Source organism: Micromonospora sp. GCM10011541 (genome assembly GCF_042650725.1).
GTDB lineage: Bacteria > Actinomycetota > Actinomycetes > Mycobacteriales > Micromonosporaceae > Micromonospora > Micromonospora sicca.
Genome location: NZ_JBHSBP010000026.1, coordinates 53,298 through 255,110, shown reverse-complemented (window position 1 = coordinate 255,110; position 201,813 = coordinate 53,298). Strand labels below are relative to the sequence as shown.

Sequence of the window (201,813 nt, the reverse complement as noted above, 5' to 3'; positions counted from 1 at the left end):
CGCGAGCACCGCCCGCTCCTGGCGGGGTGTCAGGTCCAACGCGAACCGGTACGCCTGCACCACACTCAACCGCTCCCGGCCCGCCACGCGCAGCACGATAGCCACCCGGTACGACATTCACCCGCAAACCGCCACCGTCCCGCCGTCACCACAGCGGCGCCGCCGACCACCGGATCTCCCTCACGATGCGCCATCCACACCGCAAGCCACTCCTCCAAGGCCACCAACACACACCAACCGGGAACACTCGGCAGCCCTCGCTCGCCGTCACGCCAGCGCCTTCCCGTCTCGGCCGTTCCGGCGCCGCCGTCCGGCCAGCGCCCGGTCAGCAGGGTAGGAGCAGGAGACCCGGGAGGCAGGCGAGCGCCGGCCCGCCTATGGACAACCGGCCCGCCTGTCCGAACGGGGCCGGACAAGCTCTCAGCGTGGACAACCCGCGGCGGCAGGCCATGTGTTACGGGCGAGCGGCTTCGTGGGGCCGGCGCCGAGCGGACGGTCGACCGGGCTCGGCGAGCCGGGCCGCGGCCCTCGACGCCGGTGACAGCCGAAGCGGATCGGGCCGGTTAAGCGCATGATCGACTCCGGCTCGCCGACATGGGGGAGTCAGCCGGACTTGGTATACCCCGACTTGGCGTCCTTGAATGAATCATCGCCCGGACGCGAGCCAGCGTGCCAGCGTGCCACCCACGGGCCTGAGCGAGCCAGCGGACCGACGGACGCGGGCCAGGCGAGACAGCTGGGTCAGGACGAGGAGCTGGACGTGCTGGCGGCCGGGGCCTTGGTGGTTCCGCCGCTGGTCGAGCCGGACGAGCCGTTCGACGTGCTGGTCGAGGGATTGCTCGAGGAGCCGGAGTCGCCGCCGGAGGTGGACTCCGACTTCGCCGGCTTGCTCGGGGTGCCCGCCGGGGTGTCCGAGCCCGACGAACGCGAGTCGGTGCGGTAGAAGCCGGAGCCCTTGAAGACGATGCCGACCGAGTTGAAGACCTTGCGCAGCCGCCCCTCACACGCGGGGCACTCGGTCAGCGGCTCGTCAGAGAAGGACTGCACCGCCTCGAGCTGGTGGCCGCACGCGGTGCAGGCGTACTGGTACGTGGGCACGTTCTCCTCCGGATCTGGCACGGCCGGTTGGCACTCGACGTATTCGAGTGCCAATGGTGCGTCATCGGGCCCGGGTTCGTCCAGCGGAAGCGGGCGGTCCCACACCGGGTGCCTCCGCAAGGGTACGCAGCCCGTCGGCGGGCGTGATCACGGCGCGTACCGGCCGGTCGTGCGGCTGGGCGGGGACGCTCGCCACCAGCTCCCCGTCGTGCAGCAGCGCCACCGTGACGGTCGTCACGGGCACCCGGGCCAGCGCCCGGTCGTACGAGCCGCCGCCGCGGCCCAGCCGCAGCCCCCGGTGGTCCACCGCGAGGGCCGGGACGACCACCAATCCGGCGTCGGCCACCGCGGACCGCCCCAGCCGGGGTCCGACGGGCTCACGCAGCCCACGCCCGGCCGCCACCAGCGACTCTGGGTCCGTGTACGCCGCCCAGTCCAGGTCCAAGTCGTCGCGGAGCACCGGCAGCAGCAGCTCGGCCGCCGGCTCCAGCGCCGCCCGCAGCACCGCCGGCAGGTCCGAACCGCCCGGTTCCGAGGCGACCGGGACGTACGCGGTCATCCGGGTCGGACGCAGCCGGCGTACCAGGGAGACCAGCTCGGCCTGCACGCGCGCCGCCGCTTCCGCACGCCGGGCGGCGGTCAGCGACCGGCGGTGGGCGAGAAGTGCGATCCGCATGTCCCGCTTCGCCCCATGCGTCACATCCGCTCCATCAGAAAATTCCGGCACGCAACACTCCTGACGCAACGCTTGCCTCCCCGTCGCTCTGTGTCAGCATCGCAGCATCGGGCGCGGAACTTCCGGGGGGAAGCTTGACGCTACGCGGGCGGTTGACGGCGGCCTTCCTCGCGGTGGTGCTCGGCCCCGTCCTGCTCGGCGCGTTCTTCGTCGGCTCGACCATGTCGGCCCTGGACCGGGGCCGCTCCACCGAGCGGCTCGGGCTGGCCGCCGCCGGGGTGCGTACCTCCGTGGACGCGCTGTGCCAGCAGTTGCGCGCGGCGGCCGACGCGGTCGCGCTGGTCGCCGACCCCGCCGCCCGGCCCGGCGCGGCCACCCAGGTGGTCGGCCGCGGCCTGGCCGCCGCCGTCCGGGTCACCGACACCGCCGGCCGGACCACCTACGTCACGCCGGGCGGGCCGGACGAGCCCTGGCAGGACTGCTCCGGCGACCCGTCGGCCGCCGGGCCGGTCCGCGCGCTCGCCGCCCGGGTCCAGCTCCGCGACCCCGCCGGCGCCGACCTGGGCACGGTCGCCGCCGCCCAACCCGTCGACCCGGCGTTCGTCGCGCGGCTCGCCGCGGTGACCGGCGTCGCGGTCACCCTGCTCGACCACGCGGCCGGGCCCGTCCGGGTCACCCACACCACCGAGAACCGGGGGGTACGCCCGGCGGTGCTCGCCGCCGCCGACCGGGTCGACGGGGACCGGGTCACCGAGACCGCCGACGGCCGGTACGTCCGCCGGGCCGGCCCCGCCCCGGGGCAGCCGCTGCCGCTGGTGCTCTCCGTCCCGGGTGAACGCCCACCCGGCCTCTACGCCGCGCTGGTCGCCGCGGTGGTGCTGGCCGCGCTGCTGGCGGTGCTGGCCGCCGGGCGGCTGGCCCGGGTCACCACCCGGCCGCTGGTGGAGCTGGCCGGCGCGGTGGACCGGGTGGCCCACGGCGACTTGAACACGCGGGTCCCGGTGCGCAGCCGGGACGAGATCGGCCGGCTGGCCCTCGCCTTCAACCGGATGACCCGGGAGACCGGCACCTACGTGACCGCCCTGACCAGCAGCCGGGACCAGCTGCGCGGACACCTCGCGGTGCTCGGCGACACCCTGGCCAGCACCCACGACCTGCAACGCATCCTGCGGGTGATCCTGCACAGCGCGATCGCGGCGACCGGCGCCCGGGCCGGGGCGGTGCTGCTGCTCGACGCCGGTGGTGTGCTGGTCGGGCAGTGCGCCGAGGGGCTGGAGGGACGCTGGCCGGCGGCGGACCCGACGGACGCGGCGACGCTGCGGGTGCCGGTCGGCGCGGGAGTCGTCGGCGCGGTGGTCGCCACCGGGGAGCCGCTGCGCGGCCGATGGGAGCCGGCGACCGCGCCGACCGGCGAGCCGCTCTGCGAGACGTACATCGCGGTGCCCTTCGCCGCGCCCGGGGCGGCGGAGCTGGGCGGGCGCGGCGGCCCCGACCGGCCGGGACACCCGCCGGCCGACGCGGACGGCGACGGCGGCGGCGCGGCCGGCGGGACGCTCGGGGTGCTGGCCCTCTACGACCGGGTGGGCGCCGACGAGTTCGACGACGACGACCTGGAGACGCTGCGCACCTTGGCCGGGCACGCCGCGGTCGCGGTGGACAACGTGCGGGTGCACGAGGAGGCGCAGCGGCTGTCGCTCACCGACCCGCTCACCGGGCTGTGGAACTACCGCTACCTGCGCGAGTCGATCCGCCGGGAGGTGGAGCGGGCCAACCGGTTCGGCCGGATGCTCAGCGTCCTGGCGCTGGACCTGGACCGGTTCAAGGACGTCAACGACACCTGGGGCCACGCCGCCGGGGACGCCGTCCTGGTGGAGTTCGCCCGCCGGGTACGCGGGGAGATCCGCGAGGTGGACCTGGCCTTCCGGCACGGCGGCGAGGAGTTCGTGGTGCTGCTGCCGGAGACCGACGCCCGGGGCGCGGCCATCGTCGCGGAGCGGCTCGGCGCGGTGGTCCGGGGCGGCCCGGTCCCGGTGGACGGGCACTCGGGCGAGCCGGTGCTGGTGCCGGTGACCGTCTCCATCGGCATCGCCGTCTACCCCGACCACGCCGCCACCGGGCAGCAGGTGCTGGACGCGGCGGACGACGCGCTGTACGCGGCCAAGGCCGCCGGCCGGGACGGCTATCGGCTGGCCCAGCCGCCGGACCCGACGCCCACCCAGGAGATCCCGGTGGTGGCCGGGGCGGTCAGCCCGCCAGACGGACTGCCCCGGGCCGGTGCCGTGGACGCCGCGGCCGGGCCCCCGGGCGGCGCGTCTTCCGGTCCTCACCCGCCGCGGCAGAGCCGTGGCCGATAGTCTCGCGACATGTCGGAGCACTCAGCGAATCCCTCAACGACCGCCGCGACCGGTCGTCCGCACGCGGTCAAGGCCGTCATTCCGGCCGCCGGCCTGGCCACCCGGTTCCTGCCGGCCACCAAGGCGGTGCCGAAGGAGCTGCTGCCGGTGGTCGACCGGCCGGTGCTGCAGTACATCGTCGAGGAGGCCACCCAGGCCGGCATCGGCGACGTCCTGCTGATCACCGGCCGGGGCAAGACGTCGATGGTGGACCATTTCGACAGCCGCCCGGACCTGGAGGCCAAGCTCGAGGAGAAGGGCGACGCCAAGACGCTCGCCGCCGTACGCCGCCCCAGCGAGCTGGCCGAGATCTACACCTGCCGCCAACCCGAGCAGCTCGGCCTCGGCCACGCCGTCGGGTACGCCGAGTCGCACGTCGGCGACCAGCCCTTCGCGGTGCTGCTGGGCGACGAGTTCGTCAAGCTCGACCAGCCGCTGCTGCCGGCCATGCTGGAGCTGCAGGCCCGCACCGGCGGCGTCGTGCTGGCGTTCTTCGAGGTCGACCCGGCCGACACCAAGCGGTACGGGATCGCCTCGGTCGAGCCGGCGGAGGCCGAGCTGACCGACATCGGCGAGGTCGTCAAGGTGACCGGCATGGTGGAGAAGCCGAAGCCGGAGGACGCGCCGAGCAACCTGGCCGTCCTCGGCCGGTACGTGCTGCCGGGGAAGATCTTCGACGCGATCCGCCGGACCGAGCCGGGCAGCGGCGGCGAGATCCAGCTGACCGACGCGATGGAGCTGCTGCGTACCGAGGGGGTGCCGGTGCACGCCATCGTCTACCGGGGCACCCGCTACGACACCGGCATGCCGCTCGGCTACCTGCAGACCGTGGTCCAGATCGCCGTCGAGCGGGAGGACCTGGGCCCCGAGTTCCGCAAGTGGCTGGCCGAGTTCGTCAACAAGGGCGACGAGACCGTCACCTCGGCGATCCTGAACGGGGTGCGCAACGCGTCGGGCGGTCCCAATACATGACCGCGACGGCCGACGCCGAGGCGGCCGCGAACGGGTTGACGCCGCTCGCCGACTACCTGGGCAGCGTGCTGCGCAGGTTACGCGCGCTGCCTCCGCTCGACCTCGACCTCACCCAGGCGTACGGCAATGTCCTCGCCGAGGACGTCCTCGCGCCGCACTCGTTCCCCGCCTTCGATCAGGCGGCGGTGGACGGGTACGCCGCGCGCTGGGAGGACATCTCCGGAGGGAGCCGGGGGCCGGGATACGTCCCGGCCCCCTCCGGTACGCCCGGTGGGCGCAGCATCCGGCTGAACGTGGTCGGCGACCTCGGCGCGGCGAGCTGGCGGCCGGTCCGGCTCACCCCGGGCTCGTGCTTCTCCGTCGCCGCCGGGGCGCCGCTGCCCATCGCCGCGGACGTGGTGGTCCCGGTGGAGTGGACCGACCAGGGCATGGCCGCGGTGGAGATCTTCCGCGCCCCCAAACGGGGGTACGGCGTCCGCCGCGCCGGTGAGGAACTGCCCGCCGGCACCCTGCTCGCCCGCGCCGGCACGTACGTCTCGCCGGCGCTGGTCGCCGTCTTCGCCGCCACCGGCATCGGGCACGTGGTGGTCCGGCCGAGCCCCCGGGTGGTCATCGTGGCCACCGGCGACGAGCTGGTCGACGTGGGCCGGGGCAGCCAGCCCGGCCAGGTGGTGGACGCCAACTCGCACGCGCTGACCGCCGCCGCCGCCGAGGCGGGCGCGCTGGCGTACCGGGTGGGGATCTGCGACGACGACCCGGAGGGGCTGCGCGGCCTGCTGGAGGACCAGACGCTGCGGGCCGACCTGATCATCACCACCGGCGGCACCGGCACCGGCCCGGGCGACATGGTCCGCCGGATCCTGTCCCGGCGGGAGGGCGGCCGGGCCGGACCGGTGACCTTCACCGACGTCGCCCTCTATCCCGGAACGGCCCTCGGATTCGGTACGGTCGGCGCCGAGGAGGTGCCGGTGGTGTGTCTTCCCGGGGAGCCCGGCGCGGCGCTGATCGGCTTCGAGGTGTTGGCCCGGCCGGCGATCCAGCTGCTGGCCGGCGCGGAGCCGGTGTTCCGGCCCAGCGTCCGGGCGCACCTGCTGGAGACCCTCTCCTCCCCGGTGGGGCTGCGCGAGTTCCGCCCGGCGCACGTGGCCGAGCGGCGCGGCGGCGGGTACACGGTGCAGCCGCTCAGCGGGGGACCGTTCACCCTCTCCGGCCTCGCCGAGGCGAACGGGCTGCTGGTGCTCGGTGAGCGGGTCACCACCGCCGCCGCCGGCTCGACTGTGGACGTGCTCCTGTTGGACCGGCGTCGGTGAGCGCGAGGAGTGAGCTCGCGAGCCCCGCAGCCGTGCGCGGAAGGCAGGCTCGGTGAGCTGGTTCCAGCGGCCGCCCGGCTGGCCGGCGGTGCTGGTGGACGGTCCGGTGGTGCTGCGGCCGTACCGGCGCTCCGACGCGGCCGCCTGGTCGGAGGTGCGCCGCGCCAACCGGGCCTGGCTGTCCCCTTGGGAGTCGCACCTGCCCGGGAGCTGGGACGAGTCGAACTCGCCCGCCGCGTTCCGCTACGTCCACGCCGACCAGCGCCGCTCGGCGCGTACCGGCGACGGCATGCCGTTCGCCGTCTGCCTGCGCGAGCAGGGGAAGGAGCGGTTGGTCGGCCACCTCAACATCGGCAGCATCGTCCGGCGGGCGTTCTGTTCCGGGTACGTCGGCTACTGGGTGGACTCCCGAGTGGCCGGTCGCGGGGTGATCCCCACCGCGGTGGCGCTCGCCGTGGACCACGCGTTCGGCCCGGGCGGACTGCACCGGGTCGAGGTGAACATCCGGCCGGAGAACCGGCCGTCCCGGCGGGTGGTGGAGAAACTCGGCTTCCGCGAGGAGGCCTACCACGTCCGCTACATGCACATCGACGGCGCCTGGCGGGACCACATCGGATACGCGATGACCAACGAGGAGGTTGCCGCCGAGGGCGGGCTGCTGGCCCGCTGGCACCGCGTACGTGACAGCGCGGGGTGAAGGGTCCCACCCCCGACGCCCGGCGCGGCGCACGGTCAACCCGGTCGGCGGCCCGTAACCTCAAGTAACTGCAAGCTTTGGCAAGCGCTGCCCGCCCGCAAGATCTGCGCCGTGGACGACCATCCGGGGAAGATTCTGCGGCCGAGCGGCGGTTGCTCCGAACTCGGTGACGGGAGGGGTGAGGGTGCCGACCTCGGTGCTCCTCGCCGTCCTCGCCGCCGCCGGCCTGCTCGCCCTCGCGCCGGCGCTGGTCCGCCGGTACGACGCCACCGAGCGGCTGGTGGCGGAGCGGGCGCAGTCGACGGCGCGGGTGCTCCAGCGCCGCCGGCGGCGCCGCACTGTGCCGGGACGGCGCCCGGTCAACCCGTCCCGCTCCCTGATCGTCACGCTCAGTGAAGACCCGAACACCGGGAGTCTGGCCGCCCCGGTCTCGGCGCCGCCCGGCCCGCGTCGCCCGAACCGGCTGCGCGCGGTGCCGCCCGCCCCGAACCGGTCCCGCCGACGGCACCCGCCGAAGCGGCGCCACCACACCCCGGCGATCTACCGTCGCCGCCGGGTGCTCGCCGCGCTGCTGCTGCTCAACTTCGTCGAGCTGATCGGCGTGGTCGTGGTCAGCCCCGGGTTCTGGATCAGCGTCTCGGTCACCGGGATGCTGCTGGTGGCGTACGTCGTACACCTGCGGCAGCGTGCCCTCGCCGAGCGCCGGCGGCGGCGCGCGGAGGCCCGGGAGGCGGCCTGGCTGGCCGCCCGGCAGGCCGAGGTGCGCCGCGAGCAGGCCCGCCGCGCCGCCGCCCGCCGGGAGGCCCAGCGCCGCCTGGCCGCCCAACGCGAGGCGGTCCGGCGTACGGCGATGGGCCTGGACCGCCCCGCCGACCTTCCGGCCGCCGCGGCCGGCGGCTCGGTCTCCTACCGCCGCACCGGCGGCCTCCGCGGCCGCCCCTACCAGTCCGGCCGAGGCTCCCACTCGGCCTGACCCGGCCGCCTCCGGTTGATCGACTCCGTTTGCGGGACGTTCCGGCATCCCGGCCCGCCTCGGACACCGCAACCTCCCGTCTGCCGAGTGGATCAAGGCTGGGTCGTCGGAGGGGCGATTCGCGGTCGAGGTGCTCGACCTGTTAGCCTTGTCGCCGGCCCGCCCGGTGAAAGCCGGGTGGGACCGACGCCGGTTCGCCGGCGGAGGGGCTGTGGCGCAGACCGGTAGCGCACCTCGTTCGCATCGAGGGGGTCAGGGGTTCAAATCCCCTCAGCTCCACCCCAGGTCAAAGGCCGTTTCCGCTAGTCGGAGACGGCCTTTTTCGATCTTGTACAGCAGTGAAGTACCGCAGCTCACAGGAACTGCTCGCCGAGCTGGCCAGCGTGTTCCTGGTGTCGCTGCTGATCTTCTCTACGCGAGCGCAGGGCAGTGGTGCAGATGGCCGGCAGGGGCAGGGTCGCGTCTGACGCCTCGGTCTTGGTTTCGCGGTGCAGGGGCTGCCGGCGGATGCGCTGGAGCTGGTAGGCCACCGACAGCTCGTTGGCGGCCAGGTCGACGTCCTCCCACCGCAGGCCCAGCACCTCGCCCCGGCGCAGCCCGAGGACCAGGATCAGCACGTACGCGGCGTAGAGCGGGTCGCCCTCGGCGCGGGCCGATTCCAGGAACTGGCGAACCTCGTCGACGGACCACGGCTTGTCCTTGCGCGCGCGGGGCTTGGCCACCCGAAGCAGTGCCGCCGGGTTGCGGGTCAGCAGCTCGTCCCGGACGGCGTTGTGCATGGCGGCGCGGAGCGTCGTCCAGGCGTCGCGGGCGGTCCGTTTCGGAGACGGTTCGCTGGCAGCAGCGGCCGGCGGCGCAGCACTTCCGCTTGTCCTCGGGTCGTACGGCGTCCTTGCCCTGTAGGCAGCACTGGCAGTAGACCGCAGCTGGTTGAGCCAGGTCTGCACGTCCCGAACCGTCAGCTTGTCCAGGCGGCGGGAACCCAGCTCGGACGCGATGTAGAGGCGGACGAACATGTCGTAGTTGGCCGCCGTCGTGGGGGCGAGGTTCGGCTCGACGACGTCGCGGAGCCACGAGTCGAGGTAGTCGGCGAGGGGTGGGCAGGCGGGTGACGACCGGGCGGGCCTTGGCCTGCTGGTGCAGTTTGATCCACTTGTCGTGGACGGCCTCGCGGGTCTTGCCGTAGACGTACTTGCGAGTGCGTTTGCCGTCGGGCTTGGTGACCCAGACGTAGGCGGCGAAGCCGTTACGGTACGGGAAGATCGAGCCTTCGCCGTTGGCGCGGGTGTGGGCGGGCATCAGGCGGCCTCCTGGCGTTCGACCTGTTCGCGGCTGTAGTCGTCGACCCATTCGGGGACGATGCGGCGTACTTGCCGTCCTTGATGGAGCGCAGCTCGCCGGTGGCGATCTTCATCTTGACCTTGGAGATGCCGAAGCCGAGCAGGACGGCGACCTCGCCAGTTGAGTACCAGCGCGGGGTGAGGTCATGGCTCATGTGGCGGCCCCGGTGAGCCAGGCTTCGTGGGCGAGTTCTTCCCGGCCGATGCGTCTGCTTTCGCGTCGCTGCCGCGCGGCGGTGTTGGCCAGGAGTGCGTCGCCTTCGGTGAGCCATCCGGAGCCGGCGTAGCTGAGAACGCCGACCATTGCTGTGTCGGTGGCGTCGTCGTCCTCGGTTCGGCGGTAGGTGGCGCGGGTATCGCGGAGCAGGCCGAAGGTGATGGAGTAGCGGCGGGCTTTGGTGAGGAAGTGGCCGCCGAAGCCGAGCATGTGGGCCCAACGGCGCAGCCCGCCGTAGACGTTGGGTTTGGTGTCAAGGCTGTCTTGACGGTTGCTGGCGGTTACGGCGCCGCTGGTCGTGTCGCTGTGGGTGGGCCTGCCGAGGTGCCAGCAGGCGTCGATGAGGCGGGCGAGGTGGTCGCCTTCCGGGTCGGCGTAGTCGTCGACGGTGGCCGGGGTGAGGCGGGTGAAGGAGTGGCCGGTCGCTTCGGTCGCCGTGGTGGCGTACTTGGCCAGGTAGGCGGCCACCTTGCCATCGGTCAGCTCATCGCTGGCGCTGTTGATACGCCGGACGTCGACCTGCTCGCCTCAGGCCACGACCCACCCGCTCGGCTGGTCGGGGTGCGGGGGTGTGGTGACGGTGATCCGGCGGGCGGCGGCATGGACGGCTTCCTCCAGGTCGTCAACGGTGATTCCGGCCGGCGGCGGCACGAGCGCGTCCAAGTCGTCGGGGTCGACGCCGTCGAGGCGCAGCAGGGCATGGAAGTGCACGGCCGCTCGGCGCTGCATCTCGGCGACCTTGCCGTGCGACACCCGTACGGGCGGCACCCAGCGGACCTTGCCGGAGGCGGTGACGACCCGAACGAGCGGGATGCCGCGTCGGCGGCAGAGCGCGGCGAGGTGGCGTTCGATCGCCTGCTTGGTGCGCCGCCACAGGTCGCCGGAGAAGTAGTTCCAGACAACCTGTCGTGGTCGTGGTCGTAGCAGTCCAGGCACAAGGGCTGGCCGCGCCGCGGATCGTCGGCGTCGTGGCGGGCGAAGCACGCCGCGCGCTGCCCGTGCGGGCAGGTGCCGGCGCTGCTGCGGGCGCGGCAGGGGGCGGGGCGGCAGTCGCAGCGCTGCCGGGTGGCGCAGGTGTGGCGGGGGACGTGCCGGTGGTGGACCGGGCCGAAGGACGGGGCGGTGAAGGTGGCGAAGACGACCGGGTGCTGGCCGACCGAGCGGGGACGCCCTTGCCGCCGGTCAGGCCGCAGCGGACCACTTGGTAGGCGTCGCCCTGGTAGGCCCAGGCGCAGTCCGGGCTCTGCGATTCGCGGCGGTTGCCGCACGCCTTGTAGAGCGTCTGGTCGGGCAGCTCGTCGGTGTGCTGCTCTGTCAAGACCCGGCCGGTGTCACGGTCGACGGCGGTGATGGTGCCGGTGAGGCGGATAGGGCGGGCGCAGCCGCCGGCGGGGCGGGTGTGCTCCAGCCAGCCGGAGAACTCCGGCGTGGCGGCGCGGTGCAGGGCTTGGGCGTCCCGGCCGACGGCGAGGCCAGGCCGGTACAGGGCGGGCGGGGTGAACACGACCGGAATTGAGCGTTTTGTGATCGTTGACATGCGATCCAGCGCTATACCACGACCGGGGTTTCTGAAAGCATCTGGGCGCTCAAGTCCCTCGCTGACGATGACGTCGCCATGGGTGGGTACCACATCGGCAGCCACCGGCCGAGTGGAAGCACGGGTGGCGGTGGGATTGCGGGCCGCCCGGCCACAGGAGGAGGGGATGCCTGGCGGTGATCACGCGCGGTTTCGGCGGCCGCAGACGTGACGACACCGATCTCCCGCCTTGTCAGTACCGCACGGACGACTTCAGCCTTGTCCTGCTCGGGAGACGGCACCGACTCTCCCCTTCGCTCTCGGCGCTTTGGCGTCATCCCCTTGAACCCGACGTGGGAGACCCGAAGTGCACACTGGCGAGCAGCTCGACCGCCTGGTGTTTCTGGCCGGCTGACACTTGCCGCGGCCACGCCCACTAACAACGCACCAGCTCCCAGCTTTGAAACACGGCCTACGACGAGGACCGCTCCCAAGCCCGCACCGCCCACGGCCCGCAGGCCATGGCCGCACTACCTGACCTCGCGATCGGTCAGGCTCTACGCCGGGCGCGGCGACCGGGATGTGGTGCCCGAGCACACGCAGTGGTGCCGCGAGCAGGTGGCCGCCCATGGCGGCGCCGTGGACGTGGTCAACCTCGGCGACGTCGACCACATCGGCGCCGCCATCGGCGGCTGCCGATGATCCGCACCTGGTTCCTTCAGCTGAAATCCGATCGATAGCACCACCATGGCGGTACCGCCGTCGTACGCGAGCCGCCCGGAGCCGCCGGCACCACGTGGGATTCCGTCGTCTCCCGGAGAATTCAGGCGCACAGGTCCAAAATCTCGACCAATGAAGCGCAGTGGTATTACCCAACCGACGGCCCGTTCACCTGAGGCTTGAGCGTGGAAACCCAATCTTCGTGATACGGGCAGTTTCACCACGTGGCGGCCACGTGTTCAGGCGGGCTGTCGCACCGCCGTCCCAAGAGCATTGTCGATCAGGTACCGCCAGCGTCCATCCGCGCCGCGGCGCACGACATCACTTGCCGAGCCTTCGAGGTGTACGTGCTCGCCGTCGGGACCTGTGCCATCAATTGACCAGTCTAGCACGATCTGGGCGATATCGCCGGCAACGAACACATGGCGCGCCTTGGCCTTCAGCGGCAGACCGAGACTGATATCGCGCTCGAGTTCGGCAGCGATCTCAGTGGGATCAGTGACGGGTCGCCCGTCTCTCGCGACGAGCACGACCCCCGGCTCGAACTGGGCCATCATTGCGCTGACCTTGCCGGAGTTAAATCGCTCAACCAGCGACGCGACGACGCCTTCGGGTTCAGTGGCGAGTGAATAGGACTCAGACATTTCGGCTCCCTGTTCGTGTTGGTTGAACGGTCCGGCCACAACTGGACGGCCTCGTCCAGTGGGCCTGAACCTTCTCAGCGGTCGGCGCGCGTTCAGACGCGTCGACGCGTGCTCAATGCCCATGCCCGGCTGTGTGCGACCGAGGGAATGCCGGGTCTAGAACGTCGGCATATTCCGGATGAGCATTCACGAATGCTGCGCCGAACGGACACGTGACGGTGGCGGTCTTTCCTTGCATGCGCAGCTCGTCGAGGACGCCGCCGATGAGCCTGGCGGCTACTCCCTTCCCCCGGAACTCGGGGAGCACGGATGTCGCCAACAGTACGACGCGGTTCCCGACCTTACTGTAGACGAGCCCAGCGGCTGTCCGGCCCGTTATCGCGGCCTCGTAGATGCCGAGCGCGCTGTTGTCGGTGATGACGAAGTCTTCCACGTCGGGCGCGGTGGCTCCAGACAGGTCCGAGCCACCCAAATCTTGCCGGGCACTGGTCAACGTGATCATGTCCTCGGCGTTGGCCGCCATTGTTGTCTCCTGAATCTCGCGTCTGGTCAGCGACCTAGGGGTGCCCAGTCAGGTCGGATGAAGTGGCAGGAGTTTCCTGCCTCGGACTATTGCGTAACCGACGTCGGAGACGTTGGCATCATCCGGGTTCGCCACGATTGACCGGATTCTTGGCGCTCACATCACCGGGAAGTCGTCCGTGCGGTACTGGCCGGGCGGGAGGTGGGTGTCGTCGCGTCTGCGGCCGCCGAAGCCGCGTGTGATCACTGCCATGCGCCCGTCCCCAAGTGGCCGGGCGGCCGCGATCCCGCTGCCACCCGTGCTTCCACTCGGCCGGTGGATGTCGATGTGGTACACGCCCATGACGTCATCGTCAGCGAGTGCCCCGGTGATGAGATTCTCCCCGGTGGGCACGTGGTCGCCCGCAATCCGGGATATATCAACTGGACCATCGCGTCCAGAATAGCCTGGCGTGGCACCGGTCGGCAAACCTCGCTGGCCATCGGTGGTTTAGAGCAGCAGCAGCGCGCCTAACGGTCGTGGCGGTGCGTCCTTATCTGGCGGATGCCTCCGAGTATAATGGACGATAGCGTCCATAGAGTGCGGTTAGAGATTGTTCCGAGTTGGTCGTTCGACATGTCGTAGCCGCTGCGAGATGGCGGCGGCCAGTGTCTTGCCCGATGTCAGGAGAATTCGATGGACCCTGTTCCCTCCGCTCGGGACGTTGTCGATGGCCAGCCGGTCGATGCGGTGGACATGATCGCCGCCCTGACCGCGGCACAGCTTGTGTTGCAAGACGGTGCAACGCAATCATTCACGGCGGGTGGTCGAACGACCTACGTCGACAGGGGCACACCGTCAGCTGGCGAGTGGTCTGTTACGGGTGACGGGACCTTCGCTTCATTCTGGCCGCCGACGTACCGGGCGGCGTACACGGTTCGGTGGATCGTCGAGGACGGAGTGCGGGTGGGCGTCAGCTTCACGGATACACGCCGGCACGGTATTCGGCGTTGTTATGACGTGGTTGGCGCACCGCTTCCGAGCGACGGCTAAATGCCGTCCGCCGGCTTCCCGCCGCCAGGCCGCTTCCGCTGGTCGGAGACGGCCTTTGTCGATCTTGCGCAGCAGCGGAGTACCGCACCGCCCCCGGCATGCAGGCCGGGGCCGGCGGGTCGTGCCGGGTCAGCTGGTGAAGTTGTCCCTCGTGTTCCTAGCGTCCTCCTGGACGTGCTCGCCGGGCTGCTTGCCCTCGGCCTCATCCCGACGCATCGCCCGCTCCGCCTGCGACCGCTCGTCCTGGTTCATGTCGCCCATTCGCGCCCTGGCCGGGCCGGCCACTTGCTCGACCTTGTCGTTCGCCCTCTCGAAGCTCATGTCGACTCCCTGTCGTGTCGGCGGACGGGGGCGCCGTCCGCCCTCCCGACCAGCGTCCCCGCCGGCCGGTGGGTGAAAACCCCTGGTCAGCTCCCGAACAGGAAGTCTTCGAGCAGCGACGATCGGCCGCGGTGCGGCTGGTCCAAGTAGCGGCGAAGGTGACGGGCGGCGCTGCAAGGGAGGGCCTTGCTGGTAGCCGTCACCGCCCGCTTCAAGATGTCGTTGCGGGTGTTGCTGCTTGAGCCTGATGTTGTCGCCGGTGCGGCCGTTTGCTGATACAAGTGCAGGGTAATGGGGCGGTCATGACAACCCCTGAGAATCGGCGGCAGGAGGAGCAAGCGCTCGAGACCGGCGAGGTGTATCAGGATGCCGAGGGACGCCGAACCACCGACCCGGGCGCCGCGGCTGCGCACGCACACAGCGAAGCCGACCGCAACGCCGAGCACCTGGAGCGTGGCGAGGTTGGTCCGGGCACCCCGGAGAAGTAGCTGCCAAGTGAGTCAGGACCTCGCCGGTTCGCTCCCCGGCTGGGCCGCCACCCCACCGGGGGTTCCCGGAACATCAAGGCCCGTGCTGGGCCGACTGACAGCAACGCCGACAGCATGGCCCTCACACCAGGTTCGACGCGAGCACGTTGTCGATGAACAGGCCGACCTGCCGACGGAGCCGGTCGACGCGCTCGGCCTGGTCGATGGTCTCGTTCATCCGCCCGATCGCATCTGACTTTCGCAGCCCACGTACGTAGAGCGAGCATTGCAGGTCGGCGCACATGTAGGTGCCGACGCTGTTGCCGTTGCGGCCGGCCGCCCCAGCGAGCGGTGCCGAGAAGAGCGCGACGCCCGAGGAGGCGTGCAGGGTCATGCACAGCGAGCACATCGTGCTCTTCGTGAGCGACTTCGCCGACTTCGCCGCCGCCCTCAGCACGATGCCGACCAGACGATCGCCGGCCTGGGTGACCAGGCAAGCGCGGTCGGGTGCCTTGGGATCGCGCCAGCCGAGGAAATCGAGGCGGTCGAAGTCAACCGTGGCGAGCGGCCCGGGCAGTGCGATCCGAGCCCGCTCGCCCCGAGTGCAGTTGACGAAGGACGCACGCAGTTCTGCCTCGGTGACCTGGTTCATGGGCCCGACGGTAATTGCGGGCACCCGCTCCGGCGAGGGATTAACGGCCAGGACGGGGACCAGGATGGCCGTGACCAGGGTCGGAAACCGCCGCCGGGGGCCGCCGGGCGCCGAGGCCGTGGGCTGGGGCGAGTCGCCCGGCTCGTCGTCCCGTTCCTGGGTGACCCGCGGCCGGACGTCTCGACCTGCGGCTGCTACTGGCGGTGCATGTCGGTGGATCCCAGGCGGCTGGTGCCGCCGTGTCCGTCCCTCTGCGGCGAGCGTGGTCTCTAGTCATCGTCGATGACTGGCTCAGCCCAAGCCGCGTGCACGAACTCCGATGTCCAGGAGAAGCCGTCCGACTCGCCAAGGAAAGCTTGACAGCGGCAGCGATCAGATGCTGCCCGGCGGGCACGATCGCGACGTGCTGCCGGACTCGCCTCGCGTGGCGGATCCGGTACCTCAGACCCTCGATGTCGACGACTCCGCACTCGTCGCCCGGTGCCTCCACCGAGGTCGACTCCACCGCCACCGACCAGCCTTCCTTGTCGGCCTTGTAGAGCCACACCTCGAAGGCACGCTGCTTGCCGTCCTGCTCTGACACCCGGGCGATGATCTCGATCGGATCCGTTCGGTTGTCCATCTTGTCCTCCGCCGCTCGGCCGAGAGTGCACCCTAGCGGTTCGGGGTGGTGCGGGCCGCCTGGTGAGGGGAGGTCACCCACGGGTCGGCGATCCGCCGGCGGGATGGCAGACTCCATTCATGCAGCAGCCACCTGCCATCACCCCGGAGACCGCCGACTGGACCTTCGTCATCACCGAGGGCTGCGCGGAGTGCGGCTTCTCCTCGCAGGACGTCGCATCGACCGGTGAGCGCCTGCGCGCCGCGATCCCGACCTGGCGGGCTGCCCTGGCCCGCAGCGACGCCGCAGTGCGCCCGGAGCCGACGGTCTGGTCCCCGGTGGAGTACGCCTGCCACGTCCGCGACACCTGCCGGATCTTCCGTGAGCGGCTGGAGCTGATGCTGCGGGAGGACGACCCGGTCTTCGCCAACTGGGACCAGGACGCGACCGCCGTCGAGGAGGACTACTTCCACCAGACCCCGGCCGTGGTTGCCGATCAGTTGGCCGCGGAGGCGGAGGCGACGGCGGCGGCGTTCGACGCCGTCCGGGCGGACCAGTGGGAGCGGCCGGGCCGGCGCAGCAACGGCTCGGTGTTCACGGTGCGCACCTTCGCGGTCTACTTCCTGCACGACATCGAGCACCACGTGCACGACGTCACCCGCTGAGGTCCTGGCTCCGCCTGTCGGCTCGTGCCGGCCGGTCAACGCCTTGGCGCACCCGGCCGGCACCCCGCCGTCAGTCGCAGGGCACCGACGGTACCGGTGACGGACAAGCCATCCGCCACGGCCTCAGGACAGCGGCAGCACCGCGGCGGTGCGGACCAGGTCGGCGTCGACGCTGAACCGCCCGGTGACCAGCGCCGGCGGGTCGGCGACCGGGGCGGCGTGGAGCCGGGCCGGCGCGATGCGGGCGATGAACGTCCCGGCGTCCGGGTCGAGGGTCACCCGGGCGTCGTGGAAGTCCAGCCAGGTGCCGACGACCGGGTGCCAGAGCTTGTAGACGGTCTCCTTGGCGCTGAACACCACCGCCGGCCAGGACACGCCGGTGGGCAGCCCGGCGAGGTCCGCCTCCTCCTCGGGCAGGCAGATCATCCGGCGTACCCCGGCATTGAGCTCGCGGTGCCGCTCGGCGTCCAGGCCGACCGACCGGATCTCGCCGGACCGGGCCGCGGCCGCCGCGCAGTAGCCGTGGGTGTGGGTGATGGCGCCGACCACGCCGGCCGGCCAGACCGGGGACCGGTCGGGCGCCGCGGGCACCGGCGCCGCCGGCAGCCCGAGCGCGGCCAGCGCCCGCCGGGCGCAGACCCGGCCCGCGGTGAAGTCGCGCCGGCGGCTCGGCACCGCGCGGTCGGACAGGCAGGTCAGCTCGGCGGGGAGCAGGTCGCCGGCCCAGTCGTCGGGACCGGCCACGGCCACCGCGACCGCCGGCGGCAGCAGGTCACGCACCACCCACCTCCTTCAGGTACGACCGCAGCCGCGCCATCTCGGCGCCGGAGCCGGTCGGTCGGCACCGGCAGGTCACCTCCACCGGGGCCATGACCGGTGAACGTACCGCAGTGATGTAACGCCGGAGAGTTGCGTGGCGCTGTTCGGGCGTCACCGGGGGGGACCGAGATCCACATTCGACGGCGGCGCGAGTCGAGTGCCGGCCGGGTTGTCCGGGCGAACTGAGGGGATATGGGATGACAGGTGGGGACGAATCCGGACCGCAGCCGGGCGAGCATACTCCGGTGACTCCCGACTGGACCTGTGGCACCTGCGGTGACGACTGGCCCTGCCACACCAAGCGGACCCGGCTGCTCGACGAGTACCGGGTCGACCGGGCCTCGCTGAGTGTCTATCTAGGATCGTGCCTCGCCGCCGCCAGCCAGGACCTGCGCGCCGCGCCGGTCTCGTCCCTTCAGGACCGGTTCATCGGGTGGGTGCCGCGGAATCCGCGGACCGCCTGACCTCCTCCACGTGGTGGCCGCCCCGGAGCGGCGGAACGGCCACCACGGGCGGTTCACCGGCGGCGGGGCCGCCGCGTCAGGGCGAAGCCGACCACCCCGGCCACCGCGGCGAGGATGCCGCCGGCCGTGGTCCAGACCCAGCGTGAACCGGGCTCGGGGAGCCAGCCGGTGAGGCTGCTCTCGTCCTCCGCCACGGGCTCGGCGGTCGGCTCGGTGGTCAGCACCGTCCCGGCGCGGTTGTTCGGCACCAGCGGCGCCGCCAGTTCCCCGTCGTCGTCGGACGCGCCGCCCTCGCCGTCCGCCGCGACCAGCAGGTCCACGTCGATCGGCAGGCCCAGATCCGGCTCCGGCAGGTCGACCACGGAGAGCCGGACGTAGTAGGTGCCCGGCAGCGGGTCGGCGGACCACGGTTCGGCCCACGGCCGGACCCGGCGCAGCGTGCAGCCGAGGGTCACGCTGGTCGCCGCCGCGGCCACGGTCGGGGTCTGGGCCCCGGCCGTGCAGGCCTGCCGGCGGCGCAGCCCGTCGAAGACGTCGACCGTCCAGGTGGAGCTGCCGCTGCGGCCCTTCGGAAAGGTGACCGTGGCGCTGACCTCGTGGACCTGCCCGGCCTCGGCCGGGAAGGCCCAGTAGAGGTGGTCACCGGTCGAGGCGCCGACCCGGACCGGCTGGCCGGCGGTGATCGCGGTGGCGGTGAGGAAGGACGTGCCCGCCTTGGTGACCGTCGCCGCGCCGGGCGAGGGGGTGGGCGTGGGGGCGGCCGAGGCGGCGGCCGGTGCGAGGGTCAGTCCGGCGGCGACCAGCGCCGCGGCGGACCTGAGCAGGGTACGCATCCTCAGTTCTCCCTCCAGGTGGCGACCCACCAGCGGGTGAGCAGCCCGGCGACCAGCCCGGTGAGCAGCCCGGCCAGGGTGAGCAGGAGCAGCAGGGCCCAGCCGCGGCCCAGGTCCGGACCGTCCGGGGCGGGGGACGAGGCGACCACGTCGACGGTCAGCTCCATCGGCATGCCGGGCGTGGCCTCGGTGCCGGGGCGGGGTGCGAAGGCGTTGCTGACCACCAGGCAGACCGTCTGCGCGGGTTGCGTACCGGTCGGCTCGGGCGTGGGCGTCGGGGTCTCCTCCGTCGCCGACCAGCGCAGGCCGGCGGAGATGACGTCGGTGCGTCCGCTGCCGGCGTCCACGCCCCGGACGATTTCCCGGCCGTCCGGCGCGGTGGCCCGCAACAGCACCCCGTAGTCCGGGTTGACCGGCCGATCCAGCGCCACGCTGACCGACGCCCGCAGCTCCTGTCCGGCCCGCACCGGCACCCGGTACCAGCGGTGCTCGGAGAACGCCTCCCGGTCGGTGTAGACGCCGGGGGCGAGCAGCGGGGCGGTCTCGCACTCCGCCGCGCCGCCGACCACCGTCGGGGTGGCCGTGTAGGTGTCCCGGGCCCGGTCCACCAGTTGCTTGATCCGGCCGGTCAGCTCGTCCGCGCTCTGCGCCGCCGTGTACGTCCCGCCGGTCGCTCCGGCGATGCAGAGCAGTTGCCGGCGTACCTTGTCGTCGGGGGCCAGGCCGAGGGTGTCGACCACCAGCCGGGTGCCCTGCGCGGCCAGTTCCCGGGCCACCTCGCACGGGTCCGGCGGGGCGCAGGTGTCCTCCCCGTCGGTGATCAGCACGATCCGGCGGGCGGTGGCGCCGACGCCGAGGTCCTGGGCGGCGGAGCGGAGCGCGAGCCCCACCGGGGTGAAGCCGGTCGGCCGCAGCGTGGCCACCGCCGCCTTCGCCTGGGCCCGGTCGACCGGGCCGACCGGCACGATCTGCTGGGTGTCCTGGCAGCCCTGCTTCTTGTCCTTGCCCCGGTAGGTCGCGCCGAGCACCCGGATGCCGAGCTGGGTCTCGTCCGGCAGCGCGTCGACCACCTCGTTGAACGCCTGCTGGGCGACCGAGATCCGGCTGCGCCCGTCGATGTCCCGGGCCCGCATCGAGCCGCTGACGTCGAGCACCAGCTCGACCTTGGGCGGCTCGGCCGGGGGCTCGGTGGTCTCGTCGTCGGCCGTGGCGGGCGCCGGACCGATCAGCGCGGTCGCGGCCAGCAGTCCCAACAGGACGGCCGCCGATCGTCTCTTGTTGATCACCGGGCGAAGTGTAGTGAGATCCACTTTAGATGATCATCCGGGTCGGCCCGCCGCGGCGACCGTCGCCGCCCGACCTGATGGAGGTGCCTCCGTACCCGACGAATTCGGAAGGTTCCTGTCGGATCACCCACGGTCAGCTGCCGGATGTGAACCATTCGGCCACTGGTGCATCCGTCGGAAATCTGACCCAACTCCAGCCGTTGTGAACGTGCTGGAGTGTGGTTAAGCTCTTCATGCGCGCCCCAATCGCCCGCTTCCCCCGTGGCAGGCGATCGGGGCGCGCTTCTCTGTGCCCGGTCCGCTGCGGCGGCTGTGCGGGCCGCGCCGCTCGGGCCTCAGATCCAGCGACCGTCCAGCCACATCCGGGCCGACCAGTCCGCGTACGGCAGCAGCCGGCCGACGAAGATCGGATAGAAGTACGCGAAGCAGAGCGCGACGAGCAGCACGTACGCGCCGGCGATGATCCCGCCGACCAGCCGCCGGTCGGAGACCTGCTCCGCCGCGGGCGCGGGCTCGGCGGTCGATCCGGCCGGCGAGATGATCGCGCCGAGCACGTAGACCACCGCCAGCACCAGGAACGGCAGCGCCGGCGCGGCGTAGAAGGAGAACATCGTCCGCCCGTCCAGGGCGAACCAGAACCAGGGCAGCAGGCCGGCGGCCACGCAGAGCAGGATCGCCCCGGCCCGCCAGTCCCGGCGGGCCGCCCCGAGCCAGACCGTCGCCACCAGCGCCGGCAGGAACGACCACCAGAGCAGCGGGGTGCCCAGCAGCAGGATCTCCGAGGCGCAGCTCGGCGCGCCGCAGGCCCCCTCACCCGACCAGTAGAAGGCGACCGGCCGGCCCAGCAGCAGCCACTGCCACGGCCAGGACTGGTACTTGTGCGGGTCGTCGAGCTGGGTGTGGAAGCCGTACGCGGCCCGGTGGTACTCCCACAGGTTGATCAGCGGGCCGATGACGGGGGCGTCGCTCAGGCCGGGGGTGTTCGGGTAACGGCTGGCCAGGCGGTAGTAGCCCTCGTCACCGAGCAGCCAGCCGGACCAGGTGACCAGGTAGGTGGCGACCATCAGCACGCCGGCCGCCAGCAGCCAGGGCAGCTCGTCGAGGAGCGCGTCCCGCCACGGGCGGCGTACCCCGGCGGAGCGACGGACCCCGACCTCCCAGAAGATCACCAGCAGCGCGAAGGCCGGCAGGAAGTAGATGCCGCTCCACTTGACCGAGCAGGCGCAGCCGAGCAGCACCCCGGCGAGCAGCCGCCACCACGGCCAGTTCCGCCAGCCCGCCGGTGGCCGGCCGGCCCGCCCCGGGCGGGACGGGTCCAGCCCCTCGTCCAGCGCGCGGGCCCAGCGGCGCCGCCGGGCGTCCCGGTCCAGCACCAGGGCGCCGAACGCGGCCAGCACGAAGAGCAGCAGGAAGATGTCGAGCAGGGCGGTGCGGGAGAGCACCAGGTGGAAGCCGTCCAGCGCGAGCAGCAGGCCGGCCGCGCAGCCCAGCGTGGTGGACCGGAACAGCCGCCGGCCGATCCGGACCAGCAGCAGCACCGACAGCGTTCCCGCGACGGCCGCCGCGAAGCGCCAGCCGAACTCGGGGGCGGTGGTCATCAGGTGCCCCGGGACGGAGATCTTCGTCTCGGCGTCCTGGTAGCCGAAGGCCCACTCGCCGAACCCGATCAGCCACTTCCCCAGCGGGGGGTGCACCACGTACGACGGGCCGTTGTCCTTGTAGTTCCACTCGACGCCCCGGTCGATCAGGCCGTACGCGTCGCGGGCGTAGTAGATCTCGTCGAAGATCTTGCCGTTGGGGCCGCTCAGGCCGACGAACCGGAGGATCGCCGCGATCAGCACGACCACCCCGGTGGCCAGCCAGGCGTGCCCGTCGAGCCGGGCGTCGACGGTGGCGAGCCGCCGCCGGACGATCGCCGGGACGCCGCGCCCGCCCGTCGCCGCGGACTCGTCGGCCGGGCCGGCGGCGGGGTGGCCGGTCGTCGTCCGGCCCGGCTCGGACCGGCCCGCGATCACGCTCTGTGCTGTCGACGCACTCGTCACCCGGCGATCGTAGGCTGCGAAGGTGCCCGGTGGTGCCTGTCGTTTCCGAGATTGGTACCGCCGTCGATGAAGGAGTGCCATTCGTGGGTGAAGTGTCCGAGATTGGGCGGCTGATTCTGCTCGGCGCGCCGCTGGGCAACCCGGCCGACGCCTCGGCCCGGTTCCGCGAGGTGCTCGCCACCGCCGACGTGGTCGCCGCCGAGGACACCCGGCGGCTCACCCGGCTCGCCCGGGACCTGGCCGTCACGGTCCCCGGCCGGATCGTCTCCTACTTCGAGGGGAACGAGGAGCGGCGTACCCCGGAACTGGTCGAGGTGCTCACCGCCGGGTACGTGGTCGCCCTGGTCACCGACGGCGGCATGCCCAGCGTCTCCGACCCCGGGTACCGGCTGGTCCGGGGCGCGCTCGACGCCGGCGTCCCGGTCACCGCCGCCCCCGGGCCCAGCGCGGTGACCACCGCCCTGGCACTGTCCGGGCTGCCCAGCGACCGGTTCTGCTTCGAGGGCTTCCTGCCCCGCTCACCGGGCGCCCGCCGGTCCCGGCTGCGGGCCCTGGCCGCCGAGGAACGCACCCTGGTGCTCTTCGAGGCTCCGCACCGGATCACCGCCGCCCTGGCCGACCTGGCCGCCGCCTTCGGCCCCGACCGGCCCGCCGCGCTCTGCCGGGAGCTGACCAAGACGTACGAGGAGGTGGTCCGCCGGCCGCTGGGCGAGCTGGCCGACTGGGCCGCCGAGGGCGAGCCCCGGGGCGAGATCACCCTGGTGGTGGCCGGCGCGCCGCCCGCCGCCGCGGTCCGGCCCGACGACGACACGCTCCGCGCGGCGGTCGCCGAGCGGGAGTCCGCCGGGCTGTCCCGGCGGGACGCCATCACCGAGGTCGCGACCGAGTACGGGTTGCGGCGCCGCGACGTCTACGGCGTCGTGCACGGCTGACCGACACCGGTCACCAGGCGGCCGCGAGGAAGCCCAGGGTGATCAGCAGCGGCCCGGTCAGCGACACCCCGACCGCCCAGTGGCGTCGCCGCGGGTCCCGCAGCCGGGTCGCGCCGGTCCACCGGGCGATCCCGGCGCCGCAGACCAGCACCAGCAGCAGGCCGAGCAGCCAGCGCAGGTGCCGGCCGGACCCGGTGTCCGCGTACGCGGTGCCACCGTCGGCCCGGATCATCCGCGCCGGCAGCGCCGTGCCGGTGCCGGTGCGCTCGGCGGGCACCCCGCTGACCCGGACCCCGTGCGCGACGAACCGGCCCCCATCGGCGAGGAAGATCCCCCGGCAGCGCTGGGTCAGCCCGCCGCCGGTGCAGTCGGCGATCACCACGGTGCCGCCCGTGGAATGGCCGACCGCCAGCCAGAGCGGCCCGGCGCTGACCCAGGCGAAGAAGGTGGCCAGCAGGCTCAGCGCCAGCAGCGCGGCCAGCGCCGGCAGCGGGTCCGGTGGGTGGGTGCGGCGGGGGGTGGCGCGCCGGACGGCCAGCCGATCCCGCACCGACCGGCGCCGGCGCGGCTCCTCGCGCAGCGGCGTGCCGTCCCAGTGCACCTCCTCGATCGGTCGCCAGCCGGCGTCGCCGTCGCCCGGCGTACCGGTGACGGGCTGGCGCCAGTGCCCGCGGCCCGGCTGGCGGACCGGGACCCGGCGCGGGACGGCGTCCACCGGCGCCCCGGTGGTCGGCTCCACGGTGGCGGGCGCCTCGGTCGGCTCGGCCGGCTCGACCGGGACCGCCCGGGGCTGCGGGGCGACGGACCCGGCGCGGGCCGGGCGCCGCTCGTCGCCGGCCGCCGGCCCGGAGGACGGTCCGTCCTGCTCCGGGGCCGCTGGTCTGCTGGTCACGACGTTCATTTGACACTGGTACGGCGAGGCGACCGGGCAGCTCAGGCCGCGTGTCGGCGACAAATCGGACGGGGTGTCGCCGTCCCGGGCCGACCGCCGCCACCCCGAGGCCCCTATTGATTCGCCGCCACCCCGTGACGGTCACTAGGCTTGCTGGTCATGAGTCACGTTCTCGCCGCGGTCGCCTGGCCCTACGCCAACGGCCCGCGCCACATCGGCCACGTATCCGGATTCGGCGTTCCCTCCGACGTCTTCGCCCGGTACATGCGGATGGCCGGTCACGACGTGCTCATGGTCTCCGGCACCGACGAGCACGGCACGCCGATCCAGGTGCAGGCCGACGCCGAGGGCGTCACCCCGCGCGAGCTGGCCGACCGGTACAACCGGGTGATCGTCGAGGACCTACACGGCCTCGGTCTGTCCTACGACCTGTTCACCCGCACCACCACCCGCAACCACTACGCGGTGGTGCAGGACCTGTTCGAGGGGATGTACCGCAACGGCTACATCGTCCCGAAGACCACCATGGGGGCGATCTCCCCGTCCACCGGCCGGACCCTGCCCGACCGGTACATCGAGGGCACCTGCCCGATCTGCGGGTACGACAGCGCCCGCGGCGACCAGTGCGACAACTGCGGCAACCAGCTCGACCCGATCGACCTGATCAACCCCAGGTCGAAGATCAACGGGGAGACCCCGAAGTTCGTCGAGACCGAGCACTTCTTCCTGGACCTGCCCGCCCTCGCCGACGCGCTGCGGCAGTGGCTGGACACCCGGGAGGGCTGGCGCCCCAACGTGCTGCGCTTCTCCCGGAACCTGCTCGACGACCTCCAGCCCCGGGCCATCACCCGCGACCTGGAGTGGGGCGTGCCGATCCCGCTGGACGGCTGGCGGGACCGCACCGACAAACGGATCTACGTCTGGTTCGACGCGGTGATCGGCTACCTGTCCGCCTCCATCGAGTGGGCCCGCCGCTCCGGCGACCCGGAGGCCTGGCGGAAGTGGTGGTCGACCGACGGGGAGGGCAAGGACGCCCTGGCCTACTACTTCATGGGCAAGGACAACATCGTCTTCCACTCGGTGATCTGGCCGGCGCTGCTCAGCGGCTACTCCGGCGAGGGCAGCCGGGACGGCGAGCCGGGCCAGCTCGGCCGGCTCAACCTCCCCACCGAGGTGGTCTCCAGCGAGTTCCTCACCATGGAGGGGCGGAAGTTCTCCTCGTCCCGCAAGGTCGTCATCTACGTCCGGGACTTCCTCGAGCGGTACGACGCCGACGCGCTGCGCTACTTCATCGCCGTCGCCGGCCCGGAGAGCAACGACACCGACTTCACCTGGGCCGAGTTCCTCCGCCGCAACAACGACGAGCTGGTCGCCGGCTGGGGCAACCTGGTCAACCGGTCCGTCTCGATGGCGGCGAAGAACTTCGGCGCCATCCCGCCGATCGACCCGGCCGGGCTCACCGAGGCCGACGAGGCGCTGCTCGCCACCGCCCGGGCCGGCTTCGCCGCCGTCGGCGACCTGATCGCCAAGCACCGGCAGAAGCAGGCCATCGGCGAGGCGATGAAGGTGGTCGCCGAGGCGAACCGGTACCTCTCCGAGCAGGCCCCGTGGAAGCTCAAGGGCGAGGCGGACAAGCCGCGGATGGGCACCATCCTGCACGTCGCCCTCCAGGTGGTCAGCGACGCCAACACGCTGCTCACCCCGTTCCTGCCGCACTCCGCGCAGCAGATCCACGAACTGCTCGGCGGCACCGGCGTGCACGCCCCGATGCCGGTGATCGAGCAGGTCGACGACCTCGACGGGGGGCCGTCGTATCCGGTGCTGACCGGCGACTACACCGTCGGCGCGCGCTGGGAGTCGGTACCGCTGGAGGCGGGCCGGCCCCTCGCCCCGCCGAAGCCCGTCTTCCGCAAGCTCGACCCGTCCATCGTCGACGAGGAGCTGGCCCGGCTCGCCGGCTGAGCCCGAAGCGACCATGGCCGCGGCCCCCGGGAAACCCGGGGGCCGCGGCCATGCCGGTCGCGGGTCAGGCGCGAGCCATCTGCGGCGCGCCGATGAACTCCATGATCGCCTGGTTGACCTCCGTCGGGTGCGTCCACGGCGTGCCGTGCGGCGCCCCCTTCAGGGTGACCAGCCGGACGTCGGACAGCATGTTCTGCAACCGCTGACCGGTCTTCGGATACGGCAGCACGTTGTCCTTGTCGCCCTGGATGATCAGCACCGGGACGTCAATCTTCGGCAGGTCGCCCCGGAAGTCGGTCAGCCAGGCGTCCACCGAGTCGTGGGTGCCCTTCGCCGACGCGTGCGCCCCGATCTGCCAGTGCGCCCGATGCGCCTCCTCGCTCACCCACTTGCCCTTGTTCTCGCTGTAGTTGAAGAACGTGTCGCAGAACTGGGTCAGGAAGGCGAACCGGTCGGCGATGATCGCCCTCTGGAAACCGTCGAACAGGCTCTTCTCGACACCCTCGGGATTGTCCGCGGTCTTCAGCAGGAACGGCGCCAACGGGGCCATCAGCACCGCCCGGTCCACCCGGTTCGAGCCGTACGCCCCCAGGTAGCGGGTCACCTCACCGGTACCCATGGAGTGGCCGACCAGGATCGCGTTGCGCAGGTCCAGCTCGGTCATCAGCACGTCGAGGTCGGCGCTGAAGGTGTCGTAGTCGTAGCCCATCGCCGGCTGGGCCGAGGTGCCGAACCCCCGCCGGTCGTACGTGATCACCCGGTAGCCCGCGGCCAGCAGGGGACCGCTCATCTTCTCCCAGGTCGCCCCGCTGAACGGAAAGCCGTGGATCAGCACCACCGGCTGCCCGGAGCCATGGTCCTCGTAGTACAGGTCGATGGGGGCGGAATTCTCCGTCCCCACGGTGATGAAGGGCATGGTCGTCTCCTGATGCGCGGCGTCGTGGACGTGCCGCGCATTCCCGGGCCGCCCTCCGTTATGCCACCGGGTACGGCAGGTCCACCACCCGGTCGTCGGCCACCTCCGCGCCCGGCCCCCAGGTCTCGTAGACGCCCCGTTCGTGACACTGTGCCCCGGTCGTCGCCACCGAGTCCGCAGCCGGCCGGCACAACCGCAACCGCAGCCAGCCCGCCTCCTCCCGGAGCACCAGGCAGGGCACCCCCCGCCAGCTCGCGTGCCGCAGCCGGCGGGCCGCCGCCTCCACCGGGTAGCGGGCCGCCCGGGTCATCGCCAGCACCCGGAACCCGCCGGGCTGGTCGGACACCGCCTCGTACTCGCCCCCGGCATGGGCGCCGACGAGCTGGGTGGAGCGCGGGGCGTCGCCGGTCGGTACGTACTCCTGGTCGGGGGAGAGGCCGGGCACCGCGGCGAGCAGGTGCCGCCACTGCGGGCCGACCATGCGCAGCCAGCCGCGCTGCTCCGCCTGATAGGTGTAGAGCACCACCTCCACCCCCTCCGCCGGGTAGGCGAGCAGGGTGGCGTTGGCCGGCATCGGCAGGTCCGCGAAGTCCCGGGTGATGAACTCCGGGATGAGCTGGGCGTTGCTCGGCACGAACCCGGTGCCCAGCACCGGCGGCCCGAGCCGGTCCCGGGGCGGCAGCGCGGTCAGCCCCCGGTGCGCCGCGCCGACCGGCACGTCGTAGTCCTCCGGGCCGGCGGCCCGCCAGCGCAGCGCGTACGCCACGTCGGTGCCGTCCCGGCCGCCCTCGCCGTCACCCCGCAGCACGGCCATCCCGGCCGGCGTCCGCAGGTGCGCGACGTCGTGCTCCCGGTAGCAGAAGCCGTGCGGCAGCCAGCCCCGCACGTACCCGCCGAGCTGGCGGGCGGAGAGCACCTTGACCATCCGGGTGCCGGGCCGGATCACCGCCGAGGCGCGGACCGCCGCGAGCACCGGGTCGCCGGCCGCGGCCGGCTGCTGGCTGAGCTGGTGCACCTGCGCCCAGCCCCGCTCCCGGTGCACCGGCATCAGCAGCGGCGAGTCCGCCTCCTCGGTCGGCTCGGTCCCCCCGTGCACCGCCGTCACCTCGGTGACGTGGACGAACTTCCGCCAGGGGTGGGTGGCGCCGGGCCGGGGCGCCCACTCGAAACCGGGCGCCTCGTCCGCGCTGAACAGCTCGTACGCCGCGCCCCGGGCGATCTCCTCCGCCGGATGGACGCGGCCGTCGTACGTCACGTGCAGCCCGGCCCGCTCCGACGCGGTACCGCTGGCCTGGGGGGTGACGGTCACCACCGGGACGCTAAGCGTGACAGGTGTTGTCCGCGTGAACAGTCGGTGGCGGTCCGGAAACGCGGCGGCGGGTCGGTGTGTGATGCTGGCCGCGATGAGCGAGCAGACCGAATCCCGTAAGCAGCGCGCGGCCCGCCGGGCCGGGGAGTTCCCGCCCGCCCCGGAGGCGCTGCCCCGGCCCGTGCTGGACAGCCACACCCACCTGGACATCACCGTCAGCGAGGCCGGCGTGCCCGGGGGACCCGCCGCCGACCCGGCCGCCGCCGCGATCGAGGTGGCCGCCGCCGTCGGCGTGGACCGGCTGGTCCAGGTCGGTGTGGACGTGGACTCGTCCGCCTGGGGCGCCGACGTCGCCGAGAAGTACCCGGCCGTGCTGGCCACCGTGGCGCTGCACCCGAACGAGGCGCCCCGCCTGGCCGACCTGGACGAGGCGCTGCGCCAGATCGAGGCCCTCGCGGCCCGGGACCGGGTTCGCGGCGTCGGCGAGACCGGGATGGACTTCTACCGCACCGGCGACGAGGGGCGGTCGGCGCAGGAGGAGAGCTTCCGCGCGCACATCGCCGTCGCCAAGCGGTACGGCAAGGCGCTGGTCATCCACGACCGGGACGCGCACGCCGAGGTGCTGCGCATCCTCGACGACGAGGGCAGTCCCGACACCGTGGTGCTGCACTGCTTCTCCGGCGACGCCGAGTTCGCCGCCGAGTGCGTCCGCCGGGGCTACCTGCTCAGCTTCGCCGGCACGGTCACCTTCGGCAGCGCCGGGGCGCTGCGGGAGGCCGCCGCGCTCACCCCGCTCGACCAGATCCTGGTGGAGACCGACGCGCCGTACCTGACCCCGATGCCGCACCGGGGACGGCCCAACGCGTCGTACCTGATCCCGCTGACGGTCCGGTCGCTCGCCGCGACCACCGGCGCGGACCTGGACGAGCTCTGCGCGGCGATCTCGGCGACCGGCGACCGCGTCTTCGGCCCGTGGTGAGCGGGCCGGAACCCGCCGCTACGCTGCGGAGCATGACCGGTCTCCTCGGCCCGGCGGAGATCCGGGAACTCGCCGCCCGCCTCGGCGTCGCCCCCACCAAGAAGCTCGGCCAGAACTTCGTGCACGACCCGAACACGGTCCGCCGGATCGTCACCACCGCTGGGCTCGCCCCGGACGACGTGGCGCTGGAGGTCGGCCCCGGCCTCGGCTCGCTCACCCTGGCCCTGCTCCCGGTCGCCGCGCACGTGCACGCCGTGGAGATCGACCCGACGCTGGCCGGCGCGCTGCCGGCGACCGCCGAGCGGTTCGCCGGCCCGGACGCCGCCCGGCTCACCGTGCACCAGGCCGACGCGCTGCGCGTCCGTGCGGCCGACCTGGCCGAACCGGCGCCCACCGCGCTGGTGGCCAACCTGCCGTACAACGTCGCGGTGCCGGTGGTGCTGCACCTCCTCGCCGAGCTGCCCACCCTTCGGCACGGCCTGGTGATGGTGCAGAAGGAGGTCGCCGACCGGCTCGTCGCCGGTCCCGGCTCCAAGGTGTACGGCATCCCGTCGGTCAAGCTCGCCTGGTACGCCCGGTCTCGGGCCGCCGGCAAGGTCCCGCCGAACGTGTTCTGGCCGGTGCCGAACGTCGACTCCGGCCTGGTCGCCTTCACCCGCCGCGAGCCGCCCCGCCCCGACGTACCCCGGGAGCGGGTCTTCGCGGTGGTGGACGCGGCGTTCGCGCAGCGCCGCAAGACCCTGCGGGCCGCCCTCGCGGGCTGGGCCGGCGGGGCCGACCGGGCCGCCGCCGCGCTCATCGCCGCCGGTGTCGACCCCGGTGCCCGCGGGGAGTCACTCACCGTCGAGCAGTTCGCCGCCATCGCCGCGTCGGCCCCGACCGCCGTACCCGCCGCGCAGTAGGCTGGCGCCGTTGTCCGACCCCGCCGAGGAGCTGACCGTGGAGAAGCCGTTCGAGACTCGCCTGCGCGGACGGGACCTCGTCCCGTGACCGAGGCCTGGCGACCGGACGACGAGGACGAGCAGCGGCGGCGCGGGGCCAGCGGGCCGGTCAAGGTCCGGGTGCCGGCCAAGGTCAACCTGCACCTCGGGGTCGGTCCGTTGCGCCGCGACGGCTACCACGAGCTGAACACCGTCTACCACGCGATCTCGATCTACGACGAGCTGACCGCGCGGCGGGGCGACACCCTCGCCCTGACCATGGAGGGGGAGGGGGCCGGCGAGCTGGCCCTGGACGACACCAACCTGGTGATCCGGGCCGCCCATGCCCTCGCCGGGTACGCCGGCGTCGTGCCGCACGCCCGGCTGCACCTGCGCAAGCAGATCCCGCTGGCCGGCGGGCTGGCCGGCGGCAGCGCCGACGCGGCCGCCGCCCTGGTCGCCTGCGACGCCCTCTGGGGCACCGGACTGTCCCGCGACGAGCTGGCCGGCATCGCCGCCGACCTCGGCTCCGACGTGCCCTTCCTGATCCACGGCGGCACCGCGCTCGGCACCGGCCGGGGCGAGGCGGTCAGCCCGGTGCTGGCCCGCGCCACCTCCTGGCACTGGGTGGTGGCGGTCGCCGACGGCGGCCTCTCCACCCCCGCCGCCTATCTGGAGCTGGACCGGCTCCGCGACGCCGGCACCGCGGGCGAGCCGCTGGGCAGCACCGACGGGCTGCTCGGCGCGCTGCGCCAGCGCGACCCGCGGGTGCTCGCCGCCGCCCTCGGCAACGACCTGCAGGACGCTGCGCTGAGCATGCGCCCGGCGCTGGCCGACACCCTGAAGGCGGGGGAGGCGGCCGGGGCGCTCGCCGGCATCGTCTCCGGCTCCGGTCCGACCTGCGTCTTCCTCGCCGCCGACGAGGCCCACGCCGGCCGGATCGCCGCCGAGCTGGAGGCCGCCGAGGTGTGCCGGGAGGCCCGGGTCGCGCACGGCCCGGTGGCCGGAGCACGCATCGTCTGAGCCGAGCCCCCCCCGGCCCCGCGATCAAGGGGCCGGGCGCGCCGCCAGCACCGCACGCTGCCGCCGGGACGGAACAAGTGGGCGCCCGGGCCGGTTGACCCCCCGGAGGGCCCGGCGCCCGGCCGGACGGCCAGGTGCCCGCGTACCCTGAAACGTCGCAGGCGTCCCAGGTGCCACCCCGGCACCGGGACGCCTTGATCATGGGAGGTAGGTGAGGTCGTGGCCAACATCGTCAACCTGGACCGGGTGTCCAAGGGGTACGGCGCCGCCGGGCCGCTGCTCACCGACGTCTCGCTCGGCCTCGACGACGCCGACCGGATCGGCGTGGTCGGCCTCAACGGCGCCGGCAAGTCCACCCTGCTGCGGCTGCTCACCAAGCAGGAGGAACCCGACGACGGCCGGGTCACCCACCGCCGTGACCTGCGCGTGCTCTGGCTGCCGCAGAGCCTCACCCTGGCCCCCGACGCCACCGTCCGGGACGTGGTGCTCGGCACCGCCTGGCTCGACCAGAGCATGGGCGCCGAGCACGAGTGGGCCGGCGACGCCGGCGTCCGGGCCATCCTCGACGGCCTCGGCATGCCCCACCTCGGCCTCGACCAGCCGGTCGGCCCGATGTCCGGCGGCGAGCGCCGCCGGGTCGCCCTCGCCGCGCTGCTGGTCCGCGAGTCCGACCTGCTGATCCTCGACGAGCCCACCAACCACCTCGACGTCGGCGGCGTCGACTGGCTGGCCAGGCACCTGGTCGGCCGCAAGGGCGCGCTCGTCGTGGTCACCCACGACCGGTGGTTCCTGGACGCGGTCTGCACCACCACCTGGGAGGTCGCCGACCAGGCCGTCCGGGCGTACGAGGGTGGCTTCGCCGCCTGGACCCTCGCCCGGGCCGAGCGCGAACGGGTCGCCGCCGCCACCGAGGCCCGCCGGCAGAACCTGCTCCGCAAGGAGATCGCCTGGCTGCGTCGCGGCCCGCCCGCCCGCACCTCCAAGCCGCGGTTCCGCATCGACGCGGCCAACGCGCTGATCGCCGACGTGCCGGAGGCGCGCGACACGATGTCGCTGCAACGGCTCGCCACCGCCCGGCTCGGCAAGCAGGTGTACGACCTGGAAGACGTCACCCTGCACGTCGGCCCGAAGGAGATTCTGCACGACACCACCTGGCAGGTCGGCCCCGGCGACCGGATCGCCGTCCTCGGTCGCAACGGCGCCGGCAAGACGACCCTGCTGCGGCTGCTGGCCGGGGTGACCCGCCCCGACGGCGGCCGGTTCGCCACCGGCTCGACCGTCAAGCCGGCCTTCCTCTCCCAGGAACTGGCCGAGCTCCCCGGACACCTGCGGGTCCTCGAAGCCGTCGAGGAGGTCGCCCGCCGGGTCCAGCTCGGCGACCGGGAGATCTCCGCCGCCCAGCTCGCCGAGATCTTCGGCTTCGACGACCGGCGGCTCTGGACCCCGGTCAGCGACCTCTCCGGCGGCGAACGCCGGCGGCTGCAGATGCTGCGGCTGCTCGCCGGCGAGCCGAACGTGCTGCTCTTCGACGAGCCCACCAACGACCTGGACACCGACACCCTCGCCGCGCTGGAGGACCTGCTCGACTCCTGGCCCGGCACGATCATCGTGGCCAGCCACGACCGGTACCTGATCGAGCGGGTCACCGACTCCGTCTACGGCATGTTCGGCGACGGACGGCTGGTGCACCTGCCCGGCGGGGTCGACGAGTACCTGGCCCGGTCCGCCGCCCGCGGCGGCCCGGCGCCCGCCGACCTCACCCCGGCCGCGGCCGCCCCGGCCCGAGACGGCATGTCCGCCGCCGAGGTCCGGGTGGCGAAGAAGGAGCTGAGCCGGCTGGAACGGCAGGTCGGCAAGCTCGAGCAGAAGGAGGCCGCTCTGCTCGACCAGCTCGCCGCCAACGCCACCGACTACGCCAAGGTCGCCGAGCTGGACGCCCAGCTCAAGGAGCTGCGGGCCGAGCGGGAGCGCACCGAGGAGGCCTGGCTCGCCCTCGCCGAGGAGCTGCCGGCCGGCTGACCCCGGCACCGGTGGGGGGTGTGCGGCGTCACTCCCGGCCGTGCGGGACAATCGTCGCCGACCCCTCACCCGAACGGTCTTGGAGACTCAGACATGGCCCACACCCCCGTCAACCACCCCGCGCGGCCGATCTACCGGGCGATCGGCGGGCTCGTTGGTCTGTACTTCGTGGTCTTCGGCGTGCTCGGCATCATCGCGAGCGCCGGCAACGACGTCCTCGCCCGGAACGACACCACCGTCCTCGGCCAGGGCACCAACACCGGCTTCTCGCTGCTCGCCGTCCTGCTCGGGATCGTGATCCTGGCCGGCACCGTCATCGGCCGCAACCTGGACGTGGCGATCAACCAGTGGCTGGCGTACGTGCTGATGGTCCTCGGCCTGGCCGAGCTGGCCGTCATCCGGACCGACGCGAACATCTTCAACTTCTCCATCGCCACCGTGATCGTGACGCTCGTCCTCTCCCTCGTCCTGCTGATGGTCGGCATGTACGGCAAGGTCGGCAGCAACGAGGAGAAGGAGGCCTGGGAGAAGGCCCGGCTCGTCCTCTAGAACTTCCGCGCTCGAAGGCCCGGCCGGTTGCCGGGCCTTCGGCGTTTTCGGGGACAAGCCCCTCCCGGTCAAGTGACAATGTGGCGAAATCGGTCACATGGCTGGAGGAGCTCATGCCGCACTTTCCGGTGAACCATCCCGCCCGGCCGCTCTACCGGGTCCTCTCCGGGCTCATCGGGCTCTACATCCTGGTCTTCGGCGTGTACGGGGTGGCCCAGACCTGGGGTGACCCGCTCTTCGACCGCAGCTCGAACTACGCCCTCGGACTCCGCACCAACCTGGCGTTCTCGCTGGTCTCCGTGATCTTCGGCATCTTCCTGATCATCGGGGCGTCCCGCCGCGGCAACCTCGGCCACTACATGAACCTCACCGCTGGGGTGGTCTTCCTCGTCACCGCCATCCTGATGATGGCCGTGCTGCAGACCTCGGCGAACTTCCTCAACTTCTCGATGTCCACCGTCATCGTGTCGCTGCTGTTCGGGCTGATCCTGCTGGCCACCGGCCTCTATGACAAGGTCGGCACCGAGGAGCACGCCGAGGCCGAGCGCCGCCGCCGCAACCACTCCATCTCCGAGGCCGGTGCCCGCTGACCCCGCCCCCTGATCAGCCCGGCTTGCGGACCGTGATCAGGCCCGGCTTGGCCTCCAGGTGCGACAACCCGTTCCAGGCCAGGTTGACCAGGTGCGCGGCGACCGTCTCCTTGCGCGGCTTGCGCACCTCCAGCCACCAGCGGCCGGTCAACGCCACCATGCCCACCAGCGCCTGCGAGTAGAGCTCCGCCAGCTTCGGGTCGTACCCCCGGCTGGAGAACTCCGCGCCCAGGATGTGCTCCACCTGGTGCGCCACGTCGTTCATCACGCTGCTGAAGTTGCCCGTCGCCGACATCAGCGGCGACTCCCGGACCAGCACCCGGAAGCCGCTGGTCTCCTCCTCGATGTAGGTCAGCAGCGTCAACGCCGCCTGCTCAAGCAGCTCCCGCGGGTGCCCCGCGGTCAACGCGTTCGTGATCCGGTCCAGCAGCGAGCGGACCTCCCGGTCCACCACCACCGCGTACAGCCCCTCCTTGCCGCCGAAATGCTCGTACACCACCGGCTTGGAGACCTTGGCCCGGGCGGCCACCTCCTCGATCGACGTGGCGTCGAAACCCCGCTCGGCGAAGATCTGCCGGGCAATCGCGATCAACTGCTCGCGGCGCTGCGTCGCGGACATCCGTACCCGGGAGGAGGACTTCGCCGCCGGGACGGCCCGTCGCCGCGCGGCGCTGGCATTGTTGCCGGGAACCTCGGTCATCTCGTCACCTCGCTCCCGCTCGGTGACGCCCTGCCGTGGGATCTGGTGCTCACGTCGTCACCGCGCCGGCCCGGTGGCCCGCGCCCTGGCGGTACCGGACCTGCCGGCGGTGTGGAAGCTCGATCACCCGGCCATCCTGCCAGGTGGGTGCGCCACCCACCGACCGGTTTCACCGCTCGGGCCGCCCCGACCCGGCCGTGGGACGTCCGGACCGGACCGGCTTCGCCGTGCCGCGCTCGAACCCGAGCAGCTTGGCGGTGATCCGTTCCGGCTTCGGCCAGCGCACCGCCCAGGCGGCGCCGGTCTTCTCCAGCAGCCAGATCACCCGCGCCGACATGTCGAGCTGACCGCGCAGCACCCCGTGCCGGGCGCTGGTCGGCTCGGCGTGGTGCAGGTTGTGCCAGCTCTCCCCGAACGACAGCACTGCCAGCGGCCAGAAGTTCGACGCCCGGTCGCCCTGCCGTACCGCGAACGGGCGCTCGCCGTAGACGTGGCAGACCGAGTTGATCGACCAGGTGACGTGGTGCAGCAGCGCGATCCGGACCAGCCCACCCCAGAAGAGGGCGGTGAGCGCGCCCGACCAGGACCAGGTCAGCAGCCCGCCCATCGCCGCCGGACCGAGCAGCGAGACCACCACCAGCAGCGGGAAGAGCCGGTCGACCCGCCGGGTCGCCGGGTCCGCGAGCAGGTCCGGGGCGAACCGCTCCCGGTTGGAGAGCTCCCGGTTGAACAGCCAGCCGACGTGGGCGTGGAACAGGCCCTTGGCCAGCCCGCCGACGCTCTCCCCGAACCGCCACGGCGAGTGCGGGTCACCCTCCAGGTCGGAGAAGGCGTGGTGGCGGCGATGGTCGGCCACCCACTGGATGATCTCGCCCTGCACGGCGAACGAGCCGGCGACCGCCAACGCCACCCGCAGCCACGGTTTGGCCTTGAAGGAGCCGTGGGTGAAGTAGCGGTGGTAGCCGACGGTGATGCCGAGCCCGGACAGCACGTACCAGAAGCCGGCCACGGCGATGTCGGTCCAGCTAAGCCAGCCGCCCCAGGCGACCGGCACGGCGGCGAGCAGGGCGAGGAACGGGACGACCACGAAGGCCCAGAGGGCGACCAGGATGCCCCGGGACTGGTGGCCCTGGGTCAGCGGCTTCGGACCGGTGGCGTTCGGGTCGGTGAGGGCGGTCGACATGGCACCTCCCAGCGGGGACGGGTTACGCCCATGTCACCGTAACCGGGAGCCTGCTAGATCACCCGGGAGAGAGTGGATCGTGAATGGAGCAGGCGAAGGCGCGTGTGTCGCGTACGAGTGGGGTCTGGATGGAAGACGTGGTGGATGGCCTGGTGGCGACCGGGCGCCACGATGCGAGCGTCCAGGGGCTGACGCCGAGGCGCTAAGCTGTGGAAGACCGTTCGGCCGTGGTGTAATTGGCAACACCCGGGTCTTTGGTACCCGTGTTTCAGGTTCGAACCCTGGCGGCCGAGCTTTCCTACTCCGTCCGGATGCTGTCTGACTGGGGTAACGGGCGAGCGTTCCGAGCCGCGTGGTTAGCATGGCCGCGAGACTGTCGCCGTCCCGACGGGAGCCACGTCGTGCCCCAGCCCCACCTCCGCACCGTTGTCGTGCTCGCCGCCGGTGAGGGCAAGCGGATGAAGTCGTCCCTGCCCAAGGTGCTGCACCCGCTGCTCGGTCGTACCCTCCTGGGCCACGTGCTGGCCGCGGCCGCGCCGCTGCGCGCGGACCGCACCGTGGTGGTGGTCGGGCACGGCGCCGACCAGGTCCGCGCCCACCTGGCCGAGATCGCCCCGTTTGCCACCCCGGTGCTCCAGGCGCAGCAGCTCGGCACCGGGCACGCCGTGCGGATCGCGCTGGACGCGGTGCCGGACGCCGCCGGCACCGTCGTGGTGATCAACGGGGACGTGCCGCTGCTGCGGCCGGAGACCGTCGCAGCTCTCGTCGAGGCGCACGAGGGCGCGGGCGCCGCGGCGACCGTGCTCGCCGCCGAGGTGCCCGACCCGACCGGCCTGGGCCGGATCGTGCGGGACGCCGACGGCCGGCTGGCGCAGATCGTCGAGGAGCGCGACGCGACCCCGGAACAGCGGGCGCTGCGGGAGATCAACGCCGGCATCTACGCCTTCGACGTGGCGCGGCTGCGCGACGCGCTGGGCAAGCTCTCCACCGACAACGACCAGGGCGAGGAGTACCTGACCGACGTCTTCGGCCTGCTCCGCGACGCCGGTGAGCCGGTGGCGGTGTACTGCGCCGCGGACCACGTGGAGACGCTGGGCTGCAACGACCGGGTGGAGCTGGCCGCGCTGCGCCGGCTGCTCCGGGACCGGGTCAACGAGGGCTGGATGCGCAGCGGGGTGAGCATCCTCGACCCGCACACCACCTGGATCGACGTGACGGTGACCGTCGAGCGGGACGCGGTGCTCGACCAGAACACCCAGCTCCAGGGTGCGACGGCGGTCGGTGCCGGCGCGGTGGTCGGGCCGGACGTGACGCTGATCGACACCACCGTGGGCGAGGGCGCGACGGTGCTGCGCAGCCACGCGGTGGGCGCCGAGGTCGGCCCGCAGGCCACCGTCGGGCCGTACGCGTACCTGCGGCCGGAGTCGCGGCTGGCCCGCAAGGCCAAGGTGGGCACGTTCGTGGAGACGAAGAAGGCCACGATCGGCGAGGGCTCCAAGGTGCCGCACCTGTCGTACGTCGGCGACGCCACCATCGGCGAGCACAGCAACATCGGCGCGGCGACGGTCTTCGTCAACTACGACGGGGTGAGGAAGCACCACACCACCATCGGCAGCCACGCCCGTACCGGAGCGGACAACATGTTCGTCGCGCCGGTCGAGGTGGGCGACGGGGCGTACACGGCGGCCGGCTCGGTGATCATCGCGGACGTGCCGCCGGGCGCGATGGCGGTGGCCCGGGGCCAGCAGCGCAACGTCGAGGGTTGGGTGCTGCGCAAGCGGGCCGGTACGCCGGCCGCCGAGGCCGCCCAGCGGGCCCGCGAGGGTGCGTCGGGCGGGGCCGCCGCCGCAAGTGAAGGTGAGCCAATCCACGGGAGTGCGGAGACCGTGGGAGGACCGCTGAACGCGGGGGATACTGCAACCGAATAGTCCCCGGCTCCACCGCCGCCGGGAAACACCGACAAACGGGAGCAGACGGGCCCATGGGCAGCATCGTCGCCGAAAACCGCAAGAGCCTGATGCTCTTCTCCGGACGCGGCTTTCCGGAGTTGGCCAAGGAGATCGGTGAGGTGCTCGGCGTGGCGCCGACCCCCTCCGACGCCTACGACTTCGCCAACGGCGAGATCTTCGTCCGGTTCAAGGACTCGGTACGTGGTTCGGACGCCTTCGTGGTGCAGTCCGTGACGCACGGGGTCAACACCTGGGTCATGGAGACCCTGATCATGATCGACGCGCTGAAGCGCGGTTCGGCCAAGCGGATCACCGTGGTGCTGCCGTTCTACCCGTACTCGCGGCAGGACAAGAAGCACCGCGGCCGGGAGCCGATCTCGGCCCGGCTGGTGGCCGACCTGCTCAAGACCGCCGGGGCGAACCGGATCCTCACGGTCGACCTGCACACCGCGCAGATCCAGGGCTTCTTCGACGGCCCGGTGGACCACCTGTTCGCGATGGACGTGCTCGCCGAGTACGTCGAGCGCAAGTACGCGGGCCGGCCGATGACCGTGGTGGCGCCGGATTCGGGCCGGGTGCGGGTGGCGGAGCGTTGGACCGACCGGCTGGGCGGTTGCCCGCTCGCGTTCATCCACAAGACCCGCGACCCGCTGAAGCCCAACCAGGTGGTGGCGAACCGGGTGGTCGGTGAGGTCGAGGGCCGGGTCTGCCTGATCGTCGACGACATGATCGACACGGGTGGCACGATCAGCAGGGCCGCCGACATCCTCAAGGACTCCGGCGCGGCCGAGATCGTCGTCGCGGCCACCCACGCGCTGCTCTCCGACCCGGCGACCGAGCGGCTGAAGAACAGCCCGATCAGCGAGGTCGTGGTGACGAACACCCTGCCGATCACGCCGGAGAAGCAGCTCGACAAGCTCACCGTGCTGTCGATCGCGCCGCTGCTGGCCCGGGCGATCCGGGAGGTCTTCGACGACGGTTCGGTGACCACCCTCTTCGGTGGCCTGAGCTGATCTTCCGCGCCGCGGCGAGCGGCGTGTCGCGGTGCCGTTCCCGTCGGCCCTCCGGTCGACGGGAACGGGGACATGGGGACTGCCGGAAGGCTCGGAATTCCCTCGGGTAGACTGGTGCGGTTGCCACGGCGAGGGTGCCCGGCGGGTCGCTGAAAAGCACCGCACGGAGGCGCCGTCATCGACGCGGTGCTCCGGGCAGTCGTTCATGACGCATGAGCCCCAGCGAGCCCCTCGCCCAGCACCGCCAGACGACAAGCCGCCGCAGCGAAGCATCAGGAGTTTCCCCGTGTCCGAGGTAAAGATCAGCGCCGAGCCCCGTACCGAGTTCGGCAAGGGTGGTGCCCGTCGTACCCGCCGGGCCGGCAAGGTGCCCGCCGTGCTGTACGGCCACGGCGAGAAGCCCAAGCACATCGCGCTGCCGGCGCGTGAGTTCGCCGCCGCCATCCGCAAGGGTGGCGCCAACCAGCTCTTCGCGATCGAGGTGAGCGACGGCACCCAGGTGCTGGCGCTGCCGAAGGCGATCCAGCGTGACCCGATCAAGGACACCTTCGAGCACGTCGACCTGCTGCTGGTCCGCCGCGGCGAGAAGGTCACCGTCGAGGTCCCGGTCCAGCTGACCGGCGAGGCCGCGAGGGACACCCTGATCGTGCACGACCACGACACCCTCTCGGTGACCGCCGACGCCACCAGGGTGCCGGACCACCTGGAGGCCTCGATCGAGGGCGCCGTGCCGGGCGTCCAGGTCACCGCCGCGGACGTCGAGCTGCCGGCCGGCGTCGAACTGGCCACCGACCCGGAGATGCCGGTCGCCACGGTGACCGCCGCGCCGACCGCCGAGCAGCTCGAGGCGACCCTCCCCGAGGTCGAGGAGGCCGCCGAGGAGGCCGAGGCCGAGGTCGGCGAGGAGACCACCGCCGCCGAGGGTGCCGAGACGCCGGCCGCCGAGGGCGCGGCGGCCCCGGCCGGGGCGAAGACCGAGGCCTGATCGGTCCGCAAGCTGTGCGACAGGCGCTCCCGGGTTTCGGGGGCGCCTGTCGGCGTATCGGGACGGCCGCCGGGTGACGGCGGCGCGGGAGGGGCGTGGCGTGACGGACGAGACGGGGCCGTGGCTGGTGGTCGGCCTGGGCAACCCCGGTCGGGAGTACGCGGGTAACCGGCACAACGTCGGCTTCATGGTGGCCGAGCTGCTCGCCGGCCGGGTGGGTGGCAGGTTCGGCCGGCACAAGCGCGCGGTGGCGGAGGTCGCCGAGGGGCGGCTCGGCTTCGGTGGGCCGAAGCTGGTGCTGGTGAAGCCGCTGACGTACATGAACCTCTCCGGTGGCCCGGTCACCGCGCTGGCCCAGTTCCACAAGATCCCGCCGGGCCGGGTGATCGCCGTGCACGACGAGCTGGACATCCCGTACGGGCAGGTGCGGGTGAAGTGCGGCGGCGGCGAGGGCGGGCACAACGGGCTGCGGTCGATGTCGAAGTCGCTGGGCACGAAGGAGTACGTCCGGGTGCGGTTCGGCATCGGCCGGCCGCCGGGGCGGCAGGACCCGGCCGACTACGTGCTGTCGGACTTCTCCGCGGTCGAGCGCAAGGAGTTGGAGTTCCTGGTCGACCGGGCGGCGGACGTGGTGGAGTCGGTGGTCACCCGCGGGGTGGAGCCGACGCAGAACCTCTACCACGGCGGCTGACCTGGGCGGGGCGTACGCGGTCCGGGCGGTCCGGGCCGGTAGTCTGCGCCTTCTGGCGTGGCGGAGGCCGACGACCGCGGGTCGCGGCGGGGCGACGGGAGCGGTACATGGGCAGTCCTCCGATGATCGACGGCGCGTTCGCCCGCTGGTTGGCGGCGCGGGCCGGGCAGGCGCTGGTCAACCTGCGCGCGGAGCTGGGTTTCGCGGACGCGGGGGCGTTGAAGTCGGCGGGGGACAAGGTCTCGCACGACCTGATCCGTACCGAGCTGGCGAAGTGGCGGCCGGCCGACGCGGTGCTCTCCGAGGAGGACGAGGGCTCCCGGCTGGCCTGGGCGGCCGAGGTGAGCACCGATGCGGTGTCCCGGCTGAACGCCGACCGGGTCTGGATCATCGACCCGCTGGACGGCACCCGGGAGTTCGCCGAGGAGGGGCGCTCGGACTGGGCGGTGCACGTGGCGCTCTGGGCGCGGCGGGCGCCGACCCCGCACGGCCTGATCGCGGGCGCGGTGGGCCTGCCGGCGCAGCACCGGGTGCTGGGCACCGACTACCCGCCGGCGTACCCGCCGATGACGTTGGAGGCGGCGACCTCGGCCGGCACGCGGACCATCCGGTTGGCGGCCAGTCGTAGCCGTCCGCCGGTTTTCCTGACCGATCTGGCAGAAGACGTCGGCGCGCATCTGGTGCCGATGGGCTCGGCGGGCGCGAAGATCGCCGCTGTGGTCACCGGTGAGGTCGACGCGTACATCCACGCCGGCGGTCAGTACGAGTGGGATTCGGCTGCTCCGGTCGCTGTGGCGACGGCCACCGGACTGCATGCTTCCCGGATCGACGGTTCTGCGCTGAAATACAACGAGGCCGACCCGCGTCTGCCCGACCTGCTGGTCTGTCGCAAGGATCTCGCCAGCCGGTTGCTTGCAGCGCTGCAGCGGCATTCCGGGTAACCTGTCGTTCTTCCTCACGTGTCCGACCGGAAAGGTCTGGAATCCCCATGAGCGGATCCGAGCGAATCGAGGCCGTGTCATGACCGCCCCCGCCGCGTACCAGGTCTCGCACCTGGACGCGCTCGAGGCCGAGAGCATCTTCGTGATGCGCGAGGTGGTCGCGGAGATGGAGCGCCCGGTGCTGCTCTTCTCCGGTGGCAAGGACTCGATCGTGATGCTCCGGTTGGCCCAGAAGGCCTTCGCCCCGGCCAACATTCCCTTCCCGGTGATGCATGTCGACACCGGGCACAACTTCCCCGAGGTCCTGGAGTACCGCGACCAGCGGGTCGCCGAGCTGGGCCTGCAACTGATCGTGGCCAGCGTGCCCGAGGCCCTGGCCAAGGGGATGGTCCGCGAGGCGGCGGACGGCACCCGCAACCGCATCCAGACCCCGGTGCTGCTGGAGGCGGTGGAGAAGCACCGCTTCGACGCGCTCTTCGGCGGCGCCCGCCGGGACGAGGAGAAGGCCCGGGCGAAGGAGCGGGTGTTCAGCTTCCGCGACGAGTTCGGCCAGTGGGACCCGAAGAACCAGCGGCCCGAGCTGTGGTCGCTCTACAACGGCCGGCACCACCCGGGCGAGTCGATCCGGGTCTTCCCGCTCTCCAACTGGACCGAGCTGGACGTCTGGCACTACATCGCCCGGGAGCGGATCCCGCTGCCGTCGATCTACTACGCGCACGAGCGCGAGGTGATCGACCGGGACGGCATGCTGTACGCGGTCAACGAGTTCTTCCGCCCCCGGGCGGGCGAGGAGCGGTTCAAGGCGCAGGTGCGCTACCGCACGGTGGGTGACGCCTCCTGCACCGCGGCCGTCCGCTCGGACGCCGACACGGTGGAGCGGGTCATCGAGGAGGTGGCCGCCACCCGGATCACCGAGCGCGGCGCGACCCGCGGCGACGACCGGGTCAGCGAGGCCGCCATGGAGGACCGCAAGCGGGAGGGCTACTTCTGATGAGCGTCGACACCGCGGCTCCGGCCGCCGACACCGGGCTGCCCGAGGGGCGGCCGATGGACCTGTTGCGGTTCGCCACCGCGGGCAGCGTCGACGACGGCAAGTCGACCCTGATCGGGCGGCTGCTGTACGACACCAAGTCGCTCTTCACCGACCAGCTCGCCGCGGTGGAGGCGGTCAGCGCGGCCCGGGGCGACGAGTACACCAACCTGGCGCTGCTCACCGACGGCCTGCGGGCCGAGCGGGAGCAGGGCATCACCATCGACGTGGCGTACCGCTACTTCGCCACCCCGCGGCGGAAGTTCATCATCGCCGACACCCCGGGCCACATCCAGTACACCCGGAACATGGTCACCGGCGCCTCGACCGCCGACCTGGCGCTGATCCTGGTGGACGCCCGCAAGGGCCTGGTGGAGCAGTCCCGTCGGCACGCGTTCCTCTGCTCGCTGCTGCGGGTGCCGCACCTGGTCCTCTGCGTCAACAAGATGGACCTGGTCGACTGGTCGCAGGAGGTGTTCGAGCGGATCGCCGACGAGTTCACCGCGTTCGCCGCGAAGCTCGACGCGCCGGACCTGACCGTGGTGCCGATCTCCGCGTTGCGCGGCGACAACATCGTCAGCCGCTCGGAGAACATGCCCTGGTACGACGGGCCGTCGCTGCTGCACCACCTGGAGCGGGTGCACATCGCCAGCGACCGCAACCTGGTCGACGTGCGGTTCCCGGTGCAGTACGTGATCCGGCCGCAGTCCACCACCGTCACCGACTACCGGGGTTACGCCGGTCAGGTGGCCTCCGGCGTGCTGAAGCCGGGTGACGAGGTGATGGTGCTGCCGTCCGGCTTCACCAGCCGGATCGCCTCGGTGGAGACGGCCGACGGCCCGGTGGACGAGGCGTTCCCGCCGATGTCGGTGACCGTCCGGCTGACCGACGAGATCGACATCTCCCGTGGCGACATGATCTGCCGGCCGCACAACGCCCCGACGGTCGCGCAGGACATCGAGGCGATGATCTGCTGGATGGACGAGAGCCGCCCGCTCCAGGTCGGCGGCAGGTACGCGATCAAGCACACCACCCGTTCGGCGCGGGCGATCGTGCGGGGGCTGCACTACCGGCTGGACATCAACTCGCTGCACCGGGACGAGTCGGCGGCGGAGCTGAAGCTGAACGAGATCGGCCGGGTCCGGCTGCGGACGACGGTGCCGCTGCTGGCGGACGAGTACCGCCGCAACCGCACGACGGGCGGCTTCGTCATCATCGACGAGTCCACCAACCGTACGGTCGGCGCCGGCATGATCGTCGAGGCCGGCTGAGGCCCCACCCAGCCCTGTCGATCAAGAGGTTTGCGTCGGATCCCGCGGGATTCCCGACGCAAACCTCTTGATCGTTTACCGGGCTGGTCAGTCGAGGCGGGCGGCGCCCGCGGTGGGGACGACGGTCACCGTGCCGGGGGCGGCGAAGCCCCGCTCGGCGTACGCCTCGACGACGGCCCGCGCCACGGCGTCGGCGGAGGACGCCTCGACCAGGGCGAGGACGCAGCCGCCGAAGCCGCCGCCGGTCATCCGCGCCCCGTACGCCCCGGCGGCCAGGGCCGCCTCGACGGCGGTGTCGATCTCCGGCACGGTGATCTCGAAATCGTCCCGCATCGAGGCGTGCGAGGCGGTCAGCAGCGGTCCGATGTCGCGGATCCGGCCGGCGCGCAGCAGCGCCACGGTGTCGAGCACCCGCTGGTCCTCGGTCACCACATGGCGCACCCGGCGGCGCATCTCCGCGTCGTCGAGCCGGGTCAGCGCGGCGTCCAGGTCGGCGGGGGAGACGTCCCGCAGCGCGCGCACCCCGAGCAGTTCGGCGGCCCGCTCGCAGGACTTCCGGCGGGCGGCGTACTCGCCGTCGGCGTGCCGGTGCGGGGCGCGGCTGTCGATCACCAGCACGGCCAGCCCGGCGGCGTCCAGGTCGAACGGGATGTGTTCGACGGACTCGGTGCGGCAGTCCAGGAAGAGCGCGTGCCCCGCCCGGCAGCGGATCACCGCGGACTGGTCCATGATCCCGGTGGGCGCGCCGACGTAGTCGTTCTCGGCGCGCTGGGCGAGCCGGGGCCGCCGGTCGGCGGCCAGGTCCAGCCCGCCCAGGTCGACCAGGGCGGCGAGCGTCGCCGCCTCGACCGCCGCCGAGGAGGAGAGCCCGGAGCCGACCGGCACGTCGGAGGCGATGGCCAGCCGGGCGCCGGGCACCCGGTGGCCGGCGGCCCGCAGCGCCCAGACCACCCCGGCGACGTACGCGGCCCAGCCGCTGACCCGGCCGGCCTGGTCGGCCTCGGCGGCGCCGAACTCGACCGGGGAGTCGGCGAGCTCCGACCAGACGGTCCAGCGCTCGCCGTCCTGCGCTGCGGCGGCGACCACGGTACGCAGCGGTAGCGCGAACGGCAGCACGTAACCGTCGTTGTAGTCGGTGTGCTCGCCGATCAGGTTCGCCCGGCCGGGAGCCGCCCAGCGGCCCGCCGGCTCGGCGCCGTACCACTGACGGAAGCCGGCGGTGGCGCGCTCCGCGACGGCGCCGACCGCCGTGCCCGGCTCGGTCACCGCTGCTCCAGGACGTGGGTGCGGTAGAAGGCCCAGGCGTCGCCGACCATGTCGTGCAGGGTGGGCTTCGCCGGCACCCAGCCGAGTTCCGTGCGGGCCAGCGCGGACGAGGCGACCAGCTCGGCGGGGTCGCCCTCGCGGCGCGGCGCCACCTCGACCGGCAGCGGGTGCCCGGTCACCTCGCGGACCACCTCCACCACCTGCCGGTTGGTGAAGCCGTTGCCGTTGCCCAGGTTGTAGATCCGGTGCCGGCCGGGCGTCGCGGCGGTCAGCGCCAGCAGGTGGGCGCGGGCCAGGTCCTCGACGTGGATGTAGTCGCGCACGCAGGTGCCGTCGACGGTGGGGTAGTCGTCGCCGAAGAGCTGGAGCTTCTCCCGCCGGCCGGCGGCGACGTCCAGCGCGATCGGGATCAGGTGGGTCTCCGGGTCGTGCCGCTCGCCGATCGCCCGGCCGTCGTGCAGGTACGCCCCGGCGACGTTGAAGTAGCGCAGCGAGACGGCGGCCAGGTCGTGGGCGATCGCCTCGGAGGTGAGCGCCATGTCGACGGCCAGCTTGGTCGCCCCGTACGTGTTGGTGGGGGCCTTGACGGCGGTCTCCGGGATGGGCAGCTCGGTGGGGTTGCCGTAGACGGCGGCGGTGGAGGAGAAGACCAGGCGGGGCACCCGGGCGGCGCGGACCGCGTCGATCAGGGCGAGCGAGCCGACCGTGTTGTTGTGCCAGTACAGCTCGGGCTTGACCATCGACTCGCCGGCGGCGATCAGCGCGGCGAAGTGCAGCACCGCGTCGAAGCCGGCGTCCGGGGTGAGCACCCGGGCGGCCTCGTGGATCGGCAGGTCGACGTGGGTCGCGTCGGGGGCGAGCGCCTCCCGGTGGCCGGTCCGCAGGTCGTCCAGGACCGTCACGTCGTGACCGTCGTCGAGCAGCATCCGGGTCACCACGCTGCCGATGTAGCCGGCGCCGCCGGTGACGAGCAGTTTCACGTCGGGTTCCTCCTGCCTGGCCGCTCCCGCCGCGGCCGTTCGTGATCACCTTACGGCCGGGGGCTGTGCCGCGGCTGCGCGTGACCGTCCCCATTTCACCATGATCCGCCATGATTGAACAGATCCGAACACTGGCGCGAGCCGGTCGGCGCCCGCCGTCTGCCGAAAGGCGTCCTGTCGACCACCCACCCAGCGTCGGCGACGTACGACGCTGGAAGCGGGAATCTCCCACCTTTAGGCGGGAGAGGATGTCAACATCCTTGTCATGCGGGAAGCAGGCGGTCCCGGACTCCGGCGACGACCGCCGGGGCGGCCCCGGCGCGAACCGGGGCCGATCGCCCGGACCGTCGCCCGGCTGGTGGTCCGCGCCGCCGACGGCGTCACCCGGCTGGTCACCGACCTGCTCGGCGCCAGCCCCACCGCCGGCCGGGAGCGGATCAGCGAGGCGGAGCTGCGCGACCTGGTCGCCGCCAACACGCTGCTCGACCCCGACGAACGCCGGATCATCGACGAGGTGCTGGTGGCCGGGGCGAGCCTGGTCCGCGAAGTGATGATGCCCCGCACCGAGGTCGTGTTCCTCTCCGCCCGGCTCACCATCGCCGAGGCGGAGCGGCTGGTCCGGGCCGAGACGCACACCCGGTACCCGGTGGTCGACGGCACCCACGACGACGTGGTCGGCTTCGTCCACCTGCGGGACGTGCTGCTCCGCCCGGACCGGGACCCGTGCACCACCGTCGGCGAGCTGACCCGCGAGGTGAAGCAGCTGCCCGGCAGCAAGCGGGTGCTCGCCGCGCTCACCGAGATGCGCCGCGAGGGCCACCATCTCGCCGTCGTCGTCGACGAGTACGGCGGCACCGCCGGCATCGTCACCTGCGAGGACCTGATCGAGGAGCTGGTCGGGGAGATCCACGACGAGTACGACAACCGGTCCGACCCGGCCCACGCCGGCCTGCCCGCCGTCGTCGACGGGCGGCTCAACCTCGCCGACTTCGCCGAGCGCACCGGCGTCCCGCTGCCCGCCGGGCCGTACGAGACCGTCGGCGGCTTCGTGATGGCCGCCCTGGGCCGGCTCCCGGTCGCCGGGGACGAGGTGCCGGTGACCCCCGGGCCGGACGAGCCGGCCGCACCCGACCCGGACGGCCCGCCCGGCGGCTGGCTGCTGCGGGTGCTCGCCCTCGACGGGCGGCGGGTGTCCCGGCTCGCCGTCTCCGCGGCGCGGCTGCCCGAGCAACGGCGCGAGGTCACCGCCCCCGCGGTGCCGGCGGAGAGCCGACCCGCCGGCCCGTCATGACGTACGCCGGGCGTTGCTGACAGAATTGCCGGCATGTCCGACGTACCCGCCCGCCCGCGCGTCTTCTCCGGCATCCAGCCGACGGCCGACTCGTTCCACCTCGGCAACTACCTGGGCGCGGTACGGCACTGGGTGGCGCTGCAGGAGACGCACGACGCGTTCTACTGCGTGGTGGACCTGCACGCGATCACCGCGGGGCACGACCCGAAGGTGCTCAAGCAGCGGTCCCGGGTCGCGGCGGCCCAGCTCTTCGCGGTCGGGCTCGACCCGGACCGCAGCACCCTGTTCGTCCAGTCGCAGGTGCCCGAGCACCCGCAGCTGGCCTGGGTGCTCGGCTGCATCACCGGCTTCGGCGAGGCCGGCCGGATGACCCAGTTCAAGGACAAGTCGCAGAAGCAGGGCAGCGAGCGGGCCAGCGTGGGCCTGTTCACGTACCCGATCCTGCAGGCCGCGGACATCCTGCTCTACCAGGCCAACGCCGTCCCGGTCGGCGAGGACCAGCGCCAGCACCTGGAGCTGTCCCGGGACCTGGCCCAGCGGTTCAACTCGCTGTTCGGGCCCACCTTCACGGTGCCCGCGCCGCACATCGTCAAGGACACCGCGAAGATCACCGATCTGCAGGACCCGACGGCCAAGATGTCGAAGTCGTCCTCCTCGCCGGCCGGCATCATCGACCTGCTCGAGGACCCGGCCCGCTCGGCCAAGAAGATCCGCTCGGCGGTCACCGACACCGGCCGCGAGATCGTCTTCGACGCCGAGACCAAGCCGGGCATCTCCAACCTGCTCACCATCTACTCCGCGCTCTCCGGCCGGACCATCGACGAGCTGGTGGCCGCGTACGCGGGCAAGGGGTACGGCGACCTCAAGAAGGATCTCGCCGAGGTGGTGCGGGAGTTCGTCACCCCGATCCAGGAGCGCACCCGCGCCTACCTGGACGACCCGGCCCAGCTGGACAAGCTGCTCGCCCACGGCGCCGAAAAGGCCCGCGCGGTCGCCGCGGCGACGCTGCGGACGGCGTACGAGCGGGTCGGGTTCTTCCCGCCGGTCCGCTTCGAGTAGCGGTCCGGGCGCGACGGAACGGGTGGGGAGCAGTCGGTGGCCGGAGGGGTGGCGCGGAGCGTGGATCGTAGGGACGGGGCGCCGGACGCCGGCGACACCATCCAGATCGGGATCGCGGTGGACATCCCCGAGCCGTGGGGCGGGAGGCTGACCCGCCGCCGGGTCGAGGCCGGCGACCCCCAGGCCGTCCCGGCCCACGTGACGCTGCTCGGGCCGACCGAGATCCCGGTGGCGGCGCTGCCGGCGGTCGAGAAGCACCTCGCCGAGGTGGCCACCGCCCACCTGCCGTTCACCCTGCACCTGCGGGGCACCGGCACGTTCCGGCCGGTGACCCAGGTGGTCTTCGTGGCGGTGGCGGCCGGGATCAGCGAGTGCGAGCTGCTCGCCGCGGCGATCCGCGCGGCGCCCGAGCTGCACCGCGAGGCCCGCTTCCCGTACCACCCGCACGTCACGGTGGCGCAGGACGTCGCCCCGGAGGCGCTGGACCGGGCGTACGAGGACCTGGCCGACTTCTCCGCGCTGTTCGAGGTGGAGGCGTTCACCCTCTTCTCGCACAGCGGGCAGACCCGGTGGCAGCCCCGCCGGGACTTCCGGCTCGGCGGCTGAGCTGAACGCGCGGCCCGGCTGCCCGCGTGCCGCCTCCGGATCGGCGAGGATGACGTGGTGAACGTGATCGGCCGGATCGAGGCCAGCCTCGGCCGCCGGGTGGACGCGGTCCGGCGGCGCTCGGCGGCCTTCGACCACCTCTGGCGGGCCGGGACGCTCTACGGCGAGGTGCTGGGCGGCCGGCTCGCGGCGGCGATCGCCTACTACGGCTTCTTCGCGGTCTTCGCGCTGGCGCTGGTCGGGTACTGGATCTTCGGCGCGATCCTGCAGGACAACGACGAGGTCAGCAAGGCGGTGGCGGACTTCCTCGACGAGAACCTGCCCTTCCTGGACCCGCAGCAGATCGCGCAGAGCAGCAACACCGTCGGGGTGATCGGCCTGATCATCCTGGTCATCACCGGAATCGGGTGGGTGGAGGCGATCCGCTCCTCACAGCGGCTGATGTACGGCTTCAACCAGCAGCCCGGCAACCTGGTGGTCCGCCGCGTGGTCGACCTGGGCGTGATGGTGGCGGTCTTCGTGCTGCTCGGCGTCTCGGTGGCCGCCGTCGACGCGCTGGAGTCGCTGCTGCGCTTCCTGCTGCGCAGCACCGGGTCGCTCGGGCTGACCACGGTCAGCGCGGTGCTCAGCGTCCTGATCAACGCGGTGCTGGCCACCGCGCTGCTGGTGGCGGTGCCCCGGCTGCGGATGAGCCGCCGCCGGCTCCGGCCGGTCGTCCTGGCGGTCGCCGTCGGCATCACCCTGCTGAACACCGTGGGGCGCTACTACGTGGTGCGGACCGAGCGGAACCCGGCGTACACCGTGGTGGCGACCGCGGTCGGGCTGCTGCTCTACCTCTACCTGCTCAACCAGTTGGTGCTGTTCGGCGCGGCCCTGGCCGCCACCAGCCGGTACGGCCGGGTGGTGGATCTGGCGGAGGGCGGCTCGGCCGCGGAGGTGGACGTGGAAGTCGACGAGGAGACCGAACCGGGTACGCCGGGCGGGGCGGGCTGACATGCGGATCCGGATCGACCCAACCTCGGCCGTGCCGCCGTACGAGCAGGTGCGCGGGCAGCTCGCCCGGATGATCGGGGACGGCCGGCTGCCGGTCGGCACCCGGCTGCCCGCCGTCCGGCAGCTCGCCACCGACCTCGGCCTGGCGGTGAACACGGCGGCCCGGGCGTACCGGGAGCTGGAGGCCGCCGGGCTGGTGGAGACCCGGGGCCGGCACGGCACCGTGGTGGCGCCGGGACGCGACGACGCGACCGACCGGTTGCACCATGCCGCCGCCGGGTACGCCGCCGAGGCACTGCGACTCGGCGTCCCGCCGGACCGGGCGCTGGCCCTGGTCCGCGCCGCCCTGGAGGCCACCCATCCCGGCTGACCCGCCCCGGCCCCCGCGGGCGTGACGCGGCGCGGCGCATCGTGCGGGGATGTCATGCGGGCGACAGGGGGAGAAGCGGCATTTGGGGTGAATGTGGCCCACGTCCGCGCCGCGAACGACCATGATGAGCCCGTGGGCGCTCTCGTGACACTGGACCTGCCGGACGACTCGCCGATGCTCGGCCTGCCGTGGATCATCACCTTCGGCCCGCTCGGCGAAGCCGACGAGTGGGAGCCGGTGGTCTGCGGCCCGTACGAGCGGCCGCACGCGCTCGCCCTGGCCGAGGCGGTGGTCGCCGAGGAGCAGCTGATGGCGGTGGTCGAGCCGCTGCTGCCGGCGCTGTCGGCGGACGAGATCCGGGGCGAGATCGCCGCCGCGCAGATCGCCGCCGAGGACGAGGCCGCCCAGATCGACCAGGCCGACCTCTACGGCGACTTCGAGGACGTCATCGACGAGGAACTGGAGCTGGCCGCCGAGCAGGAACCGGTGGCGGAGCCGCTCACCGCGCCGAGCGAGGCCGAGCTGCGGGCCGGGTTCGCCCGGATCGCGAAGCTGCTCACCAGCAAGGGCGCCTGAGCCGTCCCAGATGGACACCGGCGCCTCGGGGAGCGGACTCCCCGAGGCGCCGGTGCCACCTCACCCCCCACCACAAGGGGTCGGTAGGCCCAGCCGCCCGTCGGCGCGGGGCACAACAGACGACCAGGTCAATGGCGGGTTACCCGGCTCAGCGCCGTTCGAACCACGCAGCTGCGTCAACCGGCAGGACGTGTCCGTCGCCCCGCTCGGTGAGGTCGGCGCTGGCGACGACCGGCCGGCCGTACCCGGCGATCGTGACCTCGGCGCCGCTGATGTTGACCACGCAGGTCAGCACGGTGTCCCCGGCGGCCCGGTGGAACGCCAGCACGCCGGGCTCGGTCTCCAGCCAGGTGACGCCGCCGGTGGTGCCGGCCAGCGCCGGGTGTTCGTGCCGGATCCGCAGCGCCGCGCGGTAGAGCTCCAGCGTGGAGCCGGGTACGCCGGCCTGGGCGGCCACCGAGAGGGCACGCCAGGTCGCCGGGGCCGGCAGCCAGCTCAGCTCGCTGCCCTCCGGGCCGAAGCCGTACGGGGCCAGCTCGCCGGTCCACGGGATCGGCACCCGGCAGCCGTCCCGGCTCTCCCCGGTCCGCAGGAACGCCGGGTCCTGGCGCAGCTCGTCGGGGAGGTCCAGCACCTCCGGCAGGCCCAGCTCCTCGCCCTGGTAGACGTACGCGCAGCCGGGCAGGGCCAGCATCAGCAGGGCGGCCGCCCGGGCGCGGCGCAGCCCGACCTCGCCGTCGCCGTACCGGGTGACGTGCCGCTGCCGGTCGTGGTTGGAGAGGACCCAGGTGGTCGGGGCGCCGACGATGGTCGACTCGGCCAGTGCGGTGTCGATCACCTTGCGGAACGAGTCGGCCGACCAGGTGGCGTCGAGGAAGTCGAAGCTGAACGCCTGGTGCAGCTCGTCCGGGCCGATGTAGCGGGCCAGCCGCTGCGGGGTCTCCGCCCAGGCCTCGGCCACCGCCATCCGGCCGCCTGGGTAGCTGTCCAGGATCGGCCGCCAGGCCCGGTAGATGTCGTGCACCTCGTCCTGGTCGAAGTAGGGCAGCCGGCCCTTGCCGAGCAGCTCGGACTGGCGCTGGCCGGTGGTCATCGAGTTGAAGCCGACGTCCGGCAGGCCCTCGGCCTTGATCATGCCGTGGGCGACGTCGATCCGGAACCCGTCCACGCCCCGGTCGAGCCAGAAGCGGAGCACGTCCTCGAACTCGGCGCGCACCTCGGGGTGGCGCCAGTTCAGGTCCGGCTGGGTCGGGTCGAACAGGTGCAGGTACCACTGGCCGTCCGCCACCCGGGTCCAGGCCGGGCCGCCGAAGATGCTCTCCCAGTCGTTCGGAGGCAGCTCGCCGGACTCGCCCTTGCCGTCGGCGAAGAGGTAGCGCGCGCGCTCGGCCGAGCCGGGGCCGGCGGCCAGGGCCGCGGCGAACCACGGGTGCGCGCTGGACGTGTGGTTGGGGACCAGGTCCACGATGATCCGCAGGCCCAGGGCGTGCGCGTCGGTGATCATCGCGTCGAAGTCGGTGAGCGAGCCGAAGAGCGGGTCGACGTCGCGGTAGTCGGCGACGTCGTAGCCGGCGTCGATCTGCGGCGAGGTGTAGAAGGGGGTCAGCCAGAGCGCGTCCACCCCGAGGTCGCGCAGGTACGGCAGGCGCTCCCGGATGCCCTGGAGGTCACCGACGCCGTCACCGTTGGCGTCGGCGAAGCTGCGGACGTAGACCTGGTAGACGACCGCGGATCGCCACCAGTCGTCGTCGGAGGTCAGCGGCGTGGGGTTGGTGGCGGCGGTCATCGGTGACGATCCCCGTTCTCTGGCGCGGGACGGCGGCACGCCGCGCGGGCGTGGATGGTGGGCGCGTGTGCCTGAGCAGAATGCCGCGCCGACGTTGCAAGAGTCAAGCATTTCTTGCGCAAGGAATGACGCCCGGTGGGCGAGTTGCGGCACATCTCGGCGTCCCGGCGGCCGGGCGGGCCGACCCGCCGCGCATTGCGGAAGGGCGACGGGCCGGGTCGGTCAGGCCGGGACGGCCAGGGCGGGGGGCGTCGGGCGCTGCGGCGTCGGCGCGGGCGTGGCCCCGGGCTGGCGGACCACCGCGGTGGAGCCGCGGACCACCAGTTCCGGACGGAACAGGTACTCCGAGTGCGGCGCACCGTGCCCGTTGATCTCGTCGACCAGGGCCCGGACCGCGGCCACCGCCATGGCCGCGACCGGCTGGCGCATGGTGGTCAGCGGCGGGTCGGTGAAGGCCATCAGCGGGGAGTCGTCGTAGCCGACCACCGAGACGTCGCCGGGGACGGTCAGCCCGCGCTGCCGGGCGGCCCGGATCGCGCCGAGCGCCATCAGGTCGGAGCCGCACACGATGCCGGTGACGCCGCGCTCGATCAGCCGGCCGGCGGCCGCCTCGCCGCCCTCGACGCCGAAGAGGGAGAGCTCGGCCAGCTCGTCCAGCCCGCCCTCGGGCACGCCGGCCAGCCGGGGCATCGCCGCCCGGAAGCCGGCCACCCGGCGCCGCACCGGCACGAACCGGTCCGGGCCGGTGATCAGGCCGATCCGCCGGTGGCCGAGCGCGACCAGGTGGGCCACCGCCAGCTCGGTGGCCTCCCGGTCGTCACAGGAGACGAAGGGGGCGGCGATCCCGGGCGCGTACCCGTTGATCATGACCACGGGGAGCGGCCGGGCGATCAGCGCGCGGTACCGGTCGTGGTTGGCGGCGGTGTCGGCGTGCAGGCCGGAGACGAAGACGATCCCGGAGACCTGCCGGTCCAGCAGCATCTCCACGTACTCGTCCTCGGTGACCCCGCCGGGCGTCTGGGTGCAGAGCACCGGAGTGAAGCCGCTCTGGGCCAGCGTCGACTCGATGACCTGGGCGAACGCCGGGAAGATCGGGTTCTCCAGCTCGGGCACGACGAGGCCCACCAGCCCGGCGCTGCGCTTGCGCAGCCGGGCGGGGCGCTCGTAGCCGAGCACATCGAGGGCGGTCAGGACGGCCTGCCGGGTCTCGGGGGCCACGCCGGGGCGGTCGTTGAGCACCCGCGACACCGTGGCCTCGCTGACTTCGGCCTGTTGGGCGATGTCGGACAGTCGAGCGCGCATGGCGGCACTTTAGCTCAAGGGCAAGTTCTTGCGTACTCTCCTGCAATCCCTTCCATTCCCTGCAACCTCTTGCTAACGTCCCCGCAACACGGGACAGCAGCGGCGCGGCAGCCTCGCGCCGGTTGGCAAGAACTTTCCGACGTTTCCACTGGCGGGTCGCCCCTCCCCCGGCGGGCCGCCACAACGACAGGAGTACCGATGCGCATCCGTACCGCGGGTGTGGTCGCCGTTCTCGGTCTGGCGCTCGCCGCGTCCGGCTGCGGCGACAACAGCAAGGACGAGCCGGCCGCCAAGGAATCCCCCAAGGCCGCCAGCGGCAAGCTCGTCATCTGGGCCGACGACAAGCGGACCGCCGCCCTCAAGCCGTTCGCCGAGGAGTTCGGCAAGGAGAACGGCGTGACCGTCGAGGTGCAGGCCGTCTCCAAGGACCTGCAGACCAACTTCGTCACCGCCTCGCAGCAGGGCAGCGGCCCGGACGTCGTGGTGGGCGCGCACGACTGGATCGGCAACCTGGTGCAGAACGGCGCCATCGACCCGGTGCAGCTCGCCGCCGAGCAGAAGAGCGGCTTCAACGAGACCGCGATCAAGGCCGTCACCTTCAACGGCCAGCTCTACGGCGTCCCCTACGCCACCGAGAACGTCGCCCTCATCCGCAACACGGAGCTCGCCCCCGAGGCCCCGAAGACGATCGAGGACCTGGTCGCCGCCGGCAAGAAGCTGAAGGCGGAGAAGAAGGCCAGCGAGATCCTCTGCCTCCAGTCCGGCCAGAACGGCGACGCGTACCACGTCTACCCGCTGTACACCTCGGGCGGTGGCTACCTCTTCGGCACCACGGCCAACGGCGACTACGACCCCAAGGACCTGGGCGTGGGCAAGCCGGAGTCGATCGCGGCCTTCCAGAAGATCGCGAAGCTGGGTGAGAAGGGCGAGGGTGCGCTGAAGCGCTCCATCACCGGCGAGAACTCCATCGCCACCTTCACCGGCAAGAAGTGCGCCTTCCTGGTCTCCGGCCCGTGGGCCATCGCCGACGCCAAGAAGGCCGGCATCAAGTACGACATCTCCCCGGTCCCCGGCTTCGCCGGTGGCAAGGAGGCCCAGCCGTTCGTGGGCGTCCAGGCGTTCTACGTCGCCGCCAAGGGCAAGAACAAGGCCCTGGCCCAGGAGTTCGTCACCAACTACGTGACCAAGCCCGAGCTGGCCGTCGCCCTGTACCAGGCCGAGCCGCGTCCGCCGGCGCTGACCGCCGCCTTCGACCAGGTCAAGGGCACCGACCCGGACCTGGCCAAGTTCTCCGAGGCCGGCAGGAACGGCCAGGTGCTCCCGGCGATCCCGGCCATGGCCGCGATCTGGGACCCGTTCGGCAAGGCGGAGGCCGCCGTCATCGGTGGCGCCGACCCGGCCAAGACGATCACCGCCGCCGGCAAGACCATCGCGGGTCAGATCAAGTAATGAGCACGTCGCTGTCCGGCCCGGAACCTGCCACGCAGGCTCCGGGCCGGGAGCCCGTTCGCTCCGGGCTCCCGCGCAAGTCCCGTACCGCGCGGAACCACGCGCCGATCACCGCGACCGGCCTCGTCGTCAAGGTGGTCCTGCTCGGCCTGGTGGCCGGGATCGCGATCTGGGCGGCCTTCCCGCTCATCGAGGCCGAGCTGTGGGTCGGGCTGGCCATCCTGGCGGTCACCACCGCCGGTCTGTGCTACCTCTACCTGACCCGCCGGCACATCCCGGCGAAGTACCTGGTCCCCGGCACGCTCTTCCTGATCGCCTTCCAGGTCTTCCCGGTGCTCTACACCGCGAGCACCGCCTTCACCAACTTCGGCGACGGCCACCGGGGCAGCAAGGACGACGCGATCGTCGCGATCCAGAGCTCCTCGGTGAAGCAGGTCCCCGGCTCCACCGAGTACTCCCTCTCCATCGCCACCAAGGGCGACCCGACCGCCGGCCCGCTGGTCTTCCTGCTCACCGACCCGAGGACCAGGGAGGTCTCCGCCGGTGACGCGGCCGGGGTGCGCAGGCTCGACGCCGGCCAGGTCACCGTCAGCCCGACCGGCAAGGTCACCGCCGCCGACGGCTACACCATCCTCAACTTCGGCCAGGCGAGCGCCCGCAGCCCCGAGATCACCGACCTGGTGGTGCCGACCTCCGGCGGCGCGATCCGGTCCAACGGCCTGTCCCGCGCCTACGAGGGCAAGGCCATCCGGGCGTACGACGCGGGCTGCGACTGCGTCAAGGACAGCGAGACCGGCAAGACCTGGACCGCCGACGAGGCGACCGGCTCCTTCGTCGCCGCCGGCGGCGAGCGGCTGGCCCAGGGCTGGCAGGTCAACGTCGGGCTGCGGAACTTCAACCGGGTGCTGACCGACCCGAACATCTCCGGGCCGTTCTTCGGGACGCTGGTGTGGAACTTCGCCTTCGCGATCGGCTCCACCGGCCTCACCTTCCTCCTCGGCATGGCCATCGCGCTCGCCCTGCACTCGCCCCGGATGAAGGGCACCAACCTCTACCGGGTGCTGCTGATCCTCCCGTACGCCATGCCGTCGTTCGCGATGCTGCTGGTCTGGCGGGACATGTTCAACACCGACTTCGGCCTGGTCAACAACCTGTTCGGGCTCGGGGTCGACTGGTTCGGCGAGACCTGGTCCGCCCGCGCCGCGGTGCTGCTGGTGCAGCTCTGGCTGGGTTACCCGTACATGTTCCTGGTGGCCACCGGCGCGTTGCAGGCGATCCCGCGCGAGCTGACCGAGGCCACCTCGGTCGACGGGGCCTCACCCTGGCAGACGTTCCGGGCGGTCACCCTGCCGCTGCTGCTGGTCGCGCTCTCCCCGCTGCTGATCGCGTCGTTCGCGTACAACTTCAACAACTTCAACGCGATCTACCTGACCACGGAGGGTGGCCCGTTCCCGGCCGACAATCCGACCGTCGGCGCGACGGACCTGTTGATCACGTACACGTACCGCCTGGCCTTCGGCGCCCAGGGCGCCCAGTTCGGCTTCGCGGCGGCGATCTCGATCTTCATCTTCGCGATCGTGGCGACCGTGTCGGCCATCAGCTTCCGGCGTACGCGCAAGCAGGAGGAGGTGTACTCGTGACCTCACTCACCGGTACCCCGGTCGCGACCGGCGGCGCTCCGGCCGGGAACCGGAACGCCAAGGGCAGGCGGAAGAGCCGCTGGTTCCGCCAGGTCGGCTGGCGGCATCTGGTCGCCGTGCTGGCGGTGGCGTTCAGCCTCTTCCCGATCCTGTTCGTGCTCTCCGCGGCGCTCAACCCGCGCGGCACCCTCTCCTCCACCGACCTGGTGCCGACCGGTGGGGTGTCGCTCGAGAACTTCGCCAACCTGTTCGACCGGACCGCGTTCGCCCACTGGTTCGTCAACTCGCTGCTCATCGCCGGGCTGGCCGCGTTCCTGTCGATCTTCCTCTCGGCGATGGCGGCGTACGCCTTCTCTCGGATGCGCTTCTCCGGCCGCCGGGTCGGGCTGCTGTCGCTGCTGCTGATCCAGATGTTCCCGCAGTTCCTGGCGATCGTGGCGATCTTCCTGATCTTCACCACGATGACCGATCTGTGGCCGACGATCGGCTTCAACACTCCCTGGGGGCTGATGCTGCTCTACCTCGGTGGAGCGCTCGGCGTGAACACCTGGCTGATGAAGGGCTTCTACGACACGCTGCCCCGGGAGCTGGACGAGTCGGCCACGATGGACGGCGCCACGCACGCCCAGGTCTTCTTCCGGATCATGCTGCCGTTGGTGGCGCCGATCCTGGCGGTGACCGCGCTGCTGTCGTTCATCGGCACCATCAACGAGTTCCTGATCGCCAACGTGTTCCTCACCAACACCGAGTCGAAGACCCTCGCGGTCGGCATGTTCGGCCTGGTGGCCGGTGAGCGCAACAACAACTTCGGGATGTTCGCGGCGGGCACCCTGCTCACCGCCGTCCCCACGGTGCTGGTGTTCCAGCTTCTCCAGCGCTACATCGTCTCCGGCCTCACGGCGGGAGCAGTCAAGGGATAAATCGGATAGGTGGCCGCTCGCCGTCGTGCGTGAGGAGAGTGGCGCCACTCCGCACGCGTGCCGCCGGGTTACCGGCGGGCGCCCCACGCGAGCTGCGCGGCAAGGGCGTCGGCGTCCGACGTACACCGGAGCAGTCACGGGCTGGCCGCCGCGGCCGGGAGACCGGCCGCGGCGGGCGGCCCCTCTCTCCCCGTCCGACCGACGCGAAAGGTCCCGCCATGTCCCTGCAGCCGCACCACGACGGATCCGCCCGGTACGTCCCGGAGCAGGAGCCCACGCTCGGGCAGACCGTGCCGGTCTTCGTCCGGGTCCCCGAGGGCGCCGACGTACGCCAGGTGCACGTCCGGACCACCGGCGACGGTGAGCCGCGCTTCGCCGAGGCCACCGTGGACCGCACCGCGGGCGGCGACGTGTGGTGGCGGGCCGACGTCGAGGTCCGCAACCCGGTCAGCAACTACCGGTTCATGCTCTCCGGCCGGACGGGCTACCGCTGGCTGAACGCCGCCGGCCTGGTCGACCACGACGTGCCGGACAACGGCGACTTCAAGCTGGTCAGCTACGCCCCGCCGCCGGCCTGGGCCCGGGACGCGGTGATCTACCAGATCTTCCCGGACCGGTTCGCCCGCTCCGGCGCCGCCGACGGCCGGACCGCGCCGGACTGGGCCATCCCCTGCGACTGGGACACGCCCGTCATCGGGCGCGGGCCGGAGACGCCGTACCAGTTCTACGGCGGCGACCTGGACGGCATCACCGAGCGGCTGGACCACCTGGACCGGCTCGGCGTGAACACCGTCTACCTCACCCCGATCTTCCCGGCCCGCTCCAACCACCGGTACGACGCGGCGAGCTTCGACACCGTCGACCCGCTGCTCGGCGGCGACGCCGCGCTGGCCCGGCTCGCCGACGCGGTCCACGTCCGGGGCTGGCGGCTGCTCGGTGACATCACCAGCAACCACACCGGTGAGGCGCACGAGTGGTTCACCCGGGCCGCCTCCGACGTGCACGCACCTGAGCGGGAGCTGTACTACTTCGACGAGGCCACCGGCGACTACGAGTCGTGGAACGGGGTCAAGTCGCTGCCCAAGCTGAACTGGGGCAGCGCCGAGCTGCGTCGCCGCTTCGCCACCGACCCGGATTCGCTGCTGCGTCGCTGGCTGCGCCCGCCGTACGCCCTCGACGGCTGGCGGGTGGACGTGGCCAACATGACCGGCCGCCGGGGCGCGGACGCGTACACCCACGAGGTGGCGCGGCTGATGCGCGAGGTGGTCGCCGGCACCCGGCCCGACGGGCTGCTGCTCGCCGAGCACGGCCACGACCACACCGGTGACCTGGACCGGGACGGCTGGCACGGAACGATGAACTACGTCGGGTTCACCGACCCGGTCTGGTCCTGGTTGCGGCACGGTGACGCCCCGGTGCCGAACTTCCTCGGCACTCCCGGCGGGGTGGCCCGGCGGGACGCGGGTGCGGTGCTGGCCACCATGAACACCTACCGGTCGCTGATCTCCTGGCGGGCGTACGTGCACTCGTGGCAGCTGCTCGGCTCGCACGACTCGGCCCGGATCCGGACCGTGGTCGGCGACGCCGCCCGGCAGGAGGTCGCGGCCGGCCTGCTCGCCGCGATGCCGGGCACCCCGGTGATCTTCGCGGGGGACGAGCTGGGGCTGACCGGCACCAACGGGGAGGGGTCGCGTACCCCGATGCCGTGGCGCCGGCCGGAGAGCTGGGACCAGCGGACCTTCGCCGCGTACCGGTCGCTGCTGGCGCTGCGGCGCGCCGAGCCGGCGCTGCGCCACGGCGGCCTGCGCTGGGTGCACGCGGACGCGGACACCCTGGTCTTCCTGCGGGAGGCGCCCACCGGCTCGGTGCTGGTGCTGGCCCGCCGCGCGCCCGGCGCCCCGGTCCGCCTGACCGGCCTGCCCGCCGGCGAGAACGTCCACGGCAACGCCCCCGCCCTGCGCCCCGACCCCGACGGCGCGATCACCCTCCCCGCCGAGGGCCCCACCTTCCAGGTCTGGCGCCTCACCTGACCGGTCGTTCCGGCGATCTTGCGCTTTGGGCCCACGTTCCGCGGCTTTCATGCCTTTCGTCGGGGCGCAATCTGCAAGATCGCGGGGGCTCAGCGGGCGGGCCGGGCGAGGAGGGTTCGGACGCCGGCCAGGTAGGTGTGGCGGTCGGGGGCGCCGGTCAGGATGCGTTGCATGAAGTAGCCGGGGACCAGGGCGAACAGGGCTGCGCCGACCGCCTCCGGGTCGGCGTCGGCGGGCACCTCGCCGACCTGCTGGGCCCGCCGGACCAGCGCGGCGAAGTGCCGGCGGAAGCCGGCGTAGGTGGCCTTCACGAACTCGGCGAGGGCCGGGTCGCGCTGCGTCTCGCTCCATACCTGGATGGCCAGCGGGAGCACGCCGTCGGGCCCGGTCTGGGTGTCGACGTACGACAGCGCGCGGTCCAGCGCCTCCACCAGCGGCAGCGGCGGTTCGACCGCGACCAACTCGGCGAAGACCTCGTCCGCCCCGCCGATCACGGACTGGGCGATCGACGTGATCAGGTCGTTCTTGCTGGGGAAGTAGCGGTAGACGGCGCCGACGGAGAGCCCGGCCTCGGCGATCACGTCCTGCATCGAGGTGTTGTGGAAGCCGTCGCGCAGGAAGCAGCGCCGGGCCGCGTCGAGGATCTGCTGGCGGCGGGCGGCGAGGTGTTCGTCCGATACGCGTGGCACGAGCAAAGTGTAAAGCGAACGTTCGTTCTTGACGGCGGGGCGATAGAAGGGGCAGTCTGCCATTAAAGAGAACGAGCGTTCGTTTTAGGAGTTGACATGGAAGCCGTCCGTACCCGGTCGCCCTGGTTGCTGGCCGTCCTGCTCGCCGCCCTGGCGGTGGTGGCGCAGGCCCTGCTCGTACCCCTCTTCGCGGCGCCGCAGGCCCACCTGGCGCCGCGCGACCTGCCGGTCGCCGTCGCCGGGCCGGCGGCCGCGACCGCCGAACTGGCCGGCCGGCTCGCCGCCGCCCGCCCCGGCGCGTTCCACGTCACCACGCTGCCGGACGCGGCGGCGGCCGACCGGGCGCTGCGCGATCGCCAGGTGTACGCGGCCTTCGTCGCCGGGCCGGACGGGATCGCCCTGCACACCGCCCCGGCGGCCAGCCCCACGGTCGCCGCGCTGCTCACCGAGGCCTCGGCCCAGCTCTCCGCCGGCCGGCCGGTGCCCGTGGTCCCGGTCGTCCCGGCCGACCCGGACGACCCACGCGGCGCCGGGTTCGCCGCCGGCTTCCTGCCCCTCGCGCTGACCAGCATGCTCGCCGGGGCCCTGCTCACCTTCCTGGTCACCCGCCGGGGCGCCCGGTTGGTCGGGCTGCTCTGCTACGGCGTCCTCGCCGGCCTGGCCGGGGCCGCCGTGCTGCACGGCTGGCTCGGCCTGGTCGACGGCTCCTGGTGGCGGGAGGCGGGGGCGATCGGCCTCTTCGCGCTGGCCGCCGCCGGCATCGTGGCCGGCCTCGGCGCGCTGCTCGGCGCGCCCGGCACCGGGCTCGGCGCGCTGTTGGTCTTCCTGGTCGGCAACCCGCTCTCCGCGGTCGGCGCGGCACCCGAGCTGCTGCCCCAGCCGTGGGGCACGGTGGGGCAGTTCCTGCCGGTCGGGGCCGGCGGGACGCTACTCCGCTCGGCGGCCTTCTTCGACGGGGCGGGCATCGGCCGCTCCCTCGCGGTGCTGGCCGGCTATGCGCTGCTCGGTGTCGCCCTGGTGGCGGTCGGTCGGCACCGGTCGGTCCGGGCGGCCCGCGGGACGGTGCCGGGCCGGCGGCCGGCCGAGGTCACGGTATGAGCTCGGCTCGGCGGGCCGCCTACTACAAACCGTCGTTGATAGGGGAGGATGGCCGCCGTGGAAGCTCTTCGGCTGGTACTTCTCTACGTCCATCTGATCGGGTTCGCGCTGTTGCTCGGCGGCTCGATCGCCCAGTACGCCAGCGGCCGGCTGCGGATCAACGCGGCCATGCTGTGGGGCTCGGTGATCGGTCTGCTGACCGGCCTGGGCCTCGCCGCCCCGTTGCGGGACGGCGACGAGCCGGCACCCGCCAAACTTGTTACCAAGTTGGTGCTCGCGCTGCTGATCTTTGTCATGGTCTTCTTCTCCCGTAAGCGGGAGTCGGTCAACCGTGGCCATTTTCTCGCGATCATCGGCTTGACCCTGGTCAACGCGGCGGTGGCGGTCTTCTGGCGGTAGCGTCGGCAGCAGCGGAAAGGCCACGGAAAACGGACGTTCGCGACACCCGCCGCGGCACGGTAGCGGCACGAATGGTGATCTGCCCCACGCCCGGGTTACGTAGGGATAACAGGCACTCAACGTTCGTGCACGATTGTCGGCCGGTGGGTGGGCGCGGGCGTACGCTCCCGTCCGTAACGTGGGACGCCGGCGGCAAGCGCAGGCCGGCTCAAGGGCTGCCACCGCTGGAAATGCGGTGTGCAATGGGAAGGAGACGTCTTGCGCTCTGTGCGTGGGATGCGGATCGCCTCCGCCTTCGTGGCGGGTGGGCTCGTGCTGGGCGCCGCCGCGTGTGGTGAGGCCCCCAAGGACGACAACAACGCCGGTGGCAACGGCGCCAAGAAGTACAGCGCCTGCATGGTGACCGACATCGGCGGCATCGACGACAAGTCCTTCAACACCTCGGCGTGGAAGGGCCTGCAGGAGGCCAAGAAGGCCAACGACAACATCGACATCAAGTACGTCGCGTCGAAGGCCGAGGCGGACTACGAGGTCAACCTGACCGGGTTCGTCAACCAGAAGTGCGACTTCATCCTGGCCGTCGGCGGCCTGATGTCGGACGCCACCAAGAAGGCCGCGACCGCGAACCCGAACCAGCAGTTCGGCATCGTCGACTCCAACCCGGGCGTGGACAACGTCTACCCGATGCAGTTCGACACCGCGCAGGCCGGGTTCCAGGCCGGCTACCTGGCCGCCGGGATGAGCAAGACCGGCAAGGTCGGCGCCTACGGTGGTCTGCCGATCCCGCCGGTGACCATCTTCATGGACGGCTTCGCCGACGGCGTGGCCCACTACAACAAGGCCAAGGGCAAGAACGTCCAGGTCCTGGGCTGGGACAAGGCGACCCAGAAGGGCTCCTTCACCAACTCGTTCACCAAGCAGGACGAGGGCAAGAAGGTCTCCGACGCGCTGGTCGCCCAGGGCGCGGACATCATCATGCCGGTCGCCGGCGGAGCCGGCCTCGGCACCACCGACGCGGCCCAGAAGTCAGGCGGCAAGTACTCGGTCGTCTGGGTCGACGTCGACGGCTGCGAGAGCACCCCGAACTGCGCGGCGCTGCTGACCACCGTGGTCAAGAACATCCCGGACGCCGTGAAGGAGGCCGTGCTCAAGGCCGCCGGTGGCGAGAAGCTCCAGGCCAAGCCGGGCTTCGTGGGCACCCTGGCCAACAACGGCGTCTCCATCGCGCCGTACCACGACTTCGACAGCAAGGTCCCCGCGGACCTCAAGGCCGAGGTCGACAAGATCAAGGCGGACATCGCCGCCGGCACCATCACGGTCACCTCGAAGGCCCAGCCGACCAAGTGACCCGGCCGCCGGCCGCCGCGGTGAGATCATCGGCAGCGGAGGCCGGCGGGCACCAGGTATGACGATCCGGCCGCCTCGGCGTACGCGGGGACACCCGCGCCGCCGGGGCGGCCGATCCGCACCACCCGGTACCGGGCCGGCTCGGCGCCCGGTGGCAGCGGCTACGCTGCACCATCGCTCGCACTCCAGGAGGTTGCGCTGAGACTCGAACTGCGCGGCATCACCAAGCGGTTCGGTGATCTGGTCGCCAACGACCACATCGACCTGACGGTGGAGCCTGGAGAGATCCACGCCCTGCTCGGCGAGAACGGCGCCGGCAAGTCGACCCTGATGAACGTCCTCTACGGGCTCTACCAGCCCGACGAGGGCGAGATCCTGGTCGACGGGAAGCCGCTTAAGCTGAAGGGCCCGTCGGACGCCATCGCGGCCGGGATCGGCATGGTGCACCAGCACTTCATGCTGGTGCCGGTCTTCACCGTGGCCGAGAACGTCATGCTCGGCGCCGAGCAGGTCAAGGGCGGCATCGCCGGTTTCCTGGATCGCCGGCGCGCCCGGCGCGAGGTCGCCGAGGTCTCCGAGCGGTACAACCTCCGGGTCGACCCGGACGCGGTGATCGAGGACCTGCCGGTCGGCATCCAGCAGCGGGTGGAGATCGTCAAGGCGCTCACCCGCGACGTCGACCTGCTGATCCTGGACGAGCCGACCGCGGTGCTCACCCCGCAGGAGACCGAGGAACTGCTCACGGTCATGCGGTCGCTCAAAGTCGGCGGCAAGTCGATCGTCTTCATCACCCACAAGCTGGGCGAGGTGAAGGCCATCGCCGACCGGATCACCGTCATCCGGCGCGGAAAGACCGTCGGCACCGCCTCGCCGACCGCCAGCCGGGACGAGCTGGCCGCGCTGATGGTCGGCCGCAGCGTCCGGCTGACCGTGGAGAAGCAGCCCGCCAACCCCGGCAGGCCGATCCTGGAGGTCGCCGGCCTGGTCGTCGACGACGACCGGCAGATCCGCGCGGTCGACGGCGTCGACCTGACCGTGCACGCCGGCGAGGTCCTCGGCGTCGCGGGCGTCCAGGGCAACGGCCAGACCGAGCTGATCGAGGCGATCATGGGCCTGCGGCCGGTGCTCGCCGGCACGGTGACCCTCGACGGCGAGGCCGTGCACGGCTGGCCGACCAAGAAGGTGCTCCGCGCCGGGGTCGGCTACGTGCCGGAGGACCGGAGCGTCGACGGACTGGTCAAGGAGTTCTCCGTCGCGGAGAACCTGGTGCTGGACATCTACGACCGGCCGCCGTTCGGCAAGGGCCTGTCGCTGAAGCCGGACGCCATCGCGAAGTCGGCCAAGGAGCGGATCGAGCAGTTCGACGTGCGTACCCCCTCGGCGGACGCCGCGGTGGGCACCCTCTCCGGCGGCAACCAGCAGAAGGTGATCGTGGCCCGGGAGCTGTCCCGGCCGCTGAAGCTCTTCATCGCCGCCCAGCCGACCCGGGGCGTGGACGTCGGCTCGATCGAGTTCATCCACAGCCGGGTGATCCGTGAGCGGGACATCGGCACCGCGGTCATGGTCGTCTCCAGCGAGCTGGACGAGGTGATCGGCCTCGCCGACCGGATCGCGGTGATGTACCGGGGCCGGATCATCGGCATCGTCGGCCCGGACACCCCGCGCGAGGAGATCGGCCTGCTGATGGCCGGCATCACCCCGGAGACGACCGACGCCGCGGCGGCCCCGGCCCCCGAGGGCCCTGGTAACGAGGACGAGGCATGACCAACCCGAACCCGGTGTCGGGCTCCCCGGACAAGGAGCCGGCGACCGAGTCGCAGGCGGCGCAGAACGCGGTCGGCAACACCGACCGCGCGGCGACGACCGCCACCGCCCCGAAGCGGCCCGAGGGGCAGCCCCGCCCCTCGCTGGGCCGGCTGTTCCTGGACAACCTCTGGGCCGCCAACACCGTCACCGTCACCGTGCTCGCGGTGGTCCTGGCGATGCTCGTCGGCGCGGTGCTGATCATCGTCTCCGACCCGGAGGTGCTGGCCACCTACAGCTACATCACCGCCCGGCCGGCCGACGCGATCAGCTCCAGCTGGACGGTGGTCAGCGAGGCGTACGCGAACCTGTTCAAGGGCGCGATCTTCGACCCGCAGGCGTCCGGCTTCACCGCTTCGCTCAGCCCGATCTCGGAGACGCTCACCTACACCGCGCCGCTGGTCTTCACCGGCCTCGCGGTTGCCCTCGCCTTCCGCGGCGGCCTGTTCAACATCGGTGCCCAGGGCCAGGCGACCATCGGCGTCATCCTCGCCGCGGTCGCCGGTTTCGCGCTGCCGCTGCCGCCGGTGCTGCACCTGCTCGTCGCGCTGATCGCCGGCGCGGCCGGCGGCGCGATCTGGGGCTTCGTCCCGGGCATCCTCAAGGCGCGCACCGGCGCCCACGAGGTGATCACCACGATCATGCTCAACTACGTCGCGGTCTACTTCCTCGCCTGGATCATCATCCAGCCCGGGGTGCACAGCCCGACCCGCGCCGACGCGATCAGCAAGCCGGTCGAGTCCTCCGCCCAGCTGCCCCGGCTGCTCGGCAGCGACCTGCGGGTGCATTCCGGCATCCTGCTGGCCGTATTGGCCACCTGGTTCACCGCCTGGCTGCTCAACCGCTCGACGGTCGGTTTCGAGCTGCGCGCGGTCGGCGAGAACCCGGACGCCGCCCGGACCGCCGGCATCAGTGTCACGAAGGCGTACGTGCTGGTCATGGTGATCTCCGGCGCGCTCGCCGGCCTCGGCGGCTCGAACATGGTGCTCGGCTCGACCGCGAACGCACTCACCCCGGAGGTGGTCGCGCAGATCGGCTTCGACGGCATCCTGGTCGCGCTGCTCGGGCGGTTGAAGCCGTGGGGCGTGCTGCTCGCCGCGCTGCTTTTCGGCGCGCTGCAGGCCGGCGGCAACCGGATGCAGTCGTACTCGGGGATCTCGCTGGAGTTGGTCACCGTGCTCCAGGCGCTGATCGTCATCTTCGTCGCCGCGCCGGCCCTGGTAAAGGCGATCTTCCAGCTGCGGGCCGCCCGCGCGGCCCGGTTGCAGACGAGCCTGGCGAAGGGCTGGTAAGGCAATGTCGACCATCGCTGTCCCCGACGTCGCCGTCACCGTCGACGTGGGCTTCTGGACGCGCAACCGCAAGGTCGGCGCCGTTCTGCTGGCGCTGGGCGTGCTCGCCGCCGTGCTCTTCGGCGCGCTCGCCACCGGCCAGCAGGCGCGGTTCACCCTCAGCGAGACCGAGGGCGGTGCCGCCCTGGAGATCACCGGCACTTTCGGCGCCATCCTGTTCGGACTCGTCGCCGCCGCGGCCGGCGGCGCCCTGCTGGCCGGGGTGCCGAAGCGCTGGTTCACCCTCGTGCTCGGCGTCGGGCTGGTCGCCTTCGTGCTGAGCTTCCTGTGCTGGCAGGTCTCCGCCGCCCCCGAGGGGCGCAACTTCATGCCGCTGGTCAATATCGTCCGGGGTACGTTCATCCTGGCCCTGCCGCTGATCTTCGGTGCGTTGTCCGGCGTGCTCTGCGAGCGGACCGGCGTGGTCAACGTGGCGATTGAGGGTCAGCTGCTGATGGGGGCGTTCAGCGGGGCGCTCTTCGGCAGCATCTACCAGAACGTATGGGTCGGCCTGCTGGCCGCGGCGGTCGGCGGCGCGCTCATCTCGCTGCTGCTCGCCGTCTTCGCGATCCGCTACCTGGTCGACCAGGTCATCATGGGCACCGTGCTCAACCTGTTCGCGGTCGGGGTCACCGGCTTCCTCTACGAGCGGCTGATGCAGATCAACGCGGAGAAGTACAACAGCGCCCCCCGGTTCGGCAACTGGGAGATCCCGCTGCTGAAGGACATCCCGCTGATCGGCCCGGCGCTGTTCCGCGGCAACATCTTCCTCTACCTCGGCCTGCTGCTGGTGCTGGTCATCCACCTGGCGCTGTTCCGGACCCGGTGGGGGCTGCGGACCCGGTCGGTCGGTGAGCACCCGACCGCCGCGGACACCCTGGGGGTGCGGGTGCTGCGCCTGCGCTACCGCAACGTGATCATGGCCGGGCTGGTCGCCGGCGTCGGCGGCGCCTCGTACACCCTGGCGTTCTACTCGTTCACCAAGAACATGATCGGCGGTAAGGGCTTCATCGCCCTGGCGGCGCTGATCTTCGGCCGGTGGAGCCCGACCGGCGCGCTGCTCGCGGCGCTCTTCTTCGGCTTCGCCGACCAGCTCGCCACCTACCTCGGCGCGATCGGCAGCAGCATCCCCAGCCAGTTCCTGGCGATGCTGCCGTACCTGGCGACGATCCTGGCGGTGGCCGGGCTGGTCGGCCGGGTGCGGGCGCCGGCCGCGGACGGCAAGCCGTACATCAAGGGCTGAGCCCCTGATCGATCCGTGCCCGGCGGGGGATTCCCGGCCGGGCACAGTCGTTCCGAGTGTCGACTGACACAGGGGTACCCCTTCCCGCGTTCGACCAGGGTGACTTGGGCAGAATGGTGGGATGACCGAGATCGACTGGGAGCGGCTGCGGGCCGCGGCCACCGAGGCGATGCGGCACGCGTACGCGCCGTACTCGAAGTTCCCCGTGGGGGCGGCCGCCCTGGTCGACGACGGCCGGGTGGTGGTCGGCTGCAACGTGGAGAACGCCGCGTACGGCGTCACCCTCTGCGCCGAGTGCGGGGTGGTCTCCTCGCTGCACGCCACCGGCGGTGGCCGGCTGGTCGCGATGTCCTGCGTCGACGCCACCGGTGAGCCGCTGATGCCGTGCGGCCGGTGCCGGCAGCTGCTCTGGGAGCACGGCGGCCCGGAGTGCCTGGTCGAGACGAAGGGCCGGCCGCTGCGGATGGCCGAGCTGCTGCCGCACGCCTTCGACGTGGAGGACCTGGAGGCCGTGGTCGGCGAGACGCCGGTGCCGGTGGTGCCGGAGCGGCTGGCCGCCTGGCGGGGGCGCGGCACGGTCTTCGTCCACCCGGACCTCTCCGCCGGCCAGCAGGTCTGGACGGCGTACTGGGAGCGGTCCGCCGGGGACACCGAGGGCGCCGAGACCGGTGTGCTGGAGGAGGGCCCGACCTGGGAGGACCCGGCGGAGGCGGTCACCTGGGGGCTGGCCCGTACGCCCCGCGTGGTGGTGGTCGATGCGTCGGGCGCGATCTTCTGGGCTGGAGAGGGCGAACCGCCGCTGGAGATACCGATCCGCTGGGGCGGTTGAGGTTGGGGGATTGGGCCCACCGTGCCCGGCTCCGGGCGGTCAGGCTTGATCCCTCCGCCGGACACGGTGGACCCAATCCCTCGGTGGTAGCGGGCCGCGGGTCGGTATCCGCCATGACAACGAGGGAAGATCATCTAGTGAGTGCTTTTGCGGCGGTTGATGTTATTCGGGTGAAGCGGGACGGGGGTGTGCTGAGCGACGGCCAGATCGACTGGGTGGTCGACGCGTACACCAAGGGGCTGGTGGCCGACGAGCAGATGTCCGCGCTGGCCATGGCGATCCTGCTGCGCGGCATGAGCGCGCCGGAGATCGCCCGGTGGACCGCCGCGATGATCGCCAGCGGGGAACGGCTGGACCTGTCGTCGGTGTCCCGGCCGACCGTGGACAAGCACTCCACCGGCGGCGTCGGCGACAAGATCACCCTGCCGCTCACCCCGCTCGTCGCCGCCTGCGGCGGCGCGGTGCCGCAGCTCTCCGGGCGCGGGCTGGGCCACACCGGCGGCACCCTGGACAAGCTGGAGTCGATCCCCGGCTGGCGGGCCGCGCTGACCAACGACGAGTTCATCGCCCAGCTCCGCGACGTCGGCGCGGCGATCTGCGCGGCCGGCCCGGGGCTGGCCCCGGCGGACCGCAAGCTGTACGCGCTGCGCGATGTCACCGGCACCGTCGAGGCGATCCCGCTGATCGCCAGCTCCATCATGAGCAAGAAGATCGCCGAGGGCACCGGCGCGCTGGTGCTCGACGTGAAGGTCGGCTCGGGCGCGTTCATGAAGTCCGTGGACGACGCCCGCGAGCTGGCCCGGACCATGGTCGAGCTGGGCGGCGCGCACGGCGTGCGGACGGTCGCGCTGCTCACCGACATGTCCACCCCGCTCGGCCTGACCATCGGCAACGCGGTCGAGGTGACCGAGTCGGTCGAGGTGCTGGCCGGCGGCGGCCCGGCGGACGTGGTGGAGCTGACCCTGGCGCTGGCCCGGGAGATGCTGGCCGCGGCCGGCCTGCCGGACGCAGATCCGGAGGCGGCGCTGCGCGACGGCCGGGCGATGGACGTCTGGCGGGCGATGATCCGGGCGCAGGGCGGCGACCCGGACGCGCCGATGCCCACCGCCAACGAGGTCGAGGTGGTCCGCGCCGCCGAGGACGGCTTCGTCGCCTCCGTCGACGCGTACGCCATCGGGGTGGCCGCGTGGCGGCTCGGCGCCGGGCGGGCCCGCAAGGAGGACCCGGTGAGCATTCCGGCCGGGGTGGTGCTGCACAAGCGCCCCGGCGACCCGGTACGCGCCGGAGACCCCCTCTACGAGTTGCGTGCCGAGCACGCGGAGCGGATCCCGGCGGCGCTCGCCGAGGCGGCGCGGGCGGTCCGGATCGCGCCGGAGGCGCCGGCGGTGTCGCCGCTGGTCATCGAGCGCATCGGCTGATCAACTCCGGTCGGCGGTGCCGTGGTGCCGGCCCCCTGGAGCCGCTATTCTCCCTGCCCAGGGGGGACAGACCGGCGATGAGCCGATGCGAGCAGACAGGGACCTGAGCCGTGCGCGTACCCGCCCCCGATCCCCGGGCCGTCCGTGAGGCGAGCCTCGACGAGCTGTCCCGGTTGGGTCTGCCACTTCCGCCGACCCAGTTCCCGCTGGTGTGGGAGCCGGGCGACGAGATCGAGCTGCGCCCCACCGTCGAGATCGAGGCCCGGATCGCGGTGCTGCACCTGATCCTGGCCCGGTGCTTCGGGATGCCCCCGCAGGCGGCGATGAGCTGGCTGCTCGCCTCGCACCTGGTGGAGCAGGTGACGCCGCCGGAGTGGCAGTTCGTGATGGGCGGCAAGGGTGACCACCGGTCGTTCGTGCTGCACCACGACGCGCTGTTCTCGCTGTCCTGGGTGCTCGGGCTGACCAAGGAGCTCGACCCGACGGTGCCGGTGGACGAGCGGCTGGTGGAGCGGATGCCGCACGTCGCCGGCGGGGAGACCTTCGCCCAGTGGCGGTCCCGGATCCTGGCCGCGCCGCAGCACCCCGCCGACGCGGCCGCCCTGCTCGACCTGCACTACTGCCTGGACTGGGCGTACCTGGAGACGGAGCGGGCCGGCCGGATGCTGCCGGGGCTGGTCGACGCGAACGCGATCGGGCAGCGACGGTGGGCGTTGGAGTGGGCGGTGGTCCTCCGCGGCCCGTACCACGACGAGCCGCCCGGCTGGGAAGAGGTCGACCTCTCCACCTGACCGGGGTCAGCGCGGCCGGTATACGCCCAGCCGGACGGAGAGCGTCACCGGAACCGGCTCCGGCAGGCCGGCGATCCGCTCGGCGAGCCGGGTCGGGTCGGTGTGCCAGGCGCTCGGGCCCATCCCGACCAGGGTGGCCACCTCTGTGCGGGTGAGCCCGAGCCGGGCCCGGTGCAGCTCGGTCGGCTCCTCGGTGAAGTGCCCGGCCAGGCTGCCGGCGACCCGGTCCGCCTTGGCCGGGTCCACCCTGAGCAGGCCCAGGGCCTCGACGAGCTCGACCAGGTGGTCCTCGGCCGGGGTGACCACCAGCAGCGCGCCCGCCGGGTCGAGCACCCGGTGGAACTCGGCGCCGTTGCGCGGGGCGAAGACGTTCAGCAGCACGGCGGTGGAGGCGTCGGCCAGCGGCAGCCGCTGCCAGGTGTCGGCGAGCGCCGCGGCCGCGCGCGGGTGGGCCCGGGCCGCCCGGCGCAGCGCCGGCTTGGAGACGTCCAGGGCCAGACCGGCGGCGTTCGGCAGCGCCGCCAGCGCCGCCGCGAGGTACCGGCCGGTGCCCGCACCGGCATCCACCACCAGGGGGTACGCCCCGACGTCCGGCCCCGGGAGGTCGGCCGGCAGTTCCTCGTCCGCCCGCTTTGCGCTGCACCCGCCCACGCGGCGCTCGTCGCCAATCGCCGGCGCGTCGGTGGGTGCGGAGCGGGCGGTCGGCGCGCCGTGGGCGGCGCCGATCCGGTCGACCACGTGGGCGGCGGTGGCGGCGAGGGCGGCGGCGACGGTGTCGTAGTGGCCGGCGGCGAGGAAGTCGGCGCGGGCGGCGACCATCTCGGCGCTGTCCCCGGCGTGCGGGGCGCGACCGGCGAGCAGGTTGACGTACCCCTGGCGGGCGATGTCGAAGCTGTGCCGGCGCGGGCAGCGCAGCGCGCGGGCGGTGCCCGCGGTGACCTCCGCCAGCGGGTCGCCGCAGACCGGGCAGCGCAGCCGGTCGAGGATGCGGGGGTCCACGTCAGACCTCCGGACCGGCGGATGTCGGAGCGACCCGGCGGGGCGGATCGCCAGCCGGCCCGATCGGCGCGGTGAGGTGGTCCACCACCCGGTGGGTCAGCGCGCCGAGCGCCTCGACCTCCTCGGGGGTGAGCAGGTCGATCAGGTGCCGGCGGACGGCCGCCACGTGCCCTGGGGCGGCGGCCTCGATGGCCTGCCGCCCGGCCGGGGTGAGGGCGACGATCGAGCCGCGACCGTCGGACGCGCACTCCTCCCGGGTGACCAGCCCGCGCTGCTGCATCCGGGTCAGGTGATGGGAGAGCCGGCTGCGGGACCAGAGCATCCGGTCGGCCAGTTCGCTGAGGCGCAGCCGCTGGTCGGGCGTCTCGGAGAGGTCGGACAGGACGTCGTAGTCCGGCTCGGAGAGCCCGGCGTCCTGGGCCAGCTCGCGGGCCAGTTCCAGGTCGAGCAGGCGGCGCATCCGGCGGTAGCCGCGCCAGGCCCGCTCCTCCCGCTCGTCCAGCCATCGTGGGGCCTCCATGCCGACGATCCTAACCCAGTTGTTGACATGTCACTGAAACCGCCCTACGGTCGGTGACATGTCAACCAGATTGCCCGTACGGCTGGTCCGCCTCCTGCTCGGCCTGGCCCTCTTCGGCGCCAGCGTGGCGCTGATGGTCCGCGCGGACCTCGGGCTGTCGTCCTGGGACGTCCTGCACCAGGGCCTGGCCGACCGGACCGGCCTGCCGCTGGGCTTGGTGGTCAACGGCGTGGCGCTGGTGGTGCTGCTGCTCTGGCTGCCGCTGCGGCAGCGGCCCGGCGTGGGCACCGTGGCCAACGTCGCGCTGGTCGGGGTGGCACTCGACGCGGTGCTGGCGGTGCTCCCGCCGGTGCACGCGCTCCCCGTCCGGGTCGGCCTGCTGCTCCTCGGCGTCCTGCTCAACGGGGTCGCCACCGCCCTCTACCTCGGCGCCCGGCTCGGCCCCGGCCCGCGCGACGGGCTGATGACCGGCCTGGCCGCCCGCGGCCTGCCGATCGGTCGTGTCCGCACCGTGATCGAGCTGGGCGTGCTCGCCGCCGGGTGGCTGCTCGGCGGCACGGTCGGCGTCGGCACCCTGCTCTATGCGCTGAGCATCGGACCGCTCGCCCAGTTCCTCATCCCCCGACTCGCCGTGCCGGCCCCCGGCCGGCCCGCCCCGACAGGAGTGACCCCGCCATGCCCCGCCTCAACGTGATCGTCGCCAGCACCCGCCCCGGCCGGGTGGGCCGGCGGATCGGTGACTGGTTCACCGCCGCCGCCCTCCGGCACGGCGGTTTCGACGACGTACGCCTGGTCGACCTCGCCGAGGTCGGGCTGCCCTTCCACGACGAGCCGCACCACCCGTCCGAGGGGAACTACCTGCACCGGCACACCCGCGAGTGGAGCGAGACGACCGCCGCGGCGGACGCCTTCGTCCTGGTGATGCCGGAGTACAACTACGGCTTCAGCGCCCCGCTCAAGAACGCGATCGACTACCTCTACCACGAGTGGCGGCACAAGCCGGTCGGCTTCGTCAGCTACGGCATGACCTCAGGCGGCCTGCGCGCGGTGCAGATGATCAAGCAGGTGGTCACCACGCTGAACATGGTGCCGGTCAACGAGGCGGTGGCCGTCTTCCTGCGGCAGGCGCTGGACTCCGGCGGCGAGCTGCGGCCCGACCCCGGGCGCGACGACGCGGCCGAGCTGATGCTCGACCAACTCGCCCGACTGACCGTCGCCCTGGCGCCGCTGCGGGTGGCGGCGTGAGTGCCCGGCTGTGGGAGCTGTTCGGCGAGCGGGGGCGCGGAGTGCTGGTCACCCTGCGCCGGGACGGCCGGCCGCAGCTGTCCAACGTCGACTACCTCGCCGAGCCGGGGCTGATCCGCTGCTCCACCACCGGTGACCGGGCGAAGATCCGCAACCTGCGCCGCGACCCCCGGGCCAGCTTCCACGTGACCACCGCCGACGGCGGGGCGTACGCGGTGGCCGAGGGGACGGTGACGCTCACCCCGCCGGCCGCGGCCGCCGACGACGCGACGGTCGAGGAACTGGTGGAGGTCTACCGGCGGATCCGGGGTGAGCACCCCGACTGGCCGGAGTACCGCGCGGCCATGGTGGCCGACGGTCGCCTGGTGGTCCGCCTCGCGGTCGAGCGGGTGTACGGCTGGCGCCCCTGACCTGCCCGGCCCCGGTCCCGTCCCGTCCCGCGGCCGCCGGTGACTAATGTCTGAGCATGGTCGCAATCCGGTACGAGGACATCGTCAAGGTCCCGAAGGCGCTGCTGCACGATCACCTGGACGGCGGTCTGCGGCCGGCGACGATCGTCGAGCTGGCCGCCGAGGTCGGCCACGAGCTGCCCACGACCGACCCGGAGGCGCTGGGCCGCTGGTTCGTGGCGGCGGCCAACTCGGGCTCGTTGGAGCGTTACCTGGAGACGTTCGCGCACACCGTGGCGGTGATGCAGACCGCCCCCGCGCTGCGTCGGGTCGCCCGGGAGTGCGCGCTCGACCTGGCCGCCGACGGGGTGGTCTACGCCGAGGTCCGATTCGCGCCGGAGCAGCACCTGGCACAGAACCTGACCCTGGACGAGGTGGTCGAGGCGGTCGTCGCCGGGTTCGTGGAGGGCAGCGCGCAGGCCGCCGAGGCGGGCACCCCGATCCGGGTCGGCACCCTGCTCACCGCGATGCGGCACGCCGCCCGCTCGCAGGAGATCGCCGAGCTGGCCGTCCGGCACCGGGACGCCGGGGTGGTCGGCTTCGACATCGCCGGCGCGGAGGCCGGTTTCCCACCCACCCGGCACCTGGACGCCTTCGAGTACCTCCAGCGGGAGAACTTCCACTTCACCATCCACGCCGGCGAGGCGTTCGGCCTGCCGTCGATCTGGCAGGCGATCCAGTGGTGCGGCGCCGACCGGCTCGGCCACGGGGTGCGGATCGTCGACGACATCGTCGCGGGTCCGGAGCCGGTGCTCGGCCGGCTGGCCGCGTACGTGCGGGACAAGCGCATCCCGCTGGAACTGTGCCCGTCGTCGAACGTGCAGACGGGCGCCGCCCCCTCGATCGTGGAGCATCCGATCGGGCTGCTCCGGGACCTGCGGTTCCGGGTGACGGTCAACACCGACAACCGGCTGATGAGTGGCACGTCGATGTCGCGGGAGATGGCACTGCTGGTGGAGGCCTTCGGCTACGGCTGGAAGGAGCTCCAGTGGTTCACGATCAACGCGATGAAGAGCGCCTTCATCCCGTTCGACGAGCGGCTGAAGATCATCGACGAGGTGATCAAGCCGGCGTACGGGAAGCTGATCGGCTGATCACGGATGCTGGTGCGGGTGGGCGGCGAGCAGGGCGGCCACCCGGTGCAGCACCTCCCGGGCCCGGGCCGCCTCGGCGCCCAGGCCGGTCTGCCGGCGCAGCACCGCCGGCTCGGCGCGGAGCAGGGCCACCCCGCGGCTCAGCAGCACCCGGGGCGCCTTGCGCTGCTCGGACAGGTCGCGGGCGAGCCGGCGGAGGAAGGTCGCCCCGCGCGGCCGGCGCAGCGCGTACGCCCCGGCCAGGAGGCCACGCCGGCGGCACTCCTCGACGATCTCGGCGGCGAAGATCCCTTCGGCGACGAAAAGTGGCGATTCGGCGACATCGAATGGCCGGGTGGCCACCCGTCGGTCCGCGCCGATCGCATAAACCGGCACTTCGGCCTTGCCGTGCCGGGCCAGTCGGGCGATTGTTTCCACCGCCGTCTCGGCGTCCCAGGATCTGGGGGACTCCCAGTCGACCTGTCCGTTGCGACGCGGCAACGTAGGGTCGTCGCCGTCCTTGTAGAAGTCGTCCAAACAGAGGACAGGAAGCCCGGTTCGCTGCGCTATGTACGACTTTCCGGAGCCGGAAGGGCCGGCGAGCAGGACGACACGGTGGCGATGTTCCATTACTTCGCGTAACTCCGTACAGACGGATTGCTAGCAAATTGCATCAACATCTCATCACACCTCCGGCGAGGGACAACCTGGGCTTTCTCTTTGCGGACCGGCGTGATGGAATCTCGGAGGTCCGACCCGCCGGGTCGGTCGCTCGCCGTTGCCCAGGGCAACGTGCGGACGCTGTGATGCGAGGGCGGTGACGTGAGCAAACGGCCAAAGGCGGCGGGCTCCTTCCTGTCGCGTCTGCGCCGGCCGGCCAGCCGGCTCCGCGACATGCCGATCTGGTCCAAGCTCGGTCTGATCATGATCGTGCCGACCATCGCCACGGTCGTGGTCGGCACCACTGGTCTGGTCGACCACCTGCAGACGCTCAACAATGCCAACCGGGCCGGCGACCTCGCCAACCTGATCGGCTACTCGGATGACCTGATCGACAGCCTGCAGGACGAACGGACCTCCGCGGTGCTGTTCGTCAGCTCGACCGAGGTGCAGACCAAGGCCCAGTACCAGGAGGCCTACAACCGGGCCAACTCCCGGGTCGACCAGGCCAAGGCGCCGTACTTGCAGCAGCGGCTGGAGATCGACGGCCTGCCGGCGAACTTCAACTCGCTGCTCGACAACATCGACGGCGGCCTCACCGGCCTACCCGGCACCCGCAGCCAGGTCTCCAACGGCAAGCTCAAGCTCACCGAAGCGTTGCGCTCGTACTCCGGCCTGATCGCCGAGCTGCTCTCGGTTCGGGACTCGGCCACCCAGCTCGCCGGTGACAACGACCTGAGCGACCGGATGCGGGCCGCCACCGCGGTCGCTCGGCAGAAGGAGTACCTGTCTCAGCGCCGTGTCGTGATTCACCAGGTCCTGGTGCAGAAGAAGAGGGAGTACACCCCGAACCTGCGTGAGCAGTTCATCGCGAGCACGGTCGGCGACTCGCAGGCGCTCGAGAGCTTCAAGGCGGTCGCCAACCCGGCCGACTCCGAGTTCTACGACCAGACGGTCTCCGGCTCGGATCTGCGCGAGTCGATTGCCTACCAGCGGTTCATCAGCAGCAACACCAGCGGCAGCTTGGCCGACGCCCAGTTCGGGCCGGACCAGTGGGACGCGGCCATGGTGGAAAACGCCAAGCTGCTCCGTACGGTCGAGCAGAGGCTCGACAGCAACGTGGTCCGCGAGGCCGACAAGCTCCGCTCCGACGTGCAGCGCCAGGTCTTCCTGGAGACCGGCCTGCTGCTCAGCATGCTGCTGCTGGCGATCCTCTTCGCGTACCTGGTCGCCCGCTCGATGGCCCGGTCGCTGCGCGACCTGCGGCAGGGCGCCCTCTCCGTGGCCCAGTACGGCCTGCCGCAGGCGGTGGCCCGGCTGCGCGACCCGCAGGTCACCGGGCAGCTCTCCCCGGTGCAGCTGGCCAACCAGATCGCCGAGCCGCTGCCCGTCCGGAGCAAGGACGAGTTCGGCCAGGTGACCGAGGCGTTCAACGCCGTCCACCTGGAGGCCGTCCGGACCGCCGCCGAGCAGGCCGCGCTGCGCGCCTCCGTCGCGACGATGTTCGTCAACCTGGCCCGCCGTTCGCAGATCCTGGTCGACCGGCTGATCGGTCACCTGGACCGGCTGGAGCGCGGCGAGGAGGATCCGGACCGGCTGGCCGAGCTGTTCCAGCTCGACCACCTCGCCACCCGGATGCGCCGCAACGACGAGAACCTGCTGGTCCTCGCCGGCGCCGACTCGACCCGCGTGCAGCGCGAGCCGGCCGCCCTGATCGACGTGCTCCGCGCCGCCCAGTCCGAGGTCGAGCACTACACCCGGATCGAGTTCGGCGTGATCGACCGGGACATCGAGGTCGCCGCGCACGCGGTCAACGACCTGGTGCACCTGGTCGCCGAGCTGTTCGACAACGCCACCGCCTTCTCCCCGCCGGACTCGCAGGTCATGGTGGAGGCCCGGCGGGTGGGCGACCGCGCCTCCCTGTACGTCGAGGACCGGGGCATCGGCATCAGCGCCGAGCAACTGCGTGACCTCAACGAGCGGCTCGCCACGCCGCCGCAGGTGGACGTGGCCGTCTCCCGGATGATGGGTCTGGTCGTGGTGGCCCGGCTGGCCTCCCGGCACGGCGTTAAGGTCGACCTGCGGCCCGGCGCCGACCGGGGCACCGTCGCCGACGTCACACTGCCCACCTCCGTCCTGGTGCCGCGCGCCCTCTCCGGGCGGGGGCAGCAGCCCCCGGCGCTCCCGGCGGCGACCGGCCCGGCGCCGGCCTTCGGTGGCCCCCAGCAGGTCGGCCCGGCTCCCGCCTTCGGCGCCCTGGCGGCCCTGGGCAACGGCCCGGCCACGCCGCCGGCCCCGCGCCCCGGCGAGTCGGGCAATCAGGTGACCCTCGGTGGTCGCCCGTTCGACCCCGCCACGACCGGCGGGGGGCGCTCGATGCCCGCCTGGTCGGACCTCACCGGTGCCAGCGGGATCAACGGCAGCGACTCGTTCACGCCGCGGACCTCCAACGGCCAGCCGATCGACCCGCTGCCGCAGCGCCGCAACGGCGGCGACGGCGACCCGTCCGGCACCGGCCAGCAGCCGGCGATCCCGCGGCAGCTGCCCAGCAGCCCGGAGACGCGCCCGTACAACCCGCCGCCGGTCTCCGCCCCACCGCTGCCGCCGACCTCCGGCGTCCCGGTGTCGGCGTCGCCGGTGTCCGGTCACCCGGTCTCCGGCCAGCCCGTCTCGAGCCAGCCGTACTCCGGCCACCCGGTGTCGGCCGCGCCCGCCCCGGGTCAGCCGTACTCCGCGCCGCCCGCCCAGGGCCAGCCGTACTCGGCGCCGCCCGCCCAGGGCCAGCCGTACTCCGCGCCGTCCGCGGGTCAGCTGCCGCCGCAGGCTCCGCCGGCCACCGCGCCGAGCGCCGCCGCACCGCCGGCCTGGCCGCCGGTAGCCGCGCCCGACCGGGACGCGGCCACCCCGCCGGTGCCGGAGCGGCTCGCCGCCGCCCTGGACATGACCACCGAGCTGCCCCGGGTGCCGCGCCCGGAGGCCGCTCCGCCGGCCGCCATGCCGCCGGCCGTCAACCGGCCGCCGGCTGCGAACCGGCCGACGACGCCGCAGCAGTCCGCGAACCGCCAGCGGTATGCGGACGAGACGATGGAGCTGCCGATCTTCCGGGAGCTCGAGTCGGCCTGGTTCCGCACTCGCCGGCCCGGGCCGGAGGAGGCGGGCACCGCGCCGGCCGCCCCGGCGAACGGCGCCGCGACCCAGCAGTTCGCCAAGGTCGACGCCGCCGGTCGGGCCGTGCAGCAGACACCACCCGGGACGACAGGTAACGCACCGATGGCACACACTCCGACAGCCGGTGGAGCGCCGCGCGACAACGGGACGGCCACGAACGGTGGGGCCCGCCCCGCTCCCGCCGAGGCGCTGCCGAACCGGCGGCCGCAGCAGCAGCCGCCGGCCGGTGGCTGGCAGACCGCGGCCGACGACGGCTGGCGGGCCGCCTCGGCGGCCACCGAGGTGCCGGTGGCGGAGACCACCCAGAAGGGGCTGCCGAAGCGGAAGCCGATGGCGCAGCTGGTCCCGGGCGGCGTGGAGAAGCCGTCGGCCTCGGTGCAACGCCGCACGCCGGAAGGCGTACGGGGTCTGCTCTCGGCCTACCATCGGGGCGTGCAGCGGGGGCGTAACAACCCGACCGACAGCAACTCGACCGGCCCGGAGGCGACCCCGGGCGGGCAGCAGTCCTCGCAGTCTGGCTCTGGGCCGGTGGCCGGGAGCGGGCAGAAGGAGCAACAAGGATGACAACTACGCAGGATCTCGGATGGCTACTGGCCAACTTCGCCGACCGGGTGCCCGGTGTCGCGCACGCGGTCGCCGTCTCCGCCGACGGCCTGCTCCTCGCGTCGTCTCGTGACCTTCCGCGGGACCGGGCGGACCAACTCGCCGCGATCTCGTCCGGACTGGTCAGCCTGACCCAGGGCGCCGCCCGCTGCTTCGAGGGCGGGGCGGTGCTGCAGACGGTCGTGGAGATGGACAACGGCTTCCTGTTCCTGATGTCCATCTCGGACGGCTCGTCGTTCGCGGTCCTGGCCGCGCGCAGTTGCGACGTCGGGCAGGTCGGGTACGAGATGGCGCTGCTCGTCGACCGGGTGGGCGACGCGTTGACCCCGGCGCCTCGTACTGCTGTCGGGATGATGGGCTGACCGAGCTGACCAGCTGGTCGGCACGGCAGGAACGACACGAGAACAACGACGGGAACCACCGGGCGAGAGCCGGTGACGGGTGCGAAGGAGGTGAGCGGCGACATGGCCGATCGTGACGAACCGACCGGAGCATTGGTCCGTCCATACGCCGTGACCCGCGGTCGTACCCGTCCCCGGCTCGACATCGCGCTGGAGGCGCTCGTCGAGACGACGGTGCGCGGCCGGGCCGCTGCCAGTGGTAATGGCGGCCAGGGTCGTGAGCACCAGTACATCGCCGCGCTGTGTGACGGACGCGTGCAATCGCTTGCCGAGATCGCGGCGCGGATGCAACTTCCGCTCGGCGTGGCCCGGGTGCTCATCGCCGACATGGCGACGGACGGCCTGGTCGCGGTCCACGAGCCGACCATTTTGGACGACTCTGACGACGCGGTGGGCACTGAACTGCTGGAGAGGGTGCTGAGTGGACTTCGCAGGCTCTGACATGTCGCACCGGCCGCCGGCCCCGAGCGGGCGCGTGACGTCGGCGAAGATCGTTATCGCCGGTGGATTCGGCGTCGGCAAGACGACGCTGGTCGGCTCGGTCTCGGAGATCACGCCGCTGACCACCGAGGCGATCATGACCTCCGCCGGCGTGGGCGTCGACGACACCCGGCAGGTGCCGGGCAAGACGACGACCACGGTGGCGATGGACTTCGGTCGTATCTCGATCGACCGGGATCTGATCCTGTACCTGTTCGGTACGCCGGGTCAGACGCGGTTCTGGTTCATGTGGGACGAGCTGGTCCGCGGCGCCATCGGCGCCGTGGTGCTGGTGGACACCCGCCGGCTGGCCGACTGCTTCGCCGCGATCGACTTCTTCGAGCACCGGCGGCTGCCGTACCTGGTGGCCATCAACTGCTTCGACGGCATGCAGTACCACGACCCGCAGGACGTCCGGGACGCGCTGGCCATCTCCAGCGACGTGCCCGTGGTGGCCTGTGACGCCCGGAACCGGGAGTCGACCAAGCACGTGCTGATCTCGCTGGTCGAGTATGTGCTGTCCATGCGTCGCTCGCGGGCGGTCGCGCCCGCCTGACCGGCGTCAGGACGCGCCCGGTGACAGCCTCGGCGGTCACCGGGCGCTTCTCGCTGTCCGCCGGTGGCGGCCCGCCCTTCCTCGATGGGGAGCGGGCCGCGCCGGCGGTCAGGCGTACGGCGTCCAGGTGCCCTGGGTGACCACGTAGACGCCGAGGGAGTCCCGCTCCATGCCCCCGCGCCGGATCGGCGCGAAGGCGTACCCGCCGCAGTTGCAGCGGGTCCGAGCCGTACGGGGCGAAGCCGCTGAAGCTGCCGTGCCGCTGGAGGTAGCGGAAGGTGAAGTCCCGGCGGGTGAGCGCCGCGGTGGTGGTGTTGGTCAGCGTCGAGCGCGGCGAGGACGCCCCGACGGGTCAGCACGGCGGAATCGGTTGCCGGTGTCGCCATTGGAGTCGCCTTCCCGCCCCGGCGACACCCGCCGCCGGCAGTTCCGCCGCTATGCTCCCAGCCGCCTCGACCCCGGCGTCGAACTAGCCGGGTGTGGGCAGGAACACGCAGGTGGCGGGCGGTGGAACCCCGGTCAGGACCGGTAGCCGGCGGAGCGGTACTCGTACTCCCGGTCGTCGTCACGGTCGCCCGTGTCGCGGCTGAAGTCCCAGCCGCCGGCCGACTCCCGGCCGGGGCGGCCGCCCACCGCGAACCCGCCGATCTCCTGGCCGCGCCGCCAGCCGCGGAAGTAACCGGTGGTGTTCTCGGCGAGGCTCGCCGCGTTCCGGATGATCCGCAGTGGACGCTCGTCGCGCAGCGGCGAGCCGGGAACCAGGTTGGCCTGGGGGACCCGCTTCGGCAGGCCCGCCGTCGTCTCGGCGCCCACCGCCGGGCGGGCCGCCTGCTCGGCGGCCTGCCACCCGGTGTCCGCGGTGGTCGACCAGTCCAGATCGGACTCTTCTTCGGTGTGGCCGACGAACCAGGCGGACTTCGCCTGGGCGAAGATGAGCAGGTCGCCGTCGCCCTCGTCGGAGACCGGCGGGGGCCGGTGCTCCTTCGGCGCGGGCCGCCGCTCGAGCGGTTCGGGAAGATCGGGACGGGGACCGGACCGGCCGGCGCGCTCCGCCTCTGCCCGCTCCGCCTCTGCCCGCTCCACCAGCCGCAGCGGCCGGGCGTCCAGCCCGGGGTCGGTCGGCGGGTTCAGGCTGTCCCGCAGCGCCCGGTCGGCCAGCGGCGGTGGCTCGACCAGCCGCAGCATCGGGGGCTCCTGGGGCAGGTCGTCGGCGAGCCAGGGCGGGGTGACCCGGCTCTTGCCCGGGTCCGTCGGCGCGTCGACCTTCCGCGCGTCCCGGTCGCCGTACGAGTAGGCGGCCGGCGCCTCGGCGGGGCCGTCGGCGAGCTCGTCGCCGTTGTTGACCAGCGGCCAGTTGGCCCGGGACCCCGGGGGAGCGGACTCCTGGCCGGGACGGGGCGTGGGCACCGGGACGCTCAGGTCGGTCGCGCTGAAGCCGCCGGTGGGCGGCGCCGGCTCCGGGGTGGTCTTGGGGCGCGGCGGGATGATGGTCCGTTGCCGTTCGGCGCGGGCGCTGTTGATCGCGGCGGTGGTCAGCGTGGGCCGGAACGGCTCGCCGGCTTCGGCCGGGGGAATGTTGCCGCGCTGCGCCGGGGCGATCGGGGTGATGCCGGGCGGCGGCGGGGGCGGCGCGGAGACCGGACGGTTGGTCGGCGCGTCCACCCGGTGCGGCATCGGCGGCACGGGTGCGGGGCGCGCGGGCGGCGCGGAGATCGGCGTACCGCTGGCGGCGGCCGGGGCGACCGGCGACGGGGCGATCGGTGGCGGCGCGACCGGGGCCGGGGCGACCGGCGGCGGGCCGAGCGGACGGGGCGGCAGCGGCGCGGCGCCGCCGGTGCGCGGCTCGGGACGGCTGCGGCGGCCCACCGGCTCGGGCTCCGCGGGCCGGATGGTCCGCAGGCCGGTCGCGGTGGTGCCGGTCAGACCGGCGAGCTCGCCGACCTGCTCGTTCCGACGGGCGGCGGCCCGCCGGCCGGGAACCGGAGCGGGCGTGGTGACCCGGGCGCTGAGGGCGCCGACCAGGGCCTCGCAGGCGGCGTCGCAGGCCCGGACGGAGGCGACCGCCTGCCGCACGGTCTCCGCGACTGCCGAGGTGAGCACCCGGTTGACCGTGGCCCGGCGGGGCGTCTCGGAGATGGCGACCCGCAGGGCGGTGATCGCGTCGTTGATCTGGCCGGCACGCGCGACGCCCTCGGCGACGAGGTGCGCCGCGACGGCGTCCGCGGCGACCGCAACCTCGCGGCCCCGGGCGACCGTGCCGCCGAGCATGCCCGGCTCGGGCAGCGCGTCGAGGACCGCCAGCGAGACCGGCCCGGCCGGGTCCGGGTAGGCCCGCAGCGCGGCCGGGTAGAGCTCCCGCAGCACCTCGCGCAGCGCCACCGCGGCAGAGTGCCGCCCGTTGGCCAGGGCGGCGTGCGCGGCCAGCACCTGCTTGTAGTTGGCCAGGTCGCGGGGGGCCGGCAGGGTGACCGCGGAGAGCGCGCCGGCCTGCAGCGCCCGGGCCAGCCCGACGGCGCGACGCTCGGCCGGCGGGGACTGCATCTCCTCCAGGGAGTCGTCGTCGGCGAAGCGCTCGGCGAAGTCGTCCACCGAGTCGTCGTCCGCGATCGCCAGTGGACGACCGGCCGCGCTGAGCAGCGAGGTGACCGTGTGGTCGTCGCTGTCGGCGGCGATGGCCGCACCGCTCGGCCCGCCCGACCGCTCCACGAGCAGCGCGACCAGCTGGGCGTAGCCCGCCGGGTCGTCGCTGATCTCGCAGACATGCAGCAGACGGCCTGCGTCGTCGACCACAGCGGACGTCAGCGCCGAACCGGTCGAAGCCGGTCGGTCGGCCGGATCCGCCGAGGCCAGACCGCAGTACACGCGCACGAGCGCCACGGCGTCGTCCTCCTCCCGGGACACAGATCGTTACTTCTGCCAGAGACTGATGCTCCCCGTTACGGGTCAGTCGCGCCAGTCCACGACAGCAGAGATCTTGCCGACAATGGTGCGCCAACCCAAACTTGCGGTTTGTGCCCCGATTTTCTTCAGCCGCCGTCGGCCCAGGAAAGCACCGATTCCGCCGTTGACAGACGCCCGCAGCGCCTCGTCCAGGTCGTCCAGGCTGGAGTCCGCGGAGAGCATGTCCAGCACCGCGGGTAGCCGCAGCGCGTACGCAAGGTCACGGGCGACCTCGCCGGCCTCGATCAGGAGCGTGGGGTCCCACGTGTCGTGCCCGCCGCGGAGGTTCTCCACCACCAGGTCGAGCTCGTAGGTGTCCTCGTCCAGCGGGGCGATGTCGGCCGGTTCCACCCGTTCGGACAGTTCAGTCCAGCTGTCCAGTTGGGACAGGTCGTTGGGCGCGCCGGATCGGACGAAGCTGACCAGCGACTCCGGCGTCTTGAACAGCAGCAGCCGGCCGCGGTGGCTGAGGAAGGCGGGCACCTCCTCGTCGCCCGCGGTGTCCTCGTCCTCGTCCTCGTCGGCCTCGGCCTTCTCCTCGGCCGCCTCGGCGGCGCCGCGCCTGCGACCCGCGGGCCGCTCCTCGTCCTCGTCCTCGTCCTCGGACAGGGCGGCGAGCTCCTCGTCGAGGATCACCACCTCCTGGTCCTCGTCCTCGGCCTCGACGACCTGGCGGCGGGCCAGGAAGGGGTCGTCCTCGTCGCGCTCGGCGACGTCGGTCGGGGTCAGCTCCCGCGCCGGCCGGTACGCGCGCAGGGTGAAGCCGGTGCCGGCCGGCAGGGCGATCTCCACCGGGTCGATCCGCAGCTCGTCCCAGAGGGCGCGGTCGGCCGCCGGGCGGTCGTCCTCCGCCTCGTCTGCTGCCGCCGACGCGGTGCTCTCGTCGAGCTCGGGCTCGTCGGCGTCGGGCCGTTGGGGCGACTGGCGGGCCACGCTGACCTCCGTGTGCTTTCGGGTTTGCCCACCCGGCGCACCTTGCGGCCGCCGAGTGACTCTGGGCACATACCCTAGTGGGCGACCCGACGAGGCCGGGACCGCACCCCGGTGGCATCCCGGCGGCGGACAAGTAGCGTTACTACGCATGAAGGCCCAGGCGCTGCACGGACACCTGGACGCGCTGCTGCTGGCGGTCCTGGAGCAGGGCGAACTCCACGGGTACGCGATCATCGAGGCGCTCCGGGCACGCAGCGACGGCACGCTGGACCTGCCTACGGGCACCATCTATCCGGCGCTGCGGCGGCTGGAACGGGCGGGCTACGTCGCCAGCTCGTGGAGCACGGTCAACGGCCGGGAACGACGGACCTACCAGCTCACCGAGGCCGGCGGGCGCGCGCTGGCCAGCGAGCGGGCCGGCTGGCGCGAGTTCAGCGCGACGGTGGGCCGGTTCCTCGGCGCCGACCAACCGCCGACCGCACCCGCCTGAGAGACGGCTCACCGCCCCGTCCGGTGCGAGTTCCCCCGGCGCCGCCCGCTGCACCGGTGGCGGGCAGGCGCCCACCGCGTCACCGGATGGCCAGCAGCCAGGACCGGGCGGCCCGGGCCAGGGCGAACCAGGCCGCGCTCGCCAGCACCGCCCCGACCATCATCGGCGGCCAGGTCAGGGCCGCCTGCCAGAGCCCGATCGACCAGGCGAGCAGGGCGCCGCCGGCGAGCGCGCCGACGCCCAGCGCGCCGGTCAGGCCGAAGCCGACCACCCGCCCCAGACGGGGCAGCCGGGCCGACCCGTACCGCGCGGCGAGGAAGCCCAGCAGCAGCCCGGCCAGCGCCAGCCCGGCGACCGTCCCCCAGATCCCGTTCAGCGAGGCGGACAACAGCTGGTAGCCCTCGGGTGGCGGTCCGCCCCGCCAGTGGGCGCCCCGCCAGGTCAGATCGCCCCCCACCATCAGCGCCACCGCCACCGCCAGCGCCCGCACCGCCAGCCCGCGCAGCGCCCCGGCCGCCAGCTCCGCCTGGTAGCCCGGGGCGAGCTGGGCAGGGCTGCCGAACTCGGCGACCGCGCGCCGCTCGGCCTCCGCCGCCGGCAGGCCGTCCGCCCGGTACGCCTCGGCGGCGTCCAGGAGCGCGTGCCGCGCCTCGGTGAGCAGGTCGGTCTTCAACCGGGCCGGCCCACGCAGGCGCCCGGCCAGTTCCCGCAGGCGCTCCTCCACGAGCACGCCGTCGTACCCCCGCATGGCCTCACCCTGCCACCCCGCCCCACCCGGCGCGTCCGGGGATTTCCCGGAGGCCGCTCAGGGAGTCAGGGCCAGATAGCCGCGTTCCGCCGCCGCCTGGAGCAGCCACTGCTCCCGGTACCAGCCGGGCCGGGCCACCAGTTCGGCGTGCCGGCCACGCTGCACCACCCGGCCGGCGTCGAGCACCACGATCTCGTCCAGCCCCGCCAAGCCGCTGAGCCGGTGGCTGATCAGCAGCACGGAGTGCCCGGCCGGGGTGGCGGCCAGCGCCGAGGCGAGCACCGCGTCGGCCGCGGCCGGGTCGAGGCCCTCGGTGGGCTCGTCCAGCACCAGCACCGCCGGCGCGGCCAGCAGCGCCCGGGCCAGCGCGAGGCGCTGCCGCTGCCCGCCGGAGAGCTGCCCACCCTCCTCGCCGACCACGGTGTCCCAGCCCGCCGGCTGGGCGCGTACCCAGTCGAGCAGGCCGGCCGCCCGGGTCGCGGCGGTCAGCTCCGCCTCGCTCGCTCCGGGGCGGCCGAGCAGCAGGTTCTCCCGTACGGAGGCGTGGAAGACGTACGCCTCGGCGAGGAGTCCGCCGATCGCCCGGGGCAGCTCCTCGGCCGGATACGCGAACACGTCGATCCCGTCCAGGCTGACCCGGCCGGCGTCGGGGCGTACCGCGCCGGTGAGCACCGCCGCGAGGGTGCTCTTGCCGGCCCCGCTCGGCCCGACCACGCCGACCCGACGGCCGGCCGGCAGGTCGAGGCTGACCCGGTCCAGGGCGGGGGCCGCCCCCGTCCGGTACCTGACGGTCACCTCGTCGAATCGCACGTCGTGGCCGGAGGGAGCGGCTTCGGTCCCCGCGCCGGCCGGCGCGCCCGCCCGGGTCCGGCCGGTCGTGCCGGCCGCGCCGACCGCCGGGCTCGGGGCGGTCCCGGTGCCCGTCCCCGGTGTCGGGGCCGCGCCGGTTGCCGGGGCGGGCCCGGTGAGCAGCGCGGCGACCCGCTCCAGGGCGGCGCGGAGCTGGGTGTACTGCCGTGCCGCGCCGACCAGCGCCAGCGCGACCTCCACGGCGGCGAGGGCGCCGACGGCCAGCACCCCGACCAGCACCCCGCCGACGCCGGCGCGGAGCGCGACGACCACCACGGCGGCGGCGGTGAGCCCACCGACCAGCACCCCGGCCGCGTCGACCGCGAAGCCGGCCGCGGCGAGCCGGCGTTCCAGCCGGGCGAGGTGTCGAGCGCGCCGGTCGGCCGCCGCGAGCGCCGCGCCGGTGGCGCCGAACGCGGCCAGGTCGGCGGCCCCGTGGGTCAGGTCGACCGCGTCCACGGCGAGCGCGCCGCGCAGCGGGGCCACCTCGTCGGCGGCCCGCCGGGTGAGCGCCGTGGCGAGCGCGGGCAGCGCCACTCCGGCGACCAGCAGCCCGGCGGCCAGCACCCCGGCCGCGGGGAGCGAGATCAGCGCCGCCCCGCCGACCGCGAGCACGCTCACCAGCCCGGCGGCCGCTCCCGGCACCAGCACCCGCAGCAGCAGGTCCTGTACGGCCTCCACGTCGGACACCAGCCGGCTCAGCGCGTCACCGGAGCGCTGCGACGGGGTGTGCCGGCGGGCGGCGAGGGTGCCGAACACCCGGGCCCGGACGTCGGTGATCATGCGGAGCACGGCGTCGTGCCCGGCGAGCCGTTCGGTGTAGCGGAACACGCCCCGGCTGATGGCGAGGGCCCGGACCGCGACGATGGCCACGGTCAGCCGGTCCAGCGGGGGCCGGCCGGCGGCGCTCATCAGCAGCCAGGTGGCGGTGGCCATCAGGGCCAGTCCGGCGAACTCGGTGGCGGCGGCGAGCAGCCCGGCCCCGACGAGCCGACCCAGGTACGGCCGGGCCAGCCGCAGCACGGTGCGCTCGGCCCGGACGCCGCCGGCCGACCCGGCGGGAACGGCCTCGTCGGTCACCGGTCCGGCGGGAATGGCCTCGTCGGTCACCGGCCCGGCGGGAATGGCCTCGTCGGTCACCGGCCCGGCGGGTGGCGCCTCGTCGGGGGTCGGCTCGGTGGGCAGGGCGCCGGGCGCCAGCTCCGGCGGGACCGCCTCCGCCGGGGTGGGCGGTCCCGGGTCGCGCGCGGCCGGCGTGGCGCCGTCGGCCGAGACGCCACCGGGCACGGCGCGTCCCGGCTGGTCGGGGCGGTCGGGGACGATCGGTCCGGGGCTCATCAGCTCGCCTTCCCGGCCGGTGCCGGGGTCAGCTCGGTGACCCGGCCGTCCTCGACGCGGATGATCCGGTCGGCGTCCGCCAGCAGCGCGGGCCGGTGCGCGACCAGCAGCGCCGTACGACCGGCGACCAGCCGCCGGGTGGCGGCCAGCACCACGGCCTCGCTGGCGGAGTCGAGCCGGGCGGTCGGTTCGTCGAGGAGCACCACCGGGGCGTCCCGGAGGAACGCCCGGGCCAGCGCCACCCGCTGCCGCTGGCCGCTGGAGAGGCCGTGCCCGCGCTCGCCGAGCTCGGTCGACAGCCCGTCGGGCAGGGCGGCGACCACGTCGTCCAGCGCGGCGTCGGTGACCGCCCGGCCGAGCGCGGCGTCGGTGGTGTCCGGGGCGCCGAGGCGGATGTTGTCGGCCAGCGAGGCGGCGAAGAGGTGTGCCCGCTGCGGCACCCAGGCCACCTGGCGGCGCCAGGCGTCGAGGTCGGTGTGGGCGAGGTCGACCCCGTCGACCGTCACCCGGCCGGCGGTCGGGGTGACGAAGCCGAGCAGCAGGCCGAGCAGGGTGCTCTTGCCGGCGCCGCTCGGGCCGATGACCGCGATCCGGTCACCGGGACGGACGGTCAGCGTGACGTCCCGCAGCGCGGTGGTCCGCTCGTACTCGACGGTCACGCCCTCGAAGCGGATCTCGCCGGCTCCGGCGGGCGTCCGGGCCGGCGCGGCGGCGGCCGGTGCGGCGGCGGCCGGTGCGGCGGCGGCCGGTGCGGCGGCGGCCGGCGCGGCGGCGGCCGGTGCGGCGGAGACGGTCAGCGCCTCGTCCAGCGCGGTGAGCCCCTCCATGCTGGCGTGGAACCGGCTGCCCGCCGCCCGCAGCGGCAGGTACGCCTCCGGGGTGAGCAGCAGCACCAGCAGCGCGGTGGAGAGGGTGATCCCGCCGCCGAGCAGCCGGATGCCCACCGGCACGGCGACCAGCGCCACCGAGAGGGTGGCGACCAGCTCCAGCACGAGCGCGGAGAGGAAGGCGATCCGCAGCGTCCGCACGGTGGCCTGCCGGTGCCCGTCGGCCATCCGACGGACCACGTCGACCTGGGCCCCGGCCCGGCCGAACGCGCGCAGTGTGGGCAGCCCGGCGACCATGTCGAGGAAGTGCCCGCCGAGGCGGGAGAGCCGCCGCCACTGCCGCTCGGTGGCGGCCTGCGCCTGCCAGCCGAGCAGCGCCCCGAAGACCGGGATGAGCGGGATGGTCAATGCGATGATCAGTGCCGAGCTCCAGTCGGCGACCGCGATCCGGGCCAGCACGGCGAGCGGCACGGTGACGCTGAGCACGAGCTGGGGGAGGTAGCCGGTGAAGTAGGCGTCCAGCGCGTCGAGGCCGCGCCCGGCGAGGGTGGCCAGTTGCCCGGCCCGCTGCCCGGCGACCCAGCCCGGGCCGTGCCGGCCGACGGCACGGAGCAGGTCCGCCCGCAGCGCCGCCTTCACCGTCGCCGCCGCCCGCGCCGCCACCGTGCCCTGGGCCCAGTTGACCAGCGCCCGAGCGGCGACCGCCGCCGCGAAGCCGGCCAGCGCCGGCCGGTGCAGCCGCCCGTCGACCGCCGTCGCCAGCAACGTGGCCAGCGCGGTGGCCTGCGCGACCACCAGCAGTGCGGTGAGCCCGCCGAGGACCGCGAGCACGGCGAGGTCGCGCCGGGCCGCGGGGACCCGACGCAGCAGACGCGGGTCGAACGGGCGGCGGTTCACCAGTACACCGGTGCCCTGCCGTCGGTCCGTCCCCGGAACACCCACCAACACATCGCCTGAAAGCCTAGTAGGGCCGGCAGGAGCGGCAGCGTGAGCCAGCCCAGCAGCCGTAAGGTGGGGCCGCTCGCCGCGGCGTCGGCCACGGTCAGCCCGGCCCCCGGCTCGACCGTGGAGACCAGCGCCCAGGGCCAGAGCGCCGCCCCGACGAGCAGCACCGGCAGCGCCAGCGCCGCGCTGGTGGCGGCGAAGGCCAGCCCGGGCCGCCGCCAGCGGAGCGCCGTCCGGGCCGCCAGCAGCGCCGCCACCAGCGCCAACGGCAGCAGTACGGCCGCCGCCGGCTGCACCACCGCGGCGCGTACCCGGTCGGAGAGCAGGCCGAGGACGGTGGCCGCGCCGACCGTGGCGAACGCCACCGGGATCAGCCGGCGGGCCAGCCGGGCGACCGGCGCGACCTCGGTGGCCGGCAGCCGGAGCGTGAGGAACGTCGCACCCTGCGCCGCGACCAGGGTCAGCATGGCCAGCGCGGCGGCGGCCACGAACGGGGTGAAGACGTGCGTCATGCCGGCGACGTGGCCGTCGGCCCGCAGCGGTACGCCCTGCAGCAGCCCGGCGAGCAGCGCGCCCCAGCCCAGCGCGGCGAGCGCGCTGCCGGTGACGACCACCCGGTCCCAGCCGGCGCGGGCCCGCTCGCCGGCCGGTCTGCTGCGCAGCTGCACCCCGGCGGTCACCAGGACCACCCCGGCCAGCGCGCCGAGCACGGCCGGGTAGAGCCTGGAGAGCAGCTCGCCCTCCAGGGTGGGGAAGGCGCCGAAGAGGATGCCGACGGCGGCGACCAGCCAGACCTCGTTGCCGAGGAAGAACGGGCCGACCGCGTTGAGCGCGGCCCGCCGGGTGGCCGGGGCGGTGCGCCGGGCGAGCAGCAGCCCGACGCCGTAGTCGTAGCCGCCGAGGACGAGGTAGGTGGCGAAGAAGAGGCCGAGCAGGGCGTACCAGGCGAGTTCCACGGCGGGCTCCCTCAGGCGAACACGGGTTCGGGGTGGGTGTCGGCGTCGGGCGCGGGTGGGCGACCGAGGGCGGGGTCGGCCGCGCCGCGGGCGGCGTGCCGGGCGAGCAGCACCCAGTTGGTGACGGCCAGGGTGCCGAGCAGCAGGCTGAAGCCGATCAGCGAGGTGAGCATCGTTCCGGCGCCGACCGGGGAGACCGCCTGGCCGGTCGGCAGCAGGCCGTACGCGACCCAGGGTTGGCGGCCCACCTCCCGGGCGATCCAGCCGAGGAGCACCGCGACGAACGGGAGCGGCAGGGCGAGCAGCACCAGCCAGAGCGGGAAGCGCAGCCGGATGATCCAGTCCCGGAAGAGCAGGGGCACCAGCAGCGTGCCGAGGAAGAGCGTGAAGCCGATCAGGATCATGAAGCCGAGCCCGACGCTGGAGAGCGCCGGCGGGGTGTAGTCGCCCGGGCCGAACCGTGCCGTCCACTCGGCGACCAGCGCGTCCCGCTCCGGGCCACCGCCGAACTTCGTCGGCTGCACCCGCCCGACCGGGCCGAACTGGGCGAAGCCGAAGCCGATCAGGAAGACCACGGAGATCGCCGTGGTGAGCACGCCGAGCCGCAGCGACGTGCGGAACAGGGCGAAGTCCGGCGTACGCCGGATCAGGTGCCAGGCGCTGACGGCGGCCATCAGCACGCCGCCGGTGACCAGCCCGGCCGAGACCACGTGGCCGAAGGCGAAGCCGAGGGTGGGGTTGGTGAGCAGCGCCCCGAAGTCGGTCAGGTGGGCGATCCCGTCGCGGACCTCGTACCCGACGGGGTGCTGGAGCCAGGAGTTGGCCACCATGATCCAGAACGCGGAGGCGTACGCGGTCAGCGCCACCCCCCACAGCAGCGCCAGGTGTACGCCCCGGCGCAGCCGGTGCCAGCCGAAGATCCACATGCCGAGGAAGGTGGACTCCAGGAAGAACGCCACCAGGGTCTCGATGGCGAGCGGCGCGCCGAAGACGTTGCCGACGTAGCGGGACAGCCCGCTCCAGTTCAGCCCGAACTGGAACTCCATCACGATGCCGGTGGCGATGCCGAGCACGTAGTTGATCACGTAGAGCTGGCCCCAGAAGCGGGTCAGTCGCTCGTAGATCGGTTTGCCGGTGAGGTAGCCGGCGGTCTGGAGCCCGACCAGCAGGGTGACCAGGCCCAGCGTGACCACCACGAAGAGGAAGTGGATCGAGGTGGTGGTGGCGAACTGCAGGCGCGCGAGGAGCAGGGTGTTCATTCTCGATCTCCCCCGAGTTGGCTCGCTTGTCGTAGGGAGCCTACACGTAGATTATCTACCTATCACTACTACGGTATGTAGTACGAGAATGTACGACAGTCCGTAGTAGTGCCGTGCACGGGGTGCCGTGCGGGCCGGCGGTGGTTCGCCGGGCCGGGGTCAGCTCAGGAAGAGGGAGATCGGCAGGGCGACCAGGGCCGTCGCCACGGCCAGCGCGGCCGCGCCGAGCAGCCGGGGCGGGCGGTCCGCGACCAGCAGCCGCTGCACCCGTACGTCGAGGTCGCGGTCGCCCATGCCGAGCGCGCCGGCCGGGGTGACCCGGTGGCCGGCCGCGGCGAACCGGCGCAGCGCCCCGGCCAGGGGCTCCTCGGCGTGCAGCTCGCGGGCCTTGTCGTCGGCGCGCATCTCGACCAGCAGGGCCACCCGCTCGTGCGCGTCGCGTACCCAGCCGAACCAGGGCAGCGCCCGGCAGAGCGCGGTGAACGGCAGCAGCACCAGGTCGTGCCGCTCCTGCGCGTGCGCCCGCTCGTGGGTCAGCACCGCCTCGAGCTCGGCCCGGTCCAGCAGGCTCAGCGTCCCGGCGCTGACCACCACCCGCGGCTTCACCCCGGGGAGGCAGTACGCGGCGGCGCTCGGGTGGTCGAGCACCAGCGCGCCCGGCACCGTGGGGTCCCGCCGGGCGACCAGGGTGAGCAGGTCCCGGTGCCGACGCTGCGCGCGTACCGCGCCGTGGACGCTGCGGACGGTCGTGGTGAGCAGCACCGCGCCGATGCCGAAGCCCACCCCGACCAGGCCCAGGTGGGCCGCGCCCAGCCCGGCGGGCAGGGTGCCGTGGGAGAGGTCGGTGGCGAGGGCGACCAGCGCGCTGCCGGTCGGCCGGCCGTACGCGGCCAGGCCGACCGCCATCGGCAGGCCCATCGCGGACAGCCCGAGCGCCAGCCCGACCGACTGCCAGCAGAGGATCGCCACCCGGGGGGCACGCCAGGTCCAGGTCGCCGCGGCGAGGACCTGCGCGGTCAGCCAGCAGGCCAGGACGGTCGCGGCGAAGTGCAGGGCGTACGCCACGGCGGCCGCCCTACCGGTCCGTCGCCTCGTCGGCGGCCCTCGCCCGGCCGGCCCGCGGGTCCTCGACCCGGTCGGTCAGCCCGGCCTCGGCGCCCAGCGCCGCGCGGAGCACCTCGGCCTCGGTGCCGGTGACCGAGCGGGCGAAGCGCACCAGCGCGGCGTCCCGGCTGCCGCCGAGGTCCAGCGCGTCGAGCATGAGCTGGGCGATGTGCGCCTCGCGGCTGGCGGCGGCCCGGTAGCGCCAGGCCCGCCCCTCCCGCTCGCGCTGCACCATGCCCTTGCCGGCGAGCCGGTCGAGCACCGTCATCACCGTCGTGTACGCCAGCTCACGCCCGTCCAGCGCATCCGCGACCTCCCGCACGGTCACCCCGTCGGACGTGCCGGGCACCGAATCCCACAACACGTCCATCACCGCACGCTCAAGATCGCCCAACCGAGTCACGCCGCAATCCTACCCCCCGTAGTAGAGCGTGCGGGAAGGGCTGTGGCCCGAGGCACCGCTGGCCGGTGACCCGACGTCGGGCACCGGCCAGCAAGATCGAACAACCGGGCGGACCCGGCACAGCGAGGGTTTCGGGGGGAGCCCGCCCGCGGAGGGATCAAGCCTGACCGCCCGGAGCGGGCGGGCTCCCCCCGAAACCCCGGCCGGGACCGACCATCACACCCCCTTCGGGTGCCAGACCGTCTTCGTCTCCAGCAGCGTGGTCATCCGGGCGATCCCCGGGTCGGCGAACCAGTCGTGGTCGACCGGGGCCGGCCGGAGCACCCGCTTGAGGTTCTGCGCCGCCTTGACCTCCAGGTCGGCCGCGAGTTCGGCGTCGGCCACCCCGGTCAGGTCGATGGCGTTGACGTCCATGTGCCCGGCCAGCGTCGGCACGGTCTCCGACAGGCGGCCGGTGAGGATGTTGACCACGCCGCCGGGCAGGTCGGAGGTGGCCAGCACCTCGGCCAGGGTCACCGCCGCGAGCGGCTGCGCCGGCGAGGCCGCCACCACCACGGTGTTGCCGGTGACGATGGCCGGGGCGATCACGCTGACCAGGCCGAGCAGCGCCGGCGCCTCGGGGGCCACCACGGCCACCACGCCGGTCGGCTCGGGCGCCGACAGGTTGAAGTACGGCCCGGCGACCGGGTTCGCGCCGCCGTACACCTGGGCGAGCTTGTCGGACCAGCCGGCGTACCAGACCCAGCGGTCGATCGCCGCGTCGACCTCGTCGGCCGGCACGCCGAGGGCGACGAACTGCTCGCGGCGGCCCTCCAGCATCTCGGCGACCCGGTAGAGGATCTGACCCCGGTTGTACGCGGTCGCCCCGGCCCAGCCCTTCACGGCGGCGCGGGCGGCGACCACGGCGTCCCGCGCGTCCTTGCGGGAGGAGAGGGCGACGTTGGCGTCCTGCACGATGTACGACCGTCCCGACTCGCTGCGGGGGAACTTCCCGCCGATGAAGAGCTTGTACGTCTTGCGTACCGCGACCCGCTCAGACATTGAGGTAGCCCTCCAGCCCGTGCCGGCCGCCCTCGCGACCGTAGCCCGACTCCTTGTAGCCGCCGAACGGCGAGGTGGGGTCGAACTTGTTGAACGTGTTGGCCCAGACGACGCCGGCGCGGAGCCGGTCGGCCGTCCAGAGGATCCGGGAGCCCTTGTCGGTCCAGATCCCGGCCGACAGCCCGTACGGCGTGTTGTTGGCCTTCTCGACGGCCTCGGCCGGGGTCCGGAAGGTCAGCACGGACAGCACCGGGCCGAAGATCTCCTCGCGGGCGATCCGGTGCGCCTGGGTGACCCCGGTGAAGATGGTCGGCGCGAACCAGAAGCCCCGGTCGGGCAGCTCGCACGGCGGCGACCAGCGCTCGGCGCCCTCGGCGGAGCCGGCGTCGGAGAGCTCCTTGATCCGCGCCAGCTGGGCGGCCGAGTTGATCGCGCCGATGTCGGTGTTCTTGTCCAGCGGGTCGCCGACCCGCAGCTGGGCCATCCGCCGCTTGAGCGACTCCAGCACCCGGTCGGCCACGTTCTCCTGGATCAGCAGTCGGGAGCCCGCGCAGCAGACGTGCCCCTGGTTGAAGAAGATGCCGTTGACGATCCCCTCGACCGCCTGGTCGATCGGGGCGTCGTCGAAGACGATGTTGGCCGCCTTGCCGCCCAGTTCCAGGGTGAGCTTCTTGCGGGTGCCGGCGACGGAGCGGGCGATGGCCCGGCCGACCTCGGTGGAGCCGGTGAAGGCGACCTTGTCCACGCCCGGGTGCTCGACCAGCGCCCGGCCGGTGTCGCCGGCGCCGGTGACGATGTTGACCACGCCGGCCGGCAGGTCGGCCTGCTGGCAGATCTCGGCGAAGAGCAGCGCGGTCAGCGGCGTGGTCTCGGCCGGCTTCAGCACCACCGTGTTGCCGGCGGCCAGCGCCGGGGCGATCTTCCAGGCCAGCATCAGCAGCGGGAAGTTCCACGGGATGACCTGGGCGGCCACGCCGAGCGGCCGCGGGTTCGCGCCGAAGCCGGCGTGCTCCAGCTTGTCAGCCCAGCCGGCGTAGTAGAAGAAGTGCGCGGCGACCAGCGGCACGTCGACGTCGCGGGACTCCTTGATCGGCTTGCCGTTGTCCAACGACTCCAGCACGGCCAGCTCGCGGGAGCGCTCCTGAATGATCCGGGCGATCCGGTACAGGTACTTCGCCCGGTCGCGGCCCGGCATCGGACCCCAGACCTTGTCGTACGCCGTCCGGGCGGCGCGGACCGCGCGGTCCACGTCCTGCCCGCCGGCCTCGGCGACCTCGGCGAGGACCTCCTCGGAGGCCGGGTTGATCGACTTGAAGCTGCCGCCGTCGGTCGGGTCGACGAACTTCCCGTCGATGAACAGCCCGTACGAGGGCTTGATATCCACCACCGAGCGGGACTCGGGGGCGGGCGCGTATTCGAACATCACTCTCAGTCCAGGGTGAAGTAGTCGGGACCGGAGTAGACGCCGGTCGTCAGCTTGGTGCGCTGCATGAGCAGGTCGTTCAGCAGGCTGGACGCGCCGAACCGGAACCAGTCCGGGTCCAGCCAGTCCGGGCCGACGGTCTCGTTGACCATGACCAGGTACTTGATCGCGTCCTTGGTGGTCTTGATGCCGCCGGCCGGCTTCACGCCGACCTGCCGGCCGGTGGCGGCGCGGAAGTCGCGGACCGCCTCCAGCATCACCAGGCTCACCGGCAGCGTCGCCGCGACCGGGACCTTGCCGGTGGAGGTCTTGATGAAGTCGCCGCCGGCCAGCATGGCCAGCCAGGAGGCCCGCCGCACGTTGTCGTACGTGGCCAGCTCGCCGGTCTCCAGGATCACCTTGAGGTGGGCGTCCCCGCAGGCGGACTTGGTGGCCACGATCTCGTCGTAGACCTCCTTGTAGCGCCCGGCCAGGAACGCGCTCCGGTTGATCACCATGTCGATCTCGTCGGCGCCGGCCTCGACGGCCGCCCGGACGTCCGCCAGCTTGATCTCCAGCGGCGCCTGGCCGGACGGGAACGCGGTCGCCACGCTGGCCAGGTGCACGCCGGTGCCGCGCAGCACCTCGGCCACGTACGGGACCATCGAGGGGTAGACGCAGACCGCGCCGACGTGCGGACAGCTCGGGTCCGCCGGGTCGGGGCGCACCGCCTTGGCGGCGAGCGCCCGCACCTTGCCGGGGGTGTCCGCGCCCTCGAGAGTGGTCAGGTCGACCATCCGGATCGCCAGGTCGATGGCCTGGGCCTTGGCGGTGGTCTTGATGGAGCGGGTGCCGAGCTGTGCCGCCCGCTGCTCCGCGCCGACCTGGTCCACGCCGGGCAGGCCGTGCAGGAAGGTCCGCAGAGCGGTCTCGGATCGTCCCAGCTCGGAGAGGTCCGACCGGGCCGACGTCGCTGTCGCCGTCATGTCTCGAATACTACGCATCCGCGCGGTGAGTGATCTTGGTCACGGTCGCCTGGTCGGGGCGCCACACGTGAGCGGCGTCGCTGGTCACCCCCGCACCCGCACTGCCGGCCCCGGCGGACCGGTAGGTTGAGCGATCGTGGACGTACACGTCATTGACCACCCGCTCGCCCAGTCGCGGCTGACCGCCATGCGGGACGCCCGGACCGACTCGTCGTCGTTCCGGGCCGCGCTGCACGAACTCACCACCATGCTGGTGTACGAGGCCGCGCGCTCCTTCCCGGTCGAGAAGTACCAGATCCAGACCCCGGTCACCGGCGCCGAGGGGACCCGGCTGGCCAACCCGCCGCTGCTGGTGCCGGTGCTGCGGGCCGGTCTCGGCATGGCCGACGCCGCACTCGCCCTGCTGCCGGAGTCCTCGATGGGCTTCGTCGGGCTGGCCCGCGACGAGCGGACGTACGAGCCGCGCGCGTACATGGAGTCGCTGCCCCGCGACCTGACCGGCCTGCCGGTGCTGGTGCTCGACCCGATGCTGGCCACCGGCGGTTCGCTGGAGCACGGCTGCCGGCTGCTGGCCGACCGCGGCTGCACCGACATCACCGTGCTCTGCGTACTGGCCGCGCCGGTCGGCATCGCCCGGCTGGAGCAGTCCGGCCTGCCGCTGCGCCTGGTCACCGCCTCGATCGACGAGGGCCTGAACGACCGGATGTTCATCGTCCCGGGCCTCGGCGACGCCGGCGACCGCCAGTTCGGCGGCATGCCCCGCTTCTGACGCCACCGGTCGGCCCGCCGGTGACCCGGCGGGCCGGACGGGTCGACCGGGCGAGTTGCCGCGCGGGGGGGTGCGGACAACCGCTAGCGTCTCGGGCCATGACTGGTGTTGCGCTCGCCGAAGAGCTGCTGCTCCTCGCCTATGACGACGAAACCGGCAAGGCGACCATGCCGCGGATCAGCCTGGACCTCGGGATGGCCGCCGCGGTGCTGATCGAGCTGGCCCTGGCCGGCCGGATCGCGTACGCCGAGGGCTCCCTGGCGGTGACCGACCCGGCGCCCACCGGCGAGCCGGTCGCCGACGAGGTGCTGGCCCGGATCGCCGCCGACACCCCGCACACCCCGTCGTCGTGGGTGCAGCGACTGCGGCACGGCCTGCGCGACCGGATCCTCGGCGACCTGTGCCGCCAGGGTGTCGTGCGCGACGTCGACGAGACCGAGCTGGGCTTCATCCACGTGCACCGCTACCCGGTCGCCGACGCCTCTGTCGAGGCGGACATCCGCCGCCGGCTGGCCGAGGCGCTGACCAGCGGCGAACTCCCCGACGAGCGGACCGCCGCGCTGGCCACCCTGGTCGCCGTGCTGCGGATGGAGCCGGCGCTGGGGTTGACCGGCGACGACGCCCGGGACGCCCGGCGCCGGCTGGAGGAGATCACCGGCGGCGCCGGCTTCTCCGGCAACGTCAGCCTGGACGACTCGGTGGTCCGCCCCTCCGTCGGCCTGGTGGTCGCCGCCCTGGGCCAGGCCGTCGACGCCGCCCTCGGCAAGCGCGCCTGACCCCGCCCGGCCCCGCGCCCCGCCCTTGTTGAGCAAGAGGTCTGCGTCTCCGGAGCCGCTCTCCGGGACGCAAACCTCTTGATCAACCCTGTCGGGCGGGTCAGAGGCCGAGGGCGGCGGCGATTTCGGCGCGGAGCGCCGAGACCGCGGCGACCGCGCGCTGCCGGGCCGCGGGAACGTTGCCGTCCACGACCGGCGCCACCACCTCCAGGTACGCCTTGAGCTTCGGTTCGGTGCCGGAGGGGCGGATCACCACCCGGGCCGCGTCGGTCCGCAGGATCACCACGTCGGCCGCCGGAAGCAGGTCCGTCGACTCGATGACCGGGTGACCGAGCAGGGTCGTCGGGGTGTCGGCCCGGATCCGTTCCATCGTCCGGGCGATCACCCGCAGGTCATCGACCCGCACCGAGAGCTGGTCGGTGTGGTGGACGCCGAACTCGGCGGCCAGCTCGTCGAGCCGGTCGGTGAGCGTACGGCCCTGCGCCTTCAGCCCGGCGGCCAACTCGGCGACGCTCAGCGCGGCGGTGATGCCGTCCTTGTCCCGCACGTGCTCCGGCGCCACGCAGTAGCCGAGCGCCTCCTCGTACCCGAAGACCAGCGGCGCGGACCCGCCACCGGCCCGGACGATCCACTTGAACCCGGTCAACGTCTCGTCGTACGGCAGGCCGCGGGCCGCGCACATCGCCCGCAGCAGCGACGAGGAGACGATGGTGGTGGCGTACAGGCCGGTCACGCCCCGGCGCATCAGGTGGTCGGCGAGCAGCACGCCCACCTCGTCCCCCCGCAGCATCCGCCAGCTGCGCCGGTCCTCGCTCCCGCCGGCGAGGCTCGCGAGCTCACGCCGCTCGCTCGCCGAACCCACTTCGCCGCAGACGACCACCGCGCACCGGTCCGCGTCCGGGTCGTTGGCGATGGCGATGTCGGCGCCCGTCGACTCGGCCAGCGCGACCAGCCGGTCCACCGCGCCCGGCTCCTCCGGGTTGGGGAAGCTCACGGTCGGGAAGGTCGGGTCCGGCTCGGCCTGCTCGGGCACCACCCCGGGCACCGGGAAGCCGGCGCGGGCGAAGGCGGCGGTCAGCACCGACCCGCCCACCCCGTGCAGCGGCGTGTACGCCACCTTCAGGTCCCGGGGGCCGTCCGGGTCGATCACCCCGGCGGCCCGCGCCACGTACGACGCGACAAGGTCGTCGCCGAGCACCTCGCCGGCCGGGCCGAGCGGCACCTGCGCCAGCGGGCCCACCGCCCGGATCGCCGCCTCGATGCCGGCGTCGGCCGGCGGGACGATCTGCGCGCCCGCCCCGAGCTCCCCGCCGAGCTGGGCGCCCAGGTAGACCTTGTAGCCGTTGTCCTGCGGCGGGTTGTGGCTCGCGGTGACCATCACCCCGGCCACCGCGCCGAGCTGCCGCACCGCGTACGCGAGCACCGGCGTGGGCAGCGGTCGGGGCAGCAGCAGCGCCGGACGTCCCGCCCCGGTGGCCACCTGGGCGGTGCGCTCGGCGAAGGCCCGGGAACCGTGCCGGGCGTCGTACCCGATCACCAGCGGACCCGTCCCGCCCTCGGCGGCGAGCCAGCCGACCAGCCCGGCGGCGGCCTGGGTGACCACCGCGAGGTTCATCCCGTTCGGGCCGGCGCGCAGCGGGCCACGCAGGCCTGCGGTGCCGAAGGTCAGCGGCCCGGCGAACCGGTCGGCCAGGTCCGGCCCGCTGGCCGGCAGCCCGTCGAGCACCCCCCGCAGCTCGTCCCGGCTGGTCGGGTCGGGGTCGTCGTCGAGCCACCGTCGGGCCTGCTCGCGAAGTTCGTCAAGGTCAGTGGTTTCCGCCGCCATTGCCTCTTGATAGCACGGCGGCGGATCACCACTGGCCCTCGGCCTCGACTCAGTTGGCCCCGGTGAGCCGGAAGGACCGCGCCATCGCGTCGAAGATCGGCCGGCTCGCGGCGAATTCGGCCTCGTTGGCGGTCAGGTAGAACGAGTAGACCTTGCCGTCCTTCACCACGCCGCGCCACACCCCGTGCCGCTTGGTCGCACCGTCCCCGCAGGTGTACTCGAACTCGGCCGCCGCCCCGCCGGCGAGCGTCGGCTCCGACATCGCGAGCTGCTGGTACGGCTTCGCGCAGGACTTGCTCTTGTCCCGGAGGTTCCGCGAGGCGAACTCCGCCCAGCTGACCGATGTGCCGCTCCACTGCTCGGCGAGGATCCGCACCTTGCGCCCGCTGACCTGTGGATCGACGTAGTCGACGAAGACCCCGCCGGTCTTCCGGTCCCAGCCCTTCGGCACCTGGACGCTGACGCCCTTGGCCGAGTGCTCCTGCATCTCCACGCCCGGCCCGGCCGGCGCCGTCGCGGTCGGCAGCGACGTCACGATCTGCCGGTTCGGCTCGTCGTCGCCGCCGAACAGCACGACCGCGCCGATCAGCAGCAGCACCGCCAGCCCGCCGGCCGCGGCGAGCTGCACCTTGCGCGGCCAGCCCTTGACGGTGCCGACCACCTTGTCGCCGGCGCCCTTCAGCGTGCCCAGCGCGCCACCCGCGGCGGACCCGCCGGACCCGTTGGTCGGCCCGGCCCACGGCTGCCCGGTGCCCGGCACCGACCACTGGCCGCCGCCGTACACCGGCTGGGTGGCCTCGGCGGCGCGGCCGTACACCGGCTGGGTGGCGTCCGGGTGGCCGGTGCCGATCCGCTGGGTGGCCTCCGGCGCCGCCTGGTGGCCGATCCGCTGGGTGGCCTCCGACGCGCCGTACGCGGTGCCCGCCCGTCCCGGCGTGGCCATCGCTCCGGTCGGGGTGTGCAGTGGGCCGGCCAGTGCGTCGGCGCTGGTCTCGTCGAGCCCGGCGCCGCCCGCGGCGGCCGCCGCCCCGGACCGTTCGCCCCGGCGCAGCGCGGCGAGCCGGTCGGTGAGGGACTCGCTGGGACCGATCATCGCCCGGCCGCCGATCTGGCCACTCGGCTTCGGCTCCGGCGCCGCCGGGGGCGGCGGCGCGGACGGCCGCTGCACCGGCACCACCGCGTACGGGTCGGTGACCGAGTTGACCGCGGTCGCGGTGCTGGTCAGCGGGCCGGCGAGCAGCTCGCGCAGCATCGCCCGGGCGGTGTGCACGTCCAGCCGGCGGGCCGGGTCCTTCTCCAGCAGCCCCATCAGCACCCGGGTCAACGGACCGCTGCGCTGCGGGGTGGCCGGCGGGTCCTCGACCACGGCGTGCATCGTCTCGATGGGGTCACCCTTGTCGAACGGCGGACGCCCCTCCACCGCGGTGTAGAGCGTGACGCCCAGCGAGAAGAGGTCGCTCGGCGGCCCGAACTCCTGGCCCATCGCCCGTTCCGGCGAGATGAAGTGCGGCGAGCCGAGCACCATGCCGGGCGTGGTGAGCTGCACGTCGGTGGGCATCCGGGCCACCCCGAAGTCGGTCAGCACGCACCGACCGTCGTTGCAGATCAGCACGTTGGCCGGCTTGACGTCGCGGTGCAGCACGCCGATCGCGTGCGCCACCTCCAGCGCGCCGAGCAGGGCGATGCCGATCTTGGCGACGGCGCGGGGCGCCACCGGGCCGTCCTCGATGACCATGTCGGCGAGGCTGCGGGCGTCCAGCAGCTCCATCACGATCCACGGGCGGCCACCCTCGGTGACCACGTCGTACACCTGGACCACGGCGGGGTGCTGGATCGCGGCGGCGGCGCGGGCCTCGCGCAGGGTCCGCTCGTACATCGCGTCGCGGTCGCTCGGGGCGAGCCCGGGCGGGAGGACGACTTCCTTGACCGCCACGTCGCGGCGCAGCAGCGTGTCTGTGGCGCGCCAGACCGTGCCCATGCCGCCGTTGCCCACCGGGGACCGCAGCGAGTAGCGGCCACCGATGGTGGTGCCGGGTGCCGCGCGTCCGTTGGGAGGACTGACTGGTCCGCCGCTCCACGTCGGGATCTGAGTCACAGAAAAGCCACCGGGGGATATCGAGGGGGGCTGGGACACAACCCCCCTATCTTGCTGGTTCCGACGGCCGATGCGAAACCCGACGCGGCGGACGTTTACCTATTCGACCGTATGTGGTCAGGTACTCACCTCTCGTCGATCCTCTTCGACGTGGTGTGCGGTATCCCTCACCCACCGACGTCCGGTCGCGTCCTACCATCCGGTAATGAGCGAACGGCGGTCAAGCGAGTCCGGTTTCCCCATCAAGGGCGTCTACACGGCGGCCGACCTCCCCGGGGAGCTGGCGGACCGGCTGGGCGCCCCGGGCGAGTTCCCGTACACCCGCGGGGTCTACCCGACCATGTACACCTCCCGCCCGTGGACGATGCGGCAGTACGCCGGCTTCGGCACCGCCACCGAGTCCAACGCGCGTTACCACCAGTTGTTGCGGGCCGGCACCATGGGCCTCTCCGTCGCCTTCGACCTGCCCACCCAGATGGGGTACGACTCCGACGACCCGATCGCGCACGGCGAGGTGGGCAAGGTCGGGGTGGCCATCGACTCCATCGAGGACATGCGGCTGCTCTTCGACGGCATCCCGCTGGACAAGGTCTCCACCTCGATGACCATCAACGCGCCCGGCTCGGTGCTGCTCCTGCTGTACCAGCTCGTGGCCGAGGAGAACGGGGTCGCCGGGGGCGCGCTGAACGGCACCATCCAGAACGACATCCTCAAGGAGTACATCGCCCGGGGGACGTACATCTTCCCGCCGAAGCCCTCGCTGCGGCTGGTCGCCGACACCTTCGCGTACTGCCGCAAGGAGGTGCCGAAGTGGAACACCATCTCCATCTCCGGCTACCACATGGCGGAGGCCGGCGCGACGCCCGCGCAGGAGATCGCGTTCACCCTGGCCAACGGCGTGGAGTACGTCCGCGCCGCGCTGGCGGCCGGGCTGGCCGTGGACGACTTCGCGCCCCGGCTGTCGTTCTTCTTCGTCGCCCGGACCACCCTGATCGAGGAGGTCGCCAAGTTCCGCGCCGCCCGGCGGATCTGGGCCCGGCTGATGCGCGACGAGTTCGGCGCGAAGGACCCGAAGTCGATGATGCTGCGCTTCCACACGCAGACCGCGGGCGTCCAGCTCACCGCCCAGCAGCCGGAGGTCAACCTGGTCCGGGTGGCCATCCAGGGGCTCGGCGCGGTGCTCGGCGGCACCCAGTCGCTGCACACCAACAGCTTCGACGAGGCGATCGCGCTGCCCACCGAGAAGGCGGCCCGGCTGGCGCTGCGGACCCAGCAGGTGCTGGCGTACGAGACGGACCTGACCGCCACCGTGGACCCGTTCGCCGGGTCGTACGTGGTGGAGGCGATGACCGCGGAGATCGAGGCGGCCGCGACCGAGCTGATGGAGCGGGTGGCCGACCACGGCTCGGCGGTGGACGCCATCGAGGCCGGCTTCCAGAAGCGGGAGATCGAGCAGTCGGCGTATCGGATCGCCCAGGAGATCGACTCCGGTGAGCGGGTGGTGGTGGGCCTCAACCGCTTCGCCATCGACGAGGAGGAGCCGTACGAGCCGCTGCGGGTGGACCCGACGATCGAGGCCGCCCAGGCGGAGCGGCTGGCGAAGCTGCGGGCGGAGCGGGACAACGACGCAGTCGAGCGGGCGCTCGCGGAGCTGCGCGCGGCCGCCGAGGGCGCCGCGAACGTGCTCTACCCGATGAAGGAGGCGCTGCGGGCCCGCGCCACGGTGGGCGAGGTCTGCGGCACGCTGCGCGCGGTCTGGGGGACGTACCGGCCGAGCGACCGGTTCTGACCTTCGTCAATGGCGGCCTCCGCCGGCGCCCCGGCACCGGCGCGGGCCGCCGTCCGCGCTTCCGAGCTGCGAAAACGGGCGTCGCCGCCGGTCGTCGGGCGGCGCTACAGTCGGTGTTCTCCCCGTACTTCGGCGGAGCGGAGGCGCGGCGCGGACCTCCCGGGCGACGGCGCCCGGCCCGTTCGGCCGGCCTGCGGCAGTGAGGCCGGCCGCCCGCGAGTGTGCGGATCGGGAATGCGGGTAACCCGGTCGGGTGATCGGGACGGACAGCCTGTGCGGTCGCGGAACGGCCGGTCATGTCACCGTCGGGAGTCGTCCCGCCGCCGAGAGTTGTCGTTTGATGGTCGGAGCGGCAGTTAATTGTCGCGACTAATGCGACAATTCGGAACGGCAGCCTGGGTTTTCGTGACCGACGAAACGGTTACGCGTTGTAGGAGGTGGGGGGCAGATGACGGCGTTCGACCGCGATCTACCTGCTGTCCCGCAGATATTCGACCCCTCTCACCAGGGCATTCGTGACTCTGTGCGGTCCGATCGCTACGGGAAAGATGTTGCCCAGCGTCACCGCCGGAGGTCTAGGCTGTCTGCTGTTCTCCCCGATGATCCATCCATCTCTAGTGATCGAGAATTCGACGTGACGAGTGCGTTGACGCTGCCCACCGCAGGCCAGCTGGCGTCGTCCTGGCCGGAGGCGCCATCCGGGTCCCAGCCCCTGCCCTTCGAGCTCGACCATCTGCTCGCCCTCCGGGTACCCGGCCTCATCGCCACCCGCCGTCACATCCACTCCCACCCGGAGCTGTCCGGCGAGGAGTTCGAGACGGCTGCACTGATCGCCCGGGAACTCTCCCTGGCCGGGCTGCACCCGCGACTGCTGCCCAAGGGCAACGGCGTCATCTGCGACATCGACGGGCGGCCGGGCGGCCCGGTGATCGCGCTCCGCGCCGACATCGACGCGCTGCCGCTGACCGACGCGAAGGACGTGCCGTACCGGTCCACGGTGGACGGCGTCTGCCACGCCTGCGGGCACGACGTGCACACCTCGGTGATGCTCGGCGTCGGCATGCTGCTGGCCCAGCTCGCCGACCTGGGCCAGCTCAACGGCCGGGTCCGGCTGATCTTCCAGCCGGCCGAGGAGATCCTGCCCTGCGGTTCGCTGGAGGTCATCGAGGCCGGTGGCCTCGACGACGTGGTGCAGATCTTCGCCGTGCACTGCGACCCGAACCTGCCGGTGGGCAAGGTCGGCCTGCGGGTCGGCCCGATCACCGCGGCGGCCGACAACGTCACCGTCCGGCTCACCGGGCCGGGTGGGCACACCGCCCGCCCGCACCTCACCGTCGACCTGGTCGACGCGCTCGGCCGGCTGGTCACCGAGGTGCCCACCCTGGTCAGCCGCCGGGTGCCGGCCAACAGCGGGCTGCTGCTGGTGTTCGGCCACGCCTCGGCCGGCACCCGTTACAACGTCATCCCGTCCGAGGCCTGCGCCGCCGGCACCCTGCGGGTGATGGACCGCGACACCTGGGAGCAGGCCCCGAAGATCGTGGCTCAGGTGGTCCAGGACGTCATGGCGCCCACCGGTGCGACCGTCGACCTGGAATACCTCCGTGGCCGCCCGCCGGTCAGCAACGACGCCCGCGCCATCGGCGTGCTGACCGCCGCGACCGCCGCCGCCCTCGGCCCCGAGGGGATCGCGGAGACCCCGCAGAGCATGGGCGGCGAGGACTTCTCCTGGTACCTGGAGCACGTGCCGGGCGCGCTCGCCCGCCTCGGCGTCGGCCGGTCCGGTCCCAACGTGGACCTGCACCGGGCCTCGTTCGATCCGGACGAGCGCGCCATCCCGGTCGGGGTACGCCTCATGGTGCAGACCGCGTTGCGGGCACTGGCAGCGGTGCGGTAGGACCAACCGGCTGACCGGCCGGCGGCCCGAGCGGCGGCGTCGGCCCGGCCGGTGGCGTCCGCCGGCGTCGGCGGCGCAGCACCCGGATCAGCAGCGCCACCGGTACGCCGAACGCCACCAGCCATGGCAGCAGCGCGCCGAGCACGGTGAGCAGCACGGTCACCGAGGCGACGAAGACCTCCCAGCCACCCCGCAGCCCGACCAGGAACCCGATCTCGGTCTGCTCCTCCTCGGTGGAGGCGTCCTTCCCGACGAAGGTCACCGTGATGGTGGACAGCGCGGTCAGGTCGGCCAGCCGGCGCTTCTTCGCCTCCAACGAGGCGAGGTCGGCCTCCCGCCGGCCCAGCTCGTTCTCCAGGTTCACCAGCTCGCCCGTCGAGGTGGCCCGGTCCAGCAGCTTGCGGGCGCTCTCCACCCGGGCCCGCTGGCTGATGATCCGGGCGTCCAGGTCGACCACCTCCTCGGTGACGTCCTGGGTGTGCACCTCGCGCCGCTGCTGCCGGCCCAGCTTCGCCAGCTCGTCCACGACCGCGGTGAACTTCGCCGCCGGCACCCGCAGCTCCAACTCGGCCCGCGCGTCCGCCGACTCGCTGCGCCGCTGGTCGCCGCCGACGAACCCGCCCGCCTCGGTCACCGCGGCGATCGCCTCCCGAGCGGCCCGTTCCACGTCGTCCACCTGCACCTGCATCGTTCCGGTGTAGATGATCGACCGCTGGTCGACCCGCAGGTCGGGCGGGCTCGCGCCGGCCTCGCCGGGTGCCGCCTGGCCGCGGTCGGCCGCCGCGCCGCCGGCCGGCGCCTGGGCGGAGTTGCTGTCACGCTCCCCGCCGCCCGCGCCGCAACCCCCCGCGACCAGCACCGCGACCAGTCCCACCGCCGCCAGCGGTACGCCTCCGCGGCGTCCTGTCCGTACGCTCATCCCCGCTCCGATCCTCGTGGCCCCGTCCCGGGGCGATACGTCGGACGCGACGCGACACCGCGCCGGTTCCGGCAGACTGCGCTCAGGACGTCACGATTCGATAATCGAGGAGTCACGATGCAGGTCACCAAGTACGCCCACTCCTGTGTCCGGGTGGAGCACGACGGGGGAGTGCTCGTCGTCGACCCCGGGGTGTTCACCGAGCCCGAGGCGTTGGACGGGGCGGACGCGGTGCTGATCACCCACCAGCACCCGGACCACGTGAACCCGGAGACGCTCGCCCGGGCGCTGGAGCGTCGCCCGTTCACCGTCAACGGTCCGGCCTCGCTCGCCGGCGTCCTCGGTGACGCGGCCGAGGCACTGACCGCGGTCGCGCCGGGGGAGTCGTTCACCGCCGCCGGGGTGGCGGTCCGCGCGTACGGCGGAAAGCACGCCGTCATCCACCCGGACATCCCGGTGATCGAGAACCTGGGTTACCTGATCAACGATGTGGTCTACCACCCGGGAGACTCCCTGGACGTCCCCGAGGAGGTCCAGGTGGACACCCTCTTCGCGCCCATCCACGCGCCCTGGTCGAAGTTCGCCGAGGTGGTCGACTTCATCCGGGCGGTCGCCCCGCGCCGCGCGTACGCCCTGCACGACGGTCTGCTCAACAGCAACGGGTTCGCCGTGCTCGACCGGCAGTACACCGCGCTGTCGAACACCGAGTACCAGCGGCTCGAGCCGGGCACCCGGTTCGACGCCTGACCCCGTGGCCGCCCCCTCCCGCGAGCTGGTTGAGCAGCTCTACGCCACGCCACCCGACCGGTTCGTCGCTGCCCGGGACGCCGCCGTCGCCGAGGCGCGCCGAGCCGGCGACCAGGCCGCCGCCCGGGAGATCGCCCGGCTGCGCCGGCCCACCGTGGCGGCCTGGCTGGTGAACCTGCTGGCCATCCGCCGGCCCGAGCTGGTCGCCGACCTGGCGCAGCTCGCCGACGCGCTCCGTGCCGCCCAGCGCGACCTGCGCGGCGCCAAGCTCCGCGAGCTGTCCGCGCAGCGCCGGGCCGTGGTCGGCGCCCTGGTCGCCGAGGTACGCCGGCTGGCCGCCGAGACCGGGGAGGCCCCGCCGGCCGGGAAGCTGCCGCTGGGCGAGGTCGAGGCGACCCTCAACGCGGCGCTCTCCGACGCCGAGGTGGCCGAGCAGATCCGCTCCGGTCGCCTGCTCCGGGCCACCAGCTACGCCGGCTTCGGCGAGGTGCCCCGCCCCCAGCTGCGGCTGGTCACCGGGGGCGCTGAGGAACCCGCCGTACCGGACCGGGCGGCCGAGCGGGCCGAGACCCGGCGGACGCGCGACGAACGGGCGGCGGACCGGGCCGCCCGGGCCGAGCGGGCGAAACGCCGCCGGGAGCTGGACCGGGAGCTGGCCCGGGCCCGGGCCGACCAGGAACGCGCCGAGGCGGAGCTGGCCGGCGCGGAGCGGTCCGCCCAGGACGGCGCGGTGGAGCTGGACCGGATCGAGGCCGAGCTCGCCGAGCTGGAGCGCCGGCGGGCCGTCGCCGAGCAGGAGCTGAGCCGGGCCAAGCTGGCCCGCGGCGCCGCCGAGCGGGCGGTCACCGCGGCCCGCCGGCGCGCCGGTGAGGTCGAGGCCGCGGTGGAGGCGCTGGACGCCGAAGAGGGGGATGCCACCGGCGGCGGTCAGCAGGCAGACTGACCGGGATGGATGACCACGGTGGACGGACGGTGTCCGCGCTTCCCGCTGCGGTGTCCGGCGGATGACCCCCGAGCAGGTCGCCGCCGCCAGCAAGCCGCTGGTGCTGGAGCTCGGGGAGGCGTTCAGCCGCTGCCCGGGGACCCTGCGCCGGGCCCGCCTGCTCGGCATCTCCGGCTGGGCGTTCTACATCACCGGCCGGGCCGGCGCGCTCGGCGACGTACGCGCCGAGACGGTCGCCGCCGCCCTCGGCTTCATCGCCCCCGACGCGGTCGCCGACGGCTGGGACGCCGCGGCCCGTACCGTCCGGCCGGTGGAGATCGCCGCGGCGAACCTGGCCGAGTGCTGCCGCTGGGGCGCCCAGCATCTCGGCGAGGCGCCGGGGACGGCCCGGCTGGTCGGGCTGCTGGAACGGATCGTCGACGCGGCGGACGCCAGCGGGATGCCGCTCTTCGCCGCCTGGCGGGCCATGCCGGTGCCGGACCGGTCGTCCGGCGCCCGGACGGCCGTCGGGCTGCTCCTGCTCCGTGAGCACTTCGCCGGAGCGTACCTGCTCGCCGTCCGGGCCGCCGGGATGACCCCACTGGAGGCGGTGCTGGCCGGGCCGGAGGGCGAGGCCGGCGCCGCCGCCTGCGGCTGGCCGCCGCCGTACCCGCCGGTGGGGCCGCTGGTCCGGCGGCGGCTCTGGGCCGAGGCGGTGACCGACCGGCTGGCCTCGTCGGCGTTCCGGGGGCTCGGCCCGGGCGAGGGGGCGGAACTGCTCGACCTGCTCACCGCCGCCCGGCTGCACCTGGGCCGGCGCGTCCCGGCCGCCTGACGGTGCCGGCCGTGCGGACGTACCGGGCCGTGGTCCGTCGGCCCTCGGCCAAAAATGGGCGGCGCGGTCGGCGGTCGGCCTGCCAGGATCGCGGCGTGACGCTCCCCGCCGGCTGGACGGCCCGCCGACCCACCCTGGACGACGTACCGGCGATCCTGAAGGTGGTGCACGCCGCCGACACGTTCGCCATCGGATATCCGGACTTCTCCGCCGAGGACGTGGCGGAGTGCCTGACCGCGCCGTACGTCGACCCGGCCGCGGACTCGTGGCTGGGCCTGGACCCGGAGGGCGGGGTCGTCGCCTGGGCGATCGTGGACAACCCGACCGGCGTGGGGCGCGAGTTCGTCGAGGTGTACGTCGACCCCGAGCGCGGTCGCGAGCTGCAAGCTCCGCTGCTGGACCGGCAGTTGGCCCGGGTCGCCGAGCGGGCCGTCGAGCGTGGGCTGCCGGCGCTCACCGTCCGTTGCGCGGTGTACGAGCCGGAGCAGGAGTGGCGGCGGACCCTGCTCGACGCCGGGTTCACCCTCGGCAAGCGGTACGTGCGGATGAGCCGGTCACTGGCCGACCTGCCCGCCGGGCCGCCCGCGCCCCCGGCCGGCGTCACCGTCCGGCCGGTACGCCCCGACGACGAGGCGGAGCTGCGGACGTTTCACCGGATCTACGACACCGCGTTCCGCGACACCCCCGACTACGAGCCGCGGAGCTACCACGTCTGGCGGGCGAGCCTCGGCGACGCCACCGACTGGGACGAGTGGTTCGTCGCCGAGGTGGACGGCGAACCGGCCGGCGTCCTCCAGTCCTCCCCGCAGGGCATCGACCAGAACGAGGGCTTCGTCAAGAACCTCGCCGTGCTGCCCGAGCATCGGCGCCGGGGGGTGGGCGCCGCCCTGCTCCAGCACGCCTTCGCCCGGTACGCCGCCAAGGGGCGGGCCACCGCCGGCCTCGGGGTGGACCTGGCGAACCCGACCGCCCCGCTGTCCCTCTACCGGTCGGTCGGGCTGCGCGAGGTACGCGCGGTCGACATGTACCAGCTGGAGGTCAAGGCCGCCGGCTGACCGGCGCCCGGGTGTGGCATTGGCGACCCGGTCAGGGGTCGACGGGCGGCCCGACCGGGCACGGGAGCAGACTGGGAGCGTGCGATACGCGCTACGCCGACGCGGTGCCGGTGGGGCGGGACCGCAGCTCGGTGACGTAGTCGTCCGGCGCGCCCGCCTTCTCGGCCGCGTTCGCGATCTCCGACAGGTACCACGACGTCGGCAGGCCGCCCTCGTACCCGTCGAAGACGTAGACCCAGGCGGTCACGTCCCCGTCCAGCGTCGAGACGCGGACCGTGAGCTTGCGGTACGTCCCGGCGGTCACGCCCTCGAGCTCGTCGAGCTGCGCCGCGTCGTACGGGTGGATGTCGTAGAGCGCCACGAAGACCCGGTCACCCGGGGACTCGACGACGGTGCTGACCGAGCCCTCCCAGCCGATGACGTCCTCGCCGGCGAAGGTGAGCCGCCAGCCCTCCAGCCAGCCGATGCCCACCATCGGCGAATGCGGGCAGTAGGCACGCATCCGGGCGGGGTCCAGGTTTGAGCCGTAAGCGGCGTAATGACGCACGGCGATGACGATAGCCCGGCCGGCGGGTGGGGGAGAATACGACGGTGCGTGTCGAGCGCGTTGGGGAGAAGAAAATCACTGTGAGCACTGACGAGGGGCGAGCGCTGTGAGCCAGATCGTGATCATCGGCGGGGGGCCGGCCGGGTACGAGGCGGCGCTGGTCGCCGCCCAGCTCGACGCCGATGTCACCGTGGTGGAGGCGGAGGGGGCCGGCGGCGCCTGCGTGCTCTCCGACTGCGTCCCGTCGAAGACCTTCATCGCCAGCTCGGAGGTGGTGACCGGCTGCCGGGACACCGAGGAGTTCGGGGTGCACTCCGACGGACTGGAGGCGGTCACCGTCGACGCCCGCGCGGTGCACGAACGGGTGAAGCGGCTCGCGCTGGCCCAGTCGGCCGACATCCACACCAAGCTGATCAAGGCCGGGGTGGAGTTCGTCGCCGGGACCGCCCGGCTCGGCGAGGACACCCTCGGCCACACCCACCGGGTGGTGGTGACCCCGGCCGACGGCGCCGAGGAGTATTCGATCGCCGCCTCCACCGTGCTGATCGCCACCGGCGCCACGCCCCGCCAGCTCCCCACCGCCGTCCCGGACGGCGAGCGCATCCTGACCTGGCGCCAGGTGTACGACCTGCCCGACCTGCCCGAGCACCTGATCGTGGTCGGTTCCGGCGTGACCGGGGCCGAGTTCGCCAGCGCGTACCTGGCCATGGGCGTCGAGGTCACCCTGGTCTCCAGCCGGGACCGGGTGATGCCGCACGAGGACGCCGATGCCGCGTCGGCCATCGAGCGGGTGTTCCGCAACCGGGGCATGAGCATCCTCAACAACTCCCGCGCGGACGCGGTCCGCCGCACCTCTGACGGGGTCGAGGTCGAGCTCTCCGACGGCCGCAAGGTGCACGGCACGCACGCGCTGATCGCCGTCGGCTCGATCCCGAACACCGCCAACCTGGGCCTCGCCGAGTACGGCGTGGAGCTGGCCCGGGGTGGCTACGTCACCGTCGACCGGGTGTCCCGGACCAACGTGCCCGGCGTCTACGCCGCCGGTGACTGCACCGGGGTGCTGCCGCTGGCAAGCGTCGCCGCCATGCAGGGCCGGATCGCGATGTGGCACGCGCTCGGCGAGGCGGTCCGGCCGCTGCGGCTGCGTACCGTCGCGGCGAACGTCTTCACCGACCCGGAGCTGGCCACCGTCGGCGTCTCGCAGGACGAGGTGGACGCCGGCAAGATCCCGGCCCGCCAGGTGATGCTGCCGCTCTCCGGCAACGCCCGGGCGAAGATGGCCGACCTGGCCGACGGCTTCGTCAAGCTCTTCTGCCGCCCGGCCAGCGGTCAGGTGATCGGCGGCGTGGTGGTGGCCCCCAAGGCCAGTGAGTTGATCCTGCCGATCACCATGGCGGTGGAGAACAACCTCACGGTCAACGAGCTGGCCCAGACCATCACCATCTACCCGAGCCTCTCCGGCTCCATCACCGAGGCCGCCCGCCAGCTGATGCTCCACGAACTGGAGTAGTCCCCGGGTCAGCGGAAGGCGTCGGCGTGGTCGGCGGCCCAGTCCGCGTACGGGCGGGCGGGGTGCCCGGTGATCCGCTCGACGGTGTCGGTGACCTGTTCGGGGTGGTCGACGAAGGCGGCCCAGCCGCGCAGGGCGATCTCGGCGAAGTCGGGATCGCCGAAGGCGGCGGCCAGCATCTGCCGGGCCTCCCCGAGCGGCATCTCCGACCAGCGCAGGTCCCGGCCGACGGCCCGGCCGATGGCGCGGACCTGCTCTTCCTGGGTCAGGGTCGCCGGCCCGCTGAGCAGATGCCGCGCGCCGCTGTGGCCGGCCGAGGTCAGCGCCGCGACGGCGACCTCGGCGAGGTCGCGCTCGTGGACCAGGGACCGGGCGGCCGCCCCGTACGGCCAGCGCACGACGTCGCCGGCCCGGATCTGGCCGGCCCACATCAGGGTGTTGGCGGCGAAGCCGACCGGGCGGAGGAAGGTCCACTCCGCGCCGGACGCCTCGACGGCCCGCTCCACGACGGCCCAGAACGACTCCGGCTGGGGCGCGAGCGACGCCGGCTCGGCGAGGTCCCCGGCCACCACCTCGACCCCGGCGGGCAGGCCGGCCGTCGCCGGGGTCCGGCTCACCGCCCGGACCCGCTCGCCGCGGGCCACCAGCAGCGACACCACCTCCCGGCCGACCGTGCCGGTCGCCCCCGTCACCAGGATCATCACGCCTCCTCGCCGCACCGGGCCGCCGTCGACCCCCAGGGCCACACGTTAGGAGTTGAAGCGGTGTTGAGGTCAACAGCACGGGCCGGCCGCGTCCCGTCGACGGCGGGTCGGCCGATCAGGGTCACCGCGACCACGGCGAGCACGCCGACCTCGGCGAGGATGAGCAGCCGTTCGGCGAGGCCGATCAGCACCCGGTCGCCCGGGTAGGCGGACCAGACCATGGCGCCGGCCAGGGCCAGGCTGGTCAGGGCGAGCCCCCGCAGCCAGGCGGCGCCGCGTCCGTCCAGGCGCCGCGCGAGCAGCCAGCCGGCCGGCGGCAGCGCGAGGAAGGCGACCACCGAGGCGTACCGGTGCAGGTAGGCGGCGGCGTCCATGGGCAGGCCGGGCTCGTTGGTCGGCACCAGCGCGGAGACCAGCAGCCCGGCGGTCCACGCCCCGAGCAGGATTGCCACCAGCGGGCCGGATCCCACGCCCTCCGGCCCGGCGGCCTCCGTCGTTCCGTCCGTCCGCCTCGCCCGACGCCGCCGGCCGGGGACGCGGCGGACCGGGATCAGGACGGCGGTGGCCGCGGCGAGCACCGCCATCGCCACGTCGATGACGCCGCCCCGGTCGGAGACGGCGAAGTCGCTGACGGTCAGCGACCACGGGTTGAGGTCGTCGTTCACCTCGAGGTGTCCGATCAGGGCGAGCACCGCCGCCAGGGCGATCCCGCCGAGGGCGAGCAGTCCGCGGGTCCGGGTTCCAGGCATGCCTCAGCCTGTCGCCGGGGGCACCCGAAGCGGATCCGGGACCGCCACCGACATCGATCCCCGGGACCACCCCTAGAGGTGGCCGACGACCGCCCCCGGTGCGCGGGGCGGACGGGTCAGTCGACCGGGACCTCGGGGCGGGTGTTGCGGGCGCTGATCGCGGTCATCGCCCAGCCCGCGCCGGCGAACCCGATCGCCGCCGCGCCGCCGATCAGCGCCAGCCGCCAGGCCGACTGGGTCAGCGCGGTGCCGCCCAGATGCCCGACCAGCGTCCCGTACGTCGCCCAGCCGGCCGCCGCGGCGGCCTCGTAGAGCAGGAAGAGCCGGTACGGGTAGCGGCTGCGCCCGGCGGAGAAGCAGGCCGCCATCCGGCCACCCGGCACGAACCGGCAGAGCAGGATCACCAGCGGCCCCGGTTCGCGCAGCCCCCGGGTGACCCGGCCGGCCATCCGGCGGGCCCGGCCCGGCATGGCGTGCCGGGCCGCCCGGCGGTCCGGGGCGCCCCGCCCGATCAGGTAGCAGGCCAGGTCGCCGGCGAAGACGCCGAGCGCGCCGACGGCGATGGTGAGCGGCAGGCTCAGTCCGCCGTAGACGGTCAGCGCACCGCTGGTGATCATGACGGCCTGGGTCGGGATGACCGGTACGAAGGCGTCGGCGACGAGCAGCGCCAGCAGCGCGAGGTACGCCCACGTCGGCGACGCGACATCAGTGATGAGTTCGGGCACGACTGCCACCTCGCCGGTTTCCCCCGATTGCCTGCACCGAGCCTGACGAGGTGTCCGGCGTCACCCGGCGGGGCCCTGGCCGGTGGTGACCGCTGACACGGCAGGGCCACTGAGGGACAACGATCCGGCGTCGTCCGGTGTGACGGGCCGTCGGCGTGGCGCGCGGCGCGGCGGCGGGCGGCGGAGCGGCCGTCGTCGGCGTACCGTTGTCGGCGCGCGGCTCCACGGACGTCGGGTCCCCCGTTCCTGACGACCGGGCCGCCGCGGGTCGCCGGCAGGTCCCGTGCCGGCGACCCGCCCCCTTTCTCCGGTCGCCCGCGCCCTCTTCTCTCCGGGTGCCCGCGCCGTCGACGACACCGCGAAATCCGGGTGCGCGGCACGTCGACGCCCGCGTACCGTCGCCGCATGCGCAGCGCGGTGGTGACCACGACGCCGGGAGTCCCCGGCGTGCCGCGCTGACGTAACCGTCGACCAGGCCCCGGGGCGAACCGCCCCGGGGCCGCGTGGCGTTCCGGGCCGCGTCGCCTCCGGGTCGTACCCGATCAAGGAGAGCGACATGATCGACCACCGCAGGCTGGGCCGGGAGCTGGAGCTGTTCGTCTCCGACCCGCTCGCGGGCGCCGGCCTGCCCATCTGGCTGCCGGCCGGCGCCGCCGCCCGGCACGCCGTCGAGGAGTACGTCCGCGACCTGGAGCGCCGAGCCGGCTACCGGCACGTCTACTCGCCGCCGCTGGGCAAACGGGAGCTGTTCGAGCTCTCCGGCCACCTGGGCTACTTCGCCGACGACATGTTCCCGCCGATGCGGCTGAGCGCCGACGACGAGTTCGTGCTCCGGCCGGCGCTCTGCCCGCACCACGCGTTGGTGTTCCGCGCCCGGGGCCGCTCCTACCGGGAGCTGCCGCTGCGGATCGCGGAGCTGGGCGGGATGTACCGGGCGGAGCGCTCCGGCGTGCTGGGTGGCCTGTCCCGGGTCCGCGCCATCTCGCTGAACGACGCGCACAACTTCTGCGCCCTGGACCAGGTCGGCGACGAGGTACGCGAGATCCTGCGGCTGATCCGCGAGGCGCACGCTGCGCTCGGCGTACGACCGGCCGGGTTCCGGCTGTCGCTGCGCGGGCCAGGGGAGAAGTACGTCGGGGACGACGCCGCGTGGGCGCGGGCCGAGGACCTGCTCCGCGCCGCGCTCGACGGGGTGGACTTCACCGAGGCGCCCGGCGAGGCGGCCTTCTACGGACCGAAGATCGACATCCAGATCGTCGACGCGGCCGGCCGGGAGTCCACCATCTCCACCATCCAGCTCGACTTCGACAAGCCGGAGAAGTTCGACCTGTCGTACACCGACGCGGACGGGTCGCGGCGGCGGCCGGTGCTGGTGCACCGGAGCCTGGTCGGCAGCATGGAGCGGCTGTTCGCGTACCTGATCGAGGTGCACGCGGGCGCCTTCCCGGCCTGGTACGCCCCGGTGCAGCTGGTGCTGCTCCCGGTCGACCAGGGGCAGGTCGAGCCGGCCGTCGACCTGGTGCGCCGGGCCGAGGCGGCCGGGCTGCGGGCCGAGGTCGACGTGGCCGGCTCGTTGGGCGCCCGGATCCGCGGCGCGGCCCGCCGCCGGGTCCCGTACGTCGGGGTGGTGGGCCCCCGGGAGGCGGCCGGCGGCGCGGTCTCGCTGCGGCTGTGCGACGGTCGCGCGCTGGCCCCGATGCCCGTCGCCGACGCCCTCGGGCTGATCGGGAAGGTGGTCGCCGGCCGCTCGGCCGGTCTGCTCTCGGCGGACTGACCCGGCGACTCCCGGCCCACGCCGTCGCGGCGCCGGCCGCTCGTGGCCGGCGGACCGGGCGTCCGCCGACCGGGTGCCCGCCGGCTCCCGTCCCTGCAGGACGGGAGCCGGTGTCGGGCCGGATCCCTCGCTCATCGTCAGTTCCCGGCCGTCGCCGGCTCGGTGAGCGCGTCGGCCTCGTCGGCCACCGCCTCGGTGAACTGGGACCGGTACAGCCGGGCGTAGGCCCCGTCGGCGGCGAGGAGCTGGTCGTGGCTGCCCTGCTCCACGATCCGGCCGTTCTCCATCATCAGGATCAGGTCGGCGTCGCGGATGGTGGAGAGCCGGTGGGCGATGACGAAGCTGGTCCGGTCCGACCGCAGCGCGGCCATCGCCCGCTGGAGCAGGACCTCGGTGCGGGTGTCCACCGAGCTGGTCGCCTCGTCCAGGATGAGCAGCGACGGTTCGGCCAGGAACGCCCGGGCGATGGTGATGAGCTGCTTCTCGCCGGCGCTGACGTTGCTGCCCTCCTCGTCGATGACGGTGTCGTACCCGTCGGGGAGGCTGCGGACGAACCGGTCCACGAAGGTGGCCCGGGCGGCGGCCAGGATCTCCTCCTCGGTGGCGTCCGGCCGGCCGTAGGCGATGTTGTCCCGGATGGTGCCGCCGAAGAGCCAGGTGTCCTGCAGCACCATGCCGATCCGTCCGCGCAGCTCGTCCCGGGGCATGCTGGTGATGTCCACCCCGTCCAGGGTGATCCAGCCGGCGTCCAGCTCGTAGAACCGCATGATCAGGTTGACCAGGGTGGTCTTGCCGGCGCCGGTCGGGCCGACGATCGCCACGGTGTGACCCGGCTCGGCGACCAGCGACAGGTCGTCGATCAGCGGCTTGTCCGGGTCGTACCGGAAGGAGACGTGGGCGAACTCGACCCGGCCGGTGACCCGGGGCGGCGCGAGCTTGTCCGGGGTCTGCTCCTCGGCGTCGAGCACCGCGAAGACCCGCTCGGCGGAGGCCACCCCGGACTGGAGCAGGTTCGCCATCGAGGCGACCTGGGTGAGCGGCTGGGTGAACTGCCGCGAGTACTGGATGAACGCCTGCACGTCGCCGAGGCTCATCGACCCGGAGGCCACCCGCAGCCCGCCGACCACGGCGATCGCGACATAGCTGAGGTTCCCGACGAACATCATCGCCGGCATGATGATCCCGGAGATGAACTGGGCCCCGAAGCTGGCCCGGAACAGCTCCTCGTTCTTGGCCGCGAAGGCGGCCTGCACCTCGCGCTGCCGGCCGAAGACCTTGACCAGTTCGTGGCCGGTGTACGCCTCCTCGATCTGGCCGTTCAGCTCGCCGGTGTGCTTCCACTGGGCGATGAACCTGCGCTGCGACCGCTTGGCGATCTGCTGCGTGACGAGCACCGACAGCGGCACCGCGACCAGCGCGACGAGCGCCAGCAGCGGCGAGATCCAGAACATCATCGCCAGCACGCCGACCACGGTCAGCAGCGAGGTGAGCAGTTGGCTGAGCGTCTGCGACAGGGACTGCGAGATGTTGTCGATGTCGTTGGTGACCCGGCTGAGCAGTTCGCCTCGGGGCTGCCGGTCGAAGTAGGGCAGCGGCAGCCGGTGGAGCTTCTCCTCCACCTCGGCGCGCAGCCGCAGCACGGTCCGCTGCACCACCCCGTTGAGCAGCCAGCCCTGCCACCAGATCAGCACGCTGGCCGCCAGGTAGAGCGCCAGGGCCAGGAGAAGCACCCGGCCGAGGGCGGTGAAGTCGATCCCGGCGCCCGGCACCACGTCCATTCGGGCGAGCATGTCGGCGTAGTTGTCGTTGCCGGCCGCCCGGGCCGCCGCCGCGGCCTGCTCCGTGCTGGTCCCGGCGGGCAGCTGCCGGCCGATCACCCCGCTGAAGATCAGGTCGGTGGCGTGGCCGAGGAGCTTCGGCCCGATGACGCTGAGCCCGATGCTCGCCACGGCGAGCGTGATCACCGCGGCCAGCTGAAGCCGGTGTGGCCGCAGCCGCCTCAGCAGCCGCCGGGCCGACGGCCCGAAGTTCATCGACTTCTCGGCCGGCATCGCGGCACCCATCCACGGCGGGCCGCCGGGGCGCCGCCCGGCGGGCGGCAGCCGCTTCGGCGTCGTCGCCTCCGGGCCCTGCTTCTGATCCGGTACGACCCTGCCGTCCCGTGGGCCGAGCTGTCTGTTCCGCCCGCTCACGCCGCCACCTCGGTTCGCGACTGCGGGGCTCGCAACCCCGGCTCACTCCTCGCGCTCATGCCGGCACCTCCGCCGTCTGCTGGGACGCCACGATCTCGGCGTACGTCGGGCAGCGCTCCAGCAGGTCCTCGTGTCGTCCCATGCCGACGACGCCCCCGTCCTCGAGCACGATGATCTGGTCGGCGTCGACGATCGTGGAGACCCGCTGGGCCACGATCACCACCGCCGCGTTCGCGGTGACCGGCTTCAGCGCCGCCCGCAGCCGGGCATCGGTGCCGAGGTCGAGCGCCGAGAACGAGTCGTCGAAGAGGTAGATCTCCGGCCGGCGGACCAGCGCCCGGGCGATCGCCAGCCGCTGCCGCTGACCGCCGGAGACGTTCGTGCCGCCCTGGGCGATCGCGGCGTCCAGCCCGCCCGGCATCTCGGCCACGAAGTCGCGGGCCTGGGCGATCTCCAGCGCCGCCCACAGCTCCGCGTCGGTGGCGTCCGGGTTGCCGTACCGCAGGTTGCTGGCCACCGTTCCGCTGAACAGGTACGGCCGCTGCGGCACCAGCCCGATCCGGCGCCACACCTCGTCCGGTTCCAGCAGCCGCACGTCCACCCCGTCGACCAGCACCGCGCCGGCGGTCGGGTCGACCAGCCGGGGGATCAGGGTGAGCAGGGTGGTCTTGCCGGCGCCGGTGGCGCCGATGATGGCCGTGGTCCGGCCGGGGCCGGCCCGGAACGAGATGTCGTGCAGGACCGGCGCGCTGGCCCCGGGGTACTGGAAGGCGACGCGGCGGAGCTCCAGCTCGGCGTTCCTGGTCATCGCGATCAGCGGGTCAGCCGCCGGCACCACCGACGACTCGGTGTCCAGCACCTCGACGATCCGTTCGGCGCAGACCGCCGCGCGCGGCACCATCATCAGCATGAAGGTGGCCATCATGACGGCCATCAGGATCTGCATCAGGTACTGCAGGAACGCGGTCAGCGCGCCGATCTGGATCTGGCCGGCGTCGACCCGCTGCGCGCCGAACCAGAGCACCGCGACGCTGGAGACGTTGAGCACCAGCATGATCACCGGGAAGATCAGGGCCATCAGCCGGCCGACCCGCAGCGCCGTCGCGGTGAGGTCGGCGTTGGCGACGCCGAACCGCTCCGTCTCGTACGGCTCGCGGACGAACGCCCGGATCACCCGGATGCCGGTGATCTGCTCGCGCAGCACCCGGTTGACCGTGTCGATCCGGGTCTGCATCTCGCGGAATCCCGGCACCATCCGCCGGACGACCAGGCCCAGCATGATCGCCAGCACCGGCACGCAGACCAGCATCAGGCGGGAGAGCGCGAGGTCCTCCCGCAGCGCCATCACCACCCCGCCGACGCACATGATCGGCGCGGCGACCAGCATGGTGCAGCTCATCAGCACGAGCATCTGCACCTGCTGCACGTCGTTGGTGTTGCGGGTGATCAGCGACGGCGCGCCGAACCGGGCGACCTCGCGGGCCGAGAAGCGGTTGACGTGCTCGAAGATGGTCGCGCGGACGTCCCGCCCGAACCCCATCGCGGTCCGCGCGCCCAGGTACACCGCGGCGATCGAGCAGGCGATCTGGAGCAGGCTGACCACCAGCATCCAGCCGCCCGTACGCATGATCTGGTCGGTGTCGCCGAGGGCCACACCCCGGTCGATGATGTCGGCGTTGAGGCTCGGCAGGTAGAGCGAGGCCATCGTGCCGACGAACTGGAGCACGACCACGGCCGCGAGGAGCCGGCGGTACGGGCGCAGCTCGTGGCGGAGCAGGCGGATCAACATGGACGGCTCCCCGGCGTCTCGGCGGCGGAATCCTGCGCTGGGTTCAACCGACCGACCTCCCCGTCGGACATGCTCGTGATGAGTTCAGTGAGGAACTCCCGGATCACCGCCTTCTTCGCCGGGTCGGCGTCGACGGAGGTGAGCGGACGGTCGCTGTGGATCAGGTCGGTGAGGTGCTGGGCGTGCCGGCGGCCCTTGTCGGTCAGGGTCAGTTGCACGGTGCGGCGGTCGGCGGCGTCCCGGCGACGCTCGACGAAGCCGTCGCGTTCGAGGGTGTCGACGATGCCGGTGAGGGTGGCGGGCCGGACGAAGCACCGTTCGGCGACCTCCCGGTGGGTGGTGTCGCCGACGCGGCTCAGGATGAACAGCACCCGCATGCCGGCCGAGGTGAGCCCGTGGTGCTCGGCCAGGTAGCGCCCCCAGTGCTGCTCGACGACATGGCCGGCGATGGCGAGCAGTCGACCGAGCGGCGCGTGCTGGAGCATGTCGGGGAAGCGGACGAGCGGTTCCATCTTCACAGCCGTCAGGTTAGCCACCAGATCGTCAGGGGCCAAACTAATTCCCGACACATTATCTTGTCGTTGGCAAGATATGCTGCGGCGCATGACGGCGAACCGCGGATACCACCACGGCGACCTACGGCGGGCCCTGCTCGCCGCCGCGGTCGAGGCGATCGGCGAGTCCGGGCCGGCCGCGCTGAGCCTGCGCGACCTGGCCCGTCGCGCGGGCGTCTCGCACGCCGCGCCCGCGCACCACTTCGGCGACAAGGCCGGCCTGCTCACCGCGCTCGCCGTCGAGGGCTTCGACCTGCTCGCCGAGGCGCTCGGCCGGGCCGGCGACGACCTGCTCGAGATCGGCGTGGCGTACGTCCGCTTCGCGGTCGACCACCGCGCCCACTTCGAGGTGATGTTCGCGCCGGGGCTCTACCGGGCCGACGACCCCGAGGTGGCCGCCGCGCGCGCCCGGGCCGGGGCGGCGCTGCGCGGCGGGGTCGCCGCCCGGCCCGCCGGACCGACCGTGGAGCCCGGCCGGGACGCCCTCGCGGCCTGGTCGATCGTGCACGGCTTCGCCACTCTCTGGCTGGCCGGCGCCCTGCCGCCCGGCTCGGGCGACAACCCGGAGGACGCCGCCCGCGCCGTGATCCGCCGCCTCTTCGAGTGACGCCGCCCCCGCGGGGGCCGAGGGGTCACCAGCTGGTGGGGAGGGGCATGCCTTCCGTGTAGCCGGCGGCGCTCTGCACGCCGACGAGGGCCTGCTCGTGGAACTCGTCCAGGTTGCGGGCGCCGGCGTAGGTGAAGGCGCTGCGTACCCCGGAGATGATCTCGTCGATCAGGTCCTCGACGCCGGGCCGGGCCGGGTCCAGGTACATCCGGGCCGTGGAGATACCCTCCTCGAAGATCGCCTTGCGGGCCCGGTCGAACGCGCTGTCCTCGGCCGTACGCGCGCTGACCGCCCGGGCCGACGCCATCCCGAAGCTCTCCTTGTACCGGCGGCCGTCCGCGTCGCTGTAGAGGTCGCCCGGGGACTCGTAGGTGCCGGCGAACCAGGAACCGATCATCACGTTCGACGCCCCGGCGGCCAGGGCCAGCGCCACGTCCCGCGGGTGGCGTACGCCGCCGTCCGCCCAGACGTGCCGACCCAGCTCCCGGGCCGCCGCCGCGCAGTCGAGGACCGCCGAGAACTGGGGCCGGCCCACCCCGGTCATCATCCGGGTGGTGCACATCGCACCGGGGCCGACGCCGACCTTGACGATGTCGGCGCCCGCCTCGACCAGGTCGCGTACCCCGTCGGCGGTGACCACGTTGCCGGCCGCGACCGGGACCGCCGGGTCGAGCTTGCGCACCGCCCGCAGCGCCGAGATCATCCGCTCCTGGTGGCCGTGCGCGGTGTCCACCACCAGCGTGTCCACCCCCGCCTCCAGCAGCGCGGCGGCCTTGCCGGTGACGTCGCCGTTGATGCCCACCGCCGCGGCGATCCGCAGCCGGCCCCGGTCGTCCACGGCCGGCTTGTAGAGGGTGGCGCGCAGCGCGCCCTGGCGGGTGAGCACCCCGACCAGCCGGCCGTCCGCGTCCACCACCGGGGCGAGCCGCCGCCGCCCGGCCGAGAGCCGGTCGAAGCCGGTACGCGGGTCCGCGTCCGCCGGCACGGTGTGCAGCTCGGTCGACATCACGTGCCGGAGCTGGGCGAACCGGTCCACGCCGACGGTGTCCGCCTCGGTGACCACGCCGAGCGGGCGGCCGGCCTCGTCGACCACGATCACCGCGCCGTGCGAGCGCTTCGGCAGCAGGTGGATCGCGTCGCCGACGGTGTCGGTGGGGCCGAGGGTGATCGCCGTGTCGTGCACCAGGTGCCGCTGCTTGACCCAGGCGACGACGTTGGCCACCACCTCGATCGGGATGTCCTGCGGGATCACCGCGATGGCGCCGCGCCGGGCGACCGTCTCGGCCATCCGGCGGCCGGCGACCGCGGTCATGTTCGACACCACCAGCGGGATGGTGGTGCCGGTGCCGTCGCCGGTGGACAGGTCGACGTCGAGCCGCGAGCCCACCTCGGAGCGGGCCGGCGCCATGAAGACGTCGTTGTAGGTCAGGTCGTGCGCGGGGACCGCGCCATGAAGGAACTGCACCTGAACATCATTCCTGCTCGCGCCCCGGACCGCTCCCGCTGGTGGCCCAAACCACCCGGCTGGCCGCCGTGCGCCCGCGCCGCGAGCCGAGGGCACGGCCGCTGGCCCGGTGTCCGGGCGGCGACGGGTCGCGTCGGGGGGCCATGTACCTGGTGAGCGATATGCCTGGGAGGCACAAATATGACTCACAGGCATATCGCTCGCGGTGGTGTCGGTCCCCGCAGCCGGCCAGCCGGCCGGGAGGCGACGGGTCAGGCGATGGTGCAGATGGCGGCGCCGGCCGTGATGACCGCGCCGACCTCGGCGGAGAGGCCGCTCACCGTGCCCGCCTTGTGGGCGTGCAGCGGCTGCTCCATCTTCATCGCCTCCAGCACGACGACCAGGTCGCCCTCGGCGACGGTGTCGCCGTCGGCCACCGCGATCTTCACGATGGTGCCCTGCATGGGGGAGGTGAGGGCGTCCCCGCTGACCGCCGCGCCCGCCTTGGCCCCGCCACCCCGGCGGGCCGGCTTCTTCGCGGCGGGCGCGCCGGTGGTCGTACCGGCGCCGAGGCCGGCGGGGAGAGTCACCTCCAGCCGCTTGCCACCCACCTCGACCACGACGGTCTCGCGCTCCGCCGGCGCCTCGGCGGCGCCGGCGGCGGCGGTGAAGGCCGGGACGGTGTTGTCGAACTCGGTCTCGATCCACCGGGTGTGCACGGTGAACGGCTCGGCGGTGAACGCCTCGTCCCGGACCACCAGCCGGTGGAAGGGCAGCGCGGTGGCCATGCCGTCCACCACCATCTCGTCGAGCGCCCGGCGGGCCCGCTCGATCGCCTCGGCCCGGGTCTCGCCGGTGATGATCACCTTGGCCAGCAGCGAGTCGAAGTTGCCGCCGATCACGTCGCCGGCCGAGATGCCGGTGTCCACCCGCACACCCGGGCCGGTGGGGAGCCGCAGCGCGGTGACGGTGCCCGGGGCGGGCAGGAAGTTGCGGCCCGGGTCCTCGCCGTTGATCCGGAACTCGATGGCGTGCCCGCGCGGGGTCGGGTCCTCGGTGAAGCGCAGCTTCTCGCCGTCGGCGATGCGGAACTGCTCACGGACCAGGTCGATGCCGGCGGTCTCCTCGGTGACCGGGTGCTCCACCTGCAGCCGGGTGTTCACCTCCAGGAAGGAGATGATGCCGTCGGCGCCGACCAGGTACTCGACGGTGCCGGCGCCGTGGTAGCCGGCCTCCCGGCAGATGGCCTTGGCGCTGTCGTGGATCTGCCGGCGCTGCGCCTCGGTGAGGAACGGCGCGGGGGCCTCCTCGACCAGCTTCTGGTGCCGCCGCTGCAGCGAGCAGTCCCGGGTGCCCACCACGATCACGTTGCCGTGCTGGTCGGCCAGGACCTGCGCCTCGACGTGCCGCGGCTTGTCCAGGTACCGCTCGACGAAGCACTCGCCCCGGCCGAACGCGGCGACCGCCTCCCGGGTGGCCGACTCGAAGAGCTGCGGGATCTCCTCCATCGTGCGGGCGACCTTGAGGCCGCGACCGCCGCCGCCGAAGGCGGCCTTGATGGCCACCGGCAGGCCGTGGTCGACGGCGAAGGCCATCACCTCGTCGGGGCTGCCCACCGGGTCCGGGGTGCCGGGGACCAGCGGCGCGCCGGCGCGCTGGGCGATGTGCCGGGCGGTCACCTTGTCGCCGAGGTCGCGGATGGCCTGCGGGGTGGGGCCGACCCAGGTCAGCCCGGCGTCGATGACGGCCTGGGCGAAGTCGGCGTTCTCGGAGAGGAAGCCGTAGCCGGGGTGCACGGCGTCGGCGGCGGACTTCCCGGCGACGTCGATCAGCTTGTCGATCCGCAGGTAGCTCTCCGCCGCGGTGTCGCCGCCGAGCGCGTACGCCTCGTCGGCGAGGGTGACGTGCAGGGCGTCCCGGTCGGAGTCCGCGTAGACGGCGACGCTGCCCAGACCGGCGTCGCGGCAGGCGCGGATGACGCGGACGGCGATCTCGCCGCGGTTGGCGATGAGTACCTTGCGCACCTTGGTGGCTCCTCCCGGGAGGTCGATGCCGGGAGTGTATCGGCCGGCCTCTGCGGCCCTAACGATCGCTCAGTGTGGGATGCCGCACTCGAACGCCGAGCACTAGTCAAACTTGTTTATTACGCTTGTCCGATGTCGGCGACGCGGATGATGATTCTCGGGCTGGTCAAGTGGATGCAGCCGGTGCACGGCTACGACGTGCGCCGCGAGCTGCTGAGCTGGAGCGCGGACAAGTGGGCCAACATCCAGCCCGGTTCGATCTACCACGCGTTGCGGAAGCTGACCGAGGAGGGGCTGCTCCGCGCCGTCGCCACCGAGCAGGTCGGCGGCCGGCCGGCCCGGACCACGTACGAGATCACCGAGAAGGGCGCGGACGAGTTCGAGACGCTGCTGCGCGGGCTGTGGTGGCAGTTGCAGGAGCCGATCGATCCGTTCACCGCGGCCTTCTCCTTCCTGCCGGCCCTGCCCAGGGAGGAGGCGGCGGCGGCCCTGCGGAACCGGGCGATGCTGCTGCGGGCCGGCGCCGAGTCGATGCGGGCGGCGATCGACTCGGAGTGGATGCGGACCACGCGGCCGGTGCACGTCGGCTGGATCTTCGAGCTCTGGTCGGCCCGCTCGGAGGCCGAGATCGCCTGGTGCGAGCGGATCGCCGAGCGGATCGAGTCCGGAGTGTCGTACCTACCTGCTGGACTGGTCGGCGGGGAGAGCTGGGTCGAGTGGCAGGAGCGGACCGCCGATCAGGGTGACTCCTCCACGCAATAATCAACGTTGACTAGAGACGCTATATCGCGTTAGTTTTAGCCCGCACAACGGGGGGAGCGCGCCGGCCGGCGTCGTCCCCAGGCGAGAACGGCCGGCGCGCCGGCCCGGACGACCAGGAGCAGAAATGATCGAGACCAGGGGACTGCGGAAGTCGTTCCGCTCCCGGGCGGGTCGCGAGACGAAGACCGTGGACGCCGTCAGAGGAGTCGACCTCAAGGTGGCGGAAGGGGAGATCTTCGGCTTCCTCGGCCCCAACGGCGCCGGCAAGACCACCACGCTGCGGATGCTCGCCACCCTCATCGAGCCGGACGGCGGCGAGGCCACCATCGCCGGGGCCGACCTGCGCAAGGACCCGGCCGAGGTGCGCCGCCGGATCGGCTACGTGGCCCAGGGTGGCAGCACCTGGGACGAGTCCACCGCCCGCGAGGAGCTGGTCCTGCACGCCCGGCTCTACGGCATCGGCAAGGCCGAGGCGCACCGCCGTGCCGCCCGCGCCCTCGACGCCTTCCAGCTCACCGAGTACGCGGACCGCAAGTGCAAGACCTACTCCGGCGGGCAGCGGCGGCGCGTCGAGATCGCCCTCGGCATCATCCACGAGCCGAAGATCGTCTTCCTGGACGAGCCGACCACCGGCCTCGACCCGCAGAGCCGGGCGCACATGTGGGACGAGATCCGCCGGCTGCGGGCCGACGGGATGACCGTCTTCATCACCACCCACTATCTCGACGAGGCGGACGCGCTCTGCGACCGGATCGCGATCATGGATCACGGCGAGGTGGTCGCCGAGGGCACCCCGGCCGAGCTCAAGCGCGAGATCTCCGGCGACGTCGTGCTCGTCGGCCTCGACACCGCCGCCACCCCGCAGGCGGCGAAGCTGCTCGACGCCGAGCCGTACGTCAACAAGCTGGAGACCGGCGACGAGGGTGTTCGCCTCTACGTCGAGGACGGCGCCACCGCCATCCCGCAGGTGCTGCGCCGCCTCGACCACGCCGGGCTGGACCTGCGCTCCATCGAGCTGCACCGGCCCAGCCTCGACGACGTCTTCCTCACCAAGACCGGCCGCTCGCTGCGCGAGTCCTGAGACACCGGAGACAGACCCATGAAACTCGCCCGCGACACCTGGCTCATCTTCGAGCGCCAGATCCAACTGCTGCTGCGCAACCCGGTCTGGGTCTTCGTCGGCGTCTTCCAGCCGGTGATGTACCTGCTGCTCTTCGCCCCGCTGCTCAAGCCGGCGCTGAACGCGCCCACCCAGGCGGAGGCCTACAAGATCTTCGTACCCGGCCTGCTGGTGCTGCTGGCCATCTTCGGTGGCCTGTTCCAGGGCTTCGGCCTGATCGCCGAGCTGCGCGCCGGGGTCATCGAACGGTCCCGGGTCACCCCGGTCAGCCGGCTCGCCCTGCTGCTCGGCCGCTCGCTGCGGGACGTGGTCTCGCTGATCGTGCAGGCCGTCATCATCACCCTGCTGGCGCTCCTGTTCGACCTGCGGGTGTTCATCGGGGACCTGCTGCTGGCGTACCTGATGCTGGCGCTGATCGCGCTGATGACCTCGGCCGTCTCGTACGGCGTCGCGCTCAAGGTCAAGAGCGAGGACGCGCTCGCCCCGCTGATGAACACGGTCGCCCAGCCGGTGCTGCTGCTCTCCGGCATCCTGCTGCCGCTCACCTTCGCCCCCGGCTGGCTCCAGGGCATCGCCGACTGGAACCCGTTCTCCTGGGCGGTCGACGGGACCCGGGCGCTCTTCGCCGGTGACCTCGGCAACGACAAGGTCTGGCAGGGGCTGACCATCGTGGCGGTGCTCGCGGTCGCCGGGGTGGTCTGGGCCGCCCGGCAGTTCGCCCGCAGCGTCCGCTGAGAGAGTTGCCTCTCACCCGAAGCGGGGCACCGGTCCGACGCTTGTAGCGTGAGGCCGGTGCCCCGCCTCACCCATGACAAGATCACCTTGTTGGCCTACGCCCAGCTGGGACTGTGGGGCTTCTTCAACTACGGGTTCGGCCCGGTCGTACCGCTGCTCCGCGACGAGCAGGGCAGCAGCGCCGCCGTCGCCGGCCTGCACAGCACCGGCATCGCGGTCGGCGCGCTGCTCGGCGGGGCGCTCTTCGCGCCGATTGCCCGCCGCCTCGGCCGCGGCCCGGCGATCTGGCTCGGCCTCGCCGGGGTGGCCGCCGGCGTGGCCGCGCTCGGTGCCCTGCACCCGCTGCCGGCCACCATCGCCGCCGTCGCGGTGATCGCCACCTTCGGCATGATGGTGATCAGCGGGGTCAACGTGGTGCTCACCGCCCGGCACGGCGACGCCGCGCCGGCCGCGCTCGCCGAGGCCAATGCCGCCTGCGCCGGCATGGGCATCCTCGCCCCGCTGGTCATCGGCGCCAGCATGGACGCGGGCCTCGGCTGGCGGCCGGTGATGTTCGTCGAGGTCGGGCTGATCGCGCTGGTCGCCCTCGCCGCCCTGACCTTCCGGGTACGCCTCCCGCAGGCCGCCCCCGCTGCCGCGGCTGCCGACCAGCCCGTCGGGGTGACCGCCGCGCCTTCCGCCCCCGCCGATCAGCCGGTCCGGACGGCCGTCGACCCGCCTGTCACCGGTGGAAACCCGGCCGCCTCGCGGTCGGCAGACGCTGGTGCCGGCGACCTGACCGGCGATGGTCCGCGCCGGGCGGCGGCGGATCGGCTGCCCCGGGCGTACTGGATCGCCTGGGTGCTGATGGCGGTCACCGGCTCGATCGAGGTGTGCCTGTCCCTCTGGAGCGCCGACGTGCTCCGCAGCCACGCCGGGCTGAGCGCCGGCGGCGCCTCGGCGGCGGTGGCCGCGATCGTCTGCGGGATGTTCGCCGGCCGGGTCGCCGGCGGCCGGGTCGCCCTGCGCTGGCCCCCGGTGCCGCTGCTGCTGGCGGCGCTGACCGTGTCGCTGGCCGGCTTCGCCCTGTTCTGGGTCGCCCCGGTGGGCTGGCTGGCCGTCACCGGCCTGCTGGTGCTCGGCCTGGGCAACGCCCTGCACTACCCGCTGGCGATCTCCATCGCGCTCGCCGTCGCCGGTCCGGCCGCCGACAAGGCGGCGGGCTGGGCGTCGTACTCGATGGGGGTGGGTTTCGGCATCGCGCCGGTCGCGTTGGGGTGGGTGGCCGACGGGGTGGGGCCGCACCTGGCCTTCCTGCTGCTGCCCGCCTTCATCGCGGCGGCCGCGCTGCTCGCCGTGCGGCTCGGCCGCGCCCTGCGCGCCGCCCACCCCACCGACGACCAGGCCCCCGTCCCGATCCCCGCCTGAATCCCGGCGTTGGGTGGGCTTGATCGACTCCGTGTCGCCGGTGTGGCGGTTTCCGCGGCCACCCGATACCGCCACGTCGCCGATCTGGCGTCCCGCCGGCTCAGCGCACCCGGGCGAGCGTGACGCCGTCCGCGATCGGCAGCATCACCGGCTCCACCCGGACGTCGGCGAGGACCTCGTCGTTGAACGCGGCGATCGCCCGGTCGTCGGCGTTCTGCGGAGCCAGCACCCGACCGCCACGCAGCGTGTTGTCCACCGCGATCACCGCGCCCGGGCGCATCCGCGGCACCAGTTCGTCCCAGTAGATCGGATAGCCGACCTTGTCCGCGTCGATGAACGCGAAGTCCAGGTACCGCTCGCGGGGCAACTCCCGCAGCCGTTCCGCGGCCGGACCGATGCGCAGGTCGATCCGGTCGTCCACCCCCGCCCGGGTCCAGTAGCGGCGGGCGATGCTGGTGTACTCCTCGGAGATGTCGAAGCAGGTGAGCCGGCCGCCGTCGGCCAGCCCCCGGGCGATCGCCAGGGAGGAGAGGCCGGTGAAGGTGCCCACCTCCACCGCCTGCCGAACCCCGAGCAGCCGGGTGAGGAAGGTCAGAAACGCGGCCTGCTCGGGCGCCACCTGCATGGTGGCCTGGTCGGGCAGCGCCGCCCTGGTCTCCTCGGAGAGTTCACGGACGATCTCATCAGGGGCGGACCCGTGCGCGACGAGGTAGGCGTGCAGTTCCGGGGTCAGCGGCAGCGGCTTCGTGCTCATGACCGGACGTTAGCCGAGATGCTCGATCTCCTGGCCCCCCGGCGCGACCTTCGTCCACAGGTTTGTCACGCTCAGCTCCAACTCGCCGAGAAGGTTGCGCAGCAGCGGCAGGCTGAGCCCGACCACCGTGCCCGGATCACCCTCGATCCCGGTCAGGAACGCGCCGCCCAACCCGTCGATGGTGAACGCCCCGGCCACGGCCAGCGGCTCGCCCGTCGCCACGTACGCGGCGATCTCCTCGTCGCTGATGTCGGCGAAGTGCACGGTGGTGGAGCCCACGCCCTCCGCCCGCGCATCGCGGGTGACGTCGATCAGGCAGTGCCCGGTGTGCAGCACACCGCTGCGCCCCCGCATCCGCTCCCACCGCCGGGTGGCGTCCGCCGCGTCGGCCGGCTTGCCGAGAATCTCCCCGTCGAACGCGAGCACCGAATCGCACCCGAGTACCAACGTCCGCTCGTCCGGCGTCGACCGCAGCCGACCCAGCACCGCCTGCGCCTTGAGCCGGGCCAACTCCAGGCACAGGTCCTCGGCCCGGTCACTGACCACCTGGGATTCGTCCACCCCGCTGACCAGCACGTCGGGTTCGATCCCGGCGGCCTGGAGCAGCTTGCGGCGGGCGGGACTCTGTGAGGCGAGCACGAGACGCAGCGGTACGGAGTTCAGCACCCGACCGACGTTACCGACTGATCCGCGGCGGCGGGTCGTCGGCACGTCGACGCCGCCGCCAGAGCAGGTAACCGCCGCCCGCCGCCACCAGCACGCCCAGCGTGGCCAGGCCGCGGGCCGTCGCACCGCCGTCTCCACCATCCGACGCGGGCTCCGCAGCGGTCGTCGTAGTCGACGCGCTCGGCGCCGCGGATTCGAAGCCGAGCGGGGGTACGTCCGCTGTCAGGGCCGCGACCAGGTCGATGAGGCCGTAGCCGTACTCGTCGTCCCGGCCAGGTGGGCCCTTGTCGATCGCGGTTGCAGTAAGCCGATGCGCGACCTCTGCCGCCGGAAGATAAGGGTATCTCGACCGGATTAGAGCGGCTGCTCCAGCGACGATTGCCGTGGCGTCGGATGTCCCAGTTCCCTTGCGGTACTTGCCGTCGATACCAGTGCTGTACATGTCCACAGCCGGCGCTACAACGTCGATCTCGCGCCCAGTTACCGATAAGGCCGCGTGGTTCCCCTTGCGGTCAGTCCCACCGACCGCGATGACGCGGTCCTCGGACGCGGGGTAGCCAACGCCGCTGTCCTCTGGACGGTTGCCAGCCGATGCAACTATTACAATATCCGAGGCGATCGCCGCATCAAGCGCCTTAATCAGTCTTTCTCCGGAACCACCCACACTGGAAATGCTGATCACCTTAGCACCATGGGACATCGCGTATGTGATCCCCTCCGCAAGTGCATCGGCCTCTCCCTCGCCAGTGGCCGGAGTAACGAGGATGGGTAAAATTCTTGCTCGCGGAGCTATTCCGAGCGCCCCTCGATTGCCGCCCTGACCGCCCGCAGCGATCAGACCTGCCATGCCTGTGCCGTGGCCATTTAGGTCCCGCCGTCCGTCGCCACTGCCTCCAGGAATCACATCGATGCCGGAGAGCAGGTTGCCGGAGAGATCAGGGTGTTGATCCACGCCAGTGTCCGGTATAGCGACTATCACCCCGTCGCCTTGGCTGAGGCGATGAGCCTCAGCGACTCTAAGGTAGCGCAAATGCCATTGGTCGCTTCGTATCCGTGACGCGCCATCTTGTTGGGAGGCTCGCGCGGGGCCGACCGGCAGGACTACAGCAATCAGGGCGCATAGTGCCGCTGCCCCAATCGAGCCGGTGCGAGCGGACCCCTTACGGCCTCGTCTCACCTGTCGAAGCCGATGGCCGGACCTGGATCGATAGGACCCTCTTCGTCAGGCGGCCGAACAACTGGGCTTACCCCTTCCTCGGTCTTCCATGGATGGTCGGGGTCCCACCGAAGCGACTCGGCATCAGGCCTGTCCCGGCGTCCTGCTCGCCCAGGGATTCCTGGCGACACGCCCATGCCGGGCGAGCCGCCGATTGGCGGTATCCCGTGTATTCCGGCAAGTTGCGATCCACGGCCGGCTCCGGGACGGGAACCGGCTGCTCCAGCTGGCGCAGTTCCGGCCCCGCCGCCCCCAATTACCCCGCCCACGGGATTGATTCGGCGTGGAGAAGCTGGGCTGTTTGGCTGGCCAAACCCAACTCCTGGAGTGCCGCCGATAAGACCGCCCGGAGCCATCGGCCGGGTGTTGCTAGGCGGGGAAGCGGGTGGGAGGCCGCTTACCCCGCCACCTGCGCCCAGGCGTTCAACCTGGCCAGGCTGGCTGCGGATTGGTCGATCGGCACCGTTGAGTCCTTGAGCACCCGTGGTCGGGGGAACGGTTGGCGGAAGCTCGATGCCTGGTCCGGATGTGGGCACTGTGGGAAGCGGTGATGTCCCGGCAGGGTGGATCGGCGTGGGCGCTAGGCCGGCACCAGCCCCGCCGAGCACGGGTCCAGCACCAAGAACTGGACCGACGCTAGGCGCGGCTGGCATGCGAACCGGCCGGGCTGCCGCGCCAGACCGACGTACTGGCGTCACAGTGTCGGACGTTGCTATTGGGACAGGGACAACCGGCGGGAGGATAGGGGCGGTTGCTGTTGCGGTGCTATAGGGGTCAGGATTCGCAGAGTCTCTTACCGGCCGGATAGGCGGACTCGGTGGTTGGCGGAGCATTACCTGGGCCTGTTGGAGTTCGCTGCTGAGGCCGGTCATCAGGCCCCGTGCCTGGACATTGAGCTGTTCCAGGTCCGCGTCGGTCACCGGTGGCTGGTCCGGTAGCCGGCTCCCGGCCACCGCCTTCGGATCGGCGATCGTCGCCTCGTACGCCCGCTTCTGCTGGAGCTTGGTGGCGTACGCCTGGTAGAGCGGTTCGAGCTCGGCGCGGGTGCTGCCGATGGCGCGGGTGGCGGCGGCGAGGGCGTCGTAGTTCGCGGCGGCCGCGTCGTGGGTGCGTTGCGCCTTGTCGATGAGCTGGTCCAGTTCGCCGATGTAGGCGCGGGCGGCGGCGTTGGTCTCCGGCGGCCACGCCGCGGCGAGCGCGCGACGATATTCCCGCAGGCGGCTCAGGTGGGCGAGGGCGAGGTCGCAGACCTTGCGCCAGCCGGCGACCTGCTTCCAGTGCCCGGCGGTGTCGTGGTCCTGAAGGCAGGCCCACATGCTGAGCACGTCCATCAGTCGCCAGTCGGTGAGGCCGGACGTCCGGCCGCTGCCTCGCTCGATCACGGCAGCACCACCCGCCCGCTCTCCGGCCCGCTCGGATCGGGGAGCGCGGGCAGGGGGCGGGCCGCCGTCGCGGAGGGGCCGGCCAGGGCGCGCTCGACGTCGGCGACCCGGGCGGACGAGAACGCGTCCGAGCCGGCGTAGTCGTCGGCGATCGTGGCGGCCGCCTGGGCGAGCCGGCCGGTCGCGGGGGCCATGCCCCAGACCACCTCGGCGGTGGCCTGCTGGGTTTCGTGGTGGGCCTGGAGGAACTGCACCAGCTCGATGAACGCGTCGGCCGGGTTGGGGATCGGGGACTTCATGTCGTCCGCGATGTACGACAAGTGGGGGGCGTAGTTCCGCTCGACCTCGGCTTGGAGCCGGTCGGCGAACTCCCGCATCTGTCGGATGTCGGCCTTGATGCCGGCGTAGTCACGCAGCCAGCCCGCTGGCCGGTCCTCCTCGGGGATCATCGGCCCTCCTGCCTGTTACCGCACCGTTTCCCTGAGTGAGGTTAATGGCTGCGGCGCGATCTCGGCAGTCCCGACAAACTTCTCCCAGCTCAGGACCCGCCGTACCGGGAGAAAGGTCAGCGGGGGAGGCCGGAGGCGCGCCACGCGCCCCGGCCGGCGGCGGGCGCCGCGCCGACCGGACGGCCACTCCGCGCCCATGCCGACACGCCGACGGGCGCGGGGGCGGCGGCCGGGCGGGTCCGGACGGCGATGGCGCCGACCAGGGCGGCCAGTTCCTCGGCGGTCGGCACGCCGCGGACGATCCGGAACAGCGGCTCTTCGGCAGACATGACCTCAGGGTACGCGTCGAGAACTTGACCTTCGCCGCACAGTGGCGTGCCGCCGGTGTGACGGTCGCGCCTGCCGGGTACCGTCTCACCGATGTCGAACGCGCTTCCCCAACTCGTCGCCGACCGGTACCGGCTCATTTCGCCGCTCGGCCAGGGCGGCATGGGTCGGGTGTGGAAGGCGCGTGACGAGGTGCTGCACCGGGACGTTGCCATCAAGGAACTCGTCCCGCCGCCCAGCCTCACCCCTGAGGAGCGCCGCGAGATGCGGGAACGCTCGCTGCGGGAGGCGCGGGCCATCGCCCGGCTCAACAACATCAACGTGGTCCGCATCTTCGACGTGCTGCGCACCGACGGCGACCCGTGGATCGTCATGGAGTACGTGCCGTCCAAGTCGTTGCAGGACACTCTCGCCGAGGACGGTCCGGTGTCGTCGGCCAAGGCGATCCAGATCGGCCTCGGGGTGCTGGGCGCGTTGAAGGCCGCGCACAAGGCCGGCGTGATGCACCGGGATGTCAAGCCGGGCAACGTGCTGCTCGGCGACGACGGCCGGGTGGTGCTGACCGATTTCGGTCTGGCCACCATCCCCGGCGACCCGAACGTGACCCGCACCGGCATGGTTCTCGGCTCGCCCGCGTACATCGCGCCGGAGCGGGCCAAGGACGGCACCGCCGGGCCGGAGGCCGACCTGTGGTCGCTCGGCGCGACCCTCTACGCGGCCGTGGAGGGCAAGTCGCCGTACGCCCGGCCGTCCGCGATCGCCACCCTGGCCGCGCTGGCCACCGAGCCGCTGCCGCCGCCGAAGAACGCCGGGCCGCTCAAGCCGGTCCTGCAGGGACTGCTCCGCAAGGACCCGGCCGATCGGATCACCGCGGAGGTGGCCGAGCGCCTGCTCCGCAAGGCCGGCGGCAAGCGCGCGAAGGGCATCTCGCTGCTGGACGGCGTACGCCGGCCGGGGCCGAACGGCCCGCGGGAGCCGCGCCCGCCGCTGGTGCCCACGCCGCGCCCGGCGGCCGCCCGCACCGACCCGCCGGTCGCCACGCCGGCGCCGCGCAAGCCTGACCTGGGTACGGCCGCCGCCGCCGGGGCCGCCGCGCTCGCGGCCGACGCCGCCGCGCTCGCGGCCGACGCCGCCGCGCCCACCGGGTCGGACGCCGCCCCGACCGCCAAGGTCGGCCCGCCGGTGTCCACTGCGGACGCCGAGCCGACCGCGAAGGTCGACGCCCCGGCGCCCGCCCTCGACGAGACCCAGGTGGACGGGCCGCCGCCCATCACCGGCGGCACCCGCGTCGACGCGCCGGCTCCCGCTGCGGTCGACGACGACACCCGGGTGGAGCCGCCGGTTCCCCCGGTGGCCGACGACGACACCCGGGTCGACGCGCCGACGCCGCGCGGGCCGGCGAACCCGACCTCGGTCATGCCGGCGCCGGTGAGTCCGGTGCCGTCTACGGGCCGCGCCACCGTCGTTCCCGGCACGAAGCCGGATCACAAGCGGCGCAACCTGCTGATCGGCGTGCTGGTCGCGCTCCTGCTGATCGCGCTCGTGGTGGCCGTGCCGCTGCTGAACAAGGGCGACGACCCGCAGGACGGCGGAGGCCAGCAGGCCGGTGGGAGCGCGGCCGCCTCGGACGAGCCGTCCGCGGCCGCCACCTCGGAGCCGGCCGCGCCGGCCCCGTCCAGTGCCGGGCCCAGCGTGACCCCGTCGGCCAGCGCCTCCTCTGGTACGGCCCTGCCGGCGGGTTGGACGTTGCACAAGGATCAGAGCGGCTTCGCGGTGCCGGTGCCGCCCGGGTTCAGACTGGACTATCGCCGGCACTTCGGATCCGGGCCGGAGGACTGGCGGGTTCGCTTCTCCGACGGCAAGGGTCGCTCGCTGCTGATCGACCAGACGACGAAGCCGCTCAAGGATGCCGAGGCCGACTGGCGGGACCAGGAGCGGAGTCGCAGGGGAAGCTACTCCGGCTACCAGTTGGTGAAGATCGAGTCGGTGGACTACTGGGACGAGGCGGCCGACTGGGAGTGGATCTACAACGAGAACGGTCGGCGGACGCACGTCCGCAACCGGGGCTTCGTGACCGCGCCCGACAAGGGTTATGCGATCCGCTGGGACTGCCCTGAGGCGGACTGGGCGAAGAACGAGCCCAACTTCAAGATCATCGCGGACGGGTTCGTGCCGGTGCGAAAGTGACTCGCATGGCCTTCCGTCGGACGGGGTACTGATCCCGCGACGACGGAAGGAGGTACGACATGAGTTACCGACGCAAGGACACCCGGCCCCGGCTGGCACTGTGGATGCTGGTCGCACTCGGGGACATCGTCCTGCTGCTGGTGAGCGCCGGCATCTCCGCGCTGGTCGCGCTGCTCGGTGTCGTGGCCGTGACCGTCGCCGGGGTGGCCGCCTGGCGTCTGACGCGGCGGAGCGCCCTGGCCGGAGAGGGTGCGGTCACCGTGCCGGTCGCCGCCCGACGGAGGGCCTGACCGACACTGACACAGGGACGACGGTGGCGGCAGCCGGACCAGCTATCGACCGAGGGTGATAGCCGATCCCGCTGCCGCCGACCCGTCTCTACCGGATCAGGTGTTGTTGGCCAGCGCGATCAGTCGGGTCCGGTCGCCGTTCCAGTAGTTGCGGTCGACGTTGCCGCTGATCCCGGAGACGCTGCCGCTGGAGGTGTACTGCCAGAAGCTCCAGAACGGGGCGCCGGCGGGCAGGGTGCCGACGGTGCTGGACCAGCGGGCGACCCAGAGCGGGTGGTTGGCCCACGGGGCCGTCCAGCTGCCGGTGCACTGGTTCCACCAGCTCGTGGTGGTGTAGATGACCGCGTACCGGCTGGTGCGGGACTTGTAGGTGTTCAGGAAGTCCTGGATCCAGGTCCGCATCGCGGAGGTGGTCTTGCCGTAGCAGTAGCCGCCGCTGTACGGGTTGGCCTCCAGGTCGAGGGCCGCCGGGAGGGTGCGGCTGTCGGCGGACCAGGCGCCGCCGTTGCTGGCCAGGTAGTTCGCCTGGGTCGAGCCGGCAGAGATGTTGGGCCGGGCGAAGTGGTACGCCCCGCGGATCACCCCGGCGTTGTACGCGGCGACGTAGTTGGTGTTGAACCTCGGGTCCTTGTAGCTCGTACCCTCGGTGGCCTTGATGAAGGCGAACTGGATGCCCGCGTTCCGCACGCTGGTCCAGTTGATGGCGCCCTGGTAGTTCGAGACGTCAACGCCGGGGGTGGTGGCCGCGGCGGCCGGTCCGGCGGTCGCGACGAGGGCCGCGGCCGCGGTGGCGACGACGGTGAGGCCGGCGGCGAGGAGCCGGCGTACGGAGAGTCTGGTACTGGCCATTGATGCCTCCCGGGACGGCAACTGATTGACGCTCATCTTTGGAGTTAACTGCCCTAGATCACAAGAGGGCTTAAAGAATTTTTCATTGACGATCGCCAGCGCCTCGGTGGCTGATCGATAACGGTCAGCGGAGGGCGGCGGGGTCGATCTCCCAGCGGACCGAGGTCGTGCACCGATCGCCCTCGGAGGGCGAGCGACACAGGGCTTGCCGGTAGGCTCCCCGCCCATGCCCCTGATCGACGGCCTGACCACCCTCTGGGACAAGCTGTTCGGACCCCAGCCCGACCCCCCGCCACTGCTCGTCCTGCTCACCGCCGCCGTGGCGCTGGTGGTCGTCGCCACCCGGCTGCCCTGGCGGATCGCCCGCAACGCGGTCACCATCGCCCACGAGGGCGGACACGCCCTGGTGGCCCTGCTGACCGGCCGGAAGCTGCGCGGCATCCGGCTGCACTCGGACACCTCCGGGCTCACCCTCTCGGCCGGCCGGCCCACCGGCCCCGGGATGATCCTCACCCTGCTCGCCGGGTACGTCGCCCCCTCGCTGGTCGGGCTCGCCGGCGCCTGGCTGCTCGCCGGGAACCGGATCACCCTGCTGCTCTGGGTCGCTGTGGCGCTGCTGCTGGCCATGCTGGTGCTGATCCGCAACGTCTTCGGCGTGCTCTCGCTGCTGGTCACCGGCGGCGTCGTGCTCGCCGTCTCCTGGTACGCCTCCCCGCAGGTACAGGCCGCCTTCGCCTGGACCTCCGTCTGGTTCCTGCTCCTCGGCGGCGTACGGCCGGTGGTGGAGCTGCAACGGCTGCGTAGCCGGGGCCGGATGCCGGAGTCCGACGCCGACCAGCTCGCCCGGCTCACGCCGCTCCCGGCGCTCTTCTGGGTGACCGTCTTCGCCCTGGTCAGTCTGGCCGCCCTCGGCGTCGGCGCGGTGCTGCTCGCGGGCCCGATCCTGACCGACGCGGGGCTCACCCTCTGACGAACCAGGCCAGCCGGGCGAGGCACGGCTACCTCGCCGCCGCGGGCTGACCCGGCGAGGGGCAGAATCGGGCAGATGCGATACGTGATCATCGGGGCGGGCGCGGTCGGCGGCACCATCGGCGTACGGCTGGGGGAGGCCGGGCGCGACGTGGCGCTGGTGGCCCGCGGCGCGCACCTGGACGCGATCCGGGACCGGGGGCTGACCCTGCGCTCCCCGGACGGGACGGTGATCTGGCACGGGCCGGCCACCGACGGGCCGCCGGCGGAGCCGCTGCCGGCCGACACCGTGCTGGTGCTGACCGTGAAGTCGCAGGACACCGAGGGGGCGCTAACCGCCTGGGTGGACGCGCCGGTCGACGGCGGCGGTACGGCCGGCGAGCGACTGCCCCTCGTCCTCGCCCAGAACGGCGTCGCCAACGAGCGGGCCGCGCTGCGGCTCTTCGCCCGGGTGCACCCGGTCTGCGTCTGGCTGCCCGCCACCCACCTGGAGCCCGGTGTGGTCGTCGCCAACGGCCATCCGCACCCGGGGATGCTGCACCTGGGCCGCTACCCGTCCGGATCGGACGACACCAGCCGGGCGATCGCCGCCGACCTGATCGCCGCCGGGTTCGTCGCCCCGGTCCGCGACGACGTGATGCGCTGGAAGTACGGCAAGCTGCTCGCCAACCTCGGCAACGGCCTGCAGGCGCTGCTGGGCCGCGACGTACCGGAAGCCGTCGGCGAGCGGGTCCGGGCCGAGGGGGTCGCCGCGCTCGCCGCGGCCGGGATCGCGCACACCTCGCCCGAGGAGGAGGCGGCCGAGCGCGGCGACCTGGTCCGGCACCGGCCGGTGGACGGCGAGGAACGGTCCGGCGGCTCGACCTGGCAGAGCCTGGCCCGGGGCGCGGGTTCGGCCGAGGCCGACCACCTCAACGGCGAGATCGTGTTGCTCGGCCGGTTGCACGGCGTACCGACGCCGGCGAACGCGGCCGTCCAGCTCGCCGTGCGGCGGGCGGTGCGCGAGCGGATCCCGGCCGGGAGCTTCCCCCGCGTCGAGCTGGAGAAAATGGTCGGCTGACCGGCAACCGCGGGCCCGACGCCAGGCGTCTCCCCTGCGACCGCCACGGGGGGAGGTACCAGGGTGTCGGACGTCGACGGGTTCGACGAGTTCTACCGGGGCAGCCGACAACGGCTGCTCGGCTTCGTCTACGTGCTCACCGGAAACCTCGCCGAGGCCCAGGACGCCGTGCAGGAGGCGTACATCCGGGCCTGGCAGCGCTGGTCGACCGTGCGCGACTACGACGACCCGGAGGCCTGGCTGCGGGTGGTGGCCAGCCGGATCGCGGTGAGCCGCTGGCGCAGCCTGCGCAGCCGGGCCCGCGCCTACCTGCGGCACGGCGTCGAGGAGACCAGCCCAGCCCCCAGCACCGACACGCTGGCGGTGGTGGAAGCGCTGCGCCGGCTCCCCGAGGAGCAGCGCACCGCCATCGCCCTCTACTACCTGCTCGGCATGCCGGTCGCCGAGGTGGCCCGGGAGACCTCGGCCCCGGTGGGCACCGTGAAGGCCCGGCTCTCCCGGGGGCGCACCGCGCTCGCCGGACTGCTCGCGGTCGTGGATCTGGAGGAGGCCGCAGATGCGTGACGACGTGACGTTTGTCGAACTGGTGCATCGGGACCTGCGTGAGGTCCGCTGGCCCGAGCCGGCCGAGATCCGGGCGCAGGCCCGGGGCCGCAGCCGACGTACGGCGGTGACGGCGGCCGCGGCGGTGCTGGTGCTCGCCTCGGTCTCCGCCGTCGTCGTCGGCCGGGCCGTGGCGCCCGCGCCACCGCCGGCCGCCACCGCCAGCGAACACGCCGAGATCCCGGCGGAGGCGATGCTGGCACCGGCCGACGTACCGGCGAAGAGCGACGAGCGGCTCGGCGACACGGGCCTCGGTGAGCGGGTCCGGGTCGACGACGTCCTCCGGACCTGCGGGCAGGAGCGGGGGCTGCTGGAGGACCAGGCGGTGTCGCGCTACTCCCGGTCGCAGACCCTGATCGGGACCGCCACGGCGGACGGCTTCGCCCCGTACCGGAGGCCGGTCGTCAGCCAGGACGTCTACCGGCTGGAGGCTGGGGCGGCGGGCCGGGTCTTCGCCGACCTCGACCGGCTGGTGGCGGCCTGCACGACCTGGCGGCAGGTAGGCCCGGTGCAGGCGGAGCGGGGGACCGTCACCACCACGCTCGTGCACCGGTGGACGGTGGCGGCGAGCGACTTCGCCGGCGACCAGGCGATCCTGCTCCGGCACACCGTCTCCGTGCCGCCGGTCGGGACAACGGGCAAGCCGGCCGGTATCCCGCCCTGGCCCGAGGACACGCTGGTCGTCCGGGTCGGAGACCTGGTCACGGTCCTGGTGCCGGGCGAGCCCCTGCGTCTCGGCGTGCCGGGGAACACGGTGACCGAGGCGCAGCTGCTCGACGTGGCACGCGCCGCGGCCCGCCGGATGTGCGCCGCCGCCAACCCCGGCTGCTGACGCACCGAGGCCCCCCCCTGCCGGACGTACGGCGGGGGGCCCCGGAGGCGACCGCTACAGGGGGATGTTGCCGTGCTTCTTCGGGGGCAGGGTCTCCCGCTTGGTACGCAGCACCCGCAGCGCCCGGACGATCTGGGTACGCGTCTCGTGCGGCGGGATCACCGAGTCGACGTACCCACGCTCGGCGGCGATGTACGGGTTGGCCAGGGTGTCCTCGTACTCGGCGATCTTCTCGGCCCGGACGGCGGCCGGGTCGTCGGCGTTCGCCAGCTCGGAGCGGTAGAGGATGTTCACCGCGCCCTGCGCGCCCATCACCGCGATCTGCGCGGTCGGCCAGGCGAAGTTCAGGTCCGCGCCGAGGTGCTTCGAGCCCATCACGTCGTACGCCCCGCCGTACGCCTTGCGGGTGATCACGGTGACCTTCGGAACGGTCGCCTCGGCGTACGCGTAGATGAGCTTCGCGCCGCGGCGGATGATGCCGTCCCACTCCTGGCCGGTGCCGGGGAGGAAGCCGGGGACGTCCACGAAGGTCAGCACCGGGATGTTGAACGCGTCGCAGGTGCGCACGAACCGGGCCGCCTTCTCCGAGGCGGCGATGTCCAGGGTGCCGGCGAAGTGCATCGGCTGGTTGGCGACCACGCCGACCGGGCGTCCCTCGACCCGGCCGAAGCCGACCACTAGGTTCTGCGCGTAGAGCGGCTGGACCTCCAGGAACTCCCCGTCGTCGAGGACGTGCTCGATGACCCGGTGGATGTCGTACGGCTGGTTGGCCGAGTCCGGGATCAGCGTGTCCAGTTCCCGGTCCTCGTCGGTGATGTCGAGGTCGGCGGGGGACTCGAACACCACCGGCTCGTCCAGGTTGTTCGACGGCAGGTAGGACAGCAGCGCCTTGACGTACTCGATCGCGTCCTCCTCGTCGGCGCCGAGGTAGTGCGCGTTGCCGCTGCGCGAGTTGTGGGTGCGGGCGCCGCCCAGCTCCTCCATCCCGACGTCCTCGCCGGTGACCGTCTTGATCACGTCGGGGCCGGTGATGAACATGTGCGAGGTCTGGTCGACCATCACGGTGAAGTCGGTGACCGCCGGGGAGTAGACCGCGCCGCCCGCGCACGGGCCCATGATCAGCGAAATCTGCGGGATGACGCCGCTGGCCCGGACGTTGCGGAAGAAGATCTCCCCGTAGAGGCCGAGCGAGGCGACCCCCTCCTGGATGCGCGCGCCGCCGGAGTCGTTGATGCCGACGACCGGGCAGCCGATCTTCATGGCCAGGTCCATCACCTTGACGATCTTCTCGCCGAAGACCTCGCCCAGCGAGCCGCCGAAGACCGTGAAGTCCTGCGCGAAGACGCAGACCTGCCGGCCGTCCACGGTGCCGTAGCCGGTGACCACGCCGTCACCGTACGGGCGGTTCTTCTCCAGCCCGAAGGCCGTCGACCGGTGCCGGGCCAGCTCGTCCAGCTCGACGAAGGAGCCCTCGTCGAGCAGCATCTCGATGCGCTCCCGCGCGGTCTTCTTGCCCCTCGCGTGCTGCTTCTCGACCGCGCGCGCCGACCCGGCGTGCACCGCCTCGTCGACCCGACGGTCCAGGTCCGCCAGCTTGCCCGCGGTGCTGTGGATGTTGATCCCGGTCTCGGTAGTCACCCAGGGAATATAACGATGGTTCAGGCGGCCGCCGCTGTGCAGTGCGCCTCACCGGGCTCCCGGCGGTATCCGGCCGACGCGGGGAGGGCGGGGCCGTAGGCTGGCGGGATGGCCGGCTCGCCGTACACCGATCTGGACCGCCCCCCGCTGTCGGCGGCCCGGCTGCGGCGCGCGCTGATCGCCCCGCAGGGCCCGTGGCGCCGCCTGGAGTTGCGGGCGGAGACCGCCTCCACCAACGCCGACGTGGTCTCCGCCGCGCGGGCCGGCGAGCCGGAGGGCCTGGTGGTGGTCGCCGAGCGGCAGACCGCCGGCCGGGGCCGGCGCGGCCGGGTCTGGCAGTCGCCGCCCCGGGCCGGCATCGCGACCAGCGTCCTGCTCCGGCCCGGCGAGGCCGTCCCGGAGCGCGGCTGGTCGCCCGTCCCACCCGCCGGGTACGGCTGGCTGCCGCTGCTCGCCGGGCTGGCGCTGGTCGAGGCGGTGGCCCGGCTGGCCGAGCTGGAGGCCGCCCTGAAGTGGCCCAACGACCTGCTGATCGACGGCGCGAAGTGCGCCGGGGTGCTCGCCGAGGCGGTCCCCGGCGCCGTCCCGACCCAACCACCAGCCATCGTGGTCGGCATCGGCCTCAACGTCACGCTCCGCGCCGACGAGCTGCCCGACAATCCCACCGGGCTGCCGGCCACCTCGCTGCAGCTCGCCGGGGCGGCGGCGACCGACCGCGATCCGCTGCTTCGCGCCCTGCTCCGCTCGCTCGCCGACTGGTACGACCGCTGGCGCGACGCCGGCGGCGACGCGGTGGCCAGCGGGCTGCGCGATGCGTACCTGGCCGGCTGCGCCACGATCGGCCGCCAGGTCCGGGTGCTGCTGCCGGACGGCCGCGAGGTGAACGGCACCGCGACCGGCGTGGACCCGGACGGCCAGCTGCTGGTCGAGGGGCCCGCGGGGCAGCTGCGGCTCGCCGCCGGCGACGTGCTGCACGTGCGCTGACCCGCTTTACCGCCGCGCGGCTGATCCCTGGGCGAGCGTCGACCGGTTACGGTCAGCCCGTCCTGTTCTGCGAGGAGGTTTCCGTGGCATTCCCCGAAGACGTGCTCACCGAGGATGAGCACGTCGTGCTCCACCTGCACCCGCACTGGAAGGCGCTGTTACGGCCGATCCTGGTGCTGGTGCTCGCCGTCGCGGCGGTGGTGGCGGGTTGGCTCCTGCTGCCCGACGGCGATGGCGGCACGATCGCGCTCTACGCGATCGCCGCGCTCGGCCTGGCGCTGGTGTGCTGGCTGGGTTTCTGGCCGTTCCTGGTCTGGCGCACCACGCACTACCTCTTCACCGACGAGCGGGTGCTGCTCCAGGAGGGGGTGTTCTCCCGGAACCGGCGGGACCTCCCGTTGACCCGGATCAACGACCACTCGATGCACCAGCGCTTCCTGGAGCGGCTGCTCGGCTGCGGCACCCTGACCATCGAGTCGGCCGGCGAACGCGGCCAGTCGGTGCTCAACGACGTGCCGCACGTCGACCGGGTGCAGACCAAGCTCTACGAGCTGGTCGAGGCCCACCACGACAAGCACTCCCTGGGCGACGGCGAGATGCGCGAGATCCTCGCCGACATGCGCGACGGCAAACCCCTCCGCGACCCCAGCGCCTGACCCCTTTTTGTTGATCAAGAGGTTTGCGTCGCGGCCGACGCAAACCTCTTGACCAACTTCGGCTGGGGCCGCGGCCGGGCTGGGCCGGGTGGTCAGCGGCGGGGGGAGTGGCGGGTGCCGGCGTGGATTTCGGCGGCGAGTTCGGCGTCCAGGTCGCTGTCGAGGGTGCGGCCGAGGGCCGGGCCCATGGCGGCGTCCGCCGGGGCGGGGCGACCCTGGGTCGGGGCGCCGTACTCCGCGCCGGCGCGGCGACCGGCCGTCCGACTCCGGCGCTCGCCCGGCGGGGGCTCGGACTCCTCCAGCTCGCTGACCGACTCGGCCAGCTCCGCCACCGGATCCATCTCCGCCATGGTGTCCCACTCGTCGCGCGGGATGCTGTGCCAGGTCGCCTGCGCGTGCTTCGGCACCGGCTGGAAGACGAACGTCCGGTACGACCAGAAACGGAACATGGTGGCCAGCAGTACGCCACCGGTCTTCGCCACGTTCAGCGCCAGCAGGCTGGTCACACCGAGGCCGTACTTCGCTGCGGCGAGGACGCCGAGTTCGATGATCAGGCCGGTGGCGTTGAACAGGAAGAACAGGACGTATTCGCGGCGTAGCGCCGACTTCGGGCGATCCCGGTACGTCCAGTGCCGATTCATCAGATACGAGGTGATCGTGGCCACGATGGTCGCGATGACCGTCGCCTTGAGCTGCCCGTCGCGGAAAACGGTCAGTGCCAGCGCATTGAACACCGCGTAATTGATGACGGTGTTGATGCCACCGACGATGCCGAATTTGAGCGCCTCGTGGATGAACTTCTGCCAGCGCTCGGGCAGCAGACGGACCAGACGCATGCGGAACACCTTAGGGCAGTGGGCAGGGCCGGCTCGGCCCGGCAGGACGGGGTGGGCGGTAGGTCACGCCCCGGAGTCTCGGTCGTGGCTCGTTCCCGGAAGGGGGGGAATTCCCGCTTTCACGAAAACGAACCGCCGGTACGACCAGAATCGGAACAGCGTCCCGAGGCCGGTGCCGACGATGAAGCTGGCGATGTTGTCGGCCAGCGGGGTCTGGAACACCCCGGGCCAGATGCTGCCCAACCCGTAGCGGCTGATCGCGAGGCAGGCGACGGCGATGCCCAGGCCGACCCCGTTGAAGAAGAAGAACAGCGCGTACTCCCGGGCGGGGTTGGAGCGCTGGCGGTGCCGCCAGGTCCAGAACCGGTTGCCCAGGAACGCCATGGTCGCGGCGATCACCGTGGAGATGGTCTTCGCGGTGACCGGCGGCATGTGGCGGACGCTGGCCAGGTAGTTGAAGAGCGCGAAGTCCACCAGGAACGCGAGCCCGCCCACCGTGGCGAACTTGCTCAACTCCCGGACGAGGTGACCGAAACGGTCGAGGAGGAAACCGATCAGACCCGGCCGGGTCTGCTTAGCGCCCGGTTGGTCCCCGGTCATCGTCGCGGCCACCCGCCGAGCCTACCGGGTGCCCGCACGGTGGACGGGTAGCACGGACGAGCCGGATTCGACCGCGTCTCACGGGGACGCCGCCCGGTTCGTCGTGCGGTGAGCAGAGCGTAACCGGCCGTGGCGGAATTGCGGATCAGATCACCCAATCGCCGCCCTCGGCACGGGCGGGCGCTTCCGCTCATCGTGCACCAGCGACCGGACCTCGCGACGGGCGTCCGCCGGAGGTTCGCCGCAGGATTTGCGTGAAACTGCGCGCGAAAGCGGGTATCAGATCGCGATGCCGCAGCGTGGCCCTACCTTGTGCAGTTCTTCACAACCAGTCCCACTGACTGGCGAGGCAGGCCGGTTTACGCTGAGCCCAATCCCAGGTTTCCACGAAGGCGACGACTCGCTCGCCAGAACTCGTGCACCCCATACATCGGTCAGCGTCGACCACAAGGAGATGTGACATGGTTGCTCCGGCTACTGTTCGGGGTATCGATCAGGCCCCGACGTCCAACCCCAAACTGCTCGCCTGGGTCCGAGAGGTCGCGGAACTGACCACCCCCGACCGGGTGGTCTGGGTGGACGGGTCCGATGAGGAGTGGCGCCGCCTCACCGACGAACTGGTCGAAAAGGGCACCCTGATCCGGCTGAATCCCGAGAAGAAGCCCAACTCGTTCTACGCACGGACCGACCCGACGGACGTCGCCCGCGTCGAGGAGCGCACCTTCATCTGCTCCGTCGACGAGGCGGACGCCGGCCCCACCAACAACTGGATGGCGCCGGCCGAGATGAAGCGGACGATGACCGAGCTGTACCGCGGCAGCATGCGCGGACGCACCATGTACGTCATCCCGTTCGTCATGGGCCCGGTCGAGGCCGAGAGCCCCATGTTCGGCGTCGAGATCACGGACAGCCCGTACGTGGTCGCCTCGATGCGCATCATGACCCGGATGGGCGCCAAGATTCTCGAGGCGATGGGCGACGACGCGGACTTCGTGCACGCCCTGCACTCGATCGGCGCCCCGCTCGCGCCCGGCCAGCAGGACGTCTCGTGGCCGTGCAACGAGACGAAGTACATCTCGCACTTCCCGGAGACCCGGGAGATCTGGTCGTTCGGCTCCGGCTACGGCGGCAACTCGCTGCTCGGCAAGAAGTGCTACTCGCTGCGGATCGCGAGCGTGATGGGGCGCGACGAGGGTTGGCTCGCCGAGCACATGCTGATCCTCAAGATCACCTCACCGGAGGGCAAGGTCTACCACATCGCCGGGGCGTTCCCGTCCGCCTGCGGCAAGACCAACCTGGCCATGGTGGAGCCGACCATCCCGGGCTGGAAGGTCGAGACCATCGGCGACGACATCGCCTGGATGCGCTTCGGCGAGGATGGCCGCCTGTACGCGGTCAACCCCGAGTACGGCCTGTTCGGCGTCGCACCCGGCACCGACTGGAAGACCAACGCCAACGCCATGCGGACGCTGGACCGGGGCAACTCCATCTTCACCAACGTGGGCCTCACCGACGACGGGGACATCTGGTGGGAGGGCATGGGTGAGCCCCCGGCGCACCTCATCGACTGGAAGGGCCGGGACTGGACGCCGGAGAGCGGCGAACTCTCCTCGCACGCCAACAGCCGCTTCTGCACTCCGATCACCCAGTGCCCGATCCTGGCCGAGGAGTACTACGACCCGAACGGCGTGCCGATCGACGCGATCCTCTTCGGGGGCCGGCGACGGGACACCATCCCGCTGGTCACCGAGGCCCGCGACTGGGTGCACGGCGTCTACATGGGCGCGACGCTCTCCTCGGAGACCACCGCCGCCGCCTCCGGCGCGGTCGGCGTGGTCCGCCGCGACCCGATGGCCATGCTGCCGTTCATCGGCTACCACGCCGGCGACTACTTCCGGCACTGGATCGAGATGGGCAAGGGCGCCGACGGCGACGCGGCCAAGCTGCCCAAGATCTACTACGTGAACTGGTTCCGCAAGGACCCCGAGGGCAACTTCCTCTGGCCCGGATTCGGCGAGAACTCCCGCGTGCTCAAGTGGGTCATCGAGCGGATCGAGGGCACCGCCGACGCGGTGGAGACCCCGATCGGCATGGTCCCGGCCCAGGACGCCCTGGACGTCGAGGGCCTGGACATGACCCCGGAGGACGTCCGGATCGCCCTCAAGGTCGACCCGGAGGAGTGGCGCAAGGAACTGCCGCTGGTCACCGAGTGGTTCGAGAAGTTCGGTGACAAGCTGCCCGGCGTCCTCTGGGCCGAGCTGGACGCGCTGCGCGCCCGGCTCGACGCGGAGCAGCCGCAGAAGTAGGTGTGACGGTTGCCCCTACCGGGCAACATCAAATCCCATGAGGACGGCCGCCGAGACCAGCCAGGTCCGGCGGCCGTCCGCCGTCCGGGCGCTGACCACCCTGCTCGCCGTCACGGCGGCGGCCACCGTCGTGGTCGAGCTGCTCAATTACTGGTACGCCCCGGAGCAGGAGTTCGGCCTGGCCGTACGCACCGGCTGGGCGATGCTCCGCTCGCTCGGCTTCCTGGTGCTCATCGGGCACGTCAACCGCGGCCGTACCGTGGCCCGACCGTTCGGGCTGATCCTCGCGGTCACCACGGTCTTCGCGGTGGGGCGGCTGGTCGTACCGCGGGAAGGAGTGCCCGCGCTGCCCGGCCTGCTGGGATTCGGGCTGCTCACCGCGCTCTGCGTGGCCGTGGTCGTGCTCCTCTACCGCTCGGACGCCGTCGGCGGGCACCTGGTCCGGCACCGGAAGTCCCTGGTCGTGGAGGGTGGGACGATCTCCTGGCGGGAGGTCGCGCCGAAGCGTCCGCCGGTGACCGGGTGGCTGCTCACCAGCCGGGTCGCCGCGTTCACCTACAGTCCGCTGATGCTCGTACCGGCGCTGGTCGCCGGCGGGTCCATCCTGGACGGACGGCTCAGCGCCGTGCCGGCCGTGCTCTTCTGGTTCCTCGCCGGCATCGTCGTCAGCTACCTGGTTCTTCTCTGCACCGCCTTCCTGATGCGCGGCCGGGCCTGGGCCCGCCGGCTCCTGGTCGCGATCACCCTCGGGGTGCTCGCCGTCGACCTGCCGCTCTGCTGGTGGCTGCTCGGCGTCGACGGCCTGATCCGGGACGGCGGACCCCTGGTGGCCGCCGCCCTCCTGGCCCTCTACGGTCTCCGGCGCGCCGACCGGGCCGCCGATTCCCCCACCCAGCCCTGACCCCCAGCCCGCCTGACCCTCCACGCCGGGGCGACTCCCTTCCTGCGGTCCGCCAGGCTGGCCCCATCCAAGATCCACACCGGTGGTGGAAGGTTGCTGCCTTCTCCCGTTCTGAGGCCGCCACCTGCGGGATGTGGCGCGCGCCCACGGTGCGGGGCTCCCAGGTGCGGGACGTTGCGGCGGCTGCCGGGGCGCGGGGAGCGGGGGTGGGTGTGGCGGTGAGGCGGCCGGGTTCGTGAGCGTGGGCGGGGCAGGATGGGCGGAGAGGTCCGGTGGGCCGGGGTGCGACCGGTCCGTGCCGCCGCCGGCGGCACCCGGGAGGGAGGGGCAGCCGTGGGCGACGAGTTCGACGTGATCGTGGTCGGGGCGGGGCCGGCCGGTTCGGCCGCCGCGCTGGCCGCCCGGCGGGCCGGGGCCCGGGTGCTGCTGCTGGACCGGGCCGACTTTCCCCGGGACAAGGCCTGCGGGGACGGGATCGCCGCGCACGCGCTGGACGTCCTCGCCGAGCTGGGCGTCACCGACGCCGTCGACGGGTACGCCCCGCTGCCCGCGCTGCGGCTGGTCGGCCCCGGCGGCGGGGCGGTGGCCCGGGCGCTGCCCCGGCCCGCGTACACGGTGCCCCGGAAGGTCTTCGACGCCCGGCTGGTGGCGGCGGCGGTGGCGGCCGGCGCGGAGCTGCGCCGGCACACGGTGCGCCGGGTGGAGCTCCGGGACGACCGGGTGGTGCTGGACGGGGAGTTGTCGGGCGATGCGGTGGTGGGCGCGGACGGCGCCGGTTCGGTGGTCCGCCGGGCGCTCGGCCACCCGGTGAACCCGGACCGCCACCTGGCGCTGGCCATCCGGGGGTACGCCCCGGCGCTGCCCGGCCCGCCCGAGCAGCTCATCGTCACCTCGGCGCCGCGCTGGCCGGCGTACGCCTGGTCCTTCCCGATCGGCGACGGCCGGGCGAACGTCGGGTACGGGGAGGTGCTGCGCGGCGAGCCGCTGACCCGGGCCCACCTGGTGGACCGTCTCGCCGCCCTGCTGCCCGGCACGGATCCGGCGACGGTCACCGAGCTGCGGGCCCACCACCTGCCGCTCTCCACTCACCGGCCGGCGCCGGGGCGGGACCGGGTGGTGCTGGCCGGCGACGCGCTCTCGCTGATCAACCCGTTCACCGGGGAGGGCATCTTCTACGCGCTGCGGTCCGGCGCGCTGGCCGGCGCGGCGGCGGCCGGTTCCCCGGGTCAGGCCGCCCGCCGGTACGCGGACACGCTGCGCCGGCGGTTCGGCACCCACCTGCGGCACAGTTCGGTCGCGGCCTGGCTGGCCCGGCGCCGGCGGGTGGTCGACGCGGCGGTCCGGGCGGCCCGCCGCGACGACCGGGTCTACCGGACGGTGGTGGAGCTGGGGCTGGGTGACGGGCGGCTGGACGCCCGCACCCTGGCCATGATCGGCATCGGTCTCCCGGCCAGGGATCGGCCTCCGCGGCACTGATCTTCAACGGGGTCGCTACCCTGCAAGGTGATGACTCTGCGGAAACTCCTCTACTCCGTGTACGAGCGCCGGCTGACGGCGAGGCTCGCGGGCAGGCCGGTGCCCCGGCACGTCGGCGTCATGTGCGACGGCAACCGCAGGTGGGCCCGGGAGATGGGCTTCGTCGACCCGAACGACGGCCACCGGATGGGCGCCGAGCGGATCAAGGAGCTGCTGCGCTGGTGCGACGCCGCCGGCGTGGGGCACGTCACGCTCTGGCTGCTCTCCACCGACAACCTCTCCCGGCCGGCGGCCGAGCTGGACCCGCTGCTCCAGATCATCGAGGACCTCACCACCGAGCTGGCCGAGGAGGGCAACCCCTGGCGGCTGCGGATGGTCGGCGCGCTGGACGTGCTGCCCGCGCAGCACGCCGCCGCGCTGAAGGCCGCCGAGGAGCGCACCCGGAACCGCAGCGGCGGCGCCCAGGTCAACATCGCGGTCGGGTACGGCGGCCGGCGGGAGATCGCCGATGCGGTCCGCTCGCTGCTGCTGGAGCATGCGGCGAACGGCGGCACGATCGAGGAACTGGCCAACTCGATCGACGTCGACCACATCTCCGAGCATCTTTACACCAAGGGCCTGCCCGATCCGGATCTGATCATCCGGACCAGCGGCGAGCAGCGGCTCTCCGGCTTCATGCTCTGGCAGTCGGCCCACTCTGAGTTCTACTTCTGCGAGCTGAACTGGCCGGATTTCCGCCGCGTCGACTTCCTCCGGGCCCTGCGCTCGTACGCCACCCGGCAACGCCGCTTCGGCGCCTGACCACCCAACACCCGCCCGGTCAGGTGAGGTGCGGGAGGGCGTCGGTGAGGAAGGTGGCGAGCGCGGCCGGGGAGTCCAGGGTCAGATCGGCGGCGTCGGCCACCTCGAGACCGGTCTCCGGGTTGGCGACGGCCACGCAGACGCCGACGAACCGGGGGTCGGCGGCGGCGCGGGCGCGCAGCGCGGCGAACGCCTTGATGTCGGAGACGTCGTCACCGAAGTACCAGGCGCCGCCGGCGTCGCGGACGATCTCGCCGATCACCATGCCCTTGTCCCGGTCGACCGGGGGCTTGAGCTCCAGCACCATCCGGCCGGCCTGGCAGCGCAGCCCGAGCCGCTCGGCGCGGGCCCGGCCCCACTCCTGCACCAGGTTGCCGAGTTGCGGGGCGGTGCGCCAGTGCAGGGCGACGGAGAGCCGCTTGAACTCCACCAGGGCGCCGGGCGGCAACTCGGCGCGGGCCTGCTCGGCCAGCTCCGCCATGGTGGGCACCCAGGGCAGGGCGGCCGGCTCGGTGACCGTCTCGCCGCCGGAGTGGCTGTGCTCCAGGCCGTAGAGCCCGTACAGGTCGATCCCGCCGAGGCCGCCGAGGTGGTCGCGGAGGAACTCCACCGGCCGCGCGGAGACGATGGCGATCCGGCGTACGAGCGGGGCGAGCGCCTCCAGCGCGGCGAGCACCTTCGGGGCGGGCTGGACCGCGGTCGGGTCGTCGCCGACCGGCGCGAGGGTGCCGTCGAAGTCGAAGAAGAGCACCGTGTCGGCGGCCCGCTCGGCGGTCGCCCGCCAGGCGTGCTCAGCGTCCAGCGGGGTCTTCGGCTGCTGGTTGCCCAAATTCAACGGCGGCACGGGCGACAGCGTACCCCGGGCGGTGCGGCTCATTCGTGGCCGAGATGTGACGCTCAGCCGGCGGGACATGTCAGCGTTCGGCGGCCCCCCGTCCCCGGCGTCCGAACGGCACGACGGCCGCCTCCTGGCCGTGGCTGAGCAGGTAGCCCTCCACGAAGCCGGTGTTCCGGTCGCCGGTGTGCGTCTCGATCTCGTTCAGCCTGGCCACCAGGAACTCGGTGAGCGCGCTGACCCGGTCGTTGAGCCGGTCGTGCAGCTCGGCGACCACGGCCAGGACCACCGCGGTGCCGGCGGTGATGAGCGCGAAGAGATTGACGACCAGGGGAAGCTGCCCGCCGTTGATCACGCCGACCACCACGTTGCCGGTCACGCACGATGTCACCGAAACCACCGCGACCACGACTGCCAACCATTTCAGGGTCATGGACAGACCCCTCCTTCTGTCCCGCAGGGCTGGATTCGGCCTTGTCCCGTCCCCCCGCCGATGACGAGCCCAAGCAGTACGAATAGGGACGCTAGCGCGCCCGTTCCGGCCCCGGAGGGAAACGGTCGGGTCTGCCCTACCATTCTTTCGCCATCTGAGGAACTACCCGGCTTGTTTACCTCTATTTCGGACTTCGACCGGAAGAGTTGGGCGATAAGCCAGGTAACGAATGGTTTCCCGGATGTGGAACTTCTCCGCGTCCGACACATTCGGATCGACCAGACGGCGGAGCAGTGCCTCGACGTCGGGGTCCATCGGCGGTGGGCTCGGGGCGCTGCGCGGCGGAGCCGCCCGGTCCCAGCCCAGGGCGGTGAAGGCGGTCGCCGGGTTGAGGCCCAGCCCCTGGCAGAAGGCGACCACCCGTTCCGCCTCCGGGTCGCTGGCCCAGTCGCCGCGTACCCAGCGGTTGATGGTCTGGCGGGAGACGCCGGTGCGGCGGGAGACCTCGGTCCCGCTCCAGGCCCGCATGGCCCGGGCGTCGTCCAGCGCGCGCCGTACGAAGGTGGCGAAGGCGATCTTCCGTGCGTTGGCCGTCTCGGTCACCCCGTGACGGTACGACCAGTCGTCCGCCCCGGGGAGGCCCGGCACGCTGCTGTCACGCAGACGTGACGGCTCTCTCGGATTTCCGGTAAACGATCCAGCGCTGCTCTTGAGGGGTGCCACCCGGGCAGAATAGGTGCCCACCAGTACGGCGGTAAACAGACGAAAAGCTGATACTGTCACGCTCATGAGACAACTTACGGTGTGTCACGTGCATGAGACGATGAGTGCTCACATGCGTCACTCCGCGGGTTTCAAGGGGGTCCGGTGACCGAGCTCGCCACCCGCGCCCAGGCGTTCGGCCTGATCGCCGAGGGGGTGGCCGCCGGGCTGAGCGCGCCCTGGCGCCTCTACCTCGCCCGGGGTTGCCGCTACCTCTCCCTCAGCGTCGCGGACCGCGACGAGTGGAACGCCTGGCGTATCCACCTCGGCTGTCCCGAGCTGAGCGTCCGGGTCTACGACGCCGGCGGCGAGATCCGGCGCTCCTCGGTCGCCGAGGTCGTGCTGGACGGCTGCCGGATCAGCGTCGAACTGGTCGAGGAGGTCAGCACCGCCGATCTGGAGCGGCTGCTGGTCGTCGACCCCGCGGCCGAGCCGGAGGAGCGATGACCCGGCGGGCGAGCGGGGTGTCCGGCGACCCGACGCCGGCGGGAGCGGCCGGATGAGCCCCTTCCTCGCGGTCGTCCTCGTCCTCGTCCTCGGGTCGACCAGCTATGCGGCGGGCCGGCTGCACGGCCAGCTCAGCTACCGGATCGGCTACCGCTTCGGTTATCGGCAGGGCTACTTCGACGGTGACCGGGGCGCCTGGAACCGGCGGCGCCGCGACGCCCAGGCCGCCATCGCCTCGGCGCTGGCCGGCCCGGTCGTCACCCCGACGTCGGCCGCGGTGCCGCCGGTCGGCACGGGCCCGCGCGACGGTACGGCGACCGCGGTCGCGCTCGGTGGCCGGCCCGCGCCGGGGCCGTCCTCCCGCGCCTCCGCGACCGCACAGTTCGGCGGGATCGCCACCCGGCAGGGCACGACCTACACCGGTTCCTCGTTCACCGCGTCCGTGGTCGGCGGCCGGCATCCGGCCGGGACGCTGGTCCGCCGGCAGGGCTGAGGTCCGCCAGGTACACGGTGCGTCGTCCGCGGCGGACGCGCACCGTCGGGACCAACGTCAGACCGGTGACGGTGGTCCCGCCGGCCGGGATGCGCGCAGGGGGCATGCATCCCGGCCGGTTCCGCCGCCCGGCGTTCACGCCCCGGTCGGGTGGGATCCACTGCCGCGTACTAGCCGAAGGGCCGTGACGCGACTAGCGTCTAGTCATGGCACGGGGTTCTCCCGGGCCAGCCGGCCAGCCCGGACCTGCGACCTCGCGCACGGGGCCCGCATCCGACCCGTGTCCACCGGGCACCGGACGAGGCGGAACACGGGTGGCCGGGTGCCCATCCGCGGAGCAGGCCTGTGACGACTCGCCGTACCCCCGCCGGTGCCGACCAGACCCCGGCCGCGACTGCCACGACCCGCCGGACCACCCGCAGCCGCCGCACCACGGCCGCCGCGTCGGTCGGCACCGAGGAGCCCCGACCAGCCGGCCAGGCCTTCGTCCTGGACACCTCGGTCCTCCTCTCCGATCCCGCGGCCTTCCACCGCTTCGCCGAGCACGAGGTGGTGCTGCCCCTCGTCGTCATCTCCGAGCTGGAGGGCAAGCGGCACCACCCGGAACTGGGCTGGTTCGCCCGGCAGTCGCTGCGCATGCTCGACGAGCTGCGGGTGAAGCACGGCCGGCTGGACCGGCCGGTGCCGGCCAACGACCAGGGCGGCACGCTCCGGGTCGAGTTGAACCACACCGACGACGGGGTGCTGCCACCCGGCTTCCGGAACGAGTCGAACGACGCCCGGATCCTCTCCGTGGCGCTCAACCTCGCCGCCGAGGGGCGCGAGGTCACCCTGGTCAGCAAGGACATGCCGCTGCGGGTGAAGGCGGCCTCGGTCGGCCTGCGGGCGGACGAGTACCGGCACGGCCAGGCCAGCGACCCGACCTGGACCGGCATGGCCGAGCTGGAGCTGGGCGAGGAGGAGATCGGCCGGCTGTACGCGGGCGAGACGCTCGACCTGGACGCCGCCGCCGGGCTGCCCTGCCACACCGGTCTGGTGCTGCAGTCGGCCCGTGGCTCGGCGCTCGGCCGGGTGCTGTCCGACAAGACCGTACGACTGGTCCGCGGCGACCGGGAGGCGTTCGGCGTGCACGGTCGCTCGGCCGAGCAGCGGGTGGCGCTGGACCTGCTGCTGGACGAGTCGATCGGGATCGTCTCGCTCGGCGGGCGGGCGGGGACCGGCAAGTCGGCGCTGGCGCTCTGCGCCGGGCTGGAGGCGGTGATGGAGCGCCGCCGGCACAAGAAGGTGATCGTGTTCCGCCCGCTCTACGCCGTCGGCGGTCAGGAACTGGGGTACCTGCCCGGGTCGGAGTCGGAGAAGATGTCGCCCTGGGCCCAGGCGGTCTTCGACACCCTCGGCGCGGTGGTGCACGAGAACGTGCTGGAGGAGGTCACCACCCGGGGCATCCTCGAGGTGCTGCCGCTCACCCACATCCGGGGGCGCAGCCTGCACGACGCCTTCGTGATCGTCGACGAGGCGCAGTCGCTGGAGCGGGGGGTCCTGCTCACCGTCCTGTCCCGGATCGGCCAGGGGTCGCGGGTGGTGCTCACCCATGACGTCGCGCAGCGGGACAATCTGCGGGTCGGGCGGCACGACGGGGTGACCGCGGTGATCGAGGCGCTGAAGGGCCATCCGCTCTTCGCACACGTCACGCTCAGTCGTTCGGAGCGGTCGCCGATCGCCGCCATGGTGACGGATCTGTTGGAGGACATTCCGCTCTGATATCGATTTCCTGCCGGATTTGTCATTCCTTGCGGGTATTCGCTTTGTGGCCCAGATCACAAATGTGGCTGTTGGTTTCCCATCCGCCTCACTGTGCGCGATGGTGTCCAACGAGCGCCCACGCACCAGAAAGATCGTCGGTCATCGCTCGCCCCCGGCGACTGGAGATCGGTCAACGCCGGTGCGTCGGCTGCGACCCGCGGGGTCGGGGCGCTCACGGCGCCGACGCGGCCACGGACGGCCACGCGTCGCGTCGTGTCCTTGCCCCCGACGAAGGGACCACTTCGTGAGTCGGCTGTGGAGCCGGTTCGGTGCCCGTACGGCCGCCGTCGCACTGCTCTCCGTGGGCGTTGCCGGCGGCTTCTATCTGGGCGAAGACCGGGAAACCCAGCAACAGGGCCTGACCGCGCAGGTCGGCCTCGAGGTCGACCGGGCGGAGTACGCGTACCAGCGTGAGCTGCAGGCCGACCACCGGCTGGAGTCGGCCAAGCAGCGGGCCGCCGAGTACCAGGCCAAGCTGCGGGCGGCGGCGGCGGCCAAGGAGGCCGCCGAACGGGCCCGCGAGGCCGAGGCAGCGGCGGCGTCCCGGAAGAAGGAACGGGAAGCGGCGGCAGCCCAGGTTGCCAAGCCGTACGACGGCCCGATCCCCGCCTCCTGCGAGGAGTTCAGCGGCAACCGGGCGATCGGCTGCGCCATCATGCTCGACGAGGGCTTCGCCATCGACCAGTTCCCCTGCCTCGACAAGCTCTGGACCAAGGAGAGCGGCTGGAACCACAAGGCCTACAACTCCGGCTCCGGCGCGTACGGCATCCCGCAGGCGCTGCCCGGCAGCAAGATGGGCTCGGTCGCCGACGACTGGAAGACCAACCCGGCCACCCAGATCAAGTGGGGGCTCGGCTACATCGAGGGCCGGTACGACGACCCGTGCGGCGCGTGGGCGCACTCGCAGAGCACCGGCTGGTACTGATCCGACGCTGACGACGGCGGGGTGTGTGGGCAGCCACACACCCCGCGATCGTCGTGTCGCCCTGGGACGCGCCGCTCAAGTGGCGGTCGACCGCGATTGCTGATAGCCATTGGTACGTGACCTGGCGCGGCGGCCCGACGGGCGGCGATCCCCACCGGTTCGGCACCGAGGCGTTCTACGCCTCGCTGGGCCGGGCCTTCGTCGCGATGTGCGCGGTCGTGCCGGTGCTCTTCCTCATCGAGGCGCTCGACGTCGGGCTGCACGCCGACCTCGACGTGGCGGCCGGGATCATCCCGCACCGGATCCAGGGGCTGGACGGCGTCTTCTTCTCGCCGTTCCTGCACGCCGACTTCACCCACCTCTACAGCAACAGCATCCCGCTGATCCTGCTCGGCACCTTCGTGCTGGCCGCCGGCACCCGCCGGTTCCTCTGGTCGACGCTGGTGATCATCCTGGTCAGCGGGCTGGGGGTGTGGTTCACCGGCTCGCCCAACTCGGTGGTGGTCGGCGCCAGCGGCGTCATCTTCGGCTACCTGGGCATCCTGCTCACCCGGGGCGTCGTCGAGCGGAGCTGGTGGAACGTCGCGGTGGTGCTGCTGGTCGGCCTGCTCTACGGCTGGCAACTGCTCAGCATCCTCCCCACCGACGAGCGGATCTCCTGGCAGGGCCACCTGTTCGGGCTGCTCGGCGGGATCGTCGCGGCGGTCCTGTTCCGCCGCCGCCGCGCCGAGCTGGACCAGCCGCAGCACACGGAGCCGCCGCTCACCCTGCCCTGACCGGCCGGCAGGGTCGTCCGAACGGGTCATGGGACGTGCTTGCCGGAGGGCACCCGCCCGCCTACCGTCGGCATCAGCACACGTTGATCCGCGAGGCGGAAGTGACGGTACGCATGCGCGAAGTCGATGTCGCCGTGATCGGGGCCGGTCCGGCCGGGCTCTTCGCCGCGTACTACGCCGGGTTCCGTGGGCTCTCCGTGGCGGTGATCGACGCGCTGCCCGAGCCGGGCGGCCAGGTCGCCGCGATGTACCCGGAGAAGCTGATCCTCGACGTCGCCGGCTTCCCCGCCGTCAAGGGGCGGGACCTGGTGGCGAACCTGGTCGCCCAGGCCGCGCCGTTCGCGCCGGCGTACCTGCTCGGCACCCGGGCCGAGAAGCTCTCCTACGCCGACGGGCGGCCGGTACTGGGGCTCGCCGGGGGCGAGCAGCTCAGCTGCGGCGCCGTGATCGTCACCGGTGGGCTGGGCAGCTTCACGCCCCGGCCGCTGCCCGCCGCGGACAGCTTCGCCGGCACCGGGATCGTCTACTTCGTACCGCAGCCGACCGAGCTGGCCGGCCGGGACGTGCTGATCGTCGGCGGCGGTGACTCGGCCTTCGACTGGGCCCTGACCCTCCAGCCGCTGGCTCGGTCGGTGACCCTGGTGCACCGCCGGGAGCGGTTCCGCGCCCACGCGTCGACCGTCGCCCGGGTGCTGGCCCTGCCGGTGCGGGTGGTGGTCAACGCCTCGGTGACCCGGCTGTACGGGGAGGACCGGGTGACCGCCGCGGAGATCGTGGTCCGGGGTGGCGTCGCGGAGACGCTGCCGGTGGACAGCGTCATCGCGGCGCTCGGCTTCACCGCCGACCTGGGTCCGCTCGCGGAGTGGGGCCTGCGGCTGGATCGCCGGCACATCGTGGTGGACAGCGCGATGGCCACCAACCTGCCCCGGGTCTTCGCCGCCGGTGACATCACCGAATACCCGGGCAAGGTCCGGCTGATCGCCACCGGCTTCGGCGAGGCCGCCACGGCGGTGAACAACGCGGCGGTGGCGATCGACCCGAGCGCCCACCTCTTCCCCGGTCACTCCTCCGACGGCAGCTGACGCCGCGACCGGCCCGCCACCGGGCTGTCGCGCCCCGCGCGGCGGGGACCGGTCAGGACGGTCCGGGGAGGCCGATCAGGTCGGCCATCAGGCCGGTCTGGTGGTCGAAGTACTCGTCCCGGTGCGGGAGCGTCCGGTTGATCCGGCCGAAGAGTTCGAAGCTGATCAGCCCGAACAACTGGGTCCAGCCGGCCATGCCGCGGGCCAGCAGCGCCTCGGACATGCCGGGGTACAGGCCGGCGGCGACCTCCGCGAGGTCCTCGCGCAGCGGGTCGGGCAACTCGTCGGGCGGCGGGGTGAGCCGGCCGGTGGTCAGTCCGTCGTGCAGGATGCCGACCAGCACGACCGGGGGACGCTGGGCCGGTGCGACCGTGTCGTCCGGGGCCGCGTACCCGGGGACCGGGCTGCCGTAGATCAGGGCGTACTCGGCCGGGTGGGCCAGCGCCCAGGCCCGGGCCGCCCGGCAGACCGCGTGCCAGCGCCCGCGCAGGTCGCGCCGCTCGACCGCCGCGTCGGCCGCCTCCACCGCGTCGCCGAGCGCGTCGTACGCCTCCAGGATCAGCGCCGTGAGCAGGTCGTCCCGGCTGGGGAAGTAGCGGTAGATCGCCGAGGAGACCATGCCCATGTCCCGGGCGACCGCGCGCAGCGAGAGGTTGGCGCCGTCCGTGGCGAGGTGGCGGCGGGCCACCCTCTTGATCTCGTCGATCATTCCGGCGCGGACCCGGGCGCGCAGCGAGTGGGCGACCATGCCCCCACTCTGCCACGGATGAGAGCGCCAATCAAAATAGAGAGCACTGCTCTTGACGAAGTGTCGTGCGGCGGGTCATGCTGGTCCCGTTCTCGACGAGAGCAGTGCTCTCGGATCAGACCCCTGCTTCGAAAGGTGGCCCTCATGGCCCTGCATGTCATCGTCGGCGCCGGTCCCGTCGGCACGGCCACGGCCCGGCTCCTCGCCGGACGCGGCGACCAGGTGCGGGTGGTGACCCGCCGGGGCACCGGGTCCGAGCACCCAGCCGTCGAGCGGGTCGCCGCCGACGCCGCCGACGCGGAGCGGCTGGCCGCGCTGACCGACGGCGCGGACGCCCTCTACAACTGCGCCAACCCGGCGTACCACCGGTGGCCGACTGACTGGCCGCCGCTCGCGGCGGCGCTGCTCACCGCCGCCGAGCGCAGCGGCGCGGTGCTCGCCACGGTCGGCAACCTCTACGGCTACGGCCCGGTCGACGGGCCGATGACCGAGGCCACCCCGCCGGCGGCCACCGGCGTCAAGGGGCAGGTGCGCAACCGGATGTGGGCCGACGCGCTCGCCGCCCACCGGGCCGGCCGGGCCCGGGTCACCGAGGTGCGCGGCTCCGACTACCTGGGTGCCGGGGCCACCTCCCTGCCGATGCTGGTGCTGCCCCGGGTGCTCGCCGGCAAGCGGGTCTTCCTCCCGGTCGACTGGGACGCCCCGCACAGCTGGACGTACATCGACGACGTGGCCCGCACCCTGGTCGCCGCCGCCACCGACCCGCGGGCCTGGGGCCGCGCCTGGCACGTGCCCAGCGCGCCCGCCGTCGGAATGCGGGAGCTGGCCACCCGGGCGGCGGCCCTGGCCGGCGCCCCCGCGCCCAGGCTGATCCGGATGCCCTACCCGGTGCTCTGGCTCGGCGGCCTGGCCAACCCGTTCGCCCGCGAGCTGCGCGAGACCGCCTACCAGTTCGACCGGCCCTACCTGCTCGACTCCAGCGCGGCGACCGCCACCCTGGGCGTCGAACCGACCCCGCTGGACGTCGCCCTCGCCGAGACCGTCGCCGCGCTGCGCCGCTGACCGGCCATTGCCGCCCGCGTGCCCGCCGCCGGAGCGGGCGTCAGCGGCGCGGTGCCGGCCCGAGCGCCGCGATCAGGACCGCGACCATGGTCAGCGCCGCGCCGAGCAGGGTGGCCGGCCCGGGATGCGAGGCCGCGGTCGGCAGGACCAGGTCCAGCAGTACGGCGCCGACGATCTGCCCGGCGATGGTGGCCAGCCCGAGCAGCAGCACCCCGGTGAAGCGGACGATGGCGGCGGCGAGCGCGATGAAGACGATGCCGATCGGGCCGCCCAGGTAGAGCCAGGGCTCGGTCGGGAAGCCGCCGCCCGGGCGGCCACGGACCGCCACGTCGATCGCCAGGGTGACGAGCAGGGCCGCCGTGCCCACCGTGAAGTTCACCAACGTGGCCGACAGAGCGCTGCCGGAGGCTCCCCGCACCCGACCGTTGACCGCCTGCTGCCAGGCGATGCCCACCCCGGCCAGCATCGGCAGCAGGGCCAGCGCCAGGGCGCCCGGGTCGCCGAGCCGGTCGCCCACCGCCAGCAGCACCGCCAGCACGGTGAGCGCCGCGCCGACCAGTCGGTTCGGGGTGACCGCCTGCCGGCCGGTCGGCCCGAGGCCGGCCCGGTCGACCAGCAGGCCGCTGGCGGACTGCCCGGCCACCACGGCGACGGTGAAGACGGCGACGCCGAGCGTGCCGATGGTCAGCCCCTGGGTGGCGACCAGGAAGGCCCCGCACACCCCGCCGAGGCACTGCCACGGCCGTAGCGACCCCTGCGCCAGCGCCGCCCGCAACGCGGCCAGCCCCCGCCGGCCGCCCGGGGTGGCGGGGACCAGCACCAGCAGGATCAGCAGGCCCAGGCCGAAGGAGACCACGGCGGCGGCGATCCCGTCGCCGAGTCGTACGCCCAACTCGCCGTTGATCCGGGACTGCACGGCCACCGCGACCCCCGAGGCGGTGGCCAGCCCGACGCCGGCGACCCGCCGGGTGGTCGACAGCGTGGGGGGCGCCACCGTCCCGGTCGCGCTCACTCCTGCTCGGCCAGCGGGCGACCGTCGAAGTCGACGGCCGAGTAGAGCGCCAGCTTCTCGAGCCGGTGGTACGAGTCGATCACCCGGATGGTGCCGCTCTTGGACCGCATCACGATCGACTGGGTGTACGCCCCGCCGGCCCGGTAACGCACCCCGCGCAGCAGGTCGCCGGAGGTCACGCCGGTCGCCACGAAGAAGCAGTTGTCCCCGGTGACCAGGTCGTCGGTGAGCAGCACCCGGTCCAGGTCGTGCCCGGCGGCGAGCGCCTTCTCCCGCTCCTGGTCGTCGCGCGGCCAGAGCTTCGCCTGCATCGCCCCGCCCATGCACTTGAGCGCACAGGCGGAGATGATGCCCTCCGGCGTGCCGCCGATGCCCATCAGCACGTCGACGTCGGACTCGCCCCGGGCGGCGGCGATCGAGCCGGCGATGTCGCCGTCGGAGATGAACCGGATGCCCGCGCCGGTCCGCCGGATCTGCTTCACCAGGTCGTCGTGGCGGGACCGGTCCAGCACGCAGACCGTCACCTCGGAGACGTCGGTGCCCTTGACCTTGGCGATCCGGCGCAGGTTGTCGGCCACCCCGGCGTTGATGTCCACCACGTCGGCGTACATCGGGCCGACCGCGAGCTTCTCCATGTAGAAGACGGCGCTCGGGTCGAACATCGAACCCCGCTCGGAAACCGCGAGCACCGCGAGGGCGTTCGGCATGCCCTTGCTCATCAGGGTGGTGCCGTCGACCGGGTCCACCGCCACGTCCACCTCGGGGCCGCTGCCGTCGCCGACCTCCTCGCCGTTGAACAGCATCGGGGCGTTGTCCTTCTCGCCCTCGCCGATCACCACGACGCCCCGCATCGGGATCGAGTTGATCAGTTTGCGCATCGCGTCGACGGCTGCCCCGTCGCCGCCCTCCTTGTCGCCCCGACCGACCCAACGGCCGGCGGCCATCGCCGCGGCCTCGGTGACCCGGACCAGGTCGAGGGCGAGGTTGCGGTCGAGATCCTGCGGGATCCGCGTCCTGGTGTTCGTCATGACGGCTCCTCCTCGCGACGTTGCGGGGTGGACCGGCAGGATGCGGCCGTCGCCGCTGCCGGCTTTGTCGCTGATCCTCACACGATCGCCGACGTGACGGCGGGGCGGGGCGGGGATGGCCAGCTTCCCGCCGTCCGGGCGGCCCGGGCCCAGGCCGGTCGTGACCTGGCCGATCCGTCGCGGGCCGGCTCCGCAGCGGAGTCGGCTGTGAGATCGGTCGCTCTCGGCGGCGGCGGCGGGTCGATGCCCGCCGGCCGGCGTCAGCTCGCGGGCGCCGTCGTCCGGTCGCCCCGCCGGCGGTCGCGCGGGGTGCTGGCGTGGGCGAGCCAGGGGGCCGGGCGGCGGATCGCGACCGGCCCCCGCCCGTGGGCGCCGGTGGCCGGGCGACACCGATCGGCCGGCTGCGAGAATGGGCGGGTGGAACCCGCACAGCCAGCCAACCGCGTACCCACCGACACGACCCCGCCGGACGGCCAGCCGCCTCTCCGGTCGACCGCCGGGCCGTCCCCGGCGGCCGGCGAGCCGGCCCTCGTCGAGCCCGCCACCGGACCCGCGCCCCTCGCCGACGCGGGCGAGCCGGCGCTGGTCGAGCCGGCCCACGGCGCGGCCCGGGGCGGGGCCGGCGAGCCCCCGGCCGTCCCCGGCGACCAGCCCGCGCCGCCGGCTCGCCGGGAGAAGTCCCGCGCCGAGCGGTCGCCCCGGGACATGGCGCTGTCGCTGCTCGTGCTGCTGGTCCCCATCGCGCTGCTGCTCGCCTTCTACCGGGGGTTCCTCGGCGGCGACGAGCCGGCCACCGTGGACCCCGCGCCCGCCGTCGAGCAGGCGCGGGCGGCCAACACGTTCCCGGTCAGCGCGCCGGCCGGCCTGGCCGCCGACTGGCGTACGGTCAGCGCCCGCTACCGGACCGAGCCGACCGGGGCGACGCTGCGAATCGGTTACCTGACCCCGGAGGGGCGCGGCGCGCAGCTCGTGCAGAGCAACGTGCCCGCCGAGAAGCTGCTGCCCGCCGAGCTGAGCGGCGGCCAGCCGCAGGGGACGGCCGACCTGCCCGGCGGGAGGTGGCAGCGCTACACCGCCCGCGGCAACGAGCAGGCGCTGGTGCTGCTGGAACCGACGAGGACGGTGATCGTGGTCGGCGACGCCGGGGACGCCGAGCTGCGCCAGCTCGCCAACGCCCTCCGCTGACGGCGGCTGGCGGGTCAGGGGCCCTCAGGGGCTGAGCCCGTGCGGTCGGGGGTGGCCCGCGCCGCCGCCGGCCGGGTCGCCCGTCCGGGGTCGCGCGGACCGGACAGGGATTGCGGAAGGCCGCTTCAGGGAACAGAGGGAGCACGAGCTCGCCGGGTCGCTCCGCCGGCCGGACGCGGCTCGTGCGCCGGAGCCGGCGTGAGGGCTGCGGCGCCACGCCTCCGGCGCCTCCGTGGGCCGGATGACCCACCTGGAGAGGTTCACGTGATGATTCGACGTTTCAGCGCAGCCGCTTTCGCCGCGGCGCTGCTCACTCCTGGCCTGGCGGCCTGCAACAGCACCGGGACCGGCGAGGCGGGGGCCTCCGCGTCCCCGACGGTCGCCGGCAGCATCGCGCCGAGCGGCGCCACCCCCGGCACCGGTGACGCCAAGCAGGCGCTGCTGAACTCCACCAACGAGATCCGGAACGGCAACTTCCGGTTCACCATGTCCGGCGCCGGCTCCACGGCCGAGGGCCAGGTCCACGAGCCCAGCCAGAGCGCGGAGATGCGGGTGACGATCGGCGACGCGTCCTCCGACCTGATGATGAAGCTCGACCTGATCCACCTCAAGCCGGACAGCTGGGTGAAGGTGGAGCTGGGCGGCAAGTCGGCCGGCAGCATCCCCGGGGTGCAGAAGCTCAACCTCGGCAAGTACCAGCACCTGGACCAGACCCGGATCAAGGGCAACCGGGCGCTGGGCTTCGACTTCGAGAAGGTCGACCCGGCCGGCAGCGCGGTGCTGACGCAGGGCATCACCGAGGTCCGGCAGACCGGCGACGGCATGTACGCCGGCACGCTCGACGTGTCCAGGGCGGCCGAGGCCGGTTCGGTCGACCCCACCGTGATCACCGCGCTCGGCGCGCAGGCGAAGTCGGTGCCGTTTACCGCGAAGCTCGACCCGCAGGGCCGGCTCAGCGAGATGGTGGTCCAGATGCCGGCGGCCGGCCAGAGCGCCGCCCAGGACATCAAGGTCACGTACTCGGACTACGGCAACGCCTCGGCCGCACAGAAGCCGTCGGCCGACCAGGTGGTGGAGGCCCCGCCGGAGTTCTACAACCTGTTCAACTGAGCCCGACGGCGGGGCGGCTCCGGCCGTCCCGCCGTCGCGTCAGTCCTCGGCGCGCTGCCGGGCCGCGTCGATCCGCGCCCGGGCGCCGTCCAGCCAGCGCTGGCAGATGTCGGCCAACTGCTCGCCGCGCTCCCAGAGCGCCAGCGACTCCTCCAGCGACGTGCCGCCGGTCTCCAGCCGCTCGACCACCTGGGCCAGCTCGGCGCGGGCCTGCTCGTAGCTGAGCCGCTCGTCCTTCTTCTCGTCAGTCATCGCACCCATCCCACCACATCCGCCCGCCGTCGCCCGCCCGCCGCCGGTCAGCCGTCGACGGTCGCGGTCAGCTCGCCGTCGGCGAGGCGTACCCGCAGCGGGTCGCCCTTGGCCACCTCGGCGGCCGCCCGGACCACATGGCCGTCGGCGCGCTGCACGATCGCGTATCCACGGTCGAGGGTCGCGGCGGGCGAGAGCGCGCGCAGCCGGGCCAGGGTGTGCCGCAGGTCGTCGCCGGCGGCGCCGAGCCGGTGGTCCAGGCAGCGGCCGGTCCGGTCGCGCAGCGCGGCCACCTCGGCGGCGCGCTGGTCCACCATCACCTGCGGCCGGGCCAGCACCGGGCGGGAGCGGAGCAGGTCCAGCCGGTGCGACTCCCGGTCGACCAGGTTGCGGACGGCCCGCTCCAGGCGGGACCGGGCCTGGCCGATGAGGCGTACCTCCTCGGTCAGGTCGGGGACGATCCGCTTCGCCGCGTCGGTGGGCGTCGAGGCGCGGACGTCGGCGACGTAGTCGACCAGCGGCGCGTCCGTCTCGTGGCCGATGGCGCTGACCACCGGCGTACGGCAGGCGAAGACCGCCCGGCAGAGCGCCTCGTCGGAGAAGGGGAGCAGGTCCTCGATGCTGCCGCCGCCCCGGGCCAGGATGATCACGTCGATGGTCGGGTCCGCGTCGAGCACCTTGAGCGCGTCGACGATCTGCGGGACGGCGCTCGGCCCCTGCACCGCGACGTTGACCGTGCGGAACTCCACCGCCGGCCAGCGCCGCCGCGCGTTGGTCAGCACGTCCCGCTCGGCGGCCGAGGCGCGGCCGGTGATCAGCCCGATCCGGCCGGGCAGGAACGGCGGGCGGCGCTTGCGGTTCCGGTCGAAAAGGCCCTCGGCGGCGAGCAGCTTCTTGAGCTTCTCCAGCCGGGCCAGCAGCTCGCCGAGCCCCACCTGCCGGATCTCGTCGGCGCGCAGGCTCAGCGTGCCCCGGGCGGCGTAGAACTCCGGCTTGGCGTGCAGCACCACCCGGGCGCCCTCGCGCAGCTCCGGCGCGCCCGCGTCGAGCACGTCCCGGTTGGTGGTGACGGTCAGGCTGAGATCCGCCGACGGGTCGCGCAGGGTGAGGAACACGGTGCTCGCCCCGGGACGGCGGCTGATCTGCGCCACCTGCCCGTCCACCCACACCCAGCCGAGCCGCGCGATCCAGGCTCCCACCTTCTGGCTGACCACCCGTACCGGCCACGGCTCTTCCGACGTGCTCCGCCCCGCTTCGCCTCCACTCACCCGCCCACCCTACGATCCCGCCGCCCCGACGCCGTTGATCATGAGGTCGACGGGCGGTTCGAGCTCCGATCCACCCGCCAACCTCATGATCGACGTGAAGGTCACGGGCCGGCGGCGCGCAGGGGGTGGGTGAGGAGGTGGGTCTCCGTGGGGGCGGGCGGTGAGGACCCGGGGCCCGCCTCGGCCGCGATCTCGGCGGCGAGCGCGTCCAGCTCCGGGGTGGTGACGCCGGGGGCGGCCGCCTCGGCCAGCACCTCGTGCACCTCGGCCAGGACGGCACCCGCCCGGGCCATCAGCTCGATCTCGTCAGGGGTCTTCTGGATCACCAGGGCGCGCGTCCTCTCGTACCCGTGCAGGGGTCTCCGGTGGCCCCGCGCGCTGCCGGTCCGGTCATTCCGCCAGCCCGTGCGGCCTTCTGTGGCGCGGGTCGCAGCCGCTGCCGTCGGAAAACCGGGCACGTAGGATGGGCGGGTGACTCAGGCTGAGACGACTCCCCGGACCGGCAAGCGCGTGCTCCTGGCCAAGCCCCGCGGCTACTGCGCGGGCGTGGACCGGGCGGTGCAGACCGTCGAGGAGGCGCTGAAGCTCTACGGCGCGCCCATCTACGTGCGCAAGCAGATCGTGCACAACAAGCACGTGGTGCAGACCCTGGAGGCCCAGGGCGCGATCTTCGTGGAGGAGAACGAGGAGGTGCCCGAGGGCGCCACCGTGATCTTCTCCGCGCACGGCGTGGCCCCCGAGGTCTACGAGCAGGCGAAGGCGCGCTCGCTGAAGGCGATCGACGCGACCTGCCCGCTGGTCACCAAGGTGCACCAGGAGGCCAAGCGGTTCGCCGCCGAGGACTACGACATCCTGCTGATCGGCCACGAGGGGCACGAGGAGGTCGTCGGCACCGCCGGTGAGGCCCCCGCGCACATCCAGTTGGTCGACGGCCCGGACGGGGCCGACAAGGTCACCGTGCGCGACCCGAACAAGGTCGTCTGGCTCTCGCAGACCACCCTGTCGGTGGACGAGACGCTGGAGACCGTGGCCCGGCTCAAGTCTCGGCTGCCGCTGCTCCAGTCGCCGCCCAGCGACGACATCTGCTACGCGACCTCCAACCGGCAGCACGTGGTGAAGGAGATCGCCCCCGACTGCGACGTGGTGATCGTCGTCGGATCGCGCAACTCCTCCAACTCGGTGCGCCTGGTCGAGGTCGCCCTGGACGCCGGCGCCCGCGCCGGTCACCTGGTCGACTTCGCCGACGAGATCGACGACGCCTGGCTGGCCGGCGCCGGCACGGTCGGCGTCACCTCCGGCGCCAGCGTCCCCGACGAGCTGGTCCAGCAGGTGCTCGCGCACCTCGCCGAGCGGGGCTTCACCGACGTCGAGGAGATCACCACCGCCAACGAGCGGCTGACCTTCTCGCTGCCGCAGGAGCTCAAGCGGGACATGAAGGCCGCCGCGACCGCCGCGCAGGGCTGACCGGCCGCCGGGAACGAACCACCCCAGCCGTACGTCCGATACGGGTATGAGGAACCTTCGGCTCGCCGTCCCCGCCCTGGTCGTCTGCGCGGCGCTGAGCGCCTGCGGCGGCCAGGGCGGTACGGACGGCACCGCCACCCCGACGGGAGCAGCCCCGGTGACCAGCCAGCCGAACCCGAACCCGACCAACAGCCCGAACGACCCGCAGAACCCGGTCGACCCGCTGCCCACGAAGCCGCCCAAGGGCACCCCCGGTCCGACGAAGCCCCCGCCGGCGGGTGACACCACCCTCACCGGCACCATCCAGGCCGGGGTCGAGCCCAACTGCCTGCTGCTCGACGGCAACCTGCTCATCGGCGGCCCCCGCGACGTGCTGAAGCCCGGCGCCCGGGTCACGGTCACCGGCCGCTCCCAGCCCGGCATGATGACCACCTGCCAACAGGGCACCCCCTTCGTCGTCGAAGCCGCCCGCCCCGCCTGAGCCTCGAACGCAGGAGGCCCGCCCCCGGTGTGGGGACGGGCCTCCTGCCTCGCGGAATCGTCAGTCGACGCTCCGCACCACCACGTCACCGCTGCCGATCAGAATGTTCGTGTCGGTGCGGACCTGCACATTGCCGTAGAGCACGCGACCGCTTGCCGGGGCGGCCTTCGCGGTCACCGAACCGGGCACCGTCCACGAGGCGCCGCTGAGGTGCGGCGCGTTGGCGTCGGTCACCGCCACCGTGCCAAAGGCCGGGTTGGTGAAGACGTCGATGTAGTTGTAGCTCGTCGAGCCGGCGGGCACCGAGTACCCGTCCACACGTACCTTCCAGGCACCCGCAGCCGGGGTGGCGATCGTCACCGACTCCTCCGAGTCGCCGTCGGCGCTCCGCCCGGCCTCCACGCAGGTCCCGGACGTGCAGTTGAGCACGTACAGGTCCAGGTCGGCGCCGGGGTCGGAGGTCCCGCCGATGGTGGCCCGGAGCTGGGTCGAACCCGGGCTCACAGTCAGGTCGTACTCCTGGCTGCCGTGGTTGGCGATGGTGAACGGACCCTGCCGGGCACTGCCCAGCGTGGTGCCAACCGCCCGGCCGGTGAACGCACCGAGCGTGCTGGTCATCGTGTACGACCGGGACACCGGCGTGTTCGCCGTGGCCGAGTCGATCACGTCGGGGTTGGGGGACACGGTCGCACCGAGCACCGAGGCGGTGAGGGTGAACGGCGTCCACTCCGCGTCCGAGGTACGCCGACCGTCCACGGTGACCTCCCATACCCCGGCCAGCGGGTTGGAGGTCGTACGGCTGGTCGCCGAGCCGGTGGCGCAGACGCCCGCGGCCGGGACGTAGCAGGAGCTCGACGCGTTGTCGTCGATCGCCACGCCGTACGGGTGGTAGCGCAGGAACCGCGCCTGACCCGCGCCCGCCGCGCCGGTCGGGCCGGCGAAGTCCACCTTCAACGCGGGCGTGCCGGCCGGCACCTTGAAGTAGTAGTGCAGGGACTGGTTGCGACCCACCGTGTCGCTGATCCGCGCCTGGTAGTTGTCGCCCGCCTGGAAGGCGTACGGGGCGACGACCATGTTCATCGTCTGGTAGTCGACGCCGGTGGTGGCCGGGTCGTCCAGCCGCAGGACCGCCGAGTGGGCACCCGGGGTCGCCGGGTTGACCTTCACGGTGAGCGTGACCGGCTTGTTCAGGGGCAGCGCCACCGATGTGCCGGTGGCGAAGGTACCGTCGTTGCCGAGCCAGGACAGGTTGTAGGTGACCGCCTTCGACCCGCCGCTGGTGCGGGTGAAGGTGTAGGTGCGGTTGTACTCCTTGCCGACCGTGACGCCCTCGCGGTCGTAGATGCCGACGCCGACGCCGGGCCTCGCGAGGAAACCGGAGAGCACGGTGTTCACCGGCACCGAGGAGGTGATGCCGACCGTCTTGATGTTCTTCCGCAGCAGCTCGTACGCCGCCGGCACGTTGATCAGGCCGGCGCCCTGCTCGTACGCCCCGGCGTTGTCGATGAACCGGGCCGACGACATCATGGCCTGCCGGATCTGCGCCGGCTGGCGCTGGAAGCCCTGCGCCTTGGCGGCGCTGACCAGCAGCGCCCCGGCGCCCGCCGCCTGCGGCGAGGCCATCGAGGTGCCGTTGAACATCGCGTAGCCCGGCGGCAGCGCGTACGTTCCGGTGACCGGACCGCCCGGCTGCCAGGTGGGGATGCTCGAGATGGCCGAACCCGGGGCGACAACGTTGGGCTTGAACCCACCGTCCTCGCCGGGACCGCGCGAGCTGTAGTAGTGCAGGTTGTCGGCGTACGGCGAGCTGGAGCCGTAGTTGGCCCGCCAGGTGGCGTCGGTGACGTACGATCCGATGCTCATCACCTTCTCGGCCACCGACGGATCGCCGACGGTGTTCGTGCCCGGCCCGCTGTTCCCGGCCGAGATGAACATCTGCACGTTGTACTGGTCGATGAGGCGGTTGTAGAGCAGCGCCCGGGTGTTGTTGCCGTCGTTCAGCGACGGGAGGCCGCCGATTGACATGTTGATGACGTCCACGTTCGCCTGCTTGGCGGCGTAGATCATGCCCTCGATCAGGGCGTGCGAGGTGCAGCCGCCGACGAACATGCAGACCCGGACGGAGACCAGCTTGGCACCCGGGGCGGCGCCGGTCATCGCCCCGCCGAACAGGCCGTTAGCGGCGGTGATTCCGGCGACGTGCGAGCCGTGCGCGCCGGCGACGATGCCGATGTTGACGAACTTGCCCTTGCCGTCGACCTGCACGACGAACGGCATCGACTCGGCGATGGGGGTCGCCGGGTCGTCGGTGCCGAACGTGCCGACGTCGTACCGGACCTTGTAGTCGGTCATCGGGGTCTGGTCGGCGAAGGAGCCGTTCTGGTTGGTGTCGACCCAGACGGTGCTGCCGCCGTCCCAGAGCACGCCGAAGAGGCCGCTGCTGCCGGCGGGGTTGCCGTCCCGGTTGACGTCGTTGCCCACCTCGCCGCCGAGGGCGGCGGCCCGCTCGTTGAAGACGCCGAACCGGTAGGAGCCGGAGCCCGGCGCGGTCCAGCTGCGGTTGTCCGCGGTGAAGGTGGGGCCTGAGATGTTCGTCGCCATGCTGATCCAGGTCGGGTCGCCGTCCTCCGTTGGGGAGGTCGCGGTGACCCAGTCGACGATCTTCCGCTCGCCGGTGGTTGTGGTACGCAGCGCCGGGTGCGCCAGGTCAACGCCGGTGTCGATGATGCCGACGGTGGCGCCGCGTCCGTCGACCGTGGGGTGGTCGGCCACGAACTGCGCCGCCCCCATGTCACCAATCGGCATGTACGGGTTGACGGCCGGCGTGTTCTTGCCCGGCGCGGGCTGGGGCGCCGGGGCCTCGGACGCGTCGGGGCGCGGGTCGGGCAGCGGGACGGCCGCGTCGATCTCCACGGTCTGCACGCCGTTGAGCTGCGGGACGCGGTCGGCCCGGTCGACGGCCACCTCGGCGCGCAGGTAGCCCAGGGTGTCGTCCCGGTAGAGGACGTTGGCGCCGAGTCCGGCCAGGCCGTCGGCGACGGTCGTGACCTGCCCGGACTGCGCTCCGACCAGGACGGTGACCGTCTGCTGGCCCCTGTCTCGGGCCTCGGTCAGCCGGTCCTGGTCGGTGGGGGTCCAGCCGGCGGCGCTGCTCTTGACGGCGTCGACGGACGGCTGGGCGTTGGCGGGTGCGCCGGCGAATGCCGTGGTCAGGGCGCCGGCGGTCAACACCGATGCGAGGACCGCGGCAGCCGCGCGGTTGCGTCGGATGGGGGTTCTACTCACGTCTCTGCCTCCGGGGGAGAGCGAGGGGGAGGGCGGTACCAGGGGGCGGGCGTCAGGGACGCCGCCGTCACTGGTCCAGCGACCGGTGTGACAGATACGTCACATCGAGCGGCTGCCCGTAACAATGGCCCGAGTAATTGCCCGGCGGCAAGTAAAAAGAGACGTGTTCCGCCGCCGATCGGCCGTTACGGACCAACCGGTCGGCCATCCGGGCTGGCCCCGGAAGGCAGGAGCCCGCCCCCGGTGGACCGGGGGCGGGCTCCTGTGTGGTGGTCGGCGGGCGGTCAGTTCACCGCGCCGATGGCCACCGAGCCGCGGCCGACGACCGCGCCCTCGATGGTGGTGACGGCCAGGTCGCCGAAGAGCTCGCGACCGGCGGCCGGGGTGGCCAGGGCGGTCACCGTACCGGTGAGGGTGGCGGTGGCGCCGTTGGCCAGGGACAGCGGGGTGTTCGGGGCGGAGAGCGTGCCCAGCGCCGCAGCCGAGAAGGAGTCCCGGTAGTCGTACGCGGTGCCGGCGGCGTTGACGGAGTAGCCGTCCACGACCACCCGGTAGGTACCGGCGGCCGGGCTGTTCAGGGTGACGGCCTCCTCTGAGTCACCGTCGGCCGACCGGCCGACCTCCTTTGCGCCGAGGAAGACGTACAGGTCCAGGTCGGCACCGAGGTCCGTGGTGTTGCCGATCCGCGCGGTGAACGAGGTCGCCCCCGCCGGAACGTCCACCAGGTACTCCTGGCTGGCGCCCTGGGTGATGCTCGGGCGCTCGGCGCGGACGCTGGAGAGCGGGCCACCCACGCCGGTGACCTGGACCGGGCCGAAGGTGTTGGTCAGGCCCCAGCTCACCTCGGTCGGCGTGCCGGCGGTGACCGACGGCAGCTCGACCACGGCCGGCTCGACCTTGACGCCCTGCACCCGAGCCTGGAGCTGGAACGGGTTGTCCAGCGCCGGCGAGGTCCGGCGGGCCTCCACCTCGATCTCCCAGACACCCGCGATCGGGTTCTGGTAGTCCCGCTCCTGCGGCTTGCAGGCGGCGGCGTCGGAGAAGTTGGTGTAGCAGGCGGTGCTCGCGGTGCTCTCCACCGGCACGCCGTACGGGTTGATGGCGATGAACCGGGTCTGCGAACCGGCCGCGATGCCGGAGAGGTTGACCTGGAGCGCGCCCGCGCCCTGCGGCACCGTCACGAAGTACGAGGTGAAGCCGTTCCGCTCGACCGAACCCCCGCTGGAGAAGGAGTACTCCGGGGCGGAGACCGCGTTCGAGGCGACCACGACGGTGGAGACCTCGAAGTCGACCACCGAGGTGGCCGGGTCGTCGATCGTCATGATCGCGCCGTGCGCCCCCGCGGTCAGCGGCTTCGCCTTGACCTTGACGGTGACGGTCTTGTTCAGCGGCAGCCACACGACCTGCGGCGCGCTGAACGTGCCGTCGTTGCCGCGGAACGCGACGTTGTGGGCGATGCCCTTGTTCGGGCCGCTGGTCCGGGTCAGCTTGACCTCGTAGTAGCGGCTCTCCTTGACCTTCTGGCCACCGCGGTCGGCGGCGCAGCGGTTGTAGACGCCGACGCCCACGTTCGGGGTCGGCTCGAACTCGCCGGAGGTCTTGTTGTACCTGGTCAGGTTCCCCGACAGTTCGGTGCAGACCGGCGCCGCGGAGGTGTAGCTCCGGGTCTGCACGCCCGCGGCCAGCAGGCCCCACGCGCCCGGCACGTTGAACATGCCGTAACCCTGGCCGTACGTCGGGACGGCGGCGATCGGCTTGGCGGAGGTGTAGATGGCCCGGCGCAGCGCGGCCGGGGTGACGCCCTTGTCGGTCGCCTTCGCGGCCGACAGCAGCAGCGCGGCGGCGCCGGTGGCCTGCGGGGAGGCCATCGAGGTGCCGTTCAGCATCTGGTAGCCCGGGGGCAGCGGGTAGCCGGCCTCGGGGACCGGGTTGCCCGGCTGCCAGGTCGGCGCGGTGGAGATTGCCGAGCCGGGGGCGGAGATGCTCGGCTTGAAGCCGCCGTCCTCACGCGGGCCGCGCGAGGAGAAGTTGAACAGCGCGTTGTCCTTGCGGACCACCGAGCCGTAGTTGGCCAGCCAGGTGTCCTTGCTGATGTTCGCGGCGACGCTGACCACGTCGGTGGCGACGGAGGGGTCGCCGACGGTGTTCAGGCCCGGGCCGGAGTTGCCGGCCGAGATGAACATCTGCACGCCGTACGTGTTGATCAGGTCGTTGTAGAGGTTCGCGCGGGCGTTCGAGCCGTCGTTGAGCGCCGGCAGGCCACCGATCGACATGTTGACCACGTCGACCTTGCGGTTGATCACCAGGTCGGCCATGCCGGTGGTGAGCGCCGCGGCGGTGCAGCCACCGCCCCAGGAGCAGGCCCGGGCGGAGACCAGCTTGGCGCCGGGGGCGGCGCCGTCGAAGGCGCTGTTGCCCAGCATGTCGTTGGCGGCGGTGATGCCGGCGACGTGCGTGCCGTGGGTCGCCTCGATGATGCCGACGTTCACGTAGTCGACGAGGCCGGGGCCGCCGACCGGAGTGGTGTCGACGTCCTCGCGGTACTCCACGACGAACGGCATCTGCTCGCGTACCGCGGTGGCCGGGTTGTCCGTGCCGAAGTGGCCGACCTGGAACTTCTCCTTGTACGGCCGCATCACCTCGTCGTCGGTGAAGTCGCGGTTCTGGTTGGCGTCCACCCGGATGTCGTGGGTCACGGGGTTGTAGAGGATGCCCCACGAGTCGGTCGTGTCGCCGTCGCGGTTCACGTCGCCGGCCGGGTCGCTGGCCGCCGTGATGGACTCGCGGAAGGTGTTGAAGCGGTAGGTGCCGGCGGGCGCGGTCCAGGTGACCGCGGTGGCGCCGCTGCCGGTGGTGAAGGACGGGCCGGCGACCTCGGTGATCATCGCCCGCCAGGTGGCGTCCTCGAGCGGGTCGGTCGCGGTGACCCAGTCGACGATCTTGCGTTCGCCCGTGGTGGTCTTCTGCAGCGCCGGCTGGTCCAGGTCGATGCCGGAGTCCATGATGCCGATGGTGACGCCGCGGCCGTCCCACTCCGGGTGCGCGGCCTTGAAGGCCTCCGCGCCGGTCTCGTTGGTCGGCATGTACGGGTTGACCGCGCCGGTGTCCCCACCGGGGCCGGCCAGGGTCTCGCCCTGCTCGGCGGTCTTCGCGCCGGCCGGGGCGGCCTCGGGGGCCGGGTCGGGGAGCTTGATGGTCTCGTCGAGGTCGACGGCGGAGACGCCGGGCAGCGTGGCGGCCTTGAGGACCTTCGCGGTGGGGACCTTGGCCAGCAGGTAGCCGACCTGGTCGTACCGCTCGCTGATGGAGGCGCCCAGGCCCTTCAGGCCGTCGGCGACCTTCTTGGCCGACCCCTTCTTGGCGGCGATGATCAGGGTGACGGTCGGGGCGTGCTTCGCCTCCGCCTCGTCGAGGAGCTTGGCGTCGTGCGCGCCCAGCGTCTCGACGGCGGTCGGCTGCGAGGCGTCGGGGGTGGTGGCGGGGGCGGCGCTCGCGGTCGCGGCACCACCCCCCACGGTCATGGCGCCGGCCGCCAGGACCGAGGCGAAGAGCGCGGCGGAGGTACGCCGGCTCAGGTTGCGGGGTTTACTCACGTTCTCTTCCTCCAGAGAACAGGGCCCTTCAGAAACAGGGCACGCGTGAGCGAAATCCTTCGGGGTGGCCGGCGTCGATGTCACTACCGGGACGTAGGTTGTGACCGGTCCGTGACGTGGGTCGGCCGTCATCGTCACACCGGCCGTGTTAAACGTCGATGTCTGCTGACCGTTCGGCCGATGTGGACCCGCCCTCGTTCCCGGTCCCGACCAGCTCCGGGGCCTGCGGCTGCCGGGGAGCCAGCTCCACCTGCGCCGGGGTGGCCAGCTCCTGGTCCGAGACGCCCAGCTCGGCGAGCTTGCGCGCGCTGACCAGCACCCGCGCCTCCAGCGACCCGACCGCCCGGTTGTACGCGGTCACCGCCCCGCCGAGCGACGCGCCGAGCTTGCCGACGTGGTCGCCCAGGGTGGACAGTCGCCCGTACAGCTCGCGGGCCAGGGAATGCACCGCCACCGCGTTGCGCGCCAACGCCTCCTGCCGCCACGAGTAGGCCACCGTACGCAGCAGCGCCACCAGGGTGGCCGGGGTCGCGAGCACCACGTTGCGGGCGAAGGCGTGCTCCAGCAGCGTCGGGTCGCGCTGCAACGCCACGTCGAGGAACGGGTCGGCCGGCACGAAGAGCACCACGAACTCCGGCGTCGAGTCGAAGGCCGCCCAGTAGGTCTTCGCCGCGAGCGCGTCCACGTGCGCCCGCAGGTGCCGCGCGTGCGCGTCGAGGTGGGTGTCCCGCCCCCGCTCGTCGCGCGCCTCCATCGCGGTCAGGTACGCGTCGAAGGGCGCCTTCGCGTCGACCACCACGCTGCGCCCACCGTGCAGCCGGACCACCAGGTCGGGGCGGACCCCCTGGTGGTCGGTGGCGGCGGTGACCTGCTCGTCGAAGTCGCAGTGCTCCAGCAGGCCGGCGGCCTCGACGATCCGGCGGAGCTGGTGCTCGCCCCAGCGCCCCCGCACCTGCGGCGCGCGCAGCGCGGCCACCAGCTGCTTGGTCTCGGTGCGCAGCTCCCCGGAGACCGTGCTCATCGCCCGGACCTGCTCCCGCAGCTCGGCGTACGCGTCGACCCGGTCGTGCTCCAGCTCGGCGACCCGCTGCTCGTACCGCCGGAGGGTGTCGTGCAGCGGGGCCACCGCCCGGGCGACCGCCTCCTGCGACTGGGCGGTCGCCTCGTAGCTGAGCGCCCGCATCGACTGCTCCAGCCGCCCCTCGCCCGCCCGGGTGGCCTCCAGGGTCGCCTCCAACCGGGCGATCTGGGTGGCCGCGCGGGACCGGGCGGCCAGCCAGCCGACCGCGCCGCCCGCGGCGAGGCAGAGCACCACCACGGCCAGCGTCGCGAAGTCCATGCCCGAGAGCTTGCCAAACGGGTACGACGAGCGCCCGGTGGGTACGTTCGGGGGTATGGAAGCTGCCCTGTGGGTGATCCTGGTCCTGTTGCTCGGAGGTGCGCTCGTGTTCTGGCGGTGGGGAAGCAGGGCCCGGCGGGCCACCGAGCTGGCCGACGCCCGCGCGGAGGCGCAGCGCTGGTACGAGCGCCTCGGCGGGCAGTTGATGAACCTGCACGGCGACGCGCCGGCGGTGCGGCAGGCGCTGGCCGACGCCGGTGAGCGGTACAACGCGGCCGGGTCGCAGCTGGAGCAGGCGGGGACGCCGCACCAGTTCGCGCTGGCCCGGGAGACCGCGCTGGAGGGGCTGGCCTACATCCGGGCCGCCCGCACCGCGCTGGGCATCGACCCGGGCCCGGAGCTGCCGCCGCTGGCCGCCGCCCGGGGCGCCGGCATGCTCACCAAGGAGCGTGAGGTCAACGTGCAGGGGCAGACCTACCGGGCCGGCCCGCAGCCGGGCAACCAGACGCCCTACTACTACCCGGGCGGCAACTGGCAGGGCCGTCCGGTGCCCGCCGGCTGGTACTCGACGCCCTGGTGGAAGACCGCGCTCGGCACCGGGGCCGGCGTGCTCGGCGGCATCCTGATCGCCGACGCGCTCTTCTCGCCCGCCTTCGCCGACCCGGGCTACGGCTACGAGGCCGCCTACCAGGAGGGCTTCGGCGACGGCCAGGACCAGGGCGGGGACTTCGGCGACCAGGGCGGCGGCGACCAGGGCGGCGGCGACCAGGGCGGCGGCGACTACGCCGGGGACTTCTCCGCCGCCGGCGGCGATTACGGCGGCGGCGGAGACTTCGGCGGCGACTTCGGTGGGGGCGACTTCGGCGGCGGGGACTTCGGCGGCGGCGACTGGTGAGGCCGAGCCGGCCAGGTTGAACCGGCCGGCTCGACCGGGTGGGCGGGCCGGTGCCGGTCCGGATCAGCCGGTGTTGCGCATGCCGGCGGCGATGCCGTTCACCGTGGTCAGCAGGGCCCGCTCCAGCGCCGTACCGTCGTTGGGGGCGCGGCGGCCGCCCGGCGCGGTGGCCACCGCCCGGCCGGCGGCGCCGGACTCGCGGTACTGCTGGAGCAGCGCCACCTGGAGATGGTGCAGCGGCTCCAGGTAGGTGTCCCGCACCGCCAGGGTGCGCTGGAGCACCGGCGAGTTCTCCAGCAGGGCCGCCGAGTTGGTCACCGCCAGCACCTCCTGCTTGGTCAGCTCGTACTCCTGCTGGATCTTGTCGAAGATCGGGTGCAGCTTCTTCGGCACCAGGGTCTCGACGTACCGCCGGGCGATCGTCAGGTCGGTCTTGGACAGCATCATCTCGACGTTCGACAGGAACGTGCGGAAGAAGTGCCAGTTCCGGTTCATCTCGGCGAGCACGTCCTCCAGCCCGGCCGCCCGCGCGGCGGCCAGCCCGGAGCCGACGCCGTACCAGCCCGGCACGATCTGCCGGGTCTGCGTCCAGCCGAACACCCACGGGATGGCCCGCAGGCCGGCCAGCCCGGCCCCGGTGTTCGGCCGCTTGGCCGGCCGGGAGCCGATGTTCAGCGCGCCGAGCAGCTCGGTCGGGGTGGAGGCCCAGAAGTACGCCGGCAGGTCCGGGTCCTCGACCAGCGACCGGTACGACCGGAACGCCGACTCGGAGACCACGTCCATCGTCGCGTCCCAGCGTTCCAGCATCTCGGCCGGCTGCCTGGGCGCGGTGTGCAGCAGCGTCGCCTGGAGCACCGCGGCCACGGTCAGCTCCAGGTTCTCCCGGGCCAGCGCGGGCAGCGTGTACTTGTCGGAGATGACCTCGCCCTGCTCGGTCACCTTGATCGCGCCGTCCAGCGTGCCGTACGGCTGGGCCAGGATCGCGTCGTGCGTCGGCCCGCCACCGCGACCCACGGTGCCGCCGCGACCGTGGAACAGCCGCAGGTGCACGCCGTGCCGGGCGGCCACGTCGCGCAGCGCGCGCTGCGCCCGGTGGATCGACCACTGGCTGGTGGTGATGCCCGCCTCCTTGTTCGAGTCGGAGTAGCCCAGCATCACCTCCTGCACGTCACCCCGGGCCGCCACCAGGGCCCGGTACGCGGGCAGCGACAGCAGCTCGTCCAGCAGCTCACCGCCGGCGTTCAGCTCGGCCGGGGTCTCCAGCAGCGGCACGATGCCGATCCGGGCCCGCCCGGAGTGCACGTCGACCAGGCCGGCCTCGCGGGCCAGCACCACCGCGGCGAGCACGTCGTCGACGCCCAGGGTCATCGAGATGATGTACGACTCGATCACCTCGGAGCCGAACCGGTCCTGCGCCTCCCGGATCGCCCCGAACACGTCGAACGTCTTCCGCGCGCCCTCGGTCAGCGGGGTGTCCAGGGTGGAGAGCGGCCGGCGGCCGGCCAGCTCGTCGGCGAGCAGCTTGGTCCGCTCCAGCCGGGTCAGCGACGGGTAGTCCGGCACCTCGCCGACGGCCGCGTAGAGCTGGGCGAGCACGGTGTGGTGCGCCTCGGCGTGCTCCCGGACGTCCATGGTCGCCAGGTGCAGGCCGAACGCGGAGACCGTACGGATCGTGGAGGCCAGCCGGCCGACGGCGGTGAGCTGCCCGGAGTTGCGGGCCAGCGAGGCGCGCAGCAGCTCCAGGTCGGCGATCAGCTCGGCGGAGCCCCGGTAGTCCCGCCCCGGCACGTGCGCGGTGCCGGCGCGCAGCCGCTCCCGGGTGTTGGCCAGCTTCGCCTTCACGCAGCGGGCCTTGAGCCGGTACGGCTCCTCGGCGTTGACCCGGCGGAACCGGGGCGCCACCTCGGGCAGCGCGTCCAGGTCGGCGGCGAGGCTGGCGGAGAGGTCGAGCGACACCGCGCGCAGCCGCCGGGAGACGGAGACCTCGTTGATCAGGTGCTCCATCGCCGCCTCGGTGGCCGCGATCCCGTGCTCGTGCTGGATCCGCAGCACCTCCCGGGTGACCGCCGGGGTGACGAACGGGTTGCCGTCCCGGTCGCCGCCGATCCAGGTGCCGAAGGTCAGCGGTCGGGACGTCGGCGAGGTCTCGACGCCCAGGGTGCGCAGCGTGTCGGCGAGGTCGTCGAGGACCTGCGGGGCGGCCTCGGCGTACAGGTCGCGCAGGTAGTAGATGGCGTTGCGGGCCTCGTCGGTCGGGTCCGGCCGGTCCAGCCGCAGCTCGTCGGTCTGCCACATCAGGTCGAGCAGCTCGGCCAGGCGCCGGTTGGCCGGCCCCTCGTCGCTGGCCCCGTAGAGGATCGCGTTGGCGGTCTCGGCGTCCAGCTCGTCGGCGATCGCGCGCAGCTTGGACAGGATCGACCGGCGGGCCGCCTCGGTCGGGTGGGCGGTGAAGACGGGGCGTACCGCGAGGCGGCGGGCCGCGGCCGCGATCTCCTCGGCCGGCACCCCGCGCTCAGCGATCATCTTGGCCGCCTGGTCCAGCCAGCCGCCCTGGACCGCCCGGCGGCGCCGCAGGTCGCGGGCCCGGTGCACCTGCTCGGTGATGTTGGCCAGGTGGAAGTAGGTGGAGAAGGCCCGGGCCAGCTTGGTGCCGGTGGTGACGTCGAGGCCGCCGAGACGCTGGGCGGCGGCCGGCGCGTCGGAGCGGACCTGCGCCCGGATCTCCTCGACCAGGTCGAGCAGCGGGCGGCCCTCCTGCCGGGCGAGGGTCTGCCCGAGGAGCGTGCCGAGGCGGCGGATGTCGGCCCGCAGTGCGGCGTCCGGGCCGTCGTGGTCGTGCTGGTCGGTCACGGGTGCGCTCCTTACGTGAGTACGAAGGACAGCGCTGTCCGACTCCCTGGATGGTATCCGCGTCGGCCCCGCCGACAGGAGGGACCCGGCGTGATGATCTGCACTCTGGGACGGGCGGGACGGCTCAGCCATCGGTGGCGGGCTCGCCAGGTCCGGTCGGGCGGGGGCCGGCGGCCCGGGCGGCGCGCCGGGACCGCCGGTGGGTGCGGAACATCGTGGCCGTGATCAGCCCGAGGATCCCGAGCAACGCCCACACCACCAGGCCGGTCAGCGACCAGCCAGTCGACCGGCGGTCGAAGTAGACCGCCGACTTGATCAGGTCGGTGGCCAACCCGGGCACGTTCCACCGGTGCATGCCGCGCAGCCAGCCGGGGAGGAACTCCGGGGCGTAGATGCCGCCGGAGCCGGGGTTGCCGAGCACCACCAACAGCAGGATCACGATCCCGGTGCCGAGCAGGCCGAGCCAGCCCTGCACGGCGGCGGCCACCATCGCGGCGGCGAAGACCGCCAGCGCGCCGACCGCGGCGACCGCCGGCACGTCGTGGTGCCAGACGTCGAGGACCGGCCCGACGATCGTCGCGCCGACCGCGCCGAGCACGATCGCGTAAACCGCGAGCGCGGCGATCCGCAACCCGGCCCGGGCCAGGCTCACCGGCGCGGTGCCGGTCTTCAGGCCGAGCGCGGTGGAGGCCAGATAACCGCCGAGGACGTAACCGACCGCGAGGTAGAAGGGGACCAGCCCGCGCGGGTCGCTCGCCTCCACCGGCACCTCATCGGTGACCTGGAGTGGCAGGTCGGCTTGGCGGGCGGCCTGGGTGAGCACCTGGGTGACCAGCTCGGCGGCGGCGGGCGCGGCGGCGCTGGCGGTGGTGAGGCGCAACCCGTCGTCCGGGCCGGAGGTGAGCACCGCGTACACCTCGCGGGCGGTCAGTCCGTCGTCGGCGGCCTGCGCGCTGTCGTACTGGATCGGCTTGATCTTGTCGGTCCGGGCGCGCACGGCGGCCATCACCTGCTGCGCGCGCTGGTCGCCGAGGACCACCCCGACCGGCACGTCGCGCGGGGTGGGCTGGTGCAGCGCCCCCACGTAGGCGGCGATGAACGCGGTGGCCAGGGCGAGCGTGCCGACCAGCAGCGCCGCCGTACGCGGCAGCCAGTCCCGCACGGCGAGTTCCCGGTCCTCGTCCACGCCGCCAGCCTAGGGCGGTGGTTCGCCCTGGTTGTGGGGTTTCGCCGCCCCGCGCTCCGGCCGCTGTCAGGCTGGCGGTATGGCGCTCGAGGACCTGCCGATCCCGGCCGAGGGCATCCTGCTGGCTCATTTCGTGGTGGCCGCCGACGTGGCCCGGTCGGCGGCCTTCTACTCCGACGTCCTCGGCGGCACGGTGGTCCGGGAGGCCGACCCGGCGATGGTCCGGCTGGCCAACAGCTGGGTGATCATCGCCGTCGGCGGCGGGCCCACCGAGGACAAGCCGGACGTGATCCTGGAGACCCCGCCCGACCCGCACCGGACCAGCGCGTTCCTCAACATCCGGGTGGCCGACATCCAGGCCGTCTACGACGAGTGGACCGCCCGGGGCGCGCGGTTCCTGACCCGGCCGAAGGATCGGGGCAGGGAGATCCGCTGCTACCTGCGAGACCCGGACGGCCACCTGATCGAGGTCGGTCAGACGGTCGAGAAACCCCGTCGCGGCGGCCGTTAGCGTCAGGGCATGCCGTCATTGCGTTATCCCGCCAAGCCGAAGCCGGGCGACCGGGTCGCCGTGGTATCTCCCTCCCGCGGCCTGTCGGGTCTCTTTCCGCACGTCCACGAGCTGGGCCTGCGCCGGTTGCGCGAGGAGTTCGGCCTGGAGCCGGTGGAGTACCCGACCACCCGGGTGATGGGCGCCGACCCGCGGGACCGGGCCCGGGACCTGACCGCCGCCTTCGCCGACCCGACGATCACCGCTGTGCTCGCCACCGTCGGCGGGGACGACCTGATCACGGTGACCCCGCACCTGGACGACGAGGTGCTGCGGGCCAACCCGAAGCCGTATTTCGGCTACTCGGACAACACCAACGTGCTCAACCACCTGTACCGGCTGGGGATCGTGGCCTGTCACGGCGGGTCCGTGCTGGTGCACCTCGGTCGGCCGGGGAAACCGCACCCGCTGACCTTCGACTCGCTGCGCGCCGCCCTCTTCACCTCCGGCTGGTACGACCTGGCGCCCGCCCCCGAGTGGGGCGACAAGCCCAACCCGTGGACCGAGCCGGAGACGTTGGCGTTCGAGCCGGAGATGCTCCCCGGCGACGGCTGGCGCTGGCAGGGGCCGGCCCGGGTGGTGCAGGGGCGGACCTGGGGCGGCTGCCTGGAGATCCTGCACTGGCTGATGGCGACCGACCGGGTTCCGTCCGCGGCCGAGCTGGCCGGTTCGGTGCTGGTCTTCGAGACCTCCAACGAGCTGCCCAGCGCGCAGGAGGTGTTCCGGATCCTGCGGAACATGGGGGAGCGGGGGCTGCTCGCCAGCTTCCCGGCGGTGGTCGTCGGCCGGGCCAAGGCGTGGGACTTCGACCGCCCGCACACCATCGACGAGCGGCGGGCGTGGGCGGACGCCCAACGGGAGGCGGTCGCCCGGGCGCTGGCCGAGTACGCCCCCGACGCCGTGGTGGTCTTCGACGTCGACCTGGGCCACACCGACCCGCAGCTGATCATCCCGTACGGCGGGGAGATCCGGGTCGACGCGGTCGAGCGCCGGATCTCGGTCCGTTACTGATGAGCAACTCGTGGGAGTACCCGATCCTGCGGACGCCTGACGTGGGTCAGGCCCTGGACGTCGTCACCCACCTGTTCGGAGTGGCCGACCGGAGCGACACCTTCCTGGTCGTCCGGGCGCGAACTGGGCGGGCCTCGGGGCTGCCGCGCCATCTCGACGCGTTCGGTCGCGTGAACCGGAGTGGGTGTTGGTCGGACCGGGCAGGCTGAGCCCGTCAAGGGTGAGCCAGAACGGGCCGAGCCGGGCGGATGAGGCCTGTTCCATCTACGCCCTGCGGGCCCTGTGGAGGTGTTACCTGGGACCCTCGGCGCGGACGAAGACGCCGGCGCCCGGTGCGCCTTCGACGAGCCCGCGTGCCTTGAGCCAGTCGATGGCGGAACGCACCACCTGACGGGACACGTCGAACTCGGCGCAGAGTTCGGTGCCGGAGGGCAGCTTCGCGCCCGGCGGGTACTCGCCTGACTCGATGCGCTGGGTCAGGGTGTCGATGAGACGTTGCTTCTTGGTGTACGCAGGCATGGGTTGACTTCCGTGGCAGGTAATGCACATGTGATCACGCATGCCGCCGGAGCGTCAATGAAATGTGGTACCAGGTATTGTCCTGGCATGACAGGTAGTCGTAGGTTGCAGCGGGGTGACTGTGGCAGGTCCCCCTCAACGAACAGGGCGGCCCGGGGCGGAGGTGGCACTCCGCTCCCCGGGCCTTGACCGGGAAAGGACCCCGGCCCATGAGCAACCTACCGAACTCCGTCCATCCGCCCTGGTGCCTGCGGGGCCCCGCCTGCGCCGGGCCGAATGACCTGCACCTGTCCCGCCTCATCGGCACGGCCGTCCGGGGTGACGAGGTGATCCAGGTCAGGATCGGCTTGTGGCGGATGGACGTCGGTCCGACCCCGCCATCCGGCCTGTTGCTGGAACTCTCCGCTGGCTCCGACGTCGAACGCTGGCCGATTGACCTGGCCCAGTCCCGTTCACTGGCCCATCTGTGCCAGCGGCTGGTGCGCCGGCTCGGTCCGGGCTCGGTTCGAGCCGCCTGAGTTCTCGCAGAGTCGCAACATCCACGCCAGGTCCGTGAGGTGGCGGCTATCCGGGCGCATCGGATACCGCATCTCGCGTGACCGGAGTGGATCTTGGCGGTTGGGTGCGCGGGGGCCGGTCGGTGAGCGCCGGGCGGGAGCGCATTCGGGGTCAGGCGTCGATCGTGGCGAAGGCGCGGACCGGGAAGGTGCCAATGCCGGCCACCCGGGGCGGGGCGGCGGTGAACCGGAAGCCGGTCGGCGGCAGCGCGTCGAGGCCGGTCAGGTGCTCGACGATCGGCACGCCGGCGGCCAGCAGGGCACTGTGCGCCGGGCGTTCGCCCCGCGCCGACGGGCTCATGTCGTCGATGTTGATCGAGTCGATGCCGACCAGGGCGGCGCCCGCGTCCACCAGGGCGCGGGCGGCGTCCGCGGCCAGGTACGGCGCCTCGGGCCCGGCGTACCGGTCGGTGCCGAAGTGCGCGTCCCAGCCGGTGTGCAGCAGCACCGCCCGGCCGGCCACGTCGTACGGGGCCAGCAGCAGCCGGTCCACCGCCCGGGTGCCGGCCGGCACCCGGACCACCAGCCCGGGCAGGTCGGCGAGGCGGTCCAGCGGCGTGCCGGTGAGGTCGGCGCCGTCGGCCCAGCGGTGCGCGGGCGTGTCGAGGTAGGTGCCGGTGTTCGCGATCATGTCGATCCGGGCGACGTGGAACTCGACGCCGGGGGCGTAGTTCGCCCGGGACGCCTCCCGGGTGAGCCAGTCGGTGATCCGCGGCGCGGGCCAGCCCGGCAGGGTGGTCATGCCGTCGGTGATCACGTGACTCAGCTCGACCAGCCGCCGCGCCGGCGGGGTGTCTGCGGCGACGCCCCGGCCGCCCTTGTGCGGCTCCTCGATGATCGTCCTGCGGTCGATCCGCACCTCGGCGACCATCAGCAGCCCGAGGTGCCGGACGAGGAGCGCGGCCAGCTCGTCGTCGGTGACGTCCCGGCCCGGGATGTCCAGCCGGAACCCCTCCGTCCGCAGCCCGCCACCGTTGGCGAAGGTGACCTCCGCGTCGAACTGCGCCCGATACTGCTCTGCCACCCGGCAAGCCGATCACGGGCCGCCGCCCCGGTCAAGATCCGATCGGGCGGGCGGTCGGCCCGCCCGGGATCTGAGCAATTTTCTTCAAGAACCCGGCACCGCCGTGGCCCGAGGATGGAACGCGCCAGCCCGGCCGGTGCCGTCACGCCGACGGCGGTCGGAGCGGGGGTACGCGGACCTTTTCGGGGAGGCCCGACGCCCCTCGTCGGGCCGGTGCGGCCGCCCGGGCGTGCCTCATGGAGGTGTCGTATACCCCCCCGTACGGCACCTCCGCCGGCAGGGTCAGCCCGCGAGCAGGCGGCGCAGCCGGGCCGGCGGGTGCCCGACCTGGTCGCGTACCACCCGGGTCAGGTGGGCCTGGTCGGCGAAGCCGTACTCCCTGGCCAGCACCCCGAGCGGACGCCCGTCGGGCTCGGCGAGGGTGTCCAGCACCGCCCGGACCCGCAGCCGGTTCCGGTACGCGGTCAGGCTGCTCCCGGTCATCCGCTGGAACACCCGGCTGAGGTGGTGCGGCGAGGTGCCCACCTCCCGGGCGACCTCCTCCAGACCGAGGGTGAAGTCCGAGGTGGCGAGCACCTCGCGGGCCCGGTCGGCGAGGCGCCGGTGTGCGGCCAGGGTCGCCGGTCGCCGCCGTACCGCCCGGTCGATCTCGGCGCCGGCGTCCTCCCCGGCCAGCGCGCTGTGCTGGAGCAGCCGGCCCAGGAACCGGTGCAGCCGCTCGGCCATCTCGAACCGGTCCAGCCCGCGCCGGCACTCGGCCACCAGCAGCCGGTGCGCCAGGTCCAGGGAGGCGTCCGAGGTGCCCGCCCAGCCGGGCCGGTCCAGCCAGCCGACGGCGTCCGGCCGGTCCGCCAGCACCTCCCGGTCGATCTCCAGGCAGGTGTACGAGTCGCCGCAGCCGTACGGGTGGGAGACCGACATCTCGTCCCCGGGGCGGGTGATCAGCACCGAGGTGGCGTCGGAGACACCGGGCCGGCCGTTGAGGCGGCGCTGGTAGGCGCCCGAGCGACCCAGGATGAGCTTGTAGCGGTCCTCGGCGGCGGGCTCCGTCCAGCCGTGGTGTTCCACGATGCAGTGCACCTGGTAGATCAGCATCCCGTCCGGGTGCCCCAGCACCCGCCACCGGGCCGGCGTGGTCTTGCGGCGTGGATCACTGCCGGTTCCCTCAGCAGGCATTCGGTCTCCCTCAGGTGTTCCTCGACGGCGTGGCGGCCGATCGTCCCCCCGGAGAGATAGTGTCGATTCGCAAACCCCCCGTCCAGACCGGGCGCGGGGTGATCGTCGTGTGCCATCCGCGGGAAGTGATCACTGATGCTCACCGGACTGTTCGCCGCCGCCCTGGCCGACCCGGGCCTGGCCCGGGCCCGTGACCTGGCGCGCTCCGGTGCCGCCCAGGTCGACGGCCTGGACCTCACCGCCCCGGCCGCGCTGCGCCCGTTCGCGGTCGCCGCGGTCGCCGCGGACGAGCCCGCGGGCGGCGCCGGCCGCCCGGTGCTGGCCGTCACCGCCACCAGCCGGGAGGCCGACGACCTCGCCTCGGCGCTGGGCAGCCTGGTTCCGCCGGAGCAGGTGGCGGTCTTCCCGTCCTGGGAGACGCTGCCGCACGAGCGGCTCTCGCCCCGCTCCGACACGGTCGGGCGGCGGCTGGCCGTGCTGCGCCGGCTGGCCCACCCGGGCTCCGCCGACGCGCACGGGCGTACCGGGCCGCTGCGGGTGGTCGTGGCGCCGGTCCGGTCGCTGCTGCAACCCCAGCTCAAGGGGCTCGGCGACCTGGAGCCGGTGCAGCTCGCCGCGGGTGACGAGGCGGATCTGGAGGAGGTCGCCCGCCGGCTCACCGACATGGCGTACGCCCGGGTCGACCTGGTCACCAAGCGGGGCGAGTTCGCCGTCCGCGGCGGCATCCTCGACGTCTTCCCGCCCACCGACGAGCACCCGTCCCGGGTCGAGTTCTGGGGCGACGAGGTGGAGGAGATCCGCACCTTCGCCGTCGCCGACCAGCGCACCATCGAGGGCGTGCCGCAGCTCTGGGCGCCGCCCTGCCGGGAACTGCTGCTCACGCCGGAGGTCCGCAAGCGGGCCGCCGCCCTGGCGCAGGAGCACCCGGAACTGGCCGAGATCCTCGACAAGCTCGCCGAGGGCATCCCCGTCGAGGGGATGGAGTCGCTGGTCCCGGCGCTGCTCGGCAACGAGAGCCTGGAACTGCTGCTGAACTGCATGCCGGCCGGCACCCACGTGCTGCTCTGCGACCCGGAGCGGATCCGCACCCGGGCGCACGACCTGGTGCGTACCTCCGAGGAGTTCCTCCGGGCCAGCTGGGCTGCGGCCGCCGTCGGCGGCCAGGCCCCGGTCGACCTGGGCGCCGCCGCCTTCAAGACCCTGGCCGACGTACGCACGGCGGCCCGCGCCCTGCGCCAGCCGTGGTGGACCCTCGCGCCGTTCGGCCTGGTCGAGGCGGACGCCACCGCACCGGTCCGCCAGCCGTGGGAGGACGAGCCGACCGAGGTCGACGTCAGCCCCGACGACGCGATCGCGGTGACCCTGGCCGCCCAGCCCGCCCCGCTCTACCACGGCGAGACCGCCCGGGTGGTCGAGGACCTGAAGCGCTGGGCCGGCGAGGGCTGGTCGATCGCGCTGGTCTTCGAGGGCCACGGCCCCGCCCAGCGGGCCGTCGAGGTGCTCCGCGACGCCGGTCTCGGCGCCCGGCTCACCGAGGCGGTCCCCACCGCGCCCGCCCCCGGCGAGCTGTTGGTGTCCTGTGGCTGCCTGACCGGCGGCTTCGTCGACGAGGCGTCCCGGTTCGTGCTGCTCACCGGTAACGACGTCACCGGCGGCCGGGGCACCTCCACCCGGGACATGCGCAAGATGCCGAGCCGGCGGCGCAACACCATCGACCCGCTGGAGCTCAAGGCCGGCGACCACGTGGTGCACGAGCAGCACGGCATCGGCCGGTACGTCGAGCTGGTGCAGCGCACCGTCAACGGCGCCTCCCGGGAATACCTGGTCATCGAGTACGCCGCGAGCAAGCGCGGCCAGCCCGGCGACCGGCTCTTCGTCCCCACCGACCAGCTCGACCAGCTCTCCCGGTACGTCGGCGGCGAGCAGCCCACCCTGCACAAGATGGGCGGCTCGGACTGGCAGAAGTCGAAGGCCCGGGCCCGCAAGGCGGTCCGCGAGATCGCCGCCCAGCTGATCCAGCTCTACGCCGCCCGCAAGGCGTCCAAGGGGCACTCGTTCGGCCCGGACACCCCGTGGCAGCGGGAGCTGGAGGACGCCTTCCCCTGGCAGGAGACGCCGGACCAGCTCGCCGCGATCGACGAGGTCAAGCGGGACATGGAGCAGACCGTCCCGATGGACCGGCTGATCTGCGGCGACGTCGGGTACGGCAAGACCGAGATCGCGGTGCGAGCCGCGTTCAAGGCGGTGCAGGACGGCAAGCAGGTGGCGGTGCTGGTGCCCACCACGCTGCTGGTGCAGCAGCACTACAACACCTTCGCCGAGCGGATGGGCCAGTTCCCGGTGACCATCCGGCAGCTGTCCCGGTTCCAGACGCCGAAGGAGAGCGAGCGGACGTTGGAGATGATCGCCGACGGCACCGTCGACATCGTCATCGGCACCCACCGGCTGCTCCAGACGGCCACCCGGTTCAAGAACCTCGGCCTGGTCATCGTCGACGAGGAGCAGCGCTTCGGCGTCGAGCACAAGGAGCACCTGAAGACGCTGCGCGCCTCGGTCGACGTGCTGAGCATGTCGGCCACCCCGATCCCGCGGACGCTGGAGATGGCGATCACCGGCATCCGGGAGATGTCCACCATCGCCACCCCGCCGGAGGAGCGGCACCCGGTGCTGACCTTCGTCGGGGCGTACGACGACCGGCAGGTGGCCGCCTCCATCCACCGCGAGCTGCTCCGCGACGGGCAGGTGTTCTACCTGCACAACCGGGTCGAGTCGATCGACCGGGCGGCGCGCCGGATCCGGGAGCTCGTGCCCGAGGCGCGGGTCGCCGTGGCGCACGGCCAGATGGGCGAGGAGGCGCTGGAGAAGGTGATGGTCGGCTTCTGGGAGAAGGAGTTCGACGTCCTGGTCTGCACCACGATCGTGGAGTCCGGCATCGACATCCCGAACGCCAACACCCTGATCGTGGAGCGCGCCGACCTGCTCGGCCTGGCCCAGCTGCACCAGATCCGCGGCCGGGTCGGCCGGGGTCGGGAGCGGGCGTACGCCTACTTCCTCTACCCGCCGGAGAAGCCGCTCACCGAGCACGCGCACGAGCGGCTGGCCACCATCGCCCAGCACACCGAGCTGGGCGCCGGCATGTACGTGGCGATGAAGGACCTGGAGATCCGGGGCGCCGGCAACCTGCTCGGCGGCGAGCAGTCCGGCCACATCGAGGGCGTCGGCTTCGACCTGTACGTCCGGATGGTCGGCGAGGCGGTGTCGGCGTTCAAGGGCGAGCAGCCCGAGGAGGAGGCCGACGTCAAGATCGACCTCCCGGTCGACGCGCACCTGCCGCACGACTACGTCGGGGTGGAGCGGCTGCGCCTGGAGATGTACCGCAAGCTCGCCGAGGCCCGCGACGACGAGCGGCTGCGCGAGGTGGTCGCGGAGATGACCGACCGGTACGGCGAGCCGCCCGCCCCGGTGCAGAACCTGGTCGCGGTGGCCCGGTTCCGGCTGCTGGCCCGCCGGTACGGCCTCAGCGAGGTCTCCATGCAGGGCAAGCACCTGCGGTTCGGCCCGTTGCCGCTGCCCGACTCGAAGCAGCTGCGGCTCAAGCGCTATCACCCGGACTCGGTCTACAAGCAGGCCCAGGACCAGGTCAGCGTGCCGCGCCCGAGCACCCGCCGAGTGGGCGGCGAGCCGCTGCGCGACCAGGCCCTGTTGGAGTGGTGCGCCCAGCTCCTCAAGGATGTGCTGGGCGAGCCGGCCCTGGCGGGGGCCCGGTGAGCCGGCCCGGTGGGCGGCGTCACAGCGGGGTGGCGGGCGTGAGAGAGTGACCGTCATGCGTGCTCGCCGTCTCATCGCCGCCGCCAGCGTCGCGGCCCTCGCTGTCTTCGCCCTCGCCGCCTGCGGTCGGTCCGCGCCGGACGTCGCCGCGTACGTCGGGGACCGGACCTACTCGGTGGACCGGGTGGACGCCATCCACGACGAGGCCCAGGCGGCGTACGAGGAGTCGGTGAAGGCCTCCGCCGCGCAGCAGGGGGCGACCCCGTCGCCGGAGCAGCTGAAGCTGAACGTGGACCGGCAGGACATCCTCAACCTGCTGGTCGGCATCGACCTCGGCAAGCGGATCGCCGAGGAGAAGAAGGTCGAGGTGCAGGACCAGCTCAGCGCCGCGCAGATCGGCAAGGAGCTGGGCGTGCCGGACACCGAGTACGCGCAGCTCGCCGCCGAGTGGTACGACCTCTACCTGGGCCTGGAGGCGGGGCTGCCGCCGGCCGAGCTGACCGACGACTCGCGCGGTGACCTCTACGACGCGCTGGTCAAGGCCGGCGTGGCCCCGGCCGGCTGGTCCGCCGACGAGCAGCGCCAGCAGTTCGAGCAGGCGCCGTTCACCCGCCAGGTCTCCGCGGTGAGCGCGGCCCTGCAGGACGAGGTCGAGAAGCTCGACGTCACGGTCAACCCGCGCTTCCGGGCGCTGGAGATCCCGGCGCTGCTGCAGACCCAGAGCGGCCTCCGCCAGTACGACCTGCCGTACGTGCACGGCAACGGCCAGGTGACCGACGTCTCCACGCCGGAGCCGGTGGCCACCGAGGCGACCGGTCAGGCCGCCTCCTGAGCATGTCCGCGCGGATCGTCCTGCTGGTCACCTCGCCCCGGCTGCCGGCCGGCCTGCTGACCGCGGCCGCCTGGGACGTCGTACGGTCCGCCCCGGTGCTGGCGGGCGCGGAGAGCCCGCTGACGGCGGCGGTCCGCTCGGCGGGCCCCGAGGTCACTGTGGTCTCCGGCGGCGCGACGCAGGCGTTGCTGGACGCGGTGGCCGCGCACGGCACGGCGGTCTGGCTGGCCGGCCCGGCCGGCGACGAGGCGCTGGCCCGGGAGCTGGGACTGCGGCTGGCCCGCGAGCCCGGGCTGGCCGAGCTGGAGCTGATGTACGGCTCGTGGGATCCGCCGGGGGCCCGGCTGCTGGACGCGGTCGAGGTGATGGACCGGCTGGCCTCGCCGGGCGGTGACCCGTGGAAGCGGGCGCAGACCCACCGCAGCCTCGCCGGCTTCCTGCTGGAGGAGTGCTACGAGGCGTACGACGCGATCAGCGCCGACGACACCGACGCGCTCCGCGAGGAGTTGGGCGACGTGCTGCTCCAGGTGCTGCTGCACGCCCGCCTCGCCGAGGACCTGCCCGAGGACGAGCGGTGGAACGTCGACGACGTGGCCGGGGGGCTGGTCGACAAGATGGTCCGCCGCAACCCGCACGTCTTCTCCGGGGAGCGGACCGGCTCGCTGGAGGAGATCGAGGCGAACTGGGAGCGGATCAAGCGGGCCGAGAAGGCCCGCGAGTCGGTGCTGGACGGCATCGCGCTGAGCCAGCCCGCCCTCGCCCTGGCCGCCAAGATCCTCGACCGCGCCGCCCGCGTCGGGCTCGCCGTCCCGCCCCCGCTCGCGGAGTCCCAGGTCGACCCGGAGGCCAGGCTCGGCGCCAGCCTCCTCGCCACGGTGGCGGCGGCGCGGCAGGCGGACATCGACCCCGAGGCCGCCCTCCGTCGCACCACCCTGGCCTACGCCGAAGCCGTCCGCACCGCCGAACGCGAGGCCCGCGCCGACCAGCCGAGTTGATCATGAAGTTGCACGACCCGTCGTGCCGAGTGACAACAACTTCATGATCAACCGAAGGGCGGCCGAGGTGCCGCGAGGTCGGTAGGGTCGGGGGATGGAGTCGTTCGTGCCGCTCGCCGAGCGGATCGTGGAGGCATTGCTGGAGAGCCGGCCGGGGCTGGCCACGTCGGCCGGCGACCACCGGTACGACGACCGGCTGCCCGACCTCTCCGCCGACGCGGTCGCAGCCGACCAGGCGATGCTCAAGGAGGCCGCCGACGCGCTCTCCGAGATCGACCCGGATTCGCTCGACGTCGAGGAGGGCGTCGACCACGCGCTGCTGAGCAGCCTCGTCGACCGGGCGATGTTCGAGTCGACGGAGATCCGCGCGCACGAGTGGGACCCACTGCGACACAACCCGGGTCCGCTGCTGCACGCGCTGCTCGCCCGCCCGTACGCGCCCGTCGAGGAGCGGCTGTCCCACCTCGCCGGGCGGCTGTCGGCCGTACCGGACGCCCTGGCGACCGCGCGCGCGACGCTGCGCGACATGCCGCGGATCCACGCCGAGACGGCGGTCGGGCAGTTCACCGGCACGGCGGCGCTGATCCGCGACGAGGTGCCCCGGCTGCTGGCCGAGGCGCCGGGGCTCTACGGCCGGGTCGAGCCCGCCGCGACCGACGCGATCGCCGCGCTGGAGGAGTTCGTGGCCTGGTTGCGGATCGGCCTGGCCGCCGACGCCGGGCCGGGGCGCGACCCGCGGCTGGGCCGGCGCCGCTGGGAGGCGCGGCTCTGGCACACCCTCGACACCGAGCTGGGCGCCGCCGAGGTGCAGCGCCGGGCCTGGGCCAACCTGGAGCGGGTCACCGCGGAGATCCGCGAGGCGGCCGTCGAGCTGGTCGGCGGTCCGGCCGACGACGAGACGGTACGCCGGGCGCTGGACCTGCTCGCCGCCGAGCACCCGGACGACCAGTCCATCGTGGAGCTGGCTTCGGTCACCCTGGACGAGGCGAGCGACTTCGTCCGCGCGCACGACCTGATCACCCTGGTCGAAGACCCGTGCGTGATCCAGGAGATGCCGGAGTTCGCCCGGGGGGTCGCGGTGGCGTACTGCGACTCGCCGGGCCCGCTGGAGACGGCCGACCTGCCCACCTTCTACTGCATCGCGCCCACCCCGGCGGACTGGCCGGCGCACCGGGTCGAGTCGTTCTACCGCGACCAGTACATCTTGGCAACATGACCCGTGCGAGAGGGCACGAAGAAGGGCCCCACTCCGTAGAGCAGGGCCCCTCTCTTCGGGTGAGAGCAAGGTCAGGTGCGGTGCTGGCGCGGGTTGGTCCACGCGAGGAAGCGATCGAACAGCTCAGTCGAGTCCGGCGGGGTGTCCGGGTGCAGGCGCATGAAGTCGGCGACCGCGTCGTGCAGGTGGGTGCCCATGTACATCGCCAGCGCGATCATGTGCTTGCGGTACTCCATCAGCATCAGGAGCTTCGCCGGCTCGCACGGCCACGGGTCACCGCAGACCTTGCACGCCCAGACCGGGCGCTGCGGCAGGTGAGGGTGGTGCTTCTCGGGCGGCCGGGGACCGACGTACGGGCGGACGTAGGGCGCAGGCATGGACAGGTAGTGCCTTCCTTGGTTGCTCGACTCCATGCCCTACAGGTTGACAGTCATCAGTGACGGCCGTCAACCATTTCCGTGACGATCGTCAGTGATGGCCGCAAGGCACTCCTGACGTTGCCTTCACGTAGCACTCCGCACATGTCTACCGTCAACGACGTGGAGGAGCTGGTCGGGATCGCGGAGATCCGGGAGATGCTGGGCGGTGTGTCCCGTCAGCGTGCCCATGTGGTCGCCTCGGCCAAGGGCTTCCCCGACCCCGTCCAGGAGCTGACGATGGGCAAGGTCTGGCTCAAGCGGGACGTGGAGAAGTGGATCAGGCAGCGCCGGCCTGAGCTGCTCCAGGAATGACGAAAGGGCCCGACCCCCACACAGGGAGCCGGGCCCAGATCTTGGCGCTCAGCGGACCGGACAGGCCCCCGTAGCGCACTCCTCGTCAATGCCATCCGCGACCAGGGTGACGGTCGCAGCTTCGTACTCAGCCGCAGTGATCCGGGTGAACGGAGCCTGCGGCCTGGTGCCGTCGACCATGATGGTCGTGCCCTTGAGCATCGGCAGCCAGCGGGCGATCACCTCGGCGACCTTGTCGTGGTTCAGCCCCTCCGGCACGTTGGCCGTGAAGGAGACGGCGTTGTCGGCCCACTCCTCCTGGAGCATCTGCTGGAAGGCCAGCATGTCGTCCAGGCTGATCTCGTCGGCCTGCTCGACCAGCTCGATGGCGTCCTCCGGGCTGTAGCCCAGCGCCTCCACCCCGGCCAGCAGGTTGTCCTTCGTCGGGAAGACCACCACCGCAGTGTTGCCGCTCTTGTCGTACTGGCAGACTTCGGTGGTGAAGCCCTGCACCCGGAACTCCTCGACCTTGACCCGCTCGCTCGGGTTGGTCAGGTTGAACCGGACCCGCTGGTCGAAGTGTCGGGCGTAGATCGGGTGCCCGCCCTCGCTCACGCCGGCCAGCTTGCTGATCGTTCCCGTCGGCGCGATCGTGGTGACCTTCACCGGCTCAGCGATCCGCAGCTCGAACGCAGCACGACGAGCAGCCTCACGCACCAGCTTGGCCGCCTGGCGGATCTCCTGGCGCAGCCGGCTGTTCTTCGGCACCTTCGAGTACGGGTGGCCCCGCTTGGCGTAGAAGGACTGCACGCCCGTCAGGCCCACACCGATGCGCCGGTTGGTCGCCAGCTTGGCCGCCTGCTTCGGGTCGTTCACGTCCCCGTAGGTGGCGCGCACGAGGAAGCGGGTGACCAGGGTCAGCGCCTCGTCCAGGCCCAGCCAGTCGACCGGCCCACCCCGACGCTTCGGAGCGAACTGGTCCAGGTTGACGTGACCCAGGTTGCAGTTCTCCCACGCCTCCAGGGCGATCTCACCGCACGGGTTGGTGGCCACCACCTCGTTGACCTCGCCGACGTTCGACAGGCTGCTGTTCCAGTAGCCCGGCTCGCCGTTCGTCAGCGCGCCCTCGACCACCAGGCGGTGGACCCGCTCGGCGGCGTGCGTCTGCCCGCTGGTCGACGTGCCCGCGTAGTTCAGCGCGTCCAGGAACTCATCATTGATCTCGACCGAGATGTTGGTCGTCCAGTGCTTGCCGGTGTCCTGCTTGCAGGCCAGGAACTCGTCGATGTACGGGTCGTCCCAGCGGACGATCGACATGCGGGCCGAGCGGCGGTTGCCACCCGACACCACGCACTCAGCGATGGCGTGGTCGATCTCCATCGCCTCGACCGGGGTGATGTGGCCGAAGGTGCGCAGGCCGCGCTCCTGGCTGGCGAAGGCCCCGTTCAGGACCCGGGCCACCTCATGCATCATCACCGCGAACGGGCCAGGGCCACTGGCCGTGCCGCCGAACGTCTTGAGCCGGCTGCCCTTGCAGCGGACGCGGCTCACGTCGTAGACCCGGTTGGCGTGCTGCACCTGGTCGTCGGTCATGAAGGTGTCGAGCAGGTCGACCAGGGCGTCGGACCAGCCCTCGCGGGAGTCCTCGACGTTCCACGCGCCGGCCCAGTCAGAGTCGTACTGCTCGGACAGGATGCCGGCCGCCTTCATCTCGGCGTAGTCCTGGTGCATCGGGTCGCAGACGATGTGCACCTTGAGCGCCCGACGCGGCGTGCCGAACGGCCCCAGGAAGCGGGAGCTGTAGTTGGCCCCGACACCGCCACCCTCCATCAGCCGCAGGAAGGCGAACTCGAAGTGGTCGGACAGCTTGCCGCCCCAACCGGCGACGTGGCAGTTGAACAGGTACTGCCGGCCGGGAACGCCGGTCGCCCACAGGTGACGGCCGGCGGGGATGATCGCGAAGCGCAGCATGTAGCGGCGCAGCTTCTGGTACTCCTCCTCGACCTTGGCCGACCAGGTCTCCCGGGGTCCGTAGACCAGGGCGAGGTTGCCGGTGGCGACCCGCTCGACGGTCTCGGGCCAGATCTCCTTGGTGCCGTCCGGCTTGGTCCGGCTGTACGTCCTTTCGTACACGACCTGTCCGGTAGGCCCGAAGGTGTACTCGGGCTCGATGTTCAGCTTGATCACGGGTTGTTGTGCTCCTATCACTTGGTCTCAACTTCACACGTCAGACGAAGGGAGCGGGCACCCCGGAGTGGGGCACCCGCTCACACCATCACACTCTACCAGGACTGCTCGCTGAACTCCACGCCGTTCAGGTAGTCCCGCATGCGAGCCACGCCACGGGCCAGGCGCTCCGAGACAGTCGACCGCCCGCAGTCCTGCTGGTCGGCGATCTCCTGCTCACGCCACCCCATGCCGTACCGCAGGAGCAGGGCCTGCTTCTCTGCCAGCGGGATGTACGCCCGCTTCCAGGCGGTCCTGATGTCGGCCAGGTGGGCGTACAGGGTGCAGCCGTGCGAAACGTCGATCGTGGCTCGCGGCATGTCCGGGTCCGGTGCCTGCGGGTTGGTCATCCCGAAGGCGTACGAGCTGTCCCACACGGCCGGCAGGAGCTGTTCGATCAGCTCGCGGCTGTAGTCACCCCCACCCTCCTCGGCAGCCTGCGCACGCTTCGGTGCAGTCACGTCCTCGCCAGCATCCAGCGTCGCCTCCAGCGAGGTCTGCCGGTTATGCCGGCCGGCTTCCACCCGCACCTTGTCGAGCAGGCCCTGGACCGTTCTGGTGTAGAGGACCCCCAGCCCCAGGCTCGGGTCACCCAGGCACTCCTGGCTGTCGGACCCGGTGGCCAGCAGGATCAGCGCCTCCTGGTACAGGTCGTCGTAGTCGACGGTGGCCAGCCCGTCGTAGTCGGAAGCCACCTTGGTGGCCGCGTTGCGGGCGACCGCCTTCACGCCTGGGTACTCCAGCACCGACCAGTCCACGTCCTGCTCACTCACTGCGAACCACCTCCTTGATGTTCGTCTCTCCGTCCTTGGTCACCGCGACGATCAGTCCCGGCGCTCCTACCGTCCCCTTGGCGTGCCGCCACCAGGTGCTCTCGCTCTCCATCGCCGGGGGCTGGATGAAGGTGCGCGGCCCATCGGTGTCGATGAACTCGTGGTGCAGGTGGCCGGCGACCAGCAGGTCCGCCTGGTGCATGGCGCTCTGCTTGTTGAACGCCTGCCCCTTCCACCACTCGAAGTGCTTGCCGACCCTCCACTGGTGGCCGTGGGCATGGGCGACCACCGTGCCAGCCACGTCGAGGACCACCGTCAGCTCGTCCGTCTCGGGGACGTAGAACTCGACATGCCCGAAGGCGTCCGGGTTCAGCTTGGCCGCGTCGGCGACGGCGATCAGCGACTCGGTGTCGTGGCTGTCGTCGTACCGCGTCACGCCCTTGCCGCTGAACCGCACGCTCTCGCCGTGGTTGCCGGGCACCGCCGCCATGCTGACCCGCTCGGCCAGCGGAGCGAACAGCTCCAGGGCGTAGAGCATCACCCGACGGGTCAGCCGGATCTGCTCGTTCAGCGTCAGCGGGGTGCGCCACACGTTGGCACCGCCCTGCGAGACGAAGCCCTCGATGTGGTCACCCAGCCAGCCCAGGTGGACGTGCCCGATCCCGAACTGCTCGCTGTGCCAGAGCAACCGGTCGGCCGCCTGGTCGAGGCAGCCCAGCGTGCGCCGCAGCGTGCCCTCCACGCCGTCGCCGTCGATCTTCCCGAACTGCATGTCACCCAGCAGGACCAGGAAGCCGTGGTCGCCTTCGGGCCTGACAGCCCGCCGGCCCCGCTCCCGGCTGACCCGGTCGAACAGGTGGTCGAGGTCCGGGCGCTCGGTCTCCGAGGTGGCACCGACGCGGGCGAAGACGTACTTGGTCGACACCCCCAGCTCACCGTTGGCCCGGGTCCACTCGGACACCCGGAACGCGGTCGCCTTCCACTGCGCCGGGTCGAGGCCCTGCTCGGTCAGCAGTCGGGCGGCGTCGCCCTCCTCGGTCACCTGGTCCGCGTTGACGATCACCTCGACCTCGTCGCCCGAGATCTCGACCTGCCGAGTGAAGTCGCGCTCGGGGTTGGTCTTGCGGGCAGGGGTCGCCGGCCCGACCGGCTTGTCGAGCAGCTCCTTCAGCAGGTCGTCGCTCACACGATCACACTCCAGTCCGGCGCAGCGAGCGCCTGTAGGTTCGGATGCTGGACGGGGACACCGGGGTGCCGGCCCGCTCCAGCCAGTCAGCCAAGTACTCGGCGCTGGTCTCGCCGATCAGGTGTGCCAGGAACGCCTGTCGCACCGGGTCGCTCATCGCGTCGAGAGCGGCCTGGAGCTTCGAGCTGGGCTTCGCTTCAGCCGTCAACGCCGGTCACCCACCTCTTCGGGTACTCCCGGTACTCCTGGAGCACCTCCAGGTCGTCGGCCATCTTGCGGAACAGCTCGGGCAGGCCGTGCGGGTGGCTGATCGTGCCGACCTCGACGAGGCCCTGCTCGCCGACCTGCACCCGGATCGGGATCTCGATCTCGCTCACAGGTTCACACTCCGGGCACGACGAGAGGCCAGGATGGCGGACACGGCGACCGCCGCGACCTGGACCAGCTCGACCTCACGCTTCTCCGGGTCCTCCTCGGCCAGCGCCTCGTACACCTCTTCGAGGAGGATGCCGTCCCAGGCGGGGTGACCGACGCCGGCCCGGTAGTCGTTCTCCCGCTTCCAGCGGTCAGCGCGCCACTGGTACTCGGCGTGGTAGCCGTTCCCGATGACGCCCTCCGGGGTGAAGGGGTGGTCCTGCTCGCCCCACTCCTCCTCCTGGCGGTTCACCTCGTTGACCACCTCGGCACTGACGCCGATCTTCTTGAAGTGCTTGGCGATCTTCTCCATCGCCTCGACGAACGCCCGCGCTACCAGCTCGGGGTCCTGGTCGTTCAGCTCGAACACCCGCTCGTTGTTGATCTCAGTCACTGGTTGTTGCTCCCCTCTCCAAGGATGCTCAGCAGGGCTTGCTCCCCGCCCTTGAGGTACGTGTCGGTCACATCGCCATCCCGCAGGCGCAGACCCTTGGCCTGCCGCAGTGAGCGGCAGATCTTGTTGGTGAACTCGGCACCCGCGTCGTCCGGGTCTCCCCACACCCAGATCCGCGAGAAGCCAGCCAGCATGCGGCGGTGCCTCGGCTTGAAGTTGTTCGCCCCCGGGAGAGCGACCGCCGGCAGCCCGATCTTGTTCAGGACCACCGCGTCGAACTCGCCCTCGGTGACGTGCAGCTCGTCGCCAGCGCGGAAGATCGCGCCGATGTTGAAGCAGCGCGCCGGCTCGTCCTTCACGGTGTTGTATTTGCCGTGGAAGAAGTCGCGGTGCTCGTGCTCCTGGAGGCAGCGGAACCGGATCGACAGCGGCTTGCCGTCGCGGTCCAGGTAGGGGATGGCCAGCATGCCCCGGTACTTCGAGTGGCCCGGGTACGGGTCAGCGACGACGCCAAGCCGGAACGTAGCCGCCTCCGCTTTTCCGACCCCCCTTGCCACCAGGTAGCTTGCGGCTTCCTGCGTAACTTGATCCTCGTACGCCCTGGTCGCTTCCTCCAGCGTCTCCAGTTGCGAAGCCGACAGAGGCAGCAAGGTTGCTTGCTCCACGGAAGTCCACCCCCTCTTTCTCCATGATCAGGTTGTAGCTGTCCCCGCCCTTCCCGCAGGAGTGGCAGTTCCAGAGCCCGGTGTTCGTGTTGATTGACATCGACGGCGTTCTGTCCTCGCCCTGGAGGGGGCACCGCACCATCTGGCTGACCTTGTACGGGTTGACCTGCACGTCGTAGTGCTCCAGGACGGCCACCAGGTCAGGCCGCTCGTCGGCTGCCACTACTCCACCTCCACCCCGAAGAACTCCTCGGTCGCCTGCATCTCGCGCAGGCCCCACTTCGTCTCGCCGTGCACCAGGTGGTCGAGGATCTCGGCCCCGGTGAAGTCGATGAGCGCGAGCATGTCGTGGTACGCCCTCACGTCTTGGCTCCCGTGCTACTGCGGTGGCTGGTCAAGGTTCAGCACCTCCCTGGATGGTGGGTTGATCAGGTAGTCGATGGCCCGGCGCAGGAACTCCGGGTCGTCCCGGGCGTGCGCCAGAATGTCGTTGCAGGGGGAGCAGAGCAGGCCCCGGACCGAAGCCCGGCTGCCTTGCTCCGCTTCCAGTGCATGGTCGTGGTCCACGGCGAGGCGCTTGGACAGGCCCTTGGCCCGCCGGCAGATCGCACAGCACCCGCCCTGGAAGGCCAGGAGGATGCCGTACTCGTCGCCGGTGATGCCGTAGGTCTTCTCGACCCGCTGGGCATGCGCCTTGTCTCTGCGCTCCCGGCGCTTCGCCAGCCCGCACCGGTAGCACCGGATGTCGGTCTGCTGGTTCGGCCCCTTGGCCTTGCCGCAGTCGACGCACGGCTTGCCCCGGTGGCGTTCCGAACCACTCAAGTCCCGCTCACAAGGTCACACCCGGGACGCTCGACGAGGCCGGACGGATCTCGGCCAGCCGCTCCGCGAAGGTGGCGACGTGCTCGTCGGCGATGCAGTCCTTGGCCTTCTCGACCGCCTCCTGCCAGTTGCGCACCGGCTCCAGGTCGCTCGCGGAGACGTTGTCCTCGAAGCCGTAGCACGAGCAGCCCGAGGACTCGGCGAAGTAGAGCTGCCCGTCCAGGCGCAGCAGGGCCGCCTCGTGCCAGGAGTAGTCGTACTCGCCGGCCGACGCGATGACCTCGTAGGTGTTGCCGTCGATCTTCAACTCGGTACCGTAGATCACAGTTACACAACCTCCTGTTGACGTGCCCGCACCTGCGGGGGAGTGGCGTGGAAGCGGGTCAGCTCGGGCTCGCAGTACATGACCGCGTACTTGCGGGCCGTCGGGTCGCTTGGACCCATCCGCTGCTTGATGGTCGCGACCCGGTACTCCATCGTGTTCGGGTCGAGAGCTACGGACAGGGATAGTTCGGGCTTCTCCGACAGGCCGCCCTTGACCTGGTCCCGGCTCGGCGGGTTCCAGGGGTCGGACCTGGCGTCCCAGCTCTTGTCGCTGGCGTGGTGCATGATGATCGTCGTGGCCCCGGTGTTGCGGGCCAGCTCGGTGCTCATCGACATGACCGCCATCTGCTCGGTGTAGTCCGACTCCGCACCATCGAAGTCCATCAAGTTGTCGAAGACGATGACCTCGGGGTACCGGTTGTGCAGCTCCACGTACGCTTCCAGTTCCTCGTCCACCGTCTGCCAGGTGATCGGGGAGCCGAACGAGAACGTGACGTTGCTCCGACTCAGTGCATCGAGGTACTTCTGGCGGTACTTCCCGCCCATCGCCATGCCCTTCTCGACCACCTCTGACGTGTCG

General features: G+C 72.7%; 184 protein-coding genes, 2 tRNA genes and 6 pseudogenes (1 of these 192 cut by a window edge). 101 read left to right on the top strand and 91 right to left on the bottom strand.

Annotated elements, in window-relative coordinates:
* Positions 1-741: 741 nt before the first annotated feature.
* Positions 742-1,119, bottom strand: coding sequence for an FmdB family zinc ribbon protein (locus tag ACFOYX_RS11955; protein ID WP_377533984.1), 378 nt, complete (start codon positions 1,117-1,119; stop codon positions 742-744).
* Between the two features lie 40 nt (positions 1,120-1,159).
* Positions 1,160-1,825, bottom strand: a complete 666-nt coding sequence (locus tag ACFOYX_RS11950) for a 5-formyltetrahydrofolate cyclo-ligase (protein ID WP_322439708.1) — start codon at positions 1,823-1,825, stop codon at positions 1,160-1,162.
* 83 nt (positions 1,826-1,908) lie between these two features.
* Here ACFOYX_RS11950 and ACFOYX_RS11945 point away from each other — a divergent pair, with 83 nt between their 5' ends.
* The 6 genes from ACFOYX_RS11945 to ACFOYX_RS11920 all read left to right on the top strand — a co-directional run bounded on the left by ACFOYX_RS11945 (position 1,909) and on the right by ACFOYX_RS11920 (position 8,398).
* A complete protein-coding gene (locus ACFOYX_RS11945; protein ID WP_322439707.1) occupies positions 1,909-4,128 on the top strand; it encodes a diguanylate cyclase in 2,220 nt (739 codons plus the stop codon).
* Between the two features lie 9 nt (positions 4,129-4,137).
* Positions 4,138-5,139, top strand: a complete 1,002-nt coding sequence (locus ACFOYX_RS11940) for a UTP--glucose-1-phosphate uridylyltransferase (RefSeq protein ID WP_322439706.1) — start codon at positions 4,138-4,140, stop codon at positions 5,137-5,139.
* Positions 5,136-6,449 carry a gephyrin-like molybdotransferase Glp gene (glp, locus tag ACFOYX_RS11935; protein ID WP_322439705.1) on the top strand — a complete coding sequence of 438 codons (1,314 nt, stop codon included), beginning with the start codon at positions 5,136-5,138 and terminating at the stop codon, positions 6,447-6,449. Before ACFOYX_RS11940 ends, glp begins: the two co-directional genes overlap by 4 nt.
* Positions 6,450-6,537: 88 nt before the next feature.
* Positions 6,538-7,146 carry a GNAT family N-acetyltransferase gene (locus ACFOYX_RS11930; protein ID WP_201749451.1) on the top strand — a complete coding sequence of 203 codons (609 nt, stop codon included), beginning with the start codon at positions 6,538-6,540 and terminating at the stop codon, positions 7,144-7,146.
* Positions 7,147-7,324: 178 nt separating this feature from the next.
* The gene (locus ACFOYX_RS11925) at positions 7,325-8,119 is read left to right on the top strand and encodes a hypothetical protein (RefSeq protein ID WP_322439704.1); all 795 of its coding nucleotides are present in this window, start codon (positions 7,325-7,327) and stop codon (positions 8,117-8,119) included.
* 205 nt (positions 8,120-8,324) lie between these two features.
* Positions 8,325-8,398, top strand: a tRNA-Ala gene (locus tag ACFOYX_RS11920).
* 74 nt (positions 8,399-8,472) lie between these two features.
* Here the strand turns inward: ACFOYX_RS11920 and ACFOYX_RS11915 are convergent.
* From ACFOYX_RS11915 to ACFOYX_RS11890, 6 genes and pseudogenes are all read right to left on the bottom strand, one after another.
* On the bottom strand, positions 8,473-8,898 hold the full coding sequence (locus ACFOYX_RS11915; protein WP_377533983.1) for a hypothetical protein: 426 nt from the start codon (positions 8,896-8,898) through the stop codon (positions 8,473-8,475).
* 204 nt (positions 8,899-9,102) lie between these two features.
* Positions 9,103-9,153: pseudogene (locus ACFOYX_RS11910) on the bottom strand (hypothetical protein); the annotation flags it as partial.
* 264 nt (positions 9,154-9,417) lie between these two features.
* Positions 9,418-9,614 (bottom strand): annotated as a pseudogene (locus ACFOYX_RS11905) (excisionase family DNA-binding protein).
* Positions 9,611-11,213: pseudogene (locus ACFOYX_RS11900) on the bottom strand (replication initiator). The pseudogenes ACFOYX_RS11905 and ACFOYX_RS11900 overlap by 4 nt, the downstream one beginning before the upstream one ends.
* A gap of 938 nt (positions 11,214-12,151) precedes the next feature.
* The gene (locus ACFOYX_RS11895) at positions 12,152-12,556 is read right to left on the bottom strand and encodes a DUF4440 domain-containing protein (protein ID WP_322439703.1); all 405 of its coding nucleotides are present in this window, start codon (positions 12,554-12,556) and stop codon (positions 12,152-12,154) included.
* Between the two features lie 112 nt (positions 12,557-12,668).
* Positions 12,669-13,079 (bottom strand): GNAT family N-acetyltransferase, encoded by a 411-nt coding sequence (locus ACFOYX_RS11890; RefSeq protein ID WP_322439702.1) that lies wholly within the window; start codon positions 13,077-13,079, stop codon positions 12,669-12,671.
* Positions 13,080-13,394: 315 nt separating this feature from the next.
* Here ACFOYX_RS11890 and ACFOYX_RS11885 point away from each other — a divergent pair, with 315 nt between their 5' ends.
* Entirely contained in the window at positions 13,395-13,592 is a 198-nt protein-coding gene (locus ACFOYX_RS11885; protein WP_322439701.1) for a hypothetical protein, read from the top strand.
* A 648-nt stretch (positions 13,593-14,240) separates the two neighbouring features.
* On the opposite strand, the gene ACFOYX_RS11880 is transcribed toward ACFOYX_RS11885, so the two are convergent.
* Positions 14,241-14,432 (bottom strand): general stress protein CsbD, encoded by a 192-nt coding sequence (locus tag ACFOYX_RS11880; protein ID WP_109799948.1) that lies wholly within the window; start codon positions 14,430-14,432, stop codon positions 14,241-14,243.
* Between the two features lie 302 nt (positions 14,433-14,734).
* Between ACFOYX_RS11880 and ACFOYX_RS11875 the strand changes: the two genes are divergently transcribed.
* On the top strand, positions 14,735-14,920 hold the full coding sequence (locus ACFOYX_RS11875; RefSeq protein ID WP_109799959.1) for a ribonuclease: 186 nt from the start codon (positions 14,735-14,737) through the stop codon (positions 14,918-14,920).
* Between the two features lie 121 nt (positions 14,921-15,041).
* On the opposite strand, the gene ACFOYX_RS11870 is transcribed toward ACFOYX_RS11875, so the two are convergent.
* Entirely contained in the window at positions 15,042-15,551 is a 510-nt protein-coding gene (locus ACFOYX_RS11870; RefSeq protein WP_322439700.1) for an FBP domain-containing protein, read from the bottom strand.
* Between the two features lie 741 nt (positions 15,552-16,292).
* Here ACFOYX_RS11870 and ACFOYX_RS11865 point away from each other — a divergent pair.
* The gene (locus tag ACFOYX_RS11865) at positions 16,293-16,817 is read left to right on the top strand and encodes a DinB family protein (protein ID WP_322439699.1); all 525 of its coding nucleotides are present in this window, start codon (positions 16,293-16,295) and stop codon (positions 16,815-16,817) included.
* Between the two features lie 123 nt (positions 16,818-16,940).
* Here ACFOYX_RS11865 and ACFOYX_RS11860 read toward each other — a convergent pair whose 3' ends face one another.
* Complete coding sequence (locus ACFOYX_RS11860; RefSeq protein ID WP_322439698.1) at positions 16,941-17,597, bottom strand: 4'-phosphopantetheinyl transferase superfamily protein; 657 nt, start codon at positions 17,595-17,597, stop codon at positions 16,941-16,943.
* 284 nt (positions 17,598-17,881) lie between these two features.
* Between ACFOYX_RS11860 and ACFOYX_RS11855 the strand changes: the two genes are divergently transcribed.
* A complete protein-coding gene (locus tag ACFOYX_RS11855; RefSeq protein WP_322439697.1) occupies positions 17,882-18,100 on the top strand; it encodes a hypothetical protein in 219 nt (72 codons plus the stop codon).
* Positions 18,101-18,153: 53 nt separating this feature from the next.
* On the opposite strand, the gene ACFOYX_RS11850 is transcribed toward ACFOYX_RS11855, so the two are convergent.
* The 3 genes from ACFOYX_RS11850 to ACFOYX_RS11840 form a co-directional block, all read right to left on the bottom strand.
* Positions 18,154-18,933 (bottom strand): peptidase, encoded by a 780-nt coding sequence (locus ACFOYX_RS11850; protein WP_109799943.1) that lies wholly within the window; start codon positions 18,931-18,933, stop codon positions 18,154-18,156.
* Between the two features lie 2 nt (positions 18,934-18,935).
* Positions 18,936-20,219 (bottom strand): VWA domain-containing protein, encoded by a 1,284-nt coding sequence (locus ACFOYX_RS11845; protein ID WP_322439696.1) that lies wholly within the window; start codon positions 20,217-20,219, stop codon positions 18,936-18,938.
* Positions 20,220-20,554: 335 nt separating this feature from the next.
* On the bottom strand, positions 20,555-22,261 hold the full coding sequence (locus ACFOYX_RS11840) for a dolichyl-phosphate-mannose--protein mannosyltransferase (protein ID WP_377533982.1): 1,707 nt from the start codon (positions 22,259-22,261) through the stop codon (positions 20,555-20,557).
* Between the two features lie 83 nt (positions 22,262-22,344).
* Between ACFOYX_RS11840 and rsmI the strand changes: the two genes are divergently transcribed.
* On the top strand, positions 22,345-23,193 hold the full coding sequence (rsmI, locus tag ACFOYX_RS11835; protein ID WP_322439694.1) for a 16S rRNA (cytidine(1402)-2'-O)-methyltransferase: 849 nt from the start codon (positions 22,345-22,347) through the stop codon (positions 23,191-23,193).
* A gap of 10 nt (positions 23,194-23,203) precedes the next feature.
* On the opposite strand, the gene ACFOYX_RS11830 is transcribed toward rsmI, so the two are convergent.
* Positions 23,204-24,094, bottom strand: coding sequence for a hypothetical protein (locus ACFOYX_RS11830; RefSeq protein ID WP_322439693.1), 891 nt, complete (start codon positions 24,092-24,094; stop codon positions 23,204-23,206).
* 150 nt (positions 24,095-24,244) lie between these two features.
* On the opposite strand from ACFOYX_RS11830, the gene metG reads away from it, so the two are divergent.
* Positions 24,245-26,047, top strand: a complete 1,803-nt coding sequence (gene metG, locus ACFOYX_RS11825; protein ID WP_322439692.1) for a methionine--tRNA ligase — start codon at positions 24,245-24,247, stop codon at positions 26,045-26,047.
* Between the two features lie 64 nt (positions 26,048-26,111).
* On the opposite strand, the gene ACFOYX_RS11820 is transcribed toward metG, so the two are convergent.
* Both ACFOYX_RS11820 and ACFOYX_RS11815 read right to left on the bottom strand, forming a co-directional pair.
* Complete coding sequence (locus ACFOYX_RS11820; protein ID WP_322439691.1) at positions 26,112-26,963, bottom strand: alpha/beta hydrolase; 852 nt, start codon at positions 26,961-26,963, stop codon at positions 26,112-26,114.
* Positions 26,964-27,021: 58 nt separating this feature from the next.
* Complete coding sequence (locus tag ACFOYX_RS11815; RefSeq protein ID WP_322439690.1) at positions 27,022-28,272, bottom strand: hypothetical protein; 1,251 nt, start codon at positions 28,270-28,272, stop codon at positions 27,022-27,024.
* 82 nt (positions 28,273-28,354) lie between these two features.
* On the opposite strand from ACFOYX_RS11815, the gene ACFOYX_RS11810 reads away from it, so the two are divergent.
* The 6 genes from ACFOYX_RS11810 to ACFOYX_RS11785 all read left to right on the top strand — a co-directional run bounded on the left by ACFOYX_RS11810 (position 28,355) and on the right by ACFOYX_RS11785 (position 34,352).
* Positions 28,355-29,251: a TatD family hydrolase gene (locus ACFOYX_RS11810; RefSeq protein WP_322439689.1), complete on the top strand. Its 897-nt coding sequence runs from the start codon at positions 28,355-28,357 to the stop codon at positions 29,249-29,251.
* 32 nt (positions 29,252-29,283) lie between these two features.
* Positions 29,284-30,153 (top strand): 16S rRNA (adenine(1518)-N(6)/adenine(1519)-N(6))-dimethyltransferase RsmA, encoded by an 870-nt coding sequence (gene rsmA, locus ACFOYX_RS11805; RefSeq protein WP_322439688.1) that lies wholly within the window; start codon positions 29,284-29,286, stop codon positions 30,151-30,153.
* Between the two features lie 84 nt (positions 30,154-30,237).
* Complete coding sequence (locus tag ACFOYX_RS11800; RefSeq protein WP_322439687.1) at positions 30,238-31,194, top strand: 4-(cytidine 5'-diphospho)-2-C-methyl-D-erythritol kinase; 957 nt, start codon at positions 30,238-30,240, stop codon at positions 31,192-31,194.
* A 219-nt stretch (positions 31,195-31,413) separates the two neighbouring features.
* Positions 31,414-33,213 (top strand): ABC-F family ATP-binding cassette domain-containing protein, encoded by a 1,800-nt coding sequence (locus ACFOYX_RS11795; RefSeq protein WP_322439686.1) that lies wholly within the window; start codon positions 31,414-31,416, stop codon positions 33,211-33,213.
* Positions 33,214-33,306: 93 nt separating this feature from the next.
* Positions 33,307-33,762, top strand: a complete 456-nt coding sequence (locus ACFOYX_RS11790; protein ID WP_109799935.1) for a DUF4383 domain-containing protein — start codon at positions 33,307-33,309, stop codon at positions 33,760-33,762.
* Between the two features lie 113 nt (positions 33,763-33,875).
* Positions 33,876-34,352 carry a DUF4383 domain-containing protein gene (locus tag ACFOYX_RS11785; protein WP_322439685.1) on the top strand — a complete coding sequence of 159 codons (477 nt, stop codon included), beginning with the start codon at positions 33,876-33,878 and terminating at the stop codon, positions 34,350-34,352.
* A 13-nt stretch (positions 34,353-34,365) separates the two neighbouring features.
* On the opposite strand, the gene ACFOYX_RS11780 is transcribed toward ACFOYX_RS11785, so the two are convergent.
* The gene (locus ACFOYX_RS11780) at positions 34,366-35,052 is read right to left on the bottom strand and encodes a TetR/AcrR family transcriptional regulator (protein WP_109799933.1); all 687 of its coding nucleotides are present in this window, start codon (positions 35,050-35,052) and stop codon (positions 34,366-34,368) included.
* Positions 35,053-35,221: 169 nt separating this feature from the next.
* A complete protein-coding gene (locus ACFOYX_RS11775) occupies positions 35,222-36,235 on the bottom strand; it encodes an acyl-CoA desaturase (RefSeq protein WP_322439684.1) in 1,014 nt (337 codons plus the stop codon).
* 221 nt (positions 36,236-36,456) lie between these two features.
* Here ACFOYX_RS11775 and ACFOYX_RS11770 point away from each other — a divergent pair.
* From ACFOYX_RS11770 to cysN, 8 genes are all read left to right on the top strand, one after another.
* Positions 36,457-36,528, top strand: a tRNA-Gln gene (locus ACFOYX_RS11770).
* 108 nt (positions 36,529-36,636) lie between these two features.
* Positions 36,637-38,163, top strand: a complete 1,527-nt coding sequence (gene glmU, locus ACFOYX_RS11765; protein ID WP_322439683.1) for a bifunctional UDP-N-acetylglucosamine diphosphorylase/glucosamine-1-phosphate N-acetyltransferase GlmU — start codon at positions 36,637-36,639, stop codon at positions 38,161-38,163.
* Positions 38,164-38,216: 53 nt separating this feature from the next.
* Positions 38,217-39,197 carry a ribose-phosphate diphosphokinase gene (locus ACFOYX_RS11760; RefSeq protein WP_109799930.1) on the top strand — a complete coding sequence of 327 codons (981 nt, stop codon included), beginning with the start codon at positions 38,217-38,219 and terminating at the stop codon, positions 39,195-39,197.
* A 286-nt stretch (positions 39,198-39,483) separates the two neighbouring features.
* Positions 39,484-40,182, top strand: a complete 699-nt coding sequence (locus ACFOYX_RS11755; RefSeq protein ID WP_322439682.1) for a 50S ribosomal protein L25/general stress protein Ctc — start codon at positions 39,484-39,486, stop codon at positions 40,180-40,182.
* Between the two features lie 100 nt (positions 40,183-40,282).
* On the top strand, positions 40,283-40,873 hold the full coding sequence (gene pth, locus ACFOYX_RS11750; RefSeq protein ID WP_322439681.1) for an aminoacyl-tRNA hydrolase: 591 nt from the start codon (positions 40,283-40,285) through the stop codon (positions 40,871-40,873).
* Between the two features lie 107 nt (positions 40,874-40,980).
* Positions 40,981-41,814, top strand: coding sequence for an inositol monophosphatase family protein (locus tag ACFOYX_RS11745; RefSeq protein ID WP_109799927.1), 834 nt, complete (start codon positions 40,981-40,983; stop codon positions 41,812-41,814).
* A gap of 79 nt (positions 41,815-41,893) precedes the next feature.
* The gene (gene cysD / locus ACFOYX_RS11740; RefSeq protein ID WP_322439680.1) at positions 41,894-42,805 is read left to right on the top strand and encodes a sulfate adenylyltransferase subunit CysD; all 912 of its coding nucleotides are present in this window, start codon (positions 41,894-41,896) and stop codon (positions 42,803-42,805) included.
* Positions 42,805-44,115, top strand: a complete 1,311-nt coding sequence (cysN, locus tag ACFOYX_RS11735; protein ID WP_109799925.1) for a sulfate adenylyltransferase subunit CysN — start codon at positions 42,805-42,807, stop codon at positions 44,113-44,115. Before cysD ends, cysN begins: the two co-directional genes overlap by 1 nt.
* Positions 44,116-44,202: 87 nt before the next feature.
* Here cysN and galK read toward each other — a convergent pair whose 3' ends face one another.
* Together galK and galE are read right to left on the bottom strand one after the other, a co-directional pair.
* Positions 44,203-45,381, bottom strand: coding sequence for a galactokinase (gene galK / locus ACFOYX_RS11730; protein WP_322439679.1), 1,179 nt, complete (start codon positions 45,379-45,381; stop codon positions 44,203-44,205).
* Entirely contained in the window at positions 45,378-46,361 is a 984-nt protein-coding gene (gene galE / locus ACFOYX_RS11725; protein ID WP_322439678.1) for a UDP-glucose 4-epimerase GalE, read from the bottom strand. The genes galK and galE overlap by 4 nt, the downstream gene beginning before the upstream one ends.
* 265 nt (positions 46,362-46,626) lie before the next feature.
* Between galE and ACFOYX_RS11720 the strand changes: the two genes are divergently transcribed.
* The 6 genes from ACFOYX_RS11720 to ACFOYX_RS11695 all read left to right on the top strand — a co-directional run bounded on the left by ACFOYX_RS11720 (position 46,627) and on the right by ACFOYX_RS11695 (position 51,256).
* The gene (locus ACFOYX_RS11720) at positions 46,627-47,652 is read left to right on the top strand and encodes a hemolysin family protein (RefSeq protein WP_322439677.1); all 1,026 of its coding nucleotides are present in this window, start codon (positions 46,627-46,629) and stop codon (positions 47,650-47,652) included.
* Positions 47,653-47,685: 33 nt separating this feature from the next.
* Positions 47,686-48,711 (top strand): tryptophan--tRNA ligase, encoded by a 1,026-nt coding sequence (trpS, locus tag ACFOYX_RS11715; RefSeq protein WP_109802499.1) that lies wholly within the window; start codon positions 47,686-47,688, stop codon positions 48,709-48,711.
* Between the two features lie 60 nt (positions 48,712-48,771).
* Complete coding sequence (locus ACFOYX_RS11710; protein WP_322439676.1) at positions 48,772-49,317, top strand: 2'-5' RNA ligase family protein; 546 nt, start codon at positions 48,772-48,774, stop codon at positions 49,315-49,317.
* 57 nt (positions 49,318-49,374) lie between these two features.
* Complete coding sequence (locus tag ACFOYX_RS11705; protein ID WP_109802502.1) at positions 49,375-50,310, top strand: YihY/virulence factor BrkB family protein; 936 nt, start codon at positions 49,375-49,377, stop codon at positions 50,308-50,310.
* A 1-nt stretch (position 50,311) separates the two neighbouring features.
* Complete coding sequence (locus ACFOYX_RS11700) at positions 50,312-50,680, top strand: GntR family transcriptional regulator (RefSeq protein ID WP_322439675.1); 369 nt, start codon at positions 50,312-50,314, stop codon at positions 50,678-50,680.
* A gap of 132 nt (positions 50,681-50,812) precedes the next feature.
* The gene (locus ACFOYX_RS11695) at positions 50,813-51,256 is read left to right on the top strand and encodes a hypothetical protein (RefSeq protein WP_322439674.1); all 444 of its coding nucleotides are present in this window, start codon (positions 50,813-50,815) and stop codon (positions 51,254-51,256) included.
* A 148-nt stretch (positions 51,257-51,404) separates the two neighbouring features.
* Here ACFOYX_RS11695 and ACFOYX_RS11690 read toward each other — a convergent pair whose 3' ends face one another.
* Complete coding sequence (locus ACFOYX_RS11690) at positions 51,405-53,042, bottom strand: glycoside hydrolase family 13 protein (RefSeq protein ID WP_322439673.1); 1,638 nt, start codon at positions 53,040-53,042, stop codon at positions 51,405-51,407.
* Positions 53,043-53,264: 222 nt separating this feature from the next.
* Positions 53,265-54,344, bottom strand: a complete 1,080-nt coding sequence (locus ACFOYX_RS11685) for a LacI family DNA-binding transcriptional regulator (RefSeq protein ID WP_322439672.1) — start codon at positions 54,342-54,344, stop codon at positions 53,265-53,267.
* 198 nt (positions 54,345-54,542) lie between these two features.
* Here ACFOYX_RS11685 and ACFOYX_RS11680 point away from each other — a divergent pair, with 198 nt between their 5' ends.
* The 4 genes from ACFOYX_RS11680 (at position 54,543) to ACFOYX_RS11665 (ending at position 60,383) form a co-directional block, all read left to right on the top strand.
* Positions 54,543-55,793 (top strand): maltose ABC transporter substrate-binding protein, encoded by a 1,251-nt coding sequence (locus ACFOYX_RS11680; protein WP_322439671.1) that lies wholly within the window; start codon positions 54,543-54,545, stop codon positions 55,791-55,793.
* Entirely contained in the window at positions 55,793-57,433 is a 1,641-nt protein-coding gene (locus ACFOYX_RS11675) for an ABC transporter permease subunit (protein WP_322439670.1), read from the top strand. Before ACFOYX_RS11680 ends, ACFOYX_RS11675 begins: the two co-directional genes overlap by 1 nt.
* Entirely contained in the window at positions 57,430-58,353 is a 924-nt protein-coding gene (locus tag ACFOYX_RS11670; protein WP_377533981.1) for a sugar ABC transporter permease, read from the top strand. Before ACFOYX_RS11675 ends, ACFOYX_RS11670 begins: the two co-directional genes overlap by 4 nt.
* Positions 58,354-58,571: 218 nt before the next feature.
* The gene (locus ACFOYX_RS11665) at positions 58,572-60,383 is read left to right on the top strand and encodes a glycoside hydrolase family 13 protein (RefSeq protein ID WP_322439669.1); all 1,812 of its coding nucleotides are present in this window, start codon (positions 58,572-58,574) and stop codon (positions 60,381-60,383) included.
* A gap of 89 nt (positions 60,384-60,472) precedes the next feature.
* Here ACFOYX_RS11665 and ACFOYX_RS11660 read toward each other — a convergent pair whose 3' ends face one another.
* Entirely contained in the window at positions 60,473-61,072 is a 600-nt protein-coding gene (locus ACFOYX_RS11660; protein WP_322439668.1) for a TetR/AcrR family transcriptional regulator, read from the bottom strand.
* 96 nt (positions 61,073-61,168) lie between these two features.
* On the opposite strand from ACFOYX_RS11660, the gene ACFOYX_RS11655 reads away from it, so the two are divergent.
* The 9 genes from ACFOYX_RS11655 (at position 61,169) to ACFOYX_RS11615 (ending at position 71,331) form a co-directional block, all read left to right on the top strand.
* A complete protein-coding gene (locus ACFOYX_RS11655; protein ID WP_322439667.1) occupies positions 61,169-62,170 on the top strand; it encodes a hypothetical protein in 1,002 nt (333 codons plus the stop codon).
* A gap of 57 nt (positions 62,171-62,227) precedes the next feature.
* Positions 62,228-62,569 (top strand): hypothetical protein, encoded by a 342-nt coding sequence (locus ACFOYX_RS11650; protein WP_109805204.1) that lies wholly within the window; start codon positions 62,228-62,230, stop codon positions 62,567-62,569.
* Between the two features lie 276 nt (positions 62,570-62,845).
* Positions 62,846-63,916, top strand: a complete 1,071-nt coding sequence (locus tag ACFOYX_RS11645; protein WP_109805195.1) for a BMP family protein — start codon at positions 62,846-62,848, stop codon at positions 63,914-63,916.
* A gap of 198 nt (positions 63,917-64,114) precedes the next feature.
* Positions 64,115-65,680: an ABC transporter ATP-binding protein gene (locus ACFOYX_RS11640; RefSeq protein ID WP_322439760.1), complete on the top strand. Its 1,566-nt coding sequence runs from the start codon at positions 64,115-64,117 to the stop codon at positions 65,678-65,680.
* On the top strand, positions 65,677-67,011 hold the full coding sequence (locus ACFOYX_RS11635) for an ABC transporter permease (RefSeq protein WP_109805197.1): 1,335 nt from the start codon (positions 65,677-65,679) through the stop codon (positions 67,009-67,011). The genes ACFOYX_RS11640 and ACFOYX_RS11635 overlap by 4 nt, the downstream gene beginning before the upstream one ends.
* A gap of 4 nt (positions 67,012-67,015) precedes the next feature.
* Complete coding sequence (locus tag ACFOYX_RS11630) at positions 67,016-68,293, top strand: ABC transporter permease (RefSeq protein WP_322439666.1); 1,278 nt, start codon at positions 67,016-67,018, stop codon at positions 68,291-68,293.
* A 121-nt stretch (positions 68,294-68,414) separates the two neighbouring features.
* Positions 68,415-69,122, top strand: coding sequence for a cytidine deaminase (locus ACFOYX_RS11625; protein ID WP_322439665.1), 708 nt, complete (start codon positions 68,415-68,417; stop codon positions 69,120-69,122).
* Positions 69,123-69,259: 137 nt separating this feature from the next.
* Positions 69,260-70,540 carry a thymidine phosphorylase gene (locus ACFOYX_RS11620; RefSeq protein WP_322439664.1) on the top strand — a complete coding sequence of 427 codons (1,281 nt, stop codon included), beginning with the start codon at positions 69,260-69,262 and terminating at the stop codon, positions 70,538-70,540.
* Between the two features lie 110 nt (positions 70,541-70,650).
* On the top strand, positions 70,651-71,331 hold the full coding sequence (locus ACFOYX_RS11615) for a DUF4272 domain-containing protein (RefSeq protein ID WP_109805201.1): 681 nt from the start codon (positions 70,651-70,653) through the stop codon (positions 71,329-71,331).
* A 6-nt stretch (positions 71,332-71,337) separates the two neighbouring features.
* Here ACFOYX_RS11615 and ACFOYX_RS11610 read toward each other — a convergent pair whose 3' ends face one another.
* The gene (locus tag ACFOYX_RS11610; RefSeq protein WP_322439663.1) at positions 71,338-72,330 is read right to left on the bottom strand and encodes a putative RNA methyltransferase; all 993 of its coding nucleotides are present in this window, start codon (positions 72,328-72,330) and stop codon (positions 71,338-71,340) included.
* A gap of 1 nt (position 72,331) precedes the next feature.
* Positions 72,332-72,850 carry a MarR family transcriptional regulator gene (locus ACFOYX_RS11605; protein WP_322439662.1) on the bottom strand — a complete coding sequence of 173 codons (519 nt, stop codon included), beginning with the start codon at positions 72,848-72,850 and terminating at the stop codon, positions 72,332-72,334.
* A gap of 58 nt (positions 72,851-72,908) precedes the next feature.
* Here ACFOYX_RS11605 and ACFOYX_RS11600 point away from each other — a divergent pair, with 58 nt between their 5' ends.
* The 4 genes from ACFOYX_RS11600 to ACFOYX_RS11585 are packed head-to-tail and all read left to right on the top strand — an operon-like array spanning position 72,909 to position 75,638.
* Positions 72,909-73,544, top strand: coding sequence for a hypothetical protein (locus ACFOYX_RS11600; RefSeq protein ID WP_322439661.1), 636 nt, complete (start codon positions 72,909-72,911; stop codon positions 73,542-73,544).
* Positions 73,526-74,095, top strand: a complete 570-nt coding sequence (locus tag ACFOYX_RS11595) for an NAD(P)H-dependent oxidoreductase (protein WP_322439660.1) — start codon at positions 73,526-73,528, stop codon at positions 74,093-74,095. Before ACFOYX_RS11600 ends, ACFOYX_RS11595 begins: the two co-directional genes overlap by 19 nt.
* Positions 74,092-74,505, top strand: a complete 414-nt coding sequence (locus tag ACFOYX_RS11590; protein WP_322439659.1) for a PPOX class F420-dependent oxidoreductase — start codon at positions 74,092-74,094, stop codon at positions 74,503-74,505. The genes ACFOYX_RS11595 and ACFOYX_RS11590 overlap by 4 nt, the downstream gene beginning before the upstream one ends.
* Positions 74,506-74,561: 56 nt before the next feature.
* Positions 74,562-75,638 carry an adenosine deaminase gene (locus ACFOYX_RS11585; protein WP_109804781.1) on the top strand — a complete coding sequence of 359 codons (1,077 nt, stop codon included), beginning with the start codon at positions 74,562-74,564 and terminating at the stop codon, positions 75,636-75,638.
* Here the strand turns inward: ACFOYX_RS11585 and ACFOYX_RS11580 are convergent, their stop codons facing one another.
* Positions 75,639-76,154 carry an ATP-binding protein gene (locus ACFOYX_RS11580; RefSeq protein WP_322439658.1) on the bottom strand — a complete coding sequence of 172 codons (516 nt, stop codon included), beginning with the start codon at positions 76,152-76,154 and terminating at the stop codon, positions 75,639-75,641. It lies immediately after the preceding gene.
* Between the two features lie 285 nt (positions 76,155-76,439).
* Between ACFOYX_RS11580 and ACFOYX_RS11575 the strand changes: the two genes are divergently transcribed.
* From ACFOYX_RS11575 to ACFOYX_RS11560, 4 genes are all read left to right on the top strand, one after another.
* On the top strand, positions 76,440-80,009 hold the full coding sequence (locus tag ACFOYX_RS11575) for a nitrate- and nitrite sensing domain-containing protein (RefSeq protein WP_322439657.1): 3,570 nt from the start codon (positions 76,440-76,442) through the stop codon (positions 80,007-80,009).
* Entirely contained in the window at positions 80,006-80,410 is a 405-nt protein-coding gene (locus ACFOYX_RS11570; protein ID WP_109804784.1) for a roadblock/LC7 domain-containing protein, read from the top strand. Before ACFOYX_RS11575 ends, ACFOYX_RS11570 begins: the two co-directional genes overlap by 4 nt.
* A gap of 102 nt (positions 80,411-80,512) precedes the next feature.
* The gene (locus tag ACFOYX_RS11565) at positions 80,513-80,890 is read left to right on the top strand and encodes a DUF742 domain-containing protein (RefSeq protein WP_088973509.1); all 378 of its coding nucleotides are present in this window, start codon (positions 80,513-80,515) and stop codon (positions 80,888-80,890) included.
* Position 80,891: 1 nt separating this feature from the next.
* Positions 80,892-81,485: an ATP/GTP-binding protein gene (locus ACFOYX_RS11560; protein WP_109804785.1), complete on the top strand. Its 594-nt coding sequence runs from the start codon at positions 80,892-80,894 to the stop codon at positions 81,483-81,485.
* A 519-nt stretch (positions 81,486-82,004) separates the two neighbouring features.
* Here ACFOYX_RS11560 and ACFOYX_RS11555 read toward each other — a convergent pair.
* The 3 genes and pseudogenes from ACFOYX_RS11555 to ACFOYX_RS11545 all read right to left on the bottom strand — a co-directional run.
* Positions 82,005-83,345: pseudogene (locus ACFOYX_RS11555) on the bottom strand (transposase); the annotation flags it as partial.
* A gap of 92 nt (positions 83,346-83,437) precedes the next feature.
* Positions 83,438-84,386: pseudogene (locus ACFOYX_RS11550) on the bottom strand (transposase); the annotation flags it as partial.
* A gap of 42 nt (positions 84,387-84,428) precedes the next feature.
* Positions 84,429-85,358, bottom strand: a complete 930-nt coding sequence (locus tag ACFOYX_RS11545) for a DNA primase (RefSeq protein WP_322439655.1) — start codon at positions 85,356-85,358, stop codon at positions 84,429-84,431.
* Between the two features lie 148 nt (positions 85,359-85,506).
* On the opposite strand from ACFOYX_RS11545, the gene ACFOYX_RS11540 reads away from it, so the two are divergent.
* Positions 85,507-85,848 carry a helix-turn-helix transcriptional regulator gene (locus ACFOYX_RS11540; RefSeq protein ID WP_322439654.1) on the top strand — a complete coding sequence of 114 codons (342 nt, stop codon included), beginning with the start codon at positions 85,507-85,509 and terminating at the stop codon, positions 85,846-85,848.
* 79 nt (positions 85,849-85,927) lie between these two features.
* Here the strand turns inward: ACFOYX_RS11540 and ACFOYX_RS11535 are convergent, their stop codons facing one another.
* From ACFOYX_RS11535 to deoC, 10 genes are all read right to left on the bottom strand, one after another.
* Positions 85,928-86,596, bottom strand: coding sequence for a permease prefix domain 1-containing protein (locus ACFOYX_RS11535; RefSeq protein WP_322439653.1), 669 nt, complete (start codon positions 86,594-86,596; stop codon positions 85,928-85,930).
* A gap of 57 nt (positions 86,597-86,653) precedes the next feature.
* On the bottom strand, positions 86,654-88,783 hold the full coding sequence (gene cydC / locus ACFOYX_RS11530; protein ID WP_322439652.1) for a thiol reductant ABC exporter subunit CydC: 2,130 nt from the start codon (positions 88,781-88,783) through the stop codon (positions 86,654-86,656).
* Positions 88,783-90,507 carry a thiol reductant ABC exporter subunit CydD gene (gene cydD, locus ACFOYX_RS11525; RefSeq protein WP_322439651.1) on the bottom strand — a complete coding sequence of 575 codons (1,725 nt, stop codon included), beginning with the start codon at positions 90,505-90,507 and terminating at the stop codon, positions 88,783-88,785. Before cydD ends, cydC begins: the two co-directional genes overlap by 1 nt.
* Entirely contained in the window at positions 90,504-91,511 is a 1,008-nt protein-coding gene (locus ACFOYX_RS11520) for a cytochrome d ubiquinol oxidase subunit II (RefSeq protein WP_322439650.1), read from the bottom strand. The genes cydD and ACFOYX_RS11520 overlap by 4 nt, the downstream gene beginning before the upstream one ends.
* A gap of 11 nt (positions 91,512-91,522) precedes the next feature.
* Positions 91,523-92,770, bottom strand: coding sequence for a cytochrome ubiquinol oxidase subunit I (locus ACFOYX_RS11515; protein ID WP_322439649.1), 1,248 nt, complete (start codon positions 92,768-92,770; stop codon positions 91,523-91,525).
* Between the two features lie 159 nt (positions 92,771-92,929).
* Positions 92,930-93,835 (bottom strand): M56 family metallopeptidase, encoded by a 906-nt coding sequence (locus tag ACFOYX_RS11510; protein ID WP_322439648.1) that lies wholly within the window; start codon positions 93,833-93,835, stop codon positions 92,930-92,932.
* A gap of 10 nt (positions 93,836-93,845) precedes the next feature.
* Positions 93,846-94,277 (bottom strand): BlaI/MecI/CopY family transcriptional regulator, encoded by a 432-nt coding sequence (locus ACFOYX_RS11505; protein ID WP_109804227.1) that lies wholly within the window; start codon positions 94,275-94,277, stop codon positions 93,846-93,848.
* Positions 94,278-94,493: 216 nt separating this feature from the next.
* Positions 94,494-95,318: an aldehyde dehydrogenase family protein gene (locus ACFOYX_RS11500; RefSeq protein WP_109804228.1), complete on the bottom strand. Its 825-nt coding sequence runs from the start codon at positions 95,316-95,318 to the stop codon at positions 94,494-94,496.
* Entirely contained in the window at positions 95,311-96,741 is a 1,431-nt protein-coding gene (locus tag ACFOYX_RS11495; RefSeq protein ID WP_322439647.1) for an aldehyde dehydrogenase family protein, read from the bottom strand. Before ACFOYX_RS11495 ends, ACFOYX_RS11500 begins: the two co-directional genes overlap by 8 nt.
* Positions 96,742-96,746: 5 nt before the next feature.
* The gene (gene deoC / locus ACFOYX_RS11490; protein WP_322439646.1) at positions 96,747-97,706 is read right to left on the bottom strand and encodes a deoxyribose-phosphate aldolase; all 960 of its coding nucleotides are present in this window, start codon (positions 97,704-97,706) and stop codon (positions 96,747-96,749) included.
* Positions 97,707-97,842: 136 nt separating this feature from the next.
* Between deoC and upp the strand changes: the two genes are divergently transcribed.
* Both upp and ACFOYX_RS11480 read left to right on the top strand, forming a co-directional pair.
* Positions 97,843-98,475 (top strand): uracil phosphoribosyltransferase, encoded by a 633-nt coding sequence (gene upp, locus ACFOYX_RS11485; protein ID WP_109804230.1) that lies wholly within the window; start codon positions 97,843-97,845, stop codon positions 98,473-98,475.
* Between the two features lie 98 nt (positions 98,476-98,573).
* Positions 98,574-99,251: a GPP34 family phosphoprotein gene (locus tag ACFOYX_RS11480; protein ID WP_109804231.1), complete on the top strand. Its 678-nt coding sequence runs from the start codon at positions 98,574-98,576 to the stop codon at positions 99,249-99,251.
* Between the two features lie 100 nt (positions 99,252-99,351).
* On the opposite strand, the gene ACFOYX_RS11475 is transcribed toward ACFOYX_RS11480, so the two are convergent.
* Positions 99,352-101,076 (bottom strand): phospho-sugar mutase, encoded by a 1,725-nt coding sequence (locus ACFOYX_RS11475; RefSeq protein WP_322439645.1) that lies wholly within the window; start codon positions 101,074-101,076, stop codon positions 99,352-99,354.
* A 49-nt stretch (positions 101,077-101,125) separates the two neighbouring features.
* Positions 101,126-103,171 (bottom strand): serine/threonine-protein kinase, encoded by a 2,046-nt coding sequence (locus ACFOYX_RS11470; RefSeq protein WP_322439644.1) that lies wholly within the window; start codon positions 103,169-103,171, stop codon positions 101,126-101,128.
* Between the two features lie 205 nt (positions 103,172-103,376).
* Here ACFOYX_RS11470 and ACFOYX_RS11465 point away from each other — a divergent pair, with 205 nt between their 5' ends.
* Positions 103,377-104,960: a methylmalonyl-CoA mutase family protein gene (locus tag ACFOYX_RS11465; RefSeq protein ID WP_322439643.1), complete on the top strand. Its 1,584-nt coding sequence runs from the start codon at positions 103,377-103,379 to the stop codon at positions 104,958-104,960.
* Between the two features lie 634 nt (positions 104,961-105,594).
* A complete protein-coding gene (locus tag ACFOYX_RS11460; RefSeq protein ID WP_322439642.1) occupies positions 105,595-106,854 on the top strand; it encodes an amidohydrolase in 1,260 nt (419 codons plus the stop codon).
* On the opposite strand, the gene ACFOYX_RS11455 is transcribed toward ACFOYX_RS11460, so the two are convergent.
* Complete coding sequence (locus tag ACFOYX_RS11455; RefSeq protein ID WP_322439641.1) at positions 106,811-107,773, bottom strand: DUF4349 domain-containing protein; 963 nt, start codon at positions 107,771-107,773, stop codon at positions 106,811-106,813. The two genes, ACFOYX_RS11460 and ACFOYX_RS11455, sit on opposite strands and share 44 nt — an antisense overlap.
* 117 nt (positions 107,774-107,890) lie before the next feature.
* On the opposite strand from ACFOYX_RS11455, the gene ACFOYX_RS11450 reads away from it, so the two are divergent.
* The 4 genes from ACFOYX_RS11450 (at position 107,891) to ACFOYX_RS11435 (ending at position 111,332) form a co-directional block, all read left to right on the top strand.
* On the top strand, positions 107,891-108,520 hold the full coding sequence (locus ACFOYX_RS11450) for an MBL fold metallo-hydrolase (RefSeq protein WP_322439640.1): 630 nt from the start codon (positions 107,891-107,893) through the stop codon (positions 108,518-108,520).
* 4 nt (positions 108,521-108,524) lie between these two features.
* Positions 108,525-109,463 (top strand): hypothetical protein, encoded by a 939-nt coding sequence (locus ACFOYX_RS11445; RefSeq protein WP_322439639.1) that lies wholly within the window; start codon positions 108,525-108,527, stop codon positions 109,461-109,463.
* Between the two features lie 61 nt (positions 109,464-109,524).
* A complete protein-coding gene (locus ACFOYX_RS11440; RefSeq protein ID WP_322439638.1) occupies positions 109,525-110,277 on the top strand; it encodes a hypothetical protein in 753 nt (250 codons plus the stop codon).
* Between the two features lie 95 nt (positions 110,278-110,372).
* Positions 110,373-111,332, top strand: coding sequence for a GNAT family N-acetyltransferase (locus ACFOYX_RS11435; RefSeq protein WP_322439637.1), 960 nt, complete (start codon positions 110,373-110,375; stop codon positions 111,330-111,332).
* A 91-nt stretch (positions 111,333-111,423) separates the two neighbouring features.
* Here the strand turns inward: ACFOYX_RS11435 and ACFOYX_RS11430 are convergent, their stop codons facing one another.
* Positions 111,424-111,879 (bottom strand): gamma-glutamylcyclotransferase, encoded by a 456-nt coding sequence (locus ACFOYX_RS11430; protein WP_109804241.1) that lies wholly within the window; start codon positions 111,877-111,879, stop codon positions 111,424-111,426.
* Positions 111,880-111,985: 106 nt separating this feature from the next.
* On the opposite strand from ACFOYX_RS11430, the gene ACFOYX_RS11425 reads away from it, so the two are divergent.
* Positions 111,986-113,389 (top strand): NAD(P)H-quinone dehydrogenase, encoded by a 1,404-nt coding sequence (locus tag ACFOYX_RS11425; RefSeq protein ID WP_322439636.1) that lies wholly within the window; start codon positions 111,986-111,988, stop codon positions 113,387-113,389.
* 8 nt (positions 113,390-113,397) lie between these two features.
* Here ACFOYX_RS11425 and ACFOYX_RS11420 read toward each other — a convergent pair whose 3' ends face one another.
* The 3 genes from ACFOYX_RS11420 to ACFOYX_RS11410 all read right to left on the bottom strand — a co-directional run bounded on the left by ACFOYX_RS11420 (position 113,398) and on the right by ACFOYX_RS11410 (position 115,567).
* Positions 113,398-114,090 carry an NAD(P)H-binding protein gene (locus ACFOYX_RS11420; protein WP_322439635.1) on the bottom strand — a complete coding sequence of 231 codons (693 nt, stop codon included), beginning with the start codon at positions 114,088-114,090 and terminating at the stop codon, positions 113,398-113,400.
* The gene (locus ACFOYX_RS11415; protein WP_322439634.1) at positions 114,090-114,842 is read right to left on the bottom strand and encodes a DUF998 domain-containing protein; all 753 of its coding nucleotides are present in this window, start codon (positions 114,840-114,842) and stop codon (positions 114,090-114,092) included. Before ACFOYX_RS11415 ends, ACFOYX_RS11420 begins: the two co-directional genes overlap by 1 nt.
* Before the next feature lie 116 nt (positions 114,843-114,958).
* Entirely contained in the window at positions 114,959-115,567 is a 609-nt protein-coding gene (locus ACFOYX_RS11410; RefSeq protein WP_322439633.1) for a VTT domain-containing protein, read from the bottom strand.
* 556 nt (positions 115,568-116,123) lie between these two features.
* On the opposite strand from ACFOYX_RS11410, the gene thrS reads away from it, so the two are divergent.
* Positions 116,124-117,341, top strand: coding sequence for a threonine--tRNA ligase (thrS, locus tag ACFOYX_RS11405; protein ID WP_322439632.1), 1,218 nt, complete (start codon positions 116,124-116,126; stop codon positions 117,339-117,341).
* A 137-nt stretch (positions 117,342-117,478) separates the two neighbouring features.
* Here thrS and ACFOYX_RS11400 read toward each other — a convergent pair whose 3' ends face one another.
* The 3 genes from ACFOYX_RS11400 to ACFOYX_RS11390 all read right to left on the bottom strand — a co-directional run bounded on the left by ACFOYX_RS11400 (position 117,479) and on the right by ACFOYX_RS11390 (position 121,834).
* The gene (locus ACFOYX_RS11400) at positions 117,479-119,404 is read right to left on the bottom strand and encodes an ABC transporter ATP-binding protein (protein WP_322439759.1); all 1,926 of its coding nucleotides are present in this window, start codon (positions 119,402-119,404) and stop codon (positions 117,479-117,481) included.
* Positions 119,405-119,588: 184 nt separating this feature from the next.
* Positions 119,589-121,322 (bottom strand): ABC transporter ATP-binding protein, encoded by a 1,734-nt coding sequence (locus ACFOYX_RS11395; protein ID WP_238454442.1) that lies wholly within the window; start codon positions 121,320-121,322, stop codon positions 119,589-119,591.
* Entirely contained in the window at positions 121,316-121,834 is a 519-nt protein-coding gene (locus ACFOYX_RS11390; protein ID WP_109804256.1) for a MarR family winged helix-turn-helix transcriptional regulator, read from the bottom strand. The genes ACFOYX_RS11395 and ACFOYX_RS11390 overlap by 7 nt, the downstream gene beginning before the upstream one ends.
* Before the next feature lie 91 nt (positions 121,835-121,925).
* Here ACFOYX_RS11390 and ACFOYX_RS11385 point away from each other — a divergent pair, with 91 nt between their 5' ends.
* Complete coding sequence (locus tag ACFOYX_RS11385) at positions 121,926-122,483, top strand: TetR/AcrR family transcriptional regulator (RefSeq protein ID WP_322439631.1); 558 nt, start codon at positions 121,926-121,928, stop codon at positions 122,481-122,483.
* Between the two features lie 25 nt (positions 122,484-122,508).
* Here the strand turns inward: ACFOYX_RS11385 and ACFOYX_RS11380 are convergent, their stop codons facing one another.
* Both ACFOYX_RS11380 and ACFOYX_RS11375 read right to left on the bottom strand, forming a co-directional pair.
* A complete protein-coding gene (locus tag ACFOYX_RS11380; protein ID WP_322439630.1) occupies positions 122,509-123,948 on the bottom strand; it encodes a GuaB1 family IMP dehydrogenase-related protein in 1,440 nt (479 codons plus the stop codon).
* Between the two features lie 251 nt (positions 123,949-124,199).
* Positions 124,200-125,951, bottom strand: a complete 1,752-nt coding sequence (locus ACFOYX_RS11375) for a biotin carboxylase N-terminal domain-containing protein (protein ID WP_322439629.1) — start codon at positions 125,949-125,951, stop codon at positions 124,200-124,202.
* A gap of 132 nt (positions 125,952-126,083) precedes the next feature.
* On the opposite strand from ACFOYX_RS11375, the gene ACFOYX_RS11370 reads away from it, so the two are divergent.
* From ACFOYX_RS11370 to ACFOYX_RS11355, 4 genes are all read left to right on the top strand, one after another.
* The gene (locus tag ACFOYX_RS11370) at positions 126,084-126,713 is read left to right on the top strand and encodes a PadR family transcriptional regulator (protein WP_236648368.1); all 630 of its coding nucleotides are present in this window, start codon (positions 126,084-126,086) and stop codon (positions 126,711-126,713) included.
* Positions 126,714-126,837: 124 nt separating this feature from the next.
* Positions 126,838-127,794, top strand: coding sequence for an ATP-binding cassette domain-containing protein (locus tag ACFOYX_RS11365; RefSeq protein WP_322439628.1), 957 nt, complete (start codon positions 126,838-126,840; stop codon positions 127,792-127,794).
* An 18-nt stretch (positions 127,795-127,812) separates the two neighbouring features.
* A complete protein-coding gene (locus ACFOYX_RS11360; RefSeq protein WP_322439627.1) occupies positions 127,813-128,568 on the top strand; it encodes an ABC transporter permease in 756 nt (251 codons plus the stop codon).
* Positions 128,569-128,625: 57 nt separating this feature from the next.
* Complete coding sequence (locus tag ACFOYX_RS11355; protein WP_322439626.1) at positions 128,626-129,975, top strand: MFS transporter; 1,350 nt, start codon at positions 128,626-128,628, stop codon at positions 129,973-129,975.
* Between the two features lie 100 nt (positions 129,976-130,075).
* Here ACFOYX_RS11355 and ACFOYX_RS11350 read toward each other — a convergent pair whose 3' ends face one another.
* The 5 genes from ACFOYX_RS11350 to ACFOYX_RS11330 all read right to left on the bottom strand — a co-directional run bounded on the left by ACFOYX_RS11350 (position 130,076) and on the right by ACFOYX_RS11330 (position 134,771).
* Positions 130,076-130,729, bottom strand: a complete 654-nt coding sequence (locus ACFOYX_RS11350) for an O-methyltransferase (protein WP_109805723.1) — start codon at positions 130,727-130,729, stop codon at positions 130,076-130,078.
* A gap of 9 nt (positions 130,730-130,738) precedes the next feature.
* Positions 130,739-131,395: a Maf family protein gene (locus tag ACFOYX_RS11345; RefSeq protein WP_322439625.1), complete on the bottom strand. Its 657-nt coding sequence runs from the start codon at positions 131,393-131,395 to the stop codon at positions 130,739-130,741.
* A 10-nt stretch (positions 131,396-131,405) separates the two neighbouring features.
* The gene (locus ACFOYX_RS11340) at positions 131,406-132,533 is read right to left on the bottom strand and encodes a S8 family serine peptidase (RefSeq protein WP_322439758.1); all 1,128 of its coding nucleotides are present in this window, start codon (positions 132,531-132,533) and stop codon (positions 131,406-131,408) included.
* A gap of 1,456 nt (positions 132,534-133,989) precedes the next feature.
* Positions 133,990-134,442 carry a hypothetical protein gene (locus ACFOYX_RS11335; protein ID WP_322439624.1) on the bottom strand — a complete coding sequence of 151 codons (453 nt, stop codon included), beginning with the start codon at positions 134,440-134,442 and terminating at the stop codon, positions 133,990-133,992.
* 116 nt (positions 134,443-134,558) lie between these two features.
* Positions 134,559-134,771, bottom strand: a complete 213-nt coding sequence (locus ACFOYX_RS11330; RefSeq protein WP_109799661.1) for an acyl-CoA carboxylase subunit epsilon — start codon at positions 134,769-134,771, stop codon at positions 134,559-134,561.
* 91 nt (positions 134,772-134,862) lie between these two features.
* Here ACFOYX_RS11330 and ACFOYX_RS11325 point away from each other — a divergent pair, with 91 nt between their 5' ends.
* Together ACFOYX_RS11325 and ACFOYX_RS11320 are read left to right on the top strand one after the other, a co-directional pair.
* Positions 134,863-136,956 carry a protein kinase gene (locus ACFOYX_RS11325; RefSeq protein WP_322439623.1) on the top strand — a complete coding sequence of 698 codons (2,094 nt, stop codon included), beginning with the start codon at positions 134,863-134,865 and terminating at the stop codon, positions 136,954-136,956.
* A gap of 59 nt (positions 136,957-137,015) precedes the next feature.
* Positions 137,016-137,246, top strand: a complete 231-nt coding sequence (locus ACFOYX_RS11320; RefSeq protein ID WP_322439622.1) for a hypothetical protein — start codon at positions 137,016-137,018, stop codon at positions 137,244-137,246.
* Between the two features lie 96 nt (positions 137,247-137,342).
* On the opposite strand, the gene ACFOYX_RS11315 is transcribed toward ACFOYX_RS11320, so the two are convergent.
* Positions 137,343-138,095, bottom strand: a complete 753-nt coding sequence (locus tag ACFOYX_RS11315) for a GH25 family lysozyme (protein ID WP_322439621.1) — start codon at positions 138,093-138,095, stop codon at positions 137,343-137,345.
* Between the two features lie 226 nt (positions 138,096-138,321).
* Here ACFOYX_RS11315 and ACFOYX_RS11310 point away from each other — a divergent pair, with 226 nt between their 5' ends.
* The 4 genes from ACFOYX_RS11310 (at position 138,322) to ACFOYX_RS11295 (ending at position 141,559) form a co-directional block, all read left to right on the top strand.
* Positions 138,322-139,065, top strand: coding sequence for a M50 family metallopeptidase (locus tag ACFOYX_RS11310; RefSeq protein WP_322440720.1), 744 nt, complete (start codon positions 138,322-138,324; stop codon positions 139,063-139,065).
* Between the two features lie 75 nt (positions 139,066-139,140).
* A complete protein-coding gene (locus tag ACFOYX_RS11305; protein WP_322440718.1) occupies positions 139,141-140,124 on the top strand; it encodes a 2-dehydropantoate 2-reductase N-terminal domain-containing protein in 984 nt (327 codons plus the stop codon).
* A 63-nt stretch (positions 140,125-140,187) separates the two neighbouring features.
* On the top strand, positions 140,188-140,688 hold the full coding sequence (locus tag ACFOYX_RS11300; protein ID WP_322440717.1) for a SigE family RNA polymerase sigma factor: 501 nt from the start codon (positions 140,188-140,190) through the stop codon (positions 140,686-140,688).
* On the top strand, positions 140,681-141,559 hold the full coding sequence (locus ACFOYX_RS11295) for a hypothetical protein (RefSeq protein ID WP_322440716.1): 879 nt from the start codon (positions 140,681-140,683) through the stop codon (positions 141,557-141,559). The genes ACFOYX_RS11300 and ACFOYX_RS11295 overlap by 8 nt, the downstream gene beginning before the upstream one ends.
* Positions 141,560-141,613: 54 nt before the next feature.
* Here ACFOYX_RS11295 and ACFOYX_RS11290 read toward each other — a convergent pair whose 3' ends face one another.
* Positions 141,614-143,197: an acyl-CoA carboxylase subunit beta gene (locus ACFOYX_RS11290; RefSeq protein WP_322440715.1), complete on the bottom strand. Its 1,584-nt coding sequence runs from the start codon at positions 143,195-143,197 to the stop codon at positions 141,614-141,616.
* A gap of 108 nt (positions 143,198-143,305) precedes the next feature.
* Here ACFOYX_RS11290 and ACFOYX_RS11285 point away from each other — a divergent pair, with 108 nt between their 5' ends.
* Together ACFOYX_RS11285 and ACFOYX_RS11280 are read left to right on the top strand one after the other, a co-directional pair.
* On the top strand, positions 143,306-144,181 hold the full coding sequence (locus ACFOYX_RS11285) for a biotin--[acetyl-CoA-carboxylase] ligase (RefSeq protein ID WP_322440714.1): 876 nt from the start codon (positions 143,306-143,308) through the stop codon (positions 144,179-144,181).
* An 83-nt stretch (positions 144,182-144,264) separates the two neighbouring features.
* Positions 144,265-144,837 carry a PH domain-containing protein gene (locus ACFOYX_RS11280; protein ID WP_322440713.1) on the top strand — a complete coding sequence of 191 codons (573 nt, stop codon included), beginning with the start codon at positions 144,265-144,267 and terminating at the stop codon, positions 144,835-144,837.
* 92 nt (positions 144,838-144,929) lie between these two features.
* Here ACFOYX_RS11280 and ACFOYX_RS11275 read toward each other — a convergent pair whose 3' ends face one another.
* Both ACFOYX_RS11275 and ACFOYX_RS11270 read right to left on the bottom strand, forming a co-directional pair.
* Complete coding sequence (locus ACFOYX_RS11275) at positions 144,930-145,673, bottom strand: GtrA family protein (protein WP_322440712.1); 744 nt, start codon at positions 145,671-145,673, stop codon at positions 144,930-144,932.
* A gap of 63 nt (positions 145,674-145,736) precedes the next feature.
* A complete protein-coding gene (locus ACFOYX_RS11270) occupies positions 145,737-146,273 on the bottom strand; it encodes a GtrA family protein (protein ID WP_322440727.1) in 537 nt (178 codons plus the stop codon).
* 461 nt (positions 146,274-146,734) lie between these two features.
* On the opposite strand from ACFOYX_RS11270, the gene ACFOYX_RS11265 reads away from it, so the two are divergent.
* The 4 genes from ACFOYX_RS11265 (at position 146,735) to ACFOYX_RS11250 (ending at position 151,757) form a co-directional block, all read left to right on the top strand.
* Positions 146,735-148,579: a phosphoenolpyruvate carboxykinase (GTP) gene (locus tag ACFOYX_RS11265; RefSeq protein WP_109805961.1), complete on the top strand. Its 1,845-nt coding sequence runs from the start codon at positions 146,735-146,737 to the stop codon at positions 148,577-148,579.
* A gap of 37 nt (positions 148,580-148,616) precedes the next feature.
* The gene (locus ACFOYX_RS11260) at positions 148,617-149,480 is read left to right on the top strand and encodes a hypothetical protein (RefSeq protein ID WP_322440711.1); all 864 of its coding nucleotides are present in this window, start codon (positions 148,617-148,619) and stop codon (positions 149,478-149,480) included.
* A gap of 255 nt (positions 149,481-149,735) precedes the next feature.
* Positions 149,736-150,956 (top strand): geranylgeranyl reductase family protein, encoded by a 1,221-nt coding sequence (locus tag ACFOYX_RS11255; RefSeq protein WP_377533980.1) that lies wholly within the window; start codon positions 149,736-149,738, stop codon positions 150,954-150,956.
* Between the two features lie 30 nt (positions 150,957-150,986).
* Positions 150,987-151,757, top strand: a complete 771-nt coding sequence (locus ACFOYX_RS11250; protein WP_322440709.1) for an isoprenyl transferase — start codon at positions 150,987-150,989, stop codon at positions 151,755-151,757.
* A gap of 19 nt (positions 151,758-151,776) precedes the next feature.
* Here the strand turns inward: ACFOYX_RS11250 and otsB are convergent, their stop codons facing one another.
* The 3 genes from otsB to ACFOYX_RS11235 form a co-directional block, all read right to left on the bottom strand.
* The gene (otsB, locus tag ACFOYX_RS11245) at positions 151,777-152,601 is read right to left on the bottom strand and encodes a trehalose-phosphatase (RefSeq protein ID WP_109806005.1); all 825 of its coding nucleotides are present in this window, start codon (positions 152,599-152,601) and stop codon (positions 151,777-151,779) included.
* A 70-nt stretch (positions 152,602-152,671) separates the two neighbouring features.
* The gene (locus tag ACFOYX_RS11240; RefSeq protein ID WP_109805991.1) at positions 152,672-153,025 is read right to left on the bottom strand and encodes a hypothetical protein; all 354 of its coding nucleotides are present in this window, start codon (positions 153,023-153,025) and stop codon (positions 152,672-152,674) included.
* A 162-nt stretch (positions 153,026-153,187) separates the two neighbouring features.
* Entirely contained in the window at positions 153,188-153,628 is a 441-nt protein-coding gene (locus ACFOYX_RS11235) for a helix-turn-helix transcriptional regulator (protein WP_109805992.1), read from the bottom strand.
* 264 nt (positions 153,629-153,892) lie between these two features.
* Here ACFOYX_RS11235 and ACFOYX_RS11230 point away from each other — a divergent pair, with 264 nt between their 5' ends.
* The 6 genes from ACFOYX_RS11230 to ACFOYX_RS11205 all read left to right on the top strand — a co-directional run bounded on the left by ACFOYX_RS11230 (position 153,893) and on the right by ACFOYX_RS11205 (position 159,313).
* Positions 153,893-154,234 carry a hypothetical protein gene (locus ACFOYX_RS11230; RefSeq protein WP_109805993.1) on the top strand — a complete coding sequence of 114 codons (342 nt, stop codon included), beginning with the start codon at positions 153,893-153,895 and terminating at the stop codon, positions 154,232-154,234.
* Positions 154,235-154,286: 52 nt separating this feature from the next.
* Positions 154,287-154,727, top strand: coding sequence for a hypothetical protein (locus ACFOYX_RS11225; RefSeq protein ID WP_322440708.1), 441 nt, complete (start codon positions 154,287-154,289; stop codon positions 154,725-154,727).
* Between the two features lie 345 nt (positions 154,728-155,072).
* The gene (locus tag ACFOYX_RS11220; protein WP_322440707.1) at positions 155,073-156,488 is read left to right on the top strand and encodes a PhoH family protein; all 1,416 of its coding nucleotides are present in this window, start codon (positions 155,073-155,075) and stop codon (positions 156,486-156,488) included.
* A 286-nt stretch (positions 156,489-156,774) separates the two neighbouring features.
* Complete coding sequence (locus ACFOYX_RS11215) at positions 156,775-157,455, top strand: lytic transglycosylase domain-containing protein (RefSeq protein WP_109805996.1); 681 nt, start codon at positions 156,775-156,777, stop codon at positions 157,453-157,455.
* 116 nt (positions 157,456-157,571) lie between these two features.
* The gene (locus ACFOYX_RS11210; protein WP_109805997.1) at positions 157,572-158,231 is read left to right on the top strand and encodes a rhomboid family intramembrane serine protease; all 660 of its coding nucleotides are present in this window, start codon (positions 157,572-157,574) and stop codon (positions 158,229-158,231) included.
* 113 nt (positions 158,232-158,344) lie between these two features.
* Positions 158,345-159,313, top strand: coding sequence for an NAD(P)/FAD-dependent oxidoreductase (locus tag ACFOYX_RS11205; RefSeq protein WP_322440706.1), 969 nt, complete (start codon positions 158,345-158,347; stop codon positions 159,311-159,313).
* A gap of 52 nt (positions 159,314-159,365) precedes the next feature.
* Here ACFOYX_RS11205 and ACFOYX_RS11200 read toward each other — a convergent pair whose 3' ends face one another.
* Positions 159,366-160,061 (bottom strand): WHG domain-containing protein, encoded by a 696-nt coding sequence (locus ACFOYX_RS11200; protein WP_322440705.1) that lies wholly within the window; start codon positions 160,059-160,061, stop codon positions 159,366-159,368.
* Positions 160,062-160,205: 144 nt separating this feature from the next.
* On the opposite strand from ACFOYX_RS11200, the gene ACFOYX_RS11195 reads away from it, so the two are divergent.
* Entirely contained in the window at positions 160,206-161,123 is a 918-nt protein-coding gene (locus tag ACFOYX_RS11195; protein ID WP_322440704.1) for an NAD-dependent epimerase/dehydratase family protein, read from the top strand.
* A 40-nt stretch (positions 161,124-161,163) separates the two neighbouring features.
* Here ACFOYX_RS11195 and ACFOYX_RS11190 read toward each other — a convergent pair whose 3' ends face one another.
* Positions 161,164-162,135 (bottom strand): DMT family transporter, encoded by a 972-nt coding sequence (locus tag ACFOYX_RS11190; protein ID WP_322440703.1) that lies wholly within the window; start codon positions 162,133-162,135, stop codon positions 161,164-161,166.
* Positions 162,132-163,163: a class II fructose-bisphosphatase gene (gene glpX, locus ACFOYX_RS11185; protein WP_109806002.1), complete on the bottom strand. Its 1,032-nt coding sequence runs from the start codon at positions 163,161-163,163 to the stop codon at positions 162,132-162,134. Before glpX ends, ACFOYX_RS11190 begins: the two co-directional genes overlap by 4 nt.
* A gap of 417 nt (positions 163,164-163,580) precedes the next feature.
* Here glpX and ACFOYX_RS11180 point away from each other — a divergent pair, with 417 nt between their 5' ends.
* Complete coding sequence (locus ACFOYX_RS11180) at positions 163,581-164,348, top strand: DUF4245 domain-containing protein (RefSeq protein ID WP_322440702.1); 768 nt, start codon at positions 163,581-163,583, stop codon at positions 164,346-164,348.
* Between the two features lie 267 nt (positions 164,349-164,615).
* Entirely contained in the window at positions 164,616-165,458 is an 843-nt protein-coding gene (locus ACFOYX_RS11175; protein ID WP_322440701.1) for a hypothetical protein, read from the top strand.
* A 39-nt stretch (positions 165,459-165,497) separates the two neighbouring features.
* Here the strand turns inward: ACFOYX_RS11175 and ACFOYX_RS11170 are convergent, their stop codons facing one another.
* From ACFOYX_RS11170 to ACFOYX_RS11160, 3 genes are all read right to left on the bottom strand, one after another.
* A complete protein-coding gene (locus tag ACFOYX_RS11170) occupies positions 165,498-165,710 on the bottom strand; it encodes an exodeoxyribonuclease VII small subunit (protein WP_109806007.1) in 213 nt (70 codons plus the stop codon).
* Positions 165,711-165,757: 47 nt separating this feature from the next.
* Entirely contained in the window at positions 165,758-166,978 is a 1,221-nt protein-coding gene (gene xseA, locus ACFOYX_RS11165; protein WP_322440700.1) for an exodeoxyribonuclease VII large subunit, read from the bottom strand.
* A gap of 101 nt (positions 166,979-167,079) precedes the next feature.
* The gene (locus ACFOYX_RS11160) at positions 167,080-167,304 is read right to left on the bottom strand and encodes a hypothetical protein (RefSeq protein ID WP_322440699.1); all 225 of its coding nucleotides are present in this window, start codon (positions 167,302-167,304) and stop codon (positions 167,080-167,082) included.
* Between the two features lie 145 nt (positions 167,305-167,449).
* Between ACFOYX_RS11160 and ACFOYX_RS11155 the strand changes: the two genes are divergently transcribed.
* A complete protein-coding gene (locus ACFOYX_RS11155; protein ID WP_322440698.1) occupies positions 167,450-168,442 on the top strand; it encodes a 4-hydroxy-3-methylbut-2-enyl diphosphate reductase in 993 nt (330 codons plus the stop codon).
* 46 nt (positions 168,443-168,488) lie between these two features.
* Positions 168,489-168,923, top strand: a complete 435-nt coding sequence (locus ACFOYX_RS11150; protein ID WP_322440697.1) for a hypothetical protein — start codon at positions 168,489-168,491, stop codon at positions 168,921-168,923.
* 60 nt (positions 168,924-168,983) lie between these two features.
* Here the strand turns inward: ACFOYX_RS11150 and ACFOYX_RS11145 are convergent, their stop codons facing one another.
* The 3 genes from ACFOYX_RS11145 to ACFOYX_RS11135 all read right to left on the bottom strand — a co-directional run bounded on the left by ACFOYX_RS11145 (position 168,984) and on the right by ACFOYX_RS11135 (position 177,140).
* Positions 168,984-172,208, bottom strand: coding sequence for a S8 family serine peptidase (locus ACFOYX_RS11145; RefSeq protein WP_322440696.1), 3,225 nt, complete (start codon positions 172,206-172,208; stop codon positions 168,984-168,986).
* A 284-nt stretch (positions 172,209-172,492) separates the two neighbouring features.
* Positions 172,493-175,801, bottom strand: a complete 3,309-nt coding sequence (locus ACFOYX_RS11140) for a S8 family serine peptidase (RefSeq protein ID WP_322440695.1) — start codon at positions 175,799-175,801, stop codon at positions 172,493-172,495.
* Between the two features lie 148 nt (positions 175,802-175,949).
* The gene (locus ACFOYX_RS11135) at positions 175,950-177,140 is read right to left on the bottom strand and encodes a DNA recombination protein RmuC (protein WP_109800105.1); all 1,191 of its coding nucleotides are present in this window, start codon (positions 177,138-177,140) and stop codon (positions 175,950-175,952) included.
* Between the two features lie 55 nt (positions 177,141-177,195).
* Between ACFOYX_RS11135 and ACFOYX_RS11130 the strand changes: the two genes are divergently transcribed.
* Positions 177,196-178,035: a hypothetical protein gene (locus ACFOYX_RS11130; protein WP_322440694.1), complete on the top strand. Its 840-nt coding sequence runs from the start codon at positions 177,196-177,198 to the stop codon at positions 178,033-178,035.
* 63 nt (positions 178,036-178,098) lie between these two features.
* Here the strand turns inward: ACFOYX_RS11130 and ppc are convergent, their stop codons facing one another.
* On the bottom strand, positions 178,099-180,885 hold the full coding sequence (gene ppc / locus ACFOYX_RS11125) for a phosphoenolpyruvate carboxylase (protein WP_322440693.1): 2,787 nt from the start codon (positions 180,883-180,885) through the stop codon (positions 178,099-178,101).
* A 124-nt stretch (positions 180,886-181,009) separates the two neighbouring features.
* Positions 181,010-182,071 carry a hypothetical protein gene (locus ACFOYX_RS11120; RefSeq protein ID WP_322440692.1) on the bottom strand — a complete coding sequence of 354 codons (1,062 nt, stop codon included), beginning with the start codon at positions 182,069-182,071 and terminating at the stop codon, positions 181,010-181,012.
* Positions 182,072-182,150: 79 nt separating this feature from the next.
* Here ACFOYX_RS11120 and ACFOYX_RS11115 point away from each other — a divergent pair, with 79 nt between their 5' ends.
* Together ACFOYX_RS11115 and ACFOYX_RS11110 are read left to right on the top strand one after the other, a co-directional pair.
* Complete coding sequence (locus ACFOYX_RS11115; protein ID WP_322440691.1) at positions 182,151-182,582, top strand: VOC family protein; 432 nt, start codon at positions 182,151-182,153, stop codon at positions 182,580-182,582.
* 9 nt (positions 182,583-182,591) lie between these two features.
* Positions 182,592-183,632 carry a S66 peptidase family protein gene (locus tag ACFOYX_RS11110; protein ID WP_322440690.1) on the top strand — a complete coding sequence of 347 codons (1,041 nt, stop codon included), beginning with the start codon at positions 182,592-182,594 and terminating at the stop codon, positions 183,630-183,632.
* Positions 183,633-183,923: 291 nt separating this feature from the next.
* On the opposite strand, the gene ACFOYX_RS11105 is transcribed toward ACFOYX_RS11110, so the two are convergent.
* The gene (locus tag ACFOYX_RS11105; protein WP_322440689.1) at positions 183,924-184,151 is read right to left on the bottom strand and encodes a winged helix-turn-helix domain-containing protein; all 228 of its coding nucleotides are present in this window, start codon (positions 184,149-184,151) and stop codon (positions 183,924-183,926) included.
* A gap of 209 nt (positions 184,152-184,360) precedes the next feature.
* Here ACFOYX_RS11105 and ACFOYX_RS11100 point away from each other — a divergent pair, with 209 nt between their 5' ends.
* Positions 184,361-184,669: a hypothetical protein gene (locus tag ACFOYX_RS11100; protein WP_322440688.1), complete on the top strand. Its 309-nt coding sequence runs from the start codon at positions 184,361-184,363 to the stop codon at positions 184,667-184,669.
* A 151-nt stretch (positions 184,670-184,820) separates the two neighbouring features.
* Here the strand turns inward: ACFOYX_RS11100 and ACFOYX_RS11095 are convergent, their stop codons facing one another.
* Both ACFOYX_RS11095 and ACFOYX_RS11090 read right to left on the bottom strand, forming a co-directional pair.
* Positions 184,821-185,732: a cyclase family protein gene (locus ACFOYX_RS11095; RefSeq protein ID WP_322440687.1), complete on the bottom strand. Its 912-nt coding sequence runs from the start codon at positions 185,730-185,732 to the stop codon at positions 184,821-184,823.
* 282 nt (positions 185,733-186,014) lie between these two features.
* Positions 186,015-186,908, bottom strand: coding sequence for an AraC family transcriptional regulator (locus tag ACFOYX_RS11090; protein ID WP_322440686.1), 894 nt, complete (start codon positions 186,906-186,908; stop codon positions 186,015-186,017).
* 135 nt (positions 186,909-187,043) lie between these two features.
* On the opposite strand from ACFOYX_RS11090, the gene mfd reads away from it, so the two are divergent.
* The 4 genes and pseudogenes from mfd to ACFOYX_RS11070 form a co-directional block, all read left to right on the top strand.
* Positions 187,044-190,676 (top strand): transcription-repair coupling factor, encoded by a 3,633-nt coding sequence (gene mfd / locus ACFOYX_RS11085; RefSeq protein ID WP_322440685.1) that lies wholly within the window; start codon positions 187,044-187,046, stop codon positions 190,674-190,676.
* 55 nt (positions 190,677-190,731) lie between these two features.
* Positions 190,732-191,508: a hypothetical protein gene (locus ACFOYX_RS11080; RefSeq protein WP_322440684.1), complete on the top strand. Its 777-nt coding sequence runs from the start codon at positions 190,732-190,734 to the stop codon at positions 191,506-191,508.
* Positions 191,509-191,510: 2 nt separating this feature from the next.
* Positions 191,511-192,503, top strand: coding sequence for a nucleoside triphosphate pyrophosphohydrolase (locus ACFOYX_RS11075; RefSeq protein WP_322440683.1), 993 nt, complete (start codon positions 191,511-191,513; stop codon positions 192,501-192,503).
* A gap of 94 nt (positions 192,504-192,597) precedes the next feature.
* A pseudogene (locus ACFOYX_RS11070) lies at positions 192,598-193,698 on the top strand (DUF885 family protein); the annotation flags it as partial.
* 92 nt (positions 193,699-193,790) lie between these two features.
* Here ACFOYX_RS11070 and ACFOYX_RS11065 read toward each other — a convergent pair.
* The gene (locus tag ACFOYX_RS11065; protein WP_377533979.1) at positions 193,791-194,132 is read right to left on the bottom strand and encodes a hypothetical protein; all 342 of its coding nucleotides are present in this window, start codon (positions 194,130-194,132) and stop codon (positions 193,791-193,793) included.
* Between the two features lie 108 nt (positions 194,133-194,240).
* On the opposite strand from ACFOYX_RS11065, the gene ACFOYX_RS11060 reads away from it, so the two are divergent.
* Entirely contained in the window at positions 194,241-194,450 is a 210-nt protein-coding gene (locus tag ACFOYX_RS11060; RefSeq protein ID WP_377533978.1) for a hypothetical protein, read from the top strand.
* A 48-nt stretch (positions 194,451-194,498) separates the two neighbouring features.
* Here the strand turns inward: ACFOYX_RS11060 and nrdJ are convergent, their stop codons facing one another.
* From nrdJ to ACFOYX_RS11000, 12 genes are all read right to left on the bottom strand, one after another.
* Entirely contained in the window at positions 194,499-196,616 is a 2,118-nt protein-coding gene (nrdJ, locus tag ACFOYX_RS11055) for a ribonucleoside-triphosphate reductase, adenosylcobalamin-dependent (RefSeq protein ID WP_377533977.1), read from the bottom strand.
* 95 nt (positions 196,617-196,711) lie between these two features.
* Entirely contained in the window at positions 196,712-197,428 is a 717-nt protein-coding gene (locus tag ACFOYX_RS11050) for a hypothetical protein (protein WP_377533976.1), read from the bottom strand.
* Positions 197,421-198,614 carry a hypothetical protein gene (locus tag ACFOYX_RS11045; protein ID WP_377533975.1) on the bottom strand — a complete coding sequence of 398 codons (1,194 nt, stop codon included), beginning with the start codon at positions 198,612-198,614 and terminating at the stop codon, positions 197,421-197,423. The genes ACFOYX_RS11050 and ACFOYX_RS11045 overlap by 8 nt, the downstream gene beginning before the upstream one ends.
* Positions 198,615-198,618: 4 nt before the next feature.
* Positions 198,619-198,822, bottom strand: coding sequence for a hypothetical protein (locus ACFOYX_RS11040; RefSeq protein WP_377533974.1), 204 nt, complete (start codon positions 198,820-198,822; stop codon positions 198,619-198,621).
* Complete coding sequence (locus ACFOYX_RS11035) at positions 198,812-198,991, bottom strand: hypothetical protein (RefSeq protein WP_377533973.1); 180 nt, start codon at positions 198,989-198,991, stop codon at positions 198,812-198,814. Before ACFOYX_RS11035 ends, ACFOYX_RS11040 begins: the two co-directional genes overlap by 11 nt.
* The gene (locus tag ACFOYX_RS11030; protein WP_377533972.1) at positions 198,988-199,422 is read right to left on the bottom strand and encodes a hypothetical protein; all 435 of its coding nucleotides are present in this window, start codon (positions 199,420-199,422) and stop codon (positions 198,988-198,990) included. The genes ACFOYX_RS11035 and ACFOYX_RS11030 overlap by 4 nt, the downstream gene beginning before the upstream one ends.
* Positions 199,419-200,039 (bottom strand): toprim domain-containing protein, encoded by a 621-nt coding sequence (locus ACFOYX_RS11025; RefSeq protein WP_377533987.1) that lies wholly within the window; start codon positions 200,037-200,039, stop codon positions 199,419-199,421. Before ACFOYX_RS11025 ends, ACFOYX_RS11030 begins: the two co-directional genes overlap by 4 nt.
* Complete coding sequence (locus ACFOYX_RS11020) at positions 199,921-200,259, bottom strand: CHC2 zinc finger domain-containing protein (RefSeq protein WP_377533986.1); 339 nt, start codon at positions 200,257-200,259, stop codon at positions 199,921-199,923. The genes ACFOYX_RS11025 and ACFOYX_RS11020 overlap by 119 nt, the downstream gene beginning before the upstream one ends.
* Before the next feature lie 50 nt (positions 200,260-200,309).
* Entirely contained in the window at positions 200,310-200,450 is a 141-nt protein-coding gene (locus ACFOYX_RS11015) for a hypothetical protein (protein WP_377533971.1), read from the bottom strand.
* Positions 200,451-200,465: 15 nt separating this feature from the next.
* Positions 200,466-200,909, bottom strand: a complete 444-nt coding sequence (locus ACFOYX_RS11010; RefSeq protein ID WP_377533970.1) for an endonuclease VII domain-containing protein — start codon at positions 200,907-200,909, stop codon at positions 200,466-200,468.
* Positions 200,910-200,916: 7 nt separating this feature from the next.
* Positions 200,917-201,234: a hypothetical protein gene (locus tag ACFOYX_RS11005; protein ID WP_377533969.1), complete on the bottom strand. Its 318-nt coding sequence runs from the start codon at positions 201,232-201,234 to the stop codon at positions 200,917-200,919.
* 2 nt (positions 201,235-201,236) lie between these two features.
* Positions 201,237-201,813, bottom strand: the 3' portion of a protein-coding gene (locus ACFOYX_RS11000) for an AAA family ATPase (RefSeq protein ID WP_377533968.1). The gene runs 260 nt beyond the window's last position; the window shows 577 of its 837 coding nt (coding positions 261-837); the start codon falls outside the window, past its right edge — the gene reads right to left on this strand; it ends in the stop codon at positions 201,237-201,239.

Bases quoted from the DNA above. Each gene is read 5' to 3' on its own strand.
- ACFOYX_RS11400 (WP_322439759.1), bottom strand. From the start codon at position 119,404: ATGGGTGCCGCGATGCCGGCCGAGAAGTCGATGAACTTCGGGCCGTCG.
- ACFOYX_RS11360 (WP_322439627.1), top strand. From the start codon at position 127,813: ATGAAACTCGCCCGCGACACCTGGCTCATCTTCGAGCGCCAGATCCAA.
- ACFOYX_RS11195 (WP_322440704.1), top strand. From the start codon at position 160,206: ATGGCCCTGCATGTCATCGTCGGCGCCGGTCCCGTCGGCACGGCCACG.
- ACFOYX_RS11480 (WP_109804231.1), top strand. From the start codon at position 98,574: ATGACTGGTGTTGCGCTCGCCGAAGAGCTGCTGCTCCTCGCCTATGAC.
- ACFOYX_RS11330 (WP_109799661.1), bottom strand. From the start codon at position 134,771: ATGTCTGCCGAAGAGCCGCTGTTCCGGATCGTCCGCGGCGTGCCGACC.
- ACFOYX_RS11515 (WP_322439649.1), bottom strand. From the start codon at position 92,770: ATGAACACCCTGCTCCTCGCGCGCCTGCAGTTCGCCACCACCACCTCG.
- ACFOYX_RS11320 (WP_322439622.1), top strand. From the start codon at position 137,016: ATGAGTTACCGACGCAAGGACACCCGGCCCCGGCTGGCACTGTGGATG.
- ACFOYX_RS11605 (WP_322439662.1), bottom strand. From the start codon at position 72,850: ATGGAGGCCCCACGATGGCTGGACGAGCGGGAGGAGCGGGCCTGGCGC.
- ACFOYX_RS11285 (WP_322440714.1), top strand. From the start codon at position 143,306: ATGGCCGGCTCGCCGTACACCGATCTGGACCGCCCCCCGCTGTCGGCG.
- ACFOYX_RS11500 (WP_109804228.1), bottom strand. From the start codon at position 95,318: ATGTCTGAGCGGGTCGCGGTACGCAAGACGTACAAGCTCTTCATCGGC.
- ACFOYX_RS11105 (WP_322440689.1), bottom strand. From the start codon at position 184,151: ATGCCTGCGTACACCAAGAAGCAACGTCTCATCGACACCCTGACCCAG.
- ACFOYX_RS11535 (WP_322439653.1), bottom strand. From the start codon at position 86,596: ATGCGGGGGTACGACGGCGTGCTCGTGGAGGAGCGCCTGCGGGAACTG.
- ACFOYX_RS11720 (WP_322439677.1), top strand. From the start codon at position 46,627: ATGCGGGAAGCAGGCGGTCCCGGACTCCGGCGACGACCGCCGGGGCGG.
- ACFOYX_RS11465 (WP_322439643.1), top strand. From the start codon at position 103,377: ATGAGCGAACGGCGGTCAAGCGAGTCCGGTTTCCCCATCAAGGGCGTC.
- ACFOYX_RS11115 (WP_322440691.1), top strand. From the start codon at position 182,151: ATGGCGCTCGAGGACCTGCCGATCCCGGCCGAGGGCATCCTGCTGGCT.
- ACFOYX_RS11315 (WP_322439621.1), bottom strand. From the start codon at position 138,095: ATGGCCAGTACCAGACTCTCCGTACGCCGGCTCCTCGCCGCCGGCCTC.
- ACFOYX_RS11680 (WP_322439671.1), top strand. From the start codon at position 54,543: ATGCGCATCCGTACCGCGGGTGTGGTCGCCGTTCTCGGTCTGGCGCTC.
- ACFOYX_RS11395 (WP_238454442.1), bottom strand. From the start codon at position 121,322: ATGTTGATCCGCCTGCTCCGCCACGAGCTGCGCCCGTACCGCCGGCTC.
- ACFOYX_RS11455 (WP_322439641.1), bottom strand. From the start codon at position 107,773: ATGAGCGTACGGACAGGACGCCGCGGAGGCGTACCGCTGGCGGCGGTG.
- ACFOYX_RS11865 (WP_322439699.1), top strand. From the start codon at position 16,293: ATGCAGCAGCCACCTGCCATCACCCCGGAGACCGCCGACTGGACCTTC.
- ACFOYX_RS11090 (WP_322440686.1), bottom strand. From the start codon at position 186,908: ATGCCTGCTGAGGGAACCGGCAGTGATCCACGCCGCAAGACCACGCCG.
- glp (WP_322439705.1), top strand. From the start codon at position 5,136: ATGACCGCGACGGCCGACGCCGAGGCGGCCGCGAACGGGTTGACGCCG.
- ACFOYX_RS11880 (WP_109799948.1), bottom strand. From the start codon at position 14,432: ATGAGCTTCGAGAGGGCGAACGACAAGGTCGAGCAAGTGGCCGGCCCG.
- ACFOYX_RS11270 (WP_322440727.1), bottom strand. From the start codon at position 146,273: ATGACCGGGGACCAACCGGGCGCTAAGCAGACCCGGCCGGGTCTGATC.
- ACFOYX_RS11685 (WP_322439672.1), bottom strand. From the start codon at position 54,344: ATGCGCGCTCGACTGTCCGACATCGCCCAACAGGCCGAAGTCAGCGAG.
- thrS (WP_322439632.1), top strand. From the start codon at position 116,124: ATGATCGACCACCGCAGGCTGGGCCGGGAGCTGGAGCTGTTCGTCTCC.
- ACFOYX_RS11130 (WP_322440694.1), top strand. From the start codon at position 177,196: ATGGAAGCTGCCCTGTGGGTGATCCTGGTCCTGTTGCTCGGAGGTGCG.
- ACFOYX_RS11170 (WP_109806007.1), bottom strand. From the start codon at position 165,710: ATGACTGACGAGAAGAAGGACGAGCGGCTCAGCTACGAGCAGGCCCGC.
- ACFOYX_RS11065 (WP_377533979.1), bottom strand. From the start codon at position 194,132: ATGGAGTCGAGCAACCAAGGAAGGCACTACCTGTCCATGCCTGCGCCC.
- ACFOYX_RS11305 (WP_322440718.1), top strand. From the start codon at position 139,141: ATGCGATACGTGATCATCGGGGCGGGCGCGGTCGGCGGCACCATCGGC.
- mfd (WP_322440685.1), top strand. From the start codon at position 187,044: ATGCTCACCGGACTGTTCGCCGCCGCCCTGGCCGACCCGGGCCTGGCC.
- cysD (WP_322439680.1), top strand. From the start codon at position 41,894: ATGACCGCCCCCGCCGCGTACCAGGTCTCGCACCTGGACGCGCTCGAG.
- glpX (WP_109806002.1), bottom strand. From the start codon at position 163,163: ATGACGAACACCAGGACGCGGATCCCGCAGGATCTCGACCGCAACCTC.
- ACFOYX_RS11655 (WP_322439667.1), top strand. From the start codon at position 61,169: ATGGAAGCCGTCCGTACCCGGTCGCCCTGGTTGCTGGCCGTCCTGCTC.
- ACFOYX_RS11075 (WP_322440683.1), top strand. From the start codon at position 191,511: ATGTCCGCGCGGATCGTCCTGCTGGTCACCTCGCCCCGGCTGCCGGCC.
- ACFOYX_RS11415 (WP_322439634.1), bottom strand. From the start codon at position 114,842: ATGCCTGGAACCCGGACCCGCGGACTGCTCGCCCTCGGCGGGATCGCC.
- ACFOYX_RS11260 (WP_322440711.1), top strand. From the start codon at position 148,617: ATGAGGACGGCCGCCGAGACCAGCCAGGTCCGGCGGCCGTCCGCCGTC.
- ACFOYX_RS11080 (WP_322440684.1), top strand. From the start codon at position 190,732: ATGCGTGCTCGCCGTCTCATCGCCGCCGCCAGCGTCGCGGCCCTCGCT.
- ACFOYX_RS11775 (WP_322439684.1), bottom strand. From the start codon at position 36,235: ATGTCGACCGCCCTCACCGACCCGAACGCCACCGGTCCGAAGCCGCTG.
- ACFOYX_RS11850 (WP_109799943.1), bottom strand. From the start codon at position 18,933: ATGCGTACCCTGCTCAGGTCCGCCGCGGCGCTGGTCGCCGCCGGACTG.
- ACFOYX_RS11560 (WP_109804785.1), top strand. From the start codon at position 80,892: ATGTCGCACCGGCCGCCGGCCCCGAGCGGGCGCGTGACGTCGGCGAAG.
- ACFOYX_RS11760 (WP_109799930.1), top strand. From the start codon at position 38,217: ATGGGCAGCATCGTCGCCGAAAACCGCAAGAGCCTGATGCTCTTCTCC.
- ACFOYX_RS11675 (WP_322439670.1), top strand. From the start codon at position 55,793: ATGAGCACGTCGCTGTCCGGCCCGGAACCTGCCACGCAGGCTCCGGGC.
- ACFOYX_RS11585 (WP_109804781.1), top strand. From the start codon at position 74,562: ATGGTCGCAATCCGGTACGAGGACATCGTCAAGGTCCCGAAGGCGCTG.
- ACFOYX_RS11135 (WP_109800105.1), bottom strand. From the start codon at position 177,140: ATGGACTTCGCGACGCTGGCCGTGGTGGTGCTCTGCCTCGCCGCGGGC.
- ACFOYX_RS11940 (WP_322439706.1), top strand. From the start codon at position 4,138: ATGTCGGAGCACTCAGCGAATCCCTCAACGACCGCCGCGACCGGTCGT.
- ACFOYX_RS11890 (WP_322439702.1), bottom strand. From the start codon at position 13,079: ATGGCGGCCAACGCCGAGGACATGATCACGTTGACCAGTGCCCGGCAA.
- ACFOYX_RS11785 (WP_322439685.1), top strand. From the start codon at position 33,876: ATGCCGCACTTTCCGGTGAACCATCCCGCCCGGCCGCTCTACCGGGTC.
- ACFOYX_RS11870 (WP_322439700.1), bottom strand. From the start codon at position 15,551: ATGAACCAGGTCACCGAGGCAGAACTGCGTGCGTCCTTCGTCAACTGC.
- ACFOYX_RS11150 (WP_322440697.1), top strand. From the start codon at position 168,489: ATGAGGAACCTTCGGCTCGCCGTCCCCGCCCTGGTCGTCTGCGCGGCG.
- ACFOYX_RS11700 (WP_322439675.1), top strand. From the start codon at position 50,312: ATGCGGATCCGGATCGACCCAACCTCGGCCGTGCCGCCGTACGAGCAG.
- ACFOYX_RS11325 (WP_322439623.1), top strand. From the start codon at position 134,863: ATGTCGAACGCGCTTCCCCAACTCGTCGCCGACCGGTACCGGCTCATT.
- ACFOYX_RS11310 (WP_322440720.1), top strand. From the start codon at position 138,322: ATGCCCCTGATCGACGGCCTGACCACCCTCTGGGACAAGCTGTTCGGA.
- ACFOYX_RS11830 (WP_322439693.1), bottom strand. From the start codon at position 24,094: ATGAACGTCGTGACCAGCAGACCAGCGGCCCCGGAGCAGGACGGACCG.
- ACFOYX_RS11810 (WP_322439689.1), top strand. From the start codon at position 28,355: ATGCTGGCCGCGATGAGCGAGCAGACCGAATCCCGTAAGCAGCGCGCG.
- ACFOYX_RS11240 (WP_109805991.1), bottom strand. From the start codon at position 153,025: ATGACCCTGAAATGGTTGGCAGTCGTGGTCGCGGTGGTTTCGGTGACA.
- ACFOYX_RS11370 (WP_236648368.1), top strand. From the start codon at position 126,084: ATGTCGGCGACGCGGATGATGATTCTCGGGCTGGTCAAGTGGATGCAG.
- ACFOYX_RS11390 (WP_109804256.1), bottom strand. From the start codon at position 121,834: ATGGAACCGCTCGTCCGCTTCCCCGACATGCTCCAGCACGCGCCGCTC.
- ACFOYX_RS11790 (WP_109799935.1), top strand. From the start codon at position 33,307: ATGGCCCACACCCCCGTCAACCACCCCGCGCGGCCGATCTACCGGGCG.
- ACFOYX_RS11595 (WP_322439660.1), top strand. From the start codon at position 73,526: ATGCCCCGCCTCAACGTGATCGTCGCCAGCACCCGCCCCGGCCGGGTG.
- ACFOYX_RS11255 (WP_377533980.1), top strand. From the start codon at position 149,736: ATGGGCGGAGAGGTCCGGTGGGCCGGGGTGCGACCGGTCCGTGCCGCC.
- ACFOYX_RS11265 (WP_109805961.1), top strand. From the start codon at position 146,735: ATGGTTGCTCCGGCTACTGTTCGGGGTATCGATCAGGCCCCGACGTCC.
- cysN (WP_109799925.1), top strand. From the start codon at position 42,805: ATGAGCGTCGACACCGCGGCTCCGGCCGCCGACACCGGGCTGCCCGAG.
- ACFOYX_RS11745 (WP_109799927.1), top strand. From the start codon at position 40,981: ATGGGCAGTCCTCCGATGATCGACGGCGCGTTCGCCCGCTGGTTGGCG.
- ACFOYX_RS11635 (WP_109805197.1), top strand. From the start codon at position 65,677: ATGACCAACCCGAACCCGGTGTCGGGCTCCCCGGACAAGGAGCCGGCG.
- ACFOYX_RS11110 (WP_322440690.1), top strand. From the start codon at position 182,592: ATGCCGTCATTGCGTTATCCCGCCAAGCCGAAGCCGGGCGACCGGGTC.
- ACFOYX_RS11820 (WP_322439691.1), bottom strand. From the start codon at position 26,963: ATGCCCTTCATCACCGTGGGGACGGAGAATTCCGCCCCCATCGACCTG.
- ACFOYX_RS11895 (WP_322439703.1), bottom strand. From the start codon at position 12,556: ATGTCTGAGTCCTATTCACTCGCCACTGAACCCGAAGGCGTCGTCGCG.
- ACFOYX_RS11385 (WP_322439631.1), top strand. From the start codon at position 121,926: ATGACGGCGAACCGCGGATACCACCACGGCGACCTACGGCGGGCCCTG.
- ACFOYX_RS11875 (WP_109799959.1), top strand. From the start codon at position 14,735: ATGACAACCCCTGAGAATCGGCGGCAGGAGGAGCAAGCGCTCGAGACC.
- deoC (WP_322439646.1), bottom strand. From the start codon at position 97,706: ATGACGGCGACAGCGACGTCGGCCCGGTCGGACCTCTCCGAGCTGGGA.
- ACFOYX_RS11225 (WP_322440708.1), top strand. From the start codon at position 154,287: ATGAGCCCCTTCCTCGCGGTCGTCCTCGTCCTCGTCCTCGGGTCGACC.
- ACFOYX_RS11250 (WP_322440709.1), top strand. From the start codon at position 150,987: ATGACTCTGCGGAAACTCCTCTACTCCGTGTACGAGCGCCGGCTGACG.
- ACFOYX_RS11175 (WP_322440701.1), top strand. From the start codon at position 164,616: ATGATTCGACGTTTCAGCGCAGCCGCTTTCGCCGCGGCGCTGCTCACT.
- ACFOYX_RS11630 (WP_322439666.1), top strand. From the start codon at position 67,016: ATGTCGACCATCGCTGTCCCCGACGTCGCCGTCACCGTCGACGTGGGC.
- ACFOYX_RS11565 (WP_088973509.1), top strand. From the start codon at position 80,513: ATGGCCGATCGTGACGAACCGACCGGAGCATTGGTCCGTCCATACGCC.
- ACFOYX_RS11495 (WP_322439647.1), bottom strand. From the start codon at position 96,741: ATGTTCGAATACGCGCCCGCCCCCGAGTCCCGCTCGGTGGTGGATATC.
- ACFOYX_RS11450 (WP_322439640.1), top strand. From the start codon at position 107,891: ATGCAGGTCACCAAGTACGCCCACTCCTGTGTCCGGGTGGAGCACGAC.
- ACFOYX_RS11275 (WP_322440712.1), bottom strand. From the start codon at position 145,673: ATGCGTCTGGTCCGTCTGCTGCCCGAGCGCTGGCAGAAGTTCATCCAC.
- rsmA (WP_322439688.1), top strand. From the start codon at position 29,284: ATGACCGGTCTCCTCGGCCCGGCGGAGATCCGGGAACTCGCCGCCCGC.
- ACFOYX_RS11570 (WP_109804784.1), top strand. From the start codon at position 80,006: ATGACAACTACGCAGGATCTCGGATGGCTACTGGCCAACTTCGCCGAC.
- ACFOYX_RS11475 (WP_322439645.1), bottom strand. From the start codon at position 101,076: ATGGCGGCGGAAACCACTGACCTTGACGAACTTCGCGAGCAGGCCCGA.
- ACFOYX_RS11100 (WP_322440688.1), top strand. From the start codon at position 184,361: ATGAGCAACCTACCGAACTCCGTCCATCCGCCCTGGTGCCTGCGGGGC.
- ACFOYX_RS11915 (WP_377533983.1), bottom strand. From the start codon at position 8,898: ATGCACAACGCCGTCCGGGACGAGCTGCTGACCCGCAACCCGGCGGCA.
- metG (WP_322439692.1), top strand. From the start codon at position 24,245: ATGAGTCACGTTCTCGCCGCGGTCGCCTGGCCCTACGCCAACGGCCCG.
- ACFOYX_RS11440 (WP_322439638.1), top strand. From the start codon at position 109,525: ATGACCCCCGAGCAGGTCGCCGCCGCCAGCAAGCCGCTGGTGCTGGAG.
- ACFOYX_RS11625 (WP_322439665.1), top strand. From the start codon at position 68,415: ATGACCGAGATCGACTGGGAGCGGCTGCGGGCCGCGGCCACCGAGGCG.
- ACFOYX_RS11350 (WP_109805723.1), bottom strand. From the start codon at position 130,729: ATGAGCACGAAGCCGCTGCCGCTGACCCCGGAACTGCACGCCTACCTC.
- ACFOYX_RS11295 (WP_322440716.1), top strand. From the start codon at position 140,681: ATGCGTGACGACGTGACGTTTGTCGAACTGGTGCATCGGGACCTGCGT.
- ACFOYX_RS11365 (WP_322439628.1), top strand. From the start codon at position 126,838: ATGATCGAGACCAGGGGACTGCGGAAGTCGTTCCGCTCCCGGGCGGGT.
- ACFOYX_RS11420 (WP_322439635.1), bottom strand. From the start codon at position 114,090: ATGATCCTGGTGACGGGGGCGACCGGCACGGTCGGCCGGGAGGTGGTG.
- ACFOYX_RS11780 (WP_109799933.1), bottom strand. From the start codon at position 35,052: ATGACCGAGGTTCCCGGCAACAATGCCAGCGCCGCGCGGCGACGGGCC.
- trpS (WP_109802499.1), top strand. From the start codon at position 47,686: ATGTCCGACGTACCCGCCCGCCCGCGCGTCTTCTCCGGCATCCAGCCG.
- ACFOYX_RS11600 (WP_322439661.1), top strand. From the start codon at position 72,909: ATGTCAACCAGATTGCCCGTACGGCTGGTCCGCCTCCTGCTCGGCCTG.
- ACFOYX_RS11205 (WP_322440706.1), top strand. From the start codon at position 158,345: ATGCGCGAAGTCGATGTCGCCGTGATCGGGGCCGGTCCGGCCGGGCTC.
- ACFOYX_RS11200 (WP_322440705.1), bottom strand. From the start codon at position 160,061: ATGGTCGCCCACTCGCTGCGCGCCCGGGTCCGCGCCGGAATGATCGAC.
- ACFOYX_RS11645 (WP_109805195.1), top strand. From the start codon at position 62,846: ATGCGGATCGCCTCCGCCTTCGTGGCGGGTGGGCTCGTGCTGGGCGCC.
- ACFOYX_RS11335 (WP_322439624.1), bottom strand. From the start codon at position 134,442: ATGATCCCCGAGGAGGACCGGCCAGCGGGCTGGCTGCGTGACTACGCC.
- ACFOYX_RS11540 (WP_322439654.1), top strand. From the start codon at position 85,507: ATGAAGGCCCAGGCGCTGCACGGACACCTGGACGCGCTGCTGCTGGCG.
- ACFOYX_RS11060 (WP_377533978.1), top strand. From the start codon at position 194,241: ATGTCTACCGTCAACGACGTGGAGGAGCTGGTCGGGATCGCGGAGATC.
- ACFOYX_RS11665 (WP_322439669.1), top strand. From the start codon at position 58,572: ATGTCCCTGCAGCCGCACCACGACGGATCCGCCCGGTACGTCCCGGAG.
- cydC (WP_322439652.1), bottom strand. From the start codon at position 88,783: ATGAGCCCCGGACCGATCGTCCCCGACCGCCCCGACCAGCCGGGACGC.
- ACFOYX_RS11690 (WP_322439673.1), bottom strand. From the start codon at position 53,042: ATGACCGCCGCCACCAACCCCACGCCGCTGACCTCCGACGACGACTGG.